Origin of the sequence: Brevibacterium sp. UCMA 11754 (assembly GCF_021532275.1) — a bacterium.
Classification (GTDB): domain Bacteria; phylum Actinomycetota; class Actinomycetes; order Actinomycetales; family Brevibacteriaceae; genus Brevibacterium.
The window spans coordinates 172,327-403,012 of record NZ_JACBOT010000021.1 but is presented as its reverse complement, the minus strand read 5'-3'; the positions used below and the strand labels follow the sequence as shown (position 1 = coordinate 403,012).

The 230,686-nt window shown below is 62.1% G+C and carries 195 protein-coding genes, 4 tRNA genes, 2 rRNA genes and 1 pseudogene (2 of these 202 running past the window's edge); 105 read left to right on the top strand and 97 right to left on the bottom strand.

Going from position 1 to position 230,686, the window contains the following annotated elements; genetic code table 11:
• Nucleotides 1-1,236, bottom strand: the 5' portion of a protein-coding gene (gene argS / locus HX613_RS10815; RefSeq protein ID WP_235345326.1) for an arginine--tRNA ligase. It extends 489 nt beyond the left edge of the window; the window shows 1,236 of its 1,725 coding nt (coding positions 1-1,236); it begins with the start codon at nt 1,234-1,236; its stop codon lies beyond the left edge, outside the window.
• Between the two features lie 80 nt (nt 1,237-1,316).
• On the opposite strand from argS, the gene HX613_RS22660 reads away from it, so the two are divergent.
• Nucleotides 1,317-4,646 carry a S41 family peptidase gene (locus tag HX613_RS22660; RefSeq protein ID WP_235345325.1) on the top strand — a complete coding sequence of 1,110 codons (3,330 nt, stop codon included), beginning with the start codon at nt 1,317-1,319 and terminating at the stop codon, nt 4,644-4,646.
• 217 nt (nt 4,647-4,863) lie between these two features.
• Here HX613_RS22660 and HX613_RS10805 read toward each other — a convergent pair whose 3' ends face one another.
• A complete protein-coding gene (locus HX613_RS10805) occupies nt 4,864-5,490 on the bottom strand; it encodes a hypothetical protein (RefSeq protein ID WP_235345324.1) in 627 nt (208 codons plus the stop codon).
• Nucleotides 5,491-5,736: 246 nt separating this feature from the next.
• Here HX613_RS10805 and HX613_RS10800 point away from each other — a divergent pair, with 246 nt between their 5' ends.
• From HX613_RS10800 to HX613_RS10780, 5 genes are all read left to right on the top strand, one after another.
• Nucleotides 5,737-6,564, top strand: coding sequence for an enoyl-CoA hydratase-related protein (locus HX613_RS10800; RefSeq protein ID WP_235345323.1), 828 nt, complete (start codon nt 5,737-5,739; stop codon nt 6,562-6,564).
• A gap of 46 nt (nt 6,565-6,610) precedes the next feature.
• The gene (locus HX613_RS10795; RefSeq protein WP_235345322.1) at nt 6,611-7,756 is read left to right on the top strand and encodes an acyl-CoA dehydrogenase family protein; all 1,146 of its coding nucleotides are present in this window, start codon (nt 6,611-6,613) and stop codon (nt 7,754-7,756) included.
• 87 nt (nt 7,757-7,843) lie between these two features.
• On the top strand, nt 7,844-8,590 hold the full coding sequence (locus HX613_RS10790; protein ID WP_235345321.1) for an SDR family NAD(P)-dependent oxidoreductase: 747 nt from the start codon (nt 7,844-7,846) through the stop codon (nt 8,588-8,590).
• 69 nt (nt 8,591-8,659) lie between these two features.
• Nucleotides 8,660-10,357 (top strand): AMP-binding protein, encoded by a 1,698-nt coding sequence (locus tag HX613_RS10785; protein ID WP_235345320.1) that lies wholly within the window; start codon nt 8,660-8,662, stop codon nt 10,355-10,357.
• The gene (locus tag HX613_RS10780) at nt 10,347-10,997 is read left to right on the top strand and encodes a TetR/AcrR family transcriptional regulator (protein ID WP_235345319.1); all 651 of its coding nucleotides are present in this window, start codon (nt 10,347-10,349) and stop codon (nt 10,995-10,997) included. The genes HX613_RS10785 and HX613_RS10780 overlap by 11 nt, the downstream gene beginning before the upstream one ends.
• 34 nt (nt 10,998-11,031) lie before the next feature.
• On the opposite strand, the gene HX613_RS10775 is transcribed toward HX613_RS10780, so the two are convergent.
• On the bottom strand, nt 11,032-11,784 hold the full coding sequence (locus HX613_RS10775) for a pyrimidine reductase family protein (RefSeq protein WP_235345318.1): 753 nt from the start codon (nt 11,782-11,784) through the stop codon (nt 11,032-11,034).
• A 153-nt stretch (nt 11,785-11,937) separates the two neighbouring features.
• Here HX613_RS10775 and HX613_RS10770 point away from each other — a divergent pair, with 153 nt between their 5' ends.
• The 3 genes from HX613_RS10770 to HX613_RS10760 are packed head-to-tail and all read left to right on the top strand — an operon-like array spanning nt 11,938 to nt 13,339.
• Entirely contained in the window at nt 11,938-12,303 is a 366-nt protein-coding gene (locus tag HX613_RS10770; RefSeq protein WP_235345317.1) for a DUF488 domain-containing protein, read from the top strand.
• 59 nt (nt 12,304-12,362) lie between these two features.
• On the top strand, nt 12,363-12,932 hold the full coding sequence (locus HX613_RS10765; protein WP_235345316.1) for a DinB family protein: 570 nt from the start codon (nt 12,363-12,365) through the stop codon (nt 12,930-12,932).
• A 50-nt stretch (nt 12,933-12,982) separates the two neighbouring features.
• Nucleotides 12,983-13,339: a VOC family protein gene (locus HX613_RS10760; protein WP_235345314.1), complete on the top strand. Its 357-nt coding sequence runs from the start codon at nt 12,983-12,985 to the stop codon at nt 13,337-13,339.
• A gap of 68 nt (nt 13,340-13,407) precedes the next feature.
• Here the strand turns inward: HX613_RS10760 and HX613_RS10755 are convergent, their stop codons facing one another.
• Nucleotides 13,408-13,677, bottom strand: a complete 270-nt coding sequence (locus HX613_RS10755; protein WP_235345313.1) for a DUF5808 domain-containing protein — start codon at nt 13,675-13,677, stop codon at nt 13,408-13,410.
• Between the two features lie 115 nt (nt 13,678-13,792).
• Here HX613_RS10755 and HX613_RS10750 point away from each other — a divergent pair, with 115 nt between their 5' ends.
• The gene (locus tag HX613_RS10750; RefSeq protein ID WP_235345312.1) at nt 13,793-14,470 is read left to right on the top strand and encodes a TetR/AcrR family transcriptional regulator; all 678 of its coding nucleotides are present in this window, start codon (nt 13,793-13,795) and stop codon (nt 14,468-14,470) included.
• Nucleotides 14,467-15,714, top strand: coding sequence for a Cmx/CmrA family chloramphenicol efflux MFS transporter (locus HX613_RS10745; RefSeq protein ID WP_235345311.1), 1,248 nt, complete (start codon nt 14,467-14,469; stop codon nt 15,712-15,714). The genes HX613_RS10750 and HX613_RS10745 overlap by 4 nt, the downstream gene beginning before the upstream one ends.
• On the opposite strand, the gene HX613_RS10740 is transcribed toward HX613_RS10745, so the two are convergent.
• Nucleotides 15,697-15,984, bottom strand: a complete 288-nt coding sequence (locus tag HX613_RS10740) for a hypothetical protein (protein WP_235345310.1) — start codon at nt 15,982-15,984, stop codon at nt 15,697-15,699. The two genes, HX613_RS10745 and HX613_RS10740, sit on opposite strands and share 18 nt — an antisense overlap.
• A 345-nt stretch (nt 15,985-16,329) precedes the next feature.
• On the opposite strand from HX613_RS10740, the gene HX613_RS10735 reads away from it, so the two are divergent.
• Nucleotides 16,330-17,907 (top strand): GMC family oxidoreductase, encoded by a 1,578-nt coding sequence (locus HX613_RS10735; RefSeq protein ID WP_235345309.1) that lies wholly within the window; start codon nt 16,330-16,332, stop codon nt 17,905-17,907.
• Nucleotides 17,908-17,974: 67 nt separating this feature from the next.
• On the top strand, nt 17,975-19,396 hold the full coding sequence (locus tag HX613_RS10730) for an aldehyde dehydrogenase family protein (protein WP_235345308.1): 1,422 nt from the start codon (nt 17,975-17,977) through the stop codon (nt 19,394-19,396).
• Between the two features lie 24 nt (nt 19,397-19,420).
• On the opposite strand, the gene HX613_RS10725 is transcribed toward HX613_RS10730, so the two are convergent.
• Both HX613_RS10725 and HX613_RS10720 read right to left on the bottom strand, forming a co-directional pair.
• Complete coding sequence (locus HX613_RS10725; protein ID WP_235345307.1) at nt 19,421-20,023, bottom strand: dihydrofolate reductase family protein; 603 nt, start codon at nt 20,021-20,023, stop codon at nt 19,421-19,423.
• 44 nt (nt 20,024-20,067) lie between these two features.
• On the bottom strand, nt 20,068-20,595 hold the full coding sequence (locus tag HX613_RS10720; protein ID WP_235345306.1) for a winged helix-turn-helix transcriptional regulator: 528 nt from the start codon (nt 20,593-20,595) through the stop codon (nt 20,068-20,070).
• 77 nt (nt 20,596-20,672) lie between these two features.
• On the opposite strand from HX613_RS10720, the gene HX613_RS10715 reads away from it, so the two are divergent.
• Both HX613_RS10715 and HX613_RS10710 read left to right on the top strand, forming a co-directional pair.
• On the top strand, nt 20,673-22,019 hold the full coding sequence (locus tag HX613_RS10715) for an MFS transporter (RefSeq protein WP_235345305.1): 1,347 nt from the start codon (nt 20,673-20,675) through the stop codon (nt 22,017-22,019).
• 136 nt (nt 22,020-22,155) lie between these two features.
• A complete protein-coding gene (locus tag HX613_RS10710; RefSeq protein WP_235345304.1) occupies nt 22,156-23,529 on the top strand; it encodes an NAD-dependent succinate-semialdehyde dehydrogenase in 1,374 nt (457 codons plus the stop codon).
• 145 nt (nt 23,530-23,674) lie between these two features.
• Here the strand turns inward: HX613_RS10710 and HX613_RS10705 are convergent.
• The 3 genes from HX613_RS10705 to HX613_RS10695 all read right to left on the bottom strand — a co-directional run bounded on the left by HX613_RS10705 (nt 23,675) and on the right by HX613_RS10695 (nt 24,604).
• Nucleotides 23,675-23,747 (bottom strand) — tRNA-Ala (locus HX613_RS10705).
• 153 nt (nt 23,748-23,900) lie between these two features.
• Nucleotides 23,901-24,050, bottom strand: coding sequence for a hypothetical protein (locus HX613_RS10700; RefSeq protein ID WP_235345303.1), 150 nt, complete (start codon nt 24,048-24,050; stop codon nt 23,901-23,903).
• A gap of 104 nt (nt 24,051-24,154) precedes the next feature.
• The gene (locus tag HX613_RS10695; RefSeq protein WP_235345302.1) at nt 24,155-24,604 is read right to left on the bottom strand and encodes a MarR family winged helix-turn-helix transcriptional regulator; all 450 of its coding nucleotides are present in this window, start codon (nt 24,602-24,604) and stop codon (nt 24,155-24,157) included.
• Between the two features lie 162 nt (nt 24,605-24,766).
• Here HX613_RS10695 and HX613_RS10690 point away from each other — a divergent pair, with 162 nt between their 5' ends.
• The gene (locus tag HX613_RS10690; RefSeq protein WP_235345301.1) at nt 24,767-26,023 is read left to right on the top strand and encodes an MFS transporter; all 1,257 of its coding nucleotides are present in this window, start codon (nt 24,767-24,769) and stop codon (nt 26,021-26,023) included.
• A gap of 89 nt (nt 26,024-26,112) precedes the next feature.
• On the opposite strand, the gene HX613_RS10685 is transcribed toward HX613_RS10690, so the two are convergent.
• The 10 genes from HX613_RS10685 to dnaA all read right to left on the bottom strand — a co-directional run bounded on the left by HX613_RS10685 (nt 26,113) and on the right by dnaA (nt 39,496).
• Nucleotides 26,113-27,561, bottom strand: a complete 1,449-nt coding sequence (locus HX613_RS10685) for an MDR family MFS transporter (protein ID WP_235345384.1) — start codon at nt 27,559-27,561, stop codon at nt 26,113-26,115.
• 758 nt (nt 27,562-28,319) lie between these two features.
• Nucleotides 28,320-28,395 (bottom strand) — tRNA-Ala (locus tag HX613_RS10680).
• Nucleotides 28,396-28,546: 151 nt separating this feature from the next.
• Nucleotides 28,547-28,620 (bottom strand) — tRNA-Ile (locus HX613_RS10675).
• 235 nt (nt 28,621-28,855) lie between these two features.
• Nucleotides 28,856-29,683 (bottom strand): DUF3566 domain-containing protein, encoded by an 828-nt coding sequence (locus tag HX613_RS22655; RefSeq protein WP_235345300.1) that lies wholly within the window; start codon nt 29,681-29,683, stop codon nt 28,856-28,858.
• Nucleotides 29,680-32,238, bottom strand: coding sequence for a DNA gyrase subunit A (gene gyrA, locus HX613_RS10665; protein ID WP_143922748.1), 2,559 nt, complete (start codon nt 32,236-32,238; stop codon nt 29,680-29,682). Before gyrA ends, HX613_RS22655 begins: the two co-directional genes overlap by 4 nt.
• A gap of 109 nt (nt 32,239-32,347) precedes the next feature.
• A complete protein-coding gene (gyrB, locus tag HX613_RS10660; protein WP_235345299.1) occupies nt 32,348-34,345 on the bottom strand; it encodes a DNA topoisomerase (ATP-hydrolyzing) subunit B in 1,998 nt (665 codons plus the stop codon).
• Nucleotides 34,346-34,546: 201 nt separating this feature from the next.
• Nucleotides 34,547-35,059 carry a DUF721 domain-containing protein gene (locus HX613_RS10655; RefSeq protein WP_096160144.1) on the bottom strand — a complete coding sequence of 171 codons (513 nt, stop codon included), beginning with the start codon at nt 35,057-35,059 and terminating at the stop codon, nt 34,547-34,549.
• Nucleotides 35,056-36,180, bottom strand: coding sequence for a DNA replication/repair protein RecF (gene recF, locus HX613_RS10650; protein ID WP_235345298.1), 1,125 nt, complete (start codon nt 36,178-36,180; stop codon nt 35,056-35,058). Before recF ends, HX613_RS10655 begins: the two co-directional genes overlap by 4 nt.
• On the bottom strand, nt 36,181-37,320 hold the full coding sequence (gene dnaN / locus HX613_RS10645) for a DNA polymerase III subunit beta (RefSeq protein ID WP_235345297.1): 1,140 nt from the start codon (nt 37,318-37,320) through the stop codon (nt 36,181-36,183). It abuts the gene before it with no gap.
• 541 nt (nt 37,321-37,861) lie between these two features.
• Nucleotides 37,862-39,496, bottom strand: coding sequence for a chromosomal replication initiator protein DnaA (dnaA, locus tag HX613_RS10640; protein WP_235345296.1), 1,635 nt, complete (start codon nt 39,494-39,496; stop codon nt 37,862-37,864).
• A gap of 415 nt (nt 39,497-39,911) precedes the next feature.
• Here dnaA and rpmH point away from each other — a divergent pair, with 415 nt between their 5' ends.
• The 8 genes from rpmH to HX613_RS10600 all read left to right on the top strand — a co-directional run bounded on the left by rpmH (nt 39,912) and on the right by HX613_RS10600 (nt 45,808).
• Nucleotides 39,912-40,049 carry a 50S ribosomal protein L34 gene (gene rpmH, locus HX613_RS10635; RefSeq protein ID WP_009882743.1) on the top strand — a complete coding sequence of 46 codons (138 nt, stop codon included), beginning with the start codon at nt 39,912-39,914 and terminating at the stop codon, nt 40,047-40,049.
• A gap of 2 nt (nt 40,050-40,051) precedes the next feature.
• Nucleotides 40,052-40,417 carry a ribonuclease P protein component gene (gene rnpA / locus HX613_RS10630; RefSeq protein WP_328284942.1) on the top strand — a complete coding sequence of 122 codons (366 nt, stop codon included), beginning with the start codon at nt 40,052-40,054 and terminating at the stop codon, nt 40,415-40,417.
• Nucleotides 40,418-40,478: 61 nt separating this feature from the next.
• Nucleotides 40,479-40,754 carry a membrane protein insertion efficiency factor YidD gene (gene yidD, locus HX613_RS10625; RefSeq protein WP_268826788.1) on the top strand — a complete coding sequence of 92 codons (276 nt, stop codon included), beginning with the start codon at nt 40,479-40,481 and terminating at the stop codon, nt 40,752-40,754.
• A gap of 171 nt (nt 40,755-40,925) precedes the next feature.
• Nucleotides 40,926-41,885, top strand: a complete 960-nt coding sequence (gene yidC / locus HX613_RS10620) for a membrane protein insertase YidC (RefSeq protein WP_235345294.1) — start codon at nt 40,926-40,928, stop codon at nt 41,883-41,885.
• 9 nt (nt 41,886-41,894) lie between these two features.
• Nucleotides 41,895-42,476, top strand: coding sequence for a Jag family protein (locus HX613_RS10615; RefSeq protein WP_235345293.1), 582 nt, complete (start codon nt 41,895-41,897; stop codon nt 42,474-42,476).
• On the top strand, nt 42,469-43,107 hold the full coding sequence (gene rsmG, locus HX613_RS10610; protein WP_235345292.1) for a 16S rRNA (guanine(527)-N(7))-methyltransferase RsmG: 639 nt from the start codon (nt 42,469-42,471) through the stop codon (nt 43,105-43,107). Before HX613_RS10615 ends, rsmG begins: the two co-directional genes overlap by 8 nt.
• Before the next feature lie 66 nt (nt 43,108-43,173).
• Nucleotides 43,174-44,070, top strand: coding sequence for a ParA family protein (locus HX613_RS10605; protein ID WP_235345291.1), 897 nt, complete (start codon nt 43,174-43,176; stop codon nt 44,068-44,070).
• Between the two features lie 616 nt (nt 44,071-44,686).
• Entirely contained in the window at nt 44,687-45,808 is a 1,122-nt protein-coding gene (locus HX613_RS10600) for a ParB/RepB/Spo0J family partition protein (protein ID WP_235345290.1), read from the top strand.
• Between the two features lie 3,285 nt (nt 45,809-49,093).
• On the opposite strand, the gene HX613_RS10595 is transcribed toward HX613_RS10600, so the two are convergent.
• The 7 genes from HX613_RS10595 to HX613_RS10565 all read right to left on the bottom strand — a co-directional run bounded on the left by HX613_RS10595 (nt 49,094) and on the right by HX613_RS10565 (nt 58,975).
• A complete protein-coding gene (locus HX613_RS10595) occupies nt 49,094-50,182 on the bottom strand; it encodes a peptidoglycan-binding protein (RefSeq protein WP_235345289.1) in 1,089 nt (362 codons plus the stop codon).
• Nucleotides 50,183-50,333: 151 nt separating this feature from the next.
• Nucleotides 50,334-50,651, bottom strand: a complete 318-nt coding sequence (gene trxA / locus HX613_RS10590) for a thioredoxin (protein WP_009882752.1) — start codon at nt 50,649-50,651, stop codon at nt 50,334-50,336.
• A 140-nt stretch (nt 50,652-50,791) separates the two neighbouring features.
• Complete coding sequence (gene trxB, locus HX613_RS10585; RefSeq protein ID WP_235345288.1) at nt 50,792-51,787, bottom strand: thioredoxin-disulfide reductase; 996 nt, start codon at nt 51,785-51,787, stop codon at nt 50,792-50,794.
• A gap of 208 nt (nt 51,788-51,995) precedes the next feature.
• The gene (locus HX613_RS10580) at nt 51,996-54,470 is read right to left on the bottom strand and encodes a virulence factor MviN (protein WP_235345287.1); all 2,475 of its coding nucleotides are present in this window, start codon (nt 54,468-54,470) and stop codon (nt 51,996-51,998) included.
• Nucleotides 54,471-54,506: 36 nt separating this feature from the next.
• Nucleotides 54,507-56,120, bottom strand: coding sequence for a murein biosynthesis integral membrane protein MurJ (gene murJ / locus HX613_RS10575; RefSeq protein WP_268826751.1), 1,614 nt, complete (start codon nt 56,118-56,120; stop codon nt 54,507-54,509).
• A gap of 3 nt (nt 56,121-56,123) precedes the next feature.
• Entirely contained in the window at nt 56,124-58,490 is a 2,367-nt protein-coding gene (locus HX613_RS10570) for a DUF6049 family protein (protein ID WP_235345285.1), read from the bottom strand.
• The gene (locus tag HX613_RS10565) at nt 58,487-58,975 is read right to left on the bottom strand and encodes an NUDIX domain-containing protein (RefSeq protein WP_232488668.1); all 489 of its coding nucleotides are present in this window, start codon (nt 58,973-58,975) and stop codon (nt 58,487-58,489) included. The genes HX613_RS10570 and HX613_RS10565 overlap by 4 nt, the downstream gene beginning before the upstream one ends.
• Before the next feature lie 120 nt (nt 58,976-59,095).
• Between HX613_RS10565 and HX613_RS10560 the strand changes: the two genes are divergently transcribed.
• The 8 genes from HX613_RS10560 (at nt 59,096) to rplI (ending at nt 68,509) form a co-directional block, all read left to right on the top strand.
• Entirely contained in the window at nt 59,096-60,628 is a 1,533-nt protein-coding gene (locus HX613_RS10560; RefSeq protein WP_235345284.1) for a CCA tRNA nucleotidyltransferase, read from the top strand.
• Between the two features lie 112 nt (nt 60,629-60,740).
• The gene (locus HX613_RS10555; protein WP_328284941.1) at nt 60,741-62,447 is read left to right on the top strand and encodes an AMP-binding protein; all 1,707 of its coding nucleotides are present in this window, start codon (nt 60,741-60,743) and stop codon (nt 62,445-62,447) included.
• Between the two features lie 386 nt (nt 62,448-62,833).
• Complete coding sequence (locus HX613_RS10550; protein WP_235345283.1) at nt 62,834-65,293, top strand: transglycosylase domain-containing protein; 2,460 nt, start codon at nt 62,834-62,836, stop codon at nt 65,291-65,293.
• A 37-nt stretch (nt 65,294-65,330) separates the two neighbouring features.
• Nucleotides 65,331-66,656 carry a hypothetical protein gene (locus tag HX613_RS10545; RefSeq protein ID WP_235345282.1) on the top strand — a complete coding sequence of 442 codons (1,326 nt, stop codon included), beginning with the start codon at nt 65,331-65,333 and terminating at the stop codon, nt 66,654-66,656.
• 137 nt (nt 66,657-66,793) lie between these two features.
• Nucleotides 66,794-67,084, top strand: a complete 291-nt coding sequence (rpsF, locus tag HX613_RS10540; RefSeq protein ID WP_114384810.1) for a 30S ribosomal protein S6 — start codon at nt 66,794-66,796, stop codon at nt 67,082-67,084.
• A 33-nt stretch (nt 67,085-67,117) separates the two neighbouring features.
• A complete protein-coding gene (locus tag HX613_RS10535; RefSeq protein WP_235345281.1) occupies nt 67,118-67,759 on the top strand; it encodes a single-stranded DNA-binding protein in 642 nt (213 codons plus the stop codon).
• A gap of 36 nt (nt 67,760-67,795) precedes the next feature.
• On the top strand, nt 67,796-68,035 hold the full coding sequence (gene rpsR, locus HX613_RS10530; RefSeq protein ID WP_009882767.1) for a 30S ribosomal protein S18: 240 nt from the start codon (nt 67,796-67,798) through the stop codon (nt 68,033-68,035).
• A 15-nt stretch (nt 68,036-68,050) separates the two neighbouring features.
• Nucleotides 68,051-68,509, top strand: a complete 459-nt coding sequence (rplI, locus tag HX613_RS10525; RefSeq protein ID WP_235345280.1) for a 50S ribosomal protein L9 — start codon at nt 68,051-68,053, stop codon at nt 68,507-68,509.
• A gap of 179 nt (nt 68,510-68,688) precedes the next feature.
• On the opposite strand, the gene HX613_RS10520 is transcribed toward rplI, so the two are convergent.
• From HX613_RS10520 to HX613_RS10500, 5 genes are all read right to left on the bottom strand, one after another.
• Entirely contained in the window at nt 68,689-69,126 is a 438-nt protein-coding gene (locus HX613_RS10520) for a hypothetical protein (protein WP_235345279.1), read from the bottom strand.
• Nucleotides 69,127-69,251: 125 nt separating this feature from the next.
• Nucleotides 69,252-70,553: an MFS transporter gene (locus HX613_RS10515; protein ID WP_235345278.1), complete on the bottom strand. Its 1,302-nt coding sequence runs from the start codon at nt 70,551-70,553 to the stop codon at nt 69,252-69,254.
• Nucleotides 70,550-71,758 (bottom strand): acetylornithine deacetylase, encoded by a 1,209-nt coding sequence (argE, locus tag HX613_RS10510; RefSeq protein ID WP_235345277.1) that lies wholly within the window; start codon nt 71,756-71,758, stop codon nt 70,550-70,552. The genes HX613_RS10515 and argE overlap by 4 nt, the downstream gene beginning before the upstream one ends.
• A gap of 155 nt (nt 71,759-71,913) precedes the next feature.
• Nucleotides 71,914-72,459 carry a DUF488 domain-containing protein gene (locus tag HX613_RS10505; protein WP_235345276.1) on the bottom strand — a complete coding sequence of 182 codons (546 nt, stop codon included), beginning with the start codon at nt 72,457-72,459 and terminating at the stop codon, nt 71,914-71,916.
• Complete coding sequence (locus HX613_RS10500; protein WP_235345275.1) at nt 72,456-72,674, bottom strand: DUF2945 domain-containing protein; 219 nt, start codon at nt 72,672-72,674, stop codon at nt 72,456-72,458. The genes HX613_RS10505 and HX613_RS10500 overlap by 4 nt, the downstream gene beginning before the upstream one ends.
• Nucleotides 72,675-72,931: 257 nt before the next feature.
• Here HX613_RS10500 and HX613_RS10495 point away from each other — a divergent pair, with 257 nt between their 5' ends.
• Complete coding sequence (locus tag HX613_RS10495; protein ID WP_235345274.1) at nt 72,932-74,230, top strand: DUF445 domain-containing protein; 1,299 nt, start codon at nt 72,932-72,934, stop codon at nt 74,228-74,230.
• A 56-nt stretch (nt 74,231-74,286) separates the two neighbouring features.
• Here HX613_RS10495 and HX613_RS10490 read toward each other — a convergent pair whose 3' ends face one another.
• Nucleotides 74,287-74,937 (bottom strand): TetR/AcrR family transcriptional regulator, encoded by a 651-nt coding sequence (locus tag HX613_RS10490; RefSeq protein ID WP_235345273.1) that lies wholly within the window; start codon nt 74,935-74,937, stop codon nt 74,287-74,289.
• A gap of 120 nt (nt 74,938-75,057) precedes the next feature.
• Here HX613_RS10490 and HX613_RS10485 point away from each other — a divergent pair, with 120 nt between their 5' ends.
• The 3 genes from HX613_RS10485 to HX613_RS10475 all read left to right on the top strand — a co-directional run bounded on the left by HX613_RS10485 (nt 75,058) and on the right by HX613_RS10475 (nt 78,661).
• Nucleotides 75,058-75,849 (top strand): SDR family NAD(P)-dependent oxidoreductase, encoded by a 792-nt coding sequence (locus HX613_RS10485; RefSeq protein WP_204235312.1) that lies wholly within the window; start codon nt 75,058-75,060, stop codon nt 75,847-75,849.
• Between the two features lie 84 nt (nt 75,850-75,933).
• Nucleotides 75,934-77,067 (top strand): DUF5938 domain-containing protein, encoded by a 1,134-nt coding sequence (locus HX613_RS10480; RefSeq protein WP_235345272.1) that lies wholly within the window; start codon nt 75,934-75,936, stop codon nt 77,065-77,067.
• A 40-nt stretch (nt 77,068-77,107) separates the two neighbouring features.
• Nucleotides 77,108-78,661 (top strand): AMP-binding protein, encoded by a 1,554-nt coding sequence (locus tag HX613_RS10475; RefSeq protein WP_235345271.1) that lies wholly within the window; start codon nt 77,108-77,110, stop codon nt 78,659-78,661.
• A gap of 31 nt (nt 78,662-78,692) precedes the next feature.
• On the opposite strand, the gene HX613_RS10470 is transcribed toward HX613_RS10475, so the two are convergent.
• Nucleotides 78,693-79,553 (bottom strand): NmrA family NAD(P)-binding protein, encoded by an 861-nt coding sequence (locus HX613_RS10470; protein WP_235345270.1) that lies wholly within the window; start codon nt 79,551-79,553, stop codon nt 78,693-78,695.
• A 177-nt stretch (nt 79,554-79,730) separates the two neighbouring features.
• Here HX613_RS10470 and HX613_RS10465 point away from each other — a divergent pair, with 177 nt between their 5' ends.
• Nucleotides 79,731-80,294, top strand: a complete 564-nt coding sequence (locus tag HX613_RS10465; RefSeq protein ID WP_235345269.1) for a TetR/AcrR family transcriptional regulator — start codon at nt 79,731-79,733, stop codon at nt 80,292-80,294.
• Here HX613_RS10465 and HX613_RS10460 read toward each other — a convergent pair.
• On the bottom strand, nt 80,285-80,695 hold the full coding sequence (locus HX613_RS10460; protein WP_204235307.1) for a VOC family protein: 411 nt from the start codon (nt 80,693-80,695) through the stop codon (nt 80,285-80,287). The two genes, HX613_RS10465 and HX613_RS10460, sit on opposite strands and share 10 nt — an antisense overlap.
• Before the next feature lie 282 nt (nt 80,696-80,977).
• On the opposite strand from HX613_RS10460, the gene HX613_RS10455 reads away from it, so the two are divergent.
• From HX613_RS10455 to HX613_RS10425, 7 genes are all read left to right on the top strand, one after another.
• Nucleotides 80,978-81,742 carry an ABC transporter ATP-binding protein gene (locus HX613_RS10455; RefSeq protein ID WP_235345268.1) on the top strand — a complete coding sequence of 255 codons (765 nt, stop codon included), beginning with the start codon at nt 80,978-80,980 and terminating at the stop codon, nt 81,740-81,742.
• Nucleotides 81,743-81,750: 8 nt separating this feature from the next.
• Nucleotides 81,751-83,112, top strand: coding sequence for an FtsX-like permease family protein (locus HX613_RS10450; RefSeq protein ID WP_235345267.1), 1,362 nt, complete (start codon nt 81,751-81,753; stop codon nt 83,110-83,112).
• A 13-nt stretch (nt 83,113-83,125) separates the two neighbouring features.
• Nucleotides 83,126-84,520 (top strand): FtsX-like permease family protein, encoded by a 1,395-nt coding sequence (locus HX613_RS10445; protein ID WP_235345266.1) that lies wholly within the window; start codon nt 83,126-83,128, stop codon nt 84,518-84,520.
• Nucleotides 84,521-84,693: 173 nt separating this feature from the next.
• Nucleotides 84,694-86,004, top strand: a complete 1,311-nt coding sequence (dnaB, locus tag HX613_RS10440; protein ID WP_101618901.1) for a replicative DNA helicase — start codon at nt 84,694-84,696, stop codon at nt 86,002-86,004.
• A gap of 44 nt (nt 86,005-86,048) precedes the next feature.
• Nucleotides 86,049-86,612 (top strand): dihydrofolate reductase family protein, encoded by a 564-nt coding sequence (locus HX613_RS10435; RefSeq protein ID WP_235345265.1) that lies wholly within the window; start codon nt 86,049-86,051, stop codon nt 86,610-86,612.
• A gap of 39 nt (nt 86,613-86,651) precedes the next feature.
• Nucleotides 86,652-87,185 (top strand): GNAT family N-acetyltransferase, encoded by a 534-nt coding sequence (locus HX613_RS10430; RefSeq protein WP_235345264.1) that lies wholly within the window; start codon nt 86,652-86,654, stop codon nt 87,183-87,185.
• A gap of 117 nt (nt 87,186-87,302) precedes the next feature.
• A complete protein-coding gene (locus tag HX613_RS10425) occupies nt 87,303-88,265 on the top strand; it encodes a LysR family transcriptional regulator (RefSeq protein WP_235345263.1) in 963 nt (320 codons plus the stop codon).
• On the opposite strand, the gene HX613_RS10420 is transcribed toward HX613_RS10425, so the two are convergent.
• Nucleotides 88,215-88,712: a GNAT family N-acetyltransferase gene (locus HX613_RS10420; protein WP_268826749.1), complete on the bottom strand. Its 498-nt coding sequence runs from the start codon at nt 88,710-88,712 to the stop codon at nt 88,215-88,217. The genes HX613_RS10425 and HX613_RS10420 overlap by 51 nt on opposite strands.
• A gap of 61 nt (nt 88,713-88,773) precedes the next feature.
• On the opposite strand from HX613_RS10420, the gene HX613_RS10415 reads away from it, so the two are divergent.
• The 5 genes from HX613_RS10415 (at nt 88,774) to HX613_RS10395 (ending at nt 92,200) form a co-directional block, all read left to right on the top strand.
• Nucleotides 88,774-89,292, top strand: a complete 519-nt coding sequence (locus HX613_RS10415) for an SRPBCC family protein (RefSeq protein WP_235345261.1) — start codon at nt 88,774-88,776, stop codon at nt 89,290-89,292.
• A gap of 115 nt (nt 89,293-89,407) precedes the next feature.
• Nucleotides 89,408-90,310 carry a helix-turn-helix transcriptional regulator gene (locus tag HX613_RS10410; protein WP_235345260.1) on the top strand — a complete coding sequence of 301 codons (903 nt, stop codon included), beginning with the start codon at nt 89,408-89,410 and terminating at the stop codon, nt 90,308-90,310.
• Nucleotides 90,311-90,313: 3 nt separating this feature from the next.
• Complete coding sequence (locus tag HX613_RS10405) at nt 90,314-90,457, top strand: hypothetical protein (protein WP_235345259.1); 144 nt, start codon at nt 90,314-90,316, stop codon at nt 90,455-90,457.
• Nucleotides 90,458-90,553: 96 nt separating this feature from the next.
• The gene (locus HX613_RS10400) at nt 90,554-91,576 is read left to right on the top strand and encodes a zinc-dependent alcohol dehydrogenase family protein (RefSeq protein WP_235345258.1); all 1,023 of its coding nucleotides are present in this window, start codon (nt 90,554-90,556) and stop codon (nt 91,574-91,576) included.
• 54 nt (nt 91,577-91,630) lie between these two features.
• Nucleotides 91,631-92,200: a DapH/DapD/GlmU-related protein gene (locus tag HX613_RS10395; protein WP_235345257.1), complete on the top strand. Its 570-nt coding sequence runs from the start codon at nt 91,631-91,633 to the stop codon at nt 92,198-92,200.
• A 265-nt stretch (nt 92,201-92,465) separates the two neighbouring features.
• Here HX613_RS10395 and HX613_RS10390 read toward each other — a convergent pair whose 3' ends face one another.
• Nucleotides 92,466-93,110, bottom strand: coding sequence for an HAD family hydrolase (locus tag HX613_RS10390; RefSeq protein ID WP_235345256.1), 645 nt, complete (start codon nt 93,108-93,110; stop codon nt 92,466-92,468).
• Between the two features lie 222 nt (nt 93,111-93,332).
• Here HX613_RS10390 and HX613_RS10385 point away from each other — a divergent pair, with 222 nt between their 5' ends.
• On the top strand, nt 93,333-93,764 hold the full coding sequence (locus tag HX613_RS10385) for a MarR family winged helix-turn-helix transcriptional regulator (protein ID WP_235345255.1): 432 nt from the start codon (nt 93,333-93,335) through the stop codon (nt 93,762-93,764).
• Nucleotides 93,765-93,836: 72 nt separating this feature from the next.
• The gene (locus HX613_RS10380; protein ID WP_235345254.1) at nt 93,837-94,133 is read left to right on the top strand and encodes a hypothetical protein; all 297 of its coding nucleotides are present in this window, start codon (nt 93,837-93,839) and stop codon (nt 94,131-94,133) included.
• A 169-nt stretch (nt 94,134-94,302) separates the two neighbouring features.
• Here HX613_RS10380 and HX613_RS10375 read toward each other — a convergent pair whose 3' ends face one another.
• A complete protein-coding gene (locus tag HX613_RS10375; RefSeq protein ID WP_009882802.1) occupies nt 94,303-94,506 on the bottom strand; it encodes a cold-shock protein in 204 nt (67 codons plus the stop codon).
• Nucleotides 94,507-95,042: 536 nt separating this feature from the next.
• Here HX613_RS10375 and HX613_RS10370 point away from each other — a divergent pair.
• The 7 genes and pseudogenes from HX613_RS10370 (at nt 95,043) to HX613_RS10340 (ending at nt 103,793) form a co-directional block, all read left to right on the top strand.
• Complete coding sequence (locus HX613_RS10370; RefSeq protein WP_235345253.1) at nt 95,043-96,059, top strand: LCP family protein; 1,017 nt, start codon at nt 95,043-95,045, stop codon at nt 96,057-96,059.
• A gap of 141 nt (nt 96,060-96,200) precedes the next feature.
• Nucleotides 96,201-96,644: a thioredoxin family protein gene (locus tag HX613_RS10365; protein WP_135447348.1), complete on the top strand. Its 444-nt coding sequence runs from the start codon at nt 96,201-96,203 to the stop codon at nt 96,642-96,644.
• Nucleotides 96,641-97,354, top strand: a complete 714-nt coding sequence (locus HX613_RS10360) for a class I SAM-dependent methyltransferase (protein ID WP_235345252.1) — start codon at nt 96,641-96,643, stop codon at nt 97,352-97,354. The genes HX613_RS10365 and HX613_RS10360 overlap by 4 nt, the downstream gene beginning before the upstream one ends.
• Before the next feature lie 107 nt (nt 97,355-97,461).
• Nucleotides 97,462-100,629, top strand: a pseudogene (fdnG, locus tag HX613_RS10355) (formate dehydrogenase-N subunit alpha); the annotation flags it as partial.
• Between the two features lie 416 nt (nt 100,630-101,045).
• Nucleotides 101,046-102,194, top strand: coding sequence for a 4Fe-4S dicluster domain-containing protein (locus tag HX613_RS10350; protein WP_235345251.1), 1,149 nt, complete (start codon nt 101,046-101,048; stop codon nt 102,192-102,194).
• Nucleotides 102,191-103,402 (top strand): NrfD/PsrC family molybdoenzyme membrane anchor subunit, encoded by a 1,212-nt coding sequence (gene nrfD, locus HX613_RS10345; protein WP_235345250.1) that lies wholly within the window; start codon nt 102,191-102,193, stop codon nt 103,400-103,402. The genes HX613_RS10350 and nrfD overlap by 4 nt, the downstream gene beginning before the upstream one ends.
• A gap of 160 nt (nt 103,403-103,562) precedes the next feature.
• Nucleotides 103,563-103,793: a hypothetical protein gene (locus tag HX613_RS10340; protein ID WP_235345249.1), complete on the top strand. Its 231-nt coding sequence runs from the start codon at nt 103,563-103,565 to the stop codon at nt 103,791-103,793.
• A gap of 173 nt (nt 103,794-103,966) precedes the next feature.
• Here HX613_RS10340 and selD read toward each other — a convergent pair whose 3' ends face one another.
• The 7 genes from selD to HX613_RS10305 all read right to left on the bottom strand — a co-directional run bounded on the left by selD (nt 103,967) and on the right by HX613_RS10305 (nt 110,623).
• On the bottom strand, nt 103,967-104,953 hold the full coding sequence (gene selD, locus HX613_RS10335) for a selenide, water dikinase SelD (protein WP_235345248.1): 987 nt from the start codon (nt 104,951-104,953) through the stop codon (nt 103,967-103,969).
• A gap of 98 nt (nt 104,954-105,051) precedes the next feature.
• Nucleotides 105,052-105,648 (bottom strand): TetR/AcrR family transcriptional regulator, encoded by a 597-nt coding sequence (locus tag HX613_RS10330; protein ID WP_235345247.1) that lies wholly within the window; start codon nt 105,646-105,648, stop codon nt 105,052-105,054.
• Entirely contained in the window at nt 105,632-106,267 is a 636-nt protein-coding gene (locus tag HX613_RS10325; RefSeq protein ID WP_235345246.1) for a hypothetical protein, read from the bottom strand. Before HX613_RS10325 ends, HX613_RS10330 begins: the two co-directional genes overlap by 17 nt.
• 99 nt (nt 106,268-106,366) lie before the next feature.
• A complete protein-coding gene (locus HX613_RS10320) occupies nt 106,367-106,975 on the bottom strand; it encodes a class I SAM-dependent methyltransferase (protein WP_235345245.1) in 609 nt (202 codons plus the stop codon).
• Between the two features lie 162 nt (nt 106,976-107,137).
• Nucleotides 107,138-108,841 (bottom strand): FAD-binding oxidoreductase, encoded by a 1,704-nt coding sequence (locus tag HX613_RS10315; RefSeq protein ID WP_235345244.1) that lies wholly within the window; start codon nt 108,839-108,841, stop codon nt 107,138-107,140.
• A gap of 14 nt (nt 108,842-108,855) precedes the next feature.
• A complete protein-coding gene (locus HX613_RS10310; RefSeq protein ID WP_235345243.1) occupies nt 108,856-109,683 on the bottom strand; it encodes a lysophospholipid acyltransferase family protein in 828 nt (275 codons plus the stop codon).
• A gap of 103 nt (nt 109,684-109,786) precedes the next feature.
• Nucleotides 109,787-110,623 (bottom strand): SDR family NAD(P)-dependent oxidoreductase, encoded by an 837-nt coding sequence (locus tag HX613_RS10305; protein WP_235345242.1) that lies wholly within the window; start codon nt 110,621-110,623, stop codon nt 109,787-109,789.
• A 117-nt stretch (nt 110,624-110,740) separates the two neighbouring features.
• Between HX613_RS10305 and HX613_RS10300 the strand changes: the two genes are divergently transcribed.
• The 7 genes from HX613_RS10300 to HX613_RS10270 all read left to right on the top strand — a co-directional run bounded on the left by HX613_RS10300 (nt 110,741) and on the right by HX613_RS10270 (nt 119,173).
• Entirely contained in the window at nt 110,741-112,993 is a 2,253-nt protein-coding gene (locus HX613_RS10300; RefSeq protein WP_235345241.1) for an SDR family oxidoreductase, read from the top strand.
• Nucleotides 112,987-113,946, top strand: a complete 960-nt coding sequence (locus tag HX613_RS10295) for a hypothetical protein (RefSeq protein WP_235345240.1) — start codon at nt 112,987-112,989, stop codon at nt 113,944-113,946. Before HX613_RS10300 ends, HX613_RS10295 begins: the two co-directional genes overlap by 7 nt.
• Complete coding sequence (locus tag HX613_RS10290; RefSeq protein ID WP_235345239.1) at nt 113,936-114,721, top strand: ferritin-like domain-containing protein; 786 nt, start codon at nt 113,936-113,938, stop codon at nt 114,719-114,721. The genes HX613_RS10295 and HX613_RS10290 overlap by 11 nt, the downstream gene beginning before the upstream one ends.
• Nucleotides 114,722-114,816: 95 nt before the next feature.
• Nucleotides 114,817-114,911 (top strand) — tRNA-Sec (locus HX613_RS10285).
• A 78-nt stretch (nt 114,912-114,989) separates the two neighbouring features.
• The gene (selA, locus tag HX613_RS10280) at nt 114,990-116,408 is read left to right on the top strand and encodes an L-seryl-tRNA(Sec) selenium transferase (RefSeq protein WP_235345381.1); all 1,419 of its coding nucleotides are present in this window, start codon (nt 114,990-114,992) and stop codon (nt 116,406-116,408) included.
• Between the two features lies 1 nt (nt 116,409).
• The gene (gene selB, locus HX613_RS10275) at nt 116,410-118,230 is read left to right on the top strand and encodes a selenocysteine-specific translation elongation factor (RefSeq protein WP_235345238.1); all 1,821 of its coding nucleotides are present in this window, start codon (nt 116,410-116,412) and stop codon (nt 118,228-118,230) included.
• A gap of 334 nt (nt 118,231-118,564) precedes the next feature.
• Nucleotides 118,565-119,173 (top strand): hypothetical protein, encoded by a 609-nt coding sequence (locus HX613_RS10270; RefSeq protein WP_235345237.1) that lies wholly within the window; start codon nt 118,565-118,567, stop codon nt 119,171-119,173.
• Here the strand turns inward: HX613_RS10270 and HX613_RS10265 are convergent.
• Nucleotides 119,166-119,993, bottom strand: a complete 828-nt coding sequence (locus HX613_RS10265) for an aminoglycoside adenylyltransferase domain-containing protein (protein ID WP_235345236.1) — start codon at nt 119,991-119,993, stop codon at nt 119,166-119,168. The genes HX613_RS10270 and HX613_RS10265 overlap by 8 nt on opposite strands.
• A gap of 255 nt (nt 119,994-120,248) precedes the next feature.
• Between HX613_RS10265 and HX613_RS10260 the strand changes: the two genes are divergently transcribed.
• Nucleotides 120,249-120,818 carry a hypothetical protein gene (locus tag HX613_RS10260; protein ID WP_235345235.1) on the top strand — a complete coding sequence of 190 codons (570 nt, stop codon included), beginning with the start codon at nt 120,249-120,251 and terminating at the stop codon, nt 120,816-120,818.
• Nucleotides 120,819-120,852: 34 nt separating this feature from the next.
• Here HX613_RS10260 and HX613_RS10255 read toward each other — a convergent pair whose 3' ends face one another.
• From HX613_RS10255 to HX613_RS10245, 3 genes are all read right to left on the bottom strand, one after another.
• Nucleotides 120,853-122,145, bottom strand: a complete 1,293-nt coding sequence (locus tag HX613_RS10255) for a M20 family metallo-hydrolase (RefSeq protein ID WP_235345234.1) — start codon at nt 122,143-122,145, stop codon at nt 120,853-120,855.
• 51 nt (nt 122,146-122,196) lie between these two features.
• Nucleotides 122,197-123,846 (bottom strand): thiamine pyrophosphate-dependent enzyme, encoded by a 1,650-nt coding sequence (locus HX613_RS10250; protein WP_235345233.1) that lies wholly within the window; start codon nt 123,844-123,846, stop codon nt 122,197-122,199.
• 75 nt (nt 123,847-123,921) lie between these two features.
• Nucleotides 123,922-125,253 (bottom strand): MFS transporter, encoded by a 1,332-nt coding sequence (locus HX613_RS10245; protein ID WP_235345232.1) that lies wholly within the window; start codon nt 125,251-125,253, stop codon nt 123,922-123,924.
• A gap of 184 nt (nt 125,254-125,437) precedes the next feature.
• Between HX613_RS10245 and HX613_RS10240 the strand changes: the two genes are divergently transcribed.
• Together HX613_RS10240 and HX613_RS10235 are read left to right on the top strand one after the other, a co-directional pair.
• Entirely contained in the window at nt 125,438-126,607 is a 1,170-nt protein-coding gene (locus HX613_RS10240) for a helix-turn-helix domain-containing protein (RefSeq protein WP_235345231.1), read from the top strand.
• A 140-nt stretch (nt 126,608-126,747) separates the two neighbouring features.
• Complete coding sequence (locus HX613_RS10235) at nt 126,748-127,797, top strand: LLM class flavin-dependent oxidoreductase (RefSeq protein ID WP_235345230.1); 1,050 nt, start codon at nt 126,748-126,750, stop codon at nt 127,795-127,797.
• 46 nt (nt 127,798-127,843) lie between these two features.
• On the opposite strand, the gene HX613_RS10230 is transcribed toward HX613_RS10235, so the two are convergent.
• A complete protein-coding gene (locus HX613_RS10230) occupies nt 127,844-128,212 on the bottom strand; it encodes a MerR family transcriptional regulator (RefSeq protein WP_235345229.1) in 369 nt (122 codons plus the stop codon).
• Nucleotides 128,213-128,448: 236 nt separating this feature from the next.
• Between HX613_RS10230 and HX613_RS10225 the strand changes: the two genes are divergently transcribed.
• On the top strand, nt 128,449-129,972 hold the full coding sequence (locus HX613_RS10225) for a SulP family inorganic anion transporter (protein WP_235345228.1): 1,524 nt from the start codon (nt 128,449-128,451) through the stop codon (nt 129,970-129,972).
• A gap of 281 nt (nt 129,973-130,253) precedes the next feature.
• Here the strand turns inward: HX613_RS10225 and HX613_RS10220 are convergent, their stop codons facing one another.
• Together HX613_RS10220 and HX613_RS10215 are read right to left on the bottom strand one after the other, a co-directional pair.
• Nucleotides 130,254-131,621 carry a copper amine oxidase gene (locus tag HX613_RS10220; protein ID WP_235345227.1) on the bottom strand — a complete coding sequence of 456 codons (1,368 nt, stop codon included), beginning with the start codon at nt 131,619-131,621 and terminating at the stop codon, nt 130,254-130,256.
• Nucleotides 131,622-131,813: 192 nt separating this feature from the next.
• Nucleotides 131,814-133,277: a choice-of-anchor G family protein gene (locus HX613_RS10215; RefSeq protein WP_235345226.1), complete on the bottom strand. Its 1,464-nt coding sequence runs from the start codon at nt 133,275-133,277 to the stop codon at nt 131,814-131,816.
• A gap of 651 nt (nt 133,278-133,928) precedes the next feature.
• On the opposite strand from HX613_RS10215, the gene HX613_RS10210 reads away from it, so the two are divergent.
• Nucleotides 133,929-135,152 carry a PucR family transcriptional regulator gene (locus HX613_RS10210; RefSeq protein WP_235345225.1) on the top strand — a complete coding sequence of 408 codons (1,224 nt, stop codon included), beginning with the start codon at nt 133,929-133,931 and terminating at the stop codon, nt 135,150-135,152.
• 12 nt (nt 135,153-135,164) lie between these two features.
• Here the strand turns inward: HX613_RS10210 and HX613_RS10205 are convergent, their stop codons facing one another.
• Nucleotides 135,165-136,175: a DUF2332 domain-containing protein gene (locus HX613_RS10205; protein WP_235345224.1), complete on the bottom strand. Its 1,011-nt coding sequence runs from the start codon at nt 136,173-136,175 to the stop codon at nt 135,165-135,167.
• Between the two features lie 203 nt (nt 136,176-136,378).
• Between HX613_RS10205 and HX613_RS10200 the strand changes: the two genes are divergently transcribed.
• The 3 genes from HX613_RS10200 to HX613_RS10190 all read left to right on the top strand — a co-directional run bounded on the left by HX613_RS10200 (nt 136,379) and on the right by HX613_RS10190 (nt 141,319).
• Entirely contained in the window at nt 136,379-137,722 is a 1,344-nt protein-coding gene (locus tag HX613_RS10200) for an MFS transporter (RefSeq protein ID WP_235345223.1), read from the top strand.
• Nucleotides 137,723-137,806: 84 nt separating this feature from the next.
• A complete protein-coding gene (locus HX613_RS10195) occupies nt 137,807-139,228 on the top strand; it encodes an FAD-binding oxidoreductase (RefSeq protein WP_235345222.1) in 1,422 nt (473 codons plus the stop codon).
• A 318-nt stretch (nt 139,229-139,546) separates the two neighbouring features.
• On the top strand, nt 139,547-141,319 hold the full coding sequence (locus HX613_RS10190; protein WP_235345221.1) for an HNH endonuclease signature motif containing protein: 1,773 nt from the start codon (nt 139,547-139,549) through the stop codon (nt 141,317-141,319).
• A 199-nt stretch (nt 141,320-141,518) separates the two neighbouring features.
• Here HX613_RS10190 and HX613_RS10185 read toward each other — a convergent pair whose 3' ends face one another.
• The 6 genes from HX613_RS10185 to HX613_RS10160 form a co-directional block, all read right to left on the bottom strand.
• Nucleotides 141,519-142,232, bottom strand: coding sequence for an IclR family transcriptional regulator (locus tag HX613_RS10185; RefSeq protein WP_268826746.1), 714 nt, complete (start codon nt 142,230-142,232; stop codon nt 141,519-141,521).
• 45 nt (nt 142,233-142,277) lie between these two features.
• Nucleotides 142,278-143,495, bottom strand: coding sequence for a CaiB/BaiF CoA transferase family protein (locus HX613_RS10180; protein WP_268826745.1), 1,218 nt, complete (start codon nt 143,493-143,495; stop codon nt 142,278-142,280).
• Nucleotides 143,492-144,772, bottom strand: coding sequence for a TRAP transporter large permease (locus HX613_RS10175; protein ID WP_235345218.1), 1,281 nt, complete (start codon nt 144,770-144,772; stop codon nt 143,492-143,494). Before HX613_RS10175 ends, HX613_RS10180 begins: the two co-directional genes overlap by 4 nt.
• Nucleotides 144,769-145,317, bottom strand: coding sequence for a TRAP transporter small permease (locus HX613_RS10170; protein WP_235345217.1), 549 nt, complete (start codon nt 145,315-145,317; stop codon nt 144,769-144,771). The genes HX613_RS10175 and HX613_RS10170 overlap by 4 nt, the downstream gene beginning before the upstream one ends.
• The gene (locus HX613_RS10165) at nt 145,314-146,228 is read right to left on the bottom strand and encodes a TRAP transporter substrate-binding protein (protein WP_235345216.1); all 915 of its coding nucleotides are present in this window, start codon (nt 146,226-146,228) and stop codon (nt 145,314-145,316) included. The genes HX613_RS10170 and HX613_RS10165 overlap by 4 nt, the downstream gene beginning before the upstream one ends.
• Nucleotides 146,229-146,501: 273 nt before the next feature.
• Nucleotides 146,502-147,209: a FadR/GntR family transcriptional regulator gene (locus HX613_RS10160; RefSeq protein ID WP_235345215.1), complete on the bottom strand. Its 708-nt coding sequence runs from the start codon at nt 147,207-147,209 to the stop codon at nt 146,502-146,504.
• Between the two features lie 206 nt (nt 147,210-147,415).
• Between HX613_RS10160 and HX613_RS10155 the strand changes: the two genes are divergently transcribed.
• Nucleotides 147,416-148,585, top strand: a complete 1,170-nt coding sequence (locus HX613_RS10155) for an acyl-CoA dehydrogenase family protein (RefSeq protein WP_235345214.1) — start codon at nt 147,416-147,418, stop codon at nt 148,583-148,585.
• A 93-nt stretch (nt 148,586-148,678) separates the two neighbouring features.
• Here HX613_RS10155 and HX613_RS10150 read toward each other — a convergent pair whose 3' ends face one another.
• A complete protein-coding gene (locus HX613_RS10150; RefSeq protein ID WP_235345213.1) occupies nt 148,679-149,581 on the bottom strand; it encodes a LysR family transcriptional regulator in 903 nt (300 codons plus the stop codon).
• 82 nt (nt 149,582-149,663) lie between these two features.
• Here HX613_RS10150 and HX613_RS10145 point away from each other — a divergent pair, with 82 nt between their 5' ends.
• On the top strand, nt 149,664-150,653 hold the full coding sequence (locus tag HX613_RS10145; protein ID WP_235345212.1) for a DMT family transporter: 990 nt from the start codon (nt 149,664-149,666) through the stop codon (nt 150,651-150,653).
• 13 nt (nt 150,654-150,666) lie between these two features.
• On the opposite strand, the gene HX613_RS10140 is transcribed toward HX613_RS10145, so the two are convergent.
• Nucleotides 150,667-151,734: a siderophore-interacting protein gene (locus HX613_RS10140; RefSeq protein ID WP_235345211.1), complete on the bottom strand. Its 1,068-nt coding sequence runs from the start codon at nt 151,732-151,734 to the stop codon at nt 150,667-150,669.
• 337 nt (nt 151,735-152,071) lie between these two features.
• On the opposite strand from HX613_RS10140, the gene HX613_RS10135 reads away from it, so the two are divergent.
• On the top strand, nt 152,072-153,034 hold the full coding sequence (locus tag HX613_RS10135; protein ID WP_235345210.1) for an ABC transporter substrate-binding protein: 963 nt from the start codon (nt 152,072-152,074) through the stop codon (nt 153,032-153,034).
• A 95-nt stretch (nt 153,035-153,129) separates the two neighbouring features.
• On the top strand, nt 153,130-154,461 hold the full coding sequence (locus tag HX613_RS10130; RefSeq protein WP_235345209.1) for a D-serine ammonia-lyase: 1,332 nt from the start codon (nt 153,130-153,132) through the stop codon (nt 154,459-154,461).
• Between the two features lie 40 nt (nt 154,462-154,501).
• On the opposite strand, the gene HX613_RS10125 is transcribed toward HX613_RS10130, so the two are convergent.
• Complete coding sequence (locus HX613_RS10125; protein ID WP_235345208.1) at nt 154,502-157,774, bottom strand: hypothetical protein; 3,273 nt, start codon at nt 157,772-157,774, stop codon at nt 154,502-154,504.
• Nucleotides 157,775-157,949: 175 nt separating this feature from the next.
• Here HX613_RS10125 and HX613_RS10120 point away from each other — a divergent pair, with 175 nt between their 5' ends.
• Nucleotides 157,950-158,930, top strand: a complete 981-nt coding sequence (locus HX613_RS10120) for a hypothetical protein (RefSeq protein ID WP_235345207.1) — start codon at nt 157,950-157,952, stop codon at nt 158,928-158,930.
• Nucleotides 158,931-159,001: 71 nt separating this feature from the next.
• On the opposite strand, the gene HX613_RS10115 is transcribed toward HX613_RS10120, so the two are convergent.
• From HX613_RS10115 to HX613_RS10105, 3 genes are all read right to left on the bottom strand, one after another.
• Nucleotides 159,002-160,393: an APC family permease gene (locus tag HX613_RS10115; protein ID WP_235345206.1), complete on the bottom strand. Its 1,392-nt coding sequence runs from the start codon at nt 160,391-160,393 to the stop codon at nt 159,002-159,004.
• Nucleotides 160,390-161,322 (bottom strand): ornithine cyclodeaminase family protein, encoded by a 933-nt coding sequence (locus tag HX613_RS10110; RefSeq protein ID WP_235345205.1) that lies wholly within the window; start codon nt 161,320-161,322, stop codon nt 160,390-160,392. The genes HX613_RS10115 and HX613_RS10110 overlap by 4 nt, the downstream gene beginning before the upstream one ends.
• Nucleotides 161,323-161,424: 102 nt before the next feature.
• Nucleotides 161,425-162,351: a LysR family transcriptional regulator gene (locus HX613_RS10105; RefSeq protein WP_235345204.1), complete on the bottom strand. Its 927-nt coding sequence runs from the start codon at nt 162,349-162,351 to the stop codon at nt 161,425-161,427.
• Nucleotides 162,352-162,457: 106 nt separating this feature from the next.
• Here HX613_RS10105 and HX613_RS10100 point away from each other — a divergent pair, with 106 nt between their 5' ends.
• Together HX613_RS10100 and HX613_RS10095 are read left to right on the top strand one after the other, a co-directional pair.
• Nucleotides 162,458-163,762 carry an aromatic ring-hydroxylating oxygenase subunit alpha gene (locus HX613_RS10100; protein ID WP_235345203.1) on the top strand — a complete coding sequence of 435 codons (1,305 nt, stop codon included), beginning with the start codon at nt 162,458-162,460 and terminating at the stop codon, nt 163,760-163,762.
• Entirely contained in the window at nt 163,762-164,973 is a 1,212-nt protein-coding gene (locus tag HX613_RS10095) for a hybrid-cluster NAD(P)-dependent oxidoreductase (protein ID WP_235345202.1), read from the top strand. The genes HX613_RS10100 and HX613_RS10095 overlap by 1 nt, the downstream gene beginning before the upstream one ends.
• A gap of 6 nt (nt 164,974-164,979) precedes the next feature.
• Here the strand turns inward: HX613_RS10095 and HX613_RS10090 are convergent, their stop codons facing one another.
• Entirely contained in the window at nt 164,980-165,570 is a 591-nt protein-coding gene (locus tag HX613_RS10090; protein ID WP_235345201.1) for a TetR/AcrR family transcriptional regulator, read from the bottom strand.
• Nucleotides 165,571-165,696: 126 nt separating this feature from the next.
• Between HX613_RS10090 and HX613_RS10085 the strand changes: the two genes are divergently transcribed.
• Complete coding sequence (locus HX613_RS10085; RefSeq protein ID WP_235345200.1) at nt 165,697-166,659, top strand: quinone oxidoreductase family protein; 963 nt, start codon at nt 165,697-165,699, stop codon at nt 166,657-166,659.
• Nucleotides 166,660-166,683: 24 nt separating this feature from the next.
• On the opposite strand, the gene HX613_RS10080 is transcribed toward HX613_RS10085, so the two are convergent.
• From HX613_RS10080 to HX613_RS10055, 6 genes are all read right to left on the bottom strand, one after another.
• A complete protein-coding gene (locus HX613_RS10080) occupies nt 166,684-168,228 on the bottom strand; it encodes an ABC transporter substrate-binding protein (RefSeq protein WP_235345199.1) in 1,545 nt (514 codons plus the stop codon).
• Nucleotides 168,228-169,166, bottom strand: coding sequence for an ABC transporter ATP-binding protein (locus HX613_RS10075; RefSeq protein WP_235345198.1), 939 nt, complete (start codon nt 169,164-169,166; stop codon nt 168,228-168,230). Before HX613_RS10075 ends, HX613_RS10080 begins: the two co-directional genes overlap by 1 nt.
• Nucleotides 169,163-170,035: an ABC transporter ATP-binding protein gene (locus HX613_RS10070; RefSeq protein ID WP_235345197.1), complete on the bottom strand. Its 873-nt coding sequence runs from the start codon at nt 170,033-170,035 to the stop codon at nt 169,163-169,165. The genes HX613_RS10075 and HX613_RS10070 overlap by 4 nt, the downstream gene beginning before the upstream one ends.
• 5 nt (nt 170,036-170,040) lie before the next feature.
• Nucleotides 170,041-170,919 (bottom strand): ABC transporter permease, encoded by an 879-nt coding sequence (locus HX613_RS10065; RefSeq protein ID WP_235343926.1) that lies wholly within the window; start codon nt 170,917-170,919, stop codon nt 170,041-170,043.
• Nucleotides 170,920-170,921: 2 nt separating this feature from the next.
• Complete coding sequence (locus tag HX613_RS10060) at nt 170,922-171,860, bottom strand: ABC transporter permease (RefSeq protein WP_235343925.1); 939 nt, start codon at nt 171,858-171,860, stop codon at nt 170,922-170,924.
• Between the two features lie 171 nt (nt 171,861-172,031).
• Entirely contained in the window at nt 172,032-174,125 is a 2,094-nt protein-coding gene (locus tag HX613_RS10055) for an oxidoreductase (RefSeq protein WP_235343924.1), read from the bottom strand.
• A 167-nt stretch (nt 174,126-174,292) separates the two neighbouring features.
• Here HX613_RS10055 and HX613_RS10050 point away from each other — a divergent pair, with 167 nt between their 5' ends.
• Nucleotides 174,293-175,018, top strand: coding sequence for a GntR family transcriptional regulator (locus tag HX613_RS10050; RefSeq protein WP_235343923.1), 726 nt, complete (start codon nt 174,293-174,295; stop codon nt 175,016-175,018).
• 130 nt (nt 175,019-175,148) lie between these two features.
• On the opposite strand, the gene HX613_RS10045 is transcribed toward HX613_RS10050, so the two are convergent.
• From HX613_RS10045 to HX613_RS10035, 3 genes are all read right to left on the bottom strand, one after another.
• Nucleotides 175,149-176,672 carry an MFS transporter gene (locus HX613_RS10045; RefSeq protein WP_235343922.1) on the bottom strand — a complete coding sequence of 508 codons (1,524 nt, stop codon included), beginning with the start codon at nt 176,670-176,672 and terminating at the stop codon, nt 175,149-175,151.
• A 376-nt stretch (nt 176,673-177,048) separates the two neighbouring features.
• On the bottom strand, nt 177,049-178,629 hold the full coding sequence (locus tag HX613_RS10040) for an RNA polymerase sigma factor (RefSeq protein WP_235345196.1): 1,581 nt from the start codon (nt 178,627-178,629) through the stop codon (nt 177,049-177,051).
• Between the two features lie 254 nt (nt 178,630-178,883).
• Nucleotides 178,884-180,422: an aminotransferase class I/II-fold pyridoxal phosphate-dependent enzyme gene (locus HX613_RS10035; protein ID WP_235345195.1), complete on the bottom strand. Its 1,539-nt coding sequence runs from the start codon at nt 180,420-180,422 to the stop codon at nt 178,884-178,886.
• Nucleotides 180,423-180,510: 88 nt separating this feature from the next.
• Here HX613_RS10035 and HX613_RS10030 point away from each other — a divergent pair, with 88 nt between their 5' ends.
• Nucleotides 180,511-181,533, top strand: coding sequence for a LysR family transcriptional regulator (locus HX613_RS10030; RefSeq protein ID WP_235345194.1), 1,023 nt, complete (start codon nt 180,511-180,513; stop codon nt 181,531-181,533).
• Nucleotides 181,534-181,557: 24 nt separating this feature from the next.
• Here the strand turns inward: HX613_RS10030 and HX613_RS10025 are convergent, their stop codons facing one another.
• The 9 genes from HX613_RS10025 to HX613_RS09985 all read right to left on the bottom strand — a co-directional run bounded on the left by HX613_RS10025 (nt 181,558) and on the right by HX613_RS09985 (nt 191,323).
• On the bottom strand, nt 181,558-182,016 hold the full coding sequence (locus tag HX613_RS10025) for an RrF2 family transcriptional regulator (RefSeq protein ID WP_235345193.1): 459 nt from the start codon (nt 182,014-182,016) through the stop codon (nt 181,558-181,560).
• 27 nt (nt 182,017-182,043) lie between these two features.
• Nucleotides 182,044-182,952: a sulfite exporter TauE/SafE family protein gene (locus tag HX613_RS10020; protein ID WP_235345192.1), complete on the bottom strand. Its 909-nt coding sequence runs from the start codon at nt 182,950-182,952 to the stop codon at nt 182,044-182,046.
• A gap of 119 nt (nt 182,953-183,071) precedes the next feature.
• Nucleotides 183,072-184,457, bottom strand: a complete 1,386-nt coding sequence (locus tag HX613_RS10015) for a tripartite tricarboxylate transporter permease (RefSeq protein ID WP_235345191.1) — start codon at nt 184,455-184,457, stop codon at nt 183,072-183,074.
• Nucleotides 184,454-184,867, bottom strand: coding sequence for a hypothetical protein (locus HX613_RS10010; RefSeq protein ID WP_235345190.1), 414 nt, complete (start codon nt 184,865-184,867; stop codon nt 184,454-184,456). The genes HX613_RS10015 and HX613_RS10010 overlap by 4 nt, the downstream gene beginning before the upstream one ends.
• Before the next feature lie 47 nt (nt 184,868-184,914).
• Nucleotides 184,915-185,850 (bottom strand): hydroxymethylglutaryl-CoA lyase, encoded by a 936-nt coding sequence (locus HX613_RS10005; protein ID WP_328284940.1) that lies wholly within the window; start codon nt 185,848-185,850, stop codon nt 184,915-184,917.
• Nucleotides 185,847-187,157, bottom strand: a complete 1,311-nt coding sequence (locus HX613_RS10000; RefSeq protein WP_328284945.1) for a hydroxymethylglutaryl-CoA reductase, degradative — start codon at nt 187,155-187,157, stop codon at nt 185,847-185,849. The genes HX613_RS10005 and HX613_RS10000 overlap by 4 nt, the downstream gene beginning before the upstream one ends.
• A 180-nt stretch (nt 187,158-187,337) precedes the next feature.
• Entirely contained in the window at nt 187,338-189,236 is a 1,899-nt protein-coding gene (locus HX613_RS09995) for a helix-turn-helix domain-containing protein (RefSeq protein WP_235345188.1), read from the bottom strand.
• Between the two features lie 49 nt (nt 189,237-189,285).
• Complete coding sequence (locus HX613_RS09990) at nt 189,286-190,554, bottom strand: pyridoxal phosphate-dependent aminotransferase (RefSeq protein ID WP_235345187.1); 1,269 nt, start codon at nt 190,552-190,554, stop codon at nt 189,286-189,288.
• A gap of 187 nt (nt 190,555-190,741) precedes the next feature.
• The gene (locus HX613_RS09985; RefSeq protein WP_235345186.1) at nt 190,742-191,323 is read right to left on the bottom strand and encodes a GNAT family N-acetyltransferase; all 582 of its coding nucleotides are present in this window, start codon (nt 191,321-191,323) and stop codon (nt 190,742-190,744) included.
• A 143-nt stretch (nt 191,324-191,466) separates the two neighbouring features.
• Here HX613_RS09985 and HX613_RS09980 point away from each other — a divergent pair, with 143 nt between their 5' ends.
• The 3 genes from HX613_RS09980 to HX613_RS09970 are packed head-to-tail and all read left to right on the top strand — an operon-like array spanning nt 191,467 to nt 193,721.
• The gene (locus tag HX613_RS09980; RefSeq protein ID WP_235345185.1) at nt 191,467-192,102 is read left to right on the top strand and encodes a TetR/AcrR family transcriptional regulator; all 636 of its coding nucleotides are present in this window, start codon (nt 191,467-191,469) and stop codon (nt 192,100-192,102) included.
• 51 nt (nt 192,103-192,153) lie between these two features.
• Nucleotides 192,154-192,990 carry an ABC transporter ATP-binding protein gene (locus HX613_RS09975; protein ID WP_235345184.1) on the top strand — a complete coding sequence of 279 codons (837 nt, stop codon included), beginning with the start codon at nt 192,154-192,156 and terminating at the stop codon, nt 192,988-192,990.
• Entirely contained in the window at nt 192,987-193,721 is a 735-nt protein-coding gene (locus HX613_RS09970; protein ID WP_235345183.1) for an ABC transporter permease, read from the top strand. Before HX613_RS09975 ends, HX613_RS09970 begins: the two co-directional genes overlap by 4 nt.
• Nucleotides 193,722-193,952: 231 nt before the next feature.
• On the opposite strand, the gene HX613_RS09965 is transcribed toward HX613_RS09970, so the two are convergent.
• The 8 genes from HX613_RS09965 to HX613_RS09930 all read right to left on the bottom strand — a co-directional run bounded on the left by HX613_RS09965 (nt 193,953) and on the right by HX613_RS09930 (nt 202,540).
• Nucleotides 193,953-195,137, bottom strand: a complete 1,185-nt coding sequence (locus HX613_RS09965; RefSeq protein ID WP_235345182.1) for an ABC transporter permease — start codon at nt 195,135-195,137, stop codon at nt 193,953-193,955.
• Complete coding sequence (locus HX613_RS09960) at nt 195,134-196,021, bottom strand: ABC transporter ATP-binding protein (protein WP_235345181.1); 888 nt, start codon at nt 196,019-196,021, stop codon at nt 195,134-195,136. Before HX613_RS09960 ends, HX613_RS09965 begins: the two co-directional genes overlap by 4 nt.
• A gap of 121 nt (nt 196,022-196,142) precedes the next feature.
• Nucleotides 196,143-196,793 (bottom strand): response regulator, encoded by a 651-nt coding sequence (locus HX613_RS09955; RefSeq protein ID WP_235345180.1) that lies wholly within the window; start codon nt 196,791-196,793, stop codon nt 196,143-196,145.
• 3 nt (nt 196,794-196,796) lie between these two features.
• Complete coding sequence (locus tag HX613_RS09950; protein ID WP_235345179.1) at nt 196,797-198,179, bottom strand: sensor histidine kinase; 1,383 nt, start codon at nt 198,177-198,179, stop codon at nt 196,797-196,799.
• A gap of 142 nt (nt 198,180-198,321) precedes the next feature.
• Nucleotides 198,322-199,206 carry an anti-sigma factor gene (locus HX613_RS09945; RefSeq protein ID WP_235345178.1) on the bottom strand — a complete coding sequence of 295 codons (885 nt, stop codon included), beginning with the start codon at nt 199,204-199,206 and terminating at the stop codon, nt 198,322-198,324.
• Nucleotides 199,203-199,832, bottom strand: coding sequence for a sigma-70 family RNA polymerase sigma factor (locus HX613_RS09940; protein WP_235345177.1), 630 nt, complete (start codon nt 199,830-199,832; stop codon nt 199,203-199,205). Before HX613_RS09940 ends, HX613_RS09945 begins: the two co-directional genes overlap by 4 nt.
• Before the next feature lie 152 nt (nt 199,833-199,984).
• Entirely contained in the window at nt 199,985-200,662 is a 678-nt protein-coding gene (locus tag HX613_RS09935; protein ID WP_235345176.1) for a fasciclin domain-containing protein, read from the bottom strand.
• A 261-nt stretch (nt 200,663-200,923) separates the two neighbouring features.
• Nucleotides 200,924-202,540 carry a molybdopterin-dependent oxidoreductase gene (locus HX613_RS09930; RefSeq protein ID WP_235345175.1) on the bottom strand — a complete coding sequence of 539 codons (1,617 nt, stop codon included), beginning with the start codon at nt 202,538-202,540 and terminating at the stop codon, nt 200,924-200,926.
• A 124-nt stretch (nt 202,541-202,664) separates the two neighbouring features.
• Here HX613_RS09930 and HX613_RS09925 point away from each other — a divergent pair, with 124 nt between their 5' ends.
• From HX613_RS09925 to HX613_RS09900, 6 genes are all read left to right on the top strand, one after another.
• On the top strand, nt 202,665-203,165 hold the full coding sequence (locus tag HX613_RS09925; RefSeq protein ID WP_235345174.1) for an OsmC family protein: 501 nt from the start codon (nt 202,665-202,667) through the stop codon (nt 203,163-203,165).
• A gap of 160 nt (nt 203,166-203,325) precedes the next feature.
• On the top strand, nt 203,326-204,009 hold the full coding sequence (locus tag HX613_RS09920) for a trimeric intracellular cation channel family protein (RefSeq protein WP_235345173.1): 684 nt from the start codon (nt 203,326-203,328) through the stop codon (nt 204,007-204,009).
• 67 nt (nt 204,010-204,076) lie between these two features.
• The gene (locus tag HX613_RS09915) at nt 204,077-204,940 is read left to right on the top strand and encodes a PPK2 family polyphosphate kinase (protein ID WP_235345172.1); all 864 of its coding nucleotides are present in this window, start codon (nt 204,077-204,079) and stop codon (nt 204,938-204,940) included.
• Between the two features lie 162 nt (nt 204,941-205,102).
• Nucleotides 205,103-206,011: an alpha/beta fold hydrolase gene (locus HX613_RS09910; protein ID WP_235345171.1), complete on the top strand. Its 909-nt coding sequence runs from the start codon at nt 205,103-205,105 to the stop codon at nt 206,009-206,011.
• Nucleotides 206,008-207,159 (top strand): M20 family metallopeptidase, encoded by a 1,152-nt coding sequence (locus HX613_RS09905; protein WP_235345170.1) that lies wholly within the window; start codon nt 206,008-206,010, stop codon nt 207,157-207,159. Before HX613_RS09910 ends, HX613_RS09905 begins: the two co-directional genes overlap by 4 nt.
• Before the next feature lie 110 nt (nt 207,160-207,269).
• Nucleotides 207,270-209,162, top strand: coding sequence for a prolyl oligopeptidase family serine peptidase (locus HX613_RS09900; RefSeq protein ID WP_235345169.1), 1,893 nt, complete (start codon nt 207,270-207,272; stop codon nt 209,160-209,162).
• 101 nt (nt 209,163-209,263) lie between these two features.
• On the opposite strand, the gene HX613_RS09895 is transcribed toward HX613_RS09900, so the two are convergent.
• The gene (locus tag HX613_RS09895) at nt 209,264-210,001 is read right to left on the bottom strand and encodes a TetR/AcrR family transcriptional regulator (RefSeq protein ID WP_235345168.1); all 738 of its coding nucleotides are present in this window, start codon (nt 209,999-210,001) and stop codon (nt 209,264-209,266) included.
• 182 nt (nt 210,002-210,183) lie between these two features.
• On the opposite strand from HX613_RS09895, the gene HX613_RS09890 reads away from it, so the two are divergent.
• The 6 genes from HX613_RS09890 to HX613_RS09865 all read left to right on the top strand — a co-directional run bounded on the left by HX613_RS09890 (nt 210,184) and on the right by HX613_RS09865 (nt 216,935).
• The gene (locus tag HX613_RS09890) at nt 210,184-211,866 is read left to right on the top strand and encodes an ABC transporter substrate-binding protein (RefSeq protein WP_235345167.1); all 1,683 of its coding nucleotides are present in this window, start codon (nt 210,184-210,186) and stop codon (nt 211,864-211,866) included.
• Nucleotides 211,867-211,950: 84 nt separating this feature from the next.
• Nucleotides 211,951-212,916 carry an ABC transporter permease gene (locus tag HX613_RS09885; RefSeq protein ID WP_235345166.1) on the top strand — a complete coding sequence of 322 codons (966 nt, stop codon included), beginning with the start codon at nt 211,951-211,953 and terminating at the stop codon, nt 212,914-212,916.
• Entirely contained in the window at nt 212,913-213,803 is an 891-nt protein-coding gene (locus HX613_RS09880; RefSeq protein WP_235345165.1) for an ABC transporter permease, read from the top strand. The genes HX613_RS09885 and HX613_RS09880 overlap by 4 nt, the downstream gene beginning before the upstream one ends.
• An 8-nt stretch (nt 213,804-213,811) precedes the next feature.
• Nucleotides 213,812-214,828, top strand: coding sequence for an ABC transporter ATP-binding protein (locus HX613_RS09875; protein ID WP_235345164.1), 1,017 nt, complete (start codon nt 213,812-213,814; stop codon nt 214,826-214,828).
• Nucleotides 214,825-215,853 (top strand): ABC transporter ATP-binding protein, encoded by a 1,029-nt coding sequence (locus HX613_RS09870; protein WP_235345163.1) that lies wholly within the window; start codon nt 214,825-214,827, stop codon nt 215,851-215,853. The genes HX613_RS09875 and HX613_RS09870 overlap by 4 nt, the downstream gene beginning before the upstream one ends.
• Nucleotides 215,850-216,935: a tartrate dehydrogenase gene (locus HX613_RS09865; RefSeq protein WP_235345162.1), complete on the top strand. Its 1,086-nt coding sequence runs from the start codon at nt 215,850-215,852 to the stop codon at nt 216,933-216,935. The genes HX613_RS09870 and HX613_RS09865 overlap by 4 nt, the downstream gene beginning before the upstream one ends.
• Before the next feature lie 50 nt (nt 216,936-216,985).
• Here the strand turns inward: HX613_RS09865 and HX613_RS09860 are convergent, their stop codons facing one another.
• Together HX613_RS09860 and HX613_RS09855 are read right to left on the bottom strand one after the other, a co-directional pair.
• Nucleotides 216,986-217,408, bottom strand: a complete 423-nt coding sequence (locus HX613_RS09860; RefSeq protein WP_235345161.1) for an OsmC family protein — start codon at nt 217,406-217,408, stop codon at nt 216,986-216,988.
• 59 nt (nt 217,409-217,467) lie between these two features.
• Nucleotides 217,468-218,052 carry an isochorismatase family protein gene (locus HX613_RS09855; RefSeq protein ID WP_235345160.1) on the bottom strand — a complete coding sequence of 195 codons (585 nt, stop codon included), beginning with the start codon at nt 218,050-218,052 and terminating at the stop codon, nt 217,468-217,470.
• A gap of 139 nt (nt 218,053-218,191) precedes the next feature.
• On the opposite strand from HX613_RS09855, the gene HX613_RS09850 reads away from it, so the two are divergent.
• On the top strand, nt 218,192-219,466 hold the full coding sequence (locus HX613_RS09850; protein ID WP_235345159.1) for an MFS transporter: 1,275 nt from the start codon (nt 218,192-218,194) through the stop codon (nt 219,464-219,466).
• A gap of 58 nt (nt 219,467-219,524) precedes the next feature.
• Here HX613_RS09850 and kynU read toward each other — a convergent pair whose 3' ends face one another.
• Nucleotides 219,525-220,808 carry a kynureninase gene (gene kynU, locus HX613_RS09845; protein ID WP_235345158.1) on the bottom strand — a complete coding sequence of 428 codons (1,284 nt, stop codon included), beginning with the start codon at nt 220,806-220,808 and terminating at the stop codon, nt 219,525-219,527.
• Between the two features lie 128 nt (nt 220,809-220,936).
• Here kynU and HX613_RS09840 point away from each other — a divergent pair, with 128 nt between their 5' ends.
• The 4 genes from HX613_RS09840 (at nt 220,937) to HX613_RS09825 (ending at nt 224,359) form a co-directional block, all read left to right on the top strand.
• Entirely contained in the window at nt 220,937-221,419 is a 483-nt protein-coding gene (locus HX613_RS09840; RefSeq protein WP_235345157.1) for an Lrp/AsnC family transcriptional regulator, read from the top strand.
• Between the two features lie 64 nt (nt 221,420-221,483).
• Nucleotides 221,484-223,082 (top strand): SLC13 family permease, encoded by a 1,599-nt coding sequence (locus HX613_RS09835; RefSeq protein ID WP_235345156.1) that lies wholly within the window; start codon nt 221,484-221,486, stop codon nt 223,080-223,082.
• A 145-nt stretch (nt 223,083-223,227) separates the two neighbouring features.
• Nucleotides 223,228-223,803, top strand: coding sequence for an OsmC family protein (locus tag HX613_RS09830; RefSeq protein ID WP_235345155.1), 576 nt, complete (start codon nt 223,228-223,230; stop codon nt 223,801-223,803).
• A 124-nt stretch (nt 223,804-223,927) separates the two neighbouring features.
• Nucleotides 223,928-224,359 (top strand): VOC family protein, encoded by a 432-nt coding sequence (locus HX613_RS09825; RefSeq protein ID WP_235345154.1) that lies wholly within the window; start codon nt 223,928-223,930, stop codon nt 224,357-224,359.
• A 58-nt stretch (nt 224,360-224,417) separates the two neighbouring features.
• On the opposite strand, the gene recQ is transcribed toward HX613_RS09825, so the two are convergent.
• Entirely contained in the window at nt 224,418-226,253 is a 1,836-nt protein-coding gene (gene recQ / locus HX613_RS09820) for a DNA helicase RecQ (protein ID WP_235345153.1), read from the bottom strand.
• 622 nt (nt 226,254-226,875) lie between these two features.
• Between recQ and HX613_RS09815 the strand changes: the two genes are divergently transcribed.
• A 16S ribosomal RNA gene (locus HX613_RS09815) occupies nt 226,876-228,413 on the top strand.
• A gap of 437 nt (nt 228,414-228,850) precedes the next feature.
• Nucleotides 228,851-230,686 (top strand): 23S ribosomal RNA (locus HX613_RS09810); it runs 1,281 nt beyond the window's last position.
• The 16S and 23S rRNA genes sit together here, the layout of an rRNA operon.

The window sequence follows — 230,686 nt, the reverse complement described above, 5'->3', positions numbered from 1 at the left end:
GCTGAATTCGGCGTTCGACTCCTGCAGTGTGGCCTTCGCGCGGGCGACGGCCTCATTGAGGAGTTCGGCCAACCGCACGGGGGCACCGCTGCGGGTACGCAGGATCTTCCCGTCGTCACCGAGCACGTTGCCGATCTTCACGTGCTCGACCGCAACCTCCTCTGGCAGCCAGCCGGCGGCTCGAGCGATGGAGAAGACCATTTCGAAGTGCATGGCCTGCGGAGTGCCGACGACGTAGAGGGCACGATCTGCCCTGAGGGTGCGCACCCGATGACGGACAGCCGCGAGGTCCGTCGTGGCGTAGCCGTAGCCGCCGTCGGATTTGCGGATGATAAGCGGCAGAGGCTCGCCCTCACGGCCGGTGAAGCCCTCGGGGAAGACGCACAGGGCACCGTCGCTGATGCGGGCCAGGCCCCTCTCCTCGAGTTCGGCGCAGACCGCGGCAAGGTCATCGTTGTAGATGCTCTCACCTGCCAGGTCCTCATCGGTCAGGGTGACGTCGAGGAGTGAGTAGATGTGGTTGAAGTAGATCCGTGAGAACCCGATGAGGCGCTCCCAGAGTTCGAAGGTCTGCTCGTCGCCGCCCTGCAGCGCGACCACCCGGGCACGTGCACGGGTGGCGAAGGCCTCATCGCTGTCGAACTTCGCGCGCGCGGCCTGGTAGAAGGCATTCGGGTTGGCCGAGATGTCCTGGGCCGTCTCCGATTCGATGCCGACGTCGAGGAGGTGTTCGATGAGCATGCCGAAGGGAGTGCCCCAGTCGCCGATGTGGTTCTGGCGCACGACCGTGTTGCCGAAGTATTCGTGGGTCCGGGCCAGCGCGTCGCCGACGACGGTGGTCCGCAGGTGACCGACGTGCATCTCCTTGGCGACGTTGGGCGCCGAATAGTCGATGACGATCCGCGCTCCGCTCGTCTCTGACTCGACCTCGGTGGCGGTTCCCTGGTTCAGGGTCGATGCCAGGAACTCGGGGGTGAAGGTGAGGTTGATGAAGCCGGGACCGGAGATCTCCGGGGTCTCACAGATCCCCTCGAGATCGAGGTTGGCCACGATCGTGGTCGCGATGTCGCGCGGTTTGGACTTCAGCTCCTTCGCCAGGGGCAGGGCCACGTTGGCCTGGAAGTCGGCGAACTGGCTGCTCCTGATCACGGGGTCGCGTCGCGTGAAATCCTCGCCGAAGGACTGTTCGAGGGCGAGTGCGAAACGGTCGTTGAGAAGCGAAGTCAATGATGGCATGCCACCATTCTATTGGTCAGGGGCAGAGAGCACCGCATGGGCCGCGTCGCCTCGGCGCCCAAGCTTGTAATGTAGGTCACGTGACTTCGAATTCTTACCTCAGGTACCCGCACATCCACGGTGATCTCATCACCTTCACCGCCGACGACGACGTCTGGATCGCCCCCTCCGCAGGCGGGCGTGCATGGCGTCTGACCTCGGATCATGCCCCCGTCCGCAGTCCGCGGATCTCGCCGGATGGAACGCATATCGCCTATGTGTCCTTCCGCGATGGGCATCCTGAGCTCATGCTCGCCGAGGTGGCCTCCGGGTCCCTGCGAAGGCTGAGCTGGTTGGGTGGTTCGACGACGACGATGCTCGGTTGGGCCGATGAGCGCCATATTCTCATCGGGTCCAATGCCGGTGAGTTCGAGGTCCGCAATCATGTGGTGAAGTCCGTCGACCTCGACGGCAGCGTCGACCGCCTGTCACTGGGTCGTGCCTCGGGACTGGGCAGGCACCACTCGGGTGTCACCGCTCTGTCCACGCCGTTCTCTCGTCCGCCCGCACATTGGAAGCGCTATCGCGGCGGCACCGCGCCGAGGCTGTGGCTCGATCGCGCCGGTGATGCCTCCGGATCTGGTGCCCAGTGGCAGCGACTGCTGCGTGAGGAGACCGCGTCGCTGACCGACCCAATCTGGGTCGGTGACTCGCTGGTCTTCACCTCGGACCGTGCCGCCACCTTCCCGCATCATGCACATGAGCAGGCCAATCTCTGGATCTGGGACGGCCTGGCCACACAGACCCGGTCAGCCCACGGAGGCTCGGACCAGGCCGCGGCAGGTGAACCTCGACAGCTGACGTTCCAGACGGAGGCCGAGGGCTATGTCCGCGATGCCACTACCGATGGAACCCGCATCGTGTGGCACAGCCACGGTGAGATCCGGATCCTCGACAGCCTCGACGCGCAGATCAGAACCCTGAACGTGCAGCTTCCCGGAACCGGGGTGCAGCCGCTCAACATCGATCCCACCTCCAGCACTTTGAATATCGTCCCAGATCACAGCGGCAACGCATCGCTAGTGGAGTGGCGCGGAAAGACCTTCTGGCTGGCCCACCGCGAAGGTCCAGCGCGGGCGCTGTGTGCGGATTCGTCGATCCGCACCCGTGAACCCGACGTACTCGGACAGACCGGGCTCGCCGCCTACATCACCGATGTCGAAGGTGAGGACTCGATCGAGGTGCGGGCGGTCTCCGGCGACAAGCCACCTCGGCGTATCGGGGCTGGAGCCCTAGGACGTGTCCTCCACATGACGTCCGATCCGGCGGGGAAGACCTTGGCCACGATCTCCCACGATGGCAGCATCCGCCTCGTCGAGGTCGGCAATGGCAGGACTCGCCTGGTGGGCCATTCGGGCTTCGGTGAGGCCAGGACTCCCCGATTCTCCCCGGACGGCCGCTACCTCGTGTGGTCGCAGCCGACCCAGGGTGAGGAGATGCTGAACCGGCTGATGATCGTCGACACCAAGTCGGACCGTGAGGGTCAGGCGCTGACGAGTGGGAAGTTCAATGACTTCTCGCCGGCGTTCACCGCCGATGGCAAGTACGTCGCGTTCCTCTCGGATCGGACCTTCGACCCCTCCTACAATCAGCATTCTTTCGACCTGTCGTTCAACGGTGTGACCAGGCCGTGGCTGCTGCCGCTGAGTTCGACCGAGCCAGCACCCTTCGGGCCGAGCGCCAACGGGTGGGCGATCGCCGAGGTTACCGATGAGTCCTCGAAGGCTGACAAGGCGAAGGCTGAGAAGACCGTCGTCACCGCAGAGCTCGACCTGGCAGGAGCGGAGGAAAGGATCGTAGCGTTCCCAGTCTCCTCCGGTGTCTTCCGAAATCTGAAGTCGGCCGAGGGCGGCGTCCTGTGGATGCGCACCGGTGATGCCGAAGACGGTGAACTCGGCGACAAGCACTCCGGCGATGCCGGAGAGAAATCGGGCGAGGTGGTCCAGTTCTTCGACTTCGCCAAACGCAAGGTCTCCACCGTCGTCGACAAGGCCGATGACTATTCGGTGACCGGTGACGGCAAGCTCATCATCGTGACCAACGATGGTGACGTCGCAGTGCGACCGGCCACCCGCAAGGTCGAAGCCGATGACGACGATACGGTCTCAGTTGATCTCACCCGGCTGCGGTTCGAACTCGACCAGCGGGCCGAATGGCTGCAGATGTTCGAGGAGAACTCCCGCATCATGCGCGACCACTATTGGCGCGCGGACATGAACGGGGTGAACTGGGAAGGTGTGACCCTGCGTTGGCGTCGAGTCGCCGCCAAGGCGCTGAGCCATGACGACCTCGTCGACATTCTGTGGGAGACCGTGGGCGAGCTCAACACCTCACATGCCTACGTCTCTCCCTCCAGCCCGCCCGGTGACCAGTCGAAGAAGCTCGGCTTCCTGGGTGCAGATCTGGAACGGACCGTTCAGGGCTGGCAGATTGCCCGCATCCTGCCCGGTGAGAGCAGTGACCCGGCCGCCAGGTCACCGCTGCGCCAAGCCGGTGTCGGTGCCCGCGAAGGTGATCTCATCGTCGCCGTCAACGGTCAGTCCATCGACGAAGTCCGCGGCCCGGCAGCCCACCTGGTGGGAGCGGCGGACTCGATCGTCGAGCTCACTCTCCGGCGGGGACGCAAGGACCGTGTGGTCGCAATCATTCCTGTGGCGAACGAGGAGAAGCTGCGCTACCAGGACTGGGTCCGCTCCCGACGCGAGTACGTGGCGGAGAAGTCCGGTGGTCGAGTCGGCTATGTCCACGTCCCCGACATGATGGCCGGCGGTTGGGCTCAGCTCCATCGTGACCTGCGTCAGGCGATGTCTGCCGAGGGTGTCATCGCCGATGTCCGGTTCAATCGGGGCGGTCACACGAGTTCCCTGGTCGCCGAGCGATTCGCGGACAGGGTAATCGCCTGGAACGCCACCAGGAGTTACGACAGTATGCTTCCCGACCCGGAGGACACCCGCCGTGGCCCGGTCGCCTTCCTCGCAAACGAGTTCTCGGGCTCCGATGGTGACATCATCAATGCCCGCGTGCAGGCTAAGGGACTCGGCCCTGTCATCGGAGTCCGCACCTGGGGCGGAGTCGTCGGCATCGACGGTCGCTACGACCTCGTCGACGGCACCGGCGTGACGCAGCCACGCTACGCCTTCTGGCTCGAGGGCAAGGGCTGGGATGTCGAGAACTACGGCGTCGATCCCGACATCGAGGTCGAGCATGATCCCTCACAGCTGTTCAGTGAGGACGATCTGCAGCTCGACCGTGCCATCGCCGAGGTGCTCGCCGGCCTGGATGATACCCCCGCCGCCACGGCCCCGGACTTCCCGGCCCCACGAGTTCAGTCATCGCCGCAGGTCCAGGCACCGGGCGCGCCCACGGAGTAGAACCGGCGACGGAGCCAACCCTCCAACGAAGCACCAGGACCTGGGCTCCCCGAAGCAGTTCAGCCTCCGGCGCAATCTGCCCGTCATTGTGGGCTCGCGTTCGATTTCTCGCCTGGAATCGCACGCGAGCCGACAATGACGCTCACGCGGGTGCGTGGGACCGGGGGCGCGGTCGCTGTGGGCGCCGTGGCTGTGGTGGGCGCGGGGGTGCGCAACGTCAGCGGTCGTCGACGGCAACGAGCGCCCAGACGCCGAATGCCAGGAGCACAAATCCGGAGATGATCCCGCTGAAGATGGGGATGAACGCTGGGATCGAGGCGAAGAAGGCGATGAAGCCGGCAATGCCGCACAGGGTGACGACCGTGGCGAGAATATGGAACCGGTCGAGTTTGAACACGTGGCCGAGCGCATAGAAGTGGGTGCCGACGACGAACGCCACCCAGGCCACTCCGAGCTCGGGATGTCCTAAACCGCTCAGCAGTCGCGTGCCGCCGAAGAGCGCCAGCGCTTCGATCCCGACGATGATCCAGTAGCTGCGTCCGAAGGGAACGGTCCGACGCGATCCGGCCGCAGCCTGTCCCTCGGCGGATGCAACGGACTCAGCGTGCTCGGCGGACGCTGCCGACGACACCTCGGCGCGCTTCATGCGTCTCAGTGAACGAATCGCGAAGAACACGATGACGGCGAAGACCGCGATTCCCGTGACGAGGACGAGAATACGGCCCAGGGTCGAAAACGATGCGCTGTTGATGATGAGGAACACCAGGCCGAATGCTCCGCCGATGAGGGAGCCGATCTCCGCGCCGGCAGCCGGCTGCGGTCTGGTCTCACGGGGTTGAGTCATCACTGCCCTCTCGAGTGTGCACGGATCACGGGATTACGAGGATCGGTTCTACCATCACATTCTCGCACTCCGCACCGGGTGATCCCCCGAACCCGCAGTAGCAATAGGGTTTCACCACTCAGACTTCACCGACTCATGGGTATTGACCTCTGTACTGAACTCGTGTTCACTTATCGTGAACATACATTCATTTTCTTGCGGGATCGGCTGCCACCGCCCGAAGGACAACAGCTTGAGGAGGCAAAGATGCCAGATACACACGGATCCACGGCGCCTGCGCAGGAGTTCGCCGACATCCTCTACGAGGTCGAGGAGTCCTATGCGGTCATCACCATCAACCGCCCAGAGTCGTTCAATTCCTTCCGCTCACAGACAGTCGACGAGCTCATCGAGGCTCTGACTCTGGCTTGGGGCGATAGTCAAGTCCGCTCGATCATCCTCACCGGTTCCGGGCAGAAGGCATTCTGTGCGGGAGGGGACGTCAAGCAGAAAGCGAAGACCGGCGACTACGGTCCCAGCCGGTACGGGATGTTCCGCATCTCCGAACTCCACAAGACCATGCGATCCGTGCCCAAGCCCATCATCGCCGCCGTCAACGGCGTCGCCGTCGGCGGTGGCAATGTCCTCAACACGCTGTGCGACATCACGATTGCCGCCTCCCACGCCCGCTTCGGACAGGCCGGACCCAAGGTCGGGTCCTTCGACGCCGGCTACGGCACGGCGTTCCTGGCCCGAATCGTGGGTGAGAAGCGGGCTCGCGAGATGTGGTACTTCTGCGAACTCATCGACGCCCAGAAAGCCGAGATGTGGGGCCTGGCCAATGAGGTCGTCGAAGCCGAGCAGCTCATGCCCCGAGCCAAGGAACGAGCCCGAGCACTGGGTCTCAAGGCGCCGACCGCCCTGCGCTTCCTCAAGCAGTCGTTCAATGCCGACTCCGAGATGCAGACCGGTTTCACCAATCTGGCAATGAGCGCCCTCGACCTGTACGCGCACTCTCCCGAGTCGCATGAGGGCGCTGCCGCCTTCGCCGAGAAGCGCGATCCCGACTTCAGCAGCTTCGACAACGCGTACTGAACCGCAGGCAATCAGGCCGACCAGCCCACCAGAACAGAGGACCACAGTGGACTTCGCAATCACCCCAGAGGCCCAGTCGCTGCTCGACGCTGCAGCGAGCTTCGAGGAGCGCCTCATCTCCGAGGCACGTGACCGGGAGAATGCCGGGAAGATCGGCACCGATCTGACACTGGAGATGGGCGGTGCCGGTCTCATCGCCCCCGAACTCTCGCCCCACCTCGGCGGGCAGGGCCAGACGAAGGTGACAGCGGGACTGGTCACCGAGGCGATAGCTCGCGGCGACCTCAACGTGGCGTATCTGCAGGTGGTGGGCTCATTGATGGGTCAGGTCATCGCGCGCAATGCAAGCGCCGAGGTGGCCGAACACTATTGCCGCCTCATCACTTCCGGTGCCGAAACAGTGGCCATCGGCCTCTCCGAGCCCGACGCCGGCTCGGATGCCGGCAATCCCCAGAGCACCGCCAAGCGTGACGGTGGGGATTGGATCATCAACGGCACGAAATCGATGTCACTGGCGCTGACCTCGACGGCCACAGTCATCTTCGCGAGGACCGATCCGAACGCGAAACGAGGCAAGGGCATCTCCGCCTTACTCGTCGACCTCGATGCCCCAGGAGTCGCCCGCACCCCGATCACCGATATGGGACAGTCCGCGGTGGCCCGTGGCTCGGTGGAATTCACCGATGTCAGGGTCCCGGGCGATCACCTCCTCGGTGCGGAGGGAGCAGCGTTCTCCCAGGTCATGCAGGGCTTCGACTTCTCCCGTGCTCTCATCGGCCTGCAATGCACGGGCAGCGCCACCAGAGCGATCGAGGACGCCTGGGACTATGTGAAGGGCCGGGAGGCATTCGACCAGCCGCTGTCGAAGTTCCAGGGCGTCTCATTTCCCCTCGCCGAGGCGGAGACGAAGATGGCCGCCGCCAGGCTGCTGTGTCTGAACACTCTATGGCTCGGCGACGAAGGCCTGCCCCACACCTCACAGGCGGCGATGTGCAAGTGGTGGGCGCCCCTGGAGTCCTATCACGCCATCCATCAATGCCTCCTTCTGCACGGCCAGAACGGCTACAAGCAAGATCGAGACGTGGAGAAGCGCCTCCGGGACGTGCTCGGCATGCAGATCGGGGACGGGACCGCACAGATCATGAAACTCGTCATCGCCAGGGAGTCGGCCGGACGCGCCTTCGCCCCCTGACCAGCACTCATCTGGGCCAGCACACATCCGACAAAGGTAGCTGACCAGCACATCTGACAACATCACCATCCGAAGGGACCACACATCATGTCTGCACTGGACAATCGCATCATCATCGTCACCGGCGCCGCCTCCGGGATCGGCAAAGGCATCGCCACCCGCCTGGCCGCAGACGGAGCCACCATCGTCGTCGCCGACCTCGACGCGACGAAGTCACAGGAAACCGCCTCGGCGCTGGGAAATGATTCCATCGGCGTCGCCGTCGATGTCACCGATCGGGCCAGGGTCGATGCCATGACCGCCAAGGTGGTCGAGACATTCGGCCGCATCGACGTCCTCGTCAACAATGCCGGCTGGGACAAGGTCGAACCCTTCATGGACTCGACGGCCGAGACCTGGGACCGAGTCATCGCGATCAACCTGATCGGCACCCTCAACTGCACGCAGTCGGTCGCCTCCCACATGATCGCCGCCGAATCCGGGGCCGTGATCAGCATCGGCTCCGATGCCGGACGCGTGGGCTCGAGCGGTGAGGCCGTGTACTCGGCGGCCAAGGGCGGCATCATCTCCTTCTCCAAGACCTTCGCCCGCGAGGTCGCACGGCACAACATCACCTCCAACTGCGTGTGCCCGGGACCGGCCGACACCCCGCTGTTCGCTGAGATCTCCGAGGACAACCCGAAGCTGCGCACCGCACTGGAGAAGGCGATCCCCATGCGCCGCCTGGCACAGCCTGACGATCTGGCAAATGCCGTTGCCTTCTTCGCCAGCCCCGAATCCACCTACGTCACCGGTCAGACGCTCTCCGTCTCCGGCGGACTCACCATGGCCTGACCCTCTCCCACCGCGTCACCACAACGATCCACCATCACCGGCACGAGACCAGAGCAAAGGAGCCCTGACATGCCAACCCGATTCGACACGATCCTCACCGACTCCCTCATCGACAGGCACACCTCGACAGGTGCCTGGAAGAACAAGACGCTGCTCGATCATCTGGACCACTGGACGAGCGAGACTCCCGATTCTGTCGTGTCTCGAGACCCCTATGGAAGCCACACATACCGACAGCTCTCCGCCGACGCCGAGGCGTGTGCCAGGGCCCTCATCGACCTCGGTGTGCAACCGGGTGAGGTGGTGGGCATCCATCTGCCCAATTGGTACGAATGGTTGGTCATCCACCTCGGCGCTCTCAAGGCGGGGGCGATCACGAACGGTCTCATCCCCATCTACCGCGACCGCGAGATCGAATACATGGCAAAGAAGGCCGCAGTCACGGTTCTCTTCGTCCCCAACCGGTTCCGCAAGTTCGACTACCCGGATATGGTCGACCGTCTCAGGCACAAACTGCCTGATCTGCGGCATACGATCGTCCTCGACGCTCCCGGAGAAGATCCGTTCACCTCCCGCGAGGGCTTCGAACGATGGACGGACTTCCTGGATCGCGGGACCCGAGGCTCACCGGGGTCAGCTAGTTCGCCAGGTTCGGCCGAGGCAGCAACGAACATCGACTGGGAGACGCGCAGGCCCGATCCCAATGATGTCGGTCTGATCCTCTTCACCTCGGGGACGACAGGTGATCCCAAGGGGGTCATGCACACACACAATTCGGTGCTCTCCGCGTCACTGCCCTGGCCTGATCACCTGGGCCTCGGAAACGGCTCCGTCATCCACATGGCCTCGACCTTCGGCCATCTCACCGGGTACATGTACGGAGTCTGCCTGCCGCTGCTCATCGGCGGGACCGGCGTGTTCCAGGATGTCTGGAACGGCGAGGAGTTCGCGCGACTGATCGAAGAGTTCGGCATCGAGCACACTTCGGGCGCCACCCCGTTCCTGCACGATCTCATCGAGGCCGCCAAGACCACGGATCGTGATCTCTCGAGTCTGCGACACTTCTGCTGCATGGGCGCTCCGATTCCACGCGTCATGGTCCACGAGGCCAAAGAGCTGCTGCCCAACCTCAACGTCTTCGGCGGTTGGGGGCAGACCGAATGCGGACTGGTCACCATGACCACCCCCGGCGATTCCGATGACAAGGTAACGAGCACAGACGGTCGTGCGCTCGGCGATATGCAGGTGCGCATCGTCGATCCGCTCGGCGAACCGATCCCCGCCGGAACCGAAGGAAAGGTGCAGGTCAAGGGCCCGTTCCTGTTCGTCGGGTATCTCAGCGAACCGAAGCTCACCGACGAGGCCTTCGCCGGCGACTGGCTGGACACCGGCGATATCGCAGAGATGGACGTCGACGGCTTCATCAAGATCGGCGGTCGATCGAAGGACATCATCATCCGCGGTGGAGAGAACATTCCAGTCGCCTACGTCGAGAACATCATGTACGAGCATCCCGCCATCTCCCAAGTGGCGATCGTGGCGGTGCCCCACCCCCGCCTGCAGGAGATCGCGTGTGCAGTGGTCACACTGCGAGAAGGCCAAACGTTCACAATGGATGACCTGCGCGAATTCTTCGCCGCCAAGGGCGTGACCAAACACTATTGGCCGGAGACCCTGCAGTGCCTCGATGAGTTCCCGCGGACCCCGAGCGGTAAGATTCAGAAGTTCAAGCTGCGGGAGGAAGTGGTCAGCAGGCATGACAAGTGAGACTCAGGACGTCAACGCCGTAGTGCGCGGTGCTCGCGCGGAATTCCGTGAGAAGCAGATCGTCGATGCCGCCGTCGGCCTCATGCAGACGAAGGGCTCACATGCCGTGTCGATGCAGGCGATCGCCAAGTCTGCCGGTGTCAGCGTCGGACTGCTGTACAAGTACTTCTCGGATCGGGAGCAGATCGTGCTGGCCGCGATCACCCGGGTTCTCGAGGACTTCCGGCTGCGAGTGCCGGCGGCGATCGAGGCGACCGAGGATCCTGTGCATCGGATCATTGCGGCTTTCACCGAGTTCTGTCAGGTCGTCGATGACCATCGTCAGGCGGTCGTCCTGACCTATCAGACTTCCAGGGCGCTCTCACGCGCCGGACTGGCGTCCATCCAGTCGCAGGAGCTGGCCACTCTGCAGCCGCTCATCGATGTCGTCGCCGAGGCTGCCGACAAGGGTGACCTGCACGCGGTCGATGCGAGCACGCTCGGTCACAACCTCATGACCCTGGCTCATATGTGGGCCCTCAAACACTGGTACTTCCAGCAGACGCAGGTCAGTCTGAGCCAGTACATCGACCGGCAGGTTCGCACCGTGGTGCTGAGCAACCTCAGCGACGGCGCACGGAAGAGAGTGAAACTGAATTAGTGTCCGCTGCTCCCGTGGTGTCTCAGCCTGCCTCTCAAGCTGCAGGTTGATAGAGCAGATAGAGAAATCCGTCATCGGTGCCGTAGAGGGTCTTCAGTTCGAGTTCGACCGGTGGATCGAACTGGGCACCGCGCAGGATCCTCGTCTCGGTCCCGGCGACCAGAGTCGGGCTGCGGGTCAGACACAGTTCGTCGACGCCTTCTGCCTCCATCAGGTCGGTGAACAGTTGGGGTCCGCCCTCGCACACGATCCGGGCGAATCCACGCGACTGGAGTTCAGCGATCGCCGCGCTCAGGTCCACCGACGAATGACCGGCCACGATCACCTCGGCGACCTCAGCGGCCTGTGCACGTGCCTGAGCGGGTGCGTCTGCGCAGGTGATGAGGATGGTCCGCGCGGAGCGAGGCGCCTCGGTGAACAGCGAGGCTGAGAAATCGAGATCCAAACTGTGTGAGACCACCGCCATGGGTGCCGTGGGGCTGCGATTCTCACGCAGATGCCGCCATTGCGCATCGTCTTCAGCAGGACCGTAGACCTCGGTCCTGGCAGTGCCGGCGCCGACGAGGATGACATCTGCCAACGCCCGGTTGAGGGCGAACAGCTGCTTGTCGATGTCATTGCCGAGACCTCCGGCGTGACCGGCGATGCTCGCAGCCCCATCGACCGAAGCCACGAATACCGCGCGCACCCATTGGTCCACAGCGCGAGGAAATGCCAGGGCCTCCGGCAGGATCACGTCCTTCACCTGGTTGGGGAAGAGCCGATTGATCCTCGGAATCTCAGTCATCGCCACCTCGCATCAGAACATTGGCATTCAGGCGTTGAGTCTACTCGCGAACGGGTCACGACGGGGTCCGAGTCCTCCCTCCTTGCGCCAGAATTCCTCTGTCTTAGACTGAAATCAGCACCGCAGCTGCACCATAGAGCGAGGAGGACGATCATGTCAGAGAAGCATCAGGTCCAGGTTCGTCGGATCTACGATGATCCGGTCAACAGCGACGGCACTCGCATCCTCGTTGACCGCATCTGGCCGCGCGGGATCAGCAAGGACAAGGCCGAACTCGACGACTGGCTCAAGGACCTCGCGCCTTCGAGTGATCTGCGCACGTGGTACTCCCACGATCCCGATAAGTTCGAGGAGTTCTCCCGGCGCTACCGTGACGAGCTCAAAGACGATGACCATGCCGAGGCGCTCAAGCAGCTCAAGGACTACGCGAAGAAGGGCAAACTGACCCTCCTGACTGCGTCGAAGCGCGACGACATCAGCGACGCGATGGTGCTCAAACAAGTTCTGGATAAGAAATAGTCTCCGGCCGTCACAGCTGCGACACGACTAACCACACCAAGACAGGTCAGGGACATGACATGAGCGAAACAGAGCCAGATGCGCAGGGCACCGAGCCCGATACCGATGTCCAGCGCGATATCGAACCGGACACACGAGATTGGGCTGATGTGCTCGAGACCGGGTGCGCCGTATGCGGGTTCACCGGCGACGAGGATGTCACAGCGGTCCCCGACTATGTCTCGGCTTCCGCTGATGCCTGGAGTGAGGTGCTGACCAGTCCGAATGCCGGTGTTCGTGCCCGATCGGATCGCTGGTCGGATGTCGAGTACGCCGCCCATGTGCGCGATATCCTCGACCTGTTCCGCGAACGCACTTCGCTGATCGTCTCGCAGTCGACTCCGACCCTGCCGAACTTCGACGGCGACGCCGTAGCCATCGCATCCGACTACCGCCACCAGAATCCCGCCGAGGTGGCCCTTGACCTGAGAGCGGCAGCGCTGGCCTATGCGGCCGATCTGGCTCAGATCACCGACGAACAGTGGGAACGCACCGGGTACCGCTCCGATGGACGCGAGTTCACGGTGACCTCATTGACCCGCTATGGGTTGCACGAACTCAGGCACCACCTGCAGGATGTCGGTGTCTGAACCGGCATAGTGCCATTCACAGTCGAGTGTGGAGACATTAATCTGTGGACATGGGACTGGAATGGGAGCAGCTCGTCGTCGATGCCCACGATCCGCATGTGCTCGGCCACTGGTGGGCGGAGGCCCTCGGGTGGATTGTCATCTATGAGGACGAGGACGAAGTGGAGATCAGAGCCGAGGAACACACTCTCCCGGGCCTTCTCTTCGGAGTCGACCCGGAGACCAAGACCGTGAAGAATCGCCTTCACCTCGACTTCCGTCCCGAAGACCAGGCCGCCGAAGTGGATCGACTGCTCGCTCTCGGCGCCCGACGAGCCGAAGTGGGGCAGACCGAGGACGAACCCTGGGTTGTCCTGGCCGATCCGGAAGGCAACGAATTCTGCGTGCTCTCGTCTCGCAGGAAGTAGTGCGTGGGTTCATCGCAGGATTTTATCGGACCCTGTCTGCCTGACGCCTCCGGTGCCCGAGCTCTTCCTCAGAGGAAGACGCCCCACACCAGAACAGCGATGACGACGAGGAGGAACAGCAGCGACCACGGGCTCCCGAAGTTGAGCGACCATCCGATGCCGACGCGCTTCGGAACTAAGAACGAAGGGTCCCGGGGACAGAAGTAGAAGATTCCGAGCTTCCAGTTCGCATCATCATCGCGAAGCTGCTTCCTGCGTTCCTTGCTCACCGGGCTCATGCGTGTTCCCTTCTTCGCCGCGGACAGCTCGCTCGGGCGTCCCACTCGGAATAGTGCCATTGTTCCTTGCCGTCACGTTACACCTGTTGTCAGCGTCCAGCGAGGTCAGAAGAGCCTAGAACGTGCTCCGAGAATTTATTGGACATAACTGTCCAAAATACTCTAGGCTCGCACCATGGGCAGGAAGAAGAGCTTCGACGAGCAGACGGTGATCAAGGCAGCCATCGCTGTCTTCAGCGAGCACGGATACACCGGCACCGACGTCGGCCTGATCTGCGAACGTGCGAACATCGGCCGCTCGAGCTTCTACAACACCTTCGACAGCCTCGATGCCCTGTTCCTGCGGGCACTGCGCGAATACACAGGTTCCGGAACCTCGCTTCGTGAGGAGCTGCGCACAGGAACGGCACCGGCCCCGGCGATTATCATGCACCGCCTCGGCGGGGAACTGGCCAAACAGTGCGAGAACGATAAGCGGATCGGATGCCTGTCGGCCAACACCGCGGCCGAACTCGGACGCGAAGTCGACGCGGTGTGCACGATCCTCGATCCCGATCGCCGGGCCTGGCTGGAGGCTTACGGTATCGTCCTCGAGCGCGGAAAGGTCGAGGGTCATATCCGCCCTGATGTCGACACGAAAGTGCACTCGGAGCTCATCCACAGCGTGCTCGCCGGATTGAGGATCGCTGCTCGGGTCATGCCTGCTGACAACATCCAGGCTCAGGCGAGCGCGTTCATCGAAGCACTGTGCACACCCGAGGGAATCACAGCACTGCACAACCACTTGGCACCCCACACATACGACGGCAAAGCGCCCGGACACCTCATCTCTACCGAAGGCAGCGCACAGTGACGACTTCGACTCAGGCAAGAGTCCGTGTCCCGGCTCAGGTCTACCTCCTCGCAGCAGTGATCTTCTGCCTCGGCACCAGCGAGTTCATGATCGCCGGAATCCTCGAGCCCATCAGTGCGGATCTGAAGGTCAGCATTCCACAGGCTGGCCTGCTCATCACCGGATTCGCCGTGGGGATGATCGGCGGGGCACCGGCCATGGCGCTGCTGACGCTCAGGCTTCCGCGTCGGGCCACGATGATCATCTCGATCATTGCGTTCTCCGCACTGCACATCTTGGCCGCTCTGTCGCCGAGCTATTCGATCCTCATGGTCACCCGCGTCCTGGCGGCCATCGCCTGCGGAGGGTTCTGGGCAGTGGCCGCAGTCCATACGACCCGCATCGCCCCCGCCGAGGTGCATGGTCGTGCCCTGGCCAGCCTCGTCGGCGGACTGACCGTTGCCAACCTCGTGGGCGTCCCCCTGGGTACCTGGGTGGGCACGCAGTACGGATGGCGAGCGACCTTCTGGGCCGTCGCCATCGTCACCGCACTCGCCGCCGTCCTCATCGCGCTCACAGTGCGGAACCCGGCGGATGAAGACACCGGGTCAAGCCAGCATCTGCCCACTCTTCTCAAGGCCGAGATCGCAGCGTTCAAGGGTCCACGAATCTGGCTGGCACTGGCAACGACCGCGCTCTTCCAAGCCTCGGTCTTCGCCGCATTCTCCTATTTCTCGCCCCTGCTCACCCGGGTGGCGGGGATCTCCCACGACCAGGTCCCCGGAGTCCTGGCTGCCTTCGGCATCGGTGCCTTCATCGGAGTCGTCGTGGGCGGACGCTTCGCCGATAGGAACATCTTCGGCAACATCATCGGCAGCCTCGCGGCCCTGGCGCTGAGTCTCTTCGCTCTGTGGCTGGTGGCCGACACCGGTTGGGCGGCGATTGCCATGATCGTCCTCATCGGTGCCAGCGGCTTCTCGATTGCGGGGGCGCTCAATGCCCGGGTATTCCAGATCGCCACGCAGGCACCGACCTTGGCGGCCAGCGTGAATACCTCGGCGTTCAACGTCGGCAATGCCGTCGGGCCGGCCCTCGGCGCCGCAGTCATCGCATTCGGCTGGGGGTTCAAGGCTCCCGTCGTCGTCGCGATCGTCCTCGCACTGGCCTCCCTCGTCGTCGTCGCGGCTGCGATCCGAGTCGAACGGGTCTGGACCGCTCGCAGCGGTGTCGCGACGCCCGAAGAGCCCTCAGACGCTGTCGCCTGACGCCTCTGATTCGGAGTATTCCCGGAGCAGCTTCTGAAGCCGATCTGTCATGAAGCGGTAGTACGCCTCCATCTGTCCGATTCGGCGGCGCTGGACATTTGGCAACGTTCTGCCCTGATCCTGCACCGACTCCGCGAAATCCAGCAGTTGAGTCGTAGCCCGATACTGGTGGTTCAGGCAGCCGATCCACGCGTCTGACCTCCAGCGATAGACAAATTGCCGCTGTCCCGGTTCTTTGAACCGTTCGATCACGCCGTTGTCGATGAGCAACCTCGTAGTCTCTGAGACAGAGCCTTTGCTCGCATCGAGAGCGTCTTGGAGCTGGGCCATACTCAGCGGTGAGTCGCTGAGCATGAGAACGCCTGCCGTGCGACCTGCCATCGGGGGCCAGTTCATGGCCTCGCCGATCCGACGACTGAAACTCTCGATCAGCGACGCCTTCGCCTCCCGGTCATCTGTGTCTGCGAGCGCCGCCACTTCTAACTCCTTCATAACAATTCATTCTTCAATGAACGTTCACTATTGACTGAATGTTGTGATGTACGTCATTGTATTGGAAGAGCGGAACAGTCCGCCACCCACTCCCAAGCTACCCGTTCTCAAGGAAGATGTGACGTGAAAGAAGACAACTGGGACATCATCGTCATCGGCGCCGGCTCCGCCGGGGCGGCATTCGCGGTTCGATCGGCGGAGAAGGGGAAGCGCGTCCTCCTCATCGAAGCGGGGCAAGACTATCGGTCGGCAGAGATGCACGAGGCGTGGAGATCACCGAACCCTGCAGTCGCGATCATGGAGCCCGACGCCATAGCAGGAATGATGTGGACCGATCTCAACGCAACCCGCACCGATACTCAGCGCGAAGCAATCTACTGGAGAGGAAAGGGCGTGGGAGGAAGCTCATCGGTCAACGGGCAGATTGCGATCCGCCCGCCGCTCGAGGATTTCGACGAGTGGTCGAGGTCCGGGTGCGAGGGCTGGTCGGGTGCGGAGGTCCTGCCCTACTTCTCCAAACTCGAGAATGACGAAGACTTCGGCACCGCCGACTTTCACGGCGACTCCGGGCCCACTCCCATCTACCGCGCGCCGCGCAACAAGTGGGGCGCAGTGGACACGGCACTGGCCGACTCAGCTTTGGCCGCCGGCCACCCCTGGGCCGCCGATGTCAATGCACCGCAGGCGACAGGAGTCTCTCCCTACCCCATCAACTCTCATGATTCGCGCCGCGTCAGCGTCAACGACGCCTACCTCGAAGGCGCACGTGGGCTGCCGACTCTCACCATTCTCGGCGAGGCGACCGTCGACCGCATCCTCTTCGAGGACTCGCGCGCGGTCGGTGTCAGCCTGCTCACCGGGGAGAACTCCGAGACCCGGTATGCGGACACCGTCGTCCTCAGCGCCGGGGTCATCCACTCACCGACGATCCTCCTACGATCTGGCATCGGCCCACACCACCAGCTTGAGTCTCTGGGCATCGACGTCCTCGCCGACCTTCCCGTAGGACAGGGCCTGCAGGACCATGCGATGGCGTCTATCACTCTTCCGCTCAATGACTCCTCGGGCATCTCGTCACCGGACGATCGCCACACGAATGTGTGCGTGCGCTGGTCCAGCGGCCCAGAAGAGGGGACCGAGTTAGTCAGATACAACGATCTGATGTTCGTCTCGATGAACCAGAGCGTGATCTCCATGGCGACGGCGAACACGGGCGCCGAATACGGCGCCTTCGGGGTCTGGCTCAACCAGGCCGACTCCCGCGGCACGGTCACACTGACCTCGGCTGACCCTCACGCACAACCTGCGGTCGCAGAACGGATGCTCTCCGAGACTGGCGACCGTGCCCGGCTCCGTGCCGGTATCCGGGCCGCAGTGAAACTGCTCGAACAGGACGCGACGCAGGCCATCCTCGGAGGATCCGTGAAGGACTGCAATGAGGAGCTCTTCTCTGTCCTCGACGACGATGACGCACTGGATGCCCACCTGCTGGCCACTGTCGCCGATGCTCAGCACGGAACGAGTACCTGCCGCATGGGACGTGCCGATGATCCGACCACCGTCGTCGATTCCGACTGCCGAGTGCACGGGATCGAGAACCTCCACATCGTCGACGCATCGATCTTCCCCTCGGTGCCACGAGCCAACACGAACCTGGCATCGATCATGGTCGGCGAGCTGATGGCCGACCGCATCGACTGACCAGGGCACGGTCCGACTCCGACACAGCCACCGACCATTTCCGAACTTCAGAGGAGACGCGACAATTGTGAAGACACTGCAGAACTACATCGGCGGCACCTGGACCAACTCCCAGGACCCGAACCGATTGACGGTGATCAATCCATCGACCGAGGAGTCGGTCGCCGAATTCCCGCAAGGGGCGGCAGCCGACGTCGACCTGGCAGTCGCCTCGGCGAAGACAGCCCAATCCGCGTGGAGTGCGCTGACGGTCGAGGACCGCGTGGCACGGATCATCCGGTGGGCGGATCGGATTGAGGAACACACCGACGAACTGGCCGAACTCGAATGCCGCGAGATGGGCAAACCCGTGGGCATCGGCCGCAACTTCATCGCGGCCGGCGTTGGCGGGCTGAAGGCCTCCGCACGGGAGGCGCTGACATACGCATTCGACACCTCGACCGACGATCCCGACGGAGGTCGCACTCGAGTCATCCGCCAGCCGGTGGGCGTGGCCGCCGTCGTGACACCGTGGAACTTCCCCGTCACGATGGTTCTAGGTGCTCTCGGGCCCCTGCTTGCGGCCGGAAATACCGTAGTGATCAAACCCTCGGAACGCTCACCGCTGTCGACAGTGCGACTGTTCGAACTGCTCGACCTTCCCGACGGCGTCCTCAACCTCGTGCTCGGCGACGTCAACGCCGGTGAACCGTTAGCAGGCCACGACGACATCGACCTGGTCCACTTCACCGGTTCAGTGTCCGCCGGGAGGAAGGTCGGTGCCGCGTCAGGACAGGCACTGCACCGTGCGGTTCTCGAACTGGGTGGAAAGGATCCGGTCATCGTCGACGAAGACGTCGATGTTCGGGCGACCGCTGAGGCGGTGGCCTTCGGCTCGTTCGTCAATACGGGGCAGATCTGCACGTCGATGGAACGCATCTACGTGCATCAGGCCATTGCTGAAGAATTCGTCGTCGAGCTGGTCAAGGCTGCCGAAGCGTACGCCTTCGGGGATGGCCTGCAGGCGGACGTGATGATGGGGCCCCTGGTCGACGAGAGGCAGCGGCACGTCGTCGGTGACCAGGTGAGCGATGCCGTAGCGAAAGGTGCCACGGTGCGAACAGGAGGTGAAGTCCCCGACGGGCACGGGTTCTTCTATCCGGCAACTGTCATCACCGATGTCGACGCTTCGATGTCGGTCATGACCGAGGAGACCTTCGGTCCCATCGCTCCGGTCTCGGTCGTGTCCTCATTCGCCCAGGGGCTCGAACGTGCGTCGGAATCATCATTCGGACTGGCTGCGACGGTGTACTCGCGCAGTGCCGATCACATCGATCTGGCTGCCAGCATCCCCGCCGGCGTCGTGTGGGTCAATCAGTGGCAGGGCGGTAGCGGCGTGCGAACCTATGAGCCGGCCCGAGCCAGCGGCATGGGAGCCACCGGCACGACAGCTGCCTATGACTCAGCTACTCGACCATTCACGGTGCACATCGCCCCGGAGGGGTCTTGAGTCAACTCAGCCGACGACCGTCTGTCAGCCGTCCCCGGCCCGCTCGAACCGCAACAGGGTCATTCCGCCGGGAAACGCTCGAACCTCGGTATTCGTCCAGACCTCCGCGTTGAAGTAGGACTCAGAGCCCCACAGCGGCACACCCGTACCGAGGGTGACAGGACCGAGCTTGATGATGAGCTCATCGATCTCCGAACGCAGGCTCGAGGCCAGCGTTCCGCCGCCGACGAGCCAGATGTCCTTGCCCTGTTCACCCTTGAGATCGCGGATCCGTCCTACGGGATCATTGCCGACGATTTCGACAGCGGACTCCGGGTCGGCCTCGAGCGTCGAAGATACCACGAGGTGCCGCAGGTGCGGGTAGGCGTCGGACAGTCCTGCGGCCAGGCCGAGTTCGAAGGATCTGCGTCCCTCGATGACTGTGTCGAAGTGGTGTCCCGGGCCCGTAATGCCCATCGCGTCCCTGGCCGGTCCGGGCAGGGTTTCGGGATACTCGGTGCGAATGAATTCGATGTAGTCATCGGTGATGGGCCACCATCCGCTGGGGTCGCCGCCGTCCGGGCCGGCGATGAAGCCGTCGATTGAGAGTGCGACGAAGTACTTCAGTCTACGGTGCTGGGGCATCATTGCTCCTCGGCGTCTCTGAGACAGTTCGGCGATTCTGAATCAGTCTAGACCAGCGTCCCTGCGGGCTGGAGCTTCTCACGGGCGCCCTTCTGTCCCTCCTGACCCTCGCCCATCTCGACCTTCCAGGGCTTGACCCAAGTCATCGCCTCGGACACGAGGACTTCGCCGCAGGAGCTGCAGACTTCACCCTGGGTCGTCTCCTGCCCGCAGGTGTCGTGGATCATCGGCATGTGTGCGCCGCCGGTCGGCATCGTGGTGTGCTTCTCACCCCAGAGCGCGAGCTGCTGAAGGATCGGCAGCAGATCGGCGCCGGCCTCGGTGGCGGCGTAGCCCTGACGGGTGCGTGCCCCGTCCTGATAGTCGACTCTCTCCAACAGACCTGCCTCGACCATCGAGTGCAGACGTCTGCTGAGGACCGCCTCGGAGATCCGCAGACTCTCACGCAGTGTGTCGAAGCGACCGCGCCCGTGGAGCACGTCACGGACGATGAGCAGCACCCACGGATCGCCGAGCACGTCGAGGGAGCGCCCGACGGGGCAGAGCGCTTCGGACCAATCGGATCTCAACGCCATGGGCGTTACCTTTCTTCGTAAGAAGTCTGGTTATACTGCCTCCAGTCTAACTTCTTTCAAGAAAGTATGAGCGATCGATGTCGACCACTCCAATGGGTCCCCCTGGCGCCAAGACGAGCAAGCGTCACCGCATCCACCCCGCTTGGTGGGTGGCCGCCGTCGCGTTCCTCGCGCTGCTCGCCGCGGCAGGTTTCCGGGCAGCCCCGGGCGCGCTCATGATCCCGCTCCACAATGACTTCGGCTGGTCGATGAGCGTCATGTCCCTGGCGGTCAGCGTCAACCTCATTCTCTACGGGCTCACGGCCCCGTTCGCCGCTGCGCTCATGGACCGCTTCGGAATCCGCCAGATCGTAGCGCTTGCTCTCACCCTTGTCGCAGCAGGTGCTGGGGGCAGCGTGATCATGACCGCTTCGTGGCAGCTGCTCGTCTTCTGGGGGCTGCTCATCGGGCTGGGCACGGGGTCGATGGCCATGGTCTTCGCCGCAACCATCGCCAATCGATGGTTCATCCGCCGCCGAGGACTGGTCATGGGCATACTCACCGCCGGCTCGGCCACCGGCCAGCTGATCTTCCTGCCTCCTGTCGCCGCAATCGCGGAGTCGACCGGTTGGCGTCCAGCTTCTCTGCTCATCGCTGCGGCGGCCCTCGTGGCTGTGCCGGTCGTGTGGTTCGTCCTCCGCGACCATCCGGAGGACCGCGGTGTCCTGCCCTATGGCGCCGATCCCGAGACCTATGTGCCCGACGAGCGGCCCACAGGCGGAGCCACCAAACGTGCCTTCGCCGGCCTGGCCTTCGCTGCTCGACATCGATCGTTCTGGGCTCTGGCCGTTGCGTTCGCCATCTGCGGGGCGACGACCAACGGTCTCATCGGCATCCACTTCATCCCGTCCGCACACGACCACGGCATGCCGACGACCACAGCGGCAGGCCTGCTCGCGGTCGTCGGGATCTTCGACATCGCCGGAACCGTGTTCTCCGGGTGGCTGACCGACAAATTCGACCCGCGCATCCTCCTGCTCGCCTACTACACCTTCCGCGGCGTCGGGCTCCTGCTCTTGCCCTGGCTGCTTTCGGACATCGTGCATCCGTCCATGGTGCTCTTCATCGTCATCTACGGCCTCGACTGGGTCGCGACCGTTCCGCCCACCTCGGCGCTGTGCCGTGAGGCCTTCGGCGATCGAGGCACGATCGTCTTCGGCTGGGTCTTTGCAGCGCACCAGCTCGGCGCCGCGGCTGCCGCCTTCGGCGCCGGCGTCATCCGCGATGTCTTCGGCGAATACACGTACGCCTGGTGGGGCGGGGCCATGATGTGCGCGGTCGCTGCCGCCCTGTCATTCGCGGTCAGACGCAATCGACAGGCACGTGAGAGGACAGTCATCCCCGCCGAGGCGGCTGCTCAGGTGACAACGCCGACCGAGGACTGAGCCACACCCGTTTCATGCGAAGACGGGTCCCCACAGTTCGACGCGATTGCCCTCTTGTCTCACGATGGAGAGGGAATTGCCGGGCCTTTCCGCGTGTTGTCATACTTAGGTGAATCTATCCACGAGAGGACGTCCTATGAGCAAGTTCGCAGTGACAAACGCCAACACCGGTGAGGTCGAGGAAGAGTTCGCTTCCGTCACGAAGGAAGAGATCCCCGGTTACATCGATCGTGCCCACGAGGCTCACCTTTCGTGGAAGGAGACGCCGCTCCATGAGCGCGCGACGATCCTCCGGAAGTTCGCCGACCTCGTCGATGCCAATGCCGACGAGATGACCGACATCATCGGCCGCGAGATGGGCAAGGTCAAGAAGCAGGGCCTCGGCGAGGTGGACAAGGTCGCTCGCACGGCACGTTGGATGGCCGACAACGCCGCCACCCATCTGGCCCCCACACACCTCGCAGCAGCGGGTGCGGCCAGCAGCTATGTCCGCCACCAGCCGCTGGGCGTTCTGCTGGGCATCATGCCGTGGAACTTCCCCTATAACCAGATCGCCCGCTTCGTGCTGCCCAACCTCATGGTCGGCAACGCGATCATCATGAAGCAGGCCTCGATCTGCCCGAAGTCCTCGCAGTACTTCGAAGATCTCCTCACCGAGGCGGGCCTGCCCAAGGGCGTGTACCAGAACATCTACCTCGACAGCTCCCACGCCGAGGAGGTCCTCAAGGACTTCCGCGTCAAGGGCTTCTCCCTCACCGGTTCCGAGGGCGCGGGGGCCTCCGTGGCCGCCATCGCGGCCAAGTACTACAAGCGTGCCGTCCTCGAACTCGGCGGCAACGACCCCGCGGTCGTCCTCGATTCGAAGGACGTGCCGGCTGTGGCCAAGAAGCTCGTGGGCCTGCGCCTGGCGAATGCCGGTCAGGTCTGCACCTCGCCGAAGCGCATGATCGTCGTCGACGATCTCTACGACGAGTTCCTCGCCGAGGCCGTCAAGGCCGCGGAAGCCACCAAGGTCTCAACCTTCGACGACCCCGACGTCGGCATGGGCCCGGTCTCATCCGAAGGTGCTCGCGATGACATCGTGGCCATGATCGACAAGGCCGTGTCCGACGGAGCCACGCTGCACACCGGCGGCAAGAAGCTCGACCGTCCGGGTTGGTTCATGTCACCGGCCGTGATCTCCGACATCGATCCGAAGTCGGACCTCGGCTGCAATGAGCTCTTCGGTCCCGCGGTCATGGTCTACCGGGCCAAGGACGAAGAGGATGCGCTGCGTCTGGCCAATGACACCGAATACGGGCTCATGAGCTCGGTGTGGACCGATGACCTCGAGAAGGGCGAGCGCTTCGCTGCCAAGGTCAACGCCGGCATGACGCTCATCAACTCCCACATGGAATCGGGACCGGAATACCCGTTCGGCGGCATCAACCGCTCGGGCTACGGCCGCGAGAACGCTCAGTGGGCTTTCCAGGCGTTCACGAACGAACACCTGATCCGCGTTCACGCCTGAGACTGAGACACCAGGCCTGAGCTCCAGGCCTTTGTTTTCGGCTCAGACACACGGATAAGAGCACAGACGAAGATCCCGCCGACAGCGTCCATATCGCTGTCGGCGGGATCTTCTTTTACGAGTGCTGTCTCAATAGCTTCTCGAGTGGAGGTAAGGGGACTCGAACCCCTAACCCCCTGCTTGCAAAGCAGGTGCGCTACCAATTGCGCCATACCCCCGGAGTACAGGCCGATATTACCCGCTCAGACGCTGACTGCGCAATCGGAGACAAGAGCGAGGGTCTGCTGCTCACGCGGACTTCAGCCGCATCACTACGCGCCTCGCGCCTCCCACCTCGGAATCGGTGTCGGCGACCTTCGTGAATCCCTCCTCTAGACGGCATCGAGCCTCGAGGATGCTCTGCCGCCGAGCCGATAGGTCAGACACCAGCAGGCGATGGCATCGGGTCCGCGTTTGGGCCCGAGCATCGTCTCCACGTCATCGAAGCTCTCTGCTGCGGCGGGGAGGATCTGAGCGTCCATGAGCCCCTCCTGATTCCGAACTGTGTCGGACACACTACTCCCGCACGCCCGACGTGACTACGGTGCCGAGTCTCATCGGCCCAGAGCTCCGCGCACGGAGCAGTCTAAGTCTGAGCCACCTCGGAGTGCAGAGCAGTGACCAGAGGCTCCAGCTCCGGCACTTCGCCGGCATCGGCCAGCGCCGCTTCGAGAACCCGATCATGCGTCGGGCGGGCGGCGGCGAACAGTTTCCATCCGGACTCGGTGAGTTCGGTGTAGATTCCCCGACGGTCGTCATCGCAGAGGATCCTCGTCAGGAGTCCGCGGTCCTCAAGACGGGTGACGAGCCGTGTCGTAGCGCTGCTCGACAGGGCTGCCGCGCGGGCCAGCTGCCGCATCCGCATGTGCCAGCCGTCCTGCCGGCTGAGTGCGTCCAGAACCGTGTATTCGACGACCGAGAGCTGATGCTCGCGCTGCAGAGAGCGCTCCAGCTCGGTCTCGATCAATGCGTGCAGAGCAGCCAGAGTACGCCAGCCGCGAGACCGGATCTCGACTGCGTCATCTCTGATGCCCATGTGTCTCTCCTTCAGATCGTCTTCACTACAGAATACACCACTTGCGCGGATAGAACGCGTGTGCAAGTATTTATACCGTTGCGTTTGCAACTACTGCATACGCCTTCTATTGTACACGCGCCAAGGTGGTCCACCGTCTTGGTGCGAAGGGAGATACACACCATGCCACTCGCACTTCTCGCTCTCGCCATCGGCGGGTTCGGAATCGGACTCACGGAGTTCGTCATCATGGGCCTGCTGCCCGAGGTGTCCGCCGACTTCGGGGTCTCCGAGACCGTCGCCGGCTATCTGATCTCGGGATATGCCCTCGCTGTCGCCGTCGGCGCCATCCTCATCACGGTGGCTCTGACCCGTGTGAACCGCAAGGTCGCACTCGTCGTGCTCATGGTTCTGTTCATCATCGGCAATGTCCTCTCCGCTCTCGCACCGAGCTACGACATGATGATGATCGGTCGAATCGTCGCCGCACTCTGCCACGGTGCCTTCTTCGGAATCGGCTCCGTTGTCGCCGCCGGGCTCGTTGGACCAAATCGCCAAGCGGCTGCGATTTCAATGATGTTCGCTGGTCTCACCAGTGCCAACGTTCTCGGCGTGCCTCTGGGCACATTCCTCGGTCAAGCCGCTGGCTGGCGATCGACATTCTGGGTGATCTCCATCATCGGGGTCATCGCGCTCGTCGGCATCGTCCTTCTCATCCCGGCGACCGCTGCACAGGCGAACGGCACCGGCAGCATCCTCGGCGAGTTCCGCATCTTCCGGTCCGGGCAGGTATGGGCATCGATTCTCATCACGATCCTCGGCTACGGGGGGATGTTCGGCGCCTTCAGCTATATGGCCTTCACGCTGACGGGGGTCTCCGGATTTGTCAGCTCATCGGTGCCCTGGCTTCTCGTCCTCTTCGGAGTCGGACTGTTCATCGGCAACTTCCTCGGGGGACGGGCCGCAGACAAGAGCCTCGGGGCCACGCTGATCACCCTGCTCATCGGACTCGTCATCATCCTCGCTGTGTTCTCCCAGGTCGCCGGAAGCCAGATCGCCACGATCATCGCACTGGTATTCATGGGCGCTTTCGGCTTCGCCACAGTGCCGGCAATGCAGATGCGCATCATGCGTCACTCCGAAGAGGCACAGACGCTGGGATCGGGTGCCAACATCGCAGCCTTCAACGTGGGCAACGCCTTCGGTGCCTGGATCGGCGGAATCACCATCGCCGCCGGCCTCGGCTACGCATCTCCGCTGTGGGCAGGGTCTCTGGTCACAGCCGTCGGCCTCGTCGTTCTCGTCATCGCCGGTTTCAGTCGGGGCGGAGAGCTGCGTCGCAGTTCAACCGCGCCGGATGCCGGGCAGCAAGCAGCAGACGGGGAGCCGCACACCGTGACCGCGCAGAATGTGACCGCGCAGACAGGGCAGTCCGTCTGACCTCGCCCCGGTCCGCAACGCGATGCGGCCCAGGTCTGCTGGGCCCTGACGGGTCAGCACACCTGGGCCGCATCGAACCTCAGATCAGATCATTCGGCTACTGTTTCCGCAGCCGAGTCGACCACCTCGGCGTGGGACTCTTCCTGGTCTTCAGGCTTCTTGATGAAGAACGAGAGCACCACGGGCACCAGAGCGATGATTGCGGCCAGCAGGAACGCATTGTGCGCTCCCGGCGCACCCGACTCCGCAACGGAGCGTCCTGCGGCCTCGCCCGAGTGCAGCGCGGAGGAGTAGATCGAGATGAGAAGCGCGGTTCCGGCCGCTCCTGCCACCTGCTGCATGGTGTTGAGCGCAGCGGATCCATGCGAGTACAGCTTACGCTCGAGCGATCCCAGGGAGGCGGAGAACAGGGGCGTGAACGACCCGGCCAGTCCCAACGACATCACGGTCTGGATGACGACGAGGACCCAGGTCGGAGTACCCACGCCGACCAAGGAGTACGCGAACATCGATGCAGCGATCATGATCGATCCCGGCACCAGAAGGGTCCTGGGGCCTCGTGCGTCGTAGATGCGGCCCATGACGGGTGCAAGGACACCCATGAGGATCGATCCCGGCAGCAGGACGAGACCCGACTGGGTGGCGTTGAGCCCGGCAACGTTCTGCAGGTACAGCGGAAGCAGGGAGAAGGTGCCGAACATAGCCAGTGCGACGACGGCCATGATGATGACCGCGATGACATAGTTCTTCGCGGAGAAGACGCGCAGGTCGAGCAGCGCCCGATCCTCCTTCTGCAACATCAGCTGTCGCCAGGCGAACAGAGCCAGGAAGACGAGACCGGCGGCGATCGCAGTCCACGCGAAACCGGTTGAAGAGCTTCCTCCCGCATCGCCGCCATGTCCTCCGCCGAACTGGCTGAGGCCGAAGACGATACCGCCGAAGGCGAAGACGGAGAGAACGACGGAGACGTAGTCGATCGGTGCATGGGTGACCTCACCCAGGTTCGTCATCCACTTCGCGCCGAGGCCGAGTGCGATGAGCGCGATCGGCAGGACGATGGCGAACAGCCAGCGCCATCCCAGAGAGTCGAGCACGATGCCCGACATCGTCGGACCGATTGCCGGTGCGAGTGAGATGACGAGGCCGACTCGGCCCATCATGCGACCGCGAGAGTGCGCTGGGACGACATTCATCATCGTCGTCATCAGCAGGGGCATCATGATTCCGGTGCCCGCTGCCTGGACGACACGTCCGACGAGCAGGACGGTGAATCCGGGAGCCACGAGGCAGATCAGGGTGCCCGAGGAGAACAGGATCATCGCCGCCAGGAAGATCTGGCGGGTGCTGAAGCGCTGCAGGAGGAATCCGGTCGTCGGAATGACGACGGCCATGGTGAGCATGAACGCACTGGTCAGCCACTGTCCAAGCTCTGGCGGGATCCCAAGCGAAGCGTTGAGCTCCGGGATTGCAATGGCCATCGTCGTTTCGTTGAGGATCGCGACGAAGGCGGCCACCAAGAGCAGCCAGATCACCCGCATCCCGGCAGGATCGATGGATTCAGCCTGTGCGTCGTTCGCACGTGAGTGGGAGGTGTCGCTGGACAAAGGGGTGCTCCGATCAAAGGTTCTGTCATCGCCCGGACTGGGCGGGAAACTGCTCACAGCCGCCAACTGTGCGTGCAGACAAAAGGGTCAACGAGGATACACTCCAGCTTATTCCGTCGGTTCCGAATTGTCGGTGGGGAAAACCCCAATCTGACAATATCGTGATTCAACTCTCTTATGGCTGTCGATGCCTGTCAGCAGAACTACAACGGCGAGCGGACCCTCCATACCTAAGACGGTGAGATCGACGCATAACTGGGATGCGATAGATGGGATGGGTGCTGAACTACAACGGCGAGCGGACCCTCCATACCTAAGACGGTGAGATCGACGCATAACTGGGATGCGATAGATGGGATGGGTGCTGAACTACAACGGCGAGCGGACCCTCCATACCTAAGACGGTGAGATCGACGCATAACTGGGATGCGATAGATGGGATGGGTGCTGAACTTTCGGCCGAACGTGGAACTCGCTGCCAAAGGTACTCAAACGTCTGTTTCCCGAGGTCGAACTCGGCAACGATCCATGGCTCTCGCTGTTACAGGCAAACGGACGGATCGAACTCGGCAGGGCCGGCATCTGAACAGAGTGGAAATGGCATCCGGCTCCATTCTGCTCACTGCCCGTCGTCATCGCCGCAGAGATACAACGAAGGCTCCGAACCACAATGGTTCGAAGCCTTCGTTCGTTGGTGGAGGTAAGGGGACTCGAACCCCTAACCCCCTGCTTGCAAAGCAGGTGCGCTACCAATTGCGCCATACCCCCAGAAGGGATTCACCTTCACACCGAGTCGGTGTGTCCGGACCATTCGGCTTGGGCACTTTGATTCTTGTGCCGCCACCCGAAGAATGCACCGAGCCCCACAAGAGTGAGACTGCTGAGAATCCATTTCTTCATGATCCTCCTCGAAAGGATGTGGGCCTACCTGGACTTGAACCAGGGACCTCTTCGTTATCAGCGAAGCGCTCTAACCGCCTGAGCTATAGGCCCTTTTCAGGGGGTGAACCCGAAGTAAAACGATACCCAACGGCTCATTCCAACACAAATCGGCTGACAGTGACTCGCCTCACACGACCTCATCATACTCTGAGATCGCCCCCTGAACCGCCTGACAGCGGCTCGGAATTCCCGAGCTGGGATTCCGAGCCACCGTCGGGTTCTGGAGGCGGGGTGGGGCAGATGAGCCCCCCAAAAGCAGGCTGCGGCCGGTGTCAGCCGTCAGGTCTCAGTCGTCGGTCAGCGTCAGATGGAATCCACCCGCGATGAGGGATCCGATGTTGTAGATGAACGCAGCCAAAGTCGACAGGGCAGTCATCAGCACGATGTTGATGACCGCGATGATGAAGCCGGCTGCCACGACTCGGCCGAATCCGAAGATTCCGACGATCTTCTCGGCCGATTCTGCGCCCGCAACTTCGGAAATCGTCGATTCCAGGCCGCTCATGACGCCGGTGGCCTGGAGGACGACCCAGAGCACGACGAAAGCCACGATGGTGGCGATGCCGATGGCCACGGACATGAGGAACGACATCTTCATGACCGACCATGGGTCCACCGCCGACACGGTGAGGCGAACCGTACGCGGGCCCTTCTTCTTCTTATTGCCCTTGCCGCTGTCGACCATGTTCTTGACGCCCATTTTCACGCTGCCGGAGCTGGCGCGAACGGTGTTGGCCGCTGATCCCATCGCCGAGGTGGCAGGGCCGCTTCCGGACGAGGCCTTCTGTGACCCGGCTGCCTGGCTCGAAGGAGCTGAGCCGCCTGCAGCAGTTCCGGACGAGGACTGCCCGGCCGCAGCCGAACCTCCTGAGGACTGTCCGGCCGAAGGAGCACGGTTGGGCTTCGGCGAGGCTTTGGGGGCAGGAGGAGCCACCACCCGGGTCTTATCGGATGGCTTGCCCGAATTCCCGGAGTTGCCCGAACCTGCCGAGTTTCCGGAGCCGGCCGAAGGATCAGCCTTCTCCTCATTCTTCGACGATCCTGCCGTCAAGCGGGTGGAACCACCGGACGTGCGTATGATCTTGCCTGAGCCTGGCTGTTTGTTGTCGCTCACTCTTCCACATCCTCGCTGCCGGTCTGAGGCTCTACGTCCTCACCCTCCGGTTCCTCAGCTTCTTCGTCAAGTTCTTCGACCACGGTCTCGGGTCCACGCGTTACTGCGATAATACGATCATTCTTGCCCGGTTTCGCGAACACCACACCCATCGTGTTGCGTCCCTTAGCCGGAACTTCATCGATATTCGACCGAACGATCTTACCGCGCTCCATGACGACGAGGACCTCTTCTCCCTCATCGACGATCAGTCCACCCACCAAGTCTCCGCGCTGCTCCGTGATCTTGGCAACCCGAATTCCCAGGCCGCCGCGGCCCTGCAGACGGTATTCGTCGACCGGAGTCCGCTTCGCATAGCCGCCCTCAGTCACGACGAAGACGAAGGTGTCGGGCTGGATGACATCCATGGTCAGCAGCTCGTCATCACCCTTGAACTTCATTCCTGTCACACCGCCGGTGACTCGTCCCAGTGGGCGAATCGAGTCGTCGTCGGCTGCGAACCGGATCGACATTCCCTTGCGGGAGATCATCAGGAGGTGGTCCTCGGAGCTGACGATCCGGGCCGAGACCAGCTCATCCGGCTGACCCTTGTACTCACGGAGGTTGATCGCGATGACGCCGCCTGTGCGGTTCGAGTCGTACTCACTCAGACGGGTCTTCTTCACGACACCGGACATCGTGGCCAGGATGAGGAAGTCAGCCTCTTCGTAGTCTCGGATGGAGAGCACCTTGGCGATCGTCTCACCCGGCTGCAGAGCAAGCAGGTTCGCCACGTGCTGGCCCTTGGCATCCCGTGATCCTTCTGGCAGCTCATAGGCCTTGGCCCGGTATACGCGACCAGTGTTCGTGAAGAACAGCAGCCAGTTGTGTGTGGAGGTGACGAAGAACTGCTCGACGACATCGTCTCCGCGCAGGTTTGCACCCTTGATGCCCTTTCCACCACGGTGCTGTGCCCGGTACAGGTGGTTCTGGGTGCGCTTGGCATATCCGCCGCGGGTGATGGTGACGACGACCTCTTCCTCAGGAATCAGGTCTTCCATCGACACATCTCCGTCGAATCCGGCCAGGATCTTGGTCCGGCGGTCGTCACCGTAGCGATCGACGATCTCGTCGAGTTCTTCCGAGACGATCTCACGCTGGCGGGCAGGAGTCGCGAGAATGTATTTGAACTCAGCGATCTGCTGTTCGATCTTCTCGGCCTCTTCCTGGATTTTCAGGCGTTCCAGGGCAGCGAGGCGGCGCAGCTGCAGATCGAGAATGGCATTGGCTTGAATCTCATCGACCTCGAGGAGCTCCATCAGACCTGTACGAGCTTCGTCTGATGAAGGTGAACGACGGATCAGAGCAATGACCTCGTCGAGGGCATCGAGGGCCTTGAGGTAGCCGCGCAGGATATGCGCGCGCTCCTCGGCCTTGCGCAGACGGAATTCGGTGCGCCGGACGATGACTTCGATCTGGTGCTTGACCCACAGGCGCAGGAACGAGTCCAGGCTGAGGGTGCGCGGCACGCTGTCGACGATCGCCAGCATGTTCGCAGAGAAGTTCTCCTGCAGCGAGGTGTGCTTGTAGAGGTTGTTGAGCACGACCTTCGCCACCGCATCGCGCTTGAGCACGATGACCAGACGCTGTCCGGTGCGTCCCGATGACTCGTCACGGAGGTCTGCGATTCCGGCGACCTTGCCGTCCTTGACGTAGGAGGCGATCTTCGCGGCCAGGGTGTCGGGGTTGACCATGTGCGGCAGCTCCGTGACGACCAAGCAGGTCCGTCCCTGGATCTCCTCAACCTCGACGACAGCGCGCTGTGTGATCGAACCGCGGCCGGTGCGGTACATGTCCTCGATGCCCTTGCGACCCAGGATCGTCGCGGCCATCGGGAAGTCGGGTCCCTTGACGATGCCGAGCAGCGCCTCCAGTGCCTCTTCCTTGCTGACTTCGGGGTGAGCGAGAAGCCACTGAGCTCCGGCGGCGACCTCACGAAGGTTGTGCGGCGGGATGTTCGTGGCCATTCCCACGGCGATACCAGAGGATCCGTTGACCAGGAGGTTCGGGAACCGCGAGGGCAGAACCGTCGGTTCCTGGTTGCGACCGTCGTAGTTGTCCTGGAAGTCGACAGTGCCCTCTTCGATGTCCCTGACCATCTCAAGGGCCAGAGGAGCCATCTTGCACTCGGTGTAACGAGGCGCGGCAGCACCGTCATCTCCTGGTGACCCGAAGTTGCCCTGTCCGGCGACGAGCGGGTAGCGCATCGTCCACGGCTGCACGAGGCGGACCATCGCATCGTAGATCGCAGAATCGCCGTGCGGGTGGTATTGGCCCATGACGTCGCCGACGACGCGTGAGCACTTCGAGAAGTTGCGGTCCGGGCGGTAGCCGCCGTCGAACATCGCGTACAGCACGCGCCGGTGGACGGGTTTGAGTCCATCGCGGACATCCGGCAGGGCACGGCCGACGATCACGCTCATCGCGTAGTCGAGGTACGACCTCTGCATCTCCAGATTGAGATCAACCTGTTCGACACGGTTGATTTCGGTTCCGATATCGTTTTCGTCAGCCAATGTGGGCTCTTCCCTTGTGTCTTAACCCGCGCAGCACGGCGGTGAGTGAATTCGTCAGAGTCTGTGTGACCGTCGGCTCCCGGCAGCGGCCGAGAACAGACGGTGAGGATCAGATATCGAGGAAGCGAACGTCTTTCGCGTTCTCTTGGATGAAGCGTCGACGCGAATCCACGTCATCGCCCATGAGCACCGTGAAGATCTCATCGGCCACAATCGCATCGTCGAGCGACACCTGTTTGAGCAACCGGTGGTCAGGATCCATCGTGGTCTCCCACAACTCCTCATAGTTCATTTCGCCCAGACCCTTGTAGCGCTGAATCGCCATGTCCTTGGGCAGACGCTTGCCGGAGGCTCGTCCGGTTTCGAGCAGACCATCGCGCTCATTGTCTGTGTATGCGAACTGGTGCGCGGCGTTCGACCACTTGAGCCGATACAGCGGAGGAGTCGCCAGGTAGACGTAGCCATGTTCGATGAGCGGCTTCATATAACGGAAGATCAAGGTCAGCAGCAGCGTCGTGATGTGTTGGCCGTCGACATCCGCGTCGGCCATGAGCACGATCTTGTGGTAACGCAGCTTGTCAAGATCGAACTCTTCGCCGATGCCGGTGCCGAAGGCCGTGATCATGGCCTGGACCTCGTTGTTTCCCAACGCCCGGTCGAGTCGAGCCTTCTCCACATTGAGGATCTTGCCGCGCAGCGGCAGAATCGCCTGGGTATTCGGGTTGCGCCCCTGTGTTGCGGAGCCGCCTGCGGAGTCACCCTCGACGATGAAGACTTCGGAGATCGTCGGGTCTTTGGACTGGCAGTCCTTGAGCTTGCCGGGCATGCCCGAGGATTCGAGCAGTCCCTTGCGCCGCGTGGCTTCACGGGCCTTGCGTGCAGCCAGTCTCGCCTGGGATGCCTGGAGACCCTTGCGTACAACGTCCTTGGCCTGAGCCGGGTTGGATTCCATCCAGTGGCCGAGTTCGTCGCGGACAACGCGCTGGACGAAGCCCTTGACCTCGGAGTTGCCCAATTTCGTCTTCGTCTGGCCTTCGAACTGAGGATCGCCGAGCTTGACCGAGATGACAGCGGTCAGTCCCTCACGGATGTCGTCACCGGTGAGGTTCGCGTCTTTCTCCCGCAGGAGTTTCTGTTCCCGAGCGTAACTGTTGATCAGCGAGGTCAGTGCCGTGCGGAAGCCCTCTTCGTGAGTGCCGCCCTCATGGGTGTTGATGACGTTGGCGTAGGTGTGTACCGATTCGCTGTAGGACGTCGTCCACTGCATCGCGATCTCGAGAGAGAGCGTCTCGCCGGGCTCCTCGGACTCGAAGACGATGACATCCGGGTGGATGAGATCGGCCTTCTTCGTCGCATTCAGGTACTGCACATAGTCGAGCAGACCGTGTTCGTAGTGATACGTCGCCTCACGCGGTTTGGCGTCTGTCTCTTCGTCCTCGTCGATCTGGACGTTGTCGTCGTCGATCTGAACGTGCCGTTCATCGGTCAGGCTGATCTTCAGACCCTTGTTGAGGAACGCCATCTGCTGAAAGCGCGCCCGCAGATACTCATACGAGAAGTCGGTGGTCTCGAAGATTGTCGAGTCCGGCCAGAAGGTCACCATCGTGCCGGTCTCGGAGGTCTCGTCGCCGCGGCGAAGCTCCCCTGTGGGAACACCCTTCTCAAAGTCCATGTTCCACACGTAGCCGTCGCGTCGAACCTCGACCTCCAGGCGCTCGGACAGCGCATTGACCACTGTCGAACCCACTCCGTGCAGACCGCCGGCCACGGCATAGCCACCTCCGCCGAACTTACCGCCGGCGTGCAGAATGGTCAGGATCACCTCGACGGTGGGCTTACCCTCTGTGGGGTGCATCGCCACCGGCATTCCACGCCCGTCATCGACGACTCTGACTCCGCCGTCGGCGAGGATCGTCACCTCGATGTGATCACAGTACCCGGCCATCGCCTCATCGACGGAGTTGTCGACGATTTCCTGAACCAGGTGGTGGAGACCGCGTTCCGAAGTCGAACCGATATACATGCCAGGTCGTTTGCGAACTGCTTCGAGACCCTCAAGTACCGTAATATCCCCGGCATCGTAATGGGGTAGATCCTCGGTCGTCATATGACTCCTAGTGCGGGTGGGCGCTAACAGCTTCCTATTCTACCGCGCCACGCCCGGAAATGCCCGTAAGCGGCCCATTAAGGTGCATTTGCGGAATTTTGAAGCCTCAGATGTACCCCCGGGCACGAACGGGACCGGCTATCGCCGTTTAAGGCCCTCTATGGTTCTTCAGATCTGCTGCGGTGCAGACTCAGAAACTCCTCAGCCGAAGGTGTCCCGTGGCCCACGTCCGGAGACACTGCGCCGACCCTTCTTGAAACTGCGCCCTCGTGGCCCGCGGATCTCAATCTCCGTGATCGTCTGCGAGCCGAGACCAGCCTCCAACGCTCTGAGGATCGTGGGCTTGAGCACCCGCAGCTGAGTCGCCCATGTCGTCGAGTCGGCGGCGATGATCAGCAGCGGAGGAGAGAAATCGACGGGTTTGCAGTGCATTGCGACCTGTTCTCCCACCAGATCGGGCCACCGGCCCAGCACCTTGCCGATGTCGATGGAAGACGACCAGCCTCGGGCGGAGATCAGCTTTCCCAGCGCCGATGAGATCGCCGCAGGGTCACGTTTGTCCTTGCCCGGCGAGGAGTAGATGGCTTCGCCTCGCAGTCGTGACCGGCGACGGCTGCGGACGAACTTCGCCTCGGTCGCTTCCATCCGACGCACCCGGTCGAGAGCTTCAAGTGCCGCGACCGGAGTTGAAGTGTCCTTCTCGATCCCGCTCATGGGAGCAGACGCTCCTGACCGATCCTTCGGCCCTCAAGCCCTGCGGGCAGATCGCCGTCGACGGCTGCGGTGATGAATACCTGCTCAGCTTCAGTGATCCGAGAAGCCAGTCGGTTCCGACGTCCAGTGTCGAGTTCGGCGAAGACATCGTCGAGGACAAGGACCGGCTGCTCGGCGGCCGACCCGGCATCGGAGCTCAGCAGATCCCATCCGGCCAACTGCATGGCAAGAGCCAGCGACCAGGTCTCGCCGTGTGAGGCGTAGCCCTTCGCCGGATGTTCGCCGATCGTCAGAGCCAGATCGTCACGACCGGGACCGTGCAGGGTCAGACCCCGTTCGATCTCCGTAGTGCGTCTGCGCTCGAGGGCGGCCAGCAGCAGCTCCCGGCATTCGGCAGCGGATTCGGCCTGAGAATAGTCGATGCGTGAATCGTAGCGAGCTTTGATTCCCTGGCGTTCCAGTCGAGCATCGGCAGCGATATAGGCGAAGTTCTTCTGCAGCGGCTCGACGATATCGGCGAGGATCCTCTGCCTGCCGTACACCAGCTCGGAAGCGGAGTCCGCATAGGCCATGTTCCAGATGTCCAACGTCGCCTCGAGTCCGGGGTCGCGATCCTCGCGCAGACGCTTGAGCAGTGCGTTGCGCTGCTTGAGAGCACGTTCGAAATCTGTGATCACCGAGGAATAGCGAGGATTGCGGGACACTACCAGTGTGTCGATCCATGATCGTCGTTCTGCTGGTTCGCCCCGGACAAGGCTGAGATCCTCTGGTGCGAAGACGACACACGAGACGAGTCCGAGTATCTCCTTCATCTTCACCGGGGAGCGGTTGACCCGTGCCCGGTTCGCGCCCTTGGACTGGATCGAGACTTCGACCGTGGCATGTCGCTGATCACGGTTGACGAGAGCGGACACGGTTGCCGTCTGGGCGGATTCATTGACCAGCGGCGCATCGAAGGCAACTCGATGAGAGCGCAGATGAGCAAGATACCCGATGGCTTCGACGATATTGGTCTTGCCGGTCCCGTTGTCGGCCACGAATGTGGTGACCCCGGGTTCGAACTCGAGATCGAGTTCGGGATAGGACCGGTAGTTACGCAGCGAAAGTCGGGATATCCACATTCAGATACGCGTTGGCATGAGCAAGTACCGATACGATTCGTCGGCCGACGATTCCAGATCCCTCTGACCCGAGATGATGACGGGCTTCATCGGCTGGGTGAACGAGAAGTTCACATATGGGCTCTCGATGGCAGCGAGACCTTCGGCGATGTAGTGAGGGTTGAAGCCCACGGTGATCGGGTCACCTTGGAGCACTGCCTCGACGGCTTCCGAAGCTTGGGCATCGTCGCCGGTTCCGGCGTGGAGTGTGAGCATTCCGTCGCTGACTTCGAAGCGCAGCGGAGTGTTCCGTTCGGCGACGAGGGAGACACGACGGACAGCCTCACGCAGAACGCCAGTTTCGACGATCGCGTGGATCGGCACGGAATCAGGGAACAGCGAACGAACCTTGGGGTACTCGCCTTCGACGAGGAGTGAGGTTGTGACTCGGCCCGCCGAGGTGAAGGAGATGAGATCCTTGCCTGCATCGTTGGTCAGACCGATCGTGACATCACCGCCGAGTGATTTCGAGACATCGGAGAGAGTGCGTCCGCGCAGAAGTGCGACAGCGGAGACGTCGGGACGTCCGGGGTTCCAGGTGAACTCCCGGACAGCGAGCCGGTAGCGGTCGGTGGCCAGAAGCGTGACCTTTTCGCCTTCGATCTCGACGCGAACGCTGGTCAGGATCGGCAGGGTGTCGTCTTTCGACGTTGCGATCGTGACCTGTGAGACGGCGTTCTGGAATTCACCGGCTGCCACGGTTCCTGAGGCGTCGGGGACCTGAGGCAACGACGGGTATTCGCCGACAGGCATCGTCATGAGAGAGAACCGAGACGAGCTGCAGGTGACGTCGACCTTCGAATCGATCTGCTCGAGGGTGACTTCCTGGTTCGGAAGTGCCTTGGAGATGTCGGCAAGGAGTCGGCCGGAGACGAGCACGGTGCCGGCGGTGACGACCTCAGCTGAGATCTCGACTCGGGATGAGACTTCGTAGTCGAAGACGGAAAGACGAACGGTCCCACCAGCCTCGGCGGTGATGAGAATGCCGGTGAGCACTGGTGCGGAAGGACGACTGGGGAGGGTCTTGGTTGCCCAAGTCACCGCATCGGCAAGGACATCGCGGTTGACTTTGAACTTCAGGGGAGATGCTTCGGCGTTCACTTTACTCCTTCGGGGCGACCACCCGACGTGTTCAAGACACTGGCTTGACGTTGCTCGGAAAACTCTACACAGCCTAGCGGAAATCTCAGCGTCGGGGCATCGGGCTGACGACAACATGATCAGCCACAGGCGCTGCTCAGTCCAGGACCTGCAGGATCTCGCATTCGAGAATCGGCCGTGACCATGTGTTCGAATAATTGAGTGTGGTCAAAGTCTGTGTCGAGCTCTCGAGTGAGAGCTTCCCGACCGAGCCGATGCAGTCGGTGGCGGTCACCCTCTTACAACTTCAATTCATGGAGTAGAAGTATTAGCACCTGTGGAGTTTGTGGACAACCAACTGCTACGCCCTAGTAATCAAGGGCTGAGCGACCTCCGAGGGTGTGGATCCCCTGTGTACGCTCACACATGCTTCGGTGGGCGCTTGGGTAAGCACATCCATGTAGTTCACATCCGTCCACTCACTTCGTGAAGTTATCCACCATTCTATCCCCAGGTTACGTGGTTTGTCCCCATGGTTATCCACAGATGTGTATACCGCGTTCTATAGGCGATGTTGCTGTTTAATGCGGTTTGTTAACTCGGTGACCTGAGTGTAGACCGCCCGTCGTTCAGCCATTTGAGTTCGAATCTTCTTGTTCGCATGCATCACGGTGGTGTGATCGCGTCCGCCGAATGCCTGTCCGATCTTCGGCAGCGACAGCTCCGTGAGTTCACGGCACAGGTACATGGCGATCTGGCGAGCAGTGGTCAGGGTGCGTGATCGGGACGTGCCGCACAGATCATCGAGGGTGAGGCTGAAGTAGGCAGCCGTCTGACCCATGATGTCGGCAGCGGTGATGGCTGGAGTGTCGTCCTGGGTGATGAAGTCCTTGAGGACGGTCTCGGCCAGACTGACGTCGACCTGTTGATCGTTGAGGTTGGCGAAGGCCGTCACACGAATGAGAGCTCCCTCGAGCTCGCGGATGTTCGAGGAGATCCGCGAGGCGATGTATTCGAGCACTTCATTGGGAACATCGAGCTGTTCGCCGGCCGCCTTCCGCCGCAGAATCGCAAAGCGCGTTTCCATGTCCGGGGGCTGCACATCCGTCAGGAGGCCCCACTCGAACCGTGAGCGCAGTCGCTCCTCGAAGCCCTTGAGCATCTTCGGGGGCTGGTCAGAGGTGATGACGACCTGCTTGACCTCATTGTGCAGAGCATTGAATGTGTGGAAGAACTCTTCGACCGTCGCGTCCTTGCCCTGCAGGAACTGGATGTCATCGATCATCAGGATGTCGACCTCGCGGTAGCGACGCTGAAATGCTGGTCGCAGGGAGTTCGAAGTCTTCGAAGAACCGATCGTATTGATGAAGTCGTTGACGAACTCTTCGCTCGAGACGTATTTCACTCTGATCTCGGGGAACAGCTGCGTCGCGTAGTACCCGATCGCGTGCAGGAGGTGTGTCTTTCCCAGCCCCGAATCGCCGTAGATGAACAGCGGGTTGTAGGCCTTGGCCGGCGCTTCGGCCACGGCGAAGGCCGCAGCATGGGCGAAGCGGTTGGACGCCCCGATGACGAAGGTGTCGAAGGTGTACTTGGGGTTGAGCTGGGCGACGCCGGGAACCTCGACCGGTGGAGTCGGCTGGGCGGCGGTCGCCTCGGCGATCTTCATCTCTCGCGTCGTTCTTTCCACAGGTGCCCCGTTGCCGGGCGCTGGCCCGGTGTCCTCGTACCTGGGCATCTGCGGCTGCGGATGTGGCGCGCGGTTATAAGGCGCCGGAGTCTGAGGCTGAGCGTTCGCAGTCTGTGACGGTGCATAGGCCGGAGACCCGGTAGATCCCATCGCCGAAGTAGATGTCTCCGGATCGATTTCAATGGGTGATCCCGGTGTGGGTTCCCCGATGAGATCTTCGAACCTGATCGGAACGTCGAGTTCGGGATCGACGACGAACCCGAAGGTCACCTCGAAACCAAGAATATGAGAGAACTCCCTGGTCAGAGGCCCGAGGAGACGAGTCTCAATGGTTCTGCGCGTGTGCTCATCCCGGACAGCAAGCAGGACCAATGCGTTGTCGACGAGAGCCTTGGGCACAGCAAGCGAAAGGAAGCCTCTCTGATGAGCGGTGAGACTGGGGTCCTGATCCAGGGTCGAGACCACCGTCCGCCATTGGCTGATGAGCTCATTCTTGGAATTCGACACCGTCAATCTTCCTCCGTTTTCGTAGTTTCTTATTGGCATGGTCCACACCTGTGTATGACTTCCACATAGTTTTCCACAGTTTGTGGAGAACTGACGAGTCATCCCAGTAATCCTCCACACTGGTGGATAACCATGTGGAAAACTACACGCTTGTTACTTGTGGACGACCGCAGATGTGCAGAGGATGAATTCCGGCGAGCGGTTCACAACAGTGACGTGAAACATTGGCATCGAGTTTGACCAGGAACTTTGACCTTGGCTAAGATGGAGTGTCCTGTGTACCGGGCTTCATCCGATTATCTTGAATATCTTTTGGCTCTTATGCACAGGAGTGCTCGGCGGTCGAGACCCGTACCGCCGTTTTTTGTGAGAACGCACCGTCGTTCGACCGCAACCTAGAAATCGGAGACTTGAAGTGAGTAAGCGTACTTTCCAGCCCAATAACCGCAAGCGCGCCAAGAAGCATGGCTTCCGTCTGCGTATGCGGACTCGTGCCGGCCGTTCGATCCTGGCCGCACGTCGTCGCAAGGGACGTGCCGAAGTTTCGGCATAAGTGTGATCAACGCGGCTCACCGGATCCGCAGCGGAGACGACTTCAGAAGAGTCTTCAAAGCTGGCGTCCGTGTGCGCTCGGACCATTTGATGGCACACAGCCTGATAGATAGTGATGATTCCCACGCTGCACGCGTGGGTTTCATCGTATCCAAGGCCGTTGGAAATGCCGTTCGACGGAACCGAGTGAAACGTCGTCTTCGAGAGATCATGCGAGTCCGGCTCGACAGCCTTGAACCCGGTGCACTGTTCGTGATCAGAGCATTGCCCCAAGCGGCAAAAGCGGAATTCTCCGTGCTTGAGTCCGAGGTCACGATGCTGATGGACAAAGCGCAGAAGAAACTAGAGCGACGTGGACGCCGAACATGATCTGAAGCACCCCTCGGAGGTGCCCCGCAGACCGGCCGGTTTCTGGCCCACAGTCTGGTGGATGATCCGAATCGGGCCGCGCATTCCGTTCGTGTGGTTCATCAGAGCTTATCGAGTCGTGGTGTCTCCACTGTACGGACAGGTATGTCGGTACTATCCCAGTTGCTCGATGTACGGTCTGGAGGCCTTCGAGATACACGGAGTTCTCAAGGGAATGGTGTTAACTGGGTGGCGAATACTGCGATGCAATCCTTTTTCCCATGGCGGGGTGGACCATGTTCCCGGTTCAGCGCGCCAGGCCCGCTCAGTTTCAATGCATGACGAAGATGGCCGCTGACAATTGTGTCGTGTGTGCAGCAGATGTTCAGCGCGTCTGTGCATCACGACAATCCGGTGGCTGAACCCTCCGGTACACGCGAGAGCAGGACCCATGGTTCTGTGTCGCGAAGACCCGCGAACAATGGCAAAATGAACGATCGTGAAGAATCGTTGTAACGAGGAGTACTGAATGGACTGGATGGACAAGCTGCTCTACCCGCTGCAGTGGGTAGTTGCTTGGATCCTCGCGATCTTCCACGAGATCTTCACTGCGATCGGTCTGCCAGCAGCCAATGGCTGGACCTGGGTCCTGTCGATCGCCGGACTGACCCTCGTGATCCGTGCAATCCTGATTCCGCTGTTCGTCTATCAGATCAAGTCCCAGCGGAAGATGCAGCTGCTGCAGCCTCAGATTCAGCGCCTGCAGGCTAAGTACAAGGGCAAGAAGGACCAGTACTCGCGTCAGGCCATGGCCGAAGAGCAGATGAGCCTGTTCCGCGACAACAAGACGAGCCCGTGGGCCTCGTGTCTGCCGCTCCTCGTGCAGATGCCGATCTTCTTCTCCCTGTTCCGCGTCATCCACAACATGCCGGATGTAGCCTCGGGGAAAATCGACGCAATCGGTGGATTCACCCAGACCTTGGCTCAACAGGCTGAGGAGTCTTCGGTCTTCGGGATCTCGCTGTCCGCGACATTCATGTCGGACGGCATCGGCGTCAAGTTGCTTACCGGCGTTCTCATCGTGATCATGGCCTCGACCATGTTCATCACGCAGAAGCAGATGATGGCGAAGAACATGTCGGAGTCCGCCATGGCGAACCCGATGATGCAGTCGCAGAAGATGCTCCTCTACGTGATGCCCCTAGTCTTCGGCATCGGCGGCATCTACTTCCCGCTCGGCGTTCTCTTCTACTGGCTCGTCTCGAACACCTGGACGATGTGCCAGCAGCACGTGGTCATCCGCAATATGCCGGCCCCCGGCTCCAAAGCCGAGAAGGAGATGCTGGAGCGGAAGGCTCGCAAGGGCAAGCCGGTTCAGCAGCCTGAGATCAAGGGCGGCACCGACACTGCTGTTGAGCAGACCCCGAACCAGAGCCGTCAGCGGCAGCAGCCGGTGAGCAAGAACCGCAAGAAGAACAAGAAGCGCTGAGGAAGAACCATGACTGAAGAGAATGTCGACACGACTGTTGATGAGACCGTCGATGAGACTGCCGACGCAGGTGCTGCGGACAGCGGCGCCGAAAAAGATGCGAAGCCGACGAGAGCCGAGCTCCTCGAAGAAGAGGGAGAGATCGCAGCGGACTACCTCGAAGAACTGATGGACCTTGCCGACATCGATGGCGACATCGACATTGATGTCGGAGACGGACGGGCACAACTGTCGATCGTCTGCGAAGACGACGAAGATTCCAACCTGCGCATGTTGGTCGGCCGAGACGGCAAAACACTCGGCGCACTCCAGGAGCTCAGCCGGCTGGCAGTCCAGACCAGCACCGGTCAGCGATCCTGGCTGATGCTCGACATCGACGGCTTCCGCAACAACCGTCGCGACGAGCTCATCAAGCAGGCGAAGCGCGCAATCGACGACGTCAAAGAATCCGGCAATGAATTCGCCTTCAAACCGATGAACAGCTTTGAGCGCAAGATCATCCACGATCAGGTTGCTCAGGCCGGTTTGGCTTCGGAGTCCGAAGGTGAGGGTGACGGCCGGCATGTACTCGTCCGTCCTGCCCATGACTGACATTTCCGCCCTCGAAGTTCCCCCGGCAGGTACGGAAGAATTCTTCGGGGCCGCCTACCCCGCAGCTACCCGGTATGCGCAGCACCTGGCAACCACCGGCATCGAATGGGGACTGATCGGCCCCCGCGAGATCGACCGGCTCTGGACCAGGCACATCCTCAATTGTGCTGTTGTGGCTGAGTTCATCGATGACAATGATGTCGTCGGCGACGTTGGCAGTGGGGCTGGGCTGCCAGGAATTCCGATAGCACTGCTTCGTCCTGAAGCGCAGGTGGTCCTCATCGAACCGATGGAGCGGCGGGTCGAATGGCTGAAGATGGTCGTCGATGATCTTCAACTGGATAACGTTCGCATCGTCCGAGCCCGCGTCGAGGAACTCGTGGACGAGGAGATGTTCACCGTTGTGACATCGAGGGCGGTCAAGGCGATGACGACTCTCATCGAATGGACTCATGAAGTGATGGGTCCTGATGGACGGATCCTCGCGCTCAAAGGGGCTTCTGTCGAGGCTGAACTGGTGAAGACGAAGAAGCTGTTGAAGCGATACCGGCTGTCTCAGCCGAAGATTCACATCGTCGACGGCGGAATCCTCGAAGTGCCTAGCCGTGTCGTCGAGATAGTCAAGAAATAGTACGAAGTAGATTTGGTCTAGGCTGAGTATAGCTTTGTGAAACCAATGGATGATGGAGTGCGCCGAATGCCGATCATGGACGAGTCGTCTCCCATAGGTGCTGCAATCGCGCGCGACAATCGACGCGCAGATCGACTGTCCCAGGTGAGTTTTCCAAAACCAGACTCTACCCGGATCTTCACGATCGCCAACCAGAAGGGCGGCGTCGGGAAAACCACGACCGCTGTGAATATCGCCGCTGCGCTGGCGAATCAGAATCTCAACGTCCTGCTCATCGACATCGATCCTCAGGGCAATGCCAGCACCGCTCTAGGCATTGACCACTATTCGGAAGTCACCAGCATCTACGATGTGATCATCGATGACGTACCCATGCGCGAAGCCGTAGCGCAGTGCCCGGACTTCGAGACTCTCAAATGTGTGCCGGCGACCATTGATCTGGCCGGGGCCGAGATCGAGCTGGTGTCTCTTGTCGCTCGAGAGCAGCGCCTGCAGAGGTCCCTGAATGTCTATCTCGATGAACAGGCTGCAGCGGGAAGTCGAGTGGACTATGTCATTGTTGACTGCCCTCCGAGCTTGGGCCTTCTGACAGTCAATGCGTTCGTCGCCGCCCGGGAAGTGCTCATCCCGATTCAGTGCGAATACTATGCGCTTGAGGGTTTGAGCCAGCTGCTGAAGAATATTCAGCTCATCCAGAAGCATCTCAATCCTAAATTGGCGATCTCCACAATCCTTTTGACGATGTATGACGGGCGGACCAACCTCAGCGCCCAAGTAGCGGATGATGTACGGACTCATTTCCCCGAGCAGGTCCTGTCATCCTCGATTCCCCGCTCCGTGCGCATTTCAGAGGCTCCGAGCTACGGACAGACTGTCATTTCGTACGACCCCCATTCCAGTGGCGCTTTGTCCTATCGGGAAGCAGCCGAAGAAATCGCACAACGAGGAGTAAATCGTGGCTGAACGCAGGAAGCGTGGATTGGGTCGTGGTCTGGGCGCTTTGATTCCGGATGCGGCGTCGAGCGACCGACCAGTTGACGTGTTCTTCTCCGGTGGCGAGCCTGAAGAGGCAAAGCAGACCACAGAAGAGCCGAAGGCACCTCGGGCCGTTCGCACAGATCCTGCAGCCTCCATGCAGTCCTCACGCAAGCGCAAGCCTAAGGCCGGAACTTCACCCGCGTCTTCGACGTCGAAGACTGCTAAGACGGATGCACCTGCTTCTGAGTCGTCCCCGGCGAAGAGCACCACTTCGGGGAGCACGGCTGCGAAGAGTGGGGCAGCGAAAAATGCCTCTGCAAAGAAGGCAACCGGATCAACCTCGACCAAGCCCGCCGCGTCTCAATCTACGACGAAGAAGGCCGGTTCAGGGGAAAGGGCCGCAACGGCTAAAACCAGCCCAGCGAAGACCGGAGCGACAGAAAGCTCTTCTGCGAAGTCGACGCCTGCGAAATCGAAGGCTAAGACCTCGACAGGAACCAAGACTGCAACTCATGCTTCGAGCACCAAGGCGACGAGCGAGGCACCCGCGACCGGGCCAGTAGATCGGACGGCGGAACCGGAGCTCGACAGTGCAGCCGACATGGAAGCATCTGTCGTTGAAACTGCTGAACCCGACGTCGAAGCGACACCTGTGTACTCGACCGCAGATGGTGCTGACGAGGAGTCGACAAAGGCCGACGATGTGCTGGAGACCCATCCCGGGGTATACAGGTCAGGCCATGAGGTCTTCGATGAAGCTCGACAAGAGGCCACGATAGAGGACTCGTCGACTACAGATGAAGTGACTCCTGCGTCGGCATCTTCATCCGCTTCGTCGAGCCCTGACTCCGGTAACGAAGACGACGGCTCGGTAGCGAGCGAAGATACTGAGCGTGCGGGAGTCGATTCGATCCCTGATACAGAATTCGGCGAGATCGACGTTGACCGCATTGATGCCAACCCTCGTCAGCCACGTACCTTCTTTGACGAAGATCAGCTCAGTGAACTTGTGCACAGCATCCGCGAGATCGGTGTGCTGCAGCCGGTCGTTGTCCGACAGAAGCCAAGCGATCACGAACGCTTCGAACTCATCATGGGTGAACGTCGTCTTCGGGCGACGAAGGATGCAGGTCTTTCAACCATCCCTGCGATTATTCGCTACGTTGACGACACAGACCTCTTGCGGGACGCTCTGCTTGAGAACTTGCACCGAGCAGAACTGAACCCGTTGGAGGAGGCTGCTGCCTATGGCCAGTTGCTCGAGGACTTCGGCTGCACACAGGAGGAGCTTTCCGAACGCATTGGACGTTCTCGCCCTCAGATTTCCAATACTCTTCGCCTGCTTCGGTTGCCCCCGTTGGTACAAAGACGTGTAGCTGCTGGCGTCATTTCGGCTGGACATGCTCGTGCGATTCTGGGCCTTCGCGAACCGGAGCACATGGAGGTTCTTGCTCAGCGCATCGTTGCTGAGGGACTCTCTGTGAGAGCGTCCGAAGAAGCCGTAGTACTTCTTAACCGTGGCGACTCCGTGAATGTTTCACGTGCAACCACCCGTGTTGCACCTCAGTTTATCGAAGTTGCTGAACGCCTGGGCGATCGTCTTGATACTAAGGTCAACATCACGGTCGGAAAGAAGAAGGGCAAGCTGAGCGTGGAATTCGCTAACCAAGACGACCTCGATCGTATCCTCAGCTTGCTTGGAGTTGAGCAGCCGGCGGAATAGCTCCCGCAGATTGTTTGAAGTTGGGCGAGTGAGGATGACATTGTTCATTGTCACCCGTCCAACTTCTTTTCACCCCCGCTCAGGTTGTCTTCGGAGTTGGTCTAGGAAATTCACCTCCCCGAGTTAGTCAGGCCCTATTCGATGGGGATATGGCTCTGTCTTTGGGCCTGTTGACTGCCATGCCGAGCGCGGGGGGTATGGGCTTCCCCATTTGGCTTCCCGGATGGTGATGGCGGCCACGGAAATTGCCCGTACGTGGCAAGTCAACGCGCTCGGTCAGGCCGTTTGCGATCGTTTCACGTGAAACATCGGCAAACCTACGGTTTCCATTGTGAGTGTGTCTGCGTCTGCTCGCCTCCGGCCAACTTGCCGTCGATCACGTCGTTGGTGGCAACGGGAAGACGTGGCTATGTCGTTCATTTGCGCCGGCGGTCTAATCATTCTCAGCGATGCTTCCAGCCAATTCGCAGCGGCAGGCTCCGCGAAATCACCTGGTAATGCATGTTTCATGTGAAGCTTGTTGCCACTAAGATTGCGCCGCGTTCTTGGCCAATGGCGATTTAATAGCGCTCATGTTGCGTAGGCCCACCTGATTTCAGCGTTTCGGTACTGAGAGAGGCGTGCTTGGGTGTCTACTTCCATCTATTGAAAAGGGACGTCGAGACAGAACACGCTCTCCTGCACTAAATGGGTACTTGGTAGCGGTAATAGTGATTTCGGGATTGAGCGGCCTTCCTGGTCGGTGATGGCGACGGTTTCACGTGAAACGGCTACCAGGAAGTCCACCCTTTTTTGAGGGTTGGTGGTCAACGAGTTTGGCCGCAGAGTGACGAAAGTCGCTCAGAAGCGAAATAGGCACGACTGCAATTGGCAGTTCTGACCTTCAATCCCCAGGCCTTCGATTGCGGAGGTGTCCTGCTGTGTGGAGGGCATTAACTCGGACAACCGCATGATTCACACTCCTCCCGGACTAATACAGATTTACACTTCTGACGACGCATCGCCTGCGGATGGGTTACACGTGAAACGACGCATCCTCAGTGTCGCCCATCGTTCCTGGGTAGTATTCGGTCAACGTGAATCCGAGTGTTCGGGCAGTGTCTATACCGCTCGAGGCAACTTGCAGCGCGTGACTTGCGCGTGACACGGAGGACTTCTCATCTGGTCATTGAGAACCCAACCCTAGACTGCTTGCAACGCACGAGAACGCGGCCTTAGCTTGAGCAATTTTGCGCTGGTACTCCGAAAATTGTTGGCGGTCGACGGTTGTTTCACGTGAAACGATGACGACCATATTCGCCGTTGGCATATACGATATTGCGGAGCTGGTTCCCGGAGCAACTCAACCTGAGGCAGCTAGGTAGGCCACGCGGTTCAACTGAGAGGAGCGAATTTCAGGCGTTCGCTCTTCCCAAGGCATGGGCCTTCCGAGTCTGAGTGCCCTCGATCCGACCAACGTGCGCATTCCATCTCTACCGAGCTGCCCTCCAGCGGTGTTTCGCTTGAGCGAATGTTCCACGTGGAACGGCTCCCTCCTGTTCGAAGTCAGGCGCTCCGTACTTCGTCATCACCCGGGTAGAGCCCCTATATGTATCTCCTGCATTCGCTGGTGAGAATTCACAACCGGCACGCTTTCATTCGGCACGTGCGCTAATGCTCGGCAACTGACTCGAATTCTGGTGAGGGGCCAAATGAGTCAGTGCGCAGTTCGCATTGACCTTGTAATAGGACACCTTCGACTGTTGGTGGCTGCGGCCGATGTGTGAACCTGTCGATGCCGTCACCAGCATTCTGCTCGATGTTTCACGTGAAACACTGGGGCGAAACACCTCGCTGAGTGTGTTCACCGCCGAGTAGTCTCTACGTGCCAGCGATTGAGCGGTTGACGTGGGATCTCCGCGTCGTCTTTGTACTCAACTTCTGCCTATCCTGCAAAGGAGCATGATCGTTTCACGTGAAACTGAGCTCGATTCGTTCGCTGCTTTCGTAGGCACCTGAAATCTCGTATGCCTTGCGGGCCTCTAGACCGACCTTGTCGATCGGGTATTGAAGAATGTTTCACGTGGAACTACTCGCTGTACTGAACAAGTGGCGGCCGAGGCTGCCCGTGCTTGAGTGACAGATGTCGGTTCGTAGAGGTCCTCTTCGTATATGCCTTGGCTCACCATGTCAGCCCTACGAGTCTCACCGTCGTATTCACTGGAACCGCGCCTTTTTGGTTCGACGTAGAATGTGGCCTGACGACTATTGCGCAGCGTGCGCCTGTCCGATTCTTGACGAGCACATCTGGGCTATGCGCGGGCGAGTGCAGTTTCACGTGAAACATGGAGGGCTGCTGGGGGCTGGTTCACCTGAACATTGTCTCGTTTTCCTCGTAAGTCCGACGCGGTGTTTGCCGCAGCCAAATCAGGCTTCGAGGATAGCGGCGCGGAAAGATGATTATGCATTCCCAGGAGCGCCCCATTCTTTAGATAGTAATTGAGACATCTCTCGGTCGAGGTAGTGGGAACCTTGGACGTTGTGGAGTTTCGCATCTTTCATGTGAAACATATGCTAACTGTGGTCACTGTCAGCCGTTGACCGGTGACTGGAGGTACTTAGAGTTCATGCCGTTGTCTGGAGTGAGCCCCGACTATCTCTGTTGGGTGCCGGTATCGTCTCTGATATCGCCCCCGCATCGAGGTGACCGGTAAATATTGCTGTGCGGCGTCGAGCTCCGACATTCGGCTTGTGTGTTACTCACGAGGCATATTTCACGTGAAACCGCCGACGGGTGAGCCGGTAGATCGTTATATCCATTTGAGCAATGTCGATGACGCATACGGTTAGTTGTCGTTACTGCACCCAGGAGATCCTCCCGTAGCTGTGTTGCCCTTAGTCACGGGATGGCTTGCCAACCGGGCATTCAATCAAACGTCAGTGGAGACCAAATTTGCCTAGTGGGAATAGTCGACATTTGAGGATGAGATCCGTGGGCCCGGAGTGGCACTTGGAATTCGTCAGATCGTATGCAGCGGAATCGATTAGGCGCGGGTGACGAATCTGTCAGTATCGTCTCACTCATCCCGGTACAGATACGCCTGGCTCTACGAAATAGAATGAGTTGCGATTCGCAACACGGGATGGCGGACGAGACGCAACGAAGTCTTCAGACTAAGAAGTCAGCAATCTGCGACTGGATTGGAGACGGCAGATTGGAGTGTGCGCCGGATTAGGCGTCGGCGACCGAGCTACGTTGAGGGCTAACGAGCACGCGTTTCACGTGAAACCTCAGGCATTGAGGTTCTAGCTGTACGCCTTGATCTCCGCGAGGCTGAGGGTCCCGGTTTCAGGGTCAGAGTCTTCGCGCACGTATAGTCTTTGCAGGCCAGCCGCGATGCCGTCAGCAATCGCATCTCGTACGTTGGCGTCTTCGAGGTTATCGAGATCGTCGGCGTTAGTGAGGTAGCCGGCGACTACGTGAACCTTTGGAGTTCGGAGCCGCTTCAGAGAAGACCAAGTGCGAGCATGGCTCCTGCAATCACGCATTCCTGTGCGGGCAGCGAGTTCGCTTTGAATGAGTTCTGCCAGACGTGCACCTGTCGGCGAGTTGATGTCCGAATGAGTCTCATGTCCGAAGAAGAAGGTCGCGATTCCGTTGGCGTCTGTGGACTTGTTGATGTCCGCGGTGACTGTGATGACGGCAGAAGCACCGAGTTGGTCGGCCTTGTTGACCTCGACAGCGTCGCCGGCGAGAACGACTGCTCCTGCCCCGACAGCTTCAAGTCGCCCGGCAAGCCGACTTGCGATATCGGTGGTGATGCGCCGTTCGGTGTCGGCTTGAGCCCTTGTCATTGGAAGAGTTTCGAAATCTACAACTGTAGTCGCGGCCTCGATGACGAAGGTTCGTCCGGCAAGCGAGGTCCCAGAAGCTGCAACTCGTGCTCGTTCCTCGAGAGCAAAGAGATTCCCGGTGTCCTGTTTGCGGTCAATCGCGTCGAGTCCGCGCAGTGTCTGTGGTCCTGCTACTCCGTCGACCTTGGTGCCGAGACTCATCTGCAGCTCTTTGACGGCGGCGTCAGTGACTGCTGAGTACTCCGCGTCCATGCGGCCTGCGTAGAACCCAAGACCGGCGAGGGTCCGCTGCAGTCTGAGTACATCGTCGCCTGTAAGGACTCTCACAGGGTCATAGCGGAGGACACGGTCTCCGAGTTGATACCGAGCCCGTTCGAGCTCTGAAAAGGTCTCTGTGCCCATCACACCGTCACAGAGAATCCCTCGCACCTGTTGGAACTGCCGGACGGCGAGTTCGAAGGTCCGATCGAACTCGACAGATTCGGCTTGACCGACATTGAGCCCCAGACGAGCCATCTGAGATTTGATGTTGGGCAACACCTCAGAGCTGTTCCCGCGTGAAAACTGCGGGTGTGGGTTGTGAGTCAATGCGATGCCAATCTGCTGTGCGAAGTTCTGAACGTGTTCCTGTCTGCCATCTAGATAGACCTAAGGCGCCTGTTGATCGTACAACAGGCGCCTTAGAACATGATCAGATGAAGTCGGACAGCTCATCCTCAAGCGCCGGTTTGGGCCGTGCACCGATGATGGTCTTTGCTACTTCACCATCCTTGAAGACGTAGAGCGCAGGAATCGAGGTGATTCCGTACTTGCTCGCCGTCTCGAGGTTTTCGTCGGTGTTGACCTTGACGACGTTGAGCTTCTCGGTGTTCTCTTCCGCGATCTGGTCAACGATCGGGCTGACCATGCGGCAAGGACCGCACCATGGAGCCCAGAAATCGACGAGCACTGGCTTGTCGGACTTCAATACGGTCTCTTCGAACGTGGCATCAGTGACTTCTGTCGACATGAGCAACCTTTCTCTTAACAATGTTCTCTAGCGGAAACAGCCGTTGTGCAGGATTCATTCCCCAACGTCGCGCGTAGACCTTCGTCGGGTCATTTGAAGCGTGTGCTTCGTTGCGGTTGGTGTCAGCCGACTGGTGTCTTTCAGGACGCAATTGGCGCTGGAGCCTGTGAAGCCTCAGCTGCTACGGCCTCGGCCTGTTTCGTCACTGCGTCGAGATCGGCCAGGTAGTGCTCGGCATCGAGGGCTGCCGAGCACCCTGATCCCGCAGCCGTAATGGCCTGCCTGTAGACGGAGTCGATGACGTCGCCCGCAGCGAAGACGCCCTCGACCGCGGTCTTGGAAGTTCGCCCTTCGACGTTAAGATAGCCATCGGAACGCAGTGAGAGCTGATCGCCGAAGAGACTGGTGCGAGGATCCGAGCCGATTGCCACGAACAAACCGGTGACCGGCAGCTCAGACGTTTCGCCCGAGACAGTGTTGCGGACGGTGAGACCAGTGAGTGATTCTTCGCCGTGGATCTCGGTGACTTCGCTGTCGAGGAGGTATTCGAGCTTCTCATCGGCGGCTGCCCGATCCTGCATCGCCTGCGAAGCCCGAAGCTCTTGACGACGGTGGATGAGGGTCACTTTGGAGGCGAACCGAGTGAGGAATGTTGCCTCTTCGAGGGCCGAGTCGCCCCCGCCGACAACAGCGATGTGCTGGTTTCGGAAGAAGAACCCGTCGCAGGTGGCACACCAGCTCACGCCATGGCCGGAGAGTTTCTTCTCATTGGGAAGGTTGAGCTCGCGGTACGCCGAGCCGGTGGCGAGGATGACTGCCTGAGCCGTGTACCTGGCTCCCAGCGCGGTTTCGATCTGATGGGCACCGGGCTCCAGCTTGAGGGTTGCGACATCGTCGTAGATCACCTCGGCGCCGAACTTCTCAGCCTGCTCGCGCATGCTCTCCATGAGTTCTGGACCTTGCACTCCGGCGGGGAAACCGGGGTAATTCTCAACGTCGGTGGTGTTCATGAGCTCACCACCTGCTGTCACAGAACCTGCAATGACCACGGGCGAAAGGTTCGCACGAGCCGCGTAGACGGCCGCGGTGTATCCGGCCGGACCCGACCCGATGATCACCAATTGTGTATCAGTCATGTGAAAATTCCCTGTTTCTGCTCGCTGTGTACTCAGAGTCCCGCTCAATGGCGGCACGGATTGACTATCGTACGTGTAACGGTACGGCGGTTGCGACTATTCCGCACCTGGCCTCAAGCGATGTACCCCGCTTCTCCCAGGCCCGGTGCCGATCTCCCAGGGCGCTGTCTGCCAGGATTACCGAGGACCGTGTGCCTGGAACGGGCTCTTACTTGAAGTCGACGGTGTTGATGATGGCACGGAAGCCGCCATCGTCTTGAGGAAGCTCGGTCACCCAGAGAATCAGGTTGTCCGTCTCAACGTCATCATCAAGTTTGATGGTGACGCCGCCCGAGTCGAATTTGCCCTCGCCGACCTTCTTTGCATCTTCAGGATCGGAACCATTGCGAATCTCGAAGGAGCCGCCCGAGTTCGAGGACTTGACCTTGACTTCCTTCACCGTCGTCTTGTCTTCGAGTTCGAAATGCAGTCCAACGCCGGACTTCAGGTTGCCGAACGATGCCGAATTGTAGCGGTCGGTCCGCCATGACCCGTCCGTATTGGGGACGACGTCTTTGGCCTTGTCGTCGTTCTCCTCATTGTCGCCCTCGGGATCCAACGCCTCGACCTTATCGATCTTCGGCGCATCTGCCTTGGGCTCCTCTGTCTTCTTGTCCTTGCCGTCCTCAGTCTTGGCTGGGGCCGAGGTTTCGGCTACCGATTCAGGCTCGTCGTCGCCGGAAGTGAAGTTGAAGACCGCAATCGAGATCACGATGGCTGCGATGACCACCAGCGCAAGGACCAACCAAGCGAACGGCTTTCGCGAACTCGACGGGTCATCATCCGGGTCGCCGCCATTGTTGGCAGATCCACCGCCTGCCGCCGCACCGGCCGTTGAACCGCCAGCAGCCGCAGCGCCGGATGTGCCGGCACCCGCACCACCTGTCGTCCCTCCAGCAGCAGCCGACTTGGTTGTGGTTGAAGTCTTCTTCTTGCTCCCGGAGTCAGCGGGTTTGGAAGCTCCAGCTGCACCAGCTGCCCCGACGGCGGCAGCCCCCGCGACGCCGGCAGTTCCGGCTGATGCAGCTCCAGAATTGTCGTCCGACTTCTGCTCGGGCGAGACTGCGGCAACGGGCGCGGTCGAACGAGACGAATCGGTTGGTGACTCATCGACAGCAGTGGGCGAAAGCCTGCGCACCTGTTTGGGTGGCGTTACGGCGTTCGCCTCCTGTCGTTTGGATATCGAGGCGGCCTCGAGCGCGGCGATGCGCCGGCGTGCTTCGTCTTCCTTGGCCTTCGCGATGCGTCGTTCGCGTTCGTACTCGCGCAGCTGATGCTCGCGCTGCTGCTCATGAGTCTCGAACATTCCGCCGAGGAACCACGACCCGTCGTCCTCATCATCCATGATGACGCGGGTGTCGTTATCGTCCTCGGTCTCGTCAACGCCGTCCTCGGACACGATGTCGAGGGCCTGGGTGTCGGGGTCCGTATCCTGGGCGTCGCGATTCATGATCGGAGACGTCAGATTCTCGTCGTATTCATGGTCGGCGTATGCGGAGTACTCCGAATAGGTCTGTTCAGGCTCCCACTCCTCCCAGTCCTGGGTGGCGTTGTCGAGCTGATCCTTGCCGATCGGGAAGCTCGAGGCCTCACGCATCTGCATACGGTCGGCATACTGCCCCGTTGTCTTGCCGACGACTCCCACAGCCAGTCCGCGAGTTCCCGGACGGGTGATGCCGATGCGAACCAGAGCCGCTTTGACCTGGTCGTCGCTGGCTGTGTTCGCAGTGGAGGTACCCATCGACGTTGATCGTGGTGCGGGTAGGCTTGTTGCCTCGTCGAAGCTGCGCGGCGACTGGTTGAAGACACTGTCGTTGTCGAGTACCGGAACCCGGTTGACGTAGCGCAGGAGCTCGGCATCCCACTCGTCCAGGTAGCCCAGTACTTCGGCTGCGGAGCCAGGGCCTGGATCGGTCCCGGTGAGGATGCCGCTGACGAAGTCATCGAGTTCATTGGAGATATCGGGATTGAGGCTCTTGGCCCTCGCAATGCGGGAATTCTCGCGCCCTGCTGCGGGTATGCCGTTGAAGGGCTCATCGGTGGGCCAATAGCCGGTGATGGCGGCGTAGAAAAGCCGGATGAGGCCCAGGGCATCCTCTCGAGATGCCTTCGTCGGTGTGTAGTCCTCGGGGCGGATGACTCCCGTGCCCAGCGCCAGAGCGGCATCGATGCCGATGCCGGAGACCAGGACGGTGCCCTTGGTCGTGATGCCCACCGTGTTCGGACGCAGGAACATGTGGAACAGGCCGCGTCGGGCAGCCGTGACGAGAACTGTTCCGATCTCGCCGATGAGAGCGCAGGCGGCATCGATGGGAAGCGGTGACTTGGGCAGGATCTCGCTGAGTGAGGTGACGGCAATGCGCTTGGACACGACATAGTCGAGTCCGTTCGAATGACCGACATCCAACGTCGGTGCAATGCGATGATCGCCGAGGATGGAGACCCGTCGCGCTGCTTCGAGAACATCCGTGGACCCATCGGCATCGGCGACGTGGATGAGGACGGGTTCATCGAGAATGGCGTCGAGTGCCGTGCACACGGCACCCGCCTGTGAATTGTCCTCGAGCCACCGACGGTCGACCGTTGATACGACGTAACGACCGGCAACTACCATGCCGGGTTCGATATCGATCAGGGTGACCACCTCCGGAGGGGCTTCAATAGGGCTTCGATGCGCAGGCTATCTTCTTAGTTTTCCAGCAACCACGCCAATAATCGAATGCAACTCTCTGACTTTCAGCAAATAACATGCTCCCAGGAAGACGATGAGCATGAGAGTGCCGACTCCAGCAGTGACGACGAACGCCTGCCATTGGCCCGACAGCGCGAAGTCTGGGAAGAAGAAGAGCAGCCCATAACCGGCCAACCCGGCAAGCAAAGCTGCTACGAAGAACTTCACATGGGCGCCGAGGATGGTGCGGAGATCAATCCCGCCCAGGCGCTTCGACAGGAGCACGAACGAGAGGATCATCGCGAACAGGTAGCCCAGACTCATCGTCAGACCGATGATGGCGACCGTGACCGATTTCGGGAAGATCGATGCAGAGAGCACCGCCAGGGACTGGAAGATCACCTGCGGGAGCTGGATGAGGAACGGTGTCTTCGCGTCCTCATAGGCGTAGAACACCCTCTGCGCCAGGTAGTTTGCACTGAAGGGAATAAGCCCGAACACCATTGTAATGATGACGAGTCCCACGGCCATGGCCTGTTCTCGGCCGTTGGGGGCGATCACCATCGCCACCGGGGCGGCGAGAACGATAAGAGCTGCCACAGCAAACGAATTCACAAATCCGACCATGCGCACGCCCATGGAGAAGTCGCCGACGACCGCTTCGGTGTCGTTGTTGGCGGCGTTCCTGGCCAGCGAAGTGAAGAGTGCGGTGGCCAGTGACACCGCGATGAGCGAGTGCGGGAGCATGAAGACGAGATAGCCGTAGGAATAGGCGGCGTTCGAAGCATTGCCCGCTCCGGGGTCCGAAGCTCCGGCGGCGACCCGGGAGATGACGAGGAATCCCAGCTGCCCGACAAGCATTGCTGAGAACGTCCAGAACGCCACCTTTCCGGCGGTGCCGAGGCCGACTCCGCGGAATCCGAAGGTCGGCCGGTACTTGAAGCCGATCCGCTTCAGTGGCCAGATGAGGATCAGGGCCTGAGCGACGACACCGAGGGTAGCCGATCCGCCCATGAGGGCGACCTTGTCCGGGGTCCAGGTGCCCAGATGATGCGGGGACGCACTGTCAGAGCCGAAGACTAGGATGAAGATGAGGAGACCAACGATGGCGACGACGTTGTTGAGCACCGGTGCCCACATATACGGGCCGAACGAGGACCTTGAGTTGAGCACCTGTCCCAATAGGGTGTAGAGGCCGTAGAAGAACACCTGTGGCAGGCACCAGTAGGCGAAGGCTGTGGCCAGGGCCATCTGATCCGGCCCCCACCCTGAGGAGTAGAGCCATACGAGGAGTGGCGCGGCAAGAGTGGCAATGACACCGACGGCGCCAAGGATCATGAACGACAGCGTCAGCAGGCGGTTGGTGTAGTCCTGGCCCCCGTCCTTGCGCTTCGTCGCCCGCACGAGCTGTGGGACGAGTACCGCGTTTACGACACCTCCGGCCAGGAGCATGTACAGGGTGTTGGGCACCTTGTTGGCGACGTCGAAGGCATCGGCCTGGGCCGCGGTGACGCTGAGCGCCAGCGCCAGCAAGAAGGCCTTGACCAGTCCGAGGATTCTCGAGGTCAGGGTTCCCGCAGTCATGATCGCCGAGGATCTGGCTAACGATGAGAAGCTAGACAAGCCCTACCTCTTTTCCGATTCGTCGTTCTGCGCGCGGGCCATCGCATCGGCCAGCTGCTGTTCGGGGATCTTCCTGCGTCCGCGGGAGATCGTCTTGATCAAGCCGATCACGAACACGGCGGCCAGTGCCAATCCGACTAAGGCTGTACCGATGTTCTCCCAGTCGGCGCGCACCCTGACGAGCAGTGTCTCGTTCTTCGGCAGGGCGACGTCATCGGTGGCGACCATCTCGATCGTCGTCGGGACGTCTGCGTTGGCCAGGCCTTCGACGGGAACGTCGACGCGCATGGTCTCCTGGGAGGGCACGACGACTGTCTTGGTGGGCTCGGCCCGCAGCTGGGGGGTATTCGGCTTCATCCGGATGCTCATGCTCGCCTCGGCGGGCGAATCGTTGACGATCGTCACCGGGATAGTCGTCTCCTCACCGGTGACCAGCAGCACCGAGGAGCCCTTCTCGAGGTAGAGGCTGTTCCTCACCTTCTCACTCGAAGCCTGGGCATCGTCGGCGCAGCTCTTCGCACTGCCCTCCAGGGTCCACGCCACCGAGGTGCAGCTGAGCAGCTCACGGTCCAGCCGTGTATTCGCACTCGCCGGGTCAGAGAACACACTGTTGAACCTCGTCTGCGTCGTCCGGGTCTCTGCGAGGCTGTGGACTGCCTTGGTACCAATCGCCTTCGGATCCGCTCCTGACTGCAGCAGCCCGCGAGGCACGGGGTCGGTGTCGAGGAGATCATCGATGCCGGACGGATCGACCCAGGGAGCGTCCGCGACGGACTTGACCGTACCCTCCCAGTTCGCCGAGGCTGCCGTGCGCGGCATGGGCAAGAGCAGATGTCGTGTCCGGTAAGGGGCCTCCGCTTGGATCGCGGCGGTTGTCGCGACCAGTTCTGAGATGCCCGAAGCGGGATGATCGGAACCGATGATCTTGGCGCTCTGCTGTGCCAGAGCCGTATCGGTGATCAGAGTGTCGATCGATGACTGTGCATCGGCGGTGATGCGAGTCTTCGAGTGGGCGTCGTCGTGGACCCCTGCCAGCGATGGCTGCTGGTTGTTGCTGAGGATCACGGTCTGATCACCGGCCTTGGCGAAGTCAGCGAGCTGATCACGCTGTGCGGAGCCGGCGACTGGCCAGGCGATGTCGGTCTTGGCCTTGGGCAGGACATCCTTGACGATCTGCTTCTGTTTCTGCGCGAACTTGCCCAGACTCTCCAGGTCACTGTCCACCAGCGACGCCTGGTCGGGGTCACCATAGGGCAGAGCGATGACGGTGTGCGACTCCGCTTCGGCAAGGAAGTCCTGATACCAGGTGTTGAGGCGCTTGCGCTGCTCTTCCTGGGCCTCCGACTCGTCGGCGCTGAGCCCATCGCCGCCGCCCTCGTCATTGGAGTTCGCGCCGGGATCGGTGTCCTGGACATCGGGTCCCGTGGTTGCCGTATCCGTGCCCTGCGGGGAGGGTTCTTCAGACTCCTCGGGATCTGATCCGTCATCTTCCTGTGGTGGTTCGGCTACAGCCGATTCAAAGGAGGCGATGATCCGGGGGTCGAGGGCGATTCCCACTCCGGGAGTGTCGAGAACGTTCATGATCGACGTCAGAGAGCCGTCCTTGCCGATCGCCTTGTCGAGGACGTCGGGGGCGATGATGCCGTCAGAGGTGTGAGCCGGAATCGTCACCGGGGCGAGCATGCTGATTTTGGTCTTGTCGAACTTCGGGCTCGGGTACCAGGTGGAGAAGCCGACTTCGGAGGCGAGTCGCCCGGTGGCATCGCCGAGCTGCACGCTCAGTCCGCGCGGGCCCCAGCTCGAGACCGGAGAGGACTTCTGCAGTCCGAGATTATCTGCGGGGACGGAGATCGTGAATTCTGCGGAGGACCCGGCCGCGATCTCATCCTCGAACGTGGTGTCCACCGCAGTCATCGGGTCGGAGTCTCCGTTTGAGCCCTCCTTGGCCTTCTTCCGGGCGTCGGGACCGTTGTTCTCGAGGTCGGCGATGCTGCGGTTCTGGGACTGGTCGGTCTTCCAGCTCTCGATCTTACGTCCGGAATCGAGCTTCTGCATCGACATCGCCAGATGCAGGTCAGGGTCGGAGATCGCCTCATCCGTGGGGTTCGTGATCGTGCCGCGCACCTTGAGTGTGCCCTTTGCATCGACCCAGGGCGTCACCTCGTCGAGGGTGATGGCGACTTCGGAGCCACCGGACTTGCCCCCGCCCGCTGAGGATCCCCCGTCCGCCGAGGTGCCATCGGCGGCGGTCGAACCGGCGGCGGCTGCGGGGCTCGATCCCATGAGCGGGATGACGAAAACTGACCCTGCGAGCAGAAGGACTGTGCTCAGCAGGGCGAGGAGGAAACGCATATGGCTGATGGGTTTCACTGCTCCAATCGGGCGACCATCGGACGGGCGGCGGCAACGATGCGACGCTCATTGGCGAATGAGAGCCGGGAGCGCAGATCGTTGAACGGAATCCACGCAGCGTCGATCGCTTCCTGGTCAGGATCATTATCCACGGTCAACGTCCCAGACCGTGCACGCAACAGGAAGTGGTGGACGAGTTTATGGATGCGGATTCCGGTCACCGTGAACCAGTAGTCGACGGTGCCCAGGGGACAGACTATCTGCCCGAGGATGCCTGTCTCCTCTTCCACCTCACGGCGAGCCGCCTCGGCGGGGGTCTCAAGTCCTTCGAGGTGACCCTTGGGAAGGCACCATTCGATCCGTCCTGCCCGGTTGATCCGGGCGATCACGGCCACGGTCAGTTCCGGGCGTGTGAAGTCGACGACGATGCCCCCGGCGGATATCTCCTCTACCGTGGTGCGACGAGACGCTCTGGGTCCCGGCTTGGGCATCGGTGTGGTCATTCTCCTACCTTAGTAGGCGATTCTTGGAAGTGTCGTTGGGCGCGCTCCCGGTAGGCTGGACTCGGCTGTAGATGAGTCGTCTCCGATCGGAACGAACACGGTAGAACACGAAGGAGCTCGGTGGACCCGAAGACCGCGCACGCCCGTCTGTACGACAAGCTCGATGAGCTCGAGAACATTCTCGGGCCCTTGGGCAAGCGCTTCGCCGCGGCCGGATTCGAACTCGCGCTCGTCGGCGGCTCCGTTCGCGATGCATTGCTGGGCCGTCCGATGCCCGATCTCGACTTCACCACGGATGCGCGCCCCGACGACATCCTCTCCCTCATCTCCGACTGGGTCGACACACATTGGGACATCGGGCGGGAATTCGGCACCATCGGCGCGATCAAGTCCGGTGTGCAGATCGAGATCACGACCTACCGCGCCGAGGCCTACGACCCGGATTCGCGCAAACCTACGGTGAAATTCGGCACAGATCTCGACGCTGACCTGGTCCGACGCGATTTCACAATCGGTGCGATGGCGATTCGCCTGCCCGCAATGACCTTCGTCGACCCGTTCGAGGGCTTCACCGACCTCGTCGAGGGCGTCATCCGCACCCCGGGCACGGCCGCGGATTCGTTCTCCGATGATCCGCTGCGCATGATGCGCGCTGCCCGTTTCACCGCTCAGCTGGGTCTCGATCCCGTCGCCGAGGTGGAATCGGCGATGCGTGACATGGCCGATCGGATTGCGATCATCTCCGCCGAACGTATCCAGGTTGAACTGTTCAAGCTGATGACCGGCATCGACCCGGCCGCGGGCATCGATCTGCTGGTGCGCACCGATGTCGCCGATCACGTCCTGCCCGAAGTCGCAGGTCTGCGGCTGGAGACCGATGAACACCACCGCCACAAGGACGTCTATCAGCACTCACTGACCGTGCTGCGCCAGGCTGTGGAGCTCGAAGAGCAGTATGCGGCCAAACAGCGCGAGGCCGGGTTGAGCTCTGGTGACCCCAACCACCTCGTCGTGCCCGATTTCACCGTCCGCTTCGCGGCGCTGATGCACGATGTGGGCAAACCTGCGACACGCAGATTCCTGCCCGGTGGGGCTGTCACCTTCTATCACCATGATGCCGTCGGTGCGAAGCTGACCGCGAAGCGGATGAAGGCGCTGCGCTTCGACAAGGACACCACGAAGGCCGTTGGCCGTCTGGTCGAACTGCATCTGCGCTTCTACGGCTACGGTGACGCCGGGTGGACCGATTCTGCGGTGCGGCGCTATGTCACCGACGCCGGTCCACTGCTCTCGCGACTGCACATCCTCACCCGCGCGGACGTGACCACGCGGAACAAGAAGAAGGCTGATCGGCTCGCATTCGCCTACGACGACCTGGAGCACCGGATCGAGAAGCTCAGCGAACAGGAGGAGCTCGCCGCGATCCGCCCCGACCTCGACGGTCGGCAGATCATGGCGATCCTCGACATCGAACCCTCGCCGCTGGTGGGCAAGGCCTACAAGCACCTTCTCGAGGAGCGGATGGAGCACGGCCCGCTGGGACCTGAGCGCGCCGAAGAGGTTCTGCGTCAGTGGTGGGCCGAGAACGGGCCTGCGGAAGTTGAGCCCGGAGAAGCTGGGCCCAGAGACGTTGAGCCCGGCGAGCAGTCCTAGGCACCACCCCCGCCTGTTGTCGTCCTCACACCAACTGATAACTTCGTAATTCGCGTATGTTTGTGCTTGTCGTCACATGATGTGGCGCAGGCGACGATGTGAGGAGATCCTGATGACTGTGACCGATGAGTTCCGTGCAGCCAGAGACAAGCTGATCGAGTTGCGCAGCGATGCCGCGGCGGCCGGTGACGGCTTCGAATGGCCGCGGTTCGATCACTTCAACTTCGGCATCGACTGGTTCGACAAGGTCGCCGAGGGCAACGACAGCCCAGCCCTGTGGATCGTCGAGCAGGACGGGACAGAGGGCAAGTGGAGCTACGCGGAGCTCTCCCGTCGCTCGAATCAGGTGGCCAACTTCCTCCGCCGGTCCGGTGTGAAGCGCGGCGACCACGTCATGATCATGCTCAACAACCAGGTCGAGCTGTGGGAGACCATGCTCGCCGGCATCAAGCTCGGCGCGGTCCTTCTGCCCACAACCACCCAGTTGGGTCCCATCGACCTCAATGATCGTGTCGATCGCGGCAAGGCCGAGTTCGTCATCGCCGGATCTGAGGATGCTGCGAAGTTCGACGATGTCGACGCAGAGGTGGTGCGCATCGTCGTCGGTGACGATGCGAAGCGCCAGCAGGACTACAGCTACGTCGATGCCGACGGTGAAGATTCACACTTCGACCCGCAGGGTACCTCCCGCGCCGATGACCTGCTCCTCCTCTACTTCACCTCGGGCACGACCTCGAAGGCGAAGATGGTCGCCCATTCTCACGTGTCCTACCCCGTCGGCCATCTGTCCACTATGTATTGGATGGGCCTGAGGCCCGGCGACGTCCACCTCAATGTCGCCTCGCCCGGCTGGGCCAAGCACGCCTGGTCGAATATCTTCACTCCCTGGATCGCCGAATCCTGTGTATTCCTCTACAACTACTCGCGCTTCGATGCGAATGCACTGATGGAGACCATGGACCGGGTCGGCGTGACCAGCTTCTGCGCTCCTCCAACGGTGTGGCGCATGCTCATCCAGGCAGACCTCAGCCATCTCAAGACTCCGCCGAAGATCGCCCTGGGTGCCGGCGAGCCCCTCAACCCGGAGGTCATCGACCGGGTCAAGCAGGAATGGGATGTGCTCATCCGCGACGGCTACGGCCAAACGGAGACCACCCTGCAGGTCGGCAACTCCCCTGATCAGGAGCTCAAATACGGCTCCATGGGCAAGGTGCTCCCCGGCTACGACGTGGTCCTCATCGATCCCGCGACCGGTGAAGAGGGCAATGAGGGCGAGATCTGCCTTCGCCTCGACCCGCGCCCCTTGGGACTGACCAGCGGATACTGGTCCAATGAGGAGAAGACCGCTGAAGCCTTCGAAGGCGGCGTCTATCACACCGGTGACGTGGCCGAACGCGACGAGAACGGGTACATCACCTATGTCGGGCGCGCCGACGACGTGTTCAAGGCCAGTGACTACCGACTCTCGCCGTTCGAGCTTGAAAGCGTGCTCATCGAGCACGAGGCTGTCGCCGAGGCGGCCGTGGTCCCCTCGCCGGATCCTGTCCGTCTCGCTGTTCCCAAGGCCTATGTCGTCGTCGCGGGTGGTTTCGAACCCAACGCGGACACCGCTCGGGAGATCCTCGCCTACTGCCGAGAGCACCTGGCCCCTTATAAGCGCATCCGTCGGCTCGAGTTCTCCGAGCTGCCGAAGACCATCTCCGGCAAGATCCGCCGCGTGGAACTCCGGGCCCGTGAAGACCAGCTGCACCCGTTCAGCGGTGAGCCTGCCGTCGAAGGCAAGGAGTACGCAGACACGGACTTCGACCTCAAGGGCTGACCGCTCACGGCGAGACCCGAGGGCGAATCTGCTCGGAAAGTCTTCGTCGGCCCCGTACTCGCAAACAGCAGTTATGGTCTGGAGTGCACAGTTCTATGCACAAGGATGGGCCGACAGGCGGCTGACAGTTGAAAGAATGACCAAATGTGAGCAATTCGCCACTTGGTGTGGTCGATACCCAGGTGCAACGGTAAAATCCCTGGTGAGAGTGGACATACGACTCTACTCATATGTGCTGGCAAGTAACAACTGGGGCGACTGGGCGCTGGATTCAGGGGACTTTCACGCTCTTCCAAAGAAGGCGTGCCAGACTGAAGCTCAAGTGTGACCTTATCGAACCTCGTCGCCACGCAATGCGGCAGGCAAACTGACCTGGAGGACCTTGGGTGGCTAAGGGACAAAGACAAGCCAAAACCAGAGGCAAGAAGACGAAGAATATTCTCAACTATCCGCGCTCAGGCGTGCGCGGATGGACCCGTTTTCTGCCCAGCATCCGGCTGCTCGTCGTCGGCGGACTCAGCATCGTCATTCTCCTATGCGTGCTGTTCTCGATCGGATATGCGACCACAGACGTCCCCGAACCCAATCAAGAGGCCACAGGTCAGACCTCGACCATCTACTACAACGATGGCAAGACGCCCATCGGGCAGTACAAGGTCGAGGACCGGAAGTCGATCAGAATCGATGAGATCTCCGAGCCGATGCAGAAGGCAGCGGTCGCTGCGGAAGATACCTCGTTCTACGAGAATCGCGGAATCTCCATCAAGGGACTCTCCCGCGCGGTCGTCGGTGTGGCGACCAATAAGTATGCCGGTGGTGGATCGACCATCACGCAGCAGTACGTGAAGAATTTCTACCTCACGAACGAGCACTCCTTCGATCGCAAGGTCAAGGAGATGTTCATCTCGCTGAAGATCGATCAGCAGCAGAGCAAGGACGACATCCTTGCTAACTACCTCAACACCATCTACCTCGGACGCCGGTCTTACGGCATCGAGGTTGCCAGCCAGAACTACTTCGATAAGTCGGCGAAGGACCTCGACGTCAGCGAGTCGGCATTGCTGGCAGCGATGATCCAGCGCCCAGGAGCCGCCGATCCCTCGGACAACCCCGAGGCCTACCAGGATCGTTTCGACTACGTCGTGAAGTCGATGGTCGATGAGGGCTTCATCACCGAGGAGCAGGCAGCCAAGATCGAGATGCCGAAGGTGGAGAAGCAGAACAAAGAATCTTCACTGTCCGGCCAGAAGGGCTACATGTGGGACTTCGTCCGCCGTGAGGCCCTGCGCAAGCTCGATATCACCGAGGCTCAGCTCGACCGCGGTGGCTATGACATCACGACCACCTTCGACGAGGACCGCATGAAGCAGGCCGAGAAGGCCATCAAGAACCTGCCGTCCGATCAGCCGGAGGGTCTGCAGACGGGGCTGGTCTCGATCGATCCGGACAACGGTGGAATTGAGGCCTTCTACGGCGGTAAGAACTACCTCGATCAGGCATTCAACGCTTCGACACAGAGCCATGTACAGGCCGGTTCGACCTTCAAGCCCTTCGCCCTGGTGGCTGGGCTTGAGAACGGTGTGCGACTCACCGATACCTACCCGGGTACGAGTCCGACGACCCTGAACAACGACGGCACTCCGTGGGAGCTGTCGAACTTCGGCAATACGAGCTACGGTCCGGTGAGTCTGCTCAAGGCCACTCAGTCCTCGATCAACACGGCCTATGCCGCGCTCAATGTCCAGGTCGGTCCGGACAAGACTGTAGACGTGGCACAGCGAGCGGGACTGAGCGGCAACTGCACGGACAAGGAGATGGAGTCCGGTGACACGGGCGGATGCTCCATTGGACTCACCCCGAACCCCTCGAACGTATTGGGAACGCCCAGCGTGAAGCCGATCGACATGGCCTCGGCCTACGCGACCTTCGCAGCCAACGGTGTCCACCATGACACTCACACGATCAAAGAGGTCACCCAGGGGGCCGACGACACGGAAGTCTACAAGGGCGAGACCAAGGGCAAGCGCGTCTTCGACAAGGCGGTGGGAGCCGAGACCTCTTTCGCTCTGCAGCAGGTCATCAACGGCGGCTCGGGCAGCTATGCCCAGCAGCTCGGACGACCAGCAGCGGGCAAGACCGGTACCACGAACAACAACACGGCGGCCTGGTTCTCGGGTTACACCCCGAACCTTGCGACATCAGTGGTCCTCTACCGTGAGGTCGACGGCAAGCAGATGTCGATCGGTTCCTACGGCGGCCGCGGCGAGGTCACGGGCGGATCTTTCCCTGTTCAAGTGTGGACTGAGTACATGCAGGACGCGCTCCAGGGAACCAAGGTCGAACAGTTCCCAGAGCGCGGAGAACTGCCGGACAAGCCGAAGCCTAAGAACACCAACGCACCGGCGGCTCCGAAACCCGAACCCAAGGCGCCGGAACCCGAGGCTCCGAGCGGCAGCGATGGCGGCGACGGGTCCGACGAGAAGGCCCCCGTCGACGAGCCGAGCGAGAAGCCGAAGGACGACGAAGACAAGGGCAAGGATAAGGACAAGGACGCCGACGGTTCGAAGGATTCCAAGGACGGCTCCAAGGACTCCAAGGACTCCGACGACGGCCGTGAGGATAATGGCTCCTCGAAGGATGACGGCAGTTCGAAGGGCGGCGACAACGGCGATACCGGTGGTGGCGGCGATACTGGCGGCGGTGGAGACACCGGTGGTGGTGGCGATACTGGCGGCGGCGGTGACACCGGTGGTGGTGGCGATACTGGCGGCGGCGGTGACACCGGAGGAGAAGGCGGCACCGGCGGCAACGACGGCGATGGCGGACCTCTTGGTGTCGGAGGCTGATAACAGCCTTCGGCCTTCGGGCCGGTAACCTCTAGTCATGCCTTCTCAGTCCAGCACCCGGATCGCCGAGCCTCTGCTCGGCGGTCCGGACGGCATTCACCTCGCATCAGCTGGTGCTCGGTTCCGGCGTGGCCAGGCCTACATCTTCGCCGGAATCCTCGGCCTGACGACCTTTCTCGCCCTCGCCCTGCAGGGCCCCTGCCTGAGTTCGGGCTACGAACAGCCGTCCGCCTCGGCGAGGATGTGCTCCGGACCTCTGTCCACGGCATTCCTCGGCCAGACCAATCCTGAGGAGGCCCTGGGCCGCTCCCACGGAGGGATGGCCGGCCTGTCGGTGATCGACGCCCGCTTCGTCCAACTGATGAAGTTCGTGACCGACGACGTCTCCGTCTTCATGACGTTCGTTCTCATCGTCAACGTGATCGCCTTCGCGGCTCTCGGCGTCGCACTTCTGGTCCTCGCCAGGCAGCGAGCTTGGCTGGTCGCGGCCTTCGCCTCCCCGGTCATCCTCTTCACCTTGGGCTCGACCCTGGACCCGGTGGCCTTGTCGCTGAGCGTCTGGGCGATGGTCATCTTCGTCGGATCGTCGCCGGTGACCCCTCGACCGTGGCTGTCCGGGGTCCTCCTCGGCATAGCCTCATTCGTCAACCCGCTGGCCCTTCTGGTCGTGCTCGCCCTCTGCCTCGCTGGGCAGCACCCGGCCGGAAGACTGCGCCCCCGGGATCCGCGGATGATGTTCGCCGCGCTCACAATCACCTCGGCGCTCATCCTGGTCATCGACGGCAGCGCCATCGAACGGATCGTGGACTGGACGGGCGACGCCGTCGACGGCGGATCCTTCGCCTCGATCCTGGTGATGGCGCGCCTGGGAACCGCCGAGGTGTGGGCACCGGTGTGGATCATCGCCAGTGCGGGTGTCATCGTCGCGGTCACCATCGCGCTGTACATGGTGCGCAGAGCAGGACTCGACCCAGCCGTGGCCGCCTGCCTCCTCATCGGTGGCTGCCTGCTGCTGGCACCGGGGATGATGCCCTGGGACAGTCTCTGGATCCTGCCGTTCTTCGCGCTCTCAGTCCGTCGTTGGTGGGTGCTCATCTTCTGGGCAATGGCGGAGGCGGCCTTCGCCATTGCCATTCACCTCGGCGACGTCACCGCGATCGAAGCGGACAAGGGCCTCGAACCGACCTTCGTCGCACTCCTGACACTCCTGCGACTGCTCGTTCTCGTCGCTGTCGTGATCTGCGCGGGTGAGAATCTGTACCGGCGACGGATCCGCGGTCGACTGCTCAGGGCAGAACCTCCTCGGCGAGTCGAAGACGACCACCCTAAGGTCCGTGTCCAGGGGCACGGGAATCCGACATGACACCACCGGTGCGCGTCCACTAGACTGTGTAGGTCTGTTCCCATTTCACGACCATCGTGGGGGCCGGAACGGACAAGCATATGCCCTCCTGCCATGGAACGACCATGGCCGCAAAGACCAGAGGAGGTGGGTGACAGATGCGTCATTACGAGCTCATGCTCATTCTTGACAACGAAACCGAAGAGCGGACGTTGGCTGACACCGTGGACAAACTGATGAAGGTTGTCCCGGCTGAAAACGGAACCGTCGACAACGTGGACATCTGGGGACGCAGGCGCTTCGCCTACGACATCCAGAAGAAGTCCGAAGGCTTCTACGTCGTGGTTGATTTCCACGCAGAGCCTGCAACGACCAAGGAACTCGATCGCCAGCTCGGACTCAACGAGTCCGTCCTGCGCACCAAGATCCTCCGCCCAGACGCCAAGTAATAGCGTCAAGCACCTCGTTTCAAGGAGCAGTCAATGGCAGGCGAAACAGTCATCACGGTCGTCGGGAACCTGACAAGTGATCCCGAACTGCGCTTCACACCTAACGGTGCTGCGGTCGCAAACTTCACCGTGGCTTCGACGCCGCGTATGTTCGACCGTCAGTCCAACGAGTTCAAGGACGGGGAAACCCTGTTCCTTCGCTGCTCGGTGTGGCGTGAGATGGGCGAAAACGTAGCCGAATCCTTGCAGCGCGGTACTCGGGTCGTCGTTCAGGGCCGCCTCAAGTCGCGGTCCTTCGAAACCAAAGAGGGCGAAAAGCGCACCGTCATGGAACTGGACGTCGACGAAGTCGGCCCCAGCCTGCGACGCGCCACCGCTCAGGTGACGAAGAACGAACGCAGCGGAGGCGGATTCTCCGGTGGCGGTAACTTCGGCGGACAGCAGCAGGGCGGAGGCTCCCAGCAGGGTGGCTTCGGTCAGCAGCAGTCGTCGGGCTGGGGCAACAACCCGCAGCAGGGCAACCCACAACAGGGTGGCTCGCAGCAGGGTGGTCAGCGCCAGGGCGGTTACGGCCAGGGGAACAGCGCACCGGCAAACGACCCGTGGGCATCATCGAGTCCACAGGGCGGCAACGGCGGCTGGGGCAACCCGGGCGCCGATGAGCCACCGTTCTAAACACGTTCAAGACATTTCGTAAATCAGGAGATACTCATGGCCAAGCCAGAGATCCGGAAGCCTATCAAGAAGAAGGCTAATCCGCTCAAGAAGGGCGAAGCGGCGAAGATCCACTACAAGGACACCGCTACGCTCCGTAAGTTCATTTCCGACCGCGGCAAGATCCGTGCCCGTCGCGTCACCGGCGTGACCGTGCAGGAACAGCGCGTCATCGCGAAGGCCGTTAAGAACGCCCGCGAGATGGCACTTCTGCCCTACTCGAGCACCGCTCGCTGATCGGAGGGAAAGAACATGCCAAACCGTAAAGTAATTCTTAACCAGGAAGTTGATGGTCTGGGAGCCGCCGGCGACATCGTCGAGGTTCGCGCCGGATACGCACGTAACCTGCTGCTGCCCCGTGGCTGGGCATCCGCATGGTCCGCCGGTGCAGAGAAGCATGTCCTTGCTCTCCGCAAGACCCGTCAGGCCAAGCAGATCGCCGACCACGATGAGGCAGTCAAGGTCAAGGCTCAGCTGGAATCCTCCAGCGCTCGCATCGAGCTCAAGTCCGGCAAGAACGGCCGCCTCTTCGGCGCCGTGACCCCGGCACTTGTGGCCGAGGCGCTGCACACCGCAACCGGACACGACTTCGATCGTCGTCAGGTTGCACTGCCTGCTCACGTCAAGACCTCCGGCAGCTACACCGCTACCGTGCGCGTCAACGACGAGATCACCGCGAACGCCAAGTTCGAGGTCGTCGGCAAGGCCTGATGCTTCCGCAGCGAGTCTGGCTGGCCGGTGGTCAGTTCGACTCGTAGTCGAAAGCAGAGCATAACGTCGAGGGGACACTTTATAGAGTGTCCCCTCGACGTTTTTGTATGCTCTCGACGAGTGGGGTGCGAGGTGAGGCGACGAGTGGGGCGCGAAGTGAGGTAGACGTCGGTGAGACTTCAGAACAGAATGCGTTCGGGTGGCGGGAACTCTGTGTAGATCTCATCATCGGTCGGCGCCAACTCGAGATAGCTGGGGCTGTCGTCGTCGATGAACAGCAGCAACATGCACCCGTCGACCGTCGCGTCGAGAATGATGCGGTTCGCGAAGTCTCCCTGCCCACCAGTGTCATCTCTGGCCGCGTCATCGACGCGATTCACCGGGCGCATCCCGATCGACGGGCAGGAACCACAGTCGCAGGGGTTGGTCACGACCGCCTCGGCGAGGCTAGACTCCCAGGTCACACGCTGCGCCGGTGTGATCAGAGCCGGAGGGTCCCAGGCTTCCTGCTGCACTCTGGTGAACGTCGCGCGGTCCTCCTCATCCGGTGAGGGGTGGGCGTGACGGATCATCGTCAGCGCGACCTCATGTTCCCGGGGCGTCAGTGGCCAGCACATGGCGTCAGGATACCAAGGCAGGCCCTCCGAGTGCAGGCCTTCTGAGGGCAGGGCGCGATGACGGGGAATCATCCTGGGAAGCTGGGAAGCCGGTCGCCGGAGTCAGCCGCGCCCTGCCGTCTGAATCAGCGTTGTCCGTAGTGCCTGCGGACGAAGAACAGGCCGATGAGGGAGAGCACGGCGACTCCCATGTAGTAGACGCTCGGCGAGTTCAGTGAACCGGTGATATCGAGCAGCCACGTGAGCACCAAGGGAGCGATGCCACCGAGGAGCGTCACACCGATGTTGTAGGCCGTGGACAGCCCAGTGCCCCTGATCTCGGCGGGGAACAGCACCGAGAGCATGCCCGGCAGCGGCGCGAAGTAGAACGCCATGATCACACCGAGCACGGCGATGACGAAGATGAACGCGGGCACGCTGCGCTGGGTGACGATGAGCTGGAACAGCGGCCACGCGAGTACCAGGGCCGCGATCGCTGCATAGGTCATGATCCGCGCGGGACCGACGCGATCGGCAAGACGACCGACCAGCGGTGATCCGATCAGGCAGATCAGACCAGCCAGAATGCCGCCGAGGTAGGCCGCCGTCGGTGAGATGCCCAGGTTGGACATTGCGAAGGTCGGCATGAAGAGGATCATGTACACGGAGATCGTGGCGACACCGACCGACGCGGAGGCGGCGAGGATGCGACCCCAGTGGTTGGCGAAGAGCGTGCGCAGGGGCGACTTCGCCGGAGGCCTCGACGTGAACTCCTCGGTCTCGTCGAGCTTGGAGCGAATGTAAAGTCCGACGGGTCCGACGAGGAGACCGATGAGGAACGGCACCCTCCACCCCCACGAATGGAGCGCTTCATCGGAGAGATAGGTATTGAGGGCGAATCCGAAGGCCGAGGCCAATGCCATCGACGCGCCCTGGCTGGCGATCTGCCAGGAGGCGTAGTACATCTTCCGGTGCGGAGCGGTCTCCACGAGGAAGGTCGTCGCCGTGCCGAACTCGCCGCCGGCGGAGAATCCCTGCAGCAGGCGGGAAGTCAGGATGATGAGCGCGCCCCAGATTCCGATCTGCGAATAGGTCGGGGCAATCGCCATGAGCAGCGTGCCGAGCATCATGAGGAACAGTGTCAGAGTCAGCGCCGGCTTACGTCCGCGCCGATCGGCGAACCGGCCCAGGACCAGACCACCGATGGGGCGGACCAGGTAGGAGATCGCGAACGTGGCGAACGTGAGGATGAGGGAGAAGACCGGATCACCCTCAGGGTAGAAGATCTCCGAGATCACGACGGCGAACGACGCGAAGACGATGATGTCGAACCATTCGAGGGCCGCACCGATCGAGCTGGAGATGACGGCCTTGCGTGCGGCAAGGAGACGTTCCGGAGTAGCCTCGAGCACGGGCTCTTGCTGCGGATTTGCGGTGGAGGAGCTCATGGTGTCTGCTTTCCTGCTGCGTTGAGGCCGGCCTCTGCGCTGAGATCGGTGATGAGATTGCCGATGAACGCTTCGCAGGCGGCGATCTGCTCGAGTTCGACGAACTCATCGGGCGCGTGTGCCTGGGCGATGTCCCCGGGGCCGCAGACGACAGTGGGGATGCCCGCATTGGAGAACAGTCCCGCTTCGGTGCCGTAGGTGACCTTGTCGTCGCTGACCTCTCCGCCCCACTGACCAGCGAGGGAGACGATGTCGGCCTCGGTCGGCGTTTCGCAGCCGGGGGCGGCTGCCTCAACGGTGAAGTCGACTCGGGCGCTGTCGTTGCCCGCACGCATCATGCGTTCGAGACGGGCCGCCTCGGCGCGGAATCGTTCAACCAGGGCCTCACAGTCGACGGCTCCCAGGGATCGGAATTCGAACTGCACGCTCGCCTCGGCTGGGATCGTGTTGACGGCGATGCCGCCGCTGATCGTATTCGCCGTCACCGTGGTGAAGGGCACGACGTAGTTCTCATCGAAAGGTCCCTCGGTGCGGAATTCGGCGGCGACCGCATGGACGAAGGTGACGAACTCGGCGGCGTAGGCAATCGAGTTCACACCTTCCGGGGTCAGCGAGGAATGGGCCGCGACGCCGTGGAAGTCGACGCGGAAGACGTTCATCGACTTGTGTCCGCGCACGACCCGCATGCTCGAGGGCTCACCGACGATGCAGCCGCGAGGGGCCAGACCCGCCTCGGCGATCTTGTCCACGAGGTCGATCGCGCCCACACAGCCGACCTCTTCGTCATAGGAGAAGGCGAGGTGGATGGGCTCCTTGAGCTTCGCGGCTGCCAGCTCGGGCAGTTTGGCGAGGATGACGCCGATGAAGGATTTCATGTCTGCGCTGCCGCGCGCGTAGAGCTTGCCGTCCCTGACCTGCGGGGTGAAGGGATCGCTCGACCAGTCCTGACCGTCGACAGGTACGACATCGGTGTGCCCGGACAGGACGATGCCTCCGCTGGTGGAACCGTCGGCGGCCGGCAGAGTGGCCAGCAGATTCGCCTTGGTGCCTTCGGCGTTGGGCACAAGCTGAGATTCGAAGTCCGCGGCCTTGAGGCGTTCGACGACGTGATCGATGAGTGGGAGATTCGTGTCCCGGCTCGTGGTGTCGAAGGTGATGAGATCGGTGATCTCGGAAATGGTGGCCTCGGCCGGTAGTGCGGACACGGCTGCTCCTGACTGTACGGGGATGAACCGTCTGGTCAGCCTGAAGCGGAACCTGGTCGGATCCCTCCCGTGCGGGACAGCGGTGACCAGACCCCGACACACTACGTCCGAAATGTTGGTGAGACTGTTAGGTCTCGTCAATTGAGACTACTGCCTCACTCCTCGTCGGTAGCTGGGTACGTGACCGTTCCGTCCTTGGCGACGGTGGCTCCCGCGCTGAGTTCGGCCGCAGTGGTCTGGTTCTTGCCCATGATGTGGGTGACTGGGAAGTCGTGGGCGAGCAGGTTATCGGCGATGATGCGCCGATGGCAGCGCCACCACACGGCCTCCGAGCACGTCAGCACACTGCGTCTGTTCGCGCCCCACTCAAGCAGCCGGTCGAAATCGTCGCGGAACTCCTCCGTCAGGGCATGATCGGCATAGTTGTGGAAACTGCGGTTCTTCCACCACCCATTGACCTCGAACCCGATGTCATGGTTCACGGGTCGCCTGCCGGTCAGCCCTTCGAGCCGACGCAGCTCCACCCCCGACTCGGCAAGGTCATCGAAGAGAGTATCCGCGTTGAACTGGGGGTTCCTCTTCGATCCGGGCAATTTGCGGACATCGACAACCACCTCAGCGGAATTCTCGGTCAGGAGGTCGATGAACTCCGAGAGGGAATGATTCGAATGGCCGATGGTGAGGAACCGCGAGCTGCTCACTCCTTGTCGATCCGGTGGAGAGCCGTGCCCTTGTGGGCGGCGATGTGGTCGGTCTTGTCGCTCTTGATTTCGTACTGCGGCTCATCCTTCGAAGCGCGACGATTGTGGCCCTTGTATTCGAAGTCTGTGGTGTGGACCTTTGTGATCGTGCCTGAGACTTCGCCGGCCTCCGAGTTCCACCCCACGTGATCGCCGACGGCAAAGTTCTCCGCCATGTCATCCTTCTCAATTCGTCGAATGTTGTCTCTCCCATACAAACACGATGAGGCCATCGGCAACAGGGCGGACCGCTCTTGCGGCCTCAGTTGCGGTTTCATGTACGGTTTCAGAAACTGGGGCCGTGACGGAGGAAGCGGGGCCGTGACGGAGGAAGCGGGGCCGTGATACAGGTTCCCAGCCTCGGCACAGCCTGCCGATGACCATCTTGGGCGGGGACTTCGCTAAAGTCGATGACAGATGACAAGGGGGAACGATGTCGATCGAAAAAGCACCGTCCGTGCCGCGCTTCGGCGGTCCGAGCGAACTGACGCCGGAAGATCAGGAGCGGGGACGGGGTCTGCGCAAGATGCGCACACTGGCACTGTCGCTGCTCATCCTCGCCACCATCATCTTCCTTATCACCCACATCTTCACCGACAACACCGGGGTCTGGGGCTTCGTCTCGCGCGCGTCCGAGGCCGCGATGATCGGTGCGATCGCCGACTGGTTCGCCGTCACCGCACTCTTCCGCCACCCGCTCGGTCTGCCGATCCCGCACACCGCGATCATTCCGCGCAAGAAGGACACCCTGGGCGCGAGCCTGTCCGCATTCGTCGCCGCGAACTTCCTCCACGCCGAGGCGGTGTCGACGAAGATCCGGTCCGCTCAGGTTTCCCATCGTGCCGGTGAGTGGTTGAGCAGATCCGCCAACCGTGACCTCGTGGTCGACCGCGCGGCCGGTGGGCTCGAATATGTGCTGGCTCGCATCGACGACGAATCCGTCGTGGCTCTGACCAAGAACGTCATCATTCCGCGCCTGGTCGCGACCCGCAAGACCCCGGTGCTGGCGCAGCTGCTGCGCCAGATCGTCCTCGACGGTGCGCACCACAAACTTGTCGACCTCATCGTCGCCGAGGCGTACTCCTGGTTGAGCGACAATCCGCAGGTCATCGATGAGATCGTCCACAATCGGGCACCGTCCTGGGTCCCCGATTTCGTCAACGAGCAGCTGTCGAACCGGCTGCAGCGAGAGGTGCTCGGTTGGGTCGCCGACGTCCGCGACAACGAATACCACAAGGCCCGTCAGGCCCTCGACGCCTGGCTCGTCGACCTCTCCGACGACCTCAATGGGGAGACTCCGCTGTCGGAGAAGGCAGAGGTCATCATCAACGACCTGCTCAGCCAGTCAGGGGTCGTCGACTCCGTGCTCGAGATCTGGAGCAGCCTTAAGCAGCTCCTGCGCCAAGCCATCATCGACCCCAATGGCGAGGTGCGCGGACGCATCTCGGAACTCATCGGAGAGTTCGCCCAGCGGCTGCAGGCTGACTCGAAGTTCGCCGCCAAGATCGATGACAGGATCGCCACCACGGCCGGAGACCTGGCCGAGAGCTTCGGCCCCGAGATCGCCAGCGTCATCTCCGACACGATCGAACGCTGGGACGCGAAGGAAGCCGCCGAGCGTATCGAGCTCTACGTCGGCCGGGATCTGCAGTACATCCGTATCAACGGAACCGTGATCGGAGCCCTGGTCGGACTTCTCATCCACACGATCATCGTGCTGCTGCCCGGGTGAGGGCGATCATGCTGTCGCGACCGTGGAAATCGCCGTTGCCCGCAGCAGCCAGGCGATCAGCTCGAGGTTGAGTCCACGGGTGTGCACAGCGCCGGAAGAAGGCTTGTCACCTGAGCTCTGATCCACTCGACCGTGCCCGCTCGATCGGCAAGGAAATCCCGCAGCGCGCTTTCGAAGATGCCATCGAACATGGTGTAGGCGGCACGCGATTCGATCATCGGTCGACTCTCGCTCAACTCCGCGTATCGGGTCACCACCCGCCAGATCATGTCCTCGAGTCCACGATCGATGTCGTACACATCGACGCGAAGCGCCTCCTGAAACATGCTCTGCGATCGCAGATCGTACCAGAGACGGTGCATCGACGGCTCTTCCGACAGCGTCTGCACGAGCTTGTCAGCGAATCCGGTGAGCAGTCCATCCGCTGTGGTGGACTCTGACACGGCCGAGTCATAACGGTGCATGCACTGGGTCTTGTAGTGCTTGACGCAGAAGATGATGAGTTCGGTCTTATCGCGGAAATAGTAATGAACCACGCCGTGGCTGAATTCAGAGTTCGCCGCGATATCGCGCAGGCTCGTTCGCGCATAGCCGAGCTGGCCGAGGGTCCGCAAGGCGGATTCTGCGAGCTTGATCCGACGTTCGTCGTAGCTGCCCGTGCTCCTCCTGCTGCGGGCAGACTTCTGCTCAGTCTGAGTGCTTGCCACGCTTCCATGCTAGCTGGTGACCGAACCTGGATCAATGGTTTGGACAATTGGTCTTGACACTTGTCAAGAATGAATGTGACGCTGGTCGCACCAGTTAAATCACAGGCAAAGGAGCCGAAAATGTCAACATACGATCTGACCGGGCGCAGGGCTTTGGTCACAGGTGGCGCACAGGGCCTTGGTGAGTCATACGCTCGTGCACTCTCCGCTGCAGGGGCCACGGTGGCGATCGCCGACCTGCAGGACCGCGGCGCCGAGGTTGCCTCGGAACTGGGTGAGGGCAACCACTTCGTCAAACTCGATGTCACAGACGATGCGTCGTGGCAGGCCGCGATCGACTCAACGGTCGGTGCACTCGGAGGATTGGACATTGTCATCAACAATGCCGGTCTGGAGATCACCAGTCTGATCACCGATATCGATCCTGCTGACGCCAAGAAGATGCTCGACGTCAATGTTCTCGGTACGGTCCTGGGCCTCAAACACGGAATGCGTGCTATGCGACCGGGTGGGCCCGCAGAAGGCGGCGGAACGATCATCAACGTCGCCTCTGTGGCGGCGACCATCGCCTTTCCCGGAATCTCCGTCTATTCCGCGACCAAGTCAGCGATCGATCGCTTGACAAGAGTGGCCGCAATGGAGAGCGGAAAACTGGGATACGGGGTCCGCGTGAACTGCATCTTCCCTGGTCTGGTCCCCAATGCGATGGGAGCCGGGTTGGCCAACGATGTCTCCGAGCTGGGTCTTTTCGAGTCACCGGAAGCTGCCGTCGGTGCAGTCGTCGATCTGACTCCCTCGGGTCGCTTGGGCGAGGAGGAAGACATTACGGATGCCTTGATGTTCCTGGCCTCGGATGAATCACGATTCGTCAACGGAGCCGCCCTGCAGGTCGATGGGGGAATGGGCATGTGACCCGTAATTACGCTTCCAACCATTTGAGATCTGCATGCCCATACCCATGTGCACCTGAACGCCATTCACGAGTAGGAGAAAATTATGCCTGAGCAGAACAAGCCCGTCGTCGTATACGGAGCCAGCGGATATACGGGCCGCATCATCTGCGAATACCTTCGTCAGTACGGTGTGCCTTTCGTGGCAGCCGGCCGCAACGAGGACCGTGTTCGGGAGTCGATGCAGTCCAACGTCCCTGGGATCGAGACCGCCGATTATGAGGTCCGAGCCGTCGATCACACCGTCGAGGCACTTACCGAGCTCTTCAGCGGAGCCAGCGTTGTGCTCAACACGGTGGGTCCCTTCACCAAGTACAGTCCCACCGTCGTCGAGGCGGCACTGGCCGCAGGAGCTCATTACACGGATACCTCCGGTGAGCAGGATTGGCTGCTCACCTGTGAGACGCAGTTCGGAGAGAAATACGCCGCCAAGGGGCTGCTCCTCTCACCTGGTCTCGCTCAGATGTACACAATCGGCGAGATCGCAGCGAACCTGTGTCTTGAGAAACCTGGACTCGACACCTTGGACATCGCCGTGTTCTGGGGTGGAAGCCCGACGATCGCCTCGACGCAGACGATCCTCGTCAATGCCGCGACCTCGAAGGCGTACTACCTCGAACGCAATGCGTACACCGAATTCGATCCGAATGAGGGGCTGGTTCCACTTGTCGTTCCCGGCCAGCACGAACTGGCGCAGTCCCTGCCCTGGGGCGGAACCAGCCACCCGGTCTGGTTCAAGAACGACCCTCGCGTTGCCAATGTGAAGGCTCAAGGTGGCGTGTTCAATACGCCCTTGATGCGGGGTGTTCCGGTCATTGTGGCCAATGCGCTCGAACAGACCAAGGACATGTCAGATGAAGACCGCGACAAGGTGCTCATCGAGACTGCTGCCCAGGTGATGAGCGAGATGCCGCCGAGGGAGAACCCGTTGGTGAACAAGTCACTCGACTCGGTCCACGCCAGTGGACCTCTGGGACGGGCACATTGTGTCATCCACGGAAACAGCAATTATCAGCAGACCGGACTGCTGCAGGCCTACTTCGCCTACCACCTGACCCAGCAGGCACCTCGGCGGGTGGGGTTCGCCTCCGGATGCCAGGCACTTGGCCATCAGGAGCTGCTGGGCGTCCTGCGGGAGTTCGGGCTGGTTGCCAAGCCCGTGCTGACCGTACAGGACTGAGATTCAGAACCGAAGACACAGGATTGAAGGAACGACGATCATGAGACTTTTCGACTATCTCGACAAGGGTGCTTCCATCGACCCGAAGGCACCATGCTTGACGACCGATGGCGACACCCTGAGCTACGCACAGGTGCAGGCCACCTCGCGTGAGATCGCTGCCGGACTCGCAGCCAGGCGGGTCAAGCCGGGAGACAAGGTCGCCATCATCTCAGGCAATGATCCGACAGCTTTCACCTGTGTCTTCGGAATCAGCCGGATCGGAGCCGTCTGGTGTCCGATCAACCCTCGCAACGAAGCTCAGGAGAATCGGGAGTTGCTGGAGCTCTCTGACTGCAAGGTCGTGATCTTCGCGAATGCCTACACGGAACTCGTCGACCGTATTCGAAGCGATCTGCCCATGGTCCATACCTGGGTATGCCTGGATGCCGAGCCCGGAGGGGTGCTCAGCTGGGGAGCGTTCCTCGAAGCTGGCGGGGACCGGCAAGCTTCGGGCGCACCTGTGGGCGATCTGGCGATGGTCGTCGGCACCGGGGGCACGACCGGACGGCCCAAGGGGGTGATGTTATCGAATCAAAATCTCGAAACGATGACCGCGCTCACCTTGATGTCCTATCCGTTCAGGAAGAAGCCCGTGTACCTGGCGATGGCACCGCTGACACACGCTGCCGGGGTCCTTTGCTTTCCGATCCTCTCCCTCGGCGGTGAGATAGTCATCATGCGCGGTGCCGACGTCGGGCAGTTCCTGATCAATGTCGAAGAGCATGGGGTGACTCACTCGTTCCTGCCCCCGACGATCGTATACATGATCCTCGCCGAGGCGGGGCTGGAGACCACCGATCTCAGTTCTCTCGAGTGCCTGTGGTACGGGGCTGCGCCCATGTCGCCTGTGCGTTTGGAGGAGGCGATCGAGAGGATCGGCCCGGTCATGGCGCAGCTGTTCGGGCAGACGGAGGCACCCATGATGATTTCGACCTTGGCACCGGAGGATCATTTCCTGCCTGACGGAACATTGGCTAAGAACCGCCTGAGTTCGGCGGGCAGACCTTCCCCTCTGTGTACGGTGGAGGTGATGTCTTCCGACGGCGAGATCCTCCCCAGAGGAGAACGCGGCGAGATCGTCGTGCGCGGATCTCTCGTCATGGAGGGCTACTACAAGAATCCTGAGGCGACCGAGGAGGCGACGCGATTCGGCTGGCATCACACCGGCGACATCGGCTACCTCGACGAGGAGAATCTCCTCTACGTCGTCGATCGAGCCAAGGACATGATCATCACCGGAGGTTTCAACGTCTATTCCACCGAGGTGGAACAGGCACTGCTCTCCCATCCTGATGTGCAGGACTGCGCTGTCATCGGGCTTCCGGACGAGCATTGGGGTGAGATGGTCACCGCTGTCGTCCAACTTCGCCGAGGCGGTGAGGTGACCATGGATGAACTGCGGGTCCATGTGAAAGGACTGGTCGGAAGCATCAAAACACCGAAACGCATCGATGCTTGGAACGATCTGCCCCGATCCAAGGTAGGCAAGGTCCTCAAGGTCGAAATCCGTGACGAGCTTCTCAAAAGCGAAACTGCCGTTTCGAGTTCCTGAACCGCGCGGAGCACTGCGTTCTCGTGGAGGATCACACGGCGCGCACGGGCTGGTCCGCGAGCTGGTCAGCGATGCTGCGGGGCTCCCGTCCGAGAAGGCGAGACAGCGTGTGGTCGGGTTGAGCGAAGTGGTTGCTTCGCGTTGCTTGGAACATTGCCAAAGTGAAGCGTGCTGCCGACTCGGGTACCCCGTCGACAATCTCACCAGCAACCCATTCCTCGTCATCGACAACGATACGTTCGACGGGGCGGCCCGACAGTTCGGAAGCCTGTGCAGCGAAGTCGGTGAGAGTCACCGGAGAAGCCGGAGTGAGATTGACTGGGCCCTCGAACGCCTCAGCGCTGGTGAGGATCGTCGCGGCCGCTTCGCCGGCGTCGCGTCGGTCGACCCATGCGAAGGGGCCATCGGCCGGCTTGGCGATCGTGCCCGTTGCCTGCCATGGTCCGAGGAGCTGCTCGAGGTGACCATAAAAGCCGTTGCGCAGAGCCGTCCATGCCACGCCAGACTCGGCGAGGTACTGCTCCGCAGCAGCGTTGATTGCCAGCGGGGGATAGGGCGTATTGAAGCCTGTTCCGTGAGCGCTGGTGTAGAGGATCCGTTTGGCCCCGGCCTCGACTGCGGCGTCGATGGCGGTCCTGTGCTGAGAGTTGACGTCCGCGGTGACGTCGCTCGATGAGACCAGCAGCACCTGCTCGGCATCGGCGAACGAATCGCGGAGCGCGGCCGGCTCGTCGTAGCTTCCTTGTCTGACGCGGACTCCTCTGTCAGCCAGATGCTGCGCGCGTTTAGGATCGCGGACGCTGACGCCGATGTCACTCGGCGGAATCCGGTTGAGGAGATGTTCCACAGTTAATCCGTTGAGAGCGCCCGTTGCTCCGGTCACGATGATCATTACGGCGACCTTTCGCTGAAGCCGGTCCGAGACCGGTGCTGATGGAGGCACCCCTTTCAAGTTGACTGGAATGGTCAACTTAGTGCCGACATCCATCCTGCGGTAAAGTGACCAATAGAGTCAAGTTATGGAGAGAACAGGGAAGAGCTGAGGGTGGCTGATAGGAATTCTGGGCCGATGTTGCGCACTGATGCCCGCCGTAATGTCGAGAGGATCCGCGCTGCCGCAATCGAGGTGTTTCGCGTCGAGGGACTTTCGGCACCGCTGGAGAACGTCGCCGGTTCCGCCCAGGTGAGCAAGGCGACGATCTTCAACAGGTTCGGCGGGCGGATCGGACTGATCGATTCCGTCATCGACGAGGTCGTCGCGACTAAGCTGAAGTCCGTTATTGATGACGCCCGCTCGGTTCCCGGTATCAGTGAGCGGATTCGATTCTACGTCAGTGCCATCCGAGATCTTCAGTTCCGAATACCAGCGGTCAATGACGTGCTCTTGCAGACGTTTCCTGCCTCGGGCCCACTCATGGAACTCTGTCACCTCGGGGGAAGCTTCCACGAGGAGCTTGTGCAGGATGGGCATGCGGCCAACGCTCTGGCCGAAGGAGTCACCCCGGAGGACTTTCAAGCGATGGCCGTCGACAACTCACTCGCACTCAAGTACGGGGTTCGCCCTTCCAGAGCGGCCTACGATCGGCGAACCGGATTTGTTCTCGACGGAATCTGCCGCTCACTTCAGAGCTGAGGCCCCTCGCCCTCTTCCTGGTGGATGAGCTGGATGAGGTTGCCGACCGTGTCGTCGAGAACCGCCGTGGTGACCGGGCCCATGGTCGTCGGTTCCTGAGTGAAGGTCACGCCGAGCGCGGTGAGTCGATCGTATTCTGCTTGGACGTCGTCGACGGAGAACTGGTTGATGGGGATTCCGTCTGCCTTCAGCGCAGAAGTGAAGTCGTTCGCGGCGGGGTGTCCCTTGGGTTCGAGGACGACTTCCACGCCATCGGGATCCTCTGGTGAGACGACTGTCAGCCAGCGGAAGTCCTCGCCGACCGGCACATCGACCTTTGGAATGAAGCCGAGCCGATCCGTGTAGAACTTCAGAGCACGAGCCTGATCGTCGACCGGAATGCTGATCCACTGTGCCTTCATGATGACTCCTCAGTAGTAGACGTGTCTTGGTTCGTCCTCGTCGCGAGTCCACCCAGAGCGGTTCACGCGAAGTGGTTCATTGGAAGCGGAGCTATCGGGCGTCCGCTGCGCATTCACAATAGGCGGCTGATCGCCGATTGGTCTATCGGCGGGTCCGGCCCCGTGCCAATCACCAAGTGATTCGCCGGATCTGCAATCCCCCTCCCAAGTGTCGGGTTTTCCTCGCCGAGGTGGTGGGAGGTCTTCATGGTCGGGCAAGTCCGATTGCGAAAATATAGAGACATGACAAACACACAGCTTCCCGCAATCATCACATCAACGAACGTGACCAAGCACTACAACCAGACCTATGCGCTCGCCGGAGTCGACCTCACCATCGGCCTCGGCGAATCTTTGGCCATCATGGGGCCCTCCGGTTCCGGAAAGACGACCCTCCTGCACTGCTTGGCCGGCATCATCCGTCCTGATGAGGGAAATATCCGCCTCCTGCCCACCGACCGCAGCGCTGCCGCCGAGATCACGTCACTGAAGGAGAAGGGCCGCACTGCACTGCGCCGCGAGGTCTTCGGCTTTGTCTTCCAGCAGGGTCTGCTCCTGCCCGAACTCACCGCTCTTGACAATGTCGCGCTCGCCGCCATGCTCTCAGGCTTGAAGCGCACCGATGCAACCGAACATGCCCGCGCGTGGCTCCAGCGCCTGGGACTGGCCGAGCACCTGAACAAACGCATCGGACAACTCTCCGGCGGGCAGGCTCAGCGCGTGGCCATCGCCCGCGCCCAGGTCACCCAGCCCGTGGTCACCTTCGCCGACGAGCCCACCGGCGCCCTGGACTCCTCCACCTCCAGCGAGGTGCTCTCCGAACTCCTGGCATCCACGACCGGACGGGGCTCCACTCTGGTCGTGGTCACCCACGATGAGACGGTGGCCGCTCGCTGCTCGCGCATCGTCCGCCTTGCAGACGGTCGGATCGTCTCCGACTCCGCGAACCAGCCTATGGGGAACGACCAGCTCGTGCAGACCAGCCAGTACGTTCAGAACAACCGGTGATGCCGACCATGAATATCCTTCCCGTCGTACTGACCAAGAAATCTTTCACCTCGACGACTTCAAAGCTCGTCGCCATCGCATTCTTCGCATGCTCGACGCTCTTCCTCACGGTCGCCGGCGGTGCCTGGGCGTTCAACGACCGACCCGATGTCTCCGGATACGCCGAGGTGGCCGACCTCTATCGCATGCTCGCGATCTTGGCCACGGTCTTCCTCATCGTTCCCGCGATCAGCTTGGGGGTCGCCTCGGCGAAGCTGAGTGCCCGGCGTCAGGATGAACGCCTGTCCACACTCTCACTGCTGGGCGCGAAGCCCGGCACCGTCCGGCTGCTGGCGGTCGCCGAACCCTTCATCCCCGCCTCGGCCGGCATCATCGCGGGGATCGTCGGCTACTTCCTGCTCGCCTACCCACTCAGCTTCCTCGTCTTCACCGGTGAGCCGTTAGGGTACTCCGCACTGATGATGCCGACGTGGCTGCTCGCCGCAGTCGTCATCGGACTGCTGTTCGTCTGCCTCATCTCCGCACTGCTCGGCCTGCGCAGAATCACGATTTCACCGTTGGGCGTGCGCACCAGGTCCTTGGCCAGGAAGTTCCCCATCGCTCGCATCATCGCCGTGATCGTGCTCGCGGTCGGAATGATCGGCGCCCTGGTCTTCTCCCTCAACCGGGACCAGCCGACGATGACCTATACGATTGCAAGCATCATCACGATCGGCATCGCGCTCCTGCTCATCAATGTCATCGGTGTCCTCGTCATGCGCATCCACGGCTGGTTCAGTCACCGGATCGCCCGCACACCCACGTCGATGATCGCTGCGTCGATGATCGCCGATGCACCGGCACAGTACTGGCGTCGCGTGGCAGGTCTGGCGATGATCACCTTCATCGCGGTCGTCGGTGGTGCCGGAACGGCGATGATGCGGGCGAATCAGGGCGATCTCACCGCTGAAGACAAGGCGATCATGGGCCCGTACCAGTACATGGCCGATGACATCTTCACCGGACTGACCCTCACCCTGGCTATCGCCTTCGTCTTCATTGTCATCTCCGCGACGATCAACCAGGCAGCAGACATCCTCGACCGGGCATCGACCTACCGTGAGCTGCACTCGGCGGGAATGACGCAGAAGATGATGCACCGAGTCACTGTCAACGCGGTCATGTCGCCCATCGTCCTCGTCACCCTCGTGTCCCTGGTGCTGGGCGGAATGCTGGCCGGACTCATGGCTTCGGCCAGTGATCTCGGCGATCCGCTGACCATTGGGGTCGTCGCAGCAGTGCTCGTCGGCGGCGTGGCGATGGTGTGGCTGGGGCTGCAGTTCACCCGACCGCTCGTGCGCAGCGTGACCGCTGCGAACGCTGCGGCCTGAGAGGGAGATCGACATGCCGATCGTTCTGCCCACAGCAACCCGCGTCGTTCCCCTCGTCCTGGGGCGCACGACGCTGACCTCGTCGAGTTCGCTGCTGGTGACGAGCGCGTTCTTCGCCTGTACCTCCCTGTTCCTCACCGTCGCCGCCGGAGCCTGGATGTTCTTCCAGACCCCACCCAGCCCGGACCCGGGTATGGCTGGCATGGACTTCATGTACAAGTTCCTTGCGAGCTTCGCGACCGTCCTGCTCGTGATTCCCGCGAGCACACTGGCGTCGGCCTCGGCGACGCTGTCCGCCCGGCGACAGGATGAGCGGCTGTCCACGATGTCGCTGCTCGGGGCGAGGCGCTCGTCCATCGTCACTCTCGCGGTGGCCGAACCGCTGGTGCCCGCGATCTGCGGAATCGTCCTCGGCGTCCTCGGCTACCTGGGACTGGCCTGGCCGGTGAGCCTGATCCACTTCATGGGACATCCCATCGGATACGCGAACATGCTCATGCCCGCGTGGTTGGTGGCCTCGGTGGTCGTGTTCCTCATCCTCGTGTGCATCGCGGCCTCGCTGATGGGCCTGCGCAGGGTCGCGATCTCACCGCTGGGTGTGCGCACCAAGTCACTCGAGCGGAAGTTTCCCCTCGGGCAGGTGATCCTGGCAGTCGTCGCGATTGTGCTCCTGCCGGTCGCCGTGTCGTTGACGCAGAGCGGCGGCCTCGGACTGGGCATCCTGATCGCGGCCATCATGGTCATGTTCATCCTCGGACTGATCGTCGTCGACCTCGTCGGCGGCCTGCTGATCAGGTGGTTTGCCCACCTGAGCGGGAATCGGGCGCAGACCCCGGAACGACTCATCGCCGCGCGGTTGGTCTCCGACGAACCCAAGCGGTTCTGGCGCAGAGTCTCCGGGTTGGCCATGACTGCGTTCGTCGCTGCCGTGGGCGGAACCGGCATCTCGCTCATGCAGCTCGGCCTCGACGCGGGGGACGAGCCGGGCACCCGGATGCACGACGCCGACCGGTTCCTCCTGCAGGACATCTTCACCGGAGTCATGCTGGTGATGGGAATCTCGATCCTGTTGATCGCTGTATCCGCGCTGATCAACCAGGTTGCCGACATCTACGATCGAGCCGACACGTTCCAAGATCTCTATGCCGCGGGAATGGATCCGGAGACCATGCACAAAGCCATGGTGAGAGCAGTTCTGGGGCCGGTCATCTGGGTGTCGCTGCTGGCAGGCGGGCTCGGTCTGCTTCTCGTTCTGCCTTTGGCCGGGGCAGCGCTCGTGCTCAAACCAATCACGTTCTCAACGATTCTCGCGTCAGTGGTCCTCGGTATCCTCATCATCAGATCGGGATTGCAGCTGGCGAAGCCGATCCTCGTGACCGTGGCGACCGCAGGCCGTTCACGGGATTGAGGAGGGGCTGTGAGCATGCCGGAGTGAGCGTGTACTCACACTCGGATATCCCCGCCGAGGTGGGTCTGCGGCTTCTCGATCCAGGTACAGTTGGAGGGCGTTGAAAGCGGGTGTCCGCCGGCAAGGTTCGAGGAAGAGGAAGACGATTGAGCAACAATCAGGGGTTTGACGGGATGAGGACCCCGCCGCAGGACGTCGAGGCCGAGCAGAGCGTCCTCGGTGCGATGCTTCTGTCCAAGGATGCGATCGCCGACTGCGTCGAATCCATGACCGGCGATGACTTCTACAAGCCTGCTCACGAGACTATCTATGAGGCCGTACTCGACCTGTATTCGCGCGGTGAGCCTGCGGATTCGGTGACGGTGGCCAACTACCTCACGAAGACCGGTGACCTCTCCCGAGTCGGTGGCGCAGCGTACCTGCATACGCTCATCTCCTCCGTTCCGACTGCCGCGAACGCCGGCTACTATGCCGCGATCGTGCGCGAGCAGGCCGTCCTGCGCCGCCTCGTCGAAGCCGGCACTCGCATCGTGCAGATGGGCTATGACGCGGAAGGGGACACCGATGAGGTCGTGAACTCGGCCCAGGCGGAGATCTACCAGGTCACCGAGCGTCACACCACAGAGGATTATGTGATCCTCTCCGACATCCTCAGCGATGTCGCTCAGGAGATCGAACGCAATGGCGACACCGATGGGCAGACCGCGGGTGTGCCGACCGGTTTCACCGAATTCGACCAGCTCACCAATGGTTTCCACCCGGGCACGATGATCGTCATCGCGGCTCGTCCCGGTGTCGGCAAGTCCACCCTGGCGCTGGACTTCATGCGGTCGGCGGCGATCCACCATGGCCAGGCCGCCGTCTTCTTCTCCTTGGAGATGGGCAAGAACGAACTCGTCATGCGTCTGCTGTCCGCGGAGTCGGAGATTCCCCTCCAGAACCTTCGCCGCGGTGAACTGTCCCCTCATGACTGGACGACCCTCGCCGCAACGGAATCGCGCATCAACGATGCCCCGCTGTTCGTCGACGATTCCCCGAACATGGCACTGACCGAGATCCGTGCGAAGTGCCGACGCCTGAAGCAGCAGCACGATCTCAAGATGGTCTGCGTCGACTACCTGCAGCTGATGAGCTCTGGCAAACGAGTCGAGTCGCGTCAGCAGGAGGTCTCCGAGTTCTCCCGTTCGCTCAAGCTCTTGGCCAAAGAGCTCGAGATCCCGGTCATCGCGCTTTCACAGCTCAACCGCGGCAGCGAGCAGAGGACTGACAAGCGGCCGATGATCTCGGACCTGCGTGAGTCCGGTTCGATCGAGCAGGACGCCGATATGGTGCTGCTCATCCACCGTGACGACATGTACGACAAGGAACACGAACGTGCCGGCGAGGCCGACATCATCGTCGCCAAGCACCGTGCGGGTCCGACAGCTGACATCTCTGTGGCCTTCCAGGGCGCGAAGTCCCGTTTCGTCAACATGCCGCAGTAGACTCTTCTGCACCAGCGGCTGCCGACTTGAGAGGTGCCGATGTCATGCGGAAACTGACCTTTGCGATGAATGTGAGCCTGGACGGCTACGTCGCCGCGCCTGAAGATGATCTTGGCTGGACCACGCCGAATGACGAGGTGTTCCAGTGGTGGTCCGATCGGGTGGGTGCGACTGAGCTGGCGCTGTACGGTCGGCGACTCTGGGAGGCGATGAGTTCTCACTGGCCGACGGCAGCCCAGCAGCCTGGGGCCACACCAGCAGAACTTGAGTATGCGCGCAGGTGGCTGGACATGCCGAAGGTGGTGTTCTCCTCGACGATCAGCGCGGTCGACTGGAACGCGCGGCTGTTCTCCGGCGATGCCGCTGCTGAGATCACTCGGCTCAAGTCAGACGGTGGTGGTCCCATGGACATCGTGGGCGCCACGCTTGCTTCCGCGGCCATGCGGGCCGGACTGATCGATGAGTACATTCTTGTCACCTACCCCGTCCTGGTGGGCGGTGGTACGCCGTTCTTCACACACCTGGACAGCTGGGTGAATGTGAATCTGGTGGGAACACAGTCGTTTCCCAACGGTGTTCTCCTGACTCGATACGAGACAAGGCGTTGAGTGTCCGAGTGCGCATCGGTGCACGGTAGCCTGACTTCCATGCTGATCAGACGGGAACGTTCCGGCGACATCGAAGCCATCCGCGCCGTGACTGCGGCCGCATTTCGCGGCGCAGAGCACAGCGCTCCACCGGTGGAGCCGGGCGGAGATCCTGGGGAAGCGACCCTGATCTCGTGGCTTCGAGACGACGCCGCGTGGATCCCCGAGTTCTCTCTCGTCGCCGTAGAAGACGACGTGATCATCGGGCACGTTCTGGCCACGCGTGCTCACATCGATTCCTCCCCAGCTCTTGGCATCGGACCGGTCAGTGTCCAACCCGGGCAGCAGGGAAGAGGTGTCGGTTCCGCCCTGATGCATGCGGTACTCGGTGCTGCAGATGCACGAGGTGAGACAGTTGTCGCCCTGCTCGGAGAGCCTGCCTATTACGCGCGCTTCGGTTTCGTCCCAGCCTCGGCGACTGCAGTCTGCTCACCGGAGTCCGAGTGGGGCGACTACTTCCAGATCCGCACACTCTCGGACTATGACGGTCAGGGCGGAACATTCCAATACGCAGGTCCCTTTGACCGATTCTGAACAGTACCGATTCTGAACAGTTGAGTCCGATCGTTCTGCGTGGGTGGTGAGCATTCATGCACAGACGTTGCGGCTCTTCGACCCATTTCGGAGTCCTCTCTGCCTAATATTGCAGATATGGACATGAAGCCGAACGACCTGCTTGTGCTGCTCACGGTGTCCCGATCAGCCAAGTTCACGACTGCGGCGGCGACGTTGGGGCTGAATCACACGACCATCTCGCGTCGCATCGCGGCTCTGGAGAAAGCCTTGGGCGGACGTGTCCTGTCTCGAGCGTCCGGCGGTTGGGAACTCACCGAATTGGGTGCAGAGGCAGTGCGGGTGGCGGAACAGGTGGAGGATGCGGTGCGCAGCCTCGGCGAACCAGGCCGTGCCCCCGACCCGATCACCGGAGTGGTCCGAATGACAGCCACGGACGGCTTCAGCGCCTACGTGGCGGCCCCGGCCGTGGCAAAACTGCGGAGTCGACATCCCGGACTCAGCGTGGAGATCGTGACCGTGACCCGCCAGGCTCTGCAGCAGCGATCCGGGTTGGATATCGAAGTCGTGGTGGGCGAGCCGCAGGTGCACCGCGCTGAAGCGTTCAAACTCGGCGACTACGAATTGGGCATGTATGCCTCAAAGGACTATCTGGCTGAACAGGGCACACCGGCAACGGTCGAGGAATTGGTTGAACATCGACTGGTCTACTTCGTAGACTCCATGCTCCAAGTCGACGACCTCGACGCCCCGCGTCGCCTGGTCCCCACGATGAAAGACGGATTGTCCTCGACCAATGTTTTCGTCCACGTGGAAGCCACACGCGCCAGTGCGGGGATCGGCTTCCTGCCCTGTTTCATGGGTGACCTGCATGCCGACCTGGTCCGACTCTTACCGGAGACCCTGTCGGAACGGCTTCCCTATTGGATGGTGCTGCGGCCCGACTCGATGCGCCGCCCCGCCGTTGCCGCCGTCGTCCAGGCCCTGCGGGATCAGACGGTTGCTCATGAAAAGGCTCTCCTGGGGCAGCGTGGCACTCAACCGGCGCCCTCACAGCTCCATGGTAAAGACGAGGTGGACCGGCGATGCGTGGCGCAGTGATCGATCGAGTCTCATGCCGACCTTCTCAGCCACCCGCTGGGAGGATCTGTTGTCCTGGTGGATGATCGAGACCAAACGAGACGCCAGCGCATGTGAACCGGCGTAGTCGCGACAGGCAATGGCCGCCTCTGTGGCATAGCCGAACTTCTGGGCTGAACTCTTCACGTGGTATCCGAGTTCCAGGCCGCGTGTATCATCGACCTTCTGCCAGGTAAGGCCGCAGTCTCCGATGAATTCGCCGGCATGCGTCTCTATGACCCAGAGCCCGTGACAGTATTCGGCATAGTTGCGCACGTTCCAATCGATCCACCCAGCGGCTTCAGTGCGATTCTTGGGGTGCGGGTAGTACTCCATGACCCGGGGGTCGCCGAGGAGGTCCGCCATTTCGTCGAGATCGTCCGTTGACATCTCACGGAATCTCAAGCGGGAAGTCGCGTTCGGTGGCATGGATTTCAGGGTACTCCACGCTCGCGACAGTAGGGTGGACGTAAGCGAGGAAGGAGATCAGATGAAGCGCACAATGCAGGTCAGCGACGCCATGATCATCGACGTCGACGCACTCACCCTGTGGGAGCAGGTGGCCGATCCGACGCAGATGCCGCGTTGGAGTCCGGAGAACATCGGCGCACACACGCCGGCAGACTCTCGGCCGCTGCAGGTCGGCGAAGTCTTCGAGGGAAGCAATCATCGGGGCCGGGCGGGGTGGGTCACCGAATGCGTCGTCACAGCCTCGGATCCGGGTGAACGGTTCGCCTTCAAGGTACGCAAGATCGGTGCCGGCTCACCGAAGCTCCGTGCCGGCATCGCCACCTGGATCTATGAGTTCGAGGACATCGACGGGCGCACACGAGTCACCGAGACCTGGAACGACGACCGCACAGCATGGCCCGACTGGTTCGCGGCGATCGTCGACCGTGTACTCACCAGCGGCAGACTCTTCGCAGACTTCCAGAGACTGAACATCCACGGGACGTTGACAGCGATGAAGGACGAGTTCTCGCTCGGGAAGAACTCCGAGGCGGCCTGAAAAGCACCATCACGAAGTCGAATGGATGCCATCGTGAGACGTCGGGGGAAGTCCTGGCGAGGGGTGCCTTGACAGGGTATCCCTCTCGGCTCGAGGCGAGTCTAGTCTTGATGACATGGACAACCGAGCAGAGGTACGCGAGTTCCTGATGTCGCGCCGGGCGAAGATCACGCCCGATCAAGTCGGGCTCCCGTCCTACGGCAACCGGAGGGTGCCCGGGCTGCGTCGCAGCGAGGTCGCCACTCTCGCCGGGTTGAGTGTGGAGTACTACTCGAAGCTCGAACGTGGAGCGATCTGCGGGGCATCGGCGTCCGTACTGGACGCGCTCGCCTCGGCACTGATGCTCAATGAGACGGAACGGGGCCACCTCGTCGACCTCGCACGGGCAGCTGACGGCATTCCCACCTCGGGCAGGCACCGGCGGCCGACTTCACCGGCCAAGCCGCCCCACGAAACATTGCACTGGGTGCTCGAGTCGATCAAGGATTCCGTCGCTTTCGTCCGCAATGATGTCCAGGACATCGTCGCCATCAACGAACTCGGCAGAGCGTTCTACTCCCCGGTCATCGGCGACGGTGGTCGCACCCCCAACCTCGCGCGATTCCAATTCCTCGACCCGGCTTCGCGGGACTTCTACCCGGACTGGGATATGTTCGCCCAGATGTGTGTGGCGATCATCCGCAATGCGGCCGGGAAGGATCCGCACCACCGCGGCATCCAGGATCTCGTCGGTGAGCTCTCCACCCAGAGCGAGACCTTCCGAGAACTGTGGGCCGCTCACGACGTGCGCACGCATGGCTCGGGCACGAAGCGCTTCAACCATCCGGAAGTCGGCGAACTGAACCTGGCCTACGAGGAGCTGAGCGTCACCGCCGAGGAGGGACTCGCCCTCTACATCTACACGGCCGAACCCGGTTCGGAGTCCCATCAGAAACTTCAACTGCTTGCCTCTTGGAACAAGACGCAGTTCGATTCTGCGCCTCCTGCAGGCGATGCATCGGCTGCCGAAAGGAAATGACTCATGTCGCACACGATCCTCCCCACCACTCCGACCGTGAAGAACCCTCCCGGACAGTCGATGGTCGTCGCCCGGGTCCGCTTCGCATCCGGTGGTCACACAGCCTGGCTCGAACACGTGGCCGACGAGGATTACCACCGCCCCTGACCCGGGCTGACAGTACCCAGCGCCGACATCGGCTCTGACACCACCACAATTCAACACCACCACAATTCAACACCACCACAATTCAAGGAGACACCTATGCGCGGAATCATCATGCACGGCCCCGGCGACGTTCGAGTCGAAGAACGAGTCGACCCTGAGATTCAGGAACCCACTGACGCGGTCATCAAGATCGTGGCTGCCTGTGTCTGCGGGTCCGACCTCTGGCCCTACCGCGGTGCCGACACCCCGGATCAGCAGCTCATGGGCCACGAATACGTCGGCATCGTCGAACAGATCGGAGACCAGGTCAACACGGTCAAACTCGGAGACTTCGTCGTCGGATCCTTCGTCATCTCCGACAACACCTGCCCGATCTGCACCGCCGGCTACCAGTCCAGGTGCGTGAACGGGGAATTCGTTGACGGCGGCATCGGCACTCAGGCCGAATACGCTCGTATTCCGCATGCCGACGGCACTCTCGTCGCCACACCCGGGCAGCCCGATGAGGACCTCATCCCATCGCTCCTGGCCGCCTCGGACGTGCTGGGCACCGGCTGGTTCGCAGCTGACGCTGCCGAGGTTGGACCCGGCAGATCTGTCGCCGTCATCGGCGACGGCGCAGTCGGCCTGATGGGGATCCTCGCCGCGAAGCAGATGGGCGCCGAGACGATCATCGCCATGAGCCGCCACAAGGACCGGCAGAAACTCGCACGTGAATTCGGCGCGACCCATATCGTCGAAGAACGCGGCGATGACGGTGTGGCCAAGGTCAAGGAGCTCACCGACGGACTCGGCACCGACAGCACCATCGAAGCTGTCGGCTCACAGGAATCGATGATGCAGGCGATCCGCTCCACACGTCCCGGAGGCCACGTGGGATATGTGGGCGTTTCGCACGATGTCGAACTGCCCGGCGGTGAACTCTTCTTCGGTCTTGTCCATCTGCATGGCGGCCCGGCTCCGGTGCGTCGATTCCTGCCCGAACTCATCGACCTCATCTGGAGCCGCACCATCGATCCTGGCAAGGTCTTCGACCAGACGATGACACTGGATCGGGCCGCCGAGGCATATGCCGCAATGGACAAGCGTGAGGCGATCAAAGTTCTGCTCAAACCCTGAGCATCATTCCCGCCGAAAATGCAGGAAAGCGAGAAACGCGAAAGGTTGGTCAGTGTGGAACTCAAAGATCTGGTCAAAGCACTCAATAACGGTGAGACAATCGTCGGCGATTCGCCCCTGCACGCGGTCATGCACCGCAGCAGCCAAGAGGCGCTGCGCATCACCGCCGAGCTCAACGGTTCGTATCACGAGCCAGACGAGGTTCGGCAGCTGCTGACTGCGCTGATTGGGAAACCAGTGGACAAGACAGTCACGATGTTCCCGCCGTTTCACACCGACTTCGGGAAGAATACGACGATAGGTCGACGGGTCTTCATCAATTCCGGATGCAGCTTCCAAGACCAGGGTGGAATCACCATCGGCGACGACAGCCTCATCGGCCACAACACGGTTCTGGCGACCCTCAACCACGACATCAACCCGGATCGTCGTGCCGACATGCACCCGGCACCCATCGTCATCGGGCGCAACGTCTGGATCGGTTCGAATGTGACCATTCTTCCCGGCGTGACCATCGGCGACAACGCCGTGGTTGCGGCGGCCTCGGTCGTGACCAAGGACGTGCGTGGAGGAACCGTCGTGGTCGGATCACCGGCACGCGTGGTGCGGTCGGCCACCGCCTGAGGCAGCCGCATTGATCTGGGCTCGGTTCAGGGCGTGAAGAGGTCTTCGATGGTGCAGTCGAAGGCGTCGGCGGAGATCGCGGCAGCAGTTCCGATCGATGTCGGCCCGGGCGAGGACTGTCGGGCCCTGACCGTTCTCGATGACAGTGACGAGGCCCGTCTTCGAGACGTGTTTGGACTCCAGACCGAGGTTTTTGAGCTCGGATTCGATTCGCTCAGAAGTCTTGTGCTCCTCGAGTTCGAGTGTGAACGGGAACGACCCGTCCTCAGCTTTCAGCGGCAGCAGGGGAGGAGAGGAGTCCGAGGCCTATGAGGTCGTCTCGCAGCTGCCGGGCATCGGTGAAGAGCAGGCCGATGAAGCCGAGCTGTTCGGCGGCATCGATGTTAGCCGGCAGGTCATCGACGAAGACCGTTCGTTCGGGGACAAGGTCGAAGCGTCGGCTCAGTACATGGAAGATCTCAGGGTCGGGTTTGATCAGCTTCTCCCGCCCCGAGACCACGATATCTTCGAGTTCGTTGATCGCCGGCGCGACCTTCGGCGCATGGTGGAAGGTCTCGGCCGACCAATTCGAGAGACCCAGCAGCCTGACGTCGGAGGCCCTGAGCTCGGCGACGACCTCGGCCATTCCCTGAATCGGACCGGTCAGGGACAGGTCGAAGCGGTCATAGTAGGCGGCGATGATTTCGCCGTGACTGGGATCGGATTCGGCCGCCCGTGCGATCACCTCTGTGATCGGCACCCCGCGATCAGCCAGCGTATTCAGCATGCCGAAGTCCGCCTCGGCGGCAAAATCATTCCACTCGTACCGGGTCATCCGATCGGCAAGAGGTCCGGTCTGATCCCAGCCGATGAGGACGTTGCCCAGGTCGAAGACGACGGTGGTGGGGTGCAGGTCGGTCGGATGAGTCATAGTGGCATCACCTGTTCTGTGTGGGGACCTCGAGGATTCCAACGCTACTCTCGGAGAGCCGCGCCTGCATCTGCTGAAGATGTTCGACAATGGCTCGGCGAACCTCAGTTCATTGCCCGCGAGACGCTCAAGACGCTCAATACACTCATGCCAGGTTTTGAAATGCTTTTACATGACATATCATTGAGGACTCAGTGAGTTAACAATGAAAGGTTGTTCTTCGTGCTGGAACTGTGCATGCGTCTTGTCCGGGCCGATACCGAGATCCGGCGAAAGCTTGAGGTCCAAGGCCTCTCCCTCAACGACCTGACAGTCCTGCAGAGCCTAAGCTCTGCGCCGGGTCGACGACTGCGCCGAGTCGAATTGGCAGAGAGCCTGGGAATCACTCCATCTGGAATCGCCCGCTTGGTCGCACCGCTGGAAAAGCTCGGATATCTGTCCCGGGACTCCGACCCGCACGATGCGAGGATCTCACTCGTCTGCCTGACCGACGTCGGCGCCGCGCTCTACCAAGATGCCGTCAAGGTCGCCGAGGAGAAGGCCGCCACCCTTCTGGGTGACGTCTTCGCTTCCGCAGAGCAGGAGCAGCTGACCGAGCTGCTGGGACGTCTGGCGCCGTCATTTGCTCGGCGGCCAGTTTCGGGTGAGAACTGACGTCAGCCGACGTTCCCACTCGGAATCGGCGCTGCGTCCTGATGATGAGGCTCTTCCTGTAGGCGCGCCGAGGTGTACGGCGAGCTGCTTGGGGCTGCCATCGACAACCTCGCCGATCAGGGCCGGATCGTGCTCTGCGGAGCAGTGGCCACGGGATATGAGCGTGATCTGCCGACTGCCGGAATCCGCAACTGCATGCAGCTTGGTCTGCGTCGAGCGAGGATGGAAGGCTTCGTCTTCTTCGACTACCTCGACAGATTCCCTGAGACCCTGGCACATCTGTCTGGAATGTTCGGCCGTGGCGAATTGGCCATCTCCGAAACGATTGCCGAGGGCCTAGAGGCTGCGCCTGACGTCGACACCGCTTAAAGCCTGCGGACGCCGAAAAGCGTGTGGCCGCATTCGGAGCAAGTGAAAACACAAACTCCAAACGCGAACACACGCTTTTGGTGTAACTCAGTGCAACTGCGTTCCCGGCAGGTGCTCGCTATTGACGAATCAATCGCGATCCGGCCGGGACCGGAAAGTTACGGAAGTCTCAGAGGGGACGAACGCTTGTGGCCTGAAGACCCTTGGAGCCCATTTCCGAGTCGAATTCAACATTCTGGCCCTCGGCGAGCTCACGGTAGCCGGTCGATTCGATCGCGGAGAAGTGAGTGAAGACGTCTGCTGAACCATCGTCAGGCTGGATGAATCCGAAACCTTTTTCCGAGTTGAACCATTTCACGGTACCTGTAGCCATAATCTTTGTATCCTTATTTTAAACTGGTGACCGCCGGAGCGGTCTGGATGGTCGGACCCTTTGAGGGCCCGGCTGTTCACATTGTCAGAGACCTGAACTGAACGACATTGCCGATCAGCTGATCGTCTGAAGATGTGACTTCCTGTCGGATGATCTGCGCATTGAACGCAGGTCCGGCAGAAAAATGTGGAGAAACCGAAGTTCCGAGATTCGTGCTGAAGTGAAGAATCCTCATCTCAGGCGAAAGCGGGAAGTGCGGTCTCGGTAGGGCACTCGAAGGTGCTGGACGGAAGCCGAAGAACGGCTGGATTGAAAAGTCAGAAAATTAGAGAGGCGCGGATGGTAGACACGCGCCAACAGGCAACAGCACGGCACCAAGCGAATCTACCTACGCTCGCGGCACCACACGTTCCGCACAGTTTCGTACAGGAACAATTCAACTCTAACAGAATGTGTCGCCCATCGGTGACAGAAAGTTCAGAGAAATTATGTTTAGGATTGTATGCAATCCATCGCCGATCGCGAATTGAAGTTTTATGCCGTATACCGAAGTCGGTCCACGACGACAGCGCCGCCTTGCCATGAAGTACCGACGTCGCCGCACCATCGTCGCCATACTCGCGGTCCTCGTCATCGGAGTCCCGGTCACGATTGTCGCCGTTGTTCACAACCTCAAGGGGAACATCACCTCCTCAGCCCTGCGCGCAGGGGACGGTGAGGCGCCCGAGAAGATCACGGATGAACTGAACGTCCTCATTCTCGGCTCCGATACCAGGGCGTTGGACACGAATGACTACGGCTCCGGCGATGGTGCGCGCAGTGACGCGATGATTCTCGCCCATGTCTCCGATGACTCCTCTCGCATCGATGCCGTCCAGATTCCGCGCGACACGATGATGGACATGCCCGCCTGCGAAGACACCGGGTCCGGTGCTTCGCCGGCTCAGCGCGGAATGATCAATTCGGCACTCAACCAGGGTCCTGCATGCTCGGTCTCTGCGGCCGAAGAGCTCACGGGAGTTCGCGTCGATCACTTCGTCGAAGTCAATTTCGACGGCTTCGCCACAATCGTCGACGCACTGGATGGGATCACTGTTGATCTCGACGAACCCCTGCACGACGACAAGGCGAACCTCGACCTGCCCGCAGGGGAGCAGACCCTGGGCGGCACGGATGCTCTCGCCCTAGCGCGGACCCGGCACGCCGTCGGAGACGGCAGCGACATCTCGCGCATGGGCAATCAGCAGATGGTCATGGACTCCATCATCGACCGAGCGAAGAGCTCCCACACATTGTCGAGGCCCGACCGGCTCTACAGTTTCCTTGACGCGGTCACCTCTTCGCTGCGCGTCGATGACGAACTCGATTCGGTCTCCTCCCTCGGCTCGCTGGCCGCGACCGTGTCTTCAGTGCCCAAGGACTCGATCACCTTTGCGATCATGCCCTGGCAGCCGGCACCGGACAATCAGAACCGCGTCGTGAAATCATCTGCCGCCGATGCTGTCTTCTCAGCCATCACCGCAGATCAGCCGATCGTCGACCTCGTGGACTGAGCTTCGCGAGATCGGGTCCACACGCGAGTTCGACGAACCGAGGTGACTGGTGTGCGTCGTGAACGGGCCCTGGACCCGCGTCGCTGTCCAGACTGCGAAAGTGTCCAGACAGTATTCATAGTCGGCGTTTAGACTGCCCGAATGTCTACGATCGAAATCACCAAAGACAACTTCGAGTCAACCATCACCGACAGCTCGATCCTTCTTCTCGACTTCTGGGCCGACTGGTGCGGCCCCTGCAAGCAGTTCGCCCCCGTATACGAAGAGGCCTCCGAACAGTACTCGGACGTGGTCTTCGGAAAGGTCGACACTGAGGCGCAGCAGGAACTCGCGGGACTCTTCGCGATCTCCTCCATCCCGACCCTCGTCGCCTTCCGCGAGGGCATCGTCGTCTTCGCCCAGCCGGGCGCGCTCGCCGCGCCTCAGCTCGAACAGGTCATCACCGCGGTCAAGGAACTCGACATGAACGAGGTCCGCGAGGAACTGGCCAAGCAGGAAGCCGGCGTCGAGGCAGCCGAAGGATCGGACGCCGCAGTGGAGTCGGAGGCGACCGAAGTCTCCCCAGAATCCGGACCCCAACAGTGACCGAACCCCAACAGGCCGTGAATACAGGAGTCCCCGACTCCGTTGCGGCCTGGGAAGAGCGATATGCCGGAACCGGCGAAGCCATCTGGTCGGGCAATCCCAACGAGGCGCTCGTCGCGGCAGTCGGCGGCCTCACCCCCGGTCGTGTCCTCGACGTCGGCTGCGGTGAGGGCGCCGACGCCATCTGGCTGGCCGAACACGGCTGGGATGCCATCGGAATCGACCTGTCGCAGACAGCCGTCGACCGGGCCGCGGAAGCAGCCGCAGCGAAGGGTGCCACCGCATCCTTCGAGGTCGCTGACGTCTCCACCTGGGATCCCTCAGGTGCGAATTCCGACGAAGAGCACCCTCGCCGAGGCGGCTACGACCTTGTCATCGGCTGCTTCCTCCACACCCGGTTGCCCGACACACGTGAGGAGCTCGTCGGAAAGGTCGCCGAGCACGTCGCACCCGATGGCCGACTGCTGCTCATCTCCCACGCCGAGATGCCGCCGTGGGCGGAGAACCTTGACGAGGAACTTGGCCACGGCCTCGGTCATCATCATGAACCGGTGACCGCGAACGGCGATTTCGCCCTGCTCATCGGCGGCAGCCCCGTCCGTTGGGAGATCGAACTCGCCGAACTGCGCACCCGTGAGGTCGAGGGCCCCGACGGTCAGCCTGCTGAACTCGACGACAGTGTGCTCCTGGCACACAGGATCACCGACTGAGGACCACCTCGGCGAATGAGATCACCGCATCTCACCTCGTGAAACACTGCGGATGATCGTGGGCGATTTGGTCACCATCGGCCACCGAGAAGGGCTAGGGTTGAGCCATGGCTCGGTTCAGTCCTCTCGAGTGGCCGGTGATCCGGCAGCTGCGATCCTCCGATGCGTCGGGGCGCGGCGAATCAGTGGTGTCCCAGAAGACGCGCGACACCACCTCACGCAATGCCACCGCGGACAGGGTTGTGCAGTCGGTCTGCCCGTACTGCGCCGTCGGCTGTGGTCAGAAGGTCTTCGTCAAGGATGACAAGGTCATCCAGATCGAAGGCGACCCGGACTCACCGATCTCCCGCGGACGTCTCTGCCCCAAGGGCGCGGCCAGCGAGCAGCTGGTCAACGCCAACGGACGCATCACCGACGTCCTCTACCGAGCACCACGAGCCAAGGACTGGCAGAAGCTCGATCTGGGCACCGCCATCGACATGGTCGCCGACCGCTTCATCGAAGCCCGCCGCAAACACTGGGAGGACTTCGACGACAAGGGCCACCCTCTGCGTCGCACGATGGGGATCGCCAGCCTCGGCGGCGCGACCATCGACAACGAGGAGAACTACCTCGCGAAGAAGCTCTACACCGCGGCGGGCGCGATACAGATCGAGAACCAGGCGCGTATTTGACACTCCGCCACGGTTCCCAGTTTGGGAACCTCGTTTGGGCGAGGCGGCGCCACACAACCCGTCCAGGATATGGCGAATGCCGACTGCATCATCATCCAGGGATCCAATATGGCCGAGTGCCATCCAGTGGGCTTCCAATGGGTGACCGAGGCCAAGGCCCGCGGTGCACGTGTCATCCACGTCGATCCTCGTTTCACGCGCACCACCGCGATTGCCGATAAGCACGTCCCGATCCGGGCCGGCTCCGACATCGTCCTACTCGGTGCGCTCATCAACCGTGTCCTGACCGAAGGTCTGCACTTCGACGAGTACGTGCGTGCGTACACGAACGCCGCGAACCTCATCAGCGAGAACTATCAGGACACGGAGGACCTGGACGGTCTGTTCTCCGGATTCGACCCGGACACGAACTCCTACGACAACTCGACCTGGTCCTACCAGACCGACGAAGCAGGTCGTGCGGTCAGGGATGAGAGCCTGAGCGACCCCAGGTCGGTGTTCCAGATTCTCAAGCGTCACTACTCCCGGTACACGCCCGAGATGGTGGCCGAGAACTGCGGCATCAAACCCGCCGACTTCGAATATCTGGTCGAGTCCGTGACCCAGAACTCCGGGCGCGAACGCACGACCTGCTTCGCCTACGCGGTGGGTTGGACCCAGCACTCCCTGGGCGCGCAGTTCATCCGCACCGCCTCGATCCTCCAACTCCTGCTGGGCAATATGGGCCGACCCGGCGGCGGCATCATGGCACTGCGCGGGCACGCCACGATCCAGGGCTCGACCGACATCCCGACCCTGTTCAATCTGCTGCCCGGCTACCTGCCTATGCCAAGTGCCGGAGTCCACGAGACCTTCGACGACTACGTCGCCGCCGTCGGTACCCCGGAGACCCACAAGGGCTATTGGGCCAACGGGCGCAGCTACGCCACCAACCTGCTCAAGGCTTGGTGGGGCGATGCGGCGACGAAGGAGAACAACTTCGCCTACGACTATCTGCCGAAGATCAACGGCGCCCACGGCACCTATCAGACCCAGGTCCGTATGCTCAATGACGGTGTCGACGGCTACTTCCTGTTGGGTCAGAACCCGGCCGTGGGATCAGCCAACGGTCGGATGCAGCGCATGGCGATGAGCCACCTGAAGTGGATGGTGGTCCGCGACTTCCGGCTCATCGAGTCCGCCACCTGGTGGAAGGACGGTCCGGAGATCGCCAGCGGTGAGCTCAAGACCGAGGACATCGAGACCGAGATGTTCTTCATGCCCGCCGCCAACCACACGGAGAAGGCCGGCACCTTCACGCAGACGCAGCGCCTCGTGCAGTGGCGGCACAAGGCCGTCAACCCGCCCGGCGACGCACAGAGCGAACTCGACTTCTTCTTCGAACTCGGTAAGCGAGTGCGCGAGAAGCTGAAGGACTCCGAGGATCCTCGCGACCGTCCGCTCCTCGACATGACCTGGGACTACCCGGTCGACGAGGAGGGCGAGGTCGACCCCGAATCGGTGCTGGCCGAGATCAACGGCTACCACGTCGGCGGAGAGAAGGACGGGCAGCCGCTCGACAACTTCAACCAGATGACCGACGACGGCACCACCGCCGGTGGCTGCTGGATCTACGCGGGCATCTACGCAGGCGGGCAGAACATGGCCGCCCGGCGCAAACCCCGCGCTGAACAGGACGAGACCGCCGCCGAATGGGCCTGGGCGTGGCCGGCGAACCGGCGCATCCTCTACAACCGTGCCTCGGCAGCACCGGATGGCACACCTTGGTCGGAGCGAAAGAAATTCGTCTGGTGGGACGAGGAGTCCGGCAAGTGGACGGGCAAGGATGTGCCCGACTTCCCGATCGACCGAGCACCCTCGGCCCGATCGGATCAGGCCCACGGCGGTCCCGCCAACCTCGACGGCGATGATCCGTTCATCATGCAGGCCGACGGCAAGGGGTGGCTGTTCGCGCCCAGCGGCATGGTCGACGGACCGATGCCCACACACTACGAACCGCAGGAATCGACGGTTGACAATCCGCTCTACGATCAGCAGAGCTCACCGACGCGCCTGGTCATGCGCCGTGAGGACAACCTGTCCGCGCCAGGAGCCGGCAATCCCGGCACCGAGATTTACCCCTACGTGTTCACGACCTACCGCCTGACAGAACACCACACCGCCGGTGGCATGTCCCGGTGGCTGCCGTACCTGTCAGAACTGCAGCCCGAGATGTTCTGCGAGATCTCACCGGAGCTCGCCGCCGAGGTGGGTCTTGAGCCCTACGGCTGGGCGACTCTGGTCTCCCCACGGGCTGCCATCGAGGCCCGCGTGCTCGTGACTAAGAGGATGACGCCGTTGACGATCGGCGGGAAGACCATCCACCAGATCGGCCTGCCCTATCACTGGGGCGTCGGCGGGGACGCCACCGTCGAAGGCGACTCCGCGAACGACCTGCTGGGTGTCACGATGGATCCCAACGTGTTCATCCAGAACAGCAAGTACGTGGCCGGAACGATCATGCCGGGCAGGCGTCCGCGCGGTCCCGAACTCGTCGACTTCGTCGAGAAGTACCAGCGCGAGGCGGGACTGAGCCCCGAATCGGGCAACCAGCTCGTCACCGTCTCCGAGGATGTCGTGGCCGAGTCCTTGGCCGCGGACTCCGCTGCCAGCAAGGGTGGACATCCGCATCGCGGCGGAGATTCGGCCGTCGGTGTCACCCCTGGGCGCACCTTCGGAGACGAAGCGACCGACAGTGCCGACGATCGCTCGGGTCGTGTCGATCTCCGACCCACTGACAGCGTGGACCAGAATCCCACTGACAGCGTGGACCAGAACCCGACTGAGACCGTTGACGCGAACCGCGCGGACGACGGGGATCCGACCGACGGGGATCCGGACCGTGGCTACATCGGCAAGGATGCGGACAGCGCTCAGAAGGGTAACCTCGGCGAGGGTGCACGTGGCTTCAGCGGCCGAGGCGACGAGGCTGCTGACTCGACAACCGTGGACAATAGAGGAAACGAGGAGGAGGACTGATGTCGACTTCGACTGTCGAGAACGACGCCGTTGCGGACGGGCACTGGCACGGTTCCGCGCACGAGCGCAAAGGGTTCTTCACCGATACGTCGATCTGCATAGGCTGCAAGGCCTGCGAGGTCGCCTGCAAGGAGTGGAACAACAACCCGCAGGACGGGACCTTCGAACTCCTCGGCTCCTCGTACGACAACACGGGCAGCCTTGGCGCCAACACGTGGCGACACGTGGCCTTCATCGAACAGGACTCCGAGCGGATCGAAGCCGCCCGTGAATCTGGACGGAAACTCGTCAACCTCGGCATGCCGACGATCCGTCCCCGTTCGAACGAGTCCGCGGGTGGGCAGCCTTTGGACGGAGCCCTCGGTGCCGCAGAGTCCGGGTCAAATGGGGCCGGTGCCTCGGGTGGCGGTCTGCCGTCGACACCGCCGATGGGCATCGACCTGCTGGCACCCGGAGCCCTGAACCCGAGCGACCCGGAGGACATCGCCAAACTCGACACGACGCCGCCGGACACCGCGGACTTCCGCTGGCTGATGTCCTCGGACGTGTGCAAGCACTGCACCCACGCCGGCTGCCTCGACGTGTGCCCCACCGGAGCGCTCTTTCGCACGGAATTCGACACCGTCGTCGTGCAGAACGATGTCTGCAACGGCTGCGGCACCTGCGTGGCTGGCTGCCCCTTCGGCGTCATCGAACGCCGCGACGACGGCACGATCAACACGCCCACCGACCGCGACGACCGCAAGGCCGCGGATATGGACGTGCCGGACAAGAACACGGCGAACAAGTGCACGCTCTGCTACGACCGCCTCGTCGATGGCCAAGAACCGGCCTGTGCGCAGACCTGCCCGACCGAGTCGATCAAGTTCGGCGACCACGAGGACATGGTCGACAAGGCCCACACCCGCGTCGCCGACCTCCACGCGAAGGGCATGACCGAGGCCCGTCTCTACGGCGCCAACCCGAACGACGGCGTCGGCGGAACCGGATCTGTCTTCCTCATCCTCGACGAGCCAGAGGTCTATGGTCTGCCGCCGGATCCGCGGGTGCCGACGAAGGACCTGCCCCAGATGTATGCCAAGGCGGGTATGGCCGCACTCGGCATGGTCGCTGCCACCGGACTCGCGTTTCTCGGGAGCCGGCGTTGAGCACATCCGAATACGATTCCTACCGCCCACCTGAGCTGGATCGCGGACGGAAGAAGCGTCGCCGAGGTGGTCGCCCCGGTGGTGGCCGCGGCGGCTCTGGTGGACCTGGTGGTGGCCGCGGTGGCGGTCAGGGTTGGAAGAACCGTGGGGCCGACGGCAACCGTGAGATGCCGATGGTCGAGGATGTCGAATTCTCCTCCTACTACGGCAGGCCGATCGTCAAGGCTCCACCATGGGGCGATGAGATCGCGCTCTACCTGTTCCTCGGCGGACTCGCCGGAGGCTCTTCGCTGCTTGGGCTCGGCGCCCAGTTCAGCGACCGCCCGGGGCTGCGCATCGCCACCAGGCTGACGGCGATCACCGCAACCGGTGTCGGGGGAGCGGCACTCGTGGCCGACCTCGGCCGGCCCGAACGCTTCCTCAACATGATGCGCGTGTTCAAAGTCAGCTCGCCCATGAGCCTGGGCACCTGGATCCTGTCCGGATTCGGCGTCGGCTCGGGAGTACTTGCCGCGATCGAGGTCGACCGGCTGACCGGTCTGCGGCTTCCGCTGGGTCCGCTGCGTCGTGTTCTGCATGCTTTCGAGACTCCTGCCGCGCTCGAGTCGGCACTCTTCGCCACTCCTCTGGCCGCGTACACCGGAGCGCTCCTCGGCGACACCGCGGTCCCCACCTGGAACGCCGCTGGCCGCAACGGTCTCTCCTACGTCTTCGTGTCCTCGGCTGCCGTGGCCGCCGGAGGCACTGCGATGGCTCTGGCTCCCGTGCGGGAGACCGGGCCGGCGCGCCTGCTCGCGCTGGTCGGTGCCGCCGGCGAGGCGATCACGATGGATCGGATGAAGAAGGGCATGCACCCCGCCGAGGTGGAACCACTCGAAGAGGGCGAACCCGGCCACAAGCTCCACCGGGCGGAGAAGCTGCTCATCGCCGGTGCGATCGGAACAGCCGTCGCGGAGGTGGGTGCCAGGGTGTTCGCGAAGAAGCTTGGGAAGGGTGCGGGTTGGAAGACTCGAACAGCGCTGCGTGCGCTTTCGGTCGTGTCCGGTACAGCACTCGCAGCCGCCTCGGCGTACACGCGCTTCGGGGTCCTCGAAGCTGGAATCGACTCGACGAAGGATCCGCGCCACGTCGTCGAACCGCAGCGCGCTCGCCTCGAAGAGCGCCGAGCCCGCGGCATCACAGGCGACTCGATCACGACCGGGGTGTAGGCTCTTCGCGGACTGCCGGAGTCAGTGGATGGAACCCCTCACCTGGAGCCGCGCCACCACCTGGCGCAACGGTGTGTTGTGTCATCACCGGTGAGGAATGCTCAGGACTTTCGGCAATGCGTATTGCAAAATACAGCATGTGCAGTAACGTGAGAGGTCTATGAAGGACGCATTCAAGGAGCTGCTCAACGACCGGCGCAGCCTCAAAGAAGCTGCGGTCGTGACTGTACTCGTCCCCGTCGTCCGGTACATCATGCACCTGATCGGCTGGGGCCACGGCTCATTTGGCTGGTGGGAGGTTATCCTCGGCGCGCTTTTGACCGGAGTCTTCTATTGGCTCTTCACCAGCGGATTCCGGCGCTTCCGCGATGAGGACGTCACGCCCTCCTGAGCGGAAGAAGTGGAGGGGTCTGCCACGATTTGAAGGTGCGCCGTGCCCGCAGCCCCCATCTCCTACCCTTGCCGTCACGGCATACAGGTACCCGCGCACCCCGCCCTGCCAGTGACTAAACCACCTGTTGCACAGGGTGCTTATGGCGCTAACGGTGAGGGGTGCCCAACGGGTCACCGCACGTGGACGCCCGAGCCGACGACGATCTCCCCGATGATCGGCTGACCTGGAATCTCACCGACGACGAGCAGTCCGCCAGAGGTCTGTGCGTCAGCGAGGAGGAGCAGGTCATCCTCGCTCACTGAGTCGTCGGCGGTGAGGCTGGGACGCACCCAGTCGAGGTTGCGGCGAGTACCGCCGGAGACGTACCCGTCCGCGATCGACTCATCGACTCCGCCGAGGCGGGGAACAGCAGCCGCGTCGATGACCGCACCGACGCCTGAAGCACGGCACATCTTGAACAGGTGGCCGAGCAGTCCGAAGCCAGTGACATCGGTGGCTGCGCGCACGCCTGCGGCCAGTGCCGCACGTGCCGCTTCGTCGTTGAGCGAGGTCATTGTGGCCACGGCCTCGGCGAAGTATTCGCCGGTCTGCTTGTGTCGGTTGTTGAGGATGCCCACACCGATGGGCTTCGTCAATGTCAAGGGCAGGCCCGCCTCGGCGGCGTCATTGCGCATGAGCTCATCGGGATGGGCGATACCGGTCACGGCCATACCGTACTTCGGTTCGGGATCGTCGATCGAATGGCCACCGGCGACGGGGCACTTCGCCTGCGCGGCGACGTCGAGGCCTCCGCGAAGGACCTCGGTGAGCAGTTCCATCGGCAGCTTCTCGCGCGGCCAGCCGACGAGGTTGATCGCCGTGATCGGCGTCCCGCCCATCGCGTAGATGTCGGACAGGGCGTTCGCCGCGGCTATCCGACCCCAGTCGTAGGCATCGTCGACGACAGGGGTGAAGAAGTCAGCGGTCGAGAGCACCGCGAGGTCGTCGCGGACCCGGACGGCAGAGGCATCGTCACCGTCGTCGAGGCCGACGAGGACATCGGCACCACACTGGCCGGTCAGGCCCTTGACCGCCTCTTCGAGCTCGCCGGGCGGGATCTTGCAGGCACAGCCTCCGCCGTGGGCGAATGAGGTCAGACGTTCCCGAGTCGCAGTCATACCGCGAGACTAACACCGAGGTCACGCTCGGTTCTACGGGCCACCTCGGCGATATTCTCCTCCTCGTCGGAGGCCTCACAGAGACGGCAGACCACGCGTCAGTTCGCGGACGGCAACAGTCCTGCAATATGGCCTTCCACGATTGTGCGAGCGGTTGTGGAGGTGACCGCTCCTTCCTCGGCGAGGATTGCCACTGCGAGACCGTCGCACAATGCCAGCAGTTCGGTCGCCCGAAGCATCGCTTCCTCAGGTTGAGCGATCTGCGGACGCAGTGCATCGGCCAGCTCGGACCGCAGGCGGCCCCACATGGCGGAGTTTATCTCCTTGACCGCAGGGTCCACGCTTGCTCGGGCGGAGAGTTGGAGCCAGACTCGAGCCGCCGGGTCATCGGGGTTCGAGGGCAAGAGCATGTCGAGCAGAGCATTACGCCGAGAGGTGGGGTTCTTGTCGGCGGTCGCCCGCTCGAATCTCTTGATTTCGCGCCGTGAGATCTCCCTCATGGCACCGACGAGCATCTGTGACTTAGTGGGGAAGTGATGTTGTACCGCGCCGATCGATACCCCGGTTCGAGTCGCCACTGTCCGCACGCTGAGTGCCTCGAATCCTCCTTCGGAGACGAGATCGATCATCGTATCAATCAGGTGTTGGGCGGACTCGCTGATGATCGGACCGCTGTGCTCATCCGCGTCGTTCATGGAACTGACGATACAGGCGATGGACCCCGAGAGCTGAACGCTTGAGCCAGTCGTCAGGATCGGGCAGGGAATCGGAACGCGGTCTGTCGGTGACGATGGCAAAACTTAGAGCAAGCACCCCCGCTCCTATAAGGGCGAATTCCACCGTCTCCATCAGCAAACCGATGATCTCGGTCAGTCCTTCATGGTCGTTGCCGAGGTCGATCGGCACGAACTGCATGACGATGCCGATGGTGGACAGTGCCAACCCGGTGATCACCAGCATCGTCACTGTTCTGCTTGCCGTGGGCCTGGCTGAGCCGACACCGTAGGAAGTACTGTGAGCAGTCTGCTTGCGTCCCGCTGCTGCTCCGATGAGCAGCAGAGCCACAGCGAGCGTGAGCAGACCGAACCGTCCGAGTGTCCACCCGTGAAGCTGCTCAACGAAAGTGGCTCCTCCAAGACTCCCGATCGCAGCCAGGCGCGTATCAGCAATACCGACCCCAGACGCGAGCAGCGCCACGACACAGCCAGCAATTCCCCATCCGGCGCCGACGGTGGCTCGGCGTCGATAGATGACAAGCAGAACGACTCCTGCCGCCGGTGCAAGCAGGCCCACGAGCTCGAGAATACGGAACACAACCACTCCCCAATACGTTCGTATTGTATGCACCATACGAGTGTATTGGAAGCGTGTCAAGGAAGCGGGTCATCCGAGGGAGACTGACCGGAAGTGTGCTCAGTCCCGTCGGTGTCTTTGTCCAATCTTGTCTGCGGCGACCACCGCAAGATCCCGATGCTGCCAGGTCACGCGGGGTGTCAGCCCTGCCTCGCTCAGCCACTCGAGTTGTTCGGCCAGCGGACTGGGGGTGTCGATGACCCCGTCGATCGGAGTGATCACATCAGCCGGATCGGGCGGAACGACGAGATCTGCGAGAACGAACCGGCCGCCAGGAACAAGGACTTGTTCGATCCGCGAGAACAGATCGGCCTTGCCCGCGCCGTCGAGGTGGTGCACGGCAAGTGTCGACATGACGAGGTCGAAGGGGCCCTCCGGCAGCGGATCCTGAAGTCGCCCGTAAGCCAGCGTCGTGCGATCCGGGGCGAGGACGCGAGACGCCCCGATCAGCATCTCCTCGCTCTCGTCGATGCCGAGAATATGAGTCTGCGGAAGCGCCTCGGCGACCCGTCGTGCCGTCAGTCCGCTGCCCACCCCGAGGTCGAGGATCGTCTGCGGGACGACCTCGACGACGGCCGCGACCAGTTCCTGCTGCAGACGCGGGTAGTCGGGGATCTCCTCGGCCATGACTTCGAGATAGGTGTCAGGATCCCATGCGAAATCAGACATGCTGTGCCCAGTCGTGGGAGCCGGCATCGACAACCTCGGCGGGGGTGGTGATCATCGGCAAAGTGTATTTCGCCGCTAGACATGGTGACAAGAGCTGATCGAGTAGTGGTGTCACCGCTGATGTGGTGACACTGCCGCACTTCGCAGGACCACTCCGATCAATTACCGCGTCGAATTGAACTCGCCGAGGATCTTACCCGGGTTGAGGTTCCTGCCCGGGTCGGTTGCGCGGAACAGCGAATCGACCATGAAGGCCCCGGGCTCCGTGATGTCGTCGACGATCCACGGTCGGTGCTCGGTGCCCACCGCGTGATGGTGGGAGAGCCCGCCGCCGGAGTCGATGAACTCCTGTTGCACGGCATCCTTGACTGTCTGGTATTCCCTGAGTGCCGTGTCCTCGCGGGCATAGGGCACGGCGAAGGTGAAGTACAGGCAGGCTCCTGCATGGTAGCTGTGAGACATGTGGCAGAACATGAAGCCCGGGCCGTCCTGCTGACTCCGGATCAGCCGAAACCGCTCATTGACCCGCGCATGGACGTTCTTGAGATTCGCCCAGGTCACCCCTGTCTCGCACACATCACCGAAGACCTTGTAATTGAGGAGGAAGTCACGCAGATATGGGGTATCGAATTTCTTCTGGTCGTAGACTGCTCCGGGGCCGGTTCCAAGGTCGATCCCACCGTGCCGTTTGACGATCTTCTTCACCTCGGCCCGTTCGCGCGCGACGGTCGCCTTCGATCCTTCGAAGCAGACATAGGACAGGCACATTCCCTCCGTTGTGTCCCATCCCTTCGCGCGCAGATAGGCGAACAGGGCATCCTGGACACGAGCAGTCGCCTTCGCCTTCGCAGTCGTCGCCTGGGAGACCATGGCAAGACTGAATCGCGTCTCCGGACCGTCCGAGAGGCGGGTGAAGCTGGGGGTGACCTCCGAGCGAGCGATGTCGTGCATGCTCTCGACCCCATGCGCCCAATCACGGTAGAGGTAGCCGACGACCTCGCGGACCTCGGGGTTGCGATGGACCTGAACCGTACACTCTGAGATGACTCCGAGGCGGCCTTCGCTGCCCAGAGCCATCTCATGGACTGATGGCCCCGAATCACGGCCCGGAATGGGCTTGCTGATCAGGACTCCGCGCGGATGGATCATGCGCAGTCCGCGTACGATGTCTTCGATATCGCCGTATCTGTCCGACTGCATCCCGGACGAGCGGGTGGCGGCCCAGCCTCCGAGCGTCGAATAGCTGAATGAGTCCGGGAAATGGCCCATCGTCCAGCCCCGAAGATTGAGCTGTTCCTCGAGGTCGGGCCCGTAGGCTCCGGCTTCGACGCGGGCGAGGCCCGATTGCTCGTCGACGTCGATGACTCTCCTCATCCGACCAAGATTGAGCGAGATGATGGGGCGCTCTTCGCTCGGATCCGGCGTGACGGAACCGGAGATGCACGAGCCGCCGCCATAGGGGATGAGCACGAGATCGTGGTCGAGGACGAGATCGAGTACAGCGGCGATCTCCTCTTCGCAGCCGGGATGGACGACAACATCGACGAGGCGGGTCATCCTTTCGTTCCGCACGCGATAGAGATCGGGCAGGGAGCGGCCGAAGGAGTGGATGACTCGCAGCTCGTCGTCGACGCTGACGTTGTCAGGACCCACGGCAGCGGTCAGTGCCTCGACGAGGCTCGACGCAACGCGCGTTTCCGGTACCTCGTGATCGCTGAGGTTCGGGGTGCCCGGTCGCGGCGCGTTCCACAGATCGAGACCGACCTTCTCCTTGGCGATCTCCGCGAAGTCCGGTTTGGTCTCCCAGACGAATTCAACGCCCTCGGCGCCCCATCCCCACCAGCGATGTCGCCTGACGTCGTCCACTCTCAGAGGCGTGTTCAATTCTTCATCCCTTCATCGGTGACATTGCGTCCGTCGGTGACAGAGCGTCCGTCGTGTCGTTGATCTGATCGAGGTGGACCGGAACCGTCCGCGCGGGCAGATGAGTCGTCGCCTCGGCGGTGGGTACTGGGAACGCCGATGTCGGTGGCGCCGGCAGCATAGAGATTCGCGACGCGGGTCTGCACCCGAGAAGTCAGCGAGGCGAGTGACTCGCCGGACTCGGGAGTGAGTGCTTCGCCGAAGACCACACGGACGGGAGGTCGGCCCGGCCGCGGCCAACCGCTGCCCTTGGGCATGGCTTCGAAGCCTCCGATTATCGCAGTCGGCACGATCGGAACCGCAGCGTCGGCGGCGAGTCGGATCGCGCCGACCTTGAAGTCAGCGACGACGCCATCGGTCTGTCGCCCGCCCTCGGGGAAGAGCAGGACGGGCACTCCGGCGCGCAGCAGTGCGCGAGGAGTGTTCGAACTGCCGTGCGAACCGCCGCGATGGACCGGGAAGGCGTTGAAGAGCCATCGCACAAAGAGCCTTCGGTACCAGACGGTGAAGAAGTAGTCGTGGGCGACTCCGGTGGCCAGGAATCGTGCCTGCTTCCGCGGCATGCTCTGCGCGATGATCGGCGCGTCCAGGTGAGAGGTGTGATTGGCGACGAGCAGGTACCCGCCGTTGAGCGCACGTACGCTGGGATCGAGCCTCACCGAGGGGCTGATGGTGGAGCGCAGCACACCGCGGAACAGGACACGTTGAAGCACGAAGCGCAGGGACGCGCGGAGGCCCGAGCGGTACTTCTTCGTCACCTGTGGGTGGAGGTTTTTTGCGTTCATCGACGGCTATTCGGAGCCGACGCCCGTTTCGGATGGGAGATCGGTGATGAAAATTTTACGGCCAGGTGTCGAAGGCGACCGGAGGGCGAGTCGAGCTCGTGAGTCAGGAGGTCGTGGATCCACCCTTGGCACCGGATCCATCGCCGGGCCCATCCGCGAGGACCTCGCCGTTCCGTCGGGAGGTGAGCAGCGAGGAGAGACGATGAACGGCCGGGCGAGGGGCGGCTCGCAGCGCCGCCACGATGATCTTCCACCGCAGCCCGGGGACGCTGATGGTCTTCCCCCGGGCGACGTCTTTGAGGCACTCTTCCACGAGCAGGTCCGGGTCCAGCCACAGGAAGTCGGGAATCGACGATCCGGCGATGCCCGCACGAGCATGGAACTCAGTGCGCACCCAACCGGGCACGAGTGCGGTGACGTTCACTCCCATTCCTGCTGTCTGTAGTGACAGTGCCTCGGAGTAGTTCTGCGTCCATGCCTTGATGGCCGTGTAATTGTTCTGTGTGAGGCCCGAGCTCACCGAGCAGACATTGATGATCCATCCTCGCCTGTGTCGGGCCATTGCCCGTGCTGCGGCGCCGCCGATGACGAGCACGGCTCGCTGCATCACTTCGAAGCCTCGATCGTGCTCCTCGAGTTCCTTCTCCAGCAGACTCGCGCGCACCGAGAACCCGGCGTTGTTGACGACGACGTCGATTGTGGGTTCGGCGCCCGGGTCCTCGACCCGCGCAGCCACCAGCGCCTGGTCGTGTCGGTCAGAGAGGTCGGCGACAATGGCCTCGACCCCTACACCGAACTCGCCGCGGATCTGCTCGGCAAAGGTGTCGAGGTTTGAGCGATCTCGGGCGACGAGCACCAGATCAAGACCCCGACGGGCGAAGGCGCGGGCGAAGGCAGCGCCGATTCCAGAGCTTCCGCCAGTGATAAGAGCCACATTCATACGGTTACGATACATGGATCCAATCCAAAAGCCGGACGGCGTCGAATCATTCTCGTTCCGCGAAGTCGGGACGCATGATCAACCAGAAACTCGTCACTCGAACCGATAGGCCGCACAATGAAACCGAGCCGCTTCCTCCTGACCGGTGCCACGGGGTTCCTCGGCCAAGCTCTTCTTCAGGCGATGCTCGAGAGCTTGCCGCATGTCACCATCACCGTCCTCGTGCGTGCACGTGGAGCGCAATCGGGACGCGACCGTGTACAACGGCTGCTCGGCAAACCGGTCTTCGCCGCTTGGACTGACCGGGTCGGCATCGCAGCGGTCCGAGAGGCGCTCAGCCGCCGGGTCGAGGTTCTCGAAGGGGACATGGTCGACCTGCCGCCACTGATCGAGCACTACGACGTTGTCATCCATTCCGCTTCGAGCGTGTCGTTCGACGCCCCGATCGACGAGGCTTTCCGCACGAACGTCGGCGGAGTCGAGCGACTCTACGATGCGCTGCAGGAGTCGAAGCAGGATCCGCACGTCATCCATGTCTCGACCGCCTATGTCAGAGGGATTTCGAAGGGCGTCTCCCAGGAACAGCGCCTCAACCACGACGTCGACCGGCGGGCCGAGCTCCGCTCGTCTCAACTGGCGAGAGAACGCGTCGAAGCCGAATCCCGCGACCCGGAGTCACTGCGCAGGTTCATCCGCACCGCTCGCACACAAAGCGCACGGATCGGACCCAAGGCGGTCGCAGCCTCCGCAGAGGCCGCCAGACAGAGCTACGTCTCAGATCGGCTTGTCGAATTCGGTCGCATGAGGGCCGAATCCCTCGGGTGGACCGATATCTACACCTTGACCAAGGCCATGGCGGAACGGGTAGGCGAAGAGGAGTGGGCCGAGAAAGGGCATCGGGTCTCGTTCGTCCGTCCCTCGATCATCGAATCGGCGCTCAGACTGCCGGCCCCGGGCTGGATCGACGGATTCAAAGTTGCCGACCCTCTCATCATGGCCTACGCGAACGGGAAACTGTCGGAATTCCCCGGGCACGCTGATTCTGTGCTTGACATCATCCCCGTCGACCACGTTGTCAACGTGATTCTCGCTCTGGCGACCCTCGGCGCCGACGACCGCGATGAGGGCGGTACGCAGGACGGCAGCTCGAGCTCAGAGGAATCGGGCGCTGCCTACTATCACGTCGTCTCAGGGACGAGCAACCCCTTGCCCTTCCACCAGATGGTCAGGACGGTTCGAGAGTACTTCCTCGATCGTCCGATCCCCGATCGCGAAGGCGCGCCCACTCACGTGCCCGAATGGAGGTTCCCGAACTCCGATCTCGTCGACGGGAAGATCCGGCTGAAGGAACTCGGAACCCGAGCCGGTCGGCGAATCATCGACAGGCTCCCTTCGTCCCGTCGCACCCGAGCTCTGGCCTCCCGTCTCGCCCGTGTCGACTCCGGGCTGAAGTCGCTGCACAAGTTCGCCGATCTCTATCGGCAGTACACGACGACGGAGATGATCTTCGACGACACAGCGACGAGACGATTGCAGTCCCGGCTGCCGGCTGACTATCCATCTGATCGTGGCTTCGACGTCACTGAGATCGACTGGCAACGCTATTTCAAAGACACCCACCTGCCGGCAATCACCGCACTGACCCGCAGCTACACGCGCAGTCGTGCCCAACCCGAAACAGACCACCGTGTCCCGGAACCGATACGTTCCGCCCCTGACGCATTGGCCGTCTTCGACCTCGACGGGACTGTCATCTCGGCGAATATCGTTGGACAGTACGTCTCCGTAGTCCGCGCGACCACACCGGTCTACCGCTGGCCAGCTGCCATGGCGGAGATCGCCGGCATCGTTCCCGGGCTGCTGCGTGCGGAATCACGGGATCGGTCAGAACTCATCCGCATGGTCAATCGTCGCTACCGGGGCTTTCGCCTCGACGAGCTGCGCAAGGTCATCGCCGACGGCCTGGGACAGAGAATCCGGGATTCGATCCGTCCGCAGGCCAAGGAGCTCATCGAATCGCATCGCGCAGCCGGTCACAGGACAGTGCTTCTCACAGGTGCTCTCGATGTGCTCGTCGAACCGCTTGCGGATCTGTTCGACGAGGTCGTGGCGACGCGCATGGATGTCACGGACGATGGAGTGCTCTCGGGCTTTCTCGCGACTCCGCCTCTTGTCGATGAGGCTCGCGCGAACTGGCTGCAGAAGTATTCTGAGGGGATCGGTGCGGACCTGTCGACGTCGGCCGGCTACGGCGACTCACTCGCCGACGCGGCGTGGCTCGAGCTCGTCGGCTACCCGGTCGCCGTCACCCCGGATCTCGGACTCTACGGATTGGCCCTGAAGAAACGATGGAAGGTGCTCGAATGGTGACGAACAATGCGATGCGCGATGTGACGGACGTTGACCGAGGCCCCGGAGGTGGGAGTGTGCCGGACGTGGAACATCCCCCGGGCCACGTCGATGGCAGACTGTTCTCCCAGGCCGAGCATCCGACCGTCCTGCGCACGGACTTCGACGTCCCGGAGTACCTCGCTGGCGCCCGCGGTCGCATCCCGGTCACTATCGACTCGGTCGATCTGGCCGAGGACACTGCTCGAGATCTCTCATTTCTGTGGCGACTCGAAAATTCTGCGCTGGCCGAAACGCGTGCCGTACTCGCGTCCTGGACAGCCAACGAAGCCAGGATCACGGCATTCATCACCGCGTGGGGATATGAGCGGTACTGGCTGGCGCGAGCGCTGCGCGACCTTCTCGAAGCGGCTCCGACCTCGTCGCTCCCTCGACCACGACCCACGCTGACAATGAGGCTGCGCGGTTCCTGGGTGGAGCGGGGGCTTCCGATCCTCGCTCCCGTCGTGGGCGGAATCGTCAAGGAACCGCTGACCGCAGGTCACATGGCACGACTCGCTATCCAGGAAGGAGCTCTGCAGGTGGCTGAGAATGCGCTGCTGCCGCGACTGCAGGGCGAGGCCGCCAGCGTGCTGTCGGAAGTCGTGAAGAGGCGAGATGAGATCATCAGGTTCTTCCGCACCGAGGCTATCGCCCGTATCACCCGCTCGCGGCGCGAAGCCGTCACCGCCCGACTCCACCTCGCACGGCCCTGGGCTCCGCTGCGTGTCGTCGGTGTGCCGGACCCTGATGAGGCCCGGGCACTGACGAGCATCTTCGCCGCAGGAGCCGATAGGAGAGGGCTCATCGAATCGGATGCGAATATCGGACGATACGTGCCCCTGACCTCGAAACCATCGGTGAATCAGATTCGGGCAGCGCTGGGAACCAACCGCAGAACCGACGCAAGGACTAGGAGAGAAAATGGCGTTTGACTTCGACAACTATGCCGAGACCTCGGAAGCGGTGACATGGTCAGACCTCGACTTCGACGTCTTCGACGACATGCCTCTGGACAGGGACACCCTTCGCTCCGTGCGCTATATGTGCGACGTCGAGTACCACACCACCTGCTTCGTCCGTGAGCTCCTGGTCACTCCCTCACATCGGGAAGATGCCACTGCAGCGTTCATGACCATGTGGAATCGTGAGGAGTTCTGGCACGGTGAGGCTCTGGCAGCCGTGCTCGAGAAGCATGGAATCCACGTCGACTACGACGAGGTCAAAGCCAAAAGGGCGAGCTTGGGCTGGAAGCTCGCCCTCGGACCTGCCAAGCAGTCGATCCTCGCAAACATGGTGGGCACGGACTTCGTTGCGGTCCACATGGCCTGGGGTGCGGCGAACGAGCTTTCGGCCACGGCCGGATATCGGAGGATGTCGGCGATGCAGGACCACCCTGTGCTCTCACCGCTGCTTGAGCGCATCGCCAAGCAGGAGACCCGCCACGTCGCTTTCTACACAACCCAGGCCCGCGAAAGACTTGAAGGCAATTCTCGTGCTCAGTCCTTCGTGCGGATGGCGTTGGGGAAGCTGTGGAAGCCGGTGGGATCGGGGATGATGGACGATGCCGAGGTCAAGCACGTCATGACGCACCTGTTCAGCGACCAGACGGATGAGCTCGACAAGTTGGACAAGCGCGTGCAGAAGCTGCCCGGTCTAAGTGAGCTGAGGATCTTCCGCAACGCCTTCGCCGGTCTGGGGATCGAATGACCTTTTCGGTGTTCACCGCAGACGAGTCTTCGGCTGCGTGAACGCCGTCGTGTCCACGTCGCGGTGCCCTGCGGCCACCGGGTAGAGTTCGATCCGGAGGCGTCCGAGTCCTGGTGGGCTCCCCGGTCTTCAAAACCGGTGAGACCGAGTATCTCGGTCTGGCGGGTTCGATTCCCGTCCGCCTCCGCCACCAGCATCGTCGCCGCACCTGTAAGCTCGGAGCTCGCGTCCGCAGCAGGACCCGACCGCAGTGAAGGAGAACGCAGTCTTGGCCGACACGGATCCTCGGCGCCGCATTCCGCGCACCGATCATCTCCTCGCCCTCCCTGAGGTCATCACCGCAGGTGAGAGACTGAGCCAGTCGACGATCAGGGCGATCATCTTCGAAGCTCAGGCCGCCGCTCGCGCCGGTGAGATCCCCGTCGCCGAGGTGGTCCCCACCGTCATCGAACACCTGAGTTCCCGTTCGGCCTCCTCACTGACTCCGGTGCTCAACGCCACCGGAATCATCGTCCACACCAACCTCGGCCGCGCCCCACTGTCTGCCGCAGCCCGGCGGGCCGTGGCCAATGCGACCGGCTATGTCGACGTGGAGATGGATCTGGACTCCGGTAAGCGCAGCAAGCGAGGGACTGGCGCGAAGCGGGCGCTTCTGCGTGCCTGCCCGGGGGCCGAGGACGCGCTGGTCGTCAACAACGGTGCCGCGGCGCTGCTGCTCGCCGTCACTGCACTGCGCGGTGACAAGATGTCAGGAAACGGCGGTTCTGCCGGTACGAGCGACGCGACGGTGGCAGGCGAGATCATCGTCAGTCGCGGGGAGCTCATCGAGATCGGTGCTGGCTTCCGCCTGCCCGATCTCATGGCGACGACCGGTTTTCGGATCCGGGAAGTCGGCATGACGAACCGCACCCATCTCGACGACTACGCCCGGGCCATCAACGGCCAGACTGCGAGTCTGCTCAAGGTCCACACGAGCAATTTCCGAGTCGAAGGCTTCACCGCCTCCGTCGAGATCGCTGCGCTGCGTGAACTCGCCGACGAACATGACCTCCCACTCATCGCCGATCTGGGCAGCGGACTCTTCGAACCTGACTCCTGCCTGCCCGACGAACCTGACATCGCCAGTGCGCTCGCCGCCGGAGCCGATGTCGTCATCGTCAGCGGCGACAAACTCCTCGGCGGCCCGCAGGCCGGACTCATCCTCGGCCGCAGCGATGCCGTGCAGCGCATCGCGAAGCACCCCCTGGCCAGGGCGGTGCGCACCGACAAACTCACACTCGCCGCGATCGAGGCCACGGTCGCGAACACCGAGAATCCGGTCCGTCAGGCCCTGCACATCGGCGTCGATCGACTCAGGGAACGCTCCGAATGCCTGGCCGGCCTGGTCTCCGGGACTGTTGTCGCCCACGACGGGCGCGTCGGCGGCGGGGGAGCCCCCGGCGTTCCCCTTCCCGGCTGGGCCGTCGAACTGCCCGAGGAGCTCGCCCGCCCGCTGCGCCTCGGCGATCCGGCAGTCGTCGCTCGAGTTCACCAGGGACGATGCCTCATCGATCTGCGCTGCGTCCCCGAAGCCGATGACGATCGAATCGGCGAGGCCGTGAACCGGGCTCGTGGGAACACACGGAACCACCTCGGCGACCAAGGTGCGGGTTTCGGCGATGATCCGGACCTCACGAACCATGACTGAGATGTACGTTCTCGCAACCGCCGGCCACGTCGATCATGGGAAGTCCACCCTCGTCAACGCCCTGACCGGCATGGAACCGGACCGCTGGGCAGAGGAGAGGAAACGGGGTCTGACGATCGACCTCGGCTTCGCCTGGACCACTCTGCCGTCCGGGAGGGAGCTCGCTTTCGTCGACGTTCCTGGGCATGAGAAGTTCCTCGCGAACATGCTCGCAGGCGTCGGCCCGGCCCCCATCGTGTGCCTCGTCGTCGCAGCGGACAAGGGGTGGCAGGCCCAGTCGAGTGACCACCGGGACGCGATCACCGCGCTGGGCATCACCCGCGGCCTCGTCGTCATCACCCGCGCGGACCTCGCCCCCGAGTCGCTCGCAGCGACAGAGGCTCAGATCAGAGCCGAACTGCGGGGCACACCGCTGGCTGATGCTCCGGTGCTCACCGTCTCCGCGACCACCGGGGACGGTCTCGACGAACTCGTCGCGACGCTCGATGCCGTCACCGCCGAGGCTCCTGCCCCCGACTCCGAGGCCCGACTGCGGCTGTGGGTCGACCGCGCCTTCACGATCAAGGGCGCCGGCACCGTGGTCACCGGCACGCTCACGGCCGGAACGCTGCACACCGGTGATCGCCTGCGCCTCGTCGGGGAGACCTCGGACGAGGTGACGGCCGTCCGTGGTCTGCAGAGCCGGAACTCCTCCGCCGAGGTGGTCGCCCCCAGTGCCCGTGTCGCCGTGAATCTGCGCGAGGTCACAGCCGATGATATCCACCGCGGTGACGCTCTCATCATCGACGATGCATGGCCGATCGTCGAGATCATCGACGTTCGCCGAACCATGGGCCAGCTGCTCGACGAGGGCGTGCACGGACTCATGCTCCACATCGGTACCGCAGCGGTCCCGGTGCACATGAGGCCCTTCGACGGCGACCACGCCCGCCTCACACTCGAGCGTCCGCTGCCGCTGCAGGTCACGGACCGGATCGTGCTGCGCAGCCCCGGCAGCCGCAATGTCTTCGCGGGAGTCGTGATCCTCGACGTCGACCCACCGGAACTGAACCGCCGAGGTGCCGGCACCAGGCGAGCCCTCGAGCTGACCGATCGTCCGGAGACCGGAGACATCCTCGCCGAGGTGGCCCGCCGGGGAGCCGTCGAACGGGCCCGACTTGTGCGTTTCGGATTGACGATTCCCGACGCCGTCGAGGGCGTTGAGGGCGTTGAAGAGATCGCTGGAGGATGGCTCGCCCACCGGCCGACACTCGAGAAGTGGGTCGAGGACGCGGGGACCATCGTGAAAGCGAAGCTGGCGGCAGAGCCTCTGGCTGCTGGTGTTCCCGAGAAGGCACTGGCCGAAGAGCTGCGCCGCGTCGACCCTCCATTGCCTGACGGCGGCGGTCAGGACCTCGTCGCTGCCATCGCCTCTCGCTCCGGCCTCGATACGGTCAAGGGCATGGTCCGCCCGCCCGGTCACACCGCTGGTCTGGGTCCGGCCGAGGCGAGCGTCGCCGAGGTGGAACGACGCTTGGCGGCCAATCCCTTTGCGGCTCCCGAGGCCGATGACCTGCGAGAACTCCGACTGGGAGTGCGGGAGCTTGCTGTCGCCGAGTCCGCGGGACGGCTCCTGCGCCTCGGCGACGGTGTGGTTGTGTCACCACGGACACCGGCACAGGCGATGCGGCTGCTTGCGGGACTGGACCAGCCGTTCACGACGAGTGCGGCCAGGAAGGCTCTGGGCACCACGCGGCGCGTCGTCATTCCCCTGCTCGAATACCTCGACGGTCGCGGTTGGACCCGCCGTATCGACAACACTTCACGCGAGGTTGTGAGGTAGGGCGACGCGCGCCTGAATGGAGTCTGACCCGCACCTTCGCGTGGCCCGATGGGCGGGCCGAGACCCTGGTCACGGGTGCGTGCGGGCGCCGCATGCTGCCGCAGAGCATCCAGCGAATTCTGAGCTGATGCTCACCAGTCCCTTCCGATTCGTTGCGGCGAACCTAAGCCACCTATGAGCGTCTCGGCATTGAACCGCCTTCCTGCGTCCGACAGTGTGGTGTGAGGCGATTACCGGAACATCCCTGTGCCGAAAGCAGGAAGCAGATGTGTGCCGAATCCGATCAGGACGCCGTCCGGGCAGCTCGCCCGATCCAACACGAAAGTGAGAACAGATGAAAAGCGTGCGCAAATTTGCGGTGACTGCACTGTCCGCTGCCGTCATCGCAGGGGGTCTCTCCTTGGGGGCGGCGAGCTCGGCCGCGGCAGGTCCGATTTCAGGGGCCGTCGACCAGTCGAGCGAGAACGCCTGGGGCGCCGGCCAGGACCAGGGCGACGGCACAGCCGTGGGCATCGACGATCCGGGTGAGCTCAGCTCCGAGCAGATCGACAATGCTCGCACCATCATCGGCGTCGGTAAGGGCGCAGACTTGTCGAAGAAGGCCCAGAAGATCGCCGTGATGACCGCACTGCAGGAGTCGAGCCTGCAGAATCTCGACGGCGGGGATCGTGACTCCGTCGGAGCGTTCCAGCAGCGTCCCTCGATGAACTGGGGATCGGCCGAGCAGGTGGAGGATCCCGTCTTCGCCTCGAAGTCGTTCTATGGAGTCAACCCCGACAGTCCCAATCCGGGTCTGACTCAGATCGACAACTGGGAGAACATCGACCCGGGTCAGGCAGCGCAGGACGTGCAGTCCTCGGCTTTCCCTGACGAATACGCGAAGTGGGAACCCGTTGCCGCGCAGCTCGTCGATGACAACCAGGACGTCGATGACATCAAATGAGGTCGTTCGCTGGGGAGTCGGCGATGATCGACCTCATCGCCGACGCAGTCAGCGCACGCCACTGATCACGAGGTGGGGTTGTCGGAAGCGGCTCGCTTCGCAGCCGGGCGAGGGCAACCTCGATGATCGCCGAGTGGTCAGGGAAAGCCTCGAGCGCGTGTCGTCCGGCACGTTCCTTGCTGATGATCTCCCCGGTCAGAAGGGTGTGGTGCATTCGCGCCGGCCCCAGCAGGCACCACTCCACAGTTCCAGCTGACAAGGTGCGTCGACCTCTGCGGGCGCTTTCAGCAAGCGGAACCCAATACTCGCGGACGTTGCGCGCCACCCAGTTACGGAGTTCACCCAGCTCGGAGTCGAGACTCCAATCCGAGACCGGGCCGCCGCGGACGGAGATGCCGCCGTCGACGAGTTCCTTCCAGATCACCGGATTGACGTCGAACGCGCCCTGAGAGTCGAAGACCTCGCCTACGTGAGACGCGACCGGGTGGATCTCGGTCACCGCACGGGTGATCTCGGACTGCCAGACGAACACGGTGTTGCAGCATGCGCTGAACCCCATACAGCGTGCAGCACGGACGGTCAGACGGGGCACCTGAGAGAGATGCAGAAACCTCAAGCGGACCATGAGGCTGCGGTGGTCTTTCCACTCATCGCTGAGGACAGCGATGACATCGATATCGCTGCGGCCCGGTCGGTAGGCATCAAGGGCGATGGACCCACCGACTGCGCATGCGGTGACCGCACCCGGCAGCAGTCGGTCGGCGACTCGCAGATAGGACTCGACTGAGTGAGCAGCTTCCTCAGGCAGGGTCGAGTCCATGGGCCAAGAGTACTGCCTCGGCCTCGGCCGCAGTGCGTCGACCGCAGTGCGGCTTCGACACGCCGCGGGACCAGCACAATTCAACAGCCGTTGGCTCCGTGTTCGTTGCAGGCGACATTGTCTCTTCGAGAGGCTGGAGCGGGGGCGAGTTTTCAGAGGGCCGTGTGTTTCTCGAGTGAGGATATTGTGCGCGGACCTACCGCTCAACACAATGCCCATTGCTCTATTGAGCCGATTTCAGGAGAATCAGAACCGATGAAACTTGCACGAGCATTAGCGGTGACAGCACTTTCCGCAGGCCTCCTCGCCAGCGGCGCGTCCGCGGCGACCGCAGTGCCTGCGGAGACCCTTCCTCCTACGAGCAAGGCCCCTGATGGCGGTGAAGGCGCCAGGCCCCAGGACACCAGTCAGCTCTCGCAGGAGAAGATCGACAATGCTCGCACCATCATCGCCGTCGGCAAGGGCTCTGATCTCTCGGCGCAGGCGCAGAAGATCGCAGTCATGACCGCGCTGCAGGAATCGAGTCTGCGGAATCTCGACAGCGGCGACAAAGACTCTGCCGGACTGTTCCAACAGCGGCCGTCATACGGTTGGGGGACCCACGAGCAGATCACCGATGCGGTGTACGCCTCGAAGTCCTTCTACGGAGTCAATCCTGAGTGCTCGAACCCGGGGCTGCTACACATCGCGGGGTGGGAGACGATGGATCCCGGTGCCGCGGCCCAGGCGGTCCAGGGCTCAGGGCATCCCGACGCCTATGACAAGTGGGAGACGCTGGCCGAAGAGCTCGTCGACGAGAACCAGGACGTCGAGCCCGTCAATTGACGCACCTATGTGTCCCGGCCGCTGCGAGCTCAGCTCACCCCAGCGCGCCAGCGGCCAGCCGTCGCACCACCTCGGTGAGGTGATGCAGGCCGGACACGAGGTCCCCGTCCTTCGTGAACTCCTGCAGGCTGTGCGAGACGCCGCCGACGCTGGGCACGAAGAGCATCACCGTGGGCACGGTGTCCTTCATGTTCGTCGAGTCGTGTCCGGCCACGGTCATCACCCGCGCCGAGGTGAGTCCCAGGTCCTCGGCCGCTGACCGTGCCAGCTCGACCCCGTCCTCGGAGTACGGGTTCTGATCCCAGCTGTGTTCGGCGACGATCTCGATCTCGACACCGACCTCTTCGCGGACCTGGGCGACCGTGGACATGAGGGACTCGTGGGCGGCGGCGATCACCTCGGCGCTGGGGGAGCGCAGGTCGAGCAGCAGGCCGACCTCACTGGCGACGACGACCGGGGAGTTGGGGTAGACGTTGAGCTCACCGCACGCCGTGTGCAGCGCCCCGGGTTCGAATTCGTCGACGAGTTCACGCGCAGCGACGACGAGGCGGGCGGCACCCAGCAGTGCATCGCGACGATCGCTCATCAGCGTCGAACCGCTGTGGGCCTGCTCGCCGGTGACGCGGAACTCGAACTTATGAGCAGCCCACGTGGCGTTGACGAGGCCGATCGTGACTCCGTCCTCCTCCATGCTGCGGCCCTGCTGGACATGGATTTCGGCATAGGCTGCGATCTCCGGCGCGGTGAAGTCGCCCCGCTCACCGATCGCATCGAGCGCCTCGGCGACGGTGACACCATGAGGGTCGGTGGTGGCCAGTGCCGCCTCGAGCTCGGCCTTGCCGGTGAAGACATTGCTGCCCATCATCGACGGTTTGAAGCGCGATCCCTCTTCGTTGAACCAGTTGATGACGGCGAGGTTGTACTTGGCCCTTGTAGGGTCGGCGCGAAGTTCGTCGGCGACGGCGAAGCAGGCGTGGGCCGAGGACATGACGCCATACGCCCCGTCGAAGCGGCCGGCGGTCGGCTGCGAATCCATGTGCGATCCGGTGAGGACATACGGGGCGCCGGGAACGAGTTCGAGCAGACCGAACTGATTGCCGATCGCATCCCGGTGCACGCTGAAGCCGTGCTTTTCCAGCAGCTCGGCGAACCATCTGCGCTGCTCACCGTCGGCCGCGCTCGCCGCCTGACGATCCACACCGTTCGTGCCCTCGACGGCTCCGAAGCGCGAATGCACCGACCAGTCGGCGAGGAAGTCGTCGTCCCGGTCGGTCTGCGTCGTCGCTGGTGAGGAAGTTGGAGTCTGCGAGTGGGGAGTCTGCGTCATGGTTTGTCCTTTGCGGGATTGTGGGGACTGTCGTGGATGGCCGGGGAATCGTCAGACCGAGATCTCGTCGGCGGCCGGGGGCATGAGCTCGGAGTCGATGAGGACATGGACGAGCGCCGGACCGTCTGCAGCCAGGGCTCGGTCGAGCGCGGCCTCGAAGTCCTCGGTCCGCTCGACCCGTTCGCCGTGCCCGCCGAATGAGGACATCCACACTGCGAAGTCGGGGTTGACCATGCGGGTGCCCGAGGGGCGCCCGGGATAGTGGTTGACCTGGTGCGCGACGATTGTGCCGTACACGCCGTTGTCGACGACGATGACCAGCGGCTTCGCCCCATGAGCGAAGGCCGTGGCCAGCTCCTGCCCGTTCATGAGGAAGTCACCGTCACCGCAGATCGCGACCGCGCGACGCTCTGGGAAGACGAGCGAGGCAGCGACCGCACCGGGAACGGCAAGGCCCATGGCTCCGTTGCGGGCGCCCACGAGGCTCGCCGGCTCAAGGTGCCGGATGAACCTGTGGCCCCAGATCGTGGCATTGCCGGCTCCGTATGTCAGAACCGCAGAGCCGCCGAGGCGGTCGTCGAGGATCCCGAACGCAACCCCGAGATCGACCCCAGGACGAGCACCGGCAACCTCGGCGTCGGGCCTGTGCTCGGCGACCTGGGACTGCACGGCTGAACGCGACTCCATCCACGCATCGGCGCGTTCTCCGCGCAGGTCTGAGGCATCGATCGAGCTCAGAGCCGTGACGAAGCTGCGTGGGGAGGCCAGGATCTGCTGGTCGATGCGCCCGGCATGCTGGGTTGCCTCCGGGTCGAGCCCCACGATGACAGTCTCCGCGTCGAAACCGCGGGTGTAGCCGTCGCTGGCGACATCGGATCGGGTGGCGCCGACGAAGACGAGGAGGTCGGCATCACCGTATCCGGCTGCGACCGCCTCGGTGCGGCCATACCCCAACCATCCGGCCCACGCGGGTCCGGTGTGGGGGACGGCGTCGTAGGCGCGCCAATCGCAGAAGACCGGGATTCCCGCCGAGGCGGCCAGGTCGAGCAGTGCGCGGCCGTGGCCTTCGTGCCACCCGTCCCCACCGAGGACGAACGCCGGTTTCTGCGCGGCGGCCAAGCGGGCGCTGAGCGATTCGAGGTCGGTGGCCGAGGGCTGAGGTTCGGCGATCGGAGCGGGTGTCGTTGCTGGTGAGTCGGTCAGGCGGACAAGGACGTCCTCGGGCAGACCCACGACGACGGGGCCGGGGCGACCGGATGCGGCGATGCGCAGGGCATCGGCAGTGAGGTCACCGGCACGGTGCTCGTCGTCGACGATGATGACCTTCTTCGCGGTGGAGGAGAACCATTCAGCCAGGCTGAATTCCTGGAACGATTCCCGGGCCCGGTCCGCGATGGGCACGAGTCCGACGAAGAGGACGAGCGCGGTGGCGTCCTGGTAGGCGGTGTGCACGGAGATCATCGCGTTCGCGGCACCCGGACCACGGGTGACCATGGCGATTCCGGGTCGCCCCGTCAGCCGTGATTCGGACAGAGCCATGAACCCTGCGCCGCCCTCCTGCCGGCACACGACGGTCTCGATGGGAGAGTCGTAGAGTCCGTCGAGGACGTCGAGGTAGCTTTCGCCGGGGACCGCGTAGATCCGCTCGATTCCGGCGTTCTCCAGGGAGTTGACGATGAGGTGACCGGCCGAGCGGGACATGCGTGTGGGCCCTTTCGTGAAGGTGAGTGCAGATGGGTGCTGGTGGTGGGAGTGTTGGTGCTGCGCCGTCTGTCCTCAGTGCTTGAAGCCGGGCAGGTCGACGCTCAGGCGCGGTGCGATGGCTCCGGCGAAGGCCGTGAACAGGGACAGGAAGGCCAGCATCGCGGCGGCCGGCCACCAATGATCGGACGCCGCGGCGACGAACCCGGTAGCGAGCAGCGGAATGAATCCGGAGATCATGCCGGCGACGTTCTGTGCCAGGGCGACACCGGTGTAGCGGGTGCTGGCGGGGAACAGGCCGGTCATGACTGTGCCCGAGGCGGCGTAGGGCAGTGACAGCGTGCCGACCGCCAAGGTCATGGCGAGGACGACGAGAACCGGGTTCCCGGATGCGAACATGAGGAAGGCAGGAGCCGAGACCACCGCCGAGGCGATGCCGCCCCACAGGATGACCTTGCTGGCCCCGAACTTCGTTCCGAGCGCTCCGCCCCAGATGAGGGCGAAGATCTCGACAGCGGCGGCGACCATGCTGCCCAACAGCAGAAGCGAATCGTCGTAGCCGAGGACGTTCACGCCGTACCAGACGCAGAATGCGGTGACGAGGTAGAAGCCGCCGACGCCGAGGAGGGCCGCGGCCATGCCGACGATGATCTGCTTCCAGCTGTCGCGGAAGGTGGTGCGCACGGGACTCTTCTCGAGTTCGTCGGACTCCTCGAGCTGGCGGAAGACCGGGGATTCTTCGAGGCGGCTGCGGATGTAGACGGCGACGAGGAGGAGTGGGATGGCGGCGAGGAACGGAATGCGCCAGCCCCAGGCGCTGAAGCTGTCCGCCGACAGGATCAGGGTCATGATGAAGAAGCCGCCCGAGGACAGGATCGTGCCGATGGGCGATCCGATCTGCGGGATTGCGGCGTAGCGTGCGCGCAGGTGAAGCGGGGCGTTCTCGACGACGAGCGTCATAGCGCCAGACCACTCGCCGCCGACGAAGAGTCCCTGCAGGATGCGCAGGAGCACGAGCAGGACAGGTGCCGCGAAGCCGATCGCGGCGTAGGTCGGGAGCGCGCCGATGAGGCCGGTGACGATGCCGATGCCCACGATCGTGACCATGAGGACTTGACGGCGGCCGAGCTTATCGCCGATGCGGCCGAAGATGAGTCCGCCGATGGGACGGGCGGCGAGACCGACGCCGAAGGTTGCGAAGGATGCCAACGCAGCGGCAGTGGCGTTCTCGCTGGTGAAGTACTGCACGTTGAAGACCAGTGCCGCAGCCGCGCTGAAGAGGAAGAAGTCGTACCATTCGAGCGCGGTGCCAAGGAGGGCGCCGAGCGCGACCTTGTTGGCGTCTTTGACGCTGAGTTCATGAGTTGCGGAGTATTCCGCCGCAGCTGTGGGGTCGGTGTGGCTCATGTTTCTCTCCATCGAATGCAGGACTGGGTGGCAGGGCTGGGTTGCAGGGCATGGTCGGCTAGGGCATTCAACCTGTAACTTAGAACACTACAGAGTGAGATCGCACGATTTCGAGTATCTTTTGCCCCGAGATCCCGGTTGCTGATTGTGCATCTGCACAGCCTTCCGCACATAGTCTAGGACTATGCCGCCAACACACGAGAGACAGCTCAAGGATCAGCCGCTGACCGGTGACCGTCAGCGCTGGATCGAACTCCTCGACGCCCTCGATCTCGAGCAGCTCACCGAACGGTTCATGTCCCGAGTCGTCAGGGTGCCAGGCTACGATCCCGCCCCGATTCCGGTCTCGGAGCTGAGACGGACCGGGCTCGTCTCGTTCCAGTCTCTCGTCGAAGGCCTGCGCGCCGGCGGTTTCGACGGCCCGGTTGCGGTGTCCACGGAGGTCGGGGTCTCTCGCGCTCGTGCCGGGATTCCGCTGGAGGCGCTGATGACGGCGATCAGGCACGACTTCAACGTCTTGTGGGAGGCACTGACCAGGGTCGCGACGCAGGATGATGCGGAACTCGTCATCCGGCACACCGGGATCGTGCTCTCCACCGTCGACGAATACGTCTCCCAGGTCCAGCATGCCTACACGGCTGAGCGGGAGCGGATGCGCGAGGAGGAATCCTCCGTCCGGCAGGGGCTCATCGCGGGACTCTTCGATGATCTCAACCCGACGGACGAACGCCTGGCCACGATCGCCTCGGCGCTGGGCCTCGACCCGGACGGTCCGCTGCTCGTCGTGGCCGCGCGCGGTGAGGACACCTCGGCGCTGCGGGTTCTCGTGTCTGATCATGAGCGCGCGGGCGGGACCATGTTCACGCACCACCTCGGCGATGTCCTCATTGCCTTCGCCGGGTCATCCGAGCTCTCCGGGTCGCGATTGGAGACGGTCGAACGTCGGCTCGCCGAGGCGCGGGTGGGCCTGGTCAATACCCGGGGAATCGGGTCCCTGCGCAGGTCAGCGCTGACAGCTAGGGATCTGGCGCAGGTGCTCACCGTCGCCGAGGTGGGGGCGATGACCTGGGAGCGCGGCTGGGCCAGATTGGCTGCTCAGGCGCTGAACGCGGCGGGGAACTCCATCGTCACCGACGTCGAACGGGCGCTCGCCGTCTGCGGAGAGGGCGAACGTGAGCGCCTCGTCGAGGCCGTGCACACCTACCTGCGCTCGGGGAGCATCGGGGCGAGTGCCGCCGAGCTGTTCTGCCATCGCAATACGGTGGCCAACCGCCTGCGCCGATTCGCTGACCTGACCGGAGTGGACCCGATGATCCCCGCCGAGGCGGCCCGCCTCGTTGTCGGGTGGGCGTGAACCGCAGCGCCGCCACGGAGATGAGGATGCGAGCTTGCCAATGCGTCGGTATGACGGCCGATGTTCAGGTGATGCTGGTATGAATTGAGAATTCAACTACCGGAGGTAGGCGCCTCAGTGAGACGTCATGGGGAGATATCGTGAGCACACAGACGACACGGCCACTCGATCACCTGGGCTTCATCCATCTGGTTCCCTTTGATCGCAGCGACCCGGCACGGGGGTTGCAGGAGGGCATCGAACTCTTCAGGTTTGCAGAGGAGCTGGGCCTCGACAGCGGCTGGGTGCGCACCCGGCATATGCAGTACGGTCTGCCGTCTCCGGCGGTGTACTTTGCCGCGCTGGCCCAGTGTACGGAGCGCATCGGTTTGGGGAGCGCAGTGATTCCCGTCGGACATGAGAACCCCTACCGCCTGGCCGAAGACCTCGCTGTCGCCGAAGTGCTCTCCGGAGGGCGAGTGCTTCCCGGGCTGAGTGTGCATCCTCCTGCATTCGCCGAGGAGGTCAACGATCTGGTCTTCGACGAGGGCTGGCGCGGCAATGATTTCAGCTACCGCCGCATCGAGCGGTTGAGGGACTTCCTCGCCGGAGCTCCAGTGCGAGAGAGGCCCGAGTATCAGGGATTCGGGGGAGACATCGATTCCGAACGTGTCGAACCGTACTCACCAGGGCTCTCGGACAGGCTCTGGTATGGCGGTGGTTCTCTGAAATCAGCCACCTGGGCCGGAGGTGCCGGGCTCAACTGGCTGATGAGCAACATCTCGTCCGCCGAGGACGGGATCGAGGACTTCTCGCTCAACCAGGCCAACCAGATCGAGACCTTCCGCAAGGCCAGGACCGGTGGCGCCGGAGCTGAGGGTTCGGGCGGCGAAGGCCGAGTCAGCATCGCCCGGGTCATCGTCCCCACCGATGGTGCCAGCCCTCATCAGGTGAGGAAGTATCGCGACTATGCGGAGGCCAGGACTCCGCGGACGAAGAAGGTCCACGGCAAGAACACGATCATCGCCACCGATGTGCTGGGGTCGAACGAGGAGATCGTCGATCGGCTGCTCAGCGATCCGGCATTCGGGCAGTCCGATGACTACCTCTTCGAGCTGCCCTTCGAGTTCGAACTCGAGGATTGGATGCACATCCTGCACCAGCTCGCCACCGAGATCGGACCGAAGCTGGGGTGGACGCCGGATACGTGAGTGAGTCGGGGTCGGCGCCGTTGGGGCAGTCGCGAGCAGTCGTTCCTCAGCCGAGGCGATGACGGAGGATGCCGAGGAACTCGTCGGCGCGTTCGACCTGGCGGGCGAGTTTCTCACGTCTGGCATCGGCATCGTCGAGCAGTGCCAGCAGCTTTCGCCGAGCCTCAACTCGTTGTTCCTCGGGAGAGTCGCCCTCCAGGATGTCCAGGTGGGCCAGCAGCTCGCCCATCTCGGTGGTGGAATAGCTGAGGGCCTTCATCCGCCGGATCGTCATCAGGCGACGGAAGTCCTCGTCGGTGTAGACGCGGAAACCACCCTCGGTCCTGCCCGTGGCAGGAATGAGCCCGATGTCTTCGTAATGTCGCAGAGTCCGTGAGGACAGCCCCGACTTCTCCGTCATCTCACCGATGTGCATGCCGTGCACCCTTTCGTCGCCTCCGGTCTCGCTGCTGACTTGTGCCAGACTCGCCGTGTTCTCGCTGCGGTCCCGCTGTGGTCTCGCTCCAGTCCCGTGCCAGCCGCAGGAACTGGTTTGCACCAACCTTAACGCAACGTTAATGTTGGTTCCGAACTCTGACGTGCCGTGAAGGTTCGTGACGACTCCCGGTGCCAACTCATTTCCCGTCTTCTTCCTGCCTGTAGGAGCCCCCTGTGTCCACCACCCTGCCCCCAGACAGTGCACGGCATACTCCGACACCGGAGGAGCGCCAAAGTGTGCTCCGGACGCTGAAGCGGCCCGGTTGGCTCAAGACCGAGATTCTGGGCGGGCTTGTAGTCGGACTGGCGCTCATCCCCGAAGCGATCGCCTTCTCCGTCATCGCCGGTGTGGACCCGCGCGTCGGACTCTTCGCGTCATTCACGATGGCCGTGACCGTGGCGATCCTCGGCGGACGCCCGGCAATGATCTCCGCGGCGACCGGTGCAGTGGCGCTCGTCATCGCACCCTTGGTGGCCTCGCACGGCACCGACTACTTCATCGCCACCGTCATCCTGGCAGGTCTGATCCAGGTGATTCTGGCACTTGTCGGGGTCGCCCGCCTCATGCGATTCATCCCGCGACAAGTCATGGTCGGATTCGTCAACGCCCTGGCCATTCTCATCTTCATGGCCCAGGTACCCGAACTCTTCGACGTCCCGTGGCTGGTCTACCCACTGTGCCTGCTCGGCCTCATCATCGTCTTCGTCCTCCCGAAGTTCACGTCCATCGTGCCGGCGCCCCTGGTCGCCATCGTCGTCCTGACCCTTCTCGTCGTGGTCTTGGCCTGGGATGTTCCCAATGTGGGTGACAAGGGCCAACTGCCTGAATCGCTGCCGACCCTCCTTGTTCCGCAGGTGCCGCTGACACTTGAGACGCTGAAGATCATCGCCCCCTACGCGGTGGCGATGGCCTTGGTCGGTCTGCTCGAATCACTGATGACGGCCAAACTCGTCGACGATGTCACCGATACCCGTTCGAACAAGACTCGAGAGTCCTGGGCGCAGGGCGTGGCCAACATCGCCACCGGGTTCTTCGGCGGCATGGGCGGCTGCGCGATGATCGGTCAGACCATGATCAACGTGCGTGCCTCGGGGGCTCGGACACGGATCTCGACGTTCTGCGCCGGTGTCTTCCTGCTCATCCTCGTCGTCGTCCTCGGCGACATCGTTGCGCTGATCCCCATGGCCGCACTGGTGGCGGTCATGATCTTCGTGTGCTGGGCGACCTTCGACTGGCACTCCATCCGCCCCAGCACTCTCAAGCGGATGCCGAAGTCAGAGACCACCGTCATGGTGGTCACCGTCGTTGCGACTGTATGGACGAACAACCTGGCGATCGGAGTGATTCTCGGCGTGCTCGTGGCCATGGTCGCCTTCGCCAATCGGGTGGCGCACTTCGTCAGCGTCAACCGTGAGATCGTGGAATCTGACGGACGTCCGAGTGCCCGCTACACCGTCAACGGTGAACTGTTCTTTGCATCCTCCAACGACCTGTACACGATGTTCGACTACGCCGAAGACCCTGAGTACGTCGTTATCGACATGCACCAGTCCCATCTCTGGGATGCTTCGACGATCGCCGCATTGGACTCTGTGACCGACAAGTACGAGCACTATGGAAAGCACGTAGAGATTGTGGGACTCAACGATGCCAGTGCCAGAATGCGGGCCCGCCTCGGCGGTCAGGGTCTTTCGTAGTTCTGGCCATGCCACATTATCAGTGTAAATCTGATGTAGTTGATAAACATTATGACTCCTGAGCGCACGGGAAGCTGCGTGCGCTCAGGAGTTATCGCATTTCCGCTCTGAGGTACTTTCATGCGATTGCCAAGTAGCTAATATGCTAAGTCAGCAAAATCAGCCTACCTTGTAACGCAATTCCCGCGCAATACTAATCTCGTCCCTCAAGACGATTTCCCCCGGCCAATTCACCAGGCCCCAAGCGGCAAATTCTCCATTACCTACTAAACAGTAGCTAATCAATTCGTCGGTTCCTGATTCCATTCGGAGTCGGGAACACCATTCACTTCTTCATGCCCTTCGGGAATGTCGAATCGTTGCGCGGTGAGATCACGAGGGAGCAGTTTGAACCCCTGCCAGTGCATCTCCATGGGCGACTGCTCTTCATCGCGGGGGACATGATGGAACCCGACAGCGACCCACGACACGACGTCGTCGAGCTTCTGACCCTTGCCGTCATCGACGAACTCAGGGACGCCACGGCCGCAATCGCCTCGATTGTTCGTCGCATACTGTTCGCATTCGTTGAAGTTCGTGAACCCGACGTCGTACCCGGGCTCTTCCGCGTGGGAGTGGGCATGTTCGACGTCATCGACGAACTCGAACGAGTCCGACTTTCCGGTATCGATCTCATAGGAGATGGGATGGCCGTCGTCGTTGAGTACATCGGGGTTGAGGACTCGCCACCAACGGCGGTCCTTCCATCGTGCGAGAGCCGGGTGCTCGATATTCTTGAGCGTTCCGGTCATGATCGGTGATTCCGGTCCGGATTCGCCCGTCGGCGTGGCGTCGAACTGCTGCGCCTTCATTCCGCCTTCGCCTCCGAGACCCCAGCGGACCTTCCAGACGGCGTTATGCGAATGACTTGCCGCATGTTCATCGTCTCCGACGTCCCAACCGTGGTCCTTGTCCGTGTAGTCGGCAGGCGAGAGGTCGCCGGTTGCCCCGAGCTGCACGTCGATGGATCCATCCGAGCCGAATGTGTACTGAGAGACGTACTCGTACCAGCCCACCCGCGAAACCGTCGACAGTCGCAAGGCGTTCTTCCGGTCGGAGGCTGGTGCTACGAGATCACTCGAATGATAGGCGAGTCCGTTGTCGATGACCTCGGTGCACAGGACATTGCGTGTCTCGCTTTCTCCGTACTTGCCGTCGCCGATCTTCGGGATCTCCATCGAGTTCAGGTCTCCCGCACAGGCATCGGCCTTCAGCGTCTTCATCTTGCGGCCGCCGAAGCCGGCCGCAGTGATATCCGATGTATTGCGCTTTCCGGTGTCGTACGGGACTTCCAGTTGAGCGATGGAGGCGGAATCGATGATTCTGATCGGGTCCTTGCCGGGGGGCGCGATGAAGACTTCGGAGAGACTGAGGCCGAAATCGGGATGGACGCCCCAGCACATCGTCCAGGTCGCTCCACTGGATAGGGTCTGCGAGACCTTCTTCGCGGGCTTTTTGCAGCTGCTGGAGGCGACTGCAGAGGAATCCGCGGTCTTCGCATCTTTGGGTGAGGTGTCACCTCGAGTGCACGCCGAGACGAAGAGGATGAGACATAGTCCTCCTGCCACGATCTGCAACAGTCGTCGGTACGTGTAGGCATGTCTGCTCAAGGTTGTTCAGCTCGTCTTTCCCGGCGGTATCTGATGGACAAATGGGAGTGGTGGCGGCACATGAAATGTGTCGCCACCACTCGGGTGCTCATCTTGCGATGAGCGTCATGCATTCGCTGTGTTCGTGAACGCGTGTGCTGCATCTTTGTCGACTGCGATGGCTGGCATCGCGATCAGCAGCTGTCAGAAGTCTCACAAGCCAGGGAACAGATTGCGTGGGTCGAACATCGACCTGTCGCTGTGCGGCTCGACCGGTCCCGGCTTGACGGCGTCAGCTGACTCGCCACAAGGGTCGGTGCGGACTCCGGCGTTGCCGAAGCCCATCCGTGACTTGCCACCGGCAACGCCGAGGCTCAGGGCGGAGACGTCCACGCCGCTGACGACCTTTTCACCGTCCGCGGTCTTGCACTCAGTCGTCTCCTGGTGGTTGATCTGCAGCGAAACGAGGTTATCTGCCAGCAGCTCGAGGAATGGATCAACCGCCGCGCGGATCGGGACTGTCATCATGTCGGTCTTGATCGTGGTGAACGCCTTGTACAGCAGGCCTGATGGGTCCGAGAGTTTGTCATAGATCGGGCCTGTGACGGTCTTCATCGAGTTCATCACGGCGTCGATCGTTGTGCAGGACACCGATCCCGTTGCACCCGAAGGTTTGCAGTCGTAGTTGCTGACCTTTCCGGTGAGGTCCATGTCCCATCCGGCGGTGGTTCCATCGAGGGCGGTGATATCAACGTTGACTTTCGCGCTGCGCAGCGATTCGATCGCTGTGTCCACTGCGACGTCGATGACCTTCTCAATGGCGTCGTGGATGCTGCTGGCGATGAGCGGGTATGTCTCATCGTCGATCAGCTCGGAGTTCGGGTCCTGGTTGTTGATTCCGACCGGACGATCGGTCACGCCGTCGTCGTTGCCGCCGAGGCGGGCGAGGTCGACCTCCACCGAGCCTTTTCCAAGGTCGATCGTGGCGAGTCCGTCATCGGTCTTGATCGGTTCACGCAGGATCGCATCGAGAACGTCTTCCTCGATGTTGGAGGTGACGGTCGTGTCGACCTTCATTCCCGGGAGGGCTTTGCCGAGTCCGAGCGCGTCGTTGACCTTGTCGGCCACTTCGTCTTCCATCTGACCTGCAGCGTCCGACACTCCGTCGCCGGCATCTTCGATGGCGGGGGAGTGGAGGTTGAGCTTTGCGTCACCGACGCGGTACTGTCCGTATCCGCCCACACCGTCTGGATCCTGGAGCTCGCCGTCAACTGCTTCGACCCAGGCGCCGCCGAGACCGAAGTTCAGGTCTGCCTGGTCGATGAGTCCGTCGGTGACATCAGACTTTCCGGTGGCATCGACCAGCGAAAGGAGGTCGACGCTCGCGGTGCCGAAGTCGCTGTCTTTGCCGTCGAGCGTGAGTCCACCGTCGGCGCCGACGATTCCGGTGACGGACTTGCCGTTCTTGGAGTCGGCAGCGGTGGATTCGCTGTGGATGGCGCCGGCTTCACCGAAGCTGAGGAAATCATCGAGCGGGATCTCGTAGCCCGCACCGAAATCGACGACCTCGTCGGCGCCGATGGCGCCGTTGAAGGCTTCGCGGTTCGGGCCCGGATCCGATTCGGATGCGGCCTTGGACTTACCCAGTGAGACAAGTTCCTTCGAGTCTAGAGTCATGCCTGCGACACTGGCTCCGGCTTCCGTCGGCTCATCGGCTTTGACGTCCTGTGCCGATACCGCGGTCGATGCCAACAATGTTCCCGCGACTCCGACAGCCAGGCCAGGCAGAATTCGCCTGAGGGCCGTCTTTCTCTTTCGATGACCATCGTGGGGACGTGATTGCACGTGGTGAGACACGAATTTACCTCCAAAGTACCGCTCGTTGTTTGGACCGCTCCCTCAGATGTCGGCATATGCACCAACGAGCGTTACCCACAGGACATACTTCCGAAACGCTCAGGCCGTGTCCATAGATTTTGAGAGTTCCATTCAACTTTGACAAGAAGAACAAGCCTGGTTGTGATGTGCAACAATTGCCGGATAGCGACAGGAGATCTCAGGTTCTGCGTCATAGTTGATCTTCTTCATTGATCTATTCACCTGAAGCGAGTTGTTTTCGTGACCGTCCTTCCGGTGTATTCTCCGCCACGGAAAGTACGTACACAGATAACGGCGTTTTTCCAGGGGAAATCAAGGTGAATTGTCCTTGGGTCGAAAATGACGGTAACCAGAGATCATGCGTGCATGACTAGCTTGAAACTTGTACTATCGGTACACATCGGTTGGACGCGAGGTTGAGGAATGGGTACAGGGTTGCACCTTTCAGAGATGAGCCGGCCAGCGGGAACGCTGACGATGTCGGATGCCGATCAACTCGTGTATTGGGCTGGTTCTCAGATGCCGCGCATTGTCAGGGATGCCCACGACATGATTCTCGAGCGAATTCCGCTTTACGAGCGCGCAGATCCGCTTCTTCAGAAGGACCTTCATAGATCGATCGAGGACAACCTGAGGGCCGCGGTCAACGCGATGAACCAATGTCACGATGCGTTGCAGATGACGGCACCCCATGAGACGGGCAGACGTCGGGCCCAGCAGGGGGTCCCTCTGGCCGAGATCCTGCAGGCGAACCATCTGAGTTTCGGCGTTCTGTGGGACGCGTTGGTCGAGGCGGCGAGGCCTGGTGGCGATTGTGAAGCCCCGGAAGCCATTTTCGCGGTGGCAACTCGGTTGTGGTCAGTCGCGGATGCGCACGCATCGGCGTTGACTGCTTCCTATCGGGCGGCGTCGGCTGAGCTTCTTGCCGAAGAGGGGCGCCGACGCTCGGCTCTGGTCGAGTCGCTGCTCGCAGGACGGCCGAGTCCGGATTGCAGCTCCTGGGAGATGGCCACATTGCTCGGCCTGGCCCCGGGCGCGGATCTCATCGTGGTTGCCGTCGACAAACGTAACCAGGCAGGCGGAGATCTGGCCGACGTGGAACGGAAGCTTGCGGACCAGGGCATTGTCTCTGGGTGGCAGCTGACGCCGACGCTGCAGCTCGGGATTGTGTCACTGCACTCCGAGCAGCACGAAGCCGCCCTGGGTGTTCTGACAAGCATTGCGGTACGTGCAGGAGTGAGCCCGCCATACAGGGCGTTGCCTGAGACGCCGCGTGCTCTGCAGCTGGCACGTACAGCTCTGTCGACATTGCGACCAGGTCAGACAGAGGTGCGTGAGTTCAATTCGAGTCCTTTGGCCGCGCTCCTCGCCTGTGAGCCGAACGAGGGCCGCCGGCTGGCCTATGAGGTGCTCAGTGGGGTTTTGGAACTGCCTGCCGCGGACCGGTCCATGATGCTCGACACGCTCGTTGCCTATTTCGACAATGAGGGCTCGGCCGAGCGCGCCGCCGAGCAGCTGTACTGCCACTCCAACACTGTCCGCTATCGACTCCGCCGTGTGCACGAACTCACGGGACGCTCGCTGAAAGATCCGCTGTGCGTAGCAGAGCTCGTCAGCGCGGTGTTTTCACTGCGGATGTGCAAGCTGTATACGGCCAGCTCTTCGATTGCCTGACGGACAACTTCGTCATTCCAGTCCCTCGAAGCTCTGCCCGTGCGGCCCGGTCAGTGCAATCGCCTGTCCGTTGACAGCGAGCACGAATCGTCCGTCCGGTTCGCGGTCGAGCTGAGCCCCTATACCGGGCAGCACTCCGCCTCCCTCATTGCTGATCCACGCGACATCATCACGCGATCGCATGAGAGCGGCGAAGCCTTCGCGTTCGGCCGGTTCGACATAGGCGAGCACTGCGCTGTGGAATACGACTTTCTGCGTCTGCGCGGGAGCCTCGGCCAGCACGGATTCGACGGTCTCGAGCAGATCGCCCGGCACCAGCCTCGGCGGGTCAGCGGACACAAGGGCGGCCGCGGCAGTCAGTCGATCCCGGCGCAGTCCGTTCTCCGGCCAGACCAGGGAGCACAGCCATTCCTGCTGGTCATCGTCGGCGATGTCGATGGGATTGAGATCGATTCCGGCTCGCCACGCGACCTCGGGGATCCGCTTGGGCGGCGTTGCATTCGTCATTTCGCAGGCGAGTTCGACAGTGCTCGGGCCATCCTCGGGGTGAAGGGCCAGCGGCCCTGACCCTGTGGTGTACATGTAGCTGTAACGATCGGGGTAGAGGCACAGGCCCGCCGAGGCGCCGACCTCGATGAGCGACAGGGGCGCGGTGATCCGGGCCAGCGCTGGCAGGATCACGGCACAGCGTCCGGCTTCATTGGTCTGAGTCGACCGCGCAGACATGAGCGCCCGTGTAGCCGGCCAGTTCTCCTTCAGCCAGGTGCGTAGGCTCGCGGAACCGCGGTCGTCGGCCATGAGGTGGTCGTCACCGGCGCCGAGGTGGCGGGCAGCAGCGAACAGAAGGTTGGCCTGGCGCTTCTGCTTGGGAAGTTCGAGGAGCAGTTCGATGATCTCCTCGTCCTCCGCTACGCCTCGCGCCCACGCAGCGTAGGTCGGTGAAGTGCCGCTCGCCTCATAGCGTGCGAACTTCAAGTAGTAGTCACGCAGCGACTCTGCCGCGAGCTCCGTCATCGGCTGCATAGTGAGTCCTCCTCCGGTTCTTGGGTCAATCCTAGGCCCGCCAGTCGTCAGCACCTGTGTCCCGGTATTCGGTACTTTGGGACCGACCTCTAGGATCCTGAGCGAAAGCTGACGTAATGTGTTCGACGTAGTGTGCCGAGAGCCGTCACCGCGGCTTCAGCCTGATCGAGGGAGATCACATGTCATCCGAGGTGAACCCACCTGTGAGCCAGCAACAGCCGAGCGATTCAGCAATGGAGAAGCGGACCCTGAGGAAGGTCACGGTTCGGCTGATTCCGTTTATCATCGCGATGTACTTCATCAACTATCTCGACCGCACCAATCTCGGCATCGCGGGCCCTGGTGGCATGAACGAAGACCTCGCGATGACGGCCACTCAGTTCGGTTTCGCGGCGGGCATCTTCTTCTTCGGCTACCTCCTCCTCGAGGTGCCCTCGAACCTTGCGCTGCACAGGTTCGGCGCTCGGATCTGGCTCGCGCGCATTCTCATCAGTTGGGGCATCGTGGCCGCGGCGATGGCGTTTGTGCCCAGCCACGGATGGCTCTATCTCCTGCGCTTCCTCCTCGGAGTCGCCGAGGCGGGATTCTTCCCGGGCGTCATCCTCTACCTCACGTACTGGTTCCCATCATCGATGCGGGCGCGGGCCACCGCGCTGTTCATGCTCGCGATCCCGATGTCCAGCGTCATCGGCTCCCCACTGTCCTCGTGGCTGATCTCGAGCGGCAACTCGATCTTCGCGAACTTCGCCGGCTGGCGCTTCATGTTCATCGTCGAGGGTGTGCCTGCGGTCCTGCTCGGCATCATGTGCATCTTCTACCTCACCGACCACCCACGCGACGCCAAATGGCTGACTTCCGAGGAGCGGAACTGGCTGCAGTCGAAGATGGACGCAGAGGAGAAGGACAAGGCTGACAACTTTCACTACCCGGTCCGCCGTTCCCTTCTCCAGCCGCGCGTGTGGGCGCTGTCCTTCGTCTACTTCGGCATGGTCTACGGCCTCTACGCGATGAGCTTCTTCCTGCCGACCATCATCTCCGGCTTCCAGGAGACCTTCGGCGTCGAATACTCGATCGTGGAGATCGGCTTCATCACCGCGATTCCGTACGTCTTCGGTGCGCTGGCCATGTACTTCTGGTCCCGTCACGGCGACAGGACCAATGAGCGTGTCTGGCACGTAGCGATCCCGCTCTTCATCGGCGGAGTGACTATTCCGATCGCTCTGTACCTGAGCTCGCCATTCACCACGATGATCGCCGTGACCATCACCTGCATGGCCATCTGTGCCGCGCTCCCGACCTTCTGGCCGCTGCCGCAGACCTTCCTTGCCGGTGCCGGAGCTGCCGCAGGTCTCGCGCTGATCAATTCGCTGGGCAACTCCGCCGGATTCTTCGCGCCCTACATCACCGGCGGACTCGCGGAGCTCACGGGAACCCAGAACGCGGGCATGTGGGTCGTCGGCGCCGCCATGGTCGCCGCCGGAATCGTCACCCTCATCCTCAAGGCCGCTCCCGCGCCCGATAAGGTGAATCCGGAGATGGCGAAGTAGGGGCGGACACGTGCCCGATCGTCACCAGAAGACAGTCGCCGAGGCGGTCGTGACCACCCCGGCCGTTCCGTTCGGAAGGACGCCATGACAGTACAGGACCAGACCGCAGTCGGTGCGGCTGAACTCGATGCGCTCGCAGCACGGTTGAGCACGGGGGCGCTGACGACGGATCCCGACGTCATCGAAGCTCACGCTCGCGACGAAGCTCTGTTCTGCCCCCACGAAGGGGCGATCGCTCTGGTCAGGGCCACCTCGGCGACCGATGTTCAGGTGGTTATGCGTTTTGCAACAGAGCACGGCGTCCCCGTCGTCCCGCAGGGTGCTCGGTCGGGGATCTCAGGTGGAGCGAACGGCTCACCAGGGGCGATCTTGCTCAACGTCTCGCGCATGAAGGACGTCGTGTCCGTCGATGAGGCCGAACGGCTCGTCACCGTCCAGCCTGGCATCATCAATCAGGACCTCAAGGATCACCTCGCACCCTACGGCCTGTCCTACCCACCCGATCCGGGGTCGGTCGCGTTGTCGTCGATCGGCGGCAACATCGCCACCAACGCGGGTGGCCTGTGCTGCGTGAAATACGGCGTGACCAGGGATTACGTTCGCAGCCTCACGGTAGTTCTGGCCGATGGCACGCTCACGAAGCTGGGCCCGCAGACGGCCAAGGGCGTCGCCGGGCTCGACATGCGCCATCTGTTCGTCGGCTCCGAGGGCACGCTGGGCATCGTCGTCGAGGCGACCCTGCGCCTGATCCCGAAGCTGCCCGATCCATTCACCGCCGTCGCGACCTTCCCCGACGAGCGCTCCGGCCTCCAGACCGTGGCGGACTTCATGGCCGCCGGCGGTGTGCCGAGCCTGCTGGAGTTCCTCGATTCGTCGAGCCTGAAGATGCTCAACGAGTTCGGCGACTTCGGCCTCGACGGAGAAGCCGGATCGATGCTCATCATGCAGGTCGACCAGAATCCTGCGGATTCCGAAACAGTAATGGCCCAGTTCGCCGAGGTGGCCGAAGCCTGTGGTGCACTCGACGTCGCGTACTCCGACGATCCGAGCGACTCGGCGGCGCTCATTGCTGCACGACGGATGATCCAGCCCGCCTACGAGAAGTTCGCCAATGCTCACGGAGGAGGCCAGCTGCTCGACGATGTGTGTTTGCCACGCGTGGCGATGCCCGAGTTCTGCGACCGGCTGAAGGAGTTGCAGGAGTCATCGGGCCTGATGATCGCCCTGGTGGCCCATGCTGGTGACGGCAATACTCACCCCTCAGTGTTCTTCGACGCCGGCGACGTGGACCAGACTGCCAAGGCGCAGGAGATCTTCGGCGAGATCATGCGCATCGGCCTCGAGCTGGGCGGCACGATCACCGGTGAACATGGCGTGGGCTTCCTCAAACGTGATTGGCTCAATAACGAGCTTGATGAGGGCTCGAGGCGGATCCAGATCGCTGTGAAGAATGCTCTTGACCCGCAGGGGATCCTCAATCCAGGGAAGATGCTCAGCGCGATCTGAGGGGGCTGCATTGAGCTGAGGCGGCCAGCTTTCGGCGTCGAGTCGCGACATCGTGATCACACGATGTCGCGACTCATTTTTGTGTGCTCAGTCTTTGCGGAGGTCCGGCCAGCGGGGATCGGTTGTCTATCGGGGATCGCTTGTCGTTCTGTTCTCTGACCTGGGGTGTCGTGGGTAGCGCCAAGTTTCTGGGTCATCAATTGATATAAGAATGAAAGAATGAACGAACTAAAATCGAAACTAAGGGTGCAATTGGGTGAAATGAATGTATAATTGAGGGAAGAGCAACGACGATGTTGGCGAATGGACTTCAGTACCATGACTCTCACCCCCGACCGCACCCCAGGTAACCCGGAAGAGCGTGACCCACGCCCCGGTCCCAGTGATGCCGCGACGGGTTCAGGTGCCGCCGATGCTTCGTCTTCTGGGGGAGAGCCGTCCTCTTCGGCAGTGGGGCAGCAGTCTCTGTTCGACCAGCTCAAAGACTCCAACCTCGACCTCACCGGCCACCCGCTTGCAAAGAAGTTTGAATCCCTGGCTGCGGTACCCACGGACGAGCCGAGCGATCAGGACGGGTCGCGGGTCGATGGTGCGGACGCCACTGATGGCGATACAGACAATACGGCTCCGGCCGTCGATGCTTCGGCTGACAGTTCGGCCCCTGGTCCCAGCAGCCCGAGTCCTCATCCTCTGCTCTCGAGTGAAGAGTGGACGGATCTGTCGCGTTTCGCGCCCGAAGTCACGACCAGTCTCACCGCGCTCAGTGGACTCAAGGACGGGCTGCGGACCTTTGACCGGCCGATGGGGCCAGCCGATGCGATCAAGCTCATCGACGGACTCGAAGCACTGGGCCGAGTCAACGAGGCCCTATCGACTCTGGCTCTGGCAGTGTGTGAACGAGTCGGAGCACCGTCTGATTACGGTGCGAAGACAACGAAGGCCCTCATCCAAGACAGGCTGAATATCACCGCCCGGGAGGCGAACCGTCGGACCGATATGGCCAAGAGCCTCGGCGGGCGAGTCACTCTGACCGGGCAAGCGCAGCCACCACTGTTTCCCATGGTTGCTGATGCCTTCAACGAGGGCAGACTCTCGGCCGATCAGGCCAGGGTCATCAAAGACTGTTTGACGAAGCTGCCCACGTTCACCAGCCAGGACAATCGTGATTATGCTGAATCGACTCTCGTCGACAAGGCACCGAGCGTGCGGGTTCATGACCTGCGGGCGATCTTCGCTCGGATCCTGGCCCATATCGATCCCGATGGTCAAGAACCAACAGATGCCACGGATCGGACCATGTACAAGGTGACTATGCATGCTCGTGATAATGGTGATTGGGAGATCTGTGGTCTTCTGGACCCGGTCACGGGTGGTGTCCTCAATGGGCTGCTGACGCAGAGAACCAAGATCGCGAAGAGCGTTGAGGGCAGTTCACGTGCGGGTGGAACCGGTGTGGAGTCTGGTGTCCTCGAAGACGGAACGCTCGTTGACATGACAGGGCAGCGACTGTCTGCCCAGGAGTGGATCTACGAACGCTTCGCGACTCTCATTGGGCGCATCGATATGACGCGGACCGGTCAAGGCTCGCCCTACGCTCTGGTGGTCACGGCCAAGGCTGAAGACCTTGCCAACGGTACTGGTGTCGGGGCGACGGGGACTGAGAATCCGGTCCCGATCAGCGAACTTGTCCGGAACGGTTTGAATGGGGCTGTGTTCTTCGAACTCATCTCTGACAAGGCGAAGACGATGCAGGTGGTGACAGAGAATCGGTTCGCGAACGCGAAGCAGATCGCGGTTCTCACTGCTCGTGATCAGGGGTGTACGTTCCCCGGGTGTGATGCTCCGCCGGGGTGGTGCGATGCTCACCATATTGTCGAGTGGGCACAAGACGGTAAGACTGATGTCAATAATATGATGTTGAGTTGTTCTGCCCATCATCATCTTTTGGATCGGTCGGAGTGGGAGACAGTGATGCTCAAGGATGGGCGTCCTGCGTGGGTGCCTCCTGCGTCGATTGATCCGGCCAGGCGACCGGTATTGCATGCGAGGTTCGTGGCTCAAGAAGTCATCGACACACTCTTCAACGAATGAGTGAGCTGGGGGTGAGCTCCGCATTCACGAGACATATGGTTTTCATCCCGTTGGAGGTCGGATATTGTCGAGTAGCTTTGTGGGAAAGAAGAATTCCCCGTGAGACAGAGCAAAGTTCCAGAGAGGAATCCGGCTTCGGCTGATCTTCTAGGTAGCTGTTGTCTGGTCGTACTTCATGTGGAATTAGACGACCATAGGTTTAGGGTTGTCCGAATCCCGCGCCGTTGAGCAGCTCACGCGCAATTTCTCCGTAGTGCTGGAGGTGTGGTTCAGTTCGGGTGAATGGGCCAGCGATTGTGATCGCTGCAGTGAGCACCGAGTCGACGAATACTCCTACTGCGGTAGCTGCCACGTCGGGTACGGTCTCTCCACGATTGAGCGCGGTTCCGGAGGACCTGATTCCAGGCAGTTCTGCCTGCAAATTGGACCGTTGGTCGGGCTCGAATCCAGCGAGTAGTTCCTCGTCTCCAGGTTTCGGTTGCAATGCGAAAAACAGCTTCCCTGAAGAGGTCGGTAAGAGGGGGCGTCTGACCTTGAGTTGCGGGACATAGCAGACTTCATAGTCGGCGGGCAGACTGTGAACGTAGACAACGGAACTGGCAACACGAACAGCAACGGTCACGGTCTCACCGGTACGAGCTGATATCTCTTCAAGTACATCCTCAATGAGCAGCACAACCGAGTTCTCTGCTGGACCGAGGACATGCGCGACGCCGGTGCCGAGGACGTAGCCGTCGTGGACTTCATCGAGATATCCTTCCGCACATAATCCTCTTACGAAACCGTAGACGCTGCTCTTGGGAGCTTCGAGTTCACGTGCGAGAGTCGCCAGGCTCACTGCTGTGGCTTCTGATCGGGCGACCGACTCAAGAATTCGAACAATACGATTCACCGTACGATGTGTCGATGTCATGGACTCTCTCTTACCGGATAGTGATGTGAGAAACAGCGTACAGAGTCAATTCGAATAGCCGATCATTTTGAACACCTCGGCGCGATCAGCATCGATTGCCGATGTCTCTTTTACCGGGGGGCGTGGATGGTCGACGAAAGTGAGTGGTGATCCTACGTGGACGAAGTCGCCTTCCTTTGAATGTGAAGCACGCGAGAACATTGACGAGGCCCCCAGGTATTCGTCAGTTGGTATGTCCTCGACCCTCATGACCTTTTGAACAGGGATTGAGTAGGGTTCGCATTCTTCCCGGATCTGCGTACATGTACGTGTCGCGGCATACTCGGCGAGAACAGACTCATAGACTCGCGGGTTACGAGTTCTTGCTTGATTTGAAAGTAGATCTGGGTGGTTCAGATAGTCGGGCCGGTCGATTATCTTGCAAAAGTCAGACCAGTTCTTATCTGTATAGGGCATGACACACATGTACCCGTCGAGAGCCTGATGAGGCCTGTGTTCGGGGGAGAGCACACGCGACCATCCGACATCTCCGCGGGGCGGGGAGTAAGTCTGGCCACCAAGGTGTTCGACCAACGTGAACGCCGCCATTGTTTCGACCATCGGAACATCGACCCACGTGCCCTTTCCGCTTGCCTGCGTCTTGAACAGAGCCGCCAAGACAGCTTGGACCATGGTCATTCCGCAGACTTTGTCGGCCACGACATAGGGAGAATAGCTTGGCCTTCCATCCCGCAAGCGGTATGTATCTGCGACACCAGACCCTGCTTGGATGATGTCGTCATAGGCTGGTCGATCTCCCCTGTCGGTATGAGAAGAGAAACCTTGTGCCGTGCAAAGAATAGCTCGAGGGTTCAGTCGGTGGACATTCTCCCAATTCAGCCCATAGCGACGACGTCGACGAGGAAGCAGATTGGTGATGATGACATCTGACCAACTGAGCAGGTGTTCGAGGGCCGGCTGATCTGATTCGTCTCCGGCATCTATCTCAATACTGTGCTTTGAAGCATTGAGGTTCATTGACAACACGCTGTCTCCGGAACCCCCGCCAAGGCCGATTCTTCTGCCGATGTCCCCGCCCGGTTGCTCGGCTTTGATCACCGTGGCGCCAAGATCGGTAAGAATCTTTCCTGCATATGGCGCCATGATGACCGTTCCCATTTCAAGAACCTTCAAGCCGTCCAAGACAGGGCCGCTAGAGGCTGACTGATCAGACGTCTCCGGAGTTGATCGAGTTGGAGCGTTGTTCACTGGCAATATCCTCATTTCACGCTTGTTGTCAGAAACAATGACAGATCGGGAAACACGAATATCAGAGTCGTGACGATGAGCATTGCGATGATGAAGGGAACCGAGCCCATGAAAACTGTCTCGACTCTGATTGCAGCTGCGCGAGACACAACAAACGCGTTGAGTCCCAGGGGCGGAGTGATCAGCCCGATCTCTGCAAGAAGAATGACGATCACGCCGAACCAAATCGGGTCGAAGCCGAGTGCTTCGACGACTGGAAGCGTCACCGGAACTGTCAGAGCGATGATTGCCATCTGGTCCATGAAGAAACCGAGCACTAGATATATGAAAGCAAAGATGACGATGATGAGGATCGGGGCGATCGCTAGACCCTGGACAAATTCCACAACCGTCGGAGCGACCTGAGTTTGTGTAAGGAAGATCCCGAACACATGTGCCGCGAAGACGATGGAGAGGATCATCGCACTGCTGGAGACACTGCCCACAACAGCGGACTTCAGGTTTGACCAGGTTGCTGTCTTCATCCACACCATGAGGAGGAACCCGCCTAAGCATCCGAGGGCTGCGGCTTCGGTGGCGGTAGCGATCCCGAGAAAGACCGTCCCTACGACCACGGCGAAGAGGAAGGCAATCGGCAGTAGACCCTTCAAGGCCACGAGCTTGGCCCTCCATGAAGTGGGATCGGTTGCAGGAGCATGCCCACGCAACCCCATCACCCAGACTGTGATTGCCAGTCCCAAGCTCATGAGTATGCCGGGGACGACACCTGCGAGCAGGGTCTTGCCGACGCTGGTTTCAGCGGTAATGGCGTAGAAGACCAGCAGGATACTCGGCGGAATCATCGCGGCAAGTGTGCCTGCGCTTGCGACCGTTCCACTGGCAAGTCTGGCACTGTACCCCTGCTTGAGCATTGTTCCTGTAGAAGTGTGGGCAAGTGTGGCAGCCGCGGCTGTTGAAGATCCAGACACCGCTGCGAATCCTGCGCCCGCCAGCACCGCTGCGATACCGGTTCCTCCGCGAATACGGCCGATCAGTGTGCTCGCCGAATTGAACAGAGTGTCCAAGACCCCACTCTTGAGAACGAGATGGGCCATGAGGATGAAGAGCGGGATCGCAGCGAGTGAATTGCTGCCGACCGAGCTCATTGGTATGACTTCGAAGACTCCGATTAGGTTCTCGCCACCGCCCAACCACAGCAGACCGATGCCAGCAGCGCCGAGGATCGCGAAAGGAATAGGGACCTTGCTGAGGATGAGAACCAGGAGAATGAGACTGATAGTGATGGCGATCATGAGTCTTCACCCTCGGTAGCGGAGGCATTGGTTGATGGTGAATCTGAAATGACGTTGGGGGTCTCGAGGATAGCGACAACGAACAGGGCCGCAGTGCCCACTGGCTGACTTAGCTGCCATATCCATGTCGGAATCGGAATCTCGCTTGAACCCGGTGGCGGGGCATCGCCGAGAGTGAAAGAATCGACAACCGTCACCATTCCTCCGTAGGTAAGCGCCGCAGCAATGAGGAGGAGTAGTAGATGACCGATAATTCGGGCACCAGTGCGCCATGCGACTGGAAGCCTGTCGTAGATGAGCTCAGCAGTGACGTGCCCTGCGGTCAGATATAGCCACGGCAGCGCAAGAAAGACGGACATAGGCATGAAGATCCGCTCAACTGCGCTGATATTCCAGCCAAGAGGATTGGTGAAGACATAGCGCATCAAGGTTTCGGTCAGCATGACCAGTGCCATGGCTACGATCGCCACACCGGCAAGTGTCACGCTGATGACCTTGATGGTGTTGATCGTCCTCTGCATCGCCGAGCTGTGGTCACGATTCATTTCGAGTTCCCTTCGTATCGCGCGATGAGGGCTTCGTAATCGGAGAGCACCTGTGAACCCGGCTTGCCGATCGAATCCATGTTCTCGGCCCACTGCTTGCGCACAGGCGCCAGCTTGTCTTCGAACTCCTTCATTCCTTGAGCATCCGGTCTATTGAAGTCGACGCCGTCCTTGCCGATCGTGTCGATTGCTGCTGGAGTCTCGCTATTCACCGCCCGGCACAGGCTGTTCTGGGCATCGTGGCCAGCTTTTTCGATTCGATTCTGTAGAGCAGGGTCAAGATCGGTCCATGTTTCTTCGCTGATGACATATGGGATCGCGAATGCACCGATATTCAGCCCCGTCGTCGAGTGGCCGAGAACTTCCTGCAACTTGTACGGAAGCACGCTGATGAAGGGGAAAGCCACACCGTCCACTGTTTTCCGGGACAGCGCTTCATACGCTTCGGACGCAGGCATGCTGACGGCTGCCGCGCCGAGGTCAGAGAGTGTCGCGTCGAGCGCTCCGCCGGAAGTTCTGATGTTGAGCCCGCGGAGGTCCGAAGGAGAATTGATCTGGCGGCTGACCGTCAGAATCTCGTAGCTTGGAAGTACAGACACCCAGAGAGGACGCAAGCCGCGCGGCGCATATTCCTCTTCATAGAGGATTCCTCCCGGGGACATCATGTCGAAAAGTGCTTGTGCGCCCACGCAGGAATCCTCAACCATACCTGGCAGATCGGAGACACTGGACAACGGAAGCTGATCGGAGAGATATGCCGCCGAGGCAGGTGTGATGTCCAGAACTCCCGAGCGGTTGAGAGACACCAGGTCTCGCGGAGTTCCCATTTGTCCTGCCGGGTAATACGAGAAGTCCACCGTCTCCTTTGAAGCGCCGCTAGAACCGGTGCCTCGGTGTGAGACTTCGTCCATGAAGACGCTGACCCCGGAGTCCGCGAAAATATGGGTGGGCGCATAGCTGTCGGCCAGTGACAGGGTTGTCTTCTCTGTAGTTGCCGCCGGGACACAAGAGCTCAGTGCCGTTGACGCAAGAATGAGGACGGATACCAGTGCCGCCATGGCCCGCGTACGTGACTTCATTACACCTCCATTGGTATATGCGCACGAGTCGTACGTATCAACGAACACTGTAGACGAAAAGCGACCAGCCAACAAGAGTATTCTCGCTGGCTGGTATTCGGGTGGTCAGTGGCTTCGGCGCTCGGAGGACAGTTGGATATGAGCCCGTAGGTGCTTACGCATTACGTCTGCTGCGCGGAAGCCGTCACGGGACTTCACCGCAGAGAAGATGTGTTCATGGGCCTGTACTAGCTCCCGAAGTTGACCTGGCCCGAGAAGGTGGGGGTCGTCGGTGAGCGCTTCGATGGGGCCGATGAGTCCTTTGATGATTGCGGATAGGGCCTGATTGTGGCTTCCCAGGGCTATATGAAGATGGAAGTCTGCGTTGGCCCGCAGGAACGCTGTTCGATCGGTTGGGTTGCCCACTGGGCGAATTGCCGCGGTCATCTCTGATTGGATTTCCGAGAGCTTGTCAAGCTCCTCCCTGCTCATCCGGGTTGCAGCGAGTTCGGCGCATTGGGGCTCAATGGCTAGTCGAGTTTCCAACAGATCACGCTCCGCAATTCCTCCGGTACCGATGACCAGCTGTAGAGAACTCGTTATTGAGTCTCCTTTCGGGGTGGTGACGAAGCTGCCGCCGTTTCTACCGATCTTTCGCTGGATCATCCCTTCGGAGGCTAACGCCTGTAGGCCAGCGCGGATTGTGCTGCGGCTGATTTCGTAGTGCACAGCGAGTTCGCGTTCCGCGTCGAGCCTGGTCCCCGCGGGCAGGGTGCCGTCGAGAATTCGTGATCGTAGCTCGGCGACAAATCTGGATGTCTCGGTCGTGTTCATAGGGTCTCTCTTGAGTCTGACGGTATCCTCGGTTACATTCTATATTGGTCCTACCAAAAAATGAGTAGTGGAGCACAATGCGCCGCGAAATGCACGGAGGCCCGGATGAGAGGTTCGAATCTAGGCGCCGAGCACGATTCGTATACAGCAATCGCATACGTCGACTTGCTCGACTGTATGGCAGCGAACTAATCGAGGAGATGACGATGGCGGATTTCGCCTTGACCGATGATCAGCTGATGGTGCGCGAAGCCGCCCAGGAGATCGTTGGTCGGTTCGACGACGAGTACTGGGCTGATAAGGATGCCAACCATGAGTTTCCGACTGAGTTCTACAACCTGTTGGCGGAGAAGGGGTGGCTGGGGTTGACGACGCCGACCGAGTACGGCGGGCACGGCCTCGGTATCACTGAGGCGACGTTGCTGCTGGAGTCAGTTGCTGCTGCAGGAGGTGCAATGAATGCGGCAAGTTCAATACATATGACGATCTTCGGTCTGCATCCAGTCATCAAGCACGGCAGCGAGGAACTCAAAAGAGCCAATCTGCCTCAAATCGCTGAGGGCAAGATACATGTGTGCTTCGGTGTGACGGAGCCTGATGCGGGACTTGATACGACCAGAGTGACCACTTTCGCGAAACGACGTGGGGACGAGTACGTCGTGTCGGGCCGCAAAGTCTGGATTTCGAAAGCCATGGAATCAGACAAGATTCTCTTGTTGGCGCGCACTACGAAACGCGAGGACGTCGAGAATCCGACGGACGGCATGACACTATTTTTCACCGATCTGGATAGAGACCATGTTCAGATCAATCCGATCAGGAAGATCGGGCGCAATGCTGTGTCCTCCAACGAACTTGTCATCGAGGATCTCGTCATCCCAGACTCGCATCGAGTGGGTGAAGAGGGGAAGGGATTCAAGTATCTTCTGGATGGACTCAATCCGGAGCGAATGCTTATTGCGGCGGAGGCTCTGGGGATCGGTCGTGCCGCGCTCGCTAAGGCGGTCAAATACGCAAATGAGCGAGTCGTCTTCGACCGGCCTATCGGTATGAATCAGGGGCTTCAGTTCCCCTTGGCAGATTCCTTGGCGAAGCTTGACGCTGCCGAGCTTGCCCTAAGGAAAGCTACGTGGACCTATGACCAAGGCCTGTCCAGCGGGCGTGAAGCGAATACCGCGAAGTACCTCTGTGCTGAGGCGGGTGTTGACGCAGCAGATCGGGCTGTTCAAGTCCACGGTGGAATGGGCTATTCCGAGGAATACCATGTGGGTAGGTATCTGCGTGAGGTTCGTTTGATGAAAATTGCGCCCGTGAGTCAGGAAATGGTGCTCAATTACCTTGGCTCGCACGTTCTTGGGATGCCACGTAGCTACTAAGCTGTATACCGAATTTCGGCGGGCTGCGAGAAAGGCGATTCTGCAGAATTTCTGGGTGATCCGCTGGCGATCATCGGACTGGTTAGTTCGAATTCACGCCAGTGCGACGGCTTCATCGCTGGCGAGCTCACGAAGTGCAGTGATCGCATCGTTGATGACGCTTTGCTGCGGATGGCCCAAATCGCTGAGTGCGTGGACATAGCGAATCGGCTCGGGCGCGGCCAGGGGAATGATGGCCACTCCTTCTGGCAGTTGGTCGATGCCGAGGCGCGGCAGCAAGGTGATGCCCAGACCGCGGCTGACCATGTGGAGTGCGGCAACGAAGGTATGCGCCTCATGTTTGAAGTGCACCTGAACGCCGGCCCGAGCGCAGGCATCGAAGAGGATTGTTCTGCACGGCCCCTCGCCCTTGTCGTTGTCGATCCACGAGTAGCTCTCAATCTCTGCCAACGAGACCTCTTTGCGCGTGGCGAGCTCGTGATCCGCTGGTACGGCGACGACGTACGGATCCTCAAGGAGAAAACTGCTGTTGATCTCGGGCGGGAACGCCGGATCTTTGGTCTCGGTGATAATGATCTGGATGTCGGATCGGTCTTCGTGCCACGCACCCTCATCCAGATTGAGCTGGACTGCCATGTGTGGGAATCTGTGCTCGAGGAAAAGGACCAGCTCCGGCATCCAACGGTTGCCCGCGGTGCTGAAGTATCCGATCGAAAGGCGGTCGACTCGGCTGTCCTTCAGATCCATCACGCGCTGCTGCAGGCGGCTTGACGACTCGAGGACGCCATCGACTTCTCCCATCAGGGCCGAGCCGGTCTCGGTCAGACACAGGCCCCGGCCGTGCCTCTGGAACAGGGTGAGGCCCATGTCCTGTTCGAGCAGCTTGAGATGGTGGCTGACGGCCGAAGGGGAAAGTCCGAGGTGCTGTGCCGCTGAGCGTACCGAACCTGTGGCGGCGACCGATTTCAGGGACTGGAGCTGAATGACAGTGCTCATTGCACAACTGTACGAAGAATACGTACAGATGTGCAATGATGTGCGCTTTTCTTCGATGGTCCAGACAAGAATAATCGAGGTCATGAAGAACAACTCGGCCAGCGGAGACAGCGCTCAGGCTCAGACGGCGGCAACTCCCGCACAGCAACAGGCGGCGAGGTCTCCCCGGGCCATGCCGTGGATCGCGGCGCTGTTGACGATGATCTTCTGGGCCTCATCCTTCGTGGTCATCCGCGATGCGGCTGCTCACTACACACCGGGGCCGATGTCGTTGCTGAGAATGGGCGCGGCCGCGGTCGTGCTCTCTGCGTGGATGCTCTTCCGGCGGCCGAAGTTTCCGACCACTAAGCTGACTTGGATGATCACTCTCATCTGGGGAGTTGCATGGTTTGCCGGATACACGGTGATTCTCAACGCCGCAGAGCGTTCGATCGATGCGGGAACAGCCGCCATGATCGTGAACATCGCACCGTTGATCGTCGCGATATTTGCGGGACTGTTCCTCGGCGAGGGCCTTCCTGCGAAGCTCATCATCGGAATCGCGGTGTCCCTGGCAGGCATCGTTCTGATCACGATTGCGAGCTTCTCGGGAGTCGTCACGATCGGCGGTCTTCTGCTCAGTCTGGCAGCCGCCATCCTCTACGCAGCAAGTGTTCTGCTGCAGAAGCATTTTTTGTCACGTGACGATTCGGTGACTGTCACGTGGACCGGAATCGTGGCTGGAACGATCGCGTGCCTGATCTTCACTCCTGCCTTGATCACCGAGGTGGCTCACGCGCCAGTGGACATCACCATTCAGGTCATCTATCTCGGCGTCGTACCGACTGCGATCGCTTTCAACCTGTGGGGTTATGCGATTCGCTTTCTGCCCGCTGGGGTACTGAGCTCCTCGAGCCTGCTCGTTCCCGCGATCGTCGTTGTTCTGGCATGGCTCGCCCTGGGCGAAGTCCCACCGCCGCTGGCGGCCGTCGGCGGGGTCATGTGCCTCATCGGCGCGGCATTCGCAATTGTCCCGCAGATGCTTCGCTCTTCCGCGAAGTGCCCGCTGCGGACCGAGCAATCACTCGACTGATCGATTCGGCTGCTCAGCCCTCGGCTTTGCCCTGCCGCCAGTAGCCCATGAAGGCGATCTGATGACGATCGACACCGACTTCCTGAACGAGGTAGCGACGCAGTCGCTTGACGGGCCCGGCCTCGCCGGCAATCCAGGCGTAGAACGGACGAGAATCCTTTTGGGTATTGCTCGAGCTGCCTTGGGCCGCCTGAGTCAGGGCAGTCGGTACGTCCCAGAGGATCGCCTCGTCGATGTTGATGTCCTCGAGTTCGACCGGCCAAGTGCTTGCTGTGCCTGTGTCCGAAACGCCACGCGATTTAACGTCTGAAGTGCCGCCCGATGCGATCAACTCAGCGAGGACCTTCTTTTCGGCGAGAGCTGTGTCCTCGACACGGACAGCGTCACGGACGGCCGGTTCGAGCAGTTCCCCGTGATCGGCGTCGCCGCGGGGCAGCCATTCGATCTCGAATCCCACGGGAGCGTCGAGGTCGAGAACATCCTCGGCTGTCGGGACTTCGAGGAATGCTTTGCCCTGCGCCCCGGAATCCTTGATGGACTCGAGGATCGAGGCGATGGCAGGGACTGCTGTCTCGTCGCCGGCGAGCAAGATGTTGTCTGCATCTCCGGGCGCGAATTCGATCCCTGCGGTAGGGCCTTCTGCGTGGCGGGACGGCCCGATGATGTGCAGGCGGTGGCCGAGCTGCGCGGATTGGGCCCACGCGGCGGCTGGACCCGAATGCCCCTGGCCATCGACGTGGAGAACCATATCGACGACGAGTTCGCGAACATCTTCGCGCCACTCGCGCACGGTGTAGGTGCGCATGGCACCTCGGATCGCCGGGTCGATCTGCAGCCACGCCTGATACCAGGAGAGGCCGGACTCCGGATCCTGTTCATCGAGGAATCGGAGAAGATCGAACTCGGGTTCCGTCTTGCCCGCAGAAGGGATGATGAGCTTGAACCGCAGGTCGCGCGGATGGCCGCTGACCCCGAAATCATCCAGACCCGGGCCGCCGAAGGTGATGCGACGGAACACAGGGTTGAGATCCTCAATCTTGATGACAGTGGCTTCAAAAGCGGCAATGGGTGCTTGTGGCACGGATGCTCCTTCGGTCCCCGTTGCAACGGAGAGCACGGTATGGACGACTGCAGGGCGAAGCTGTCTGCAGCGTGAGTGTACGACCTTCATCAACGAGTCTACGCCATATTGGTAAGGGTAGCCTCTCCAAATAATGCTAATGTGTTCACGGCTGGACGGTGTTTGCCTCGTTCACTGGAGGTCAACGATGAGCGATCCGCACGAAATGCGCTCTGAACTTCATTCGACATCCACTTCTTCACCTGCGACGGCAACGCCTCGCTGACAGCTATGCCACACCGACAGCAACGCCACAGTCGACGAAGACTTCATCTCTGACAAACCCGGAAGGTCACCCATGCGCCGCCGCCAACTGCTCGCACTGTCTGCACTCGTCCCATTCGCCCTTGTCGCATGCAGCAACCCGGACGGCGAGGCTGCCGCGACGTCCGGTGATTCTGGATTCTCCTACTCCCCGGAAGGCTATGACGATGTCACCATCACACTGGATCGGCCGGTCGAACGGATCGCAATGGACTTCTACTCTGCTGCGGCGCTGGCTCCCTATGGAATCAAGCCGGTGGCGGTCTACGGCTTCGGCCAGAATGAGTCACCCGGAAAATCCTTCGATCAGACGGGAGTCCAGGTCGTCGGCACCGATATGGAACTCGATCTCGAGGCACTCGCGGCGACCGACCCCGATATCATCATCGCCTACGGCAACGAGAAGGGTGACGGCTGGACTTGGTGGGAAGACAAGCTCACGGAGCAGGTAGGTTCGCTGGCCCCATTCGTTCCGGTCAAGCTCTCCGGGGGAACCCCGGATGACATGTTCGCTCAGTACGCCGCGATTGCACAGGCGCTGGGGAAAGACACTGAAACCGGAGCGATCGCGGAGCAGCGTCAGGGGTTTGAAGACGCTCGACAGCGCATCCGGGACATCGCCGCCGACAAAGAAGAGCTGACAGTTCTCCTGGCGAACTTCAGCCGCGAGATCATCTACACCGCCAAAGAACTCGGAGTCGCGTCGATGCTCGCCGAGGATGGGCTTCACCTCGTGGGCCCTGATTCGGGAGCAGACAGCAGCTGGGCTGAAGTCTCATGGGAGAAGATCAGCGACTATCCGTCTGATGTCATGCTCATCCACGATGCCTCGGCCGATTACGAGAACAACCCCATCTTCAAGAGCCTGCTTCCGGTCGGACATGATCAGCTCGGTACCTGGGACGACAAGCGGGCCTATACCTACGACGGCTACACGAAATGGCTTGGTGAACTCGCGGACGTGCTGGAGGGCGCGAAGGACATCCATAAGGACTGACCCCCAGATCATCAGGCTGACTCACCGGGGTCTCGACCGGAGAGGTTAGGCTGAAATGAAGAACCATCTCCAGTCACGAAGCGGAGCGTGAAGGCATGACCCCACACACAGATTCCGATTCTGAGTTCGATGCCGATGACCCGGTCGTCCGGGCATTGGCGGCAGGCGCGCCGACGACTTGGACCCGTCATGATCTGTCCCTCGCCGAGGTGGTTCTGCGAGACATGAAGGTTGATCCTGGCCTCATGGACCGCGCAGCACAGCGTTTCGAACGGTTCGCGCCGTGGTTCGCCGAAGCCTTCCCGGAGACTGCTGCCGCCGAAGGGATCATCGAATCTGCTCTCGTCCCTGCCGATGCTGCGCAGGCGGATCTCAACGAGCGCTTCGGTACCGAACTGCCCGGCAGGCTGTGGATCAAACGCGACGACGCTCTTCCGATCAGCGGATCGATCAAAGCGCGTGGAGGTTTCCACGAGGTACTCGAATACGCCGAGGTGGTCGCCGCCGGCCACGGACTGAACCCGAACGATCCCGCCACCTACAGCGCCGAGGAGTTTCGCGCGCTCGCCGGAACTCACCGGATCGTCGTCGGTTCCACCGGAAACCTGGGACTGTCGATCGGCATTCTCAGCGCGGCACTCGGCTTCGCCGCCTCGGTGCACATGTCGGCCGACGCTCGAGAGTGGAAGAAGGAGCTCTTGCGCAGTCATGGTGTCGACGTCATCGAGCACTCTGGAGACTTCGTCGAGGCAGTGTCGGCCGGCAGAGCGTCTGCCGAAGGGGCACCGCTCACTCACTTCGTCGACGACGAAGACTCACGCAGTCTCTTCGCCGGGTACTCGGTGGCCGCTCTGCGTCTCAGAGACCAGTTCGAAGCCGCACAAGTGAGCGTCGACGCTGAACACCCTCTCGTCGTGTACTTACCGTGCGGAATCGGCGGCGGCCCCGGCGGCGTGACCTATGGACTCAAACAAGTCTTCGGTGACGACGTGCACTGCATCTTCGTGGAGCCGAGCCAAGCTCCCGCCATGTTCCTCGGCGTTCGTACCGGTCTGCACCGCGAGATCTGCGTCCAGGACATCGGCCTCAGCGGGGCCACAGCCGCCGACGGTCTGGCCGTGGCGCGACCTTCCCGTTTCATCGGACCAGTGATCAGCCCTCTGATCTCCGGATTCGCCACGGTCTCCGACGAGGTCATCAAGGCAGGCGCCGGTGTGTTCCATCAGACCGAAGGACTCGATGTCGAGCCTTCGGCGACGGCGGGACTGACCGTTCCGTGGCGAACGATCGGCTACCTCGGCGAGGGGCCGGGCTATGCCGATGCCACTCACTTGGTCTGGGTGACCGGAGGGGCCATGGTACCTAGCGAGGAGCGCGAACACTATGTGGCTGAGGGGCTGAACCTGCTGTCGACGATCCAGCCTTGAGCAGAGCGACCCAGCCCTGACCGGAGCGACCCGGCGCTGATCAGAAGCCGTACGGGTCACCGTCGATGTTGATCACGACCTTGCCGTCGACGATCTCGGCGGTGCCGTCGACCGAGAACGTCACCGTGTCGTCAAAGGTGTCCGATTCATCGAAGAACGAGTCGTACTTTCCTGTCACAAACGCCTCACCTGTCGTCTCTGTCGAGATCGGCCAGGCGGGGCCTCCGTTGGGCCCGGTGGATTCCTCAGGGTCGAAGTAGCCTTCGCCCGACGGACCGCCCACGCTGGCCGTCGGATACGAGGAGATCGACCATTTGATGTTCGTCGCGTCGTAGCTCTCAGCACTGTAGGAGCCGAAGGGGCAACCATCGGGCTGGGCGACGGTCTTCTTGGCGCAGCTGTCGATGAGCGTCTTGACCTGCTTGTTCACCTCGGTGCGGAAGGCATCGGTGGGCTGGGCCGCGAGCAGCGCTGGCTCGTACCCTTCCATGTCGCCTTCCTCGGCGAAGAATGCTCGGGCCTCGATCTCGTCTGCAGATACCAGGTCGGTCTCTTCGGAGAGTCCGATGGTGTACATTCCCGGGAAAGCGGGAAGGGCGAGGCCGGATTCGCTGGTCTCGATATCGATGCCGTTGATCTTGACCTTGCTCAGACCGGGAGTCTCGACGGAGAGGTAGAAGAGCTCGGGCGCCTGCAGCCTCCAGTCGTCGAAGAACAGTGCCTTCTTGCCCGCCTTGTGCAGAGAGAAGTTCGTCGTGCCCTTGCTTCCTCCGACGTCGTAGGTCGCGGTCACCGTCGCCGAGTTCCCGTTGACATCGGCATCTTCGACGGTGACGTCCTTCGGCAGGGCCTTTGCGGCACCAAGGACGTCGTTCGTCAGCAGCTGCCGCTGCTCGGTTGGCACGTCGACATCGGCCATCTTCAACGCCCCCTCGGCATCGCCATCGGAGAGTTCGGAGAAATACTTCTCAACGGCTGCCTCGGGGCTGAACGTGTTCCCGTTGACCTGCGTGACGACGATGAGTGCCGCGACGATCGCGAGTACCGCCGAGCCGCTGATCACGCCGACCAGAGTCGCCTTCTTCTTGTTGAAGGGTTGGGCAGGTGCGGCTCCTGGAGGCGGGGGCGAGCCGGCCCCGGCATAGGCGCCGTTCGGGGGAGCGGGCATCGGATAGGCGGCACCTGCAGGGGGATGCTCGCCAGGTTCCGCTGCAGGCGGATACGCGCTAGGTTCCGCGTGTGCTGAGGGCCCTGACTGCGGGACGCTTGGGTAGGCCAAAGCGGCGGCCCCGGCAACGGCACCAGCGCCGGCAGCTGTCATACCGGCTCTGGCACCACGGCCAGCGACGGCGTCTGGATGGATGAGGGGATGGCGTGGTTCGCTCATACCCAGCGCCTGCCCCCAGTGTGGGTGGACGGCCCGTCCAGCGAAGAATTTCGCGACGGCCGGAACGGTCAGGACAAGCCGCGGGCCGAGGGTCCTCGATAGAACCTCGATGACAACGCCCCAGAGGGCGAAGAGGAGGAACGACCAGGCCAGGGGGCCGACACCGGCGCGGGCGGTGCCGAAGCCGTCGAACATCGACGCAGCCGCGGCCGACCCCTCCAGACGGATGCGCAGCGGGACGGCCAGCACGGAGAGCAGTCCCCAGGTAGCGCAGAATGCCAGTGGAATCTTCCACGCAGTGGTCCATTGCGCCTTGTCCTCGCCGGCGACTGTCCAATAGGGACGGCGAGTCACGGTGGCGACAAGGGTTGCGACTAGGACGGCGGCCACGACCGCAAGCAGCCCGATCCACAGTTGCCCGGGTGCCTCGCGGCTGAAGATGGTCAGTGACTCCGAGAACCCGCCGGAGTCGTAGCCCATCATGTCTCCCTGAGCCGAGGCGCTGACTCCGCCGAGGTGGACAAGCATGGTGAGGATCAGACCCACATTGATGAAGAGCGCTGGAATCGTCTGCCAGGGCATGTCAAAGGACAGCGGAATGATGAAGACTGCGACGATCGACAGGGCAAGGGTGGTCACGATGAGGTGGATCCACGTCACGAGAATGGGCGGGGCGAGCCACCGCAGGAAGGGAGCCCCGATGGCCTCGCTGCCCTTGAAGTGCCCGGCGATCCTTGCGCAGATGCTGGTGATGAGGACGGCGAGCAGTGGCAGGAAGAACGAACGGACGGTCACGGCGGAGAACTCGAGATCGACCACGCCGCCGCTTTCCGTGATGGAGAAGCGCGCCGCAAAGATCAGTTCGAGAAGAAGCAGAACGAAAGCCATCGACAAGGTCGTGATCCCGATGCGGATCCAGGTGACGCCGCGATTGGGTGACGGTGATTTCAGCTCGCTGCGCTTCGTGAACCACCACAGCACACCGATGACGATGATGGTGATGAGCAGCGGTGCTCCCGAGGCGAAGAGGCTGCCCGACGCCTGACCCATGTCTCCGGCCTGCACGCTGAAGCGGAACACCGCAGAACCGAACAGGGACATTGCCAGCAGGACGAAGGGCAGCGCATAGGTGATTCCGTCGGTGTTGAAACCGGTCTCTTCAGCGAGAGCGGTGAAGTCGCTCATTGAGGTGAGCAGCGCCGAGATGATGATCGAGACAATGATTCCAGCCAGCAGCGCCAGCCCCGGCGGGATCAGGGCGCTGCGCCATGTGGCTCCCTGGCCCAACGCAGACAGGTACTTCGCCGTCGACGGAGACATATGAGACTGAGGGTATTGGGGAGGCTGAGGATAGGGAACTCCTTGCGGCTGGCCGCCGAGGTGGCCGCCGGGCTGGTTGCCCATGTGCCCACCCGGTTGGCTGCCGGGGTATCCACTCGGTTGGCTTCCCGGGTGCCCATTCGACTGGCTGCCCGAGTGAGAGTAGTACGAGTTCGGGTCGGGATGCTGCTGCCCATAGGGCGCGCCGTACACAGGATATGGCGAGCCCTGGCTAGAGGCAGGGGAGTCCTGGCTCGGGTGGGGTGATCCCATCCCTGGAGATGGGAATGGAGGTGGGGATTGCGTCTGCGGTTCTGAATCATAGAGGTGGGGCTGCTGCTGGTTGTTCTGGTTCCAGCCAGGAGCGAATCGCGCTGTGGAGTCCGGATCGTCGTTGTACGAGTCAAACCCGGCGGCAGGGGAGGGAACCTCCGAGCCAGACGCCGCAGAAGGGGCAGCAGGGGAGAGCTCGGGCTTCTTCGTGTCGGGCGAAGTCTCTGTGCTCTTCGGCTCTTCTGCGGCAGTGCTGTCCGACTCGTCAGCGGCAGTGCTGTCCGACTCTTCTGCGGCTCCGTTGTCTTTGGCGTCGTGAGATGAGTCGCTCATGAGTGGTCCTTCATCCGGGTGGGTCTGCTTCGAGGCAGGCGAGGGGTGTGTATTTGGATATAAGCCAATATGCGACCGCATATTCATTTTGTAGTGGCAATCCTATATTAGGCTTGTGAAACCATGGAAGTTGTCCTAAAGGACTCATTTCGCAAAGAAGGATCGAGAGCCGCTGATGAGTGAGAATCCACCTCCACCCGGGAGTGGCCGCGACCCTGCGTGGAACGGCAACGGTCAGCAAGGACACGGGCCGAACCCTCCGCAGCAGCCCAACACAGGGTGGAATCAGCAGTCGGAATCGGGCTGGAACCAACAGGCCAATACCGGCTGGGGTCAGCCGGAAGAGCGCGCCAACAACGGTTGGGGCGAAAGGCCCCCTGCGGTTCCCACCGCGCCCCCGTACCCCAGGCCGAAGCGCCCGCAGAGCGAATCCGCTTCGGCGCAGGCCTCACAGGGCCAGTATCCACAGCATCCACAGCACCAACAGGTACCGGCACGGAACTCCAATGCCCAATATGCGCAAGGGCCTGATGCCGCCGCACCGGCCGGGAAGTCCCGCAGCCGGAGAGGGCTTATCGCGATGGGCGTGGTTCTCATCGTCGTTGTCGCTCTCGGAATCGGATGGGGCGCAGCCACTCTGTTCGGCAATGACTCCGACGGTGACACGGTCGCCGCACCCGCCTCATCGGAGGCGAAGAGCCCGGGAAGCGAGGCCTCATCAAGCCAAGGTCCCTCAGAGAGTCCTGATCCCTCGGAATCACCAGCGCTGTCGGATGCCCCTGCGAAGGCACTTGAGCAACTGATCGAAAGCGACAGACCCAGCGTCAAGGCCGACCTCAACGGGAAATGGGTGCCGCAGCTGAGTTCGAAGAAGCTGGGTCTTGAGGCCGAAGGGAAGACCTGGAAGGAGAAGGACATCCTCGCCGAACACCAAGAGCTGCGGGAGGAGTTCCCTCGCGTGCAGCTGGTGTGGTCTGGTGATTTTGCCAGCTTCAAAGAAGACGACTTCTGGGTCACGGTCGTGGGAATCGGGTACGACGATCCAGAGGAGGCGCTGTCCTGGTGCTCATCGCACGGTCTTGGCGCCGACTACTGCTATGCCAAGCAGCTCAACACCTCAGGTGGGATCGATGGCACAACCCGGCTCCAAGACTGACCGTGACCATGCCCGGTCGAAGCTGGGCCCGGCAGTCAGACTCCGACCAGCAGTCACGCCCGACCCCGCAGTCAGACCCGTCGGCGGTTGCGCACCAGGTACACGACGATACCGATAGCCAGCCACACCGCACCGATGATCAGGGCCAGCGGATTCGCGCTGACGAGGACGATGGCGAGCAGGACGGCGCCGATGATCGGAATCGCCCCATGTGAGAACCAGCTCGGCGCCTCGGAACCCTTGCGTCTGACGAGGAAGTAGCCGACCACTGAGGCCTGTACGAAGATGAACGCGCTCAGAGCGCCGACGTTGACGATTGACGTGAGTTGGTCGAGACCGTCCGCGCGGGTCGTTGCCCAGCCGGCGACGATGACGTTGCCGGCGGCCGCGACGAGGATGCCCTTCCACGGAACACCGGTCCGCGGCGACACCTGGCCAAGGAATTTCGGCACCTGACCGTTGCGGCCCATGTCCATCAGGATGCGTGAACCAGCGGCCTGTCCGATCATGGCGGAGAACGCCGCACCGACGGCCTTGGCAAGGGCCAGCAGCCAGTGCACCCAGGTCCCGAGGGTGGCATCGACGGCATCGTAATACGCTGCGCCCTCCAGCTCAGGGTTGGCCTGCAGCTCGGCAGGAGATACCGGCGAGAGCAGACTGCCCACCCAGGTCTGCGCCACGAAGAAGACGCCTGCAAGAACAAGGCACACCAAGGTGGCGCGCCCGACGATCTTCGGCCCGCCCTTAGCCTCCTCGGCGAACGTCGCCAGAGAATCGAAGCCGAGATAGGACAGGACAGCCACGGACACCGCGGCCAGAACCGCAGTGATCGAGAACGCGCCCACGCCCGTCAGTGGGGACAGCCAATCTCGGCTGGGCCCGTTGGCCGCCAGATAGATGACGCCGAGAACAAGGACCAACCCGAGCACGAGCACTTCGATGACCACCACGAGCGTGATCACCCGCGAGGCGATCTTCACGCCGGCAAGGTTGAGGCCGGTGGTGAGAATGACGGCGATGCCGGTGAACAGCCACACGGAAATGCTCGGAAAGATCGAATTCAGAGCGATGCCCGTGAACAGATACGCCACGGACGGAATGAACAGGTAGTCGAGGAGGATCATCCATCCGGCGGTGAATCCCGCACGCGGACCGATCCCCGCCGAGGCGTAGGCGAACACCGTTCCTGCCCGCGGAATCTCCCGCGACATCCGCATATAGCTGACCGCAGTGAACGACATGACGATCGTGGCCACGATATAGACGAGCGCAACCGCACCGCCCGAGTTCGCGTCGAGCGTGCCGAAGACGCCGACCGCAGCCGCCGGCCCGATGAACACCAGGCCGATGAAGACGAGCTCGGTCAGTCCGATGCTGCGGCGAAGTTCGCCCGATTTCCCTGCTGACCCAGTGGACCCTGTAGCGCCGGTGGACCCCCCGGCGCCCTCGTCAGACGTGCTCATGCCATGCCTGCCAGTTCCGTGGCCACAGCCAGGTCCTCCCACGACATGCCGGAGCCCTTGAAGATGACCGTCTGACCCGCCTCGGCGCTGACCTCGCCGTTGCTGAAGCGCTTCATCGTCACGAGCGAATCCGCATCCAGCGCCCCATCGGAGATCGCGAGGACGACGTCCCCGCCCTCCCGCAGCACCGTGCTGAGGTCTTCGACCACGACCATCGCCGAGGTGAAGAGCTCAGCTGGCAGCTCACGCGAATGGGGATCGTGGGATCCGCACGCCATGACCACGGCACCGGGTCTGACGAGGTCTGATGAGAACAGGGGTTCGCTCGCGGTGGTGGCGGTGACGATGATGTCGGCGGCGCGCAGTGCTGAGTCCACCTCGGCGGTCTGCGCTTGCAGCACCCTGCCGCGGTCACGGACATCGGAGGTGACCTGATCGGGGGAGCGGACGACGAAGGCCACATCGGCGAGCTCGACATCGAGGACATCGGCGATCGTGTCCGCATGCCCCACACCCTGCGGGCCGGCGCCGAAGACCACGACATTGACCGGCTGAGTGAACCTGGTCAGGGCAGGTTCGATCGCAGCGACGGAGACCGCCGGGGTGCGCAGGGTCGTCAGCGCTGCACCATCGATGACGGTTCGCAGCTCGAGGGTTGCGCTGTCGTACATGAGGTACTGGGCCATGATTCGGGGGAGGCCGCGTTCGGGATTGCCGACGGAGACGCCGGCGAGTTTGACCCCGACCCAGTCGCCGATCTCCGAGGGCATGAAGATCATGTTCCCGGCAGAGATGTCGGTGATCGTGCGCGGGATGTCATCGGCGGGGTCGAAATCGTTCGCCAACGCTGCACGCAGGGCGGCGACCGCCTCGGCGGGGGACAGCGCGGCGAAGACGGCTTCGGCGTCGAGGTTCTTCACTTCGTCCATGCAACTGACTTTATGCCACCCTCGGCTGAGGTGTGAATGCTCTTCCGGATGCCCAGACTGGCTGCCAGGGCCTGGCGCCGCCCGGGGCAACGCTTTGCCCGTTCACACTCCGCGGTGAGCCACCGAGGCTGCGACCTCGTGGAGGATCTCGAGCGCGGCGGCGATGATCGGCTGGCCGGCAGACCCGCTACGTACCCCGGTGAGGATCTTTCGGGAAGGTACCGGATCTCCGCGCAAGGGTACGCGGGCCACATCGTAGCCATCGGGCAGTCTGGCCAGGCGGGGGATGAGCGCCACCCCCAGTCCGGCCGAGACCAGGGCCGCCCCGGTCTCCCACTCCCGCGATTGATGGGCGTTCTCGGGAAAGAAGCCGGCTGCCGCGCAGGCTGTTCGCACCAGCCGGTAGTAGGGCGAACCCGGGCGATCGAGGATCCAACTCTCCTCAGCAGCCTCACTCAGTGACACCGCCGAGCGTGTGGCTAAGCGGTGATCGCTGCGGACGAGGAGATCGAGCCGGTCGCTGACCAGCGCATTCTGCTCGAACCGGATGTCGCTGCGCGGCGGCAGCGGGTCCGTGGCCACGACGACTGCGATATCGGCCTGCTCGGTGACGAGGAGTTCGAAGCACTCCTCCGGCTCGGCCTCGATGATGGTGATCTGAGAATCGGGGAAAAGCTCGTTCACCTTCTCCGCAGCCGGTGGCAGCAGCGCCGCCGCAGCCGTCGAGAAGCCGCACAGGCGCAGTCGCCTCTGCCGCAGGGGGCTGCCCGAATCGGCCTGGGCGAGTTCGCCGCGAATCTCCTCCCACCGGGTGAAGAGCTCCTGCGTCCGTTCGAGCAGGAGCTGGCCCACAGGGGTCAGGATGAGGCCTCTTCCACGCTGTTCGAGGATGGGCAGACCGAGGTCCTTGGACAGGGATCGCAGCTGATGAGACACGGCGGAAGGGGTGTAGCCGAGGCGGTGCGCTGCCTCGGTGAGAGTTCCGACCTCTGAGAGAACTCGGAGCACCTGGAGACGCTGATCGATCATGCAATATTGTTGCACGATCCAGTGGAAAAAGATTCGCTTTTTTTCGCAGGTTTTCCGGCGGACACTGGCCTTAGGCAACAGCAATCGCAGCGAGGCGGTGACACCGATGACTTTGGCACCCGAAGTCGATCCCCGAACAGACAATCCAGACAGGCTCATCGACGAGCGTCGACCCGGCTACTGTCTTGAGGCCCCCTTCTATCTCTCCGATGAGTTCTATCGCAGGGACATCGACGCGGTATTCGCCGCGACATGGATCTTCGCAGCGGCAGCTGCCGAGGTGCCCGAGCCCGGCGACTTCGTCACCATCGACATCGGCGACTATTCGGTCATCATCATCCGCGACGACGACGAGGTGATCCGCGCCCACCACAACGTCTGCCGCCACCGAGGCGCTCGCCTCCTGTCCGAGACCAACGGGTCCGTGGGCAACATCGTCTGCAGCTACCACCAGTGGACCTACTCGCCCGAGGGCGACCTCATGTCCGCAGGTGTCCAGGCTCCCGGCTTCGACCGGACCTGCTTCTCCCTGCGCTCGGTCAACGTCCGCGTCGTCGCTGGCCTGGTCTTCATCTGCCTGGCGCAGAATCCTCCGGAGGACTTCGCCGAGGTGGCCGAGCGTATCTCGCCCTACATCCAACCGCACGCCCTGAACAAGACCAAGGTCGCCGCTCAGGTCGATCTCATCGAGCACGCCAATTGGAAGCTCGTCATGGAGAACAACCGCGAGTGCTATCACTGCGAGGCCGGGCACCCGGAGCTGACCTGCACATTCTTCCCCACCTACGGCTACGCCCCGGACGAGATCCCCAAACGGCTCAAGCCCGCCTACCAGCGCTACCTCGACGCCGAGGAGAGGCTGCGGGTCAACAGCGAACGCAACAACCTGCCCACGCAGCTCATCGCAGAGCTCAGCGGCCGAGCCACCGGCTTCCGAATCGAACGGGCGGCTCTCGACGGAAAGGGGGAGTCGTACACGATGGACGGCGGGGCCGCCTCGGCGAAACTCCTCGGTGAACTCGATACCCCTGAGCTGGGGCGACTATCGATGCACACTCAGCCCAACGCCTGGTTCCACTTCATGGGCGACCACGCGGTCACCTTCTCCCTCATCCCTCTGGGGCCCGACACCACGCGGGTGCGCTCGACCTGGCTGGTCCATGAGGATGCGGTCGAAGGCGTCGACTATGACGTTGAGAATCTCACGACTGTGTGGGTGAAGACGAACGAGCAGGATGCGGCGCTGTGCGCGAAGGCCCACCGCGGGATTTCGTCGCCGGCCTACATTCCGGGACCCTATGCTCCTACGGAGAGCGACCTCGAAGAATTCTGCACGTGGTACATCGAACGGCTGCAGGCCCACAGGGCGCAGACCGACGTGCGGCTGGCTGGCCAGGGAGGGCAGAGCTGATGACGATCTACCAGGAGACACTGAACGCCGGCTTTGACACGGCGGCCCCCGGCTTTGACGCGACGTCCCCCGGCTATGCTGCGGCAGCACCCGAAGCCGACGCGGAACTGACCGGGATGGTCGAATGCGTGTCCATCACCGAGGTCACGCACAACGTCAGAAGTTTCGAGCTCTTCGCCCCCTGGATGGCTCGGATCGACTTCGAACCCGGGCAGTACGTGACGGTGCGCATCCCCGAACTCGAGTGTGAGCGCTGCTATTCGATCGCGTCGGCGCCGTTCGGGACGAACACATTCACCCTCACCGTCAAACGCGTGGACGGCGGCGCGGTCTCGACCTACCTGCACGACGTGCTCCGGGTCGGCGACCGAGTCCACGTCGACGGTCCGTACGGTCTGTTCAGCACCAGTTTCCATCCGGCCGCGAAGCACCTGTTCGTCTCCGGCGGCTCGGGCCTCTCCCCGATCATGTCAATGGTGAGGTCCCTGCTGGCGCGTTCTGCCGGTGCCCCGACCGACATCGTGCTCATCCACAACGCGGCCACCCCGGCCGATATCATCTTCCGACCCGAACTCGAGCAGCTGGCCGAGGTCCCCGGCGTGAGCGTGGTGACGATGTGCTCGAGAGACTCCGCCGCCGAGGTGTGGGCCGGTCGCCGTGGTCGCATCACCCGCGAGGCACTGGCCGAGGTGGTTCCCGAGGTGGCAGATCGTGAGACCTTTGTCTGCGGTCCCGGCGACTACATGGCCGCAGTTCGAGTGATGCTCGACGAGCTCGGCGTGCTGGGGAGCCGGGTGCACGAGGAGTCCTTCGTCTTCGCGACCTCACCAGCCGAACGGTTGGCCAAGCGGGCCCAGTTCGCGGAAGCCGAGGCGTCGACCGGAACGGCCCCGGGACGGGCAGCGGAGGCTGTTGGTCCACCGCCCGGGTGCGGCTCGTCTCCGCTGAGGAGATTCGGCATCGACTTCACGGGCAGCGGCAAGCACGTCGAATGCGATCCTGAGACCACGGTTTTAGACGCAGCAGTCGAGGCCGGTATGGTCTTCCCGTCTTCATGCGAAGAGGGGATGTGTGGAACCTGCAAGTCAGTCCTGGTCAGCGGCGAGGTCGAGATGAACCACGCAGGAGGCATCCGCCCCAAGGAGATCGCGGCCGGGAAGTTTCTGCCCTGCTGTTCGACGCCTTTGAGTGACCTCGTTGTGGAGCGGTGACTGAGCTCAGCCGACGGCGATGCTGACGACGATCTTCTGTACTCGGGGGATGAGCTCTTCGAGGATGTGACCCTCAATGCGGATCCACTGCTCCAGCTGAGCAGCCGAGAGCACGGACATGATCGCCTCGGCGTGCAGCCGTGCATCCTCGGCGTGGTCTTCTCTGCGCACCTCGGCGACGAGGATTTCGACGTGTCGACACCAGAAAGGGTAGCCCACTCTGTCGAAACGTCCCCGGGGGCTCGATGCCTCGGTGAGGAGGACGAGGTCGAGGTTGCCCGAGATGTGTCTCATATATGCCTCGGTGAAGGCTGCCAGGCGCTCGTCGCCGGGTGCGCCCGGCCCCAGCGGAGGTGGCCCCTGCAGCATCCGCGAGTGCATGTCTCGGACGCGATCGTCGAGCAGGGCCGAGGCGATTCCCGCTTTGTCGGTGAAGTTCCGATACAGCGTGCCCTTGCCGACCTGAGCCCGCTTGGCCAGCTCATCCATGGTCAGTCCACCGACGCCCTCATCAGCCAGGAGCTGCGTGGCAGAGTCGAGGATTCGACGTCGATTCCGCTGTGCGTCGGCGCGCAGCGGCTGCTCTGGAGTCGCCATGGGAAGAAGGGCTCCTCCAAAAGCGGACGGCGTTCCGGTATGCTCGCTCATATACGGACTATAGTCCGGATGCGTATGCGGACGAAAGCTCCGCGAGTAGACCCAGACATCGACTTCAAGGGGGCAATGATGACATTCGTCAAGGTTGAGCAGCACGGCGGTCCGGAGGCTTATGCGCAGGTGGACAACGAGGAACTGGTACTCGCCGAGGGCCTGATCCTCGTCGAACTGAGTGTCTCGGGGGTCAACTTCCTCGATGTCGTCCAACGTCGCGCGGCCCTGCCCACGCCCTTTCGCGCCGGAGTCGAGGGGGTCGGCCGAGTCGTCTCCACCGGTGACGGTGTCACGGGGTTCGAGGTCGGAACGCGCGTGGGCTGGATGGCCGGTGGGCAGGGAAGCTTCTCGCAGTTCGCCCTCGTCCAGGCGGCCAAAGCGGTTCCGATCCCCGATGACATCGACGATGAGACCGGAGTGGCCGCTCTCATGCAGGGCATCACCGCGCACTACCTGACCACGGACACACACGCGGTGACCTCGGGCGACGTCGTTGTGGTCCACGCGGCGGCCGGGGGTCTCGGCCAGCTGCTCACTCAGGTCGCCGTGCTCAAGGGCGCGACGGTGATCGGCACGACCTCGTCAGAGGAGAAGGCCGAGATCGCCCGAGCGAACGGAGCGAGCCATGTCTTCGGCTACGACGACTTCGCCGATAAGACCCTGGAGGTCACCGACGGTATCGGCGCCACCGTCATCTATGACGGCGTCGGCAAGACCACCTTCGACGGTGATCTCAAGGCCGTGCGCACCCGGGGCACGATCGTCGTCGTCGGCAACGCCAGCGGCCCGGTCGATCCGGTCGACGTCAACACGCTCAACACCTCGGGCTCGCTCTTCCTCACCCGCCCCACCGTCGCCGACCACGTCCGCACCGCAGATGAGATCCGCGGTCGTACAGATGAGATCTTCGCGTGGATCCGCAGCGGAGACCTCAAGGTGAGCATCGGCGCCCGCTATTCCATCGCCGAGGTGGCCGATGCCTTCACGGCACTCGAATCCCGGGCGACGACCGGAAAGATCATCCTCGAGCACTGAGTTCTCTGCGCGCAGTCGTGAGATCTACTGCGTGAGTTTGGTCTCCCGCAGCCCGTAGGTTCCCAGCACATAGGGTCTGAAGTCGACGACGTCGCTGCTGATTCCGTACAGCGCCTTCTGGTAGGCGACCGGGATGATCGGGGCATCGTCGGCGACCTTCTGCTGGATCTTCGCGTAGAGCTCGTTCTGCTTGTCCGGATCGGGTTCGGCCAGAGCCTGCGTCGACCATTTCTTGACGTCGGGATCGCCGTAACCGGAGCGGATGCCGGAGTCGTCGGTGACTGCGAGGAAGTTGATCATCTGCGAGGTGTCGGAGACGTCGGAGGTGGCATAGCCGACCTGGACTTCGAAGTCGCCATTGGTGCGGTTGGTCACCAGGGTCGCATCGTCGAGTTTCTGCACATGGACCGTGATCCCGAGGTCCTCCCAGGACTGCTGGGCGATCTGTGCGAGCAGTTCGCGATCGGCCACGCCGGAAGGGATCTGGATGGTGATCTCCAGCCCTTCCGCATGATCGGATTCGGCCATGAGCTTCTTGGCCTTGTCCATGTTGTACTCGCCGCCGGTGATGCCCTCGGCGTGACCGGTCAGGCCGGGGGAGATGAAGGAGCTTGCCGGATCCGCGTAGCCGGCATAGACGACATCGACGACGGACTTCCGGTCGACCGCATAGGACATCGCCCGGCGCACCCTCGGGTCGTCGAGGCCCTTGACGGTGTTGTTGAGATTGAAGTAGAGGATCTTCGTCGATTCGAAGGCGGTGGCCGAGACATCCTGTGACCGGTCCATGGTGCTCATGCTCAAGGGGGCAGGCTCCTCATCGATGTGGGCCTGACCGCCCTGGAGCTGGAGTCTGCGGGTGTTGTCCTCGGAGACCACATTGAACGTCACCGAGTGCAGATTCGGCACACCCTCTTCCCAGTAGTCGTCGTTGCGCACGAGTTTGAGGCTCTGCCCCTTCGACCAGGAGTCGACCTTGAAGGGGCCCGTGCCGTCGGCATGGGTTGCCATGTATTCGGCATCGTGACCGCCGAAGTCCTTCGGGTAGATTGCGGCGGCGAACAGCGCCATATAGCTGGGCAGCGGTCCCCATGGTTTGGACAGCTCAATCTTGACCGTGGAGTCATCGACCTTTTTGACGTCGTCGATGAGGGTGAATTCTCCGGCCCAGAGATTGGCGTCGTCGCTTGCGTCCCGCGCGTAGTTGAGCGAGAAGACGACGTCATCGGCCGTGAGCTCCTTGCCGCTGTGGAACTTCACGTTCTCCCGCAGATCGAACGTCCACGAGAGCTTGTCCTTCGACTCCTTCCAGTCCGTCGCGAGACCCGGAACGACTCCGGTCCCGTCGGGTTTATTCAGCGTCAGCGTCTCGTACACCTGCTGCAGAGTCCAGATATCGGCATTCTGCGTTGTGGTCGGCGGCAGCAGGGTGGTGGCGTCTTTGCCGCGAGCGAAGATGAGGTCGCCCCCGTTGGCAGGCGCCTCCTCATTGCCCGATCCGCAGCCGGTGAGGATCAGCAGCGACGTGGCGACGACGGCGAGGAATCTGGACGTGCGCTTGCCGAACATCAACGGCCTCCTTCGCTCGCCGAGGTGGTTCGCCGTTTCGGAGCCCGATCGAGGAAGGCACTGTCGAACCGGGGGATGGCTTGGAGCAAGGTCTTCGTGTAGTCCTCACGAGGGTTGTGGAAGATCTCGGCTGTCGAATTGCTCTCGACGAGGACTCCGTTGTGGATGACGCAGACACGCTCGCACAGGCTTTTCACCACCGCCAGGTCATGGGAGATGAAGAGGATCGACAGCCCCAGCTCTTCACGCAGCCGAGCGAAGAGAGCGATGATCTCTGCCTGCACGCTGACATCAAGGGCGGACACCGCCTCGTCGGCCACGATCACCTCGGGCTGGACCGCGAGTGCTCGGGCGATGGCCACGCGTTGGCGCTGACCACCGGACATGGCGGTGGGAGTCCTGTCGAGGAATTCGACCGGCAGGCGCACCATGTCCATGAGTTCGGCGCACCTGCGCTTCAGGGCTGCTCCCGAGGCGAGCTTATGGTGCCTGATCACCTCGGACAGGGTGCTGCGCACCGTGTACCGGGGATCAAGGGAGGCGAAGGGATCCTGGAACACCATTTGGACGACCCGCCACTGCTTCGCGCTGCGTTTCGGCTCGAGCTCCTGGCCGTTGAAGGAGACTGTGCCCGAATAATCGCGCTGTAGCCCGCAGATGACGCGGGAGACGGTGGATTTTCCGGAGCCGGATTCTCCGACGAGGCCGACGATCTCACCCGGGGCGACGTCGATGCTCACGTCATCGACGGCAGTGAATGCTCGCTCGCCCCGACCGAAGGTCACGGTGATGTTCTCGGCTCTGAGCCCGGAGCCCGAAGGTGAGACCGGCCGGGTACCTGATGGTGAGACCGGCCGGGTACCTGATGGTGAGACCGGCCGGGTACCTGTGCCTCGGCGGGAGTCGTCATCGCCCTGTGCCAGCAGTCGTGTGGTCATGTCGCCCTCTCCAGCTGCACTCCATCGTCGATGCGTGGAGTCGCCGACAGGAGTTTGCGTGTGTAGTCCTCCTGCGGCTCGTCGAAGATTCTCTGCAGATTCCCGTGCTCGATGATCTTTCCGCTCTTCATCACGCTGATGCTCGTGCACAGCTGCGCGACGACGGCGAGATCATGGGTGACGTAGAGCAGACCCAGACCCTTTTCCTGCTGCATTGTGCGAAACAGATCGAGCACCTGAGCCTGGATCGTGACATCCAATGCCGTCGTAGGTTCGTCGCAGAGGAGTATCTCCGGCTCCTGCGCGAGAGCGGCCGCGATCATCACGCGTTGTCGCATGCCCCCGGAGAGTTGGAACGGGTAGTCCGAGACACGGCGTTCCGGGTTCGCAATGCCGACTCGGTCCATGAGCTCGATCGCGAGGTCATGAGACGCACGCTTCGACAGGCCCTTGTGCTCGGCGATGGCATCGGTGATCTGGCGTCCGACCTTCATCACGGGATTGAGCGCGATCGCCGGCTCCTGGAACACCATCGAGATTCCGGTGCCGCGCACCTTCTGGTCGTAGCCTCGGCCGCTGCCCGAGGTGAGGATGTTCCTCCCCCGGAATCTGACTTCCCCTTCGACGACAGTGGCCGCCGGCGGCAGCATCCCGAGAATCGTGCGCAGGGTCATCGACTTCCCTGACCCCGATTCGCCGACGAGGCCCATCGGCTCTCCCGGCTCAAGGGTGATCGAAACATCGTCGAGGATCCGGTGCTTGCCGACCTCCCCGTCGATGTCGACGGTGAGCGAGTCGACCTCGAGCAGTGGCAGGGCCTGCCCGGGCTGTGACTGACTAGGCTGAGACGTCGCGGATTCGGGACTCATATGGTTCACCTCTTCGGCTTCAGGATGTTGGTCAGGCCGTCACCGATGAGCGCCAACGCCAGGGATACGAGGACGACGGCGAAGCCGGGCCAGAGGATGAGTCCGTAGTTGCCGGTGCCCATGTACTGTTGGCCGTCATTCATCATCTGGCCCCAGTCAGCTGTCGGCGGGACGATGCCCATGCCGAAGAAGCTGAGGGTGACGACGACGCCGATGTTGAGGACGATGTCACTCATGCCGTAGATGATTCCCTGGCTGACGGTGTTCGGGATGACGTGTCGGGCGAGAATGCGCGGAGTGGAGAGTCCGCTGGCGCGACAGGCGGAGATGAACTCCGCCTCTCGCAGCACAAGGACCTCACCGCGGACGATGCGGGCGTAGGCGACCCAGGACACGAGGCTGATGGCGACGAAGATGCTGGCCATGCCGTTGCCCATGACGAACACGAGCACGATGACGAGGACGTAGAAGGGGAAGGCCGAGACGATATCGGCCAGGCGCATGATGACGACATCGACCCACCTGCCGAAATATCCCGCCAAGGCCCCCAGCGCGGTGCCCAGGATGAACGGCACGATGACGGCGATGACGGCGACCATGAGATCGACTCGTCCGCCGTTGAGAAAGCGGGACAGGATGTCGCGACCCAGCTGATCCGTGCCCATAGGGTGGGCGAGAGAGGACGGGCCGAAGGCGTTGAGGAGGTCCTGTCGATTCGGATCGGCAGTGACGAGCAGCGGCCCGATTGCCAGGATCGCGACGATGATCCCCATAATGGCCAGACCGGTCCACAGCTGCAGATTGTGCCGCCGCAGGAACGCCGGCAGCGGCAACGTGAAGCGGGCCTGTGGTGTGGTCTGGGACGCAAGAGGTTCGACGGACATGCTCAGCCTCCCAGCCGTACGCGCGGATCGACGACGCTGTAGATGATGTCGGTGAGCAGATAGACGAGGACGACGAGCACGCCGAAGACGACGGTCAGCGCCTGGACGACGTTGTAGTCACGGGCCAGCACCGACTGCATGAGCAGCGAACCGGCGCCCGGGATCGCGAACACGTTCTCGACGATGAGAGCACCGCCGACAAGATGCCCGACCTGGATGCCGAGGATCGAGATCCCCGTGATTCCTGCATTGCGGAACGCGTAGTTCGTCACCGTCTTCGACCGGCTCAGGCCCTTGGACATTGCGAAGTTCGTGTACTCGGCCGACAGCGAATCGTTGAGCGCCGCGGTCAGGCTGCGGATGAGGACGGGGCAGATTGTGAGTGCGACCGCGATCCCGGGCAGCACCAGAGAATAGAGATGCTCGCCGAGGTTGCGCCCATATCCGCCGACAGGGAACAGTCCCGTATTCACGCCGAGAACCAGGATCAACAGGGTGCCGACGAAGAATGCAGGCATCCCCTGGACCGTGGCGGTGAAGATCCGGGAGACGATCGCCGCTGTTGGGCTCTTGGTCGCTGCCACCCACAGCGAGATCGGGATGGAGATGGCGACGGCGAAGATGACCGAGACGAGCATGAGCATGAGGGTTGCAGGCATGCGCAGCTTGAGCAGCTCGAGCACGGAGGTCTGGAAGATGAATGACGGGCCGAAATCTCCGATGACCAGACCGCCGAGGAACTGGAAGTACTGAATGAGGAACGGCTGATCGAGTCCCCATGCGTGCCGCAGCTGGGCAACCGCCTCCGGAGTGGCTTTGTCACCGAGGTAGGCAGCGGCAGGATCGCCGGGAGCGAGCTGCATGAGTACGAACGAGAGTGTGGCAACGCCGAGGACGATGGGAACCATGAGAAATATGCGCCTGGCGATGTATTTGCCCACGTTCGCTCTCTCCATCGATGCGTAAAGGTATGTTCAATCTACCTTTATGTGACTCAGCTAACAATGATCTGCCGAAAAAAGTCTATCGGCAGACGGGCTTGCCATGGCTCCCTGTCACTGAGTGTCGCAGAGTCACTGAGTGTCGCAGAGCTGAGTGCGAAGGAGGCGGCGCTACAGCCCCATTCCCACTCGCAGTCCTTCGAGGACCGCGGCATGGACGTTGCGTGAGGCGACCGCATCACCGATCCGGTACAGCGCGAAGGGAGAGCTCGCCTCGGCGGCGGGGCCCGGGGAAGCCGATCCGGGGGTGGGGTAGGTGACTGCTCCGCTTTCGCGATGCGGCTGGGTTCGACCGTGAATCCAAGAATCGATGTCGATCTCACCGTGATTGCTCGACTGCGGTTTGAGCTCGAAGTAGACATCGTCATTGGGTGTGGTTCCGAAATCGACGACCACGGCGTCGGTCTCGAGCTCGGTCTCGATGCCCGAGTAGTCATTGCGCAGTCGTGCGGTGACCAACTTGCCCGCGATCTTCGGCTTCGCCGCGAGCCGCTCCCCGAGGTGGACGGTGACTCCGAATTCTGAGAACACCTGCAGATAGGCGGGGGAATTCATCGATCCGACGTCGACGCCGATGGTGCGTTCGGGGCTGACATAGGTCACCTCCTGACCGTTGCGGGCCAGGTGTTCGACGGCGTCGAGGGCAGGGTAGAAGCCATGGTCGTCGAAGACGAGGACACGGGACTTGTTGCGCAGGCTGTCATCCATGACGTCCCAGACGTCGAACGAGGGCCCCTCCTCACGGAAGGGGTAGCCGGCATCTGGGACACCGCCGGTGGCGACGATGACGACATCAGGTGAGAGCGCGAGGATCTCGCCCGCCTCGGCGAAGGTGTCCACGCGGATGTCGACGCCGTGCTTGCGGCACTGCTGCTCGCGCCAGTCGATGATGCCGATGAGATCGCGGCGCCGCTGTGAGCGAGCGGCGATCTTCACCTGGCCTCCCACGGCAGAGTCGGCCTCGAGCAGGGTGACCCGATGCCCGCGCACTGCAGCGACCCGTGCGGCTTCGAGGCCGGCGGGTCCGGCGCCGACGATGACGATGTGCTTCGGGCCGGACTCGACGTCGCGGGTGATCTCCTGTGGCAGATCGGCCTCGCGCCCGCTGGCGGGATTGTGGATGCAGGTTGCAGCGCCTGAGGTGTAGATGCTGTCGAGGCACATGTTCGCTCCCACGCACGGGCGGATGTCATCCTCCCGCTTCTCCTCGATCTTCTTCACCAGATAGGGGTCAGCCAGCTGCGCCCGGGTCATACCCACGAGGTCGAGGCAGCCGTCCTCGATCGCAAACCGGGCCGTGGGTGCATCGGCGATCCGGGCGGCGTGGAGAACGGGGACGTCGATCGCTTCGCGGATGCGTCGGCAGGTCTCGAGCCAGGGCGCCGAGGGGGTGCCCATGCCCGGGATCGCCTCGGCGAGTTCTTTGTCGGAGCTGATGCTTCCGACGTTGAGGTTGAGGAAGTCGACGCCATGGGCGGCATACTCCTTGAGCACCGCGATGGAGGCCTCTTCGGTGATGCCGTCCTCGAGCTGTTCGAGGACTGACATGCGGACGCCGAGGGCGAGTCCCTCCGAAGCGCCGCGCATCGCGTCGATGATTTGGAGCGGGAAGCGCATCCGGGCTGTCAGATCCCCGTTGTACTCATCCTCGCGCTCATTGAACCGCGAGGCGAAGAAGTAGTCGACGAGGTGGCCGGAGTGGAGGAACTCCAGACCGTCGAATCCTGCTGCCTTGACTCGAGCCGTGGCCGCCGCGAAGTCCTCGACCACCCGCTCGATGTCGAAGTCCTCCATGGCCTTGGTGAATGACCGGTGGGTGGGTTCGCGGTGGCGGCCCGAGGAGATGAGAGGCAGCCAATCGGCGGTGAAGTTCGAGTTGCGCGGGCCGAGGTGGGTGAGCTGGATCATCACTGCGGTCCCCTCGGCGTGGCAGTCATCTGCGATCGCGGCCAGCCAGGGAATCACCTCGTCGGTGGAGAGGTCGACATTGCCGAAAGCGGCGGGGGAGTCCTTCGAAACGATGGCCGAGCCGGCTGTCATCGTCAGCCCCACCCCGCCGCGGGCCTTTTCCCGGTGGTAGAGACGATAGCGGTCCTTGGGCATGCCGAGTTCGGTGTAGGCCGGCTCATGCGCGGTGGAGACGATGCGGTTTTTGAGCTGCACCGGGCCCAAGGTGAAGGGCTGGAGCAGAGGATCGTGGGACATGGTTCCTCCTTCTTCGCAGGAACGACTGTGGTCACTTCGCAGGAACCACACCATGGTGTCGACGAGCTCATCCCGACTCGATCGAAATGAGAGTAGTCGATAACCGATTACTTCACTCAATCGTGAGTCGTTGTGGTTATGCTGTCAATAGCCATCGAAGGAGAATCTTGATCAGAAGCGAGTCCCCCGCCCCTGCTGCGAAGCGACCGACTCCGAGGCCCGCACCGGCGCCTGCCCCGGTGCGACCCGAGTCGGCTCCCTCGCTGCGGGAGCACGCGCTTATCGTCATCCGTCATGCGATCACAACCGGTGATCTCGCCGAGGACACGATCTACTCGGCGGCGGGACTGGCCAAGCAGTTGGGGATCTCGTTGAGCCCGGTCAGGGAGGCCATGATGTCTCTCGTGACAGAGGGAACCGTCGAGGCCGTGCCGAATCGCGGCTTCCGTCTGGTTCCGGTGACGCGAGAAGACCTGGAGGAGATCATCCGGATCAGAGCGCTGCTTGCCGATCCGGCAGTGGAAGCGCTGTGCTCCCGTGCTGTGGAGGATCCGACATCGTGCGAGGCCGCACTCGGTGATCTGCGCAGGAATGCCGAGGACGCTCTGGCCGCTGCTGCCCGGGATGACACGATCGGATTCATGACTGCTGATCGCATGTTCCATGAACACCTTCTCGAATACGGGCTCGGCAGGAGAGCTGCAGAGATCAGCCTGCGCCTGCGCGACCAGTCGCGAGTCTTCGCGGCGCACTCGATCGCCTCGGTCGTCGACAGCGAGTCGGCTCAGCAGATCGTCGACCTCGTCGGACTCATCGAGGCGGGCCGCTCTGACGAGGCACGGGCCCTCGTCGTCGACAACCTCTTCTATTTCAAACGCGCGGTAGAACGCTAGCTGCTCAGGTCAGCCAGGCGCAGGCATACGACGAGGCGGCCGTCCCCGCATCGGGACCGGCCGCCTCGGTGCTGGCCAGGACTGGGGTTAGACGCTCGACCGCAGACTCGGGCTATAGCTCGGTCTTGGGCTAGAGCTTAGCCACGACCGGGATCGGCATGGTGTCCATATCGAGGTCGGGGTTGTCATCCTGGGTGCGCGCGAGTTCGACTGCTTCCTCGTGCGTGTTGACCGTCGGGAACGACCCCGGCAACGGCCGGTGTGCAGATTCCTTCATGAGCAGCACGGCAACGAGAGCAACGATGGAGAAGAACATGATGTAGAAGGCGGGCATGTACGAGTTGCCGGTGGCGTCGATGAGCGCCTGGCTGACCAACGGTGTGGTGCCGCCGAACAGGGAGACTCCGAGGTTGAACGTCAGGCCCATTGCACCGTAGCGCGAGGCCGTCGGGAACAGGGCAGGAAGCGTCGACGCCAGGCAGGCGATGTAGAAGGCTGCCGGAACCGCAACCATGAACAAGGCGATCGTGATCGCCCACATCTCACCGATCTGCATGATGGCGAACGCCGGAACGATGAGCACGATCGTGGCAGCTGCCGCGACAATGAAGACGAACTTGCGTCCGAGTCGGTCCGAGAGCCTGCCGATGAGCGGAAGGCATAGGGACATGATCACGAGCACCGGAATAGTGGCCGCGGCTGCTTGGACGTTCGAGACCTTGACAGTCTCCTCGAGATAGGTCGGCATGAAGCTCGTGAGAGCGTAGCCCACCGTCTGCGAACCGGCGACGATGGCGATGCCGATGAGGATCTCTCTCCAGAAGTGACGGACGACGCCGATCAGACCATGGCGAGCGTACTTATCGTCCTTGACCTTCACATCGAGACCCTCGGCAACCGAGGCTTCGAAGCTGGGGGTCTCTGGAATCTTCAGTCGGAACCAGATGGCGACGGCGCCGAGGGGGATTGCGATGAGGAACGGGATCCTCCAGCCGCCGTCAGCCATGGCGGTCTCACCTGCGACGCTAGTTGAGATGACGGTTGTGATGGCGACGGTGCCCGCGCCCGCTGCGAAGCCGAGGTAGGAGCCGACATCGAGCCAGGAAGCCCAGAATCCACGTGACTTGTCAGGAGCGAATTCGGAGACGTACGTGGTGGCACCGGCGTATTCGCCGCCGGTGGAGAAGCCCTGGATCATCTTGAGCAGGTAGAGAGGGATGATGACCCACAGGCCGATCTGAGCTGCGGTGGGCAGTACGCCGATGAGTGCGGTGGCGGTGGCCATCGTGGCCATGGTGAAGAAGAGGACCTTCTGGCGCCCGATCTTGTCGCCCAGCGGTCCCAGAATCATGCCGCCGAGGGGGCGGACGAGGAAGGACACTGCGAAACCGAACAGGGTGACCAGGAGTCCCATCTGCCTGTCCATGCCCTCAGTGAAGACGGCGGTCATGGTGACGGCGAGGTAGCCGTAGACACCGAAGTCGAACCACTCCATGAAGTTGCCGACTGTGGTTCCGCCGATTGCGGTGCGAATGGACTTCTGCTCGATGACGATGCAGTGGTCGGCCTCCAGACGCTTTTTCTTGAGTGCCTTCCGCTCCCGGCGAGACGGCTTTATCCCATCCGGCATGGGGGTTGCTTGGCCTTCTGACATCAGTGGTTCCTCGTTTCAGATGCAATTCGATTTTCTACCGCCCGTCGAACCTGGGGTTCCAGGGCGTTCGGTTTTCGACAATGCTGAACATCCTCACTCGATTAAACACCCATGTCAACAAATTTGGTGATCCATATCACGATGAATTGTCGTTCGGATAGATATTCTATGGGACTGCTGAAAGCGACCGGGGTATTTACCTCAGGCGAACCTGTGGTTATTAGGAGCAGCCCCAGGCGGAGGGGCTTTGGGTGTGCGAACGGGCGATGCGCGTCAGCTGATGCTTCAATTTGGGGTGCAGTCAGCCCATTTGGAGGTGCAGTCAGCCTGAGGAATGTCACAGTGTCCAGCGCTCACTTCGCTGAAGAGCCTGCGCTCAGTTCGAGGTGCCGTTCTGTGTCGGATCAGGGGTGGGGTTTTCGGAGCCTGGCGAGGACGGCTCCTCAGGCGACTCATCAGATGGTTCCTCGGTTGGCTCATCAGTTGGCTCTTCTGACGGCTCTTCGGACGGTTCCTCGCTTGGTTCCTCGCTTGGCTCCTCAGTCGGCTCATCCGACGGCGGTGGGTCCGAAGGTGTTTCGGGGTCGTCGGATGGTGGTGGTGTCGGTTCCGAAGGTGACTCTGGGGCTGGCTTTTCAGAATCCGATGGGCTTGGTTCGTCGGGTTCTTCTGCTGACGGGCGATCGTTACTGTCGCCCTTGTCGCCGGGATTGTCCTCGGTTGATGGACTCTCGTCCGAGCGGCTGTCATCGTGCCCTGGGGTCCGGGATGACTTCTCATCCTCGTCCCTGTCGGAATCAGATGCCTTCGAACTCTCGGATCCCGACTCCTGCTCTGTCTTGTCCGAGTTCGTGTCCTCTGGAGACTGGGAGTTGCTGCTCTTGTCGTCCCTCTTCGAAGAGGAGTCCTCCTTTGAGGAGGAGTCTTCAGGTGAGGCTGCAGTGCCTGCGTTGCCGGAATGAAGCCCCGTCTGTCCAGCTTGCTGCGGCACTATGGCCACGCCGACGAGTGTTCCCAGGAGGCCTATGCACGCGGCGACCACCGGGATCAGAACGGGTTTCGGCATGCTGAAGCCAGCTGGTGCAGGCGTTTGGGTCGAGGTCTGAGCGGCTGCGGATGGCGCACCGAACGCGGTGAGAGAGGCGGACTCATCGTCTGCTTCGGGTGCCAATGTCGCACCTGCACCTGCAGCGATGGTTGGTGCCGGCGTCGGCTCTGCGGCTGATTCGTCTGCAGCTGCAGCTGTCTCGGTTCCAGGTCCTTTGGCAGCAGATATTTCGAGGACGGAAGTTTCGGGGGCAGCGGTTTCGGCAACAGCGGGAGCTGGTTCTGGAATTGCCTGTGCCAGGGTGGAAGAGAGTCGCTCGATGACGATCGGCGAGGTCAGAAGCGCAGGAATGAGCGCGGCTCGGTGATCGGCGGTTGCCTTGCCGTCCGTGGGGCGGACCTGCTGCCATTCGTCCTGCAGGCCTTGACGGGCGCGACCGGCCAGCCTGTCGACTGTCGATGCTTTGATATTCAGCTGCTCGGCAACAGCCTCGGGTGAGAGCCGTTCGACTTCGCGCAACCACAGGATCCGCTGCCAGTTATCGGGCAGGTTCGACAGCGCCTGTGAGACAAGCGCGGCCTCTGGAGCTTCTGCGTCCGAACCACTCGCTGACGTCGTCAGATTCGCGAGATGTCCGTCGATCTCGGCGTCCACCATTGAGCGGAGACCCTCGGCTGTGTCGGAGGACCTGTTGAGCAGGGACCTGAGCACACTGAGGAAAGCATCATCTGTGACCTGTCTGGCCTTCGCGTCGGGCAGAGAAGATGATGCTCTTGCTACGGCGTCATCGCGGTAGCGGCGGTAGACCTCGGAGTAGGCGCCGGCAGTTCCGGCCTCGATGAGCGAGAGGAGCTCGCTCTCCGTGAAATCGGCGAGTTCTTCCCCTGGCTGATGTGCGTGCACGTCCATCCGGTCCCTGAATCATTCGGTAGCGTCATGCAGTCTGCAGCTCGTCTTTGCAGACTGCATCTGGTCCAGCAGCGAGAATAAGGGAAGCACAATCCGTGTGAAATCTATCCTCAGCGGTGACTGTAGCCGACAAGTCGGCTTTTTGCATCCAGTATCGCTATTTGAACAATCAACCAGTCTCATGGGGTCGATGAAAGGATCCGACCGGAGGCAATAGACAAGCTGACGGCAATGGAGAAGCGTCAGACTGCAAGTCAGTCCTTGAGCACTCGGAACGTGCTCAGCTTCGGATCGACTCCGCCGCGGACGTGTCCCGACGGGCTCGCAGCCACGGCCTGCAGGAACTCGACGGTCTCCGCGGTGATCTCCTCACCGGGGAGGACATTCGGGATTCCGGGTGGGTACGCGGCCAGCGAGCTGACGCTGGTTCGGCCGACAGCCTCGGCGGCGGGGACGAGCTCGGAATCCGCGAAGTACGCACCACGCGGCAGGGCCACCAGCTTTCCGGGGCTCGGCAGCGCCGGGAGTCCGGCCGAAGCCGTCATGGCGTCTGCAGGCCTGTCATTCTCGTGTTCGAGGCGCATCTGGTCCAGGGCATCGAAGAGTCGGCTGAGATCGGGGGACTTGCCGATGCCGATGAGGGCGACGATCGTCGTGGCCGTCGCCATCTCGGCGAAAATGTCGAATTCCTCGGTCAGGCGCTTGCGCACGGCATGGCCGTCGAGTCCCGTCGAGGTGATGTCGATGGGCAGGCGGAAGGGGTCGATGTCGACGACATCGGCATGGTTCATGAAATCCCCGGAGAGCAGGTGATAGTGCTCGGAGCCCTCGATCCGGGCACGGATCTGGCGGATGTTCTCCAGCGAATCGGTGATCGCGACACGTGAGTTCACAAGATCCCGGCGGGCGATATCGATCGATGCCATCAGGTGGGCATTCTCGCTGGTCGAGGCCGTCATCATGAAGGCACGGGCCAGGGCCGGTTCGAGCCTGTTTGCGAACTCGGTGTCGCCGAGGTGGAGCAGGGCTGACTGGGTGAACGACCCGGCGAGCTTGTGGGTGCTCATGATGACGATGTCGGCGCCCAGCGTGACCGGGGATTCCGGCAGATCAGGATGGAATCCGAAGTGGGCGCCCCATGCGGCGTCGATGATGAGGGCGGCGCCGGCTTCATGGGCAACCTCGGCCAGTGCCCTGACATCGGCGACCGCACCGAAGTAGCTGGGGGTCACCAGGTAGACGGCAGAGACTTTCTCGGGATGGGCTGCGATGGCATGGCGCAGCGAGTCTGGGGTGACTCCGTGGGCGATGCCGTTGACCTCATCGACGTTGGGAGAGACGAAGCCGGGGTTCAGGCCGGCCAGCACGATGCCGTCGATGAAGCTCGAATGGGCGCTGCGCTGGGTGACGACACCCGTACCCAGGGTGCCGATCGCCAGTGCTGCCATGCGGTTGCCCTGCGAGGAGCCGTTGGTGAGGAACCAGGTGCGCCGCGCGCCCCAGGCCTCGGCGGCCAGCTGCAGTGCTTCGTCCTTCGGGGTATCGACACCGAGGTCGATGCCGTCGAAGAGCGGGGGGATGTCCAGGGAGAGGGTGTGCTCGCCGAAGAACTCGGCCTGACCTGCAGAGATTCCCGTGGTGGTGCCGCCGTGTCCGGGGGTTGACAGGAACAGCGAGTCACGCTGGGCCGCCGCCTGCAGCGCATCGGCATAGGGCGCGTAGGTCTTCGCGGTTCCCGGGAATGCCGACTGATCTGAGGCGGATGTCATGGGGGAGTCTTGGTGCACGGTCATGAATCCAGATTAGGCAACGGGCCCTTGCCGGGAGAATACCAAGTTTCCTAAACTGATGAATACACACTATTGATCACGAGGCCGGAGAATGATGGAAACTCTTGATACCAGAGGGCTCTCGGCGCTGCGTGCGATCGCCGAGGCCGGCTCGGTCGCAGCAGCGGCGACCACACTGGGGTGGAGCCAGCCCACGGTCAACCATCATCTGCGCAATCTGGAGAGGACCCTGGGGTCGACGCTGCTCGAGAGGAGTCCGCGCGGATCGCATCCGACGGTCGTGGGCAACCTCGTCGTCTCCCGTGCGATCGAGATCCTGGGACTCTGCGACCGCCTCGGTGACGAGGTGGCACTGTGGCGCGAGGCCCAGGCCGTCCCGGTCAGGATCGGGGCCGTGCCGACGGTCGGTGCGCGAGTGATCCCGAAGCTGCACAACCAGCTGCAGAGGCGACCGCGCTGGCGGGCCCATGACGAGATGGCCGCCGCGAACCCGGCCCCGGCAGAGACGACCACTGCTGCCCTCGACGTGACCATGGATGAGCATGCGAAGCTCGTCGCCAGGCTGGAGGCCGGAGACCTCGATCTGGCGCTGCTCGTCTCGACCGACATCGACAGAACCTGGATTCCCTCGACCCTGACCGCGAGGCACCTGTATTCGGAGCAGCTCTTCCTCTGCGTGCCGAAGTCCGTGGGCCCGATCGCCCTTGACACCCACGGCATGCCCGACCTCACCTCACTCGTGTCCCAGACCTGGGCATTCAGCATCGATCCCGGTGACGCCATCGACGAGGTGGTCAGATCGTTCTGTGTCGCCGCTGGCTTCGAGCCCCGGGTGGGGATGAGGATGGATGACTATGCGGCGATCATCCGTATGATCGCCGCTGGGTTGGCGGTCGCGGTGATCCCTGATTCCTCGGTGCCGGAGGACCCGACGGTCGAGATCATCCCGATGCCGATGGACGCCTGCCGCCGCGACGTGCTCCTCGTATCCCGTGCTCGGACGGCGGAGTCGAGTCGGAAGGTCTCGCGGCATGACCCGATCGTCGCCGCCCACAATGCCGCCATCGCCGAGGTGGTCGCCGACGTCGGGATCGTCACCGCGCAGTGGCGGTGACGATCGTTTTGCGGTTGTGACTGCTCAGTGCGGCTGCCAGGCGTCTTCGATCGCGACCCTCTCGGTCACCTCGGCGGGCAGGGACTTCGAGGCCAGCGCCTCGATGGTCACCTGTTCGAGGACGTCGCGCAGGGCGAACCTGGCCGCGATCCACACCTGCTGGAGTGACTCGGCGGCATCGTCGTACTCGACGACTTCCGGGCGCTGCCCGTAGATCGAGACCAGGGGACCGTCGACGGCCCGGATGACATCGGCGATGGTGGTGGCGCTCGCCGGCTTCGTCAGTTTCCAGCCCCCGGATTTGCCGCGGACGGAGGCCACGATCTCGACTCTGCGCAGGTCGGCGAGGATTGCCTGGAGGAATCCCTTGGGGATGCCCTGTCGCTTTCCCAGTTCGTCGGCGCTGATGGGTCCACCGTCGCTGACGTTGGCGATCTCGATCAGGGCGCGCAGCGCATAGTCGGATTTCGTGGTGACCCGCATGCCGTCATAGTAACAGCGGGTTCAGCTTCAGCTGCCCGCGGCGACCTCGACCTCGGCCTCCTGGGCGGCTTCTGCGCGCCGAGTTCTGCGCTCGTTCCGTACAGCCTGAACGATGAGGGCGATCCAGACGGCCGCGAGTACCACGAGGATGGTCGAGACGGTGGCGGTCGAGGCGCCGAGCGCCAGGGCGATGGTGCGTGCGTTGGTGAGGATGATGATTCCACCGGCTGCGATGGCGAGGACCCGAGCAGGCAGGATCTTGACCAGCCAGGCGGCGAAGGGGGCGGCGATGATTCCGCCGATCAGCAGGGCGGCCGCGATGGACCACTCGATGCCCGAGGAGCCGAGGGCGAACAGGAACCCGAGCGAGCCGCCGACCGCGACGACGAATTCGCTGGTGTCGATCGAGCCGACGACCTTGCGCGGCTCGAGCCGGCCAGAGGACAGGAGCGTGGTGGTTCCGACTGGCCCCCAGCCGCCTCCGCCGATGGAGTCGAGTGCACCGCCGATGAGACCGACGGGGACGAGGAGCTTCGGGCCCGGGCGTCCCTTGAAGGTGGGGCGGCGGCCGCCCAGGGCGAGGAATCGCCAGATCACATAGACGCCGAGGAGCAGCAGAATGCCCGAGATCCATGGGGTGGCCGCGTCACCGCTGAGGCCGGCGAGGAACGTGGCGCCGGCGAAGGCACCGATGAAGCCGGGAACCGCGAGGATCGAGACCGTCTTCCAGTCGACATTGCCGAACTTGTGGTGCGAGATTCCGGACACCAGCGAGGTGCCGATCTCGGAGAAGTGCACCGCCGCCGAGGCGGTTGCCGGGGCGATCCCGGCCGCGAGCAGCAGGGTCGTCGACGTCACCCCATAGGCCATGCCGAGGGAGCCGTCGATGAGTTGGGCAAGGAGACCGACGAGTCCGAGGACGATGAGTTGGCGCATAGTGGTGACCTTTCAGCATGCCGAAGATTGTTGAGCAATTCGATCGATGCCAACAATACCCACTAAGTCCATCCGATTACTAGACTATGAATTTCTGTGACGTTTCCGGACCTTTCGCGTCACAGTGCCAAGACCGCCGGAACGGTGAGGACGGCGACGTAGTAGCCCATGAACTGGACGCCGGCGTGCATGCCGATCATGCGATTGAACAGGCCGCCGACCAGGCCCACGGTGATGGTCACACCGAGTGCGAGCAGCCCGCCTTCGTAGAGGCAGATGACACAGATGAGTGCGGCGAAGCCTGCGATGATCGCCTCGTGGGAGACCGATTTCATCACCCAGGTAGCAGCCCGGTGGGCGTTTCTCATCACGAACGGATAGGCGACTGCAATGGCGATGACCGCGGCGATGACCGAGAAGAGCGCGAACTCACCGGTCGACAGCAGGTCGTGCAGGTTGTTCGTCTCGCCGGTCTCTGCATCGAGGGTGTAGACGGGCGGCGCGTTGAACAGGGGCGCGGCCGGGCCCGCGGCCATGGGTGAGAGCGGAAGCCCGATGGCGATCAGCGGGATCAGGGTCTCGGCGATATAGGTCGACTCGGTGGTTCCGTTCCTCACGGATACGACCGTTGTCAGCCGATGGAAGCCGTTCTTGATCCGGCTGCCGGTGATCTCACCCATGAGCACGGCCATGGCGACGGGTGAGAAGACGAAGGTTGCGCTGGTGATGACGGCCGATCCGCTGGTGTAGGCCAACTGCTGCCGGTCCAGGACCTTGAATGGGTTCGGCAGCTTCGCGCCACCGGCGGGCCGGACATCGGGAGCAAGGTCGAATTCCCGCTTGCCTGTCTGCGTCATCGATCGACGGCCTGCGGGGGACAGGGCGGAGAACAGATCGTAGATGAGCGGGCCGGTCGCGATGCCCAGGAAGAAGGAGGTCGTGAACGTCGCATCCTTCTGTTCGAGGATGAATGCCTGCAACCCGACGATGATGAGGACGAAGGGGATCAACGCGAGAACTGCCGCCAGCTTTCCCTTCGAGGTATACGCGACGAGAATGGCCGCCGCGATGAAGATCCACGGTGCTGCGGCACCGATGGCCTCAGCGAACGGAGTCAGTACCAGGGCGAAGAGAATCGACAGCGGAATCGCGATGATCACCGCGATGACGCCACCCGAGATGGCCTTCTGCAGGGCGATATGAGGCACTCCGAGAGAACGCAGCAACTGTGCCTCACGCAGCATCGGCACTGCAGTGGTGTCGCCGGGTATCCCCAGCAGCGTCGTGGGCACGGCGTGAGAGATGTGCTTGGCGATGATCGCTGCGAGGAAGAAGGCGATGACACCGGCCGGCGGCACACCGATGAGGATGACGAGCAGTGCCAGGGGTGCGACGATCGCTGTCTCGTCGGTGCCTGAGATGAGGCCGATTCCGGTGAAGAGCACTGCAGCCAGCAGGGCCATGCCGATTGCCCACAGGATCGGTTCGATGAGGTCCGCGCTCACAGCTGTGCACCCTTCGCTCGGTTCTCATGATTCTCGATCAGGGCGTCGAAGAGCCCGAGCGCTCGGATCTCTTCCTGCACTGCCGGTTTGAGATCGCGAGGGTCACCCAGGTCTCCGTACTCTTCGACGACTTCGTCGATGACCTCCTGCCGATTGCGCGTGTCAGCCTCTGATTCGGTGATCACTCGCTTGGGCTTGAACAGTATTCCGGAGATCACGGCACCGATGATGCAGCCCACGATCCCGATCAGGAGGGCATAGGAATGCCCCAGTTCCGGATCGCCGGTGGTCGTGAAGAAGTGGTCGGAGATGAGGAACGCCGGTACCGCCACCCCGATCCCGATGGCAATGCTGCCGATAAGGTGTTTCGAGTCGACGGTGTCATTCCAGACTTCGAGCAGCTGTGGCATCTTCGCCTACCTTCTGTTGATGAACGGTCTGTTGATGAATGGTGGTGCTACTGATTGACGATGGCCGCCGAGGTGGCCGAGGCCAGTGGCTTGCCGAGCTGCTGACCCAACCACTGGCTAGTCTCTGCGACCGCGCGGATGTCGACTCCGGTCGAGATTCCCAGGCCCTGAAGCATCCACAGGAGATCCTCGGTTGCCAGGTTACCGGTCGCCGAACCCGCGAACGGGCAGCCTCCGACTCCACCGGCAGAAGCGTCGAACTCACTCACTCCGAGCTGGAGGGCGGCGAAGACGTTGGCCAGCGCCTGACCGTAGGTGTTGTGAGTGTGCAGCGCGATCGCATCGACGGGGACGCCGCTTTCGATCAGTGCCTGCAGGACAGCAGTCACGTGCCCAGGTGTTGCAGTGCCGATCGTATCTCCGAGCGAGATCGACGAGCAGCCGGCCTCCAGCAGCTGCGCAGCCGCGGTGACCACGCGCTGCGGATCCACTGGACCTTCCCAGGGGTCGCCGAAGACCATGGACAGATACCCGCGGGCGTGCATCCCCGCCGAGGTGGCCGCCGCTGCCACATCAAGGTTGCGTGCCGTGGTCACCTCGAGGCTGTCGCCGAGGTTGGCCCGAGAGAACGACTCCGTGACACTGACGAAGACGGCGACGTCCTTGGCCCCAGCCGCCCTGGCATCGTCGAGTCCGCGTCGGTTGGGAACGAGGACCGGATAGGAGAGGTCCGAGTCGAGGTCGAGCTCGTCGAGCACTGAGCGGGTGTCGGCCATCTGCGGAACGGCCCGCGGAGACACGAAGCTGCCTGCTTCGATGGTTCTCAGACCGGCACCTGCCAGTCGGGAGATGAGCTGTGCGCGCACCCCGGCGGGCAGGGTGACTGATTCGGCTTGGAGACCGTCTCGTGCGCTGACCTCGTAGACCCTGACCTGAGTCGGCAGGGTGTCTCGGGTGAATACCTGAGGGAGTGAGTCCATCATTTCGATCCACCTGAGCGAAGCTCGGCGAGGATGGCCTGCACTCGGTCGAAGCGGAAGGCCTTCTCTTCGATGAGCCTCTTCACGATGGCCTTGGATTCCTCGGCAGTGGCGCCGGCAGACACGGCGAGGTTCTTCGCATGCAGCGACATGTGGCCGCGCTGCACACCTTCGGTGGCAAGGACTCGCAGGGCCGCGAGATTCTGCGCCAGACCTGCGGCGACGATGATCTCGGCCAGATCCTTCGCCGTGCTCACCTCGGCGATCCGGAGTGCGGTTCGGGCCGCAGGGTGGACCTTCGTGGCACCACCCACGAGGCCGACGGGCATCGGCATCTCGAGGTTGCCGACGAGGTTGCCCTCGGCATTCTTTTCGAACGTGGACAGTGAGGTGTAACGACCGTCGATGAGGGCATGCGAATGGGCGCCGGCTTCCACAGCGCGAGTGTCATTGCCGGTGGCCAGGACGACGGCGGAGATGCCGTTCATGATGCCTTTGTTGTGGGTGGCGGCTCGGTACGGGTCGGCTGCGGCCAACTCATAGGCGTGGAGGATGTTGTCGACGACCTCGGCGCCTCCCAGCAGCTCCTTGTCGAAGACGGCGCGTGCTCGGCTCAGACGCAGATCGGCCTTGTTCGTCAGGATCCGTAGGAGTGCATCACCTTCGGCGATCGCCGCGAGACTGCTTGAGACGGCCTCTGCCATGGTATTCACCGCGTTCGCGCCCATGGCGTCGCGGACGTCGACGTGGAGGTGGACGACGACGTAGGTTGCCGACTTCGCCTCGACGAGGCGAACATCGAGGCCCTTGACGCCTCCGCCGACCTCGACGAGCTTCGGATCCTGTGCATTGGCCAGGTCGATGATCTCGTCCTGGCGTTCGAAGATGCGAGACCGGGCGGCATGGGGGTCTGCCACATTGATGAGCTGGATCTGCGCCTGCATGATCGGCTGGGTCGAGCTGGTGAAGAACCCACCCTGGGTGCGCGCTATCCGGGCGGCGTTGCTGGCAGCGGCGATGACCGAAGCCTCTTCGGTGGCCATGGGTACGAGGACATCGGTGCCGTTGATCGTGAAGTTGGTGGCGGTTCCCAAGGGCAGGGAGAAGACGCCGAAGACGTTCTCGCTCAGGTTCGCGGCCTGTTCGGGGCCGAATGCAGTCGCATCGATCTGGGCGAACACCTCGGTGTCGAGCCCGGTTGCCTCGGCTACTGCCGTGCGACGATCGTTGACCGACATATTGCGGAAGTCGGCGATACGACTGTTCTCTGCCATTGTGTGTCTCCTGTCGAGTCTTCTTCGAGTCTGTATCTGCCGACTGCGGCTGCCGAAAGCGGCCGAGCTGAGCCGGTCAGACCGTTCGCGCAGAGTAATTCCGCGCAGAGTTCAGTCAAACACTTCGGGGCTCGATCACCTATGGCCGTTATGGCCATTGATGTCTCCAGCCACTGGCTGGATCGGCCAGGGTGGGTGGCTCGTGCCTGGGTGCATTCAGATCTTCTGCTGGAGCTGATCCAGACGGAGTGCGACGTGGAGGCGGAACGCATATTCGGGTGCACGCCAGTCGTTGTCGAGTACCGTGTAGATGCGCTCCAGGCGCAGCTTGACGGTGTTGACGTGAACCGAGAGAGCGGCGGCGGTGCGGCTGATGCTGCTGCTGTGTTCGAAGTATGTGCGCAGTGTGGTGACCAGATCGGCCGATTGTCTCCGGTCCCATCGTCGGAGGGGGCCGAGCATGCGCTCCATGAACTGTCCGACGTGTTCGGGGGCCGAGCCGAACATGGCTGTGTAGGGGGCGAAGTCCTCGGCGGGTGCGACGCCGCTGGTGATCGAAAGCGAATTGAGGACACGCACGCACGACCACAGCTCGTCCTCTGCGGTGCGCAGCTCCGAGCGCTGAAAACCGGTGTCGGAGACGACGACCAGGCAGTTGCGCAGGGCTTCTGAGGCTGTGAGCAGCTCCTCCAGCTGTGTCCGGGTTCGATGAGCCGAACGGGGCAGCAGCACTGTCAGCCCAGGGGAGCGCTGGGTCATGAGAATCCGCGGCTCGATCCGAGCCAGGTACGAGCCGATGCGGTCGAAGTTGTTGGGGCCGGCTTGGACCACTATCAGCTGCCAAGGGCCGAGGAGGGTGAAGTTGCTGGAGCGCGCTCGCGCTCGCAGCTCGTCCAGACTTCTGGTGTCGGCGATCAGATCGACGGCCAGTTCGCCACGCACACGGTTCTCGGCGTCGGCGCGTGACTGCTCGTTCATCTGGATGAGGGCCAAGGACTGTGCGGCCTGAGCGACGATGCTGTGGTCGCCGTCTTTCGGGTCGTTGTGGAAGCGCACGAACAGTCCGCTGTGCTGACGTCTGTTCGACGCCACCGAGGCGGCGATGAGTCGCTTGGCGTGAGCAATCTGAATGCTCCGCCCGGTGCGGCGACTGATGTCTATGGCCGCAAGAATGTCTTCTCGACTCATGTCGACGTCGGCGAGGAAGCCCTCGTCGGCTGGGAAATCGGGGGAGTCCAACCTCCAGCTGTCGACGATGAGCACCTCGGCGCGGAGAGTTTCGGCGATGACGTTGGTGACGGCTGGTGCTCCGTGGCCCTGCAACACCAACTGGGTCAGCTGCTCTTCGATCTCGACGAGTCGCTGCAAGGTGTTCGCCTTGGCCGCAGCCAACTCTTCTGCGGCAGCAGACAGTGCCGCCGCCTCGGCGAGTTCGCCCATAAGCCGTGCGGTCTTGAGAATCACCGAAGCGTGGTCTGCCAGGGCGGAGAGCAGAGTGATCTCATCCGCTCCGAAGTCATGGGGGTAGCGATTCGCCGCGAACAGGGCGCCGAGTACTTCACCGTCGACGACCATCGGCACGCCGAGGAGCGACTCCATGCCTTCTGCTTTGACCGCTGAGTCGACGCGCCGCTCATGAGGCAGCTGAGTCAGGTCGTAGTCCGAGGTCCAGTGGGCGGCTCGGTCGCGGACGACCCGGCCCGCAAGTCCGACTCCCGGCGGCACCCTGAGCGCTGGGAGTTGGAGCGAGATCGCTCCGCGGCTGGCTCTGACGTTGAGCTCGTCGGTTTCGGGGTTGTATTCGGAGAGGTAGGCGATGTCGCAGCCGATCAGCGACTTGGCTCTGTCGACGAGCTTCTGCAGAAGGCGCTTGGTGTCTCTGACCTGGATGAGCTCCGAGGCGCTTTCGAGCAGGGCGGCGCGCTCATGGTCCTTCTGTCGCCAGCGAACCATGGTGGTGGACAGATCGAGCAGCGAGTCGATGAGGCCCGACTGCCGCCCGAGTTCTGATTCCAAGGAGCTGCGATCGACGGGGTTGCCGCGCGCGATCAGGCTGATCGCCCGTGCGACGGATTCCACTGCTGCTGTCTCTGGTCCTGCTGCGCGCTCCGTCATGGGGCCATTATCTCAGCCCTGGTTTACCAGACCACGTGCCCCGGCAGCTTCACCCCGCTGCGGGGGACATCTCCTTGACGGTCGGCAGTTCGCAGGTGCTGCTCGCCTTCTGCTGGTACCCGGAGAGGAACTCGCCGAGGCGGTTGATCGATTCGTCCAGCACCTCGACGGAGGGCAGGGTGACGAGCCGGAAGTGGTCCGGGCGTGACCAGTTGAAGGCCGAGCCGTGGGAGACGAGGATCTTCTGCTCGCGCAGCAGATCGAGCGCGAACTGTTCGTCGTCGACGATATCGAACTTCTCGACGTCGAGCTTGGCGAACATGTAGAGCGCGCCGTCGGCCTTGTGTGCCGAGACGCCGTCGATGGAGTTCAGTCCCTTGTGGGCGAGGTTCATCTGAGCACCCAGGCGACCCTGCGGGAGGACGAGGTCCTCGATCGACTGCTTTCCTCCCAGGGCAGCCTGGATCGCGTGCTGAGCGGGAACGTTCGCACACATGCGCATATTGGCCAGGAGCTTGATCCCCTCGAGGTAGCTCTTCGCCTCGGACAGCGGTCCGGTGATGGCCAGCCAGCCGGCGCGGTATCCGGCGATCCGGTAGGCCTTCGACAGACCGGAGTAGGTCAGGCACAGCACATCGTCGCCGGTGAGCGTGGCCATATTGACCATTTCGACATCGTCGTAGGTGATCTTCTCGTAGATCTCGTCGGCAAAGATGATGAGGCCGTGACGACGTGCGATGTCGACGATCTTCTTCAGGGTCTCGCGCGAATAGACGGCGCCGGTGGGGTTGTTCGGATTGATGACGACGATGCCGCGGGTGTTCTCGGTGATCTTCGATTCGAGATCCTCGAGGTCGGGCTGCCAGGCGGTGGCTTCGTCGCACAGGTAGTGCTTGGGCGTGCCGCCGGAGAGTGCGACCGATGCCGTCCACAGGGGGTAGTCAGGGCTGGGAACGAGGATCTCGTCGCCGGGGTTGCACAGTGCCTGCAGGGACAGGGTGATGAGTTCGCTGACTCCGTTGCCCAGGAACACCTCGGAGGTGTCCAGATTGTGGATGCCGCGGGTCTCGTAATACTGGACCACGGCCCGGCGCCCGGAGAGGATTCCGCGCGAATCGGAATAGCCCTGCGCAACGGGAAGCTGCTTGACCATGTCATGGACGATCGCTTCGGGGGCTTCGAATCCGAAGGGGGCGGGGTTGCCGATGTTGAGCTTGAGGATGGTGTGGCCCTTGGCCTCCATCGCCTCGGCCTCTTCGAGGACGGGTCCCCGAATGTCATAGAGGACGTTGGCCAATTTCGACGACTGCCTGTACATGGGAACCGTGAGAACCTTTCGATGCGACGTTTGCTGATACCGCTACTACCACGCTATGGCCCTCGTCGAGGTGGTTCTGACCAAACAGAGGCCCGTTTCGTGAACCTTTGACGAGGTCTTCGGATTGTTTGCCAGACCTTTCGTAATACGGGTCACTTGACGTGGGCCAGTATCGAGGGGCGAATCCTCATATTTGCTGCCGGTCGCTGCGCAGCATGCCGAAGATGAGCGTGTCCGTCCATTCGCCCTTTGACCACCAGTCCTGCCGCAGGTGAGCCTCCTGTCGCATGCCGATGCGTGAGGCCATCCTCGCCGAGGCGGTGTTTCGGGCATCCATCTGAGCGACGACTCGATGGAGGCCGTCGTGGGCGAAGGCGGCATTGAGCATGGCGATGGCGGCTTCGGTGGCGAATCCGTGCCCGCCTGCCGCCGGGTTGAGTACCCAGCCGATCTCGGCCTTCTCCGATGTCTCTCCGTCGAACCAGATCGCAATGTCGCCGATGACGACCGAGCCTTGGACGCCCTCGAGCCCGTCCGCGGTTTCGATGACCAGTGCGAGTGCGCGAGCCTCGGTGTCCAGTCCGGTTCTCGGGATGCGTTTGGAGACCTCGGTCCGCGCCACCTCGGCGGTCCACGGCTCGCAGAGAAGGAACCGCGCGACGTCTTCGCGGGAGTAGATGGGCAGCAGAGCCTCGGCGTCGGAGTCCCGATACGGGCGTAGGTGCAGTCGGTCGGTGGACAGCGGCAGAGACAGCTGCGGCGGATTCATATGATTAACGCAATCACGCAGACGTGGGCGTGCGCAAGGGTCGTCGGGCGTCAGCGAGCCAGTTGCAAGGTTTTCACATCGGTGACAAATGGCATCATCATGCCCGGCTGGATGTGTGAGTCCTCCCGGTTAAGCTGAGGAGCATGGTCGAGTCAGAATCCGCGCCCCGTCGCAGGGGGCGTCCGCGGAAAGGGCAGAGCAAGGACACACGGGCGATGATCGCCGAGGCGGCCGCCGCCGAATTCTCCGAAAAGGGATACGAGACGGCGAGCATGCGCGGCATTGCCCGCCGCGCCGAAGTCGATCCTGCGCTCGTTCATCACTATTTCGACACGAAAGCTGCCCTGTTCGCTGACGTCGTCAAGCTCCCTGTCCGGCCCGACAAGATCATCGCTGCGGCCCTCGACGCTCCCCTTCCCGAACTCGGTGCTTCGATCGTCCGCACGGTGCTGCTCGCGTGGGAGGACCCGAAGGTCAAACCTGTGGGCGTGACGATTCTGCGCTCGGTCGTCAACGGATCGTCGGCCGGAAAACTCGTCCGTCAGTTCCTGTTGCGCGAACTCATGTCCGCGATTGCCCAGCGCCTCGAGGATTTGGGCATCGAGGCCGTGCCGGCGCAGCAGCGGGCCTCGATGGTGCTCTCCCAGATCGCCGGGGTGCTCATTCTCAGGCATGTCGTCATGGTCGAACCACTGACCTCCAGCCCGATCGAGGAAGTCATCGCGCACGTCGTTCCCGCGGTGCAGGGTCATATCGAGGGACTCCGGACAGAGCGCTGACAACGAAGATGGCCCTTGACGTGGGTGAGGTAGAGGCGTCTAATTCATCATATGATGAATAATGCGATCGAGACGCGCGGTCTGCGAATTTCTCGGGGCTCAACGATGGTCATCGACGGTCTCGACCTCACTGTGCCCGGTGGAGCGATCGTCGGTCTGCTCGGACCGAGCGGCAGCGGCAAGACGACTCTTTTGCGGGCCGTCGTCGGGGTGCAGATCCTGGCCGGCGGATCGGTGAATGTCTTCGGTCAGAGCGCGGGGAGCGCGTCGCTTCGGCACCGAGTCGGCTACATGACTCAGCAGGCCAGCATCTATGACGATCTGTCCGTGCGGCAGAACCTCCGCTACTTCGCTCGCGTTCAAGGAGCTCCTCGTTCAGATGTCGAAAGGGTCATCGATTGCACGGATCTGTCCGAGCAGGCCGATCGTCTGGCCAGGTCCCTCTCCGGCGGGCAGGCCAGCCGGGTCTCACTGGCAGCAGCGATGCTCGGCTCGCCGGACCTGCTCGTACTCGATGAACCCACTGTCGGCCTCGACCCGGTCCTGCGCGGGGATCTGTGGGCCATCTTCCGCAGACTCGCCGAGGATGGTATGACTCTCCTCGTCTCGAGTCACGTGATGGACGAGGCGACTCGCTGCGATCGACTCCTGCTCATGCGTGAGGGCGATCTCATCGCGGACACGACCCCCGAACAGCTTCTGACGACCACTGGTGCCGACACGGCCGAAGACGCGTTTCTGCGGATCATCGAGACCCACGACGCTGGACCGAGTTACTCGATCGGCGGTCGCGGTGGCCGTAGTGCCTCGCGGTCGAGACCTCGGTCTCCCACACATCTGCTTGCCGACGGGAAGAGTCTGGGCGTGCGGAAGAAGGGGCCACAATGACTCCGAAGCGAACCCTGGCCACAGCCGGACGCGTACTGCTTCAGATCCGCAACGATCCGCGCACCATTGCTCTGCTCCTCATCGTACCCAGCCTCCTCATCGGGCTCGTGGCCTGGATCTTCGATGAGACCAATGTGTTCGCGACAATCGGCCCGGCGATGCTCGCGCTCTTTCCCTTCATCGTGATGTTCCTCGTCACTAGCATCTCCACTCTGCGCGAACGCCGCAGCGGCACGCTCGAGCGACTGCTGTCGATGCCCTTGGGCCGAGGTGACTTCATCCTCGGCTACACACTCGCCTTCGGGATCCTCGCTGTGGTCCAGACTGCGGTCGCCGTCGCCTATGCCACGCTGGTGTGCGGTCTCGAGATCGAGGGGTCGGTGTGGATGCTCTTCGTCGTCGCGATCGCTGATGCGCTGCTGGGTACGTCGCTGGGGCTGCTCGCAAGTGCCTTCGCCCGCACCGAATTCCAGGTTGTGCAGTTCATGCCGGCGCTCGTTTTCCCCCAAATTCTCCTCGGCGGCATCTTCCTGCCCCGTGATCAGCTGCCCCAGGTGCTCGAGACCATCGGCGATTGGCTGCTGCTCTCACACGCGATCGACGCGCTCACGGCAGTCGCGAGCGGCGATGAGGATTCCGGCTACATCTGGCTGCGCATCATCTTCATCGGTTGTTGGATTCTCGGCGCGATCATCGTCGGTTCGCTGACACTGCGACGGCGCACGCATTAATACGGCTTATGCGCCTTGACGGTCGCTGCGAGACATTCCCTCCTGTCTGCTGTGCCGCAGCGCACTCGGTTGTGCCTGCGTCAGTTGAACTCGACTATCCGTCCAAGTCGCTTGGCGACTTCGGCCAGAGCATTCGATCCCTCGAGCTCATCGGCTACCCGAACCTGCAAGACCACTCCACCTGCACCGCGCATTTGCAGGTTCGGGTATCTGCAGGCAGGGCGCCCCCACTCAGCCCTTCGACCTGCTCAGTGCCTGCTTCCACGACACCTTCGGCCCCGACTGCAGGATGGAACGTTCGAAGATCCGGGTCGCCAGCAGCAGAGCCAGGATCGTGGTGACCGCGAGGATGAGCAGGGAGACGAGCGGCTCCCACCATTCGATGGTGCCGAGGAAGACGCGCATCGGGACCGCGACCGCCGCGGAGAACGGAATGTAGGACATCACCGCCATCACCGTCTCGTTGGACGAGAAGAGGATGACTGCCATATAGGGCAGGAAGATGAGCATCATGATCGGGCTGGACGTCGAACCCAGGTCCTCCGTCCGGGAGACCATCGAAGCGGCCGCGGCGTAGAGGGAGGCGATCATGACGAAGCCGACGATGAAGAGTGGGATGAACCAGGCGATCGGCTCCGTGACCTTGCCGAGGACCAGATCGTTCCCGCCGATGGCGGCCCCGATGAGGACTGAGAGCGCAGTCAGGCCGATCTGTGCGAAGGCGAGGATCGAACACGCCAGGACCTTGCCGAACATCAGCACCTTCGCCGAGGTGGAGGCGAGCAGAATTTCGACGATCCGGGACTGCTTCTCCTCCACCACCGAGGAGGCGATGGTTGTCCCGAAGGTCACCGCCGACATGAAGAACACGAGCCCGAGGCCCAACCCGATCAGGTACGTGAGCCCCGGATCCGGGGCGTCAGGGTCGAGGAGTTCAACGGTGGGCACTTGGCTGAGAGCGCCGGTCAGCGACTCGGGTGCGGAGCGTTCGGCGATGACGGTGACGCCGACAGGGGACGCAGGGTCTTCGACGACGGCGGCCGCGACCTCTTCGGAGGTCACCAGTGCCTTCGCCTCATCCGTGCTGTCGACGGAGACGAGTTCGATCCCGTCGATTCCCTCAACAGCCTGCGCCCCCGCCGAGGTGGCCGCCACCTTGTCAGTGGAGGAGAACAGTGAGGGCAGCGACCCGGAGACTGCCACAAGCGCGCCGAAGAGGACGATGCTCAGCAGTGTCGAGACCATGAAGGCCTTGGACTTCAGGCGGACCATGACCTCTCGTTCGATGACGAGACCGATGGCGGTGGTGAAGCTGGCACGCTGTGTCTGTGCTGTCGTCGCCAATCCGGATTTCTTGGGAGCGTTCGTGGCGGGAGAGCTCGTGTCGACGGAGTTCGAATCCTGTTGGGTGCTCATGCCTGCGTGACCTCCTGGAAGAGTCGGTTGAGGGCGACGGTGTGCGGGGCGAAAGACTTCACTGAGGACACGGTGATGGCCCGGTGCAGGACCGCCTCGGCGATATCCGGGTTCGGTGCGGCGAAGCGCACCCAGTTGCCGTCGAATTCGACGACCCTGATGTCGGGGATCTCGCGCACCCAACCCATGTCCGAATCGGTCTCCAGAATCCACTCAGGTGTGCTGCGCTGACGCCGCAGCTCATCGGCGGTGCCGCCCGCAACAAGCCGGCCGCCGTCGATGATGACGAGGTCGTCGACGAGGCGTTCGACCAGGTCGAGCTGGTGGCTGGAGAAGAGGACAGGCGCACCGGTGTCGGCGAAGTCACCCAGGACCTCGAGGGTGCGTTCGACGGCGACCGGGTCGAGTCCGGAGAAGGGTTCGTCGAGCACGAGGGCGCGCGGGCGGTGGATGAGCGCGGCAGCGATCTGGACCTTCTGCTGGTTGCCCAGACTGACGGCTTCGAGGTTGTCGCTGGGGCTGCCGCCCAGGTCAAGCTGCTCAAGGAGTTCTAGTCCGCGGCGACGGGCCGAATGGCGGCTGAGACCGTGGAAGCGGGCGAGGTAGATGAGCTGATCGATGATCGGCATCTTCGGGTAGAGGCCACGCTCCTCGGGCATGTACCCGATCGCGCTGCGATGTGCGGCGGTGATGGTTTCGCCGTCGACGGTGATGCGACCGGAGTCGGCAGCGAGCACCCCGAGGATGATGCGCATGGTCGTCGTCTTGCCGGATCCGTTGGAGCCCACGAAACCTGTCATCCTGCCCGAGCCGATGCTGAAGGACAGGTCGTGGAGAACCTGCTTGTCGCCGAAGCTGCGAGAAATCGAGTCCAAGGTGATCATGACTCAAACCTATGCGGTGCCGCGCCGATGCGAATCCGTCGTTCGGGCTATTTCGGCATCGGCAGTATGGGGGAGGCCGAAGTCTGACACTGGGAAACTCTGACACTGGGAGTGAGACCTTTCAGCTCCCGACGAGTCCGTTCTCGTAGGCGAAGATGACGACGTGGATGCGGTCGCGGATGTCGAGCTTGGTCAGCAGGTTGGACACATGTGTCTTGACGGTGGCCTCACCAACGAAGAGCGTTCCTGCGATTTCGGCGTTGCTCAGCCCCTTGGCCACGAGGTGGAGGACTTCGAGTTCCCGGTCGGTGAGCAGCTCCAGTTCGGGAGCCGCCGAGGTGGTGGTTTCGGGGCTGCGGACGGAGCGTGCGATGACGCGTCGGGTCACCTCGGGGGACAGGAGTCCATCGCCGCCCGCCAGTGCGGTGACCGCGTCGATGAGCTGCTCCGCCTCGGCGGTCTTGAGCAGGAATCCGCTGGCACCAGCGGCCAGCGCCTGGAACAGGAAGTCGTCGCGGTCGAAGGTGGTGAGCATGAGGACAGCGCCGGCCGCTCCTCGGCGCACGATCTCCGCGGTGGATTCGAGCCCGTCCATGACGGGCATCTGGACGTCCATGCAGATGACATCGGGCGCGAGATCGAGCGCACGGTCGATCGCGACCTGACCGTTTTCAGCCTCCCCGACGACGACGATGCCGTCCTCGCTCTCGAGGATCGTGCGGAAGCCGGTGCGGACCATCGACTGGTCGTCGACGAGGAGGACTCGGATCACGGTTCAGGCCTTTGCTGTGGAGTCGGTGATGGAGGAAGCAGTTGGGAGATCGTCTGTATCCATGCCGGTATCGGTGGCGGTCTCGGTCTCGAGAGCAGCAGGTGCGGCGGCGTCGGCCTCGGCGACTTTCCGAGGGTAGGGAATCTGTGCCCGTACGAGCCAGCCGCCACGGGACTTCGGGCCGGCTTCGAGGGAGCCGCCCAAGGCGCTCATCCGTTCGCGCATGCCGACGATGCCGAGGCCCAGGCCTGCCTGCTTCGCCGGAGGTTCGGATTCGCGGTGCGCTTCCTCGCGAAGCGCACCGGGAGAACGGGTGTCGCTGATCTCGACTTCGAGATCGGTGGTGCCGTACCGCAGGCGGACATCCACCTCGGCGTGCGATCCCGCGTAGCGGCGACAGTTGGTCAGGGACTCTTGGATCACACGATAGATCGACATCTCCGTGATCGGCGTCAGAGGTCTCGGTTCACCGATCGTGACAACGTCGATCTTCTGTCCCGATCGACGTGAGGCGTCGATGAGTTCGGGAATGTCGCCGAGGCCCGGGTTGCCCTTCGTATTGTGCTCACCGGTGCTCGCGTCGTCCGTGTCCCGGAGCGTGTAGACGAGCGCGCGCAGTTCATCGACGGTTTCTCGGGTGGAGGACTCGATGGTCTTGAGGGATTCTCGGGCCTTGTCGGGGTTCTTCTCGAGGCTGCGGCGGGCGGCTGCGGCGTGGATGCCGACGCCGGTGATGTGGTGGGCGATGCCATCGTGGAGTTCACGAGCGATGCGCACCCGCTCAAGATCGAGTGCTTGACTGGTCAGCTGCCGCTCTTGGGTGCGGACCTCTTCATTGGCTGTCCGGAGTTCAGACATGAGCTGTCGCTGCTTCCACGCCCGGTTGCCGAAGAGCCAAGCAGCGCCGAAGAATGCGACGTTGACGAGAAGGTTGACTCCCGAAGCCGCTGCGAATTGAAGGACTGTCATTTCGCCCACCGCACCGACTTGGGAGAGCATCATGAAGACCATGTAGATCAATATGCCCAAGCAGAGGAAGACGCGAGAGAGGAATGCCGCTCTGCGATTGGTCTGCCAGGCGCCGATGGAGTACATGCCCATGAATAGAATGAACTGCGCAGCCTGGGGCTCCATGGTCCCGAGGATCTGTGAAGTGACGAATACAGCGGCCTGCGTCCAAGCGACTTGGCTCGGGTATCGTCTTCTGAACAGCAAAGGAGCAGTGAGGAGGATCGAGCACAGGAACAGGACCCACAGTGGAGCCTTGAAGGGCCATTGGCCAGTTGCCGAATAGAGCACTGCGAACACGATCGACAGGGCGGCCAAGGCGATGACGATGTACACATCGCCCTTGGTGGGCGCCAACGATGTCTCGTGCTCTGTCATCCCTCCAGCTTAGACAGTCGAGGCGTGTTGGGGTATCCGCCGCTGTGGGGATCTGGTGCGTGCAGTCTCCGGCGCGGGGTGGAGGCGTGGCCGGTCATGTTCGCTCCCCGATGCCTCCAGACATCTCGACAATGGCCATTGTCTACAGGCCGATGGCCACGATCGGATCGGTGGTCGGCTGGTCCGAACCGCCCTTGGGCTCCACAGTGACGCCGAACAGACTTCCTTCGGCGAAAGGCTCATCGGCTATGGTCACCGGTGCTTTCGTCATCAGCCCCACACTCTCGGGGCCCTCGTTGCCGATCACCCACATCTGCAGGGATTTTCCTGCAGGAGAGACTTCGACGTCGCGAGGACTGAAGCGAATGAGCTGTTCCTTCTCGGACGAGGCCACAGTGACCGATCCGCCCTCGGGCAGCTCTGCAGTGCTGGTTTTCAGATCGCCGGCTTCCATGAGACGAGCGGAGTCGTCGAGCTGTTGCTGAGCAGCTGCCAGATCATCTTCCAGCTCGTTCTGCTTCTGCCAGGAATTCACTCCGACGCCGGCGGCGACGATGACAGCGGCAGCGGCGGCAGCCATCGGCACCCAGGGTCGGCGCTTCCGACGGTGCTCGGCCAGGTCGGCAGGCGGTGGTGCGTCCGAGGACGAATGATTGCCTGCCTGCTGTGCGGGCTGAGCCGGGGCGTTGAGCTGAGTCGGTGCTGAGGGCTGAGTCTGCTGCTGTTCAGAACCAGCCTGTTCCAGGCTCTGTGGTTGCGCGGCAACATCCTCTTGAGCATGTGTGCTCGGGATGGCGAGAATTGCGTTCCGGGTGGCTGCACTGATGGGTCCAGGGGCATCAGGGGCTGAGGTTTCAGACGCTACTGCATCGGATTCGGCCATGAGCGCCATGGTGTCCTCATACTCGGCGACCTCGGACCGGAAATCAACATCGGTGTCTGCGAGAGCCTGCGCTTCGGCAAGCTCAGCTTCGCTGAGTCCACCCAGGGCCAGGCCGGCAGCAAGATAGTCGCGATCGGTGTTCATCGGCTTGCCTCCAACTCTTCTCGCAGCTTCTTCATTCCGTCTCTGATTCGTGACTTGATGGTGCCGAGGGGCATCTTGAGATTCTCTGAGATCTCAGCGTGGGTCAGGCCTTGGTAGAAGGCCATGACGATGGGTTGTGCTTGGTCCGGGGGAAGGATCTTCAGCGCTGTGACGGTTCTGTCCGACTCGGATCGATCGATGACCGTCTGTTCGACCTGCTCGCCCTCTTCCGCCGACGCTCTCAGGCCATCGGCGTAGTCGCGATCCTGTTGGGCCTGAACACTGCGGACGCAGTCGATGGCTCTCCTGCGGCACAGCGTGATCAGCCATGCCCTGCCTGTCCCGCGTTGTGGGTCGAACCCGGAGCACCGGGTCCACACTTCGGTGAAGCATTCCTGGAGCACCTCCTCGGCGAGCGACTGACTTCTCACGATCCGCAGGATCACGGCCATGAGGATCCGGGATTGTGCCACGAAGAGTTCCTCGAAAGCGGACCTGTCACCGGTGGCGATACGCAGCAGCTGGTCGCTGCTGGGGTCTGCTGCTGTGGTGACGGTGCCGTCTGACGCTCGGGCATCATTTCCCGGGGGTCCATGGCCTGGAGCCGAAGGATCATCTGAACTCATTACCCAATCATGTCATCTGATCGGCTTCTGTTCTTCGGTTGTCCACACATCGTATGAAAGTTGTCCACATATCGTATGAAAAAGGTGGTGGCCAAGGGCCGATCCGAGATAACGAAATCGGTCCTTGGCCACTGCCTCGTCAAGCTCTGGTGTCACTTAGAGGGCATCATCACACTGTCGACCATGTACACGGTGGCATTCGAGGTGGCTACGCCACCGCAGACCAGGCCGGCATCGTCGAACTTGAGGTCGTCTCCTTCGCCGGAGATCGTCACCTTCGAACCTTCGACGGTCTCGTGCTCACCGGCGATCTCGTCGGGGGCCAGCTTTCCTGGGATGACGTGATAGGTGAGAACCTTGGTCAGCATGTCCGAATCCTTGGCCAGCGCATCCAGGTCGTCCTTGGGTACGTCGCCGAAGGCATCATCGGTGGGTGCGATGACGGTGAACTCGTCTCCATTGAGAGTGTCGACGAGGTCGACGTCGGGATTGAGCTTGCCCGAAACGGCCTTGGTCAGGGTCTTGAGCATCGGGTTGTTCGATGCCGCTGTGGCGACAGGATCCTGTGCCATTCCTTCGACCGATCCGCCGCCCTTGGGATTGGCCTCGGCGTAGGCGGCACAGTCCGGTCCGACGAGATCCCCGCCGGCCATGGCGTCGTCGCCCGACTCTTCTGATGCGGCAGGGCTTTCCGCCGTATCACTGGACTCGGTCTCGGTATCACCGGATTCGGAGTCGGAGCCCGTGTCCGAGCAGCCGCTCAGAGCCATAAGACCGATCGCGCCGGCGGCCAGGATGGTGGTGGTGCGAGTGCGAAGCAGCGTTTTCATCGTTCTTCTCCTAATTGAGGTAATGCATCAACGGTGGTGCGTATCAGCGCACAGCTTTGAAGTTGCCTTCATTGCTCGCTGTGTACTTGTTATTCGCAGCCCGTCTGGTTCTGGATGGGTGAAATTCAAAGATTCTTTTGACTTCTTTTTCACGGAGCCCTCTGCGATATCTTCGGACCTGCGCAGGTCGGCCCCAGTCTCCGCCTGAATGGGGAGTCTGGGGCCGTGACAGTGTGGTCCGGTGCGTGACTGAGGATCGCTCTACTCGACACTGAACTGGATGTGATGGTGACCTGTCGCGGAGTTGGGAATGGACTTCCTGCGCTTCGGGGTCTGGACGTTTCCGTCCTGATCGATCGCACGGACCGTGACGGTATGCAATCCGGAATCGACGTCGCTGAAACCCGTCTTCCACTGACGCCAGGTATCGATATTGACCTCATCGCCGAGTTCTGCCGAGGTCCATTCCCCATCGTCGAGTTTCACATCGACTCGCTTGATGCCGCTGCGCTGCGCCCATGCCGTGCCAGCGACGGCCACATCACCGGCAGGCACCTTGGCCAACGGCTTCGGCACTTCTACCCTCGACGCGACGAGGATGGGCGCCTTGGCATCCCACCCCCGATCAGTCCAATAGGCGGTCTTCTCATCGAAACGAGTGACTTCGAGTTCGGTGACCCACTTGGTGGCCGAGACGAAACCGTAGAGTCCGGGAACGACGAGGCGGGCGGGGAAGCCATGTTCGGGAGGAAGCGGACTGCCGTTCATTCCAACGGCCAGCAGGGAGTCCCGGTCATCGGTGAGGGCTTCGATCGGCGTCGAGGCCGAAAACCCGTCGATCGAATGGGAAAGGACCATGTCTGCGTCCTTGTTCGGGTTCGCCCGGCGCAGCAGCTCACGCACCGGGTAGCCCAACCAGGTGGCGTTGCCGACCAGGTCACCCCCGACGGGGTTGGAGACGCAGGTGAGCGTGATGTGGTGCTCGTCGAGGGGAAGGTCGAGCAGATCGTCCATTGACAAGGTCACCTCCGACTCGACCATGCCATGGATTCTCAGCGACCATTCCTCGGGATCGATGACCGGAGGAGCCAGCGCCGTATCGATGCGATAGAAATCCTTGGGGTCTGTGACGAAGGGTGCGAGGCCCTTGACGTCGGGATGCGCCGAGGTGGGGATCGGTGGGGCTGTCGTCGCCGGCTTCGGGAGCACCAGTTTAGCCACCGCGGCTCCCGCATCCAGAGTCAATGCGGCCACGGTCTGTCCAGCCGCCATCGCAGCGGCACCCGCTGTCCCGATGATGCCGGTGATGATGAAGAAACGGCGACGAGACGGCTCTGAAGCAGGCGTCTCGGTCGAGTCGGATGAGGAAGGTTCGGGTGCAGACGAACCATTGGGACGGGCAGCTGCAGGGAACCTCCGGGGAGCTGCGGGAGCCGTCCCTTTCTCAGTGCGGCTCATTCCAAAGCTCATCAGGAGGCGGAAGACGACCATGCCCAGGGCGAGCCCGATGAGAGTCGGGATGATGTCGACGACGCTGGACTCGGGGCGGATGAGAATGACGATGATGGGAACCAGCCCGGCCACACACAGCAGCGCCGTCGCCAGACGGAGCCGGTGAGAAGCCAGCCATCCGATGAGCCCTCCGAGCACCAGCGCGCCGAGGCCTGTGGTGAGAATGAGGAAGAGCTTGTCATTGGTGCCGAAGAGGTCGATGACGGGTTTGACGAGACCAGTCGGTGCCAGCGGAATGATCGTCTGCCCCAATGCCAGCAGGGGTGCCGCCGGTGGACCGAACGCGCGGGCGATCAGGTCGGCGGCACCGAACAGGACAAGGGTGGCGACGATCCCAGCGAGGGCGGCGCGATATGGTCTTCTCATGTACAGATATTCGGAGCGCAGCGCGTTCCGGATGGGTCAGCCAGGGAGACGATTCGCTCCTGTGCCGCGTCTCGTTCACGAAATTGTCAGTGAACTTGCCGTCAAGCTGACGTAGCATAGTGCAATGACTGAGAACCCAGGATACGCCGAGCCGCAGGCGCCAAGCGGAGACTCGGACGAACCAAGAAGCGCAAGCGCTCCCATCTATACGGCCAAGGTCGAGAACCTCGGCGGGACCTCGGGTGAAGTGCGAGTCGAAGATGGTATGACACTGTCGACGGCCCCCACCTCTCACGCCGATCAGGGCAGCAACCCCGAGCAGTTCCTCGCGATGGCGTGGAGCACCTGCCTCGGCGAAACCCTCAAAGTGGTGCTGGCGGTCAACGACGTTGAAGCACAGTCCCGTGTCCGCGTCGAGGTCGACCTGCACGGTGAGTCCACCGGTGGATTCTACTTTGTACCTCGGGCTTACATCTCCATCGACGGCGTCTCTGAGGCAGACGCGGAGAAGTATGCCGGGCGAGCCCATGCCAGGTGCCCGATCTCGAAGCTGCTCAAGGGACAGGGCAACCCGAGCGTCGAGATCGAAGAATACAAGAACCCGGACAACTTCCAGCTCAGCTGATTCCGATTCCTGCACGGACGAGGACGGCACGCTCCACCTCGGCGCACTGATACTACAGTGGTGACCAGGCGCCGAGGTTGGAGAACCGGCGTCGGCCAATGCTGACCACACGCCGATCGGCGATGGGTGCGCCGTTGACAGGCCGGAAGGGGAGTAAGTCGTGGACGTACAGGAAGCAGTCTTTCTCGCGCTCGACCTCACCGGTACCTTCGTCTTCGCAGTCTCCGGAGTCCTCCTGGCTGCCAGGCGTGGCTTCGACATCACCGGGGGCCTGGTTCTCGGGACGATGACCGGCATCGGTGGGGGCATGATCCGCGACGTCCTCCTCGATCGAGTGCCGAACGCGCTCGGTCAGCCGATCTACTTGGCCCCGCCCCTCATCGCCACACTGCTCATCTACCTCATCGGCAAGCATGTCTCGCGGGCCCGAATCTGGATCGTGACCTTCGACGCGATCGGACTCGCGATCTTCAGCGTCACCGGCACGACGATCGCCCTCGGTGCCGGTGCGACCTACCCGGCAGCACTGCTCATGGGGGCGCTCACGGCCTGCGGCGGCGGACTCATGCGCGATGCCGTCGCCAGTGAGGATCCGGCGATCTTCACCGGCACCGACCTCTACCTGATCCCCGCCCTCTTCGGAGCCGGTGTCACGCTCATCGCCGATGCGACAGGAATCCTGGGTAACGCGGTGTCGCTGATCATCGCCGGGCTCGCGTTCACCTTCCGAATGCTGGCCTGGAGGCTGCAGTGGCGGGTACCGCAGCCGATGCGGCAGTGGTCGTATCGGGAGACCGAACGGAAGATGAAGAGGCTGCCTTCGGTGTTCCGGAAACCCGACTGAAGGCGCAGAGCCCTCGGAGATCACCACAGATATAGACGCTGACCCTCCTGCCTGCAAAGATGAACTCATGAGCGAGAAGACGATGCAGAGTTGGACCGAGGATCCGGAGCCGCTGCTGCGGGCAGGCGAAGGGTTTCGGCTCGATGATGTTGATCCGCGTTCGACCCCCGGCTACGAAGGCAACAAGAAATCCGGACGCAAGGACCTCAAAACCTGCATCCCCGAACTCGACGATCTTCAGGAACGACTCTTCGCGACCCATCATGATGAGGAGTCAGGGCCAGCGGTTCTCCTCGTCCTCCAAGCGATGGACACGGCAGGCAAGGGCGGAATCGTGCGCCACGTCGTCGGATCGGTCGATCCACAGGGCGTGGAGCTCGCCGCGTTCAAGGCGCCGACGAAGGAGGAGCTCTCCCACGATTTCCTATGGCGCATCCGGCCGCGCGTGCCCGGGCCCGGCATGATCGGCGTCTTCGATCGCTCCCACTACGAGGATGTGCTCATCGGCAAAGTCCGCGAGCTTGCCGATGACGAAGAGATCGAGCGTCGCTACGCCGCCATCAATGACTTCGAAGCAGAGCTCGCCGAGGCGGGTGTGCTCATCATCAAGGTCATGCTCAATATCTCCCCGGATGAGCAGAAGGACCGGCTGATGGACCGCCTGGACCGCCCCGACAAGTACTGGAAGTACAACCCGGGTGACGTCGACGAACGCCTCCTGTGGCCCGATTACATGAAGGCTTATCAGGCGGTGTTCGAGCGCACCTCAACTGAGGCGGCTCCTTGGTACGTCGTCCCCGCTGACCGCAAATGGTACGCGCGACTGGCGATCCAGCAGCTCCTGCTGAGTGCGCTGCGGAACATTGACCCCCAGTGGCCGGCTGCGGACTTCGATATCGACATCGAACGGGAGCGACTGGCCGAGAGCTGAGGCTTGGTTTCTGGAAGCCCTCGGGCTCGGTGGTGCTCCAGTGCAGTTCAGCGTTGCCGGCTCCCTATCTTCACCTGCCCTGACCTCTTCCTGCTCATGCGCAATTGAGATAGTCTAAGGAATTGACTAAAGGTTTTTCCAAAGACGGAAGGCGCATGCATCATGCTCGAAGGATTCGATCCGATCGGCAATTCGCGCTCAGGTGTGCGAGTCAGCGGATTGATTGCCGGCTCCGGCCCCCCGGTGCTGTTATTGCACGGATATCCCCAGACGAAGCACATGTGGCATCTGGTGGCACCGGCGCTGGCGAAGCACCACACTGTCGTCCTTGGGGATCTGCGCGGGTACGGCGACTCTGACAAGCCGGAGCAGACGAACGACCGCAGCACCTATTCCAAGCGGGAAATGGCTGCCGACCAGCATGCCCTGATGATGTCGCTCGGTTTCGAGAAGTACTCCGTTGTCGGGCATGACCGAGGAGGACGCGTCGCTCATCGCTTGGGGCTCGACCATCCGGAAGCCGTCGAACGCTTGGCCGTGCTTGACATCGTGCCGACTCTGCATATGTTCGACAACGTGAACCGCGCTATGGCGAGCTCCTATTTCCACTGGTTCTTCCTCGCCCTGGAGAACGGGATGCCCGAAGCTCTCATCAGGGCAGACCCTCTCACCTGGCTGCGCAGTCGATTCGAAGGCCGCAACGCCGGAGGTCGCCAGATCGATCCGGACGCGTATCAGGAATATGCACGGTGCTTCACGAGCCCCGGAGGTGTTGAAGCGTCGACGGCCGACTATCAGTCCGCGGCTACCATCGATCTCGACCATGATCGCGCCGACCGTGATCGCGACCTGAGCCTGAGGATGCCGCTGCTCACTCTGTGGGGAGAGCAGGGATACGTCGGTATGAACTTCGATGTCGTCGAAGTGTGGAAGGGGTATGCCGCCGCAGTTGAAGGTGCAGCGGCACAATCCGATCACTACTTGGCAGAAGAGACTCCAGAATTCGTCATCGCCGAACTCACGGAATTCTTTCATCCGCTTACTGCCACGGACGGACGGCGAAGCTCGTGAACAGCACTCACGGCCGCTGCGAAGACGAGAAGAGTACAGAATCCGAGCTCGTCCACGCACGCCTGCGGACCTTGGTCGAAGTGGAATCTCCCACCGGGCACCGGGAAGGAATCGCCGAATGCTTCTCCCTCATCAGGCACTGGGCCGGTGCGGCACTCGATCGACAGGGCGAGATCCGAGAGATCGACGGCGTCGACCATTTGTACTTCGAGGCCGCCGATCCGGGGGGAATACTTCTGCTGGGCCACGTCGATACCGTATGGCCAGTGGGCACTCTGGACCGGATGCCTTTCACGGTCGATAGCGGGCGCGCTCGCGGCCCCGGCGTCTTCGACATGAAGTCGGGGCTCGTGGCGGCCGTCGGCAGTCTCGAAAGGCTGGCCGCCGAGCGGTGGAGCGGATGCGATGACGTCTCTCTCCTGATCACGGGCGATGAAGAAACCGGATCGATCACCTCCCGAAGGCTCATCGAGGAGGCGGCGGCGCGCTCACGTGCCGTGCTCATCCTCGAGCCGAGCCTCGATGGGGCGGTGAAGATCGCTCGCCGGGGCGCCGGAATCTACCGCGTCGGGATCAAGGGGCGGGCAGCACACGCGGGCCTCGAGCCTGAAAAGGGCGCCAATGCCCTCGCAGAGATGGCGGAGGTCCTCCAGCGGCTCGCGCTCCACTCGGATGAGTCGCTCGGCACGACGGTGTCGCCGACATTCGCCACTGCCGGTACTGCCGTGAACACCATCCCGGAGCTCGCCGAGGTGGCCTTCGACGTCCGTGCCTGGTCCCTCAGTGAACTCGAACGCGTCGACGCCGCTTTCCGGTCGATTCTCCCGCGCAATCCCGAGGTCGCACTGGCCCTGGTCGGGGGAATCAACAGGCCGCCCCTTGAGCGTGAGCACGCCGAGGCGCTCTATCTCCTCGCCCGAGAGGTCGCCGCGAAACTCGGGCAGACCCCGCTCGATGGTGTCGAGGTCGGGGGTGCATCCGATGGCAACTTCACAGCGGCACTCGGCACGCCCACCCTCGACGGACTCGGGCCGCTGGGAAACGGTGCCCATGCCGAACACGAATGGGCGAATCTCGAATCGATCATCGAAAGGGCTGACCTCGTCGCTGGGCTTATTCGGCGCATTCGCGGGCAGACGGACACCTAGCCGATGCGTCCCCGAGACAACTGGGCTGCAGATCTGACTCGCACATCTTTGACTCAGAACCACGCAGCTATCACTGAGAATCACGCCACTATGACCAAAGGGGAGAAGCAATGACCGCTCAAACCGACTCCACCGCATCGACCAATGGACGCAAGACACCGAACTGGGAGATGCGCTTCAACACGCCGTATATGCACACGGTAAGACCGGTGATGGGGAACCCGCACACTGGCCTTGTTATCGAAAACCATCGCCATGGGGTCGAGGGGCGTCTGCTCGCGCCAGAGGCAGGGAGCGCTGATCCAGTGCTGTCCGATATCCTTCCCATTAACGTGAGCTTCGAGTCCTACCTGTCACCCGATGCTCGCTGGGTCATCTCCCTCGATGATGACGGAGGTTCCGAGGTCGGCGGGCTCCTGGCCCGATCAGTCGACGGTGTCGAAAGCGTTCATCTGACTCCAGACCGTGATCCCTACGTCATCAGAGGAATGGAGTTCGCCGCCGACGGGTCGACGCTTCTCGCCACCATCGTCGACGATGAGGGCTTTCACCTGCTGTCGATTCCCGCGCAGCCCTGGGGCGAGGCGGAGGTCATCTGGTCCTCACAGAACGAAGCCTGGTACGGGCACGTCTCCGCCGATGCAAATCTCTTCTCCGCTGACTCGACGAATCACAATCCGGGTTGGCGTCGGACAGCTGTGACCATCGTCGACGCACACTCCGGTGAGGAGATCGCCGTGTGCGACGATATGGGCGAAGGCGGGCCAGTCCGGGCCGTGCGCTTCTCTCCGCTGTTGGGAGACGATCGATTGCTGCTGAGCACCGAAAAGAGCGGCTTCGCCAGGCCGGCGCTGTGGTCACCGTCCACTGGAGACCGGACAGACTATCCCCTGACCGAGTTGGCTGGCGAAGTGCTCGCGCTCGACTGGGCCCCGGAACATTCGCAGATCCTCCTGCTCCACGTCGACGCGGGGATTCATCGCCTCCTCCTCCTCGACACCGACACCGGGGGCATCTCCGTCGTGCGTGAGGGCACCGGCAGCTACGCTGACCCCGATGTGGCCGCAGAATTCGCCTACAGCGCGCAGTCCTACCTCGATCAAGCTGGCGGAGTATTTGTATTCGAGCAGTCATGGAACACTCCTCCAGCGCTCATCAGAATCGATCACCACGGCGAATCGATTTCCGTCATCGATGCACCCCAGCTGCCCGCAGGCGTGCCATTCAACTCTGAACTGGTCAACAGCGCCGATGGCACATCTGTTCAGTTATGGTGGGCGATCCCGGCTGGTGAGGTGCGGGGCACTATCCTGTCCATACACGGCGGGCCCAATCTGGTCACCACCGACCACTACGCTCCCGAGGCGCAGGCCTGGCTGGCAGAGGGCTTCGCCTTCGCTTCGCTCAATTATCGAGGTTCGGTGACATTCGGCAGAGATTTCAGAGAAGGCTTCTGGATCGGATACGGCGACCGCGAGATCGCAGATATACAGGCGGTGATGGACCGCCTGCGGGGACTTGGCGTGGCGGATCCGGTATCGACGTTCGTCACCGGGGCCTCCTACGGCGGTCACCTGACGCTGTTGTCAATGGGCCGACTGCCCGAGTACTTCGCTGGAGGATTCGCCGTGGTGGCGATGGCCGATTGGGCCACTGCATTTGAGGAGATGAACGCCGCACTCAGGCCCGTGTGGGAAAAGGTGCTGTCCAACGGTGAACTGAGCTTCGAGGAGGCCTGTGCGAAGCTCTCGTCCACGAGCTACGTGGATCAGGTTCAAGGGTCAGTCGTGCTGTTTCAGGGAGCGCGTGACTCTCGCACTCCCCCGGCACAAGCGAGGAAGTACGTCGAACAACTGCGGGCGAGCGGGGGAGACGTCTCCATCGAGTGGTTCGATGCCGGTCATACACCTGCGGGTCTGGCCATCGAACACGAATGGTTGGAGCGTGAGCTGTGGTTCGTTACGCTCACCGAGTCCTCAGTGAGGTGGTCCGCCACGCTCTGATCGCTGTGTCGAGTTCCTCCATGCGACGGATTTCGATATTCCTGGGGCGTGACTGGAACTCAGGCGCCGTTCGTCTTGGCTGAGTCCCTCGACCGCGTCCGCTATCTGTTTCCGGCGCCGGGAGCACTCTCCGCAAGTGCTTCTAGACCCCTGATGAGCACTTCGAGACCGGCGTCGAACGTACTGGCATCCCCGATGCCCAGAGGAGGTTGGCCGGCCGCAGTGATGGCGGGATAGTCTTCGGGGTCGAGGCGTTCGAACTGTATTCTCCACGCCAGCTCGTCCTCTCGCTGCACCTGCTCCGGCAGGCAGTGGGAGGTCGCTTCGATGCTTGAAAGCGCGCGCACGTAGTTGCCGAAGACGCGTTGGTATTTGAGCGCGTCTTCATTATTGAATCCAGCATCGAAGAACGCTTTGAGCGTGTATTCCATATTGCTGAACTCGCGAGGCAGGCGAGTGGTTCTAGCCGCCATCTGCGAAGCGAGTTGAGGATAGCGCAAATAGTGTTCGTGGACGACACGTGCGGCAATCCGCAGATTCTCTCTCCAGTCCCCGGTGGGCACAAGAGCACCGAGATAGGAACGGTCGCGCAGGGAATCGATAAGCGCGAGGACCAATTCGTCCTTGTCCTTGAAATGACGGTACATCGATGTCGGGTGAGCCCCGAGTTCGGCTCCGAGTGATTGGAATGTCAGTCCATCGAGGCCGTCGCGCTCAGAAATCACCTTTGCGGCGTCGAGAATGACGGTGCGGTTGAGCGAATCGCGTTTGCGCCTAGTGCGGACCGGGGTATCGGATGTCGATCGTGTGCCGTCCTCGGATGTGCCGGGATTCGTCAAGGTTCTCCCATCGTCGTGTGTGTCCTCAAGGATAACCGCAGTCGGGATGAACAAGAAGATCGTTTGCCCAATAGATAGTCACTGATATTGACTAACACTATTGCTATCTCTTCGATTCGGGATTAATCTGTTGCTACGACATGGCACTGTAAGCAGTGGGGCCATGGTGGAAAGGAACTTCAATGACGAGTTTCACCCGACCGCGAGGCAGGAGACGTCTTCGTACAGCGGCGGCCGCAGGCCTCGCGTTCGCGCTCGGTCTCACCGCGTGCTCGACTGGCGACGGCGGCCTCGACCAGAACATCTCGGACGACGAGCAGATCGTCATCGGTGCCGAACAGGAACCCGACTGCGCAGACTGGATCGCTACATGTGCCGCAAACATCTGGGGCTCCTACACGATGCGGATCCCCACTCTTCCACGCGCCTTCGAGTCCCGGAAGACCGATGGTTCCTGGGAGCTGGTCCCCTCTGATCTGCTGACCGGTGAGCCGAGAGTAGCCATCGCAGAGGGCGGGAAGCAGACGATCACCTATCGCATCAATCCCGAAGCTCAGTGGTCCGATGGAGAACCCATCACCGGTGAAGACTTCGTGTACACCGGCCTCCAGATCCGGGACGGCGATGACATCTTCGACAAGAGCGGGTACTCGCTCATCGAATCTATCGGCGCTCCGAACGAGAGGACCGCAGTCGTCACGCTCAAGACCTCGACCGGCTCATGGAAGAAGCTCTTCAGCGGCGACTACTCTGTCCTGCCCAGTCACATCCTCAAGAGCGAGGACCGCGCCGAGATGATGAAGGACGGCTATGACTTCTCCGGCGGTCCCTGGAGGATCGAGTCCTGGGTCAAAGGGGTCTCAGTGACACTGGTGCCCAATGACAATTACTGGGGCGAGAAGCCGAAACTCAAGAAGGTCACCTTCCAGTTCATCACCGACACCGCGGCTGCCTTCCTCGCGCTCAAGAGCGGTCAGGTCCAGGCGCTGTTTCCGACGCCGCAACTCGACGCGATGAGTCAGATCAAGGCTGGCGTCCCGAACACGAACATCGATGTCGACACCGATTCTGGAAACCTGGAGGCCCTGTGGATCAACAATGCGGCTTTTCCCTTCGACAGCTTGGCGGTGCGACAAGCCTTCGCCCATTCGATCGACAGGCCCGCGATCGTTGAGCGACTCTACGGACAGATCGGGGTCGAGCAGGTGCAACAAAGCTTCCTCACTCCACTTAACGACATCTACGCCCGGGAAGACTTCTCCCGATACACCAGAGACCTGGAGAAGGTTGAGAAACTCATGACGGATGACGGGTGGCGCAGGAACGAAGAGGGAATCTGGGAAAAGAACGGAAAACCCGCTGAGTTCCGCATCACCACGCAGTCAGGGAACCAGCGACGCGAATTGGCCGAACAGATTCTCCAGAAGCAGGCAAGTGAAGCCGGTTTCTCCATGAAGATCGCCAACGTCGCAGGCGCCGATCTGTTTTCAAGCGTCGCGCCGAAGGGGGACTTCGAGGTCGGACTATGGACGATCATCGACACCGTACCCGAGCCCGATCTCGGCTCCTCATTCAGGTCGGACGCCATCCCCGGTGACGACAATGGATTCTCAGGCATCAACTTCACCCGGGCGAACATCCCGGGAGCTGACGGACTCCTCAACACCGTTGCCCGCACGACGGACGACAAGGAACGGATCACGAAGTCCCATGCAGCCGAAAAGCTCATCGCTGAGGCTGTTCCCGGAATCCCCATCGACACGGTGCCGAACATCGTCATGACCAGCAACAGGGTCAATGGGCAGGTCGAGATCAACCCCGCAGAAGGACCCTTCTGGAACCTGGAGGAGTGGACCCTTGATTGACAGCTCAGCTATTTGTGAAGCCACAAAGATCAGTGTCGGCATCGCACTCGACTGTCCTGGATCCGGAGAGGCCCGGGAATCATCATGATCACTTATGCGCTGCGCCGACTGGCCTACTCGATCCCGGTCATCCTCATCGCCTCGTTCCTGCTCTTTTGGGCTGTCCGTCGAGCCTTCGACCCGCTGAGCAAGCTCCGGCTGAACCAGGATCAGACAGCGATCGCCCGAGAGACCGAACGACTGGGTCTCGACAAACCTATCCCGGAGCAGTATCTCCTCTGGTTCAAGGGCTTTGTGACAGGGGACTGGGGGACCAGCACCCGCACGGGCCGTGACGTTCTCGACATGATAGCCGGCGCCGCCGGACCGACCGTCCAGCTCATCTTCTGGGGAGTTCTCCTCGGTGCGGTCATAGCGATAGCGGTGGGAACGTATTCGGCGGTCAAACAGTACAGCGCAGCCGACTATGTGTTCACCGGAGTGTCCTACATCGGAATTGCCCTCCCCGCATTCTGGTTCGGGCTCCTGCTCATCCAGATATTCGGGGTGTGGCCGGTACAGATATGGAATCTGGCCGACCCGCCGCTGTACTTCGTGGGACTTCACTCGGTAGGCCGTTCCGATCTCGGGGATTACCTACGCCACCTCGCCCTTCCCGTGGTGACGATGACGATCACTCTCGTCGCCAGTTGGAGCAGATATGGGCGAGCTTCGATGCTTGATTCGCTCACCAGTGATTATGTGCGCACGGCGCGGGCAAAAGGGGTGCCGAAGCGTCAGGTTGTCATCAACCATGCCCTCCGTAACTCCCTGGCACCCTTCGTCACCGTGGTGTTCCTCGATGCGGGCATCCTCCTCGGCGGGCTCGTCGTCACCGAACAGATCTTCTCGATCCCAGGGATGGGCAAGCTCCTGCTCGATTCCCTGCTCGCCGGCGATGCCCAGCTGCTGTTGCCGTGGATGATGCTCGTCGCCATCACCATCGTTGTCTTCAATCTTCTGGCGGATCTCAGCTATGCCTACCTCGACCCGAGAGTGAAGTTGTCATGAGAGCACAATCAGTGGCCGAGTCCACCAAGACCACCAGATCATTCGTCGGTCAGTGGACTCTCTTCCGACGCCGGTTCTTCCGGCATAGGCTCGCCGTCAGCGGACTCGTGGTGCTGGCGATGCTCGTCATCGCCTGTTTCGGTGCTCCGTGGTTAGCCCCCTTCCAGGAGAATCACCAGGACCTCATCACCGGGTCCACTGGTCCGAGTGCGGTGCATTGGCTGGGTACGGACGAGCTGGGTCGAGACTTCCTCAGCCAACTGCTCTATGCCGGGCGGATCTCGATGTCGGTCGGCCTTGGTGTGGGCGTGCTCTCAACCATTGTGGGGGTCCTCCTCGGTTCCCTGGCCGGATACTTCGGCGGCTGGGTGGACGAACTCATCATGCGCCTCGTCGATCTCTTCCTCGTCGTCCCTCCGATCGCGATCCTCGCTCTCGTGCTCCAGGGATTCGGCAGCACATCGGCGACAATCGTACTGGCCCTGAGCGCACTGGGCTGGACCGTCATCGCACGTGTCGCAAGATCCCAGGTGCTCTCACTGCGGGAGAAGGAGTTCGTCGATGCGGCGATCGTTCTCGGAGCCTCTTCGATGCGAGTGATCGTGAGGCATATGATCCCCAACCTCGCCGGAGTCATCGCCGTGAATGTCTCCCTCGCAGTAGCGGCGGCGATCATCACGGAATCGACCCTGAGCTTTCTCGGTTTCGGAGTCCAACCCCCGGACTCGAGCTGGGGCAACATGCTCAGCCAGGCCGCCGGTCTGCTCGGCACCCCGCAGGTGCATCTGCTGCTCTACCCCGGCCTGCTCATACTGATCACGGTGCTGTCGGTGAACTTCATCGGCGACGGGCTCCGTGACGCCCTCGATCCACAGACGAAACGATGAGGCCCGCGATGACACTCAACCAACAGCCGCTGCTCACGGTCGACAACCTCAGCGTCGTCTTCTCCACGGACAATGGTCCAGCCACCTCGGTGGAGGGGCTGAGCTTCGAACTGAATGCGAACGAGACCCTCGGCGTGGTCGGCGAATCCGGTTCAGGAAAATCCATCACCTCGATGGCGATCATGGGACTGCTTCCGCGCACAGCTACTGTGACCGGATCGATCAGGTTCCGCGGAGAGGAACTGCTGACCAAAACCGACGAACAGCTGCGGGAGCTGCGCGGTCGACGGATCTCCATGGTGTTCCAGGACGCGCTCGCCGCACTCAATCCAGTGAAGTCAGTGGGCAATCAGCTCATGGAGGCAGTGCGAGTCCATTCGTCGGGCCGAAGCCGCCAGGAGATGCGGGCCAGGGCTATCGAACTCCTCGACATCGTCGGCATTCCCACCCCCGAGCAGCGTGTCGACCAGTTCCCCCACGAATTCTCCGGGGGAATGCGCCAGCGCATCATGATCGCCATGAGCATCGCCAACGATCCGGATGTGCTCATCGCCGACGAGCCGACGACAGCCCTCGACGTCACTGTCCAAGCGCAGGTGCTCGACGTGCTGCGTCGGGTTCAGACACGGACCAACTCGGCCCTGCTGCTCATCACTCACGATCTGGGCGTGGTCGCAGGGCTCGCCGACAGGGTCCTCGTGATGTACTCGGGGAAGAAGGTGGAGGAGGCCGACGTCGAGGATGTCTTCTACCGTCCTTCCCACCCGTACACCTTGGATCTGCTGGCCGCGATGCCCCGACTCGACGGCAATTCTGGCAATTCGCGCCTGTATTCGATCCCCGGGGCTCCTCCGGATCCGACAGAGCTTCCGCCAGGCTGTCGGTTCGCGCCCAGGTGTCGGTACGCGATGCTCGGCACATGTGATCGAACGCCCATTCCCGAACGATTCATCACCGATCGCCATGTGGCGGCCTGCCTGAGGATCGACGAGGTCGCCGCCGTTCAACAGGAGGCATCCTCATGAGCAGCACACTCGAAGCCATCGATGTGGTCAAGGAGTACCCGGTTCGCTCGGGTCTCTTCCGGAGACGCACCGGCACGGTCCATGCGCTCTCGGGGGTCAGCCTCGAGGTGCCGAAGGGAAAGACGCTCGGCATCGTCGGTGAGTCCGGCTGCGGAAAGTCCACGCTTGGACGCTCGATCGTCCGGCTCCACGACATCGACAGCGGCAGCATCCGCTTGGACGGCCGATCCGTCGAATCGGCTTCCGGTCAAGACCTGCGCTCGCTGCGGCGACGCGTACAGATGGTGTTCCAGGACCCCTATGCCTCCCTCAACCCGCGACTGACGATCGGCAGCGCCATCATCGAAGCCCTCGAGATCCACGGGTTGTCGACGGGTCGACGCTCGGAACGGGCGCAGGAACTTATGGAGATGGTGGGCCTACGTCCCGAGTTCGTCCAGCGTTACCCGCACGAATTCTCCGGTGGTCAGAGGCAGCGCATCGGCATCGCCCGAGCGCTCGCCGTCGAACCCGAGGTGATCGTGCTCGATGAACCGGTCAGCGCTCTCGACGTCAGTGTGCAGGCTGGCGTCCTCAACCAGCTCAAGGAACTCCAAGACCTGCTCGGACTCACCTACGTGTTCATCGCCCACGACCTCTCCGTCGTGAGATACCTAAGCGACGAGGTGGCCGTGATGTATCTCGGTAGGATCGTCGAGACCGCGCCGACGGGCAGGCTGTTCGCAGCACCCGAGCATCCGTATACCAAGGCGCTGCTGTCTGCAGTCCCGATCCCCGATCCGATCGTCGAGCGGAGCAGAGAGCGGATCACCCTCAGCGGTGATGTGCCCAGCCCTCTGAACCCTCCGAGCGGGTGCCGGTTCCGAACCCGGTGCTGGAAGGCCACCGAACGCTGTGCCACCGAGATTCCGCTACTGCGTACGATGGCAGACGGGACTCGAGCGGCCTGTCATCATCCCGAATCGGAGACTCAGAGCCCAACCAATCCCACGGACAGTCAGAGAACGGAAGCAGGTGCTCAATGAGCTTACAGAAGGCGATCGCAGTCATCCCCGGCGACGGGATCGGGCAGGAAGTGGTTCCCGAGGGGCGTCGGGTGTTGCAGGCAGTCTCACAGAAACACGGTATCGATCTCGAATTCGTCGATTTCGACTTCGCGAGTGCCGACTACTACCAGGCTCATGGAACGATGCTGCCCGAGAATTGGTTCGACAGTCTGCGCGGCTTCGACGCGATCTTCTTCGGGGCCGTCGGTTGGCCGAACGTCGTGCCCGACCACATCTCTCTATGGGGCAGCCTGCTGCAGTTCAGGAGGTCTTTCGACCAGTACATAAACCTCAGGCCGTGCCGCCTGCTGCCCGGTGTGAAGAGCCCGCTGGTCGGCTACGGCCCAGGTGACGTCGACTTCTACGTGGTGCGGGAGAACACTGAGGGCGAGTACTCGTCGATCGGCGGAAAGATGTTCGAGGGCACCGACCGGGAAATCGTTGTTCAGGAGACCGTGATGACTCGGACAGGAGTCGACAGGGTGCTCAAGTTCGCTTTCGATCTGGCCGATTCCCGTCCGAATCAACACCTCACCTCGGCGACGAAGAGCAACGGAATCTCCATCACAATGCCCTACTGGGACGAGCGTGTGAAGATCATGGCTAAGAATTACCCCGAGGTGAAGCAAGATCAGTTCCACATCGACATCCTTACCGCCAACTTCGTCCTCAAACCGAATCATTTCGACGTCGTCGTCGCGAGCAACCTCTTCGGCGACATCCTCTCTGATCTGGGACCGGCCTGCACAGGAACCATCGGGGTCGCGCCGAGCGCGAACATCAACCCTGAAGGAACCTTCCCGAGTCTGTTCGAACCGGTGCACGGCTCGGCTCCGGATATTGCGGGTCAGGGCATCGCCAACCCGATCGGTCAGATCTGGTCGGGCGCGATGATGCTCGACCACTTCGGCGAAACCGAGGCAAGCGCGGACGTCCTCGAGGGAATCGAATCGGTGCTGAACAGTGGGGACGCGAGCATTCTCACTCCCGATCTGGGAGGTCGGGGATCGACTTCATCACTTGGCGAGGCGATCGCCTCAACGATCCTGTCGCAGAACTGATGTTCGAGATCATCCGTGCCGTTTGTGTCACCCGGCGCTGACGCCGGTGGTCAGTCGCGGCGGATGCTGAAGTCGACGTTAGTCGGGTGCTCGACCGTGCGGGAGACCGTGCAGTACTTGTCATGGGAGAGGCCGACGAGCCTCTCGATGCGCGAGTCGGCCTTGCGACCCTCCTCGTCGTCGGGAAAGGCGAGGTCGAAGTCGAGGTGGACGTTGTCCACTCGGGAGGCACCGTCCTCGTCGATCTTGTCGGCCGCGGCCGAGACGTCGAAGCGCGTCGGCTCCGTGTGCCTGCTGGTCACAGTGTCGACATCGATGGACGAACATCCGGCGACGGCCGCGAGCAGCAGCTCCACGGGTGTCATCAGGCCCTCACCTCGGCCGAATTCTATGCTCGCCCCACTCGGTGCGGTGGCCCGGTAGTGGTTCTCGGCGAGTCTGGTCAGTTCGATGCTGCGGGTGTCTTCACTCATGAACCCATGATGTCAGGAAACCGCGCGGATCGTGCACCGGCTGCCCGGCCTCGACGAAGTTACGGCGCAGTGAAGTCGACCTCTGCTGATCCCTGCACTCGGGCACTGCGTCCGGGGCCCGATTCGAAGCCCCAGTAGAGATTCGTGTGGGAGACGACCATGTCTGGCGGCGGGGCACCCCAGTCAATGAGGTCCTCGGTCGTGTGGGCGTCAGAGACCAAAGTGACGTCGTATCCGCGGGCGAATCCGCCGTGGATCGTCGACCGGATGCAGGCGTCGGACTGCGCACCTGTGACGACGAGGTGCCCGATGTCCTTGGCCGCCAGGACCTCTTCGAAGTCCGTGTCCTCGAAGGTGTTGCCATGGGTCTTCTCGACGATCGCTTCGCCCTCGGCAGGCGTGAGCGCGTCGACGATCTGCCATTGCGGCGAATCCGGTGGCAGTTCCCGTGAAGAGTGTCTGACCCAGATGACTTCGGCCTCGGTGTCGCGGGCGCGCTGAACGAGATCGGAGATCGTTCCGATCACCTCGTCGGCATGCCAGTTCTCGGCGAAGACGCCGTTTTGGACATCGACGACGATGAGCGCGGTCCTCGGACGATTGGATGCGAGCGATGTGTCTCCGGCAGCGGTGGCTGTGGACATGTGATCCTCCTCGATCATCTCGATTCTCCTCCAAGGGGACATGCCCGATCAAGGGCAGAGCCGCCTCGGCGGATAGGAATCGTGTTCCACGGTACGGAAGCGGAAGGGGCGCATGTGTACGTGGTGCCAGAATGGGCGGGTGAACGAGACACGAGACGGTTCGGCCGAGAACACCCCTAGTCCCCGCCGCTTCGGCGTGCTGCGCAGCTGGGCGACGGCTCCGTACCTGGTGGGAACGGGTCTGGCGATGATGGGCGACAACATCGAGCACGTCATCACGTACTGGGTGCTGTGGCAGAAGTTCGAGTCCCCGGCGCTCGTGGGGTTCCAGCTCATCAGCCATTGGCTGCCGTTCCTCCTGCTCTCGGTCTACGCAGGATCCCTGGCCGAACGATTCGACTGCCGGCGCCTGATCCAGATCGGACAGGTCATGTTCATGGTCGTGTCCCTGTGTTGGGGCATCCTCTTTCTCACCGATTCGCTCCAGCTGTGGCAGGCGTGCGTGCTGCTCGTCATCCACGGCCTCGCCGGATGCCTGTGGGGACCGGCCGAGCAGATGATGCTGCATGACTTCGTCGACCGCAGGGAGCTGCCGAGCGCCGTGCGGATGAATGCGACCTTCCGCAGTCTCGGAATCCTGTTCGGACCCGTCGTCGGCTCGGCGCTCCTGCTGTCGTTCGGACCGACCTGGGGCATCTTCATCAACATCATCTTCTACCTGCCGCTGACGATCTTCCTCATGCGCACACCCTTCACCGGGCACATCAGGAGCGGGAGTCCGAACAAGACGCGTACGACTCTGGTGCAGTCCCTGCGAGTGCTCATCGACGTTCGACACAACCGCTCGATCATCGGCATGCTGCTGCTGGCCGCACTGGCCTCGATCACGATCGGCGCCGTGCTGCAGACGGCGATGCCGGTCTTCGGCGGCCTCCTGACAGGCCCCGGCGGAGACAGTGACTTCACGTACGGGCTGCTGCTCTTCGCGCTCGGCGCCGGAGGTGTGCTCGGCGGCTTCTTCCTCGAGGCGACGGGTTGGGTGCGACCGACCCCGGCGGCGGCAGCGGTCGCCGCAGCTGGACTCGGTGCCAGCTCGATCGTCTTCGCGCTGACCTCGCACCTGTGGCTGGCGCTGACCGTCCTCGTGCTTGCGGGGGTCTGTAAGATCACCGCCGAGTCGACCGAGATGGCCATCATCCAACTCGAGGCGCCGCCCGAGATCCGCGGACGCGTCATCGGCTCCTATTCGATGTTCGGGCCCGGAATGCAGACGTTCTCCGGTGTGACCGTCGGCGTGCTCGGCACGATTGCGACGATCCCGCAGGCCGTGACGATCGGCGGCGCGGTCCTGGCGATCGGTGCAGTGGGAATCGGCGCATATGCGGTGGCCGGACGCGGGCGCCCGGTCGGCTGACCGCGCTTGTATCAGGCCGAAGTTCAGGGGAGGAGCGGGGCGGACCGAGCTCCGAGCCTCAGGTGACGGCGCCGCGGACCTTGTGCGCAGGGGCGTCCCAGATCCGGTTGTCGAGGATGTCGCGCAGGGCCTCGACTGTGTCCCAGACGTCGGTGAAGCCGAGGTAGAGCGGAGTCAGTCCGAACCGCAGGACTTCCGGCTCCCGGTAGTCGCCGATGATTCCGCGCTCGATGAGCGCACTCATGATTGCGAAGCCCTCGGGGTGGGTGATCGAGACCTGTGAGCCCCGATGGTCGTGCTCGCGTGGGGTGACGAGCTCGACCGGGTGATCGGCCAGGCGAGATTCGACGAGTTCGATGAAGAGGTCGGACAGCTGCAGGGACTTCTGCCGCAATGCGGCCATATCGACCTTGTTGGCGATGTCGAGGCCCAGCTCTGCCACCGCCAGTGAGATGACGCCCTGCGTGCCGGTCAGATACCGGCGGATACCTTCGGCCGGAGCATAGTCCGGCGACATCTCGAAGGGCCTCGCATGCCCCCACCAGCCCGAGAGCGGCTGCGTGAAGCGGTTCTGCAGTGCCTCGGAGACCCAGATGAAAGCGGGAGAGCCCGGCCCGCCGTTGAGGAACTTGTAGGTGCACCCGATGGCCATGTCCGCGCCCGATCCGGCCAGGTCGATCTCCAGGGCGCCCGCCGAATGGCACAGGTCCCAGATCACCATGGCGCCGCCGTCATGGACCGCCGAGTTGGTTGTGGCCATGTCGAAGAGCCGGCCGGTGCGGTAGTTCACGTGGGTGAGGACGACGAGGGCCACCTCGTCGGTCATCGTGTTCGGGAACCCAGCGGTCACCTCGGCGTCCTCGACGAGACGCACCTCGTATCCGGCATCCAGCTGCTCGGCCAGGCCCTGCAGCATGTAGATGTCGGTGGGGAAGTTCTCCCGCTGAGTGAGGATGACCCGACGTTCGGGCGCATCTGCGGCCTGCATCTTCAGTGCGGCCGAGGCGGCTTTGAACAGGTTGATCGAGGTGGTGTCCGTGACGACGGTGCTGCCGGTCCCTCCGCCGATGATGCCCGCAACCTTCTCGCCCAGCGTCGCCGGCAGATCGAACCACCCGGCGGTGTTCCAGGAGCGGATGAGCCCGGTGCCCCATTCGTCGGCGATGACCTCCTGAGCGCGCTCGGCCGCACCCTTCGTCCGTGCGCCGAGTGAGTTCCCGTCGAGGTAGATCGTGTCGGAGGGAAGGACGAACTCGTCCTTGAGTTCGCGCAGGGGATCCTCGGCATCGAGGCGTTCGCAGTGGATGCGATCACGTGGGGCGCTGTGTTCGGGGCTCGTCATTGGTCACCTTCGTCGGAGCGGGCATGGGGCCGGTGCTGCTGGTGGCGGATCTCCTCACAGAATACTCAGATCACGGATATCATCGAATCTATCCGAACAGAAGACGGAAGATGTGAGAGGTTCTTGTGGTGAATTCGGATCTGATCGTCGATCATCGTTCTGAAGCGAACAATGTCCACTTCGCCGAGGTGGACCTGGCGATTCTGCGCGAGCTCAGTTCCGATGCCCGGATCTCCAACAAGGATCTCGCCGGCCGAGTGGGATTGGCACCGTCCACATGTTCGGGGCGCGTCGGTGCTCTGAGGTTGCGGGGAATCATTCGAGGATTTCATGCCCAGATCGATTTCGAAGCGCTTGGCCTGCACGTGTTCGGAATGATCTCGGTGCGGATGTCCCCGGTCGGGAGGTCGAAGATGAGTGACGTCATCGCTGGACTGCTCCTGGCACCAGAGACCCTCGACGTCTTCCAAGTCTCGGGGGAGCGCGACCTGCTTGTGCACATTGCCACCGCCCATCCGACCGGGTTGAACTCCTTCATCGCAGAGCATCTCTCGGATCCCACGATCGCCCATACTCAGACCAGCCTTGTGTTCGGGCATCACCGCCCCTGAAGCGAATAGACACGGTTTCTGAGACGAAGAGTCTCTGCTGTTGAGCACTGGCTATGCTGTGAGCGTGGAACCGGCTACCTGGATCTTCATCATCCTAGGTGCGGCGATGATCGCCTTCATCTCCTCAAAGGTGCCGCTTGCGGTCGTCGCCGGAGGTGTGGTCCTCGCACTGTGGGCCACCGGCGTGCGCAGCCTGCCCGAGGCGTTCGAGGGCTTCGCTGACCCGACCGTCGTCTTCATCGTCTCGCTGTTTATCGTCATCGAATCGCTCGAGGCTTCGGGCATCACCGCCTGGCTCGCGAACTTCGTGGTCAACCGAGCCGGCACCAGCAGAACACGTCTGGTTCTCATCATCGGCGTCGCCGCTGGGATGCTCGGGGCATTCATCAGTGTCAGCGGAACGGTCGGTGCCCTGCTCCCCGTGGTCGTCATCGTGACGAAGAAGGCGGGAATGCTGCCGTCGAAGATGCTCATTCCGCTCGCCTTCCTCGCCAGCGGCGGCTCGGTGCTCACTCTCACCGCGTCGCCGGTGAATATCGTCGTCTCACAGGCAGCCAGCGACCACGGAGGACGCCAGTTCGGCTATTTCGAATTCGCCCTGGCAGGCATTCCCCTGGTGGTCATCACGATTCTCATCGTCCTCCTCGCCGGCGATCGGCTGCTTCCCGACAGAAGTCCGGAGTCGATTGCCGCACCGGATCCGACCGCCCATGCGAAGCGCCTGCGCGAGGACTATCGAATGGATGTGAGCACTGGCGCGCTGTACACCGTCGAAGAGGGTGTCGCCGAGGTGCTCGTCGCTCCCCACTCATCCCTGATCGGCCGTCATGTGCTGCCCGGCATGACCACACCAGATGACGGACTCGTCGTTCTCGGCGTTCGTCGTGGGGATCACGCCGGTCCGTTGGTGCGCGAGTCGGAGGAGACCGAGGAAGCGGAAGAGAGGTTCGAGCTGCGGGCGGGTGACGCCGTGCTCGTGCAGGGACCGTGGGCGGCACTCGAACGGTATGCGGCTTCGCAGGATGTCATCGCGGTGACTCCGCCGCAGTCTCTGCAGCGTGCTGTGCCGCTGAGCCGGAAGTACAAGCGCACCCTCTTCATCTTCGCGGCGATGATCCTGCTGCTGGTCACCGGGGTGGTGCCGACCGCGATCGCCACCATGCTCGCGGCCGGGGCCCTGATCGTCACGAAGGTGGTGAGACTGCCGACGGTGTACAGGGCCGTTCCGTGGAGCATTGTCATCCTGGTCGGAGGAATGATTCCCCTGTCCCGAGCATTCGTCGACACCGGTTCCGCCGACATCGTCGCAAATCTCGTCCTCAACAACCTCGGTGCGGCGTCGCCGTATCTGGCACTTCTCGTCATCTGCGTGATCTCAATGGTGCTCGGACAATTCATGTCGAACCTGGCCACAGTGTTGGTCATGCTGCCGATCGCGGTCGCTATAGCCGGGAGCACCGGGGCGAGCGTCCAACCCTTCATGATGGGCCTGGCTGTATGCGGCGCAGCCTCCTTCATCACCCCGGTGGCGACTGCCGGCAACCTCATCGTCATGCGGGCCGGTGGTTATCATTTCGGCGATTACTGGAAACTGGGACTGCCGCTGATGGTCGTCTATCTGGGGATCGCCGTCCTCTACGTCCCTCTCATCTGGCCCTTCTAGTTCGTTCGTCCTTGCGAGTCGACGTGTCGATATGCGTCACCGTATGGCGGGGGTATGACGGTCTGAGTCGGAATCTGACAAGGGCGAACCGGGAGATCGGTTGGGCTTCCTAGTCTGGGGATCACTCAATCGAAGGAGACGTCCCATGACCGTCACAGCCGACAGCACCGCAGACTCCACCACTGGTGCGACCGTCGCGATCAGCGCCGAGGATCGGGCCGAGCGCCTCACCGCGGCAGGACATGCGTGGAACGAACGGATCGCCGCCTCGGCGAAGAACGCAGAGCTGAGCTTCTCCGCCAAGGGCAGTGCTCAGGGCTCGGTGTCCTCGGTCATCACCGCAGGTAAGCACACCTTCACTGTCGATGAGCCGACCCCGCTGGCCGGCGACGATGTGGCACCGAACCCTGTCGAGTATGCGCTCGGTGCGCTCATCTCCTGCCAGATCGTCGTCTACCGCCTCTACGCCCATAACCTGGGACTGACGATCGAAAACCTCGACGTCAGCGCAGAGGGCGACCTCGATGTGCAGGGACTCTTCGGTGCCGCTGACACCGTGCGACCGGGATTCTCAACGGTTCGCGTCAACGTGGAGATCACGGGACCCGATAGTGACGAGGCCTACCAGGAGCTGCAGGAGACCGTCGACGCTCACTGCCCCGTCTTCGACATCTTCACAAACCCCACGCCCATCGACGTCACCGTGACGAAGAAGAACTGAGCGCCACGACAGCTGAACACCACGTCAAGGCGTTTAGGCGAGTCTCGTCGGACCATTGACTTCCCTGTGGCCGAAGACGAAGATTTAGACTCCATAGCTGGACTCCAACTGCCCAGGAGCAGTCATGAACCAGATCTTCGTCAATTTTCCGACCACCGACCTCAACAGGTCGAAAGAGTTCTATGCCTCTCTGGGGGCCGAAGTCGTCCCCGAGTTCACCGATGAGAATGCAGCCTGTCTGAAATGGGACGAGAGCATCTTCTTCATGGTGCTGACGAGGGAGTATCTCGCGACCTTCACCGATAAGCCGATCGCCGATCCGCATTCGACCGCGCAGGTGCTCACCGCATTGAGCCGCGAGTCACGTGAAGATGTTGATGCCACGCGGGCGAAGGTCCTCGACGGTGGTGGCTCGGAGAACAAGGAACCACAGGACTACGGATTCATGTATTCCATCAGCATGGCCGACCCGGATGGCAATATTCTCGAATTCATGTGGATGGATCCTGCCGCAGCCGAACAGGGTCCCGAGGCATACACCGCAGAGCAGGGCTGATCTCAGGTGCCAATAGCTGTCTGGCGGTAAGCCGATAACCGTCTGGCGGTGACGGGGATCAGCCGGTGCTGGACTCCAGGACCTCAAGAACACCGGGTCCATAACGGTCGAGTTTCTTCAGGCCCACGCCGCTGACCTGGCCGAGTTCGTTGATCGAGTTCGGCTTGGCTTCGACGATTCCGTACAGCGTGGCATCGGGGAATACGACGTAGGCGGGGACGCCCTGCTCTTTGGCTTGATCGGCACGCCAGGAACGCAGGGCTTCGAACAGGGCTGTGTCCGCGGTCCCGAGTTCGATCTCGGGGCCGCCTCGGCGCTTGGCGCCTGCCTTCTTGGAACCGGACTTCTTGACGGGGTCCACTCGCAGAGACACTTCCACTTCGCTGCGCAGAACCGGGCCGGCGTCCTCACCGACGACGAGCACGCCGTAATCGCCGTGGGACTCCAGGAGACCGCGGGCGAGGACCTGGCGGACCACAGTCTTCCACTGCGTTTCGCTGAGGTCTTCGCCGATTCCCCAGACGGTGAGGGTTTCGTGATCGGCCGCGCGGGAGCGCTCATTGTCGTTGCCGCGCAGGACGTCGATGACCTGGCCTGAGCCGAACTTCTGGCCGCGTTCACGGTCGAGGCGGATGACTGCCGAGAGGAGTTTCTGCACGGCCACCGTTGCGTCCCAGGTCACCGGCGGAGTGATGCAGGTATCGCAGTTTCCGCAGGGTCCCGATTCCTCGTCGAAGTAGCGCAGCAGCTGCATACGACGGCAGTCGACGGTCTCGCACAGAGCCAACATTGAGTCGAGGTGCGACATCGCGCGCCGTTGGTAGGCGCGATCGCCGTCGCCTGACTCGATGAGCCGGCGTTGGGAGACGACATCGCCGAGACCGTAGACCATCCACGCATCGGCCGGCAGTCCGTCACGGCCGGCGCGACCGGTCTCCTGGTAGTAGCCTTCGACGCTGCGTGGAAGGTCGAGGTGGGCGACGAAGCGGACATCGGGTTTGTCGATGCCCATGCCGAAGGCGATCGTCGCGACCATGACCAAGCCGTCCTCGCGGAGGAACCTGGCCTGATGATCGGCGCGTACTTCGGATGGCAGTCCTGCGTGATAGGGCAGGGCGTTGATGCCCCTGGCCACGAGCGCCTCGGAGAGCTGCTCGACACCGCGCCGGGACAGACAGTAGACGATGCCCGAGTCACCAGAGTGTTCGGTGGTGATGAAGTTGATGAGCTGAGAGCGGCCAGATTGCTTCGGTTCGATGCGATAGGTGATGTTCGGGCGGTCGAAGCTGGCGACGAAATGCCGGGCCTCGCCCAGGTGAAGACGCTCGGTGAGTTCGGCATGCGTGGCGGGGGTGGCCGTGGCGGTGAGTGCGATGCGTGGAACGTCAGGGAATCGTTCGGCCAGCACTCCCAGGCCCAGGTAGTCGCTGCGGAAGTCGTGGCCCCACTGTGAAACACAGTGGGCTTCGTCGATTGCGAACAAAGCGACCTGTGCACGTTCGAGCAGCGCCATTGTGCGCGGCAGGACGAGGCGTTCAGGTGCCAGGTAGAGCAGATCGAGTTCACCGTCCAGGAGTGCGCGCTCGACGTTCTGCGCTTCCTCGAAGTCGAGGGTCGAGTTGAGGTAAGCCGCCCGCACACCGAGATTCTCCAGGGCAGCGACCTGATCGGCCATGAGCGCGATCAGCGGAGAGATCACGACGCCAGCGCCGGGCCTGACGAGGCTCGGTATCTGATAGCAGAGAGACTTTCCGCCGCCGGTGGGCATGAGGACGACCGCGTCACCACCGCCCACGATCTGATCGACGACCGCTTGCTGCTGACCCCGAAACTCGTCATAGCCGAAGACATCGTGGAGGACATCGAGCGGGGAGGTTGTGGGTGCCGAGGTCATGCGCTCCAGCCTAGTGGACGGTGCTGACTCGGCCGAACTTCGTACGCGGAGCCCACGGGTATAGAGGAGCACGTGCTTTAGGCACGCGATAGCCTCCGACGACGACTCTGACCACAGGCAACGGCAGGCCTTCCCTGACACTCTCAAGGCGGTGTGGCGATGTGTGGTGGGCGTCACTCTGAGTTTTCCGGTTTCGAGTTGCACCCACCGGTCGGCCTGGTCTAGAGTTGTATCTCGTTGCCCCGCAGAAAACGAACTCCTCGAGAACAGTTTTCACCCGGTATGACCAGCACAAACACAGTTTGAGCAGGTTGTTCACAGGATAGGGTGACAACAAAAAATTGAAACTGACACCCCCGGTGTACGCCTCCATTAATTGATGGTGTGTGGTGACGGGTGAGTGTGTGTGGTTTGAGAATCCAATAGCGTATTTGTTTGAACAGATAGTGATGCCAGAAACATTATTTCTGGTAAGACAATCACATGTTCACACACAAGTCACGGCCCCCTCGCCGGGGTGGTGACGCCAGCGTGTGTGAACATGATTTTTTTAAGCTGACCGCGGTCACCCCGTGACCGTAGTGTTGGCTGTCTTGCTGGGATTCATTCGTAACATAATTTTTTTATGGAGAGTTTGATCCTGGCTCAGGACGAACGCTGGCTGCGTGCTTAACACATGCAAGTCGAACGCTGAAGCCCGCAGCTTGCTGTGGGTGGATGAGTGGCGAACGGGTGAGTAACACGTGAGTAACCTGCCCCCGACTTCGGGATAAGCCCGGGAAACTGGGTCTAATACCGGATATGACAACCGAAGGCATCTTTGGTTGTGGAAAGTTTTTTCGGTTGGGGATGGGCTCGCGGCCTATCAGTTTGTTGGTGAGGTAATGGCTCACCAAGACGACGACGGGTAGCCGGCCTGAGAGGGCGACCGGCCACACTGGGACTGAGACACGGCCCAGACTCCTACGGGAGGCAGCAGTGGGGAATATTGCACAATGGGGGAAACCCTGATGCAGCGACGCAGCGTGCGGGATGACGGCCTTCGGGTTGTAAACCGCTTTCAGCAGGGAAGAAGCCCCCTTGGGGGTGACGGTACCTGCAGAAGAAGTACCGGCTAACTACGTGCCAGCAGCCGCGGTAATACGTAGGGTACAAGCGTTGTCCGGAATTATTGGGCGTAAAGAGCTCGTAGGTGGTTGGTCACGTCTGCTGTGGAAACGCAACGCTTAACGTTGCGCGTGCAGTGGGTACGGGCTGACTAGAGTGCAGTAGGGGAGTCTGGAATTCCTGGTGTAGCGGTGAAATGCGCAGATATCAGGAGGAACACCGGTGGCGAAGGCGGGACTCTGGGCTGTAACTGACACTGAGGAGCGAAAGCATGGGGAGCGAACAGGATTAGATACCCTGGTAGTCCATGCCGTAAACGTTGGGCACTAGGTGTGGGGGACATTCCACGTTCTCCGCGCCGTAGCTAACGCATTAAGTGCCCCGCCTGGGGAGTACGGTCGCAAGGCTAAAACTCAAAGGAATTGACGGGGGCCCGCACAAGCGGCGGAGCATGCGGATTAATTCGATGCAACGCGAAGAACCTTACCAAGGCTTGACATACACCAGACCGGGCTGGAAACAGTCTTTCCCCTTTGGGGCTGGTGTACAGGTGGTGCATGGTTGTCGTCAGCTCGTGTCGTGAGATGTTGGGTTAAGTCCCGCAACGAGCGCAACCCTCGTTCTATGTTGCCAGCACGTGATGGTGGGAACTCATAGGAGACTGCCGGGGTCAACTCGGAGGAAGGTGGGGATGACGTCAAATCATCATGCCCTTTATGTCTTGGGCTTCACGCATGCTACAATGGCTGGTACAGAGAGATGCGAGACCGCGAGGTTTTAGCGAATCCCTTAAAGCCAGTCTCAGTTCGGATCGTAGTCTGCAATTCGACTACGTGAAGTCGGAGTCGCTAGTAATCGCAGATCAGCAACGCTGCGGTGAATACGTTCCCGGGCCTTGTACACACCGCCCGTCAAGTCACGAAAGTCGGTAACACCCGAAGCCGGTGGCCCAACCCCCTTGTGGGGAGGGGGCCGTCTAAGGTGGGACTGGCAATTGGGACTAAGTCGTAACAAGGTAGCCGTACCGGAAGGTGCGGCTGGATCACCTCCTTTCTAAGGAGCACACATCAGAACCCCGACAGCAGACACCGATTGTGTGTCTGGTTGGGTAGCTCAAGGGTGGAACATCCCTATCTGGCTCGTCCATACAGCGGTGACCGGGGTATGTGCCTCGTGTGAGCGTGTTGGTGGGTGGATATGAATGAATACGTTATTGGGTCCTGGAATCACAGGCCCCACACGGACGCGTAACCTTTTGGGTTGTGTGTGGTGTGTGGTGTGGTGGTTTCAATCAACGGACCGACCCAGACCATACGTGCGCTGCTATGCAGGGTGGGTGTGGGTGGTGTTTGGTAGTGGTTTGAGAATCGTATAGTGGACGCGAGCATCAACAACACAACTTTGTTGTGTTGTTATGTAATGTGATTTTTCTTGTGAAATCCGAAAGTGTTTTTTTCGCGCACACAATCATCAACCAACACAGTTGGTTGGTATGAGTGTGTAAGAGCGCATGGTGGATGCCTTGGCATCAGGAGCCGATGAAGGACGTGGAAATCTGCGATAAGCCTCGGGGAGCCGATAAACGGGCTGTGATCCGAGGGTGTCCGAATGGGGAAACCCCGCCACATGAGAGTGTGGTGACCCGCATCTGAATATATAGGGTGTGTGGGGGGAACGCGGGGAAGTGAAACATCTCAGTACCCGTAGGAAGAGAAAATAAAATATGATTCCGGGAGTAGTGGCGAGCGAAACTGGAAGAGCCTAAACCGTGTCAGTGTCAAGCGTGCTGGTGTTGCTGACGTGGTGTTGTGGGGTATGCGTGTCTCATCCAGCATGGTGGGGACGTTGATGTGTGTTGCGTGTAGTCGAAGCTGGTGGGAAACAGTACCGGAGTGGGTGAGAGTCCCGTAGACGAAACATGTGACCCCGACGTTGTGCATACACCCGAGTAGCACGGTACTCGTGGAATGTCGTGTGAATCTGCCAGGACCACCTGGTAAGGCTAAATACTTCCTGATGACCGATAGCGGATAGTACCGTGAGGGAATGGTGAAAAGTACCCCGGGAGGGGAGTGAAATAGTACCTGAAACCATGTGCTTACAATCCGTCAGAGCCTCCTTTGTTGGGGTGATGGCGTGCCTTTTGAAGAATGAGCCTGCGAGTTAGCGGTGCGTGGCGAGGTTAACCCGAGAGGGGTAGTCGTAGCGAAAGCGAGTCCGAATAGGGCGTCCCAGTCGCGTGTCCTAGACCCGAAGCGGAGTGATCTAGCCATGGGCAGGGTGAAGCGTGTGTAAGAGCGCGTGGAGGCCCGCACCCACTTCAGTTGAAAATGGAGGGGATGACCTGTGGTTAGGGGTGAAAGGCCAATCAAACTCTGTGATAGCTGGTTCTCCCCGAAATGCATTTAGGTGCAGCGTTGCGTGGTTCTTGCCGGAGGTAGAGCTACTGGATGGCTGATGGGCCCCACCGGGTTACTGACGTCAACTAAACTCCGAATGCCGGTAAGGTTCAGCGTGGCAGTGAGACAGTGGGGGATAAGCTTCATTGTCGAGAGGGAAACAGCCCAGACCATCAACTAAGGCCCCTAAGCGTGTGCTAAGTGGGAAAGGATGTTCAGTTGCGAAGACAACCAGGAGGTTGGCTTAGAAGCAGCCATCCTTGAAAGAGTGCGTAATAGCTCACTGGTCAAGTGATTGAGCGCCGATAATGTAGCGGGGCTAAGTACACCGCCGAAGTTGTGGCAGCATCCCTTTATAGCCGTAATGGTGGGGTGTTGGGTAGGGGAGCGTCGTGCTGGCAGTGAAGTCGCCGTGTGAACGAGTGGTGGAGCCGGTACGAGTGAGAATGCAGGCATGAGTAGCGAAAGACGGGTGAGAAACCCGTCCACCGGATGACCAAGGGTTCCAGGGCTAGGCTAATCCGCCCTGGGTAAGTCGGGACCTAAGGCGAGGCCGACAGGCGTAGTCGATGGACAACCAGTTGATATTCTGGTACCGACGCTCAACCGTCAATACCAAAACACATGATACTAACTTTCTGGCTCGTCCTTTGCGTCTTCGGATGTGATGTTGGCGAGTTGGTAAGGACCTGAGTGTGGAGTCGGTAAGCGCGAGGTGTGACGCAGGAAGGTAGCCAGGCCACGCGATGGTAGTCGTGGTCTAAGGTCGTAGCACGTGGGGGTAGGTAAATCCGTCCCCACACGTAGTGTGAGAGCTGATGGGCGCCCCATTTTGGTGGGGTGATCTGGTGATCCTATGCTGCCGAGAAAAGCATCGGCGTGAGGTTGTGTGTTGCCCGTACCCTATAACCGACACAGGTGGTCAGG

Coding starts and splice junctions, on each gene's coding strand:
- HX613_RS10805 (WP_235345324.1), bottom strand. CDS start 5,490: ATGACTCAACCCCGTGAGACCAGACCGCAGCCGGCTGCCGGCGCGGAG.
- HX613_RS10800 (WP_235345323.1), top strand. CDS start 5,737: ATGCCAGATACACACGGATCCACGGCGCCTGCGCAGGAGTTCGCCGAC.
- HX613_RS10790 (WP_235345321.1), top strand. CDS start 7,844: ATGTCTGCACTGGACAATCGCATCATCATCGTCACCGGCGCCGCCTCC.
- HX613_RS10785 (WP_235345320.1), top strand. CDS start 8,660: ATGCCAACCCGATTCGACACGATCCTCACCGACTCCCTCATCGACAGG.
- HX613_RS10780 (WP_235345319.1), top strand. CDS start 10,347: ATGACAAGTGAGACTCAGGACGTCAACGCCGTAGTGCGCGGTGCTCGC.
- HX613_RS10775 (WP_235345318.1), bottom strand. CDS start 11,784: ATGACTGAGATTCCGAGGATCAATCGGCTCTTCCCCAACCAGGTGAAG.
- HX613_RS10770 (WP_235345317.1), top strand. CDS start 11,938: ATGTCAGAGAAGCATCAGGTCCAGGTTCGTCGGATCTACGATGATCCG.
- HX613_RS10765 (WP_235345316.1), top strand. CDS start 12,363: ATGAGCGAAACAGAGCCAGATGCGCAGGGCACCGAGCCCGATACCGAT.
- HX613_RS10760 (WP_235345314.1), top strand. CDS start 12,983: ATGGGACTGGAATGGGAGCAGCTCGTCGTCGATGCCCACGATCCGCAT.
- HX613_RS10755 (WP_235345313.1), bottom strand. CDS start 13,677: ATGGCACTATTCCGAGTGGGACGCCCGAGCGAGCTGTCCGCGGCGAAG.
- HX613_RS10750 (WP_235345312.1), top strand. CDS start 13,793: ATGGGCAGGAAGAAGAGCTTCGACGAGCAGACGGTGATCAAGGCAGCC.
- HX613_RS10725 (WP_235345307.1), bottom strand. CDS start 20,023: ATGATGCCCCAGCACCGTAGACTGAAGTACTTCGTCGCACTCTCAATC.
- HX613_RS10720 (WP_235345306.1), bottom strand. CDS start 20,595: ATGGCGTTGAGATCCGATTGGTCCGAAGCGCTCTGCCCCGTCGGGCGC.
- HX613_RS10715 (WP_235345305.1), top strand. CDS start 20,673: ATGTCGACCACTCCAATGGGTCCCCCTGGCGCCAAGACGAGCAAGCGT.
- HX613_RS10710 (WP_235345304.1), top strand. CDS start 22,156: ATGAGCAAGTTCGCAGTGACAAACGCCAACACCGGTGAGGTCGAGGAA.
- HX613_RS10700 (WP_235345303.1), bottom strand. CDS start 24,050: ATGGACGCTCAGATCCTCCCCGCCGCAGCAGAGAGCTTCGATGACGTG.
- HX613_RS10695 (WP_235345302.1), bottom strand. CDS start 24,604: ATGGGCATCAGAGATGACGCAGTCGAGATCCGGTCTCGCGGCTGGCGT.
- HX613_RS10690 (WP_235345301.1), top strand. CDS start 24,767: ATGCCACTCGCACTTCTCGCTCTCGCCATCGGCGGGTTCGGAATCGGA.
- HX613_RS10685 (WP_235345384.1), bottom strand. CDS start 27,561: ATGCGGGTGATCTGGCTGCTCTTGGTGGCCGCCTTCGTCGCGATCCTC.
- gyrB (WP_235345299.1), bottom strand. CDS start 34,345: ATGACGACCGAGGATCTACCCCATTACGATGCCGGGGATATTACGGTA.
- HX613_RS10655 (WP_096160144.1), bottom strand. CDS start 35,059: ATGAGCGGGATCGAGAAGGACACTTCAACTCCGGTCGCGGCACTTGAA.
- recF (WP_235345298.1), bottom strand. CDS start 36,180: ATGTGGATATCCCGACTTTCGCTGCGTAACTACCGGTCCTATCCCGAA.
- yidD (WP_268826788.1), top strand. CDS start 40,479: ATGATCCGAATCGGGCCGCGCATTCCGTTCGTGTGGTTCATCAGAGCT.
- yidC (WP_235345294.1), top strand. CDS start 40,926: ATGGACTGGATGGACAAGCTGCTCTACCCGCTGCAGTGGGTAGTTGCT.
- HX613_RS10615 (WP_235345293.1), top strand. CDS start 41,895: ATGACTGAAGAGAATGTCGACACGACTGTTGATGAGACCGTCGATGAG.
- rsmG (WP_235345292.1), top strand. CDS start 42,469: ATGACTGACATTTCCGCCCTCGAAGTTCCCCCGGCAGGTACGGAAGAA.
- HX613_RS10605 (WP_235345291.1), top strand. CDS start 43,174: ATGCCGATCATGGACGAGTCGTCTCCCATAGGTGCTGCAATCGCGCGC.
- HX613_RS10600 (WP_235345290.1), top strand. CDS start 44,687: ATGGAAGCATCTGTCGTTGAAACTGCTGAACCCGACGTCGAAGCGACA.
- trxA (WP_009882752.1), bottom strand. CDS start 50,651: ATGTCGACAGAAGTCACTGATGCCACGTTCGAAGAGACCGTATTGAAG.
- trxB (WP_235345288.1), bottom strand. CDS start 51,787: ATGACTGATACACAATTGGTGATCATCGGGTCGGGTCCGGCCGGATAC.
- HX613_RS10565 (WP_232488668.1), bottom strand. CDS start 58,975: ATGACCACACCGATGCCCAAGCCGGGACCCAGAGCGTCTCGTCGCACC.
- HX613_RS10555 (WP_328284941.1), top strand. CDS start 60,741: ATGACTGTGACCGATGAGTTCCGTGCAGCCAGAGACAAGCTGATCGAG.
- HX613_RS10545 (WP_235345282.1), top strand. CDS start 65,331: ATGCCTTCTCAGTCCAGCACCCGGATCGCCGAGCCTCTGCTCGGCGGT.
- rpsF (WP_114384810.1), top strand. CDS start 66,794: ATGCGTCATTACGAGCTCATGCTCATTCTTGACAACGAAACCGAAGAG.
- HX613_RS10535 (WP_235345281.1), top strand. CDS start 67,118: ATGGCAGGCGAAACAGTCATCACGGTCGTCGGGAACCTGACAAGTGAT.
- rpsR (WP_009882767.1), top strand. CDS start 67,796: ATGGCCAAGCCAGAGATCCGGAAGCCTATCAAGAAGAAGGCTAATCCG.
- rplI (WP_235345280.1), top strand. CDS start 68,051: ATGCCAAACCGTAAAGTAATTCTTAACCAGGAAGTTGATGGTCTGGGA.
- HX613_RS10520 (WP_235345279.1), bottom strand. CDS start 69,126: ATGTGCTGGCCACTGACGCCCCGGGAACATGAGGTCGCGCTGACGATG.
- HX613_RS10515 (WP_235345278.1), bottom strand. CDS start 70,553: ATGAGCTCCTCCACCGCAAATCCGCAGCAAGAGCCCGTGCTCGAGGCT.
- HX613_RS10500 (WP_235345275.1), bottom strand. CDS start 72,674: ATGGCGGAGAACTTTGCCGTCGGCGATCACGTGGGGTGGAACTCGGAG.
- HX613_RS10495 (WP_235345274.1), top strand. CDS start 72,932: ATGTCGATCGAAAAAGCACCGTCCGTGCCGCGCTTCGGCGGTCCGAGC.
- HX613_RS10485 (WP_204235312.1), top strand. CDS start 75,058: ATGTCAACATACGATCTGACCGGGCGCAGGGCTTTGGTCACAGGTGGC.
- HX613_RS10480 (WP_235345272.1), top strand. CDS start 75,934: ATGCCTGAGCAGAACAAGCCCGTCGTCGTATACGGAGCCAGCGGATAT.
- HX613_RS10475 (WP_235345271.1), top strand. CDS start 77,108: ATGAGACTTTTCGACTATCTCGACAAGGGTGCTTCCATCGACCCGAAG.
- HX613_RS10470 (WP_235345270.1), bottom strand. CDS start 79,553: ATGATCATCGTGACCGGAGCAACGGGCGCTCTCAACGGATTAACTGTG.
- HX613_RS10465 (WP_235345269.1), top strand. CDS start 79,731: ATGTTGCGCACTGATGCCCGCCGTAATGTCGAGAGGATCCGCGCTGCC.
- HX613_RS10460 (WP_204235307.1), bottom strand. CDS start 80,695: ATGAAGGCACAGTGGATCAGCATTCCGGTCGACGATCAGGCTCGTGCT.
- HX613_RS10455 (WP_235345268.1), top strand. CDS start 80,978: ATGACAAACACACAGCTTCCCGCAATCATCACATCAACGAACGTGACC.
- HX613_RS10450 (WP_235345267.1), top strand. CDS start 81,751: ATGAATATCCTTCCCGTCGTACTGACCAAGAAATCTTTCACCTCGACG.
- HX613_RS10445 (WP_235345266.1), top strand. CDS start 83,126: ATGCCGATCGTTCTGCCCACAGCAACCCGCGTCGTTCCCCTCGTCCTG.
- dnaB (WP_101618901.1), top strand. CDS start 84,694: ATGAGGACCCCGCCGCAGGACGTCGAGGCCGAGCAGAGCGTCCTCGGT.
- HX613_RS10435 (WP_235345265.1), top strand. CDS start 86,049: ATGCGGAAACTGACCTTTGCGATGAATGTGAGCCTGGACGGCTACGTC.
- HX613_RS10430 (WP_235345264.1), top strand. CDS start 86,652: ATGCTGATCAGACGGGAACGTTCCGGCGACATCGAAGCCATCCGCGCC.
- HX613_RS10425 (WP_235345263.1), top strand. CDS start 87,303: ATGGACATGAAGCCGAACGACCTGCTTGTGCTGCTCACGGTGTCCCGA.
- HX613_RS10420 (WP_268826749.1), bottom strand. CDS start 88,712: ATGCCACCGAACGCGACTTCCCGCTTGAGATTCCGTGAGATGTCAACG.
- HX613_RS10415 (WP_235345261.1), top strand. CDS start 88,774: ATGAAGCGCACAATGCAGGTCAGCGACGCCATGATCATCGACGTCGAC.
- HX613_RS10410 (WP_235345260.1), top strand. CDS start 89,408: ATGGACAACCGAGCAGAGGTACGCGAGTTCCTGATGTCGCGCCGGGCG.
- HX613_RS10405 (WP_235345259.1), top strand. CDS start 90,314: ATGTCGCACACGATCCTCCCCACCACTCCGACCGTGAAGAACCCTCCC.
- HX613_RS10400 (WP_235345258.1), top strand. CDS start 90,554: ATGCGCGGAATCATCATGCACGGCCCCGGCGACGTTCGAGTCGAAGAA.
- HX613_RS10390 (WP_235345256.1), bottom strand. CDS start 93,110: ATGACTCATCCGACCGACCTGCACCCCACCACCGTCGTCTTCGACCTG.
- HX613_RS10375 (WP_009882802.1), bottom strand. CDS start 94,506: ATGGCTACAGGTACCGTGAAATGGTTCAACTCGGAAAAAGGTTTCGGA.
- HX613_RS10370 (WP_235345253.1), top strand. CDS start 95,043: ATGCCGTATACCGAAGTCGGTCCACGACGACAGCGCCGCCTTGCCATG.
- HX613_RS10365 (WP_135447348.1), top strand. CDS start 96,201: ATGTCTACGATCGAAATCACCAAAGACAACTTCGAGTCAACCATCACC.
- HX613_RS10350 (WP_235345251.1), top strand. CDS start 101,046: ATGTCGACTTCGACTGTCGAGAACGACGCCGTTGCGGACGGGCACTGG.
- HX613_RS10340 (WP_235345249.1), top strand. CDS start 103,563: ATGAAGGACGCATTCAAGGAGCTGCTCAACGACCGGCGCAGCCTCAAA.
- selD (WP_235345248.1), bottom strand. CDS start 104,953: ATGACTGCGACTCGGGAACGTCTGACCTCATTCGCCCACGGCGGAGGC.
- HX613_RS10330 (WP_235345247.1), bottom strand. CDS start 105,648: ATGAACGACGCGGATGAGCACAGCGGTCCGATCATCAGCGAGTCCGCC.
- HX613_RS10320 (WP_235345245.1), bottom strand. CDS start 106,975: ATGTCTGATTTCGCATGGGATCCTGACACCTATCTCGAAGTCATGGCC.
- HX613_RS10310 (WP_235345243.1), bottom strand. CDS start 109,683: ATGAACGCAAAAAACCTCCACCCACAGGTGACGAAGAAGTACCGCTCG.
- HX613_RS10305 (WP_235345242.1), bottom strand. CDS start 110,623: ATGAATGTGGCTCTTATCACTGGCGGAAGCTCTGGAATCGGCGCTGCC.
- HX613_RS10300 (WP_235345241.1), top strand. CDS start 110,741: ATGAAACCGAGCCGCTTCCTCCTGACCGGTGCCACGGGGTTCCTCGGC.
- HX613_RS10295 (WP_235345240.1), top strand. CDS start 112,987: ATGGTGACGAACAATGCGATGCGCGATGTGACGGACGTTGACCGAGGC.
- HX613_RS10290 (WP_235345239.1), top strand. CDS start 113,936: ATGGCGTTTGACTTCGACAACTATGCCGAGACCTCGGAAGCGGTGACA.
- selB (WP_235345238.1), top strand. CDS start 116,410: ATGTACGTTCTCGCAACCGCCGGCCACGTCGATCATGGGAAGTCCACC.
- HX613_RS10270 (WP_235345237.1), top strand. CDS start 118,565: ATGAAAAGCGTGCGCAAATTTGCGGTGACTGCACTGTCCGCTGCCGTC.
- HX613_RS10265 (WP_235345236.1), bottom strand. CDS start 119,993: ATGGACTCGACCCTGCCTGAGGAAGCTGCTCACTCAGTCGAGTCCTAT.
- HX613_RS10260 (WP_235345235.1), top strand. CDS start 120,249: ATGAAACTTGCACGAGCATTAGCGGTGACAGCACTTTCCGCAGGCCTC.
- HX613_RS10255 (WP_235345234.1), bottom strand. CDS start 122,145: ATGACGCAGACTCCCCACTCGCAGACTCCAACTTCCTCACCAGCGACG.
- HX613_RS10250 (WP_235345233.1), bottom strand. CDS start 123,846: ATGTCCCGCTCGGCCGGTCACCTCATCGTCAACTCCCTGGAGAACGCC.
- HX613_RS10245 (WP_235345232.1), bottom strand. CDS start 125,253: ATGAGCCACACCGACCCCACAGCTGCGGCGGAATACTCCGCAACTCAT.
- HX613_RS10240 (WP_235345231.1), top strand. CDS start 125,438: ATGCCGCCAACACACGAGAGACAGCTCAAGGATCAGCCGCTGACCGGT.
- HX613_RS10230 (WP_235345229.1), bottom strand. CDS start 128,212: ATGCACATCGGTGAGATGACGGAGAAGTCGGGGCTGTCCTCACGGACT.
- HX613_RS10215 (WP_235345226.1), bottom strand. CDS start 133,277: ATGACTCTAGACTCGAAGGAACTTGTCTCACTGGGTAAGTCCAAGGCC.
- HX613_RS10210 (WP_235345225.1), top strand. CDS start 133,929: ATGAGCCGGCCAGCGGGAACGCTGACGATGTCGGATGCCGATCAACTC.
- HX613_RS10205 (WP_235345224.1), bottom strand. CDS start 136,175: ATGCAGCCGATGACGGAGCTCGCGGCAGAGTCGCTGCGTGACTACTAC.
- HX613_RS10195 (WP_235345222.1), top strand. CDS start 137,807: ATGACAGTACAGGACCAGACCGCAGTCGGTGCGGCTGAACTCGATGCG.
- HX613_RS10190 (WP_235345221.1), top strand. CDS start 139,547: ATGACTCTCACCCCCGACCGCACCCCAGGTAACCCGGAAGAGCGTGAC.
- HX613_RS10185 (WP_268826746.1), bottom strand. CDS start 142,232: ATGACATCGACACATCGTACGGTGAATCGTATTGTTCGAATTCTTGAG.
- HX613_RS10180 (WP_268826745.1), bottom strand. CDS start 143,495: ATGAGGATATTGCCAGTGAACAACGCTCCAACTCGATCAACTCCGGAG.
- HX613_RS10175 (WP_235345218.1), bottom strand. CDS start 144,772: ATGATCGCCATCACTATCAGTCTCATTCTCCTGGTTCTCATCCTCAGC.
- HX613_RS10170 (WP_235345217.1), bottom strand. CDS start 145,317: ATGAATCGTGACCACAGCTCGGCGATGCAGAGGACGATCAACACCATC.
- HX613_RS10165 (WP_235345216.1), bottom strand. CDS start 146,228: ATGGACGAAGTCTCACACCGAGGCACCGGTTCTAGCGGCGCTTCAAAG.
- HX613_RS10160 (WP_235345215.1), bottom strand. CDS start 147,209: ATGAACACGACCGAGACATCCAGATTTGTCGCCGAGCTACGATCACGA.
- HX613_RS10155 (WP_235345214.1), top strand. CDS start 147,416: ATGGCGGATTTCGCCTTGACCGATGATCAGCTGATGGTGCGCGAAGCC.
- HX613_RS10150 (WP_235345213.1), bottom strand. CDS start 149,581: ATGAGCACTGTCATTCAGCTCCAGTCCCTGAAATCGGTCGCCGCCACA.
- HX613_RS10145 (WP_235345212.1), top strand. CDS start 149,664: ATGAAGAACAACTCGGCCAGCGGAGACAGCGCTCAGGCTCAGACGGCG.
- HX613_RS10135 (WP_235345210.1), top strand. CDS start 152,072: ATGCGCCGCCGCCAACTGCTCGCACTGTCTGCACTCGTCCCATTCGCC.
- HX613_RS10130 (WP_235345209.1), top strand. CDS start 153,130: ATGACCCCACACACAGATTCCGATTCTGAGTTCGATGCCGATGACCCG.
- HX613_RS10125 (WP_235345208.1), bottom strand. CDS start 157,774: ATGAGCGACTCATCTCACGACGCCAAAGACAACGGAGCCGCAGAAGAG.
- HX613_RS10120 (WP_235345207.1), top strand. CDS start 157,950: ATGAGTGAGAATCCACCTCCACCCGGGAGTGGCCGCGACCCTGCGTGG.
- HX613_RS10115 (WP_235345206.1), bottom strand. CDS start 160,393: ATGAGCACGTCTGACGAGGGCGCCGGGGGGTCCACCGGCGCTACAGGG.
- HX613_RS10110 (WP_235345205.1), bottom strand. CDS start 161,322: ATGGACGAAGTGAAGAACCTCGACGCCGAAGCCGTCTTCGCCGCGCTG.
- HX613_RS10105 (WP_235345204.1), bottom strand. CDS start 162,351: ATGATCGATCAGCGTCTCCAGGTGCTCCGAGTTCTCTCAGAGGTCGGA.
- HX613_RS10100 (WP_235345203.1), top strand. CDS start 162,458: ATGACTTTGGCACCCGAAGTCGATCCCCGAACAGACAATCCAGACAGG.
- HX613_RS10095 (WP_235345202.1), top strand. CDS start 163,762: ATGACGATCTACCAGGAGACACTGAACGCCGGCTTTGACACGGCGGCC.
- HX613_RS10090 (WP_235345201.1), bottom strand. CDS start 165,570: ATGGCGACTCCAGAGCAGCCGCTGCGCGCCGACGCACAGCGGAATCGA.
- HX613_RS10085 (WP_235345200.1), top strand. CDS start 165,697: ATGATGACATTCGTCAAGGTTGAGCAGCACGGCGGTCCGGAGGCTTAT.
- HX613_RS10080 (WP_235345199.1), bottom strand. CDS start 168,228: ATGTTCGGCAAGCGCACGTCCAGATTCCTCGCCGTCGTCGCCACGTCG.
- HX613_RS10075 (WP_235345198.1), bottom strand. CDS start 169,166: ATGACCACACGACTGCTGGCACAGGGCGATGACGACTCCCGCCGAGGC.
- HX613_RS10070 (WP_235345197.1), bottom strand. CDS start 170,035: ATGAGTCCCGAATCCGCGACGTCTCAGCCTAGTCAGTCACAGCCCGGG.
- HX613_RS10065 (WP_235343926.1), bottom strand. CDS start 170,919: ATGTCCGTCGAACCTCTTGCGTCCCAGACCACACCACAGGCCCGCTTC.
- HX613_RS10055 (WP_235343924.1), bottom strand. CDS start 174,125: ATGTCCCACGATCCTCTGCTCCAGCCCTTCACCTTGGGCCCGGTGCAG.
- HX613_RS10045 (WP_235343922.1), bottom strand. CDS start 176,672: ATGTCAGAAGGCCAAGCAACCCCCATGCCGGATGGGATAAAGCCGTCT.
- HX613_RS10040 (WP_235345196.1), bottom strand. CDS start 178,629: ATGGACGTGCACGCACATCAGCCAGGGGAAGAACTCGCCGATTTCACG.
- HX613_RS10035 (WP_235345195.1), bottom strand. CDS start 180,422: ATGACCGTGCACCAAGACTCCCCCATGACATCCGCCTCAGATCAGTCG.
- HX613_RS10030 (WP_235345194.1), top strand. CDS start 180,511: ATGATGGAAACTCTTGATACCAGAGGGCTCTCGGCGCTGCGTGCGATC.
- HX613_RS10025 (WP_235345193.1), bottom strand. CDS start 182,016: ATGCGGGTCACCACGAAATCCGACTATGCGCTGCGCGCCCTGATCGAG.
- HX613_RS10020 (WP_235345192.1), bottom strand. CDS start 182,952: ATGCGCCAACTCATCGTCCTCGGACTCGTCGGTCTCCTTGCCCAACTC.
- HX613_RS10010 (WP_235345190.1), bottom strand. CDS start 184,867: ATGCCACAGCTGCTCGAAGTCTGGAATGACACCGTCGACTCGAAACAC.
- HX613_RS10005 (WP_328284940.1), bottom strand. CDS start 185,850: ATGATGGACTCACTCCCTCAGGTATTCACCCGAGACACCCTGCCGACT.
- HX613_RS09995 (WP_235345188.1), bottom strand. CDS start 189,236: ATGACGGAGCGCGCAGCAGGACCAGAGACAGCAGCAGTGGAATCCGTC.
- HX613_RS09990 (WP_235345187.1), bottom strand. CDS start 190,554: ATGTACAGGCAGTCGTCGAAATTGGCCAACGTCCTCTATGACATTCGG.
- HX613_RS09985 (WP_235345186.1), bottom strand. CDS start 191,323: ATGAATCCGCCGCAGCTGTCTCTGCCGCTGTCCACCGACCGACTGCAC.
- HX613_RS09980 (WP_235345185.1), top strand. CDS start 191,467: ATGGTCGAGTCAGAATCCGCGCCCCGTCGCAGGGGGCGTCCGCGGAAA.
- HX613_RS09975 (WP_235345184.1), top strand. CDS start 192,154: ATGATGAATAATGCGATCGAGACGCGCGGTCTGCGAATTTCTCGGGGC.
- HX613_RS09970 (WP_235345183.1), top strand. CDS start 192,987: ATGACTCCGAAGCGAACCCTGGCCACAGCCGGACGCGTACTGCTTCAG.
- HX613_RS09965 (WP_235345182.1), bottom strand. CDS start 195,137: ATGAGCACCCAACAGGATTCGAACTCCGTCGACACGAGCTCTCCCGCC.
- HX613_RS09960 (WP_235345181.1), bottom strand. CDS start 196,021: ATGATCACCTTGGACTCGATTTCTCGCAGCTTCGGCGACAAGCAGGTT.
- HX613_RS09950 (WP_235345179.1), bottom strand. CDS start 198,179: ATGACAGAGCACGAGACATCGTTGGCGCCCACCAAGGGCGATGTGTAC.
- HX613_RS09945 (WP_235345178.1), bottom strand. CDS start 199,206: ATGAACACCGATCGCGACTATCTTGCTGCCGGCCTGGCCCTGGGTGGA.
- HX613_RS09940 (WP_235345177.1), bottom strand. CDS start 199,832: ATGAGTTCAGATGATCCTTCGGCTCCAGGCCATGGACCCCCGGGAAAT.
- HX613_RS09935 (WP_235345176.1), bottom strand. CDS start 200,662: ATGAAAACGCTGCTTCGCACTCGCACCACCACCATCCTGGCCGCCGGC.
- HX613_RS09930 (WP_235345175.1), bottom strand. CDS start 202,540: ATGAGAAGACCATATCGCGCCGCCCTCGCTGGGATCGTCGCCACCCTT.
- HX613_RS09925 (WP_235345174.1), top strand. CDS start 202,665: ATGACTGAGAACCCAGGATACGCCGAGCCGCAGGCGCCAAGCGGAGAC.
- HX613_RS09915 (WP_235345172.1), top strand. CDS start 204,077: ATGAGCGAGAAGACGATGCAGAGTTGGACCGAGGATCCGGAGCCGCTG.
- HX613_RS09910 (WP_235345171.1), top strand. CDS start 205,103: ATGCTCGAAGGATTCGATCCGATCGGCAATTCGCGCTCAGGTGTGCGA.
- HX613_RS09900 (WP_235345169.1), top strand. CDS start 207,270: ATGACCGCTCAAACCGACTCCACCGCATCGACCAATGGACGCAAGACA.
- HX613_RS09890 (WP_235345167.1), top strand. CDS start 210,184: ATGACGAGTTTCACCCGACCGCGAGGCAGGAGACGTCTTCGTACAGCG.
- HX613_RS09885 (WP_235345166.1), top strand. CDS start 211,951: ATGATCACTTATGCGCTGCGCCGACTGGCCTACTCGATCCCGGTCATC.
- HX613_RS09880 (WP_235345165.1), top strand. CDS start 212,913: ATGAGAGCACAATCAGTGGCCGAGTCCACCAAGACCACCAGATCATTC.
- HX613_RS09875 (WP_235345164.1), top strand. CDS start 213,812: ATGACACTCAACCAACAGCCGCTGCTCACGGTCGACAACCTCAGCGTC.
- HX613_RS09870 (WP_235345163.1), top strand. CDS start 214,825: ATGAGCAGCACACTCGAAGCCATCGATGTGGTCAAGGAGTACCCGGTT.
- HX613_RS09865 (WP_235345162.1), top strand. CDS start 215,850: ATGAGCTTACAGAAGGCGATCGCAGTCATCCCCGGCGACGGGATCGGG.
- HX613_RS09860 (WP_235345161.1), bottom strand. CDS start 217,408: ATGAGTGAAGACACCCGCAGCATCGAACTGACCAGACTCGCCGAGAAC.
- HX613_RS09855 (WP_235345160.1), bottom strand. CDS start 218,052: ATGTCCACAGCCACCGCTGCCGGAGACACATCGCTCGCATCCAATCGT.
- kynU (WP_235345158.1), bottom strand. CDS start 220,808: ATGACGAGCCCCGAACACAGCGCCCCACGTGATCGCATCCACTGCGAA.
- HX613_RS09830 (WP_235345155.1), top strand. CDS start 223,228: ATGACCGTCACAGCCGACAGCACCGCAGACTCCACCACTGGTGCGACC.
- HX613_RS09825 (WP_235345154.1), top strand. CDS start 223,928: ATGAACCAGATCTTCGTCAATTTTCCGACCACCGACCTCAACAGGTCG.
- recQ (WP_235345153.1), bottom strand. CDS start 226,253: ATGACCTCGGCACCCACAACCTCCCCGCTCGATGTCCTCCACGATGTC.